The 197088-nt window shown below is 72.2% G+C and carries 172 protein-coding genes, 1 pseudogene and 1 riboswitch (1 of these 174 only partly in view); of the genes and pseudogenes, 73 read left to right on the forward strand and 100 right to left on the reverse strand.

What is annotated here, in order from left to right; all coding sequences use genetic code 11:
• Window positions 1-321, forward strand: partial view of an FxsA family protein gene (locus ACZ6S0_RS32165; RefSeq protein WP_465923056.1) — the 3' portion only. Its footprint begins 168 nt before the window's first position; the window shows 321 of its 489 coding nt (coding positions 169-489); its start codon lies beyond the left edge, outside the window; the stop codon is at window positions 319-321.
• A gap of 142 nt (window positions 322-463) precedes the next feature.
• Here the strand turns inward: ACZ6S0_RS32165 and ACZ6S0_RS32170 are convergent, their stop codons facing one another.
• The 9 genes from ACZ6S0_RS32170 to ACZ6S0_RS32210 all read right to left on the reverse strand — a co-directional run bounded on the left by ACZ6S0_RS32170 (window position 464) and on the right by ACZ6S0_RS32210 (window position 8176).
• Window positions 464-808, reverse strand: a complete 345-nt coding sequence (locus tag ACZ6S0_RS32170) for an RNA polymerase-binding protein RbpA (protein WP_043625492.1) — start codon at window positions 806-808, stop codon at window positions 464-466.
• A gap of 158 nt (window positions 809-966) precedes the next feature.
• On the reverse strand, window positions 967-1584 hold the full coding sequence (locus ACZ6S0_RS32175; protein WP_465923057.1) for a hypothetical protein: 618 nt from the start codon (window positions 1582-1584) through the stop codon (window positions 967-969).
• Window positions 1585-1776: 192 nt separating this feature from the next.
• Window positions 1777-3210, reverse strand: coding sequence for an MFS transporter (locus ACZ6S0_RS32180; RefSeq protein WP_465923058.1), 1434 nt, complete (start codon window positions 3208-3210; stop codon window positions 1777-1779).
• Window positions 3211-3288: 78 nt separating this feature from the next.
• Complete coding sequence (locus tag ACZ6S0_RS32185; RefSeq protein ID WP_465923224.1) at window positions 3289-4083, reverse strand: glycerophosphodiester phosphodiesterase; 795 nt, start codon at window positions 4081-4083, stop codon at window positions 3289-3291.
• Between the two features lie 39 nt (window positions 4084-4122).
• Window positions 4123-4662: a TrmH family RNA methyltransferase gene (locus ACZ6S0_RS32190; RefSeq protein ID WP_465923059.1), complete on the reverse strand. Its 540-nt coding sequence runs from the start codon at window positions 4660-4662 to the stop codon at window positions 4123-4125.
• A complete protein-coding gene (locus ACZ6S0_RS32195) occupies window positions 4659-5249 on the reverse strand; it encodes a class I SAM-dependent methyltransferase (protein WP_465923060.1) in 591 nt (196 codons plus the stop codon). The genes ACZ6S0_RS32190 and ACZ6S0_RS32195 overlap by 4 nt, the downstream gene beginning before the upstream one ends.
• 11 nt (window positions 5250-5260) lie before the next feature.
• Window positions 5261-6208: a VWA domain-containing protein gene (locus ACZ6S0_RS32200; RefSeq protein WP_465923061.1), complete on the reverse strand. Its 948-nt coding sequence runs from the start codon at window positions 6206-6208 to the stop codon at window positions 5261-5263.
• Window positions 6205-7140 carry a DUF58 domain-containing protein gene (locus ACZ6S0_RS32205; RefSeq protein ID WP_465923062.1) on the reverse strand — a complete coding sequence of 312 codons (936 nt, stop codon included), beginning with the start codon at window positions 7138-7140 and terminating at the stop codon, window positions 6205-6207. The genes ACZ6S0_RS32200 and ACZ6S0_RS32205 overlap by 4 nt, the downstream gene beginning before the upstream one ends.
• A 34-nt stretch (window positions 7141-7174) precedes the next feature.
• On the reverse strand, window positions 7175-8176 hold the full coding sequence (locus ACZ6S0_RS32210) for an AAA family ATPase (RefSeq protein ID WP_465923063.1): 1002 nt from the start codon (window positions 8174-8176) through the stop codon (window positions 7175-7177).
• 55 nt (window positions 8177-8231) lie between these two features.
• On the opposite strand from ACZ6S0_RS32210, the gene ACZ6S0_RS32215 reads away from it, so the two are divergent.
• The 4 genes from ACZ6S0_RS32215 to ACZ6S0_RS32230 all read left to right on the forward strand — a co-directional run bounded on the left by ACZ6S0_RS32215 (window position 8232) and on the right by ACZ6S0_RS32230 (window position 11388).
• A complete protein-coding gene (locus tag ACZ6S0_RS32215) occupies window positions 8232-9014 on the forward strand; it encodes a hypothetical protein (protein ID WP_465923064.1) in 783 nt (260 codons plus the stop codon).
• A 59-nt stretch (window positions 9015-9073) separates the two neighbouring features.
• Window positions 9074-9937: a DUF2268 domain-containing putative Zn-dependent protease gene (locus ACZ6S0_RS32220; RefSeq protein ID WP_465923065.1), complete on the forward strand. Its 864-nt coding sequence runs from the start codon at window positions 9074-9076 to the stop codon at window positions 9935-9937.
• A gap of 268 nt (window positions 9938-10205) precedes the next feature.
• On the forward strand, window positions 10206-10769 hold the full coding sequence (locus ACZ6S0_RS32225; protein WP_465923066.1) for a ClpP family protease: 564 nt from the start codon (window positions 10206-10208) through the stop codon (window positions 10767-10769).
• Window position 10770: 1 nt separating this feature from the next.
• Window positions 10771-11388: an ATP-dependent Clp protease proteolytic subunit gene (locus ACZ6S0_RS32230; protein ID WP_465923067.1), complete on the forward strand. Its 618-nt coding sequence runs from the start codon at window positions 10771-10773 to the stop codon at window positions 11386-11388.
• Between the two features lie 138 nt (window positions 11389-11526).
• Here ACZ6S0_RS32230 and ACZ6S0_RS32235 read toward each other — a convergent pair whose 3' ends face one another.
• From ACZ6S0_RS32235 to ACZ6S0_RS32255, 5 genes are all read right to left on the reverse strand, one after another.
• A complete protein-coding gene (locus ACZ6S0_RS32235) occupies window positions 11527-12279 on the reverse strand; it encodes a class I SAM-dependent methyltransferase (RefSeq protein ID WP_465923068.1) in 753 nt (250 codons plus the stop codon).
• A 130-nt stretch (window positions 12280-12409) separates the two neighbouring features.
• On the reverse strand, window positions 12410-13345 hold the full coding sequence (locus ACZ6S0_RS32240; RefSeq protein WP_465923069.1) for an arginase family protein: 936 nt from the start codon (window positions 13343-13345) through the stop codon (window positions 12410-12412).
• Window positions 13346-13355: 10 nt separating this feature from the next.
• Window positions 13356-13982, reverse strand: a complete 627-nt coding sequence (locus tag ACZ6S0_RS32245; RefSeq protein ID WP_465923070.1) for an MFS transporter — start codon at window positions 13980-13982, stop codon at window positions 13356-13358.
• Window positions 13983-14500: 518 nt separating this feature from the next.
• A complete protein-coding gene (locus tag ACZ6S0_RS32250; RefSeq protein ID WP_465923071.1) occupies window positions 14501-14857 on the reverse strand; it encodes a hypothetical protein in 357 nt (118 codons plus the stop codon).
• A gap of 124 nt (window positions 14858-14981) precedes the next feature.
• Entirely contained in the window at window positions 14982-15629 is a 648-nt protein-coding gene (locus ACZ6S0_RS32255) for a TetR/AcrR family transcriptional regulator (protein ID WP_465923072.1), read from the reverse strand.
• A 126-nt stretch (window positions 15630-15755) separates the two neighbouring features.
• Here ACZ6S0_RS32255 and ACZ6S0_RS32260 point away from each other — a divergent pair, with 126 nt between their 5' ends.
• On the forward strand, window positions 15756-17237 hold the full coding sequence (locus ACZ6S0_RS32260) for an MFS transporter (protein WP_465923073.1): 1482 nt from the start codon (window positions 15756-15758) through the stop codon (window positions 17235-17237).
• A 210-nt stretch (window positions 17238-17447) separates the two neighbouring features.
• Window positions 17448-18584 (forward strand): serine hydrolase domain-containing protein, encoded by a 1137-nt coding sequence (locus ACZ6S0_RS32265; protein ID WP_465923074.1) that lies wholly within the window; start codon window positions 17448-17450, stop codon window positions 18582-18584.
• A gap of 148 nt (window positions 18585-18732) precedes the next feature.
• On the opposite strand, the gene ACZ6S0_RS32270 is transcribed toward ACZ6S0_RS32265, so the two are convergent.
• The 3 genes from ACZ6S0_RS32270 to ACZ6S0_RS32280 form a co-directional block, all read right to left on the reverse strand.
• Window positions 18733-19587 carry a lytic polysaccharide monooxygenase gene (locus ACZ6S0_RS32270; protein ID WP_465923075.1) on the reverse strand — a complete coding sequence of 285 codons (855 nt, stop codon included), beginning with the start codon at window positions 19585-19587 and terminating at the stop codon, window positions 18733-18735.
• 129 nt (window positions 19588-19716) lie between these two features.
• A complete protein-coding gene (locus ACZ6S0_RS32275; RefSeq protein ID WP_465923076.1) occupies window positions 19717-21096 on the reverse strand; it encodes a sensor histidine kinase in 1380 nt (459 codons plus the stop codon).
• A gap of 290 nt (window positions 21097-21386) precedes the next feature.
• Window positions 21387-21692 (reverse strand): SCO4225 family membrane protein, encoded by a 306-nt coding sequence (locus ACZ6S0_RS32280; RefSeq protein ID WP_465923077.1) that lies wholly within the window; start codon window positions 21690-21692, stop codon window positions 21387-21389.
• A gap of 282 nt (window positions 21693-21974) precedes the next feature.
• Between ACZ6S0_RS32280 and ACZ6S0_RS32285 the strand changes: the two genes are divergently transcribed.
• A complete protein-coding gene (locus ACZ6S0_RS32285) occupies window positions 21975-22604 on the forward strand; it encodes a DUF4334 domain-containing protein (protein WP_465923078.1) in 630 nt (209 codons plus the stop codon).
• On the opposite strand, the gene ACZ6S0_RS32290 is transcribed toward ACZ6S0_RS32285, so the two are convergent.
• From ACZ6S0_RS32290 to ACZ6S0_RS32305, 4 genes are all read right to left on the reverse strand, one after another.
• On the reverse strand, window positions 22552-23085 hold the full coding sequence (locus ACZ6S0_RS32290; RefSeq protein ID WP_465923079.1) for a hypothetical protein: 534 nt from the start codon (window positions 23083-23085) through the stop codon (window positions 22552-22554). The two genes, ACZ6S0_RS32285 and ACZ6S0_RS32290, sit on opposite strands and share 53 nt — an antisense overlap.
• A gap of 24 nt (window positions 23086-23109) precedes the next feature.
• Complete coding sequence (locus ACZ6S0_RS32295) at window positions 23110-24282, reverse strand: FAD-dependent monooxygenase (protein ID WP_465923080.1); 1173 nt, start codon at window positions 24280-24282, stop codon at window positions 23110-23112.
• Window positions 24283-24427: 145 nt separating this feature from the next.
• On the reverse strand, window positions 24428-25867 hold the full coding sequence (locus tag ACZ6S0_RS32300) for a class I adenylate-forming enzyme family protein (RefSeq protein ID WP_465923081.1): 1440 nt from the start codon (window positions 25865-25867) through the stop codon (window positions 24428-24430).
• 22 nt (window positions 25868-25889) lie between these two features.
• The gene (locus ACZ6S0_RS32305; RefSeq protein ID WP_465923082.1) at window positions 25890-26393 is read right to left on the reverse strand and encodes an EF-hand domain-containing protein; all 504 of its coding nucleotides are present in this window, start codon (window positions 26391-26393) and stop codon (window positions 25890-25892) included.
• A 376-nt stretch (window positions 26394-26769) separates the two neighbouring features.
• Between ACZ6S0_RS32305 and ACZ6S0_RS32310 the strand changes: the two genes are divergently transcribed.
• The 5 genes from ACZ6S0_RS32310 (at window position 26770) to ACZ6S0_RS32330 (ending at window position 34972) form a co-directional block, all read left to right on the forward strand.
• Window positions 26770-28512 carry a pyruvate dehydrogenase gene (locus ACZ6S0_RS32310; protein WP_465923083.1) on the forward strand — a complete coding sequence of 581 codons (1743 nt, stop codon included), beginning with the start codon at window positions 26770-26772 and terminating at the stop codon, window positions 28510-28512.
• 75 nt (window positions 28513-28587) lie between these two features.
• Window positions 28588-29250, forward strand: coding sequence for a TetR/AcrR family transcriptional regulator (locus ACZ6S0_RS32315; RefSeq protein WP_465923084.1), 663 nt, complete (start codon window positions 28588-28590; stop codon window positions 29248-29250).
• A gap of 158 nt (window positions 29251-29408) precedes the next feature.
• The gene (locus ACZ6S0_RS32320) at window positions 29409-32702 is read left to right on the forward strand and encodes a WD40 repeat domain-containing protein (RefSeq protein WP_465923085.1); all 3294 of its coding nucleotides are present in this window, start codon (window positions 29409-29411) and stop codon (window positions 32700-32702) included.
• 267 nt (window positions 32703-32969) lie between these two features.
• Complete coding sequence (locus tag ACZ6S0_RS32325; protein WP_465923086.1) at window positions 32970-33938, forward strand: ArsR/SmtB family transcription factor; 969 nt, start codon at window positions 32970-32972, stop codon at window positions 33936-33938.
• 125 nt (window positions 33939-34063) lie between these two features.
• Window positions 34064-34972: an aminoglycoside phosphotransferase family protein gene (locus ACZ6S0_RS32330; RefSeq protein WP_465923087.1), complete on the forward strand. Its 909-nt coding sequence runs from the start codon at window positions 34064-34066 to the stop codon at window positions 34970-34972.
• 14 nt (window positions 34973-34986) lie between these two features.
• Here ACZ6S0_RS32330 and ACZ6S0_RS32335 read toward each other — a convergent pair whose 3' ends face one another.
• The 12 genes from ACZ6S0_RS32335 to ACZ6S0_RS32390 all read right to left on the reverse strand — a co-directional run bounded on the left by ACZ6S0_RS32335 (window position 34987) and on the right by ACZ6S0_RS32390 (window position 48784).
• Window positions 34987-37224: a glycoside hydrolase family 31 protein gene (locus ACZ6S0_RS32335; protein WP_465923088.1), complete on the reverse strand. Its 2238-nt coding sequence runs from the start codon at window positions 37222-37224 to the stop codon at window positions 34987-34989.
• Window positions 37221-38306: a glycoside hydrolase family 15 protein gene (locus ACZ6S0_RS32340; RefSeq protein ID WP_465923089.1), complete on the reverse strand. Its 1086-nt coding sequence runs from the start codon at window positions 38304-38306 to the stop codon at window positions 37221-37223. The genes ACZ6S0_RS32335 and ACZ6S0_RS32340 overlap by 4 nt, the downstream gene beginning before the upstream one ends.
• A gap of 50 nt (window positions 38307-38356) precedes the next feature.
• Window positions 38357-39619 carry an ABC transporter substrate-binding protein gene (locus tag ACZ6S0_RS32345; RefSeq protein WP_465923090.1) on the reverse strand — a complete coding sequence of 421 codons (1263 nt, stop codon included), beginning with the start codon at window positions 39617-39619 and terminating at the stop codon, window positions 38357-38359.
• Window positions 39620-39631: 12 nt separating this feature from the next.
• The gene (locus ACZ6S0_RS32350) at window positions 39632-40453 is read right to left on the reverse strand and encodes a carbohydrate ABC transporter permease (RefSeq protein ID WP_465923091.1); all 822 of its coding nucleotides are present in this window, start codon (window positions 40451-40453) and stop codon (window positions 39632-39634) included.
• Window positions 40446-41387 (reverse strand): carbohydrate ABC transporter permease, encoded by a 942-nt coding sequence (locus ACZ6S0_RS32355; RefSeq protein ID WP_465923092.1) that lies wholly within the window; start codon window positions 41385-41387, stop codon window positions 40446-40448. Before ACZ6S0_RS32355 ends, ACZ6S0_RS32350 begins: the two co-directional genes overlap by 8 nt.
• 43 nt (window positions 41388-41430) lie before the next feature.
• Window positions 41431-42624 (reverse strand): ROK family protein, encoded by a 1194-nt coding sequence (locus ACZ6S0_RS32360; RefSeq protein WP_465923093.1) that lies wholly within the window; start codon window positions 42622-42624, stop codon window positions 41431-41433.
• A gap of 690 nt (window positions 42625-43314) precedes the next feature.
• On the reverse strand, window positions 43315-43722 hold the full coding sequence (locus ACZ6S0_RS32365; RefSeq protein WP_465923094.1) for a spore-associated protein A: 408 nt from the start codon (window positions 43720-43722) through the stop codon (window positions 43315-43317).
• A gap of 37 nt (window positions 43723-43759) precedes the next feature.
• Complete coding sequence (locus ACZ6S0_RS32370) at window positions 43760-44110, reverse strand: hypothetical protein (RefSeq protein ID WP_465923095.1); 351 nt, start codon at window positions 44108-44110, stop codon at window positions 43760-43762.
• Between the two features lie 145 nt (window positions 44111-44255).
• Complete coding sequence (locus ACZ6S0_RS32375) at window positions 44256-45137, reverse strand: NBR1-Ig-like domain-containing protein (protein WP_465923096.1); 882 nt, start codon at window positions 45135-45137, stop codon at window positions 44256-44258.
• 224 nt (window positions 45138-45361) lie between these two features.
• On the reverse strand, window positions 45362-46990 hold the full coding sequence (locus ACZ6S0_RS32380) for an ABC transporter permease (RefSeq protein ID WP_465923097.1): 1629 nt from the start codon (window positions 46988-46990) through the stop codon (window positions 45362-45364).
• Window positions 46987-47880 carry an ABC transporter ATP-binding protein gene (locus tag ACZ6S0_RS32385; protein WP_465923098.1) on the reverse strand — a complete coding sequence of 298 codons (894 nt, stop codon included), beginning with the start codon at window positions 47878-47880 and terminating at the stop codon, window positions 46987-46989. The genes ACZ6S0_RS32380 and ACZ6S0_RS32385 overlap by 4 nt, the downstream gene beginning before the upstream one ends.
• Window positions 47881-47953: 73 nt before the next feature.
• On the reverse strand, window positions 47954-48784 hold the full coding sequence (locus ACZ6S0_RS32390) for an oxidoreductase (protein WP_465923099.1): 831 nt from the start codon (window positions 48782-48784) through the stop codon (window positions 47954-47956).
• Between the two features lie 235 nt (window positions 48785-49019).
• On the opposite strand from ACZ6S0_RS32390, the gene ACZ6S0_RS32395 reads away from it, so the two are divergent.
• Window positions 49020-49814, forward strand: coding sequence for a helix-turn-helix domain-containing protein (locus ACZ6S0_RS32395; protein ID WP_465923100.1), 795 nt, complete (start codon window positions 49020-49022; stop codon window positions 49812-49814).
• Window positions 49815-49824: 10 nt separating this feature from the next.
• On the opposite strand, the gene ACZ6S0_RS32400 is transcribed toward ACZ6S0_RS32395, so the two are convergent.
• Together ACZ6S0_RS32400 and ACZ6S0_RS32405 are read right to left on the reverse strand one after the other, a co-directional pair.
• On the reverse strand, window positions 49825-50778 hold the full coding sequence (locus ACZ6S0_RS32400; RefSeq protein ID WP_465923101.1) for an aldo/keto reductase: 954 nt from the start codon (window positions 50776-50778) through the stop codon (window positions 49825-49827).
• Window positions 50779-50864: 86 nt separating this feature from the next.
• Window positions 50865-52220, reverse strand: a complete 1356-nt coding sequence (locus tag ACZ6S0_RS32405; protein WP_465923102.1) for a sensor histidine kinase — start codon at window positions 52218-52220, stop codon at window positions 50865-50867.
• 163 nt (window positions 52221-52383) lie between these two features.
• On the opposite strand from ACZ6S0_RS32405, the gene ACZ6S0_RS32410 reads away from it, so the two are divergent.
• On the forward strand, window positions 52384-52581 hold the full coding sequence (locus ACZ6S0_RS32410) for a hypothetical protein (RefSeq protein ID WP_465923103.1): 198 nt from the start codon (window positions 52384-52386) through the stop codon (window positions 52579-52581).
• Between the two features lie 90 nt (window positions 52582-52671).
• Here ACZ6S0_RS32410 and ACZ6S0_RS32415 read toward each other — a convergent pair whose 3' ends face one another.
• From ACZ6S0_RS32415 to ACZ6S0_RS32425, 3 genes are all read right to left on the reverse strand, one after another.
• Window positions 52672-52932 (reverse strand): SAV_915 family protein, encoded by a 261-nt coding sequence (locus ACZ6S0_RS32415; protein WP_465923104.1) that lies wholly within the window; start codon window positions 52930-52932, stop codon window positions 52672-52674.
• Between the two features lie 251 nt (window positions 52933-53183).
• On the reverse strand, window positions 53184-53747 hold the full coding sequence (locus ACZ6S0_RS32420) for an RICIN domain-containing protein (RefSeq protein WP_465923105.1): 564 nt from the start codon (window positions 53745-53747) through the stop codon (window positions 53184-53186).
• Between the two features lie 235 nt (window positions 53748-53982).
• Window positions 53983-54405, reverse strand: a complete 423-nt coding sequence (locus tag ACZ6S0_RS32425) for a hypothetical protein (RefSeq protein WP_465923106.1) — start codon at window positions 54403-54405, stop codon at window positions 53983-53985.
• 299 nt (window positions 54406-54704) lie between these two features.
• Here ACZ6S0_RS32425 and ACZ6S0_RS32430 point away from each other — a divergent pair, with 299 nt between their 5' ends.
• The 3 genes from ACZ6S0_RS32430 (at window position 54705) to ACZ6S0_RS32440 (ending at window position 58647) form a co-directional block, all read left to right on the forward strand.
• The gene (locus ACZ6S0_RS32430; RefSeq protein ID WP_465923107.1) at window positions 54705-55400 is read left to right on the forward strand and encodes a hypothetical protein; all 696 of its coding nucleotides are present in this window, start codon (window positions 54705-54707) and stop codon (window positions 55398-55400) included.
• Between the two features lie 106 nt (window positions 55401-55506).
• A complete protein-coding gene (locus tag ACZ6S0_RS32435) occupies window positions 55507-56082 on the forward strand; it encodes a hypothetical protein (protein WP_465923108.1) in 576 nt (191 codons plus the stop codon).
• 81 nt (window positions 56083-56163) lie between these two features.
• The gene (locus tag ACZ6S0_RS32440) at window positions 56164-58647 is read left to right on the forward strand and encodes a heavy metal translocating P-type ATPase (RefSeq protein ID WP_465923109.1); all 2484 of its coding nucleotides are present in this window, start codon (window positions 56164-56166) and stop codon (window positions 58645-58647) included.
• On the opposite strand, the pseudogene ACZ6S0_RS32445 reads toward ACZ6S0_RS32440, so the two are convergent.
• Window positions 58593-59645 (reverse strand): annotated as a pseudogene (locus tag ACZ6S0_RS32445) (TIGR03364 family FAD-dependent oxidoreductase); the annotation flags it as partial. The gene ACZ6S0_RS32440 and the pseudogene ACZ6S0_RS32445 sit on opposite strands and share 55 nt — an antisense overlap.
• 144 nt (window positions 59646-59789) lie before the next feature.
• Here ACZ6S0_RS32445 and ACZ6S0_RS32450 point away from each other — a divergent pair.
• Complete coding sequence (locus ACZ6S0_RS32450; protein ID WP_465923110.1) at window positions 59790-60572, forward strand: GntR family transcriptional regulator; 783 nt, start codon at window positions 59790-59792, stop codon at window positions 60570-60572.
• Window positions 60569-61240, forward strand: coding sequence for a phosphonatase-like hydrolase (locus ACZ6S0_RS32455; protein ID WP_465923111.1), 672 nt, complete (start codon window positions 60569-60571; stop codon window positions 61238-61240). Before ACZ6S0_RS32450 ends, ACZ6S0_RS32455 begins: the two co-directional genes overlap by 4 nt.
• Before the next feature lie 51 nt (window positions 61241-61291).
• Here ACZ6S0_RS32455 and ACZ6S0_RS32460 read toward each other — a convergent pair whose 3' ends face one another.
• The 3 genes from ACZ6S0_RS32460 to ACZ6S0_RS32470 form a co-directional block, all read right to left on the reverse strand.
• Window positions 61292-62704 carry an FAD-dependent monooxygenase gene (locus tag ACZ6S0_RS32460; RefSeq protein WP_465923112.1) on the reverse strand — a complete coding sequence of 471 codons (1413 nt, stop codon included), beginning with the start codon at window positions 62702-62704 and terminating at the stop codon, window positions 61292-61294.
• Between the two features lie 104 nt (window positions 62705-62808).
• The gene (locus ACZ6S0_RS32465) at window positions 62809-63675 is read right to left on the reverse strand and encodes a universal stress protein (RefSeq protein WP_465923113.1); all 867 of its coding nucleotides are present in this window, start codon (window positions 63673-63675) and stop codon (window positions 62809-62811) included.
• A 95-nt stretch (window positions 63676-63770) separates the two neighbouring features.
• Window positions 63771-64379, reverse strand: coding sequence for a dihydrofolate reductase family protein (locus tag ACZ6S0_RS32470; protein ID WP_465923114.1), 609 nt, complete (start codon window positions 64377-64379; stop codon window positions 63771-63773).
• Window positions 64380-64666: 287 nt separating this feature from the next.
• Between ACZ6S0_RS32470 and ACZ6S0_RS32475 the strand changes: the two genes are divergently transcribed.
• Window positions 64667-65689: a hypothetical protein gene (locus ACZ6S0_RS32475; RefSeq protein WP_465923115.1), complete on the forward strand. Its 1023-nt coding sequence runs from the start codon at window positions 64667-64669 to the stop codon at window positions 65687-65689.
• Window positions 65690-65805: 116 nt separating this feature from the next.
• Complete coding sequence (locus tag ACZ6S0_RS32480) at window positions 65806-66063, forward strand: hypothetical protein (protein ID WP_465923116.1); 258 nt, start codon at window positions 65806-65808, stop codon at window positions 66061-66063.
• Window positions 66064-66149: 86 nt separating this feature from the next.
• Here the strand turns inward: ACZ6S0_RS32480 and ACZ6S0_RS32485 are convergent, their stop codons facing one another.
• A complete protein-coding gene (locus ACZ6S0_RS32485; RefSeq protein WP_465923117.1) occupies window positions 66150-67541 on the reverse strand; it encodes a cellulase family glycosylhydrolase in 1392 nt (463 codons plus the stop codon).
• A 238-nt stretch (window positions 67542-67779) separates the two neighbouring features.
• Between ACZ6S0_RS32485 and ACZ6S0_RS32490 the strand changes: the two genes are divergently transcribed.
• The 4 genes from ACZ6S0_RS32490 to ACZ6S0_RS32505 all read left to right on the forward strand — a co-directional run bounded on the left by ACZ6S0_RS32490 (window position 67780) and on the right by ACZ6S0_RS32505 (window position 73278).
• Window positions 67780-68364: a hypothetical protein gene (locus tag ACZ6S0_RS32490; RefSeq protein WP_465923118.1), complete on the forward strand. Its 585-nt coding sequence runs from the start codon at window positions 67780-67782 to the stop codon at window positions 68362-68364.
• Window positions 68365-68369: 5 nt separating this feature from the next.
• Window positions 68370-69200, forward strand: coding sequence for a hypothetical protein (locus tag ACZ6S0_RS32495; RefSeq protein WP_465923119.1), 831 nt, complete (start codon window positions 68370-68372; stop codon window positions 69198-69200).
• A 386-nt stretch (window positions 69201-69586) separates the two neighbouring features.
• On the forward strand, window positions 69587-71992 hold the full coding sequence (locus ACZ6S0_RS32500) for a PQQ-dependent sugar dehydrogenase (protein ID WP_465923120.1): 2406 nt from the start codon (window positions 69587-69589) through the stop codon (window positions 71990-71992).
• An 83-nt stretch (window positions 71993-72075) separates the two neighbouring features.
• On the forward strand, window positions 72076-73278 hold the full coding sequence (locus ACZ6S0_RS32505; protein WP_465923121.1) for a CBM35 domain-containing protein: 1203 nt from the start codon (window positions 72076-72078) through the stop codon (window positions 73276-73278).
• A gap of 52 nt (window positions 73279-73330) precedes the next feature.
• Here the strand turns inward: ACZ6S0_RS32505 and ACZ6S0_RS32510 are convergent, their stop codons facing one another.
• The gene (locus ACZ6S0_RS32510) at window positions 73331-74554 is read right to left on the reverse strand and encodes a cytochrome P450 (protein ID WP_465923122.1); all 1224 of its coding nucleotides are present in this window, start codon (window positions 74552-74554) and stop codon (window positions 73331-73333) included.
• 116 nt (window positions 74555-74670) lie between these two features.
• Here ACZ6S0_RS32510 and ACZ6S0_RS32515 point away from each other — a divergent pair, with 116 nt between their 5' ends.
• Window positions 74671-75657: a TetR/AcrR family transcriptional regulator gene (locus tag ACZ6S0_RS32515; RefSeq protein WP_465923123.1), complete on the forward strand. Its 987-nt coding sequence runs from the start codon at window positions 74671-74673 to the stop codon at window positions 75655-75657.
• 184 nt (window positions 75658-75841) lie between these two features.
• Here ACZ6S0_RS32515 and ACZ6S0_RS32520 read toward each other — a convergent pair whose 3' ends face one another.
• From ACZ6S0_RS32520 to ACZ6S0_RS32535, 4 genes are all read right to left on the reverse strand, one after another.
• Complete coding sequence (locus ACZ6S0_RS32520; protein ID WP_465923124.1) at window positions 75842-76711, reverse strand: hypothetical protein; 870 nt, start codon at window positions 76709-76711, stop codon at window positions 75842-75844.
• A 346-nt stretch (window positions 76712-77057) separates the two neighbouring features.
• A complete protein-coding gene (locus ACZ6S0_RS32525; protein ID WP_465923125.1) occupies window positions 77058-78524 on the reverse strand; it encodes a glycoside hydrolase family 6 protein in 1467 nt (488 codons plus the stop codon).
• 89 nt (window positions 78525-78613) lie between these two features.
• A complete protein-coding gene (locus ACZ6S0_RS32530) occupies window positions 78614-79810 on the reverse strand; it encodes a dipeptidase (RefSeq protein WP_465923126.1) in 1197 nt (398 codons plus the stop codon).
• A gap of 158 nt (window positions 79811-79968) precedes the next feature.
• Window positions 79969-80430 carry a MarR family winged helix-turn-helix transcriptional regulator gene (locus ACZ6S0_RS32535; protein WP_465923127.1) on the reverse strand — a complete coding sequence of 154 codons (462 nt, stop codon included), beginning with the start codon at window positions 80428-80430 and terminating at the stop codon, window positions 79969-79971.
• 62 nt (window positions 80431-80492) lie between these two features.
• Between ACZ6S0_RS32535 and ACZ6S0_RS32540 the strand changes: the two genes are divergently transcribed.
• The gene (locus ACZ6S0_RS32540; protein WP_465923128.1) at window positions 80493-81251 is read left to right on the forward strand and encodes an SDR family NAD(P)-dependent oxidoreductase; all 759 of its coding nucleotides are present in this window, start codon (window positions 80493-80495) and stop codon (window positions 81249-81251) included.
• 5 nt (window positions 81252-81256) lie between these two features.
• Here ACZ6S0_RS32540 and ACZ6S0_RS32545 read toward each other — a convergent pair whose 3' ends face one another.
• Window positions 81257-82330, reverse strand: coding sequence for a LacI family DNA-binding transcriptional regulator (locus ACZ6S0_RS32545; RefSeq protein ID WP_465923225.1), 1074 nt, complete (start codon window positions 82328-82330; stop codon window positions 81257-81259).
• A gap of 126 nt (window positions 82331-82456) precedes the next feature.
• On the opposite strand from ACZ6S0_RS32545, the gene ACZ6S0_RS32550 reads away from it, so the two are divergent.
• The 7 genes from ACZ6S0_RS32550 to ACZ6S0_RS32580 all read left to right on the forward strand — a co-directional run bounded on the left by ACZ6S0_RS32550 (window position 82457) and on the right by ACZ6S0_RS32580 (window position 94472).
• Window positions 82457-84103, forward strand: a complete 1647-nt coding sequence (locus ACZ6S0_RS32550; RefSeq protein WP_465923129.1) for an FAD-dependent oxidoreductase — start codon at window positions 82457-82459, stop codon at window positions 84101-84103.
• Between the two features lie 7 nt (window positions 84104-84110).
• A complete protein-coding gene (locus tag ACZ6S0_RS32555; protein WP_465923130.1) occupies window positions 84111-85613 on the forward strand; it encodes an FAD-dependent oxidoreductase in 1503 nt (500 codons plus the stop codon).
• Window positions 85610-88900, forward strand: coding sequence for a glycoside hydrolase family 38 N-terminal domain-containing protein (locus ACZ6S0_RS32560; RefSeq protein ID WP_465923131.1), 3291 nt, complete (start codon window positions 85610-85612; stop codon window positions 88898-88900). The genes ACZ6S0_RS32555 and ACZ6S0_RS32560 overlap by 4 nt, the downstream gene beginning before the upstream one ends.
• Before the next feature lie 71 nt (window positions 88901-88971).
• Window positions 88972-90570 (forward strand): extracellular solute-binding protein, encoded by a 1599-nt coding sequence (locus tag ACZ6S0_RS32565; RefSeq protein WP_465923132.1) that lies wholly within the window; start codon window positions 88972-88974, stop codon window positions 90568-90570.
• A 3-nt stretch (window positions 90571-90573) separates the two neighbouring features.
• A complete protein-coding gene (locus tag ACZ6S0_RS32570) occupies window positions 90574-91539 on the forward strand; it encodes an ABC transporter permease (RefSeq protein WP_465923133.1) in 966 nt (321 codons plus the stop codon).
• A complete protein-coding gene (locus ACZ6S0_RS32575) occupies window positions 91536-92390 on the forward strand; it encodes a carbohydrate ABC transporter permease (RefSeq protein WP_465923134.1) in 855 nt (284 codons plus the stop codon). Before ACZ6S0_RS32570 ends, ACZ6S0_RS32575 begins: the two co-directional genes overlap by 4 nt.
• A gap of 3 nt (window positions 92391-92393) precedes the next feature.
• Entirely contained in the window at window positions 92394-94472 is a 2079-nt protein-coding gene (locus ACZ6S0_RS32580) for a right-handed parallel beta-helix repeat-containing protein (RefSeq protein ID WP_465923135.1), read from the forward strand.
• A 165-nt stretch (window positions 94473-94637) separates the two neighbouring features.
• Here ACZ6S0_RS32580 and ACZ6S0_RS32585 read toward each other — a convergent pair whose 3' ends face one another.
• Complete coding sequence (locus ACZ6S0_RS32585; RefSeq protein ID WP_465923136.1) at window positions 94638-95021, reverse strand: hypothetical protein; 384 nt, start codon at window positions 95019-95021, stop codon at window positions 94638-94640.
• A gap of 169 nt (window positions 95022-95190) precedes the next feature.
• On the opposite strand from ACZ6S0_RS32585, the gene ACZ6S0_RS32590 reads away from it, so the two are divergent.
• Genes ACZ6S0_RS32590 through ACZ6S0_RS32600 form a run of 3 tightly spaced genes read left to right on the forward strand, consistent with a single transcriptional unit; the run spans window position 95191 to window position 95999 of the window.
• Complete coding sequence (locus tag ACZ6S0_RS32590; RefSeq protein ID WP_465923137.1) at window positions 95191-95400, forward strand: hypothetical protein; 210 nt, start codon at window positions 95191-95193, stop codon at window positions 95398-95400.
• Entirely contained in the window at window positions 95400-95624 is a 225-nt protein-coding gene (locus ACZ6S0_RS32595; protein WP_465923138.1) for a type II toxin-antitoxin system HicA family toxin, read from the forward strand. Before ACZ6S0_RS32590 ends, ACZ6S0_RS32595 begins: the two co-directional genes overlap by 1 nt.
• A gap of 33 nt (window positions 95625-95657) precedes the next feature.
• Complete coding sequence (locus ACZ6S0_RS32600) at window positions 95658-95999, forward strand: hypothetical protein (protein ID WP_465923139.1); 342 nt, start codon at window positions 95658-95660, stop codon at window positions 95997-95999.
• Window positions 96000-96127: 128 nt separating this feature from the next.
• On the opposite strand, the gene ACZ6S0_RS32605 is transcribed toward ACZ6S0_RS32600, so the two are convergent.
• The 5 genes from ACZ6S0_RS32605 to ACZ6S0_RS32625 form a co-directional block, all read right to left on the reverse strand.
• Complete coding sequence (locus tag ACZ6S0_RS32605) at window positions 96128-96916, reverse strand: barstar family protein (protein ID WP_465923140.1); 789 nt, start codon at window positions 96914-96916, stop codon at window positions 96128-96130.
• A 280-nt stretch (window positions 96917-97196) separates the two neighbouring features.
• The gene (locus ACZ6S0_RS32610) at window positions 97197-97982 is read right to left on the reverse strand and encodes a barstar family protein (RefSeq protein ID WP_465923141.1); all 786 of its coding nucleotides are present in this window, start codon (window positions 97980-97982) and stop codon (window positions 97197-97199) included.
• Window positions 97983-98663: 681 nt separating this feature from the next.
• Window positions 98664-98849 (reverse strand): hypothetical protein, encoded by a 186-nt coding sequence (locus ACZ6S0_RS32615; RefSeq protein ID WP_465923142.1) that lies wholly within the window; start codon window positions 98847-98849, stop codon window positions 98664-98666.
• A gap of 264 nt (window positions 98850-99113) precedes the next feature.
• Window positions 99114-99959 (reverse strand): hypothetical protein, encoded by an 846-nt coding sequence (locus tag ACZ6S0_RS32620; RefSeq protein ID WP_465923143.1) that lies wholly within the window; start codon window positions 99957-99959, stop codon window positions 99114-99116.
• Window positions 99960-100005: 46 nt separating this feature from the next.
• The gene (locus tag ACZ6S0_RS32625) at window positions 100006-102735 is read right to left on the reverse strand and encodes a collagen-like triple helix repeat-containing protein (RefSeq protein ID WP_465923144.1); all 2730 of its coding nucleotides are present in this window, start codon (window positions 102733-102735) and stop codon (window positions 100006-100008) included.
• A gap of 532 nt (window positions 102736-103267) precedes the next feature.
• Here ACZ6S0_RS32625 and ACZ6S0_RS32630 point away from each other — a divergent pair.
• The gene (locus ACZ6S0_RS32630) at window positions 103268-103537 is read left to right on the forward strand and encodes a hypothetical protein (RefSeq protein ID WP_465923145.1); all 270 of its coding nucleotides are present in this window, start codon (window positions 103268-103270) and stop codon (window positions 103535-103537) included.
• A gap of 360 nt (window positions 103538-103897) precedes the next feature.
• On the opposite strand, the gene ACZ6S0_RS32635 is transcribed toward ACZ6S0_RS32630, so the two are convergent.
• The 5 genes from ACZ6S0_RS32635 to paaZ form a co-directional block, all read right to left on the reverse strand.
• Window positions 103898-105523: a dihydrolipoamide acetyltransferase family protein gene (locus tag ACZ6S0_RS32635; RefSeq protein WP_465923146.1), complete on the reverse strand. Its 1626-nt coding sequence runs from the start codon at window positions 105521-105523 to the stop codon at window positions 103898-103900.
• Complete coding sequence (locus ACZ6S0_RS32640) at window positions 105520-106536, reverse strand: alpha-ketoacid dehydrogenase subunit beta (RefSeq protein WP_465923147.1); 1017 nt, start codon at window positions 106534-106536, stop codon at window positions 105520-105522. Before ACZ6S0_RS32640 ends, ACZ6S0_RS32635 begins: the two co-directional genes overlap by 4 nt.
• A gap of 1 nt (window position 106537) precedes the next feature.
• A complete protein-coding gene (pdhA, locus tag ACZ6S0_RS32645; RefSeq protein WP_465923148.1) occupies window positions 106538-107635 on the reverse strand; it encodes a pyruvate dehydrogenase (acetyl-transferring) E1 component subunit alpha in 1098 nt (365 codons plus the stop codon).
• Between the two features lie 171 nt (window positions 107636-107806).
• Entirely contained in the window at window positions 107807-108307 is a 501-nt protein-coding gene (locus ACZ6S0_RS32650) for an Lrp/AsnC family transcriptional regulator (RefSeq protein WP_465923149.1), read from the reverse strand.
• Window positions 108304-110361: a phenylacetic acid degradation bifunctional protein PaaZ gene (paaZ, locus tag ACZ6S0_RS32655; RefSeq protein ID WP_465923150.1), complete on the reverse strand. Its 2058-nt coding sequence runs from the start codon at window positions 110359-110361 to the stop codon at window positions 108304-108306. Before paaZ ends, ACZ6S0_RS32650 begins: the two co-directional genes overlap by 4 nt.
• Before the next feature lie 106 nt (window positions 110362-110467).
• On the opposite strand from paaZ, the gene paaA reads away from it, so the two are divergent.
• The 7 genes from paaA to ACZ6S0_RS32690 all read left to right on the forward strand — a co-directional run bounded on the left by paaA (window position 110468) and on the right by ACZ6S0_RS32690 (window position 116066).
• Window positions 110468-111466 carry a 1,2-phenylacetyl-CoA epoxidase subunit PaaA gene (gene paaA, locus ACZ6S0_RS32660; RefSeq protein WP_465923151.1) on the forward strand — a complete coding sequence of 333 codons (999 nt, stop codon included), beginning with the start codon at window positions 110468-110470 and terminating at the stop codon, window positions 111464-111466.
• Window positions 111463-111756: a 1,2-phenylacetyl-CoA epoxidase subunit PaaB gene (paaB, locus tag ACZ6S0_RS32665; protein ID WP_344879540.1), complete on the forward strand. Its 294-nt coding sequence runs from the start codon at window positions 111463-111465 to the stop codon at window positions 111754-111756. Before paaA ends, paaB begins: the two co-directional genes overlap by 4 nt.
• A gap of 26 nt (window positions 111757-111782) precedes the next feature.
• Window positions 111783-112700 carry a 1,2-phenylacetyl-CoA epoxidase subunit PaaC gene (paaC, locus tag ACZ6S0_RS32670; RefSeq protein ID WP_465923152.1) on the forward strand — a complete coding sequence of 306 codons (918 nt, stop codon included), beginning with the start codon at window positions 111783-111785 and terminating at the stop codon, window positions 112698-112700.
• Window positions 112697-113263 (forward strand): 1,2-phenylacetyl-CoA epoxidase subunit PaaD, encoded by a 567-nt coding sequence (gene paaD / locus ACZ6S0_RS32675; protein ID WP_465923153.1) that lies wholly within the window; start codon window positions 112697-112699, stop codon window positions 113261-113263. The genes paaC and paaD overlap by 4 nt, the downstream gene beginning before the upstream one ends.
• A 1-nt stretch (window position 113264) precedes the next feature.
• Window positions 113265-114353: a 1,2-phenylacetyl-CoA epoxidase subunit PaaE gene (gene paaE, locus ACZ6S0_RS32680; protein WP_465923154.1), complete on the forward strand. Its 1089-nt coding sequence runs from the start codon at window positions 113265-113267 to the stop codon at window positions 114351-114353.
• A gap of 109 nt (window positions 114354-114462) precedes the next feature.
• The gene (locus ACZ6S0_RS32685; RefSeq protein WP_465923155.1) at window positions 114463-115221 is read left to right on the forward strand and encodes an enoyl-CoA hydratase/isomerase family protein; all 759 of its coding nucleotides are present in this window, start codon (window positions 114463-114465) and stop codon (window positions 115219-115221) included.
• Window positions 115218-116066, forward strand: a complete 849-nt coding sequence (locus ACZ6S0_RS32690) for a 3-hydroxyacyl-CoA dehydrogenase family protein (protein WP_465923156.1) — start codon at window positions 115218-115220, stop codon at window positions 116064-116066. The genes ACZ6S0_RS32685 and ACZ6S0_RS32690 overlap by 4 nt, the downstream gene beginning before the upstream one ends.
• On the opposite strand, the gene ACZ6S0_RS32695 is transcribed toward ACZ6S0_RS32690, so the two are convergent.
• The 4 genes from ACZ6S0_RS32695 to ACZ6S0_RS32710 all read right to left on the reverse strand — a co-directional run bounded on the left by ACZ6S0_RS32695 (window position 116054) and on the right by ACZ6S0_RS32710 (window position 119862).
• Window positions 116054-116692, reverse strand: a complete 639-nt coding sequence (locus ACZ6S0_RS32695; protein ID WP_344879558.1) for a TetR/AcrR family transcriptional regulator — start codon at window positions 116690-116692, stop codon at window positions 116054-116056. The genes ACZ6S0_RS32690 and ACZ6S0_RS32695 overlap by 13 nt on opposite strands.
• Before the next feature lie 95 nt (window positions 116693-116787).
• Window positions 116788-117765, reverse strand: coding sequence for a glycoside hydrolase family 11 protein (locus ACZ6S0_RS32700; protein ID WP_465923157.1), 978 nt, complete (start codon window positions 117763-117765; stop codon window positions 116788-116790).
• 243 nt (window positions 117766-118008) lie between these two features.
• Window positions 118009-118638, reverse strand: coding sequence for an HD domain-containing protein (locus tag ACZ6S0_RS32705; protein ID WP_465923158.1), 630 nt, complete (start codon window positions 118636-118638; stop codon window positions 118009-118011).
• A 138-nt stretch (window positions 118639-118776) separates the two neighbouring features.
• A complete protein-coding gene (locus ACZ6S0_RS32710; RefSeq protein WP_465923159.1) occupies window positions 118777-119862 on the reverse strand; it encodes a glycoside hydrolase family 19 protein in 1086 nt (361 codons plus the stop codon).
• A 219-nt stretch (window positions 119863-120081) separates the two neighbouring features.
• On the opposite strand from ACZ6S0_RS32710, the gene ACZ6S0_RS32715 reads away from it, so the two are divergent.
• Entirely contained in the window at window positions 120082-120552 is a 471-nt protein-coding gene (locus ACZ6S0_RS32715; RefSeq protein ID WP_465923160.1) for a DUF998 domain-containing protein, read from the forward strand.
• Window positions 120553-120667: 115 nt separating this feature from the next.
• The gene (locus tag ACZ6S0_RS32720; protein ID WP_465923161.1) at window positions 120668-121930 is read left to right on the forward strand and encodes a cytochrome P450; all 1263 of its coding nucleotides are present in this window, start codon (window positions 120668-120670) and stop codon (window positions 121928-121930) included.
• A 46-nt stretch (window positions 121931-121976) separates the two neighbouring features.
• On the opposite strand, the gene ACZ6S0_RS32725 is transcribed toward ACZ6S0_RS32720, so the two are convergent.
• A complete protein-coding gene (locus tag ACZ6S0_RS32725; RefSeq protein WP_465923162.1) occupies window positions 121977-122765 on the reverse strand; it encodes an SDR family NAD(P)-dependent oxidoreductase in 789 nt (262 codons plus the stop codon).
• A gap of 112 nt (window positions 122766-122877) precedes the next feature.
• On the opposite strand from ACZ6S0_RS32725, the gene ACZ6S0_RS32730 reads away from it, so the two are divergent.
• A complete protein-coding gene (locus tag ACZ6S0_RS32730; protein WP_465923163.1) occupies window positions 122878-123450 on the forward strand; it encodes a TetR/AcrR family transcriptional regulator in 573 nt (190 codons plus the stop codon).
• 115 nt (window positions 123451-123565) lie between these two features.
• On the opposite strand, the gene ACZ6S0_RS32735 is transcribed toward ACZ6S0_RS32730, so the two are convergent.
• Window positions 123566-125746 (reverse strand): bifunctional SulP family inorganic anion transporter/carbonic anhydrase, encoded by a 2181-nt coding sequence (locus ACZ6S0_RS32735; RefSeq protein WP_465923164.1) that lies wholly within the window; start codon window positions 125744-125746, stop codon window positions 123566-123568.
• A 161-nt stretch (window positions 125747-125907) separates the two neighbouring features.
• Window positions 125908-126918 carry a TetR/AcrR family transcriptional regulator C-terminal domain-containing protein gene (locus ACZ6S0_RS32740; RefSeq protein ID WP_465923165.1) on the reverse strand — a complete coding sequence of 337 codons (1011 nt, stop codon included), beginning with the start codon at window positions 126916-126918 and terminating at the stop codon, window positions 125908-125910.
• 110 nt (window positions 126919-127028) lie between these two features.
• Here ACZ6S0_RS32740 and ACZ6S0_RS32745 point away from each other — a divergent pair, with 110 nt between their 5' ends.
• On the forward strand, window positions 127029-127919 hold the full coding sequence (locus tag ACZ6S0_RS32745; protein ID WP_465923166.1) for an alpha/beta fold hydrolase: 891 nt from the start codon (window positions 127029-127031) through the stop codon (window positions 127917-127919).
• Window positions 127920-127934: 15 nt separating this feature from the next.
• On the opposite strand, the gene ACZ6S0_RS32750 is transcribed toward ACZ6S0_RS32745, so the two are convergent.
• Entirely contained in the window at window positions 127935-128651 is a 717-nt protein-coding gene (locus ACZ6S0_RS32750; RefSeq protein ID WP_465923167.1) for a hypothetical protein, read from the reverse strand.
• A gap of 206 nt (window positions 128652-128857) precedes the next feature.
• On the opposite strand from ACZ6S0_RS32750, the gene lysA reads away from it, so the two are divergent.
• Window positions 128858-130306 (forward strand): diaminopimelate decarboxylase, encoded by a 1449-nt coding sequence (gene lysA, locus ACZ6S0_RS32755; RefSeq protein WP_465923168.1) that lies wholly within the window; start codon window positions 128858-128860, stop codon window positions 130304-130306.
• 29 nt (window positions 130307-130335) lie between these two features.
• Here the strand turns inward: lysA and ACZ6S0_RS32760 are convergent, their stop codons facing one another.
• Genes ACZ6S0_RS32760 through ACZ6S0_RS32770 form a run of 3 tightly spaced genes read right to left on the reverse strand, consistent with a single transcriptional unit; the run spans window position 130336 to window position 133139 of the window.
• Complete coding sequence (locus ACZ6S0_RS32760; RefSeq protein WP_465923169.1) at window positions 130336-130947, reverse strand: class I SAM-dependent methyltransferase; 612 nt, start codon at window positions 130945-130947, stop codon at window positions 130336-130338.
• Window positions 130944-131558, reverse strand: a complete 615-nt coding sequence (locus ACZ6S0_RS32765) for a TIGR04282 family arsenosugar biosynthesis glycosyltransferase (RefSeq protein WP_465923170.1) — start codon at window positions 131556-131558, stop codon at window positions 130944-130946. Before ACZ6S0_RS32765 ends, ACZ6S0_RS32760 begins: the two co-directional genes overlap by 4 nt.
• Window positions 131559-131606: 48 nt before the next feature.
• Complete coding sequence (locus ACZ6S0_RS32770; RefSeq protein WP_465923171.1) at window positions 131607-133139, reverse strand: hypothetical protein; 1533 nt, start codon at window positions 133137-133139, stop codon at window positions 131607-131609.
• Window positions 133140-133288: 149 nt separating this feature from the next.
• Between ACZ6S0_RS32770 and ACZ6S0_RS32775 the strand changes: the two genes are divergently transcribed.
• On the forward strand, window positions 133289-134260 hold the full coding sequence (locus ACZ6S0_RS32775) for an NAD-dependent epimerase/dehydratase family protein (protein ID WP_465923226.1): 972 nt from the start codon (window positions 133289-133291) through the stop codon (window positions 134258-134260).
• On the forward strand, window positions 134257-134916 hold the full coding sequence (locus ACZ6S0_RS32780; RefSeq protein ID WP_465923172.1) for a glycosyltransferase family 2 protein: 660 nt from the start codon (window positions 134257-134259) through the stop codon (window positions 134914-134916). Before ACZ6S0_RS32775 ends, ACZ6S0_RS32780 begins: the two co-directional genes overlap by 4 nt.
• 98 nt (window positions 134917-135014) lie before the next feature.
• On the opposite strand, the gene ACZ6S0_RS32785 is transcribed toward ACZ6S0_RS32780, so the two are convergent.
• Entirely contained in the window at window positions 135015-136337 is a 1323-nt protein-coding gene (locus ACZ6S0_RS32785) for a right-handed parallel beta-helix repeat-containing protein (RefSeq protein WP_465923173.1), read from the reverse strand.
• Between the two features lie 194 nt (window positions 136338-136531).
• Between ACZ6S0_RS32785 and ACZ6S0_RS32790 the strand changes: the two genes are divergently transcribed.
• On the forward strand, window positions 136532-137323 hold the full coding sequence (locus tag ACZ6S0_RS32790) for a GNAT family N-acetyltransferase (protein ID WP_465923174.1): 792 nt from the start codon (window positions 136532-136534) through the stop codon (window positions 137321-137323).
• Between the two features lie 121 nt (window positions 137324-137444).
• Here ACZ6S0_RS32790 and ACZ6S0_RS32795 read toward each other — a convergent pair whose 3' ends face one another.
• Window positions 137445-140792 carry a CARDB domain-containing protein gene (locus ACZ6S0_RS32795; protein WP_465923175.1) on the reverse strand — a complete coding sequence of 1116 codons (3348 nt, stop codon included), beginning with the start codon at window positions 140790-140792 and terminating at the stop codon, window positions 137445-137447.
• Between the two features lie 283 nt (window positions 140793-141075).
• Window positions 141076-141453 (reverse strand): SPW repeat protein, encoded by a 378-nt coding sequence (locus ACZ6S0_RS32800; protein WP_465923176.1) that lies wholly within the window; start codon window positions 141451-141453, stop codon window positions 141076-141078.
• 308 nt (window positions 141454-141761) lie between these two features.
• Here ACZ6S0_RS32800 and ACZ6S0_RS32805 point away from each other — a divergent pair, with 308 nt between their 5' ends.
• The gene (locus ACZ6S0_RS32805; protein ID WP_465923177.1) at window positions 141762-142634 is read left to right on the forward strand and encodes an alpha/beta fold hydrolase; all 873 of its coding nucleotides are present in this window, start codon (window positions 141762-141764) and stop codon (window positions 142632-142634) included.
• A 9-nt stretch (window positions 142635-142643) separates the two neighbouring features.
• Here ACZ6S0_RS32805 and ACZ6S0_RS32810 read toward each other — a convergent pair whose 3' ends face one another.
• From ACZ6S0_RS32810 to ACZ6S0_RS32840, 7 genes are all read right to left on the reverse strand, one after another.
• The gene (locus ACZ6S0_RS32810; protein ID WP_465923178.1) at window positions 142644-143486 is read right to left on the reverse strand and encodes an NAD-dependent epimerase/dehydratase family protein; all 843 of its coding nucleotides are present in this window, start codon (window positions 143484-143486) and stop codon (window positions 142644-142646) included.
• Between the two features lie 42 nt (window positions 143487-143528).
• The gene (locus ACZ6S0_RS32815; protein ID WP_465923179.1) at window positions 143529-145763 is read right to left on the reverse strand and encodes an FAD-dependent oxidoreductase; all 2235 of its coding nucleotides are present in this window, start codon (window positions 145761-145763) and stop codon (window positions 143529-143531) included.
• A complete protein-coding gene (locus ACZ6S0_RS32820) occupies window positions 145760-147988 on the reverse strand; it encodes a hypothetical protein (protein WP_465923180.1) in 2229 nt (742 codons plus the stop codon). Before ACZ6S0_RS32820 ends, ACZ6S0_RS32815 begins: the two co-directional genes overlap by 4 nt.
• Window positions 147989-148011: 23 nt before the next feature.
• The gene (locus ACZ6S0_RS32825) at window positions 148012-148863 is read right to left on the reverse strand and encodes a carbohydrate ABC transporter permease (RefSeq protein ID WP_344889396.1); all 852 of its coding nucleotides are present in this window, start codon (window positions 148861-148863) and stop codon (window positions 148012-148014) included.
• The gene (locus ACZ6S0_RS32830) at window positions 148860-149777 is read right to left on the reverse strand and encodes a carbohydrate ABC transporter permease (protein ID WP_465923181.1); all 918 of its coding nucleotides are present in this window, start codon (window positions 149775-149777) and stop codon (window positions 148860-148862) included. The genes ACZ6S0_RS32825 and ACZ6S0_RS32830 overlap by 4 nt, the downstream gene beginning before the upstream one ends.
• Window positions 149778-149809: 32 nt before the next feature.
• On the reverse strand, window positions 149810-151171 hold the full coding sequence (locus ACZ6S0_RS32835; RefSeq protein ID WP_465923182.1) for an ABC transporter substrate-binding protein: 1362 nt from the start codon (window positions 151169-151171) through the stop codon (window positions 149810-149812).
• 102 nt (window positions 151172-151273) lie between these two features.
• Window positions 151274-152245, reverse strand: coding sequence for a LacI family DNA-binding transcriptional regulator (locus ACZ6S0_RS32840; RefSeq protein ID WP_465923183.1), 972 nt, complete (start codon window positions 152243-152245; stop codon window positions 151274-151276).
• Window positions 152246-152409: 164 nt separating this feature from the next.
• On the opposite strand from ACZ6S0_RS32840, the gene ACZ6S0_RS32845 reads away from it, so the two are divergent.
• The gene (locus ACZ6S0_RS32845) at window positions 152410-153552 is read left to right on the forward strand and encodes a mandelate racemase/muconate lactonizing enzyme family protein (RefSeq protein ID WP_465923184.1); all 1143 of its coding nucleotides are present in this window, start codon (window positions 152410-152412) and stop codon (window positions 153550-153552) included.
• Window positions 153553-153675: 123 nt separating this feature from the next.
• On the opposite strand, the gene ACZ6S0_RS32850 is transcribed toward ACZ6S0_RS32845, so the two are convergent.
• Both ACZ6S0_RS32850 and rpoB read right to left on the reverse strand, forming a co-directional pair.
• The gene (locus tag ACZ6S0_RS32850; RefSeq protein ID WP_465923185.1) at window positions 153676-153975 is read right to left on the reverse strand and encodes a DUF3817 domain-containing protein; all 300 of its coding nucleotides are present in this window, start codon (window positions 153973-153975) and stop codon (window positions 153676-153678) included.
• Between the two features lie 91 nt (window positions 153976-154066).
• On the reverse strand, window positions 154067-157519 hold the full coding sequence (gene rpoB, locus ACZ6S0_RS32855; protein WP_465923186.1) for a DNA-directed RNA polymerase subunit beta: 3453 nt from the start codon (window positions 157517-157519) through the stop codon (window positions 154067-154069).
• A 284-nt stretch (window positions 157520-157803) separates the two neighbouring features.
• Between rpoB and ACZ6S0_RS32860 the strand changes: the two genes are divergently transcribed.
• From ACZ6S0_RS32860 to ACZ6S0_RS32870, 3 genes are all read left to right on the forward strand, one after another.
• Window positions 157804-158814 carry a LacI family DNA-binding transcriptional regulator gene (locus ACZ6S0_RS32860; RefSeq protein ID WP_465923187.1) on the forward strand — a complete coding sequence of 337 codons (1011 nt, stop codon included), beginning with the start codon at window positions 157804-157806 and terminating at the stop codon, window positions 158812-158814.
• 40 nt (window positions 158815-158854) lie between these two features.
• Window positions 158855-159481, forward strand: a complete 627-nt coding sequence (locus tag ACZ6S0_RS32865) for a cytochrome P450 (protein ID WP_465923188.1) — start codon at window positions 158855-158857, stop codon at window positions 159479-159481.
• Window positions 159482-159704: 223 nt separating this feature from the next.
• On the forward strand, window positions 159705-160229 hold the full coding sequence (locus tag ACZ6S0_RS32870; RefSeq protein ID WP_465923189.1) for a DoxX family protein: 525 nt from the start codon (window positions 159705-159707) through the stop codon (window positions 160227-160229).
• Here ACZ6S0_RS32870 and ACZ6S0_RS32875 read toward each other — a convergent pair.
• Window positions 160163-161524, reverse strand: coding sequence for an ATP-binding protein (locus ACZ6S0_RS32875; protein WP_465923190.1), 1362 nt, complete (start codon window positions 161522-161524; stop codon window positions 160163-160165). The two genes, ACZ6S0_RS32870 and ACZ6S0_RS32875, sit on opposite strands and share 67 nt — an antisense overlap.
• A 200-nt stretch (window positions 161525-161724) precedes the next feature.
• Here ACZ6S0_RS32875 and ACZ6S0_RS32880 point away from each other — a divergent pair, with 200 nt between their 5' ends.
• The 3 genes from ACZ6S0_RS32880 to ACZ6S0_RS32890 are packed head-to-tail and all read left to right on the forward strand — an operon-like array spanning window position 161725 to window position 168526.
• Window positions 161725-165345, forward strand: coding sequence for an nSTAND1 domain-containing NTPase (locus tag ACZ6S0_RS32880; protein WP_465923191.1), 3621 nt, complete (start codon window positions 161725-161727; stop codon window positions 165343-165345).
• Complete coding sequence (locus ACZ6S0_RS32885) at window positions 165336-166025, forward strand: hypothetical protein (protein ID WP_465923192.1); 690 nt, start codon at window positions 165336-165338, stop codon at window positions 166023-166025. Before ACZ6S0_RS32880 ends, ACZ6S0_RS32885 begins: the two co-directional genes overlap by 10 nt.
• The gene (locus ACZ6S0_RS32890; protein ID WP_465923193.1) at window positions 166025-168526 is read left to right on the forward strand and encodes an NACHT domain-containing protein; all 2502 of its coding nucleotides are present in this window, start codon (window positions 166025-166027) and stop codon (window positions 168524-168526) included. Before ACZ6S0_RS32885 ends, ACZ6S0_RS32890 begins: the two co-directional genes overlap by 1 nt.
• A 67-nt stretch (window positions 168527-168593) precedes the next feature.
• On the opposite strand, the gene ACZ6S0_RS32895 is transcribed toward ACZ6S0_RS32890, so the two are convergent.
• A complete protein-coding gene (locus ACZ6S0_RS32895) occupies window positions 168594-169379 on the reverse strand; it encodes a glycoside hydrolase family 25 protein (RefSeq protein WP_465923194.1) in 786 nt (261 codons plus the stop codon).
• A 12-nt stretch (window positions 169380-169391) separates the two neighbouring features.
• Window positions 169392-169534: riboswitch (cyclic di-AMP (ydaO/yuaA leader) on the reverse strand.
• 357 nt (window positions 169535-169891) lie between these two features.
• Between ACZ6S0_RS32895 and ACZ6S0_RS32900 the strand changes: the two genes are divergently transcribed.
• From ACZ6S0_RS32900 to ACZ6S0_RS32915, 4 genes are read left to right on the forward strand one after another with little or no spacing between them, the layout of a single operon-like run.
• Window positions 169892-170173 carry a metal-sensitive transcriptional regulator gene (locus ACZ6S0_RS32900; RefSeq protein ID WP_465923195.1) on the forward strand — a complete coding sequence of 94 codons (282 nt, stop codon included), beginning with the start codon at window positions 169892-169894 and terminating at the stop codon, window positions 170171-170173.
• Window positions 170174-170200: 27 nt separating this feature from the next.
• Complete coding sequence (locus tag ACZ6S0_RS32905) at window positions 170201-170413, forward strand: heavy-metal-associated domain-containing protein (RefSeq protein ID WP_465923196.1); 213 nt, start codon at window positions 170201-170203, stop codon at window positions 170411-170413.
• The gene (locus ACZ6S0_RS32910) at window positions 170410-171399 is read left to right on the forward strand and encodes a hypothetical protein (RefSeq protein WP_465923197.1); all 990 of its coding nucleotides are present in this window, start codon (window positions 170410-170412) and stop codon (window positions 171397-171399) included. Before ACZ6S0_RS32905 ends, ACZ6S0_RS32910 begins: the two co-directional genes overlap by 4 nt.
• A gap of 43 nt (window positions 171400-171442) precedes the next feature.
• The gene (locus ACZ6S0_RS32915; RefSeq protein WP_465923198.1) at window positions 171443-173668 is read left to right on the forward strand and encodes a heavy metal translocating P-type ATPase; all 2226 of its coding nucleotides are present in this window, start codon (window positions 171443-171445) and stop codon (window positions 173666-173668) included.
• 75 nt (window positions 173669-173743) lie between these two features.
• Here ACZ6S0_RS32915 and ACZ6S0_RS32920 read toward each other — a convergent pair whose 3' ends face one another.
• The gene (locus tag ACZ6S0_RS32920; RefSeq protein ID WP_465923199.1) at window positions 173744-174925 is read right to left on the reverse strand and encodes an MFS transporter; all 1182 of its coding nucleotides are present in this window, start codon (window positions 174923-174925) and stop codon (window positions 173744-173746) included.
• Window positions 174922-175617: a Chromate resistance protein ChrB gene (locus ACZ6S0_RS32925; RefSeq protein WP_465923200.1), complete on the reverse strand. Its 696-nt coding sequence runs from the start codon at window positions 175615-175617 to the stop codon at window positions 174922-174924. The genes ACZ6S0_RS32920 and ACZ6S0_RS32925 overlap by 4 nt, the downstream gene beginning before the upstream one ends.
• A gap of 144 nt (window positions 175618-175761) precedes the next feature.
• Here ACZ6S0_RS32925 and ACZ6S0_RS32930 point away from each other — a divergent pair, with 144 nt between their 5' ends.
• The 4 genes from ACZ6S0_RS32930 to ACZ6S0_RS32945 all read left to right on the forward strand — a co-directional run bounded on the left by ACZ6S0_RS32930 (window position 175762) and on the right by ACZ6S0_RS32945 (window position 179276).
• Complete coding sequence (locus tag ACZ6S0_RS32930; protein WP_465923201.1) at window positions 175762-176511, forward strand: methyltransferase domain-containing protein; 750 nt, start codon at window positions 175762-175764, stop codon at window positions 176509-176511.
• A 93-nt stretch (window positions 176512-176604) separates the two neighbouring features.
• Window positions 176605-177948, forward strand: a complete 1344-nt coding sequence (locus ACZ6S0_RS32935; RefSeq protein WP_465923202.1) for a sensor histidine kinase — start codon at window positions 176605-176607, stop codon at window positions 177946-177948.
• Window positions 177945-178547, forward strand: coding sequence for a response regulator transcription factor (locus ACZ6S0_RS32940; protein WP_465923203.1), 603 nt, complete (start codon window positions 177945-177947; stop codon window positions 178545-178547). Before ACZ6S0_RS32935 ends, ACZ6S0_RS32940 begins: the two co-directional genes overlap by 4 nt.
• Before the next feature lie 162 nt (window positions 178548-178709).
• The gene (locus tag ACZ6S0_RS32945) at window positions 178710-179276 is read left to right on the forward strand and encodes a hypothetical protein (RefSeq protein ID WP_465923204.1); all 567 of its coding nucleotides are present in this window, start codon (window positions 178710-178712) and stop codon (window positions 179274-179276) included.
• Window positions 179277-179298: 22 nt separating this feature from the next.
• Here the strand turns inward: ACZ6S0_RS32945 and ACZ6S0_RS32950 are convergent, their stop codons facing one another.
• The 9 genes from ACZ6S0_RS32950 to ACZ6S0_RS32990 form a co-directional block, all read right to left on the reverse strand.
• On the reverse strand, window positions 179299-179739 hold the full coding sequence (locus tag ACZ6S0_RS32950; protein ID WP_465923205.1) for a YbaB/EbfC family nucleoid-associated protein: 441 nt from the start codon (window positions 179737-179739) through the stop codon (window positions 179299-179301).
• A 13-nt stretch (window positions 179740-179752) separates the two neighbouring features.
• Window positions 179753-180625 (reverse strand): hypothetical protein, encoded by an 873-nt coding sequence (locus ACZ6S0_RS32955; protein WP_465923206.1) that lies wholly within the window; start codon window positions 180623-180625, stop codon window positions 179753-179755.
• Complete coding sequence (locus ACZ6S0_RS32960; protein ID WP_465923207.1) at window positions 180622-180960, reverse strand: hypothetical protein; 339 nt, start codon at window positions 180958-180960, stop codon at window positions 180622-180624. Before ACZ6S0_RS32960 ends, ACZ6S0_RS32955 begins: the two co-directional genes overlap by 4 nt.
• Window positions 180961-181060: 100 nt before the next feature.
• A complete protein-coding gene (locus ACZ6S0_RS32965; protein WP_465923208.1) occupies window positions 181061-183595 on the reverse strand; it encodes a sensor histidine kinase in 2535 nt (844 codons plus the stop codon).
• The gene (locus tag ACZ6S0_RS32970; RefSeq protein WP_465923209.1) at window positions 183592-184410 is read right to left on the reverse strand and encodes a potassium-transporting ATPase subunit C; all 819 of its coding nucleotides are present in this window, start codon (window positions 184408-184410) and stop codon (window positions 183592-183594) included. Before ACZ6S0_RS32970 ends, ACZ6S0_RS32965 begins: the two co-directional genes overlap by 4 nt.
• Window positions 184411-186489, reverse strand: coding sequence for a potassium-transporting ATPase subunit KdpB (gene kdpB / locus ACZ6S0_RS32975; protein ID WP_465923210.1), 2079 nt, complete (start codon window positions 186487-186489; stop codon window positions 184411-184413).
• Between the two features lie 3 nt (window positions 186490-186492).
• Entirely contained in the window at window positions 186493-188154 is a 1662-nt protein-coding gene (gene kdpA / locus ACZ6S0_RS32980) for a potassium-transporting ATPase subunit KdpA (RefSeq protein ID WP_465923211.1), read from the reverse strand.
• Window positions 188154-188243, reverse strand: a complete 90-nt coding sequence (gene kdpF, locus ACZ6S0_RS32985) for a K(+)-transporting ATPase subunit F (protein WP_465923212.1) — start codon at window positions 188241-188243, stop codon at window positions 188154-188156. Before kdpF ends, kdpA begins: the two co-directional genes overlap by 1 nt.
• Window positions 188240-188410 (reverse strand): hypothetical protein, encoded by a 171-nt coding sequence (locus ACZ6S0_RS32990; RefSeq protein WP_465923213.1) that lies wholly within the window; start codon window positions 188408-188410, stop codon window positions 188240-188242. Before ACZ6S0_RS32990 ends, kdpF begins: the two co-directional genes overlap by 4 nt.
• A 213-nt stretch (window positions 188411-188623) precedes the next feature.
• Between ACZ6S0_RS32990 and ACZ6S0_RS32995 the strand changes: the two genes are divergently transcribed.
• The 3 genes from ACZ6S0_RS32995 to ACZ6S0_RS33005 all read left to right on the forward strand — a co-directional run bounded on the left by ACZ6S0_RS32995 (window position 188624) and on the right by ACZ6S0_RS33005 (window position 192007).
• Complete coding sequence (locus tag ACZ6S0_RS32995; RefSeq protein ID WP_465923214.1) at window positions 188624-189418, forward strand: sporulation protein; 795 nt, start codon at window positions 188624-188626, stop codon at window positions 189416-189418.
• A 216-nt stretch (window positions 189419-189634) separates the two neighbouring features.
• Entirely contained in the window at window positions 189635-190057 is a 423-nt protein-coding gene (locus ACZ6S0_RS33000; RefSeq protein WP_465923215.1) for a hypothetical protein, read from the forward strand.
• Window positions 190058-190213: 156 nt separating this feature from the next.
• Entirely contained in the window at window positions 190214-192007 is a 1794-nt protein-coding gene (locus ACZ6S0_RS33005) for an APC family permease (protein WP_465923216.1), read from the forward strand.
• Window positions 192008-192047: 40 nt separating this feature from the next.
• On the opposite strand, the gene ACZ6S0_RS33010 is transcribed toward ACZ6S0_RS33005, so the two are convergent.
• From ACZ6S0_RS33010 to ACZ6S0_RS33025, 4 genes are all read right to left on the reverse strand, one after another.
• On the reverse strand, window positions 192048-193667 hold the full coding sequence (locus ACZ6S0_RS33010) for a thiamine pyrophosphate-binding protein (protein ID WP_465923217.1): 1620 nt from the start codon (window positions 193665-193667) through the stop codon (window positions 192048-192050).
• A gap of 103 nt (window positions 193668-193770) precedes the next feature.
• Complete coding sequence (locus ACZ6S0_RS33015; protein ID WP_465923218.1) at window positions 193771-194877, reverse strand: FAD-dependent oxidoreductase; 1107 nt, start codon at window positions 194875-194877, stop codon at window positions 193771-193773.
• A gap of 227 nt (window positions 194878-195104) precedes the next feature.
• Entirely contained in the window at window positions 195105-196019 is a 915-nt protein-coding gene (locus ACZ6S0_RS33020) for an SDR family NAD(P)-dependent oxidoreductase (RefSeq protein ID WP_465923219.1), read from the reverse strand.
• Window positions 196020-196123: 104 nt separating this feature from the next.
• The gene (locus tag ACZ6S0_RS33025; RefSeq protein WP_465923220.1) at window positions 196124-196642 is read right to left on the reverse strand and encodes a hypothetical protein; all 519 of its coding nucleotides are present in this window, start codon (window positions 196640-196642) and stop codon (window positions 196124-196126) included.
• Window positions 196643-197088 lie beyond the last annotated feature (446 nt).

The raw sequence follows: 197088 nt of genomic DNA on the forward strand, positions 1-197088 counted from the left end.
GCGCTGCAGGAGACGCTTCAGTCGGGCCGCATGCCCGAGCGCGAGCTGGCCGACGGCGGCATCATCCTGGTGGGCGGCACCCTGTTGCTGACGCCGGGCTTCTTCACCGACGTCTTCGGCTTTCTGTGCCTGATCCCGTTCACCAGGCCGATGATGCGCCGCCTGGGTTCCTGGTTCTTCAAGCGGCGGATGAAGCGGATGGCCGCCGCCTCCCCCTACGCGAACCTCTTCCCGCCGACCCCCGGCTTCCCCGGCGCCGACGCGCCCCAGGGCGGCCGGGTGGTGCACGGCGAGGTCATCAGGGACGACCGCGACTCCTAGACGTTCACCGGCCGCCTCCGGGCGCTCTGCGCGGCCCCTGCGGGCTCGTGGGGACGCTGTGGGGCCGCTGAGGGGCACGTGACGGCGCGCACAGCAGAAACCCCCGGGCACCGGGTGCCCGGGGGTTCACCGTGACAGGAGGTCAGGCGCTCTTACGACGCTGGGCCCGCAGGACCGCGAGCCGCTCGTTGAGCACCTCCTCTAGGTCTTCGATGGACCGCCGTTCCAGAAGCATGTCCCAGTGTGTCCGCGGGGGCTTGGTCTTCTTCGACTCCGGCTGCTCGCCGTCGACCCGCACCGCCGTCGCACCGCACATGCGGCACTCCCAGGTGGCGGGGATCTCAGCCTCGGCGGCAAGCGGAACCTCGAAACGATGACCCTTAGGACAGGTGTAGGACACCTCCTGGCGCGGGGCCAGATCCGTGTTACGGTCGTTCTCGTAGCTGGTTGCCCCGAGCCGGGTGCCACGAAGCGCGCGCTCGCCCATGTCTCAATGCCTCCTACAGGGCCCCCTTGCGTGGGGGGTCTGTCTCCCACGGTGTCTAACGCTTGGTACCGTGATGGGATTCCCACCCGCGGGGTGATCCAATCGCGCTTGGGGCCTCGGTTCTTCACATGTTCGCCGACCAGGCCCGTGTACTGCGCTTATGCGGTGCCGCCGACTCGACGATCTGCCGCCCGCCACAGCACGGCCGCCGCCCAGAGGCCGCCGATCATGATGAGGGCGCCGTGTACGACGCGTAGCGGATAGGGCCCGAAGAACTGCGGGATGAACAGCGCGAACCCCAGCGCCAGCGGCGTTCCGCTCCACTTCGGCAGCCGGTCGGAGCGCCAGATCGACACCGCCGCCATGATCGCGCCGACGGCCAGCAGCACCAGCCCGGCGGCGAACATGGTGGCCGGGACGAGCCCGAACCTGAACTCCGCGGCCAGTTCCATCAGCGCGGGCGCACCGTCACGCAGGGAGCGCCGGGCGATGACGTACAGGCCGAAGTCCTCGGCCCCGTAGTACGGCAGCGTCAGGCCCGCGCCGATCCAGGTCACCACGGCGGCCCGCAGCGAGAGCCGGTCGCCGAGCACCTGGTGCAGCCCGAGCACGGCCAGCCCGAGCAGGACGAACCCCAGCATGGCGGCGGCGTGCCCGGCGACCCAGCCGGTGGAGGCCACGGCCGCCGCGTCGTCGCCGGAGGGGCGCAGGGCGGGATAGAGGAGGAAGAGGACGCCGCCGCCGGCGAAGGCGGCGGAGGTGAGCCGGGAGGCCATCAGTGCTCCTTGAAGAGGGCGTTGCTCTATTGCGTGAGCAATGCTCTCGTCATAGTGCGTCGATGTCAAGAGCGGTGCTCTCACTTTGGATGGGTGGTCACTCCCTGCGTCGGGCGGGCGCGGGCCGGAGACGGGCCTGGGCCCCCACGATGCTCGTGAGGGCCCAGGTCCGGCAGGGTTCTTCCGCGGGGGTCAGACGCGCTCGGGCACCTCGTTGCCGGCCGCGCGGATGGCCTTGGGCAGGTTGGTCAGGGCGAGGAGCACGAACCCGATCACGAAGAAGATCACCATGGACATGATGGCGATGCGGTAGCTGTTGGTTTGGTTCAGCGCGATCGTGACCGTCAGCGAGCCGATGAACGCCGAGCCCTTGTCGCTGATCTGCAGCAGGCCGAAGTATTCGGCCTCGCGCCCCTTCGGGATCACCTGGGAGAACAGCGAGCGCGACAACGCCTGCGTGCCGCCCAGCACGATCGCGATCGCGAACGCCATGAGGTAGAACTGCAGCGCCTGCCCCTCGGCGATGAACATGGCCATCGCCACGATCGCCGTCCACAGCACCAGGCTCGCCAGCACCGTCCGCTTCGTCCCGAGCCGGCGGGCCAGCCACCCCAGCAGCAGCGCCCCGAAGAACGCCACGAACTGCACCATCAGGATCGCCGTGATCTGCACCGTCTGCTCCAGCTTGAGCGCCTCGGAGGCGAACGCGGCGCTGTTGCCGATGACGGTCTGCACGCCGTCGTTGTAGACCAGGTACGCCACCAGGAACAGCAGCGTCAGCGGGTAGCGCCGCAGCTCGGACAGCGTACGGCCGAGCTGGCGGAAGCTGCCCCCGACCGCGCGCACCGCCGTGCCCTCGTGGGCCGGCACCCGCCGGTTGCGCAGCCGCAGCAGCGGGATGATCGTGAACGTGGCCCACCACAGGCCCGCCGACATCATGCAGATGCGCACCGCCATGCCCTCGGTCAGGCCCAGGCTCTCGTGCTGGAGGAAGAGCACCAGGTTGAGTGCCAGCAGCAGGCCGCCGCCGAGGTAGCCGATGGCCCAGCCGCGCGAGGAGACGCCGTCGCGTTCCGCGGCGGTGGAGATCTGCGGCAGGAACGAGTCGTAGACCACGACCGAGGAGCCGTAGGCCAGGTTGGCCAGCACGAACAGGACCCCGCCCAGCATGTAGCGGTCGCCCTCGACGAAGAAGAGCCCCATCGTGGCCAGCGCTCCGACGTAGGCGAAGCCGCCGAGCAGCTCCCGCTTGCGACCGGTGTGGTCGGCCAGCGCGCCCACGATCGGCAGGAACACGATCTGCAGGAACACCGCGACCGTGGTGATCAGCCCGAAGAACGCGACCGGGCGGATGTCGGCGCCCAGCACGTCGACGTAGCCGAGCCCGGGGTTGGCCTCGGCCAGCTTGTCGAAGGTCTCCACGCACGTGGCGGAGGCCACGGCGGGGAAGTCCTTCGCGCAGGCGGCGGTCTTGGCGACCGGGATCAGGTACGGGCCGAGGAAGACCGAGATGACCGTGGTGTAGAAGGCGGAGTTGGCCCAGTCGTAGAAGTACCACCCGCGCTGCTCGCGGCGGCGCGCTGCGGGGGAGTCGTCGAGGGCCGCGGGGGGCGCGGGTGCGGGCATGGTGTCGGGTCGCTCCTCTGCGGCGGGGGGCCGGGGGTCTCTATGAACTACGGCGGTGTCGTGCGGTGCTGCGAGGTGTCAGGCGGCCAGGCCCGGATGCCACAGGCCGCGCCGCTCGAGCACGTCGCGCAGGCCGATGAGGTTGTCGGTCATGATGCCGTCGACGCCCAGGTCGATCAGGTGCTCCATGCGCTCCGGGTCGTTGATCGTCCACACGTGCACCTGCATGCCGATGGCGTGCGCCGTACGGACCAGGCGCCGGGTGGTGACGCGCAGCCCGCGGAAGCCCACCGGCACCTGCGCGCACGGGACCCCGGCCTGTGACAGGCGGGTCAGCAGGCGGCCGTAGCCGGAGGTGGCGGCGGCGGCCCGCAGCAGCGCCACGCCGCGCGGCCCGAGCGCCGAGCACACCTCCCTGCCCATCGCCCTCCTGGCCGCGGCCAGGCGCTCGTCGGAGAAGGAGGTCAGGCAGACGCGGTCGTAGGCGTCGGTCCGCCGGATCGCCTCGGCCAGCGGGGCGATGGCCGCGCTCTCCTTGACGTCGATGTTGAAGCGGACCCGCGGCCAGGTGCCGAGCAGGTCCTCCAGCAGCGGGATCTCGTGCACCCCGCCGATGCGGGCCTGCCGGACCGCCCGGTACGGCAGCTCGGAGATGCGGCCGCGCTGGTCGGTCACGCGGTCGAGCGTGTGGTCGTGGAAGGCCAGCAGCACGCCGTCGGAGGTGGCGTGCGCGTCGGTCTCCAGGTAGGTGTAGCCGAGCGCGACCGCCCGTTCGAACGCGGCGACGGAGTTCTCCGCGCCCTCGACCGCCCCTCCCCGGTGCGCGAAGGCCAGCGGGACCGGATGGTCGAGGAAGGGGAATCGGCGGCTCAGCACGTCCAGAAGTATGCCCTTCTCTGATGAACGGTGCGGTTACGAATCGGCGAGATTCTGCCATTCCTGGCGTCGCGCCTCGGCCAGCGCGATGGCCGCCGCGACCGCGACGTTGAACGAGCCCACCCGCCCCACCTGCGGGATGTAGCAGGCGCCGTCGACGGCGTCGAGCAGGGCGGGGGAGCAGCCGTGGTCCTCGCTGCCGACCACCAGGCACACGTCGCGGCCGAGGTCGGCCCGGTGCAGCGGCACCGCCTCTGCGGTCAGCTCGATGGCCAGCACCGTGAACCCCGCCTCCCTGGCGGCCTTGACCGCCTCGGTGGCGGGAACGCCCTCGTGCCAGGTGACCAGCCGCTCGGTGCCCAGCGCCGTCTTGCCGGCCTTGGGGTTGGTGGGCGGGGTGGCGTTGCCCGCCAGCCAGATCTGGTCGACGCCGAACGCCGCCGCGCTGCGGAAGATCGAGCCGATGTTGAACGGCCCGGTGACCGACTCGATGATCAGGCCCAGCCGGTTCTGGGTGTTCCTGCGCCAGGTGCGGTTGAGCCGCTTGACGTCGGTGGGGCGCAGTTGCCTTCTCATCGGGTCACCTTCAGTACGCGGTAGGCGGCCCGGCCGGCCTCGCGGGAGACCTGCCAGCCCTGCTCGCCGAGCCAGCGCTGCAGGGAGTCGGAGCCGAGGTGTTTCTGGACGACCAGGTAGGCGACGCCGTCGGGGGTCAGCCGGGTGAGCCACCTGGTGAGCATCTCGTGCAGCGCCTGCTTCCCGATCCGGATCGCAGGGTTGGACCAGATGGCTTGAAATCTCACGTCATCCGGCATTTCGTCGACATGCACTGATTTTACTTTGTAAAGGCGCGCGGCCTGGGCGTTGCGCTCGGTCAGCTCCAGGCTGCGCCTGTTCACGTCGACGGCCCACACGGTCGCCCCGGGCGCCCGCGCGGCCATGGTCAGCGCGATCGGCCCGTAGCCGCAGCCCAGGTCGAGCAGGTCGCCCTCCTGCGGCGGCGGCGGAACGCTCTCCAGCAGCACCCGCGTGCCGGTGTCGACCCGCTCGGGGGAGAACACCCCGCTGTCGGTCTCCAGCCGCAGGTGCAGGTCGGGCAGGACCAGATCGACGGATCCCGGCCTGCTCGCGGTCTTGGGCTGCTCGGAGAAGTAGTGGGCCACGTCGCCAAACGTTACGGGATCCGCGAACCGAACAGGACCGCCGCGCCCGCCACCAGCAGCCCGGCCAGGATGGCGGCCACGATGAACCACTGGGTGATCTCCTGGCTGACCAGCTTGTAGCCGAGCGAGGTGCCGATCTGCTCGTAGACCTCGCGCAGCTCGCTGCCGGACTCGGCGGCGTAGGCGCGGCCGCTGGTGCCGTCGGAGAGCGACTGGAGCGTCTGCTTGTTGACCGGGACGTTCACGGGCCTGCCGTCGATGTCGACGGTGCCCTCCTGGGTGCCGTACGCGATGGTGGAGACGGGTACGCGGGCCTGCTGGGCGGCCTCGATGGCCTCGTTGACGGACCGGCCCGAGGTGTTGTCGCCGTCGGACAGCAGCACGATCGCGGACGGCGGCGGGTCGGTGGCGGCCTGCTGGTCGAAGGAGCGCACCGACTCCAGCGCGTTGAAGACGGCCTCGCCGATGGCGGTGCCGGGGCGGGTGGCGAGGTTGCCGATGGCGGTGACGACGGCCTCGTGGTCGGTGGTGGGGGAGATGACGACGTTGGCCGAGCGGGCGAAGGAGACCACGCCGACGTTGAAGCGGTCGGGCAGCTCGCGGGCGAACGCCTGGGCGGCGGCCTTGGCGGCGCTGATGCGGTCGGGCTGGACGTCGTCGGCCTCCATGGACAGGGAGACGTCGAGGGCGATCATGATGGTGGCGCGGTCGCGGGGGACGCGTACCTGGTCGGCGGGTTTGGCGGCGCCGACGACGAGGAGCGACATCATGACGAGGAAGAGCGCGGGGGCCACGTGGCGGCGCCAGCCGGGGCCCTCGGGGGCGACGAGGTTGAGCAGGGGGAGGTTGGTGAAGCGCACGGTGTAGCGGCGGCGGGCGAACATGGCGGCGATGTAGCCGGCCACGAGCAGCAGCACCAGCGCGGACAACCACAGCCAGCCGGGGGCGAGAAAGGTCATGCGGTCGGTCTCCTGTGCGCGAGGTGGCTCATGCGGCGCTGGCGGAGAACGAACTGCGCGACGTCGAACACCCAGTCGCGGTCGGTACGCAGGACGAGGTGGCCGACGCCGGCGCGGCGCAGGGCCAGGCGGGTGCCCTCGCGCTGGAGGGCGGCGGCCTCCGCGTACGCTTGCCGTACTTTGGGTGAGAGGTGCACTTCGCGTACCTTCCCGGTCTCGGGGTCGGCGAACGCGACGCGGCCCACGTCGGGGAGTTCGAGCTCGCGGGGGTCGATGATCTCGACGGCCAGCACCTGGTGGCGGGAGGCCAGGCGTCTGATGGGGCGCTCCCAGGGGCGTTCTGCGTCGGGGTCGAGGTCGGGGTGGGCGTCGAGGAAGTCGGAGACGATCACGCGCACGCCGCGCCGCCTGCGGGTGGCCGCCAGGATGTCGATGCCCTCGGCCAGGTCGGGCGGGTCGGGCACGACGCTGCCGCGCGGGGCGTCCATGAGGGAGTGGAGCAGGCCGTAGAGCGCGGGGCGGCCGGTGCGGGCGGGCATGCGGTGCACGTACTCGTCGTGCAGGACCAGCGCGCCGAAGCGGTCGCCCAAGCGGCTGGACAGGAACCCGATGGCGCCGACGGCGGCCACCACCAGGTCGCGTTTGTCGGTGTCGGCGGTGCCGAAGTCCATGCTGGGCGACAGGTCGGCCAGGGCCCAGGTCTCGAGTTCGCGGTCGGCGATGAGGTCGCGTACGTGGGGGACGGTCGTGCGGGCGGTGACCGCCCAGTCCATGCGGCGCACGTCGTCCTCGCCGGGGACGTAGACGCGGCTGTCGCCGGCCTCGCTGCCGGGGCCGGGCAGCAGCCCCTTGTGCGCGCCGTGCAGCAGGCCGTCGAGGCGGCGGGTGACGGTCAGCTCCAGGCGGCGCAGGGCCTGCTCGGCGGTGCTCATCGGCGGCTCGGCGGGCCGGGCCGGCTGCGGGCGCTCAACGGCCCTGGTTCCAGACCACGAGGGGCGGGGGGACGGCGTGCAGGATCTGCCTGACGACGTCCTCGGGGTCGACGCCGTCGGCGAGGGCGTCGAAGGTGAGCATCAGCCGGTGGGACATGACGTCCACGGCGACGTCGCGTACGTCGTCGGGCAGCAGGTAGTCGCGGCCGCGCAGCAGGGCCAGGGCGCGTCCGGCCGCGACCAGGCCCAGGGTGGCGCGGGGGCTGACGCCGATCTCGACGGTCTCGGCGAGGTCGGTCAGGCCGTATTCGGCGGGGCTGCGGGTGGACATGACGAGCCGTACGACGTAGTCGGCGACGAGCTGGTGCACCGAGACCTCTTCCGCGGCCTTCTGCAGGGTGAGCAGCCTGCCGGGGTCGAGCACCCGCTCGGGCACCGGCGGGGTGACGCTCATGCGGTGCAGGATCTCCAGCTCCTCGTGGGCGCTGGGGTGGGGGACGCGTACGCGGAACAGGAAGCGGTCGCGCTGCACCTCGGGCAGTGGGTAGACGCCCTCGGACTCGATGGGGTTCTGGGTGGCCAGCACGATGAACGGCTTGGGCAGGGGATGGGTGACCCCGGCCAGGGTGACCTGGCGCTCGGCCATCACCTCCAGCAGCGCGGACTGGACCTTGGCGGGGGCCCGGTTGATCTCGTCGGCCAGCAGGAAGTTGACGAAGACGGGACCCAGCTCGACGTCGAACTTCTCGTTGGAGGGGTGGAAGACGCGGGTGCCGACGATGTCGCTCGGCACGAGGTCGGGGGTGAACTGGATGCGGGCGAAGGTTCCGCCCACGACCGTGGCCAGGGTGGAGGCGGCGAGGGTCTTGGCGACGCCGGGGACTCCCTCGAGCAGGCAGTGCCCGCGTGCCAGCAGGGCCACGATGAGCCTTTCGACCATGTGGTCCTGGCCGACGATGACACGCCGGACCTCGTCGAGACTCTGACGCAGCAGTGCCGCGTCGTTTCCGTCTGGCAGCTCTTCGGCGACGCTCATGACGCCATTCCACCAAACGCGCCGCAAACGTGCACGACGCCACGTCTGTGCTTTCATGGCAAACGTGGCAAGTCCCCTGCAGTCCCTGCAGTATGGCGATCCGCCCCAACTGGGGCCCTACGTGGTGCAGGCGCGCCTGCACGCGGCGCCCGCCGGCTTCGTGTACCTGGGCCAGGCGCCGGACGGGCGTGCCGTGTCGCTGGCGGTGCTCACGAGGGGGGCCGCGTACGACGCCGCGGCGCGTGACCGGTTCGTGACGGCGATCAAGGAGTCCAGGGGCCGGGAACGGTCCGGGATGCTGGGCTGGCTGGGGCGTTCCGGGCGGGCGCGGAGCGCGGTGCTGGAGGGCGCGCCGGAGGTGCTGTCCTTCGACGGGGGACGGGCGCCGTGGGTGGCGGTGCCGTACGCGCCGGGGCGGCCGGGGGCGGAGCGCTTCCTGGAGCCGGTCATGGTGGGCGGGACGCTGATCGGGCAGGCGCACGGGCCGGACTTCGTACCTTACTGGCTGACCGATCGCGCGCCGGCGCTGCCTGGGCAGGGGCGACGCCGCCCGCCGCTGACCGAGACGCGCAAGCGGGTGCTGCTGGCGGCGCTGGCGGTGGTGCTGCTGCTCCTGCTGGTGATGGCGATCTTGTTGCTGCTGGTGTTCGGGCGGAGTGACACCGAGGTGCAGCCGCGGCAGTTGCCGCCGACGGTGTTCGTTCCGACGCCCCCGCCGACGCCGCAGACGCCGGTGCCGCAGCCCTCGCCGTCGCAGTCGCCCTCGCCGACGGGGAGCGGGCAGAGCACGCCGGGGCGGACGCCCGGTGAGGACCCGGGCGACGAGGCCCGCTTGTGAGGCCCCTTCATCCGGGCGACTTGAGCCTCACGTAACGGGAGGCTTTAGCGTCCGCAGGCATGGAATTCATCGTTCACGACACGCTCACGGCGATGGCCGCCCTGCTCCAGGAGCCGCTCGAGCGGCGGCCCGGCGCGCTGCGGGAGCTGCTCGCGCCCATGCGCCAGGCGATCCCCATGCCGGGCGACATCGTCGACCTCCACCACCGGGGCGGCGGGTTCCGGGTGGACGCCGACGACCCGCGCTACCTGCCCGCCGTCCGGCGGATGATCGAGGCCGACGTGCTCGGCCAGGTGCGGCACGAGCTGGACCGCGCGTCCCGGCTGCTGAGCGGCGCCGCGCAGGCCGAGTCGTTGCGGGTCATGTTCGTGCTGGGCAACCCCGACGACGGGCATCTGATGACCACGACGGGGGGCTACTACGGCATGGGCGGCGCGCCCGGGTGGCTCTATCTGCTGGCCTGGCCGTCGGAGGAGGTGATCGGCCGGATCGCGCACCTCGCGGTGCACGAGTTCCACCACAACGTGCGGTACACGAACGTGGAGTGGAACCCGGCGACCGTGACCGTCGGGGAGCACGTGGTGGCCGAGGGGCTGGCCGAGGCGTTCGTCAGGGAGGCGTCGGGGCCGCGGGCGATGGGGCCGTGGTCGTCGATGGTGACCGGGGAGGCGTTCGAGCGGGCCCTTGGACTGATCATGGCGGACTTCGAGCTGGCGGGGATGCGGCACACGTCCGCGTACGTGCTGGGGGACAGCGCGGCGCGGAACTTCGGGCAGGAGCCGCGCGGCATTCCCGACATGGCGGGTTATGCGGTGGGGCTGCACCTGGTGGACCGGGCGCTGGCCGCGACCGGGCTGAGCGCCGCCGAGGCGACCGTGGTGCCGGCCGCCGAGTTGATGCGGCGCGGAGGAGTGCGCCCGTAGCGGGGCGGGTCGTTCCCGGATGGCCGGTGGCCGTTCGTGGCCGGGCGGTCGCCGGTCCTTCGCGTGAGCACCGGTGGCGTGCGGTCGCGGGTCCTTTGCGCGAGGTGTGGCGGGGGCCATCTCACATTCGGGATTGCCTGTCGATAAAAATTCGCTCTCGGAGTAATGCGCTTTAAGAGAAATGCGCCGCCAGCGAAAACTTTCTGGAATTGCGGTCGCCCGGGACTAACGTTTTTCGCAGAAATACCCGCACAGAAAGGCGTCCGTCATGACGGAGACCCAGCGCGCGGCGTGGCCTGATCAGCTCAGCCAGCGCCTGCTCAAGGAGCGCATCGTCGTCCTCGGTCAGGAGGTCGACGACGACATTTGCAACCGGCTCTGCGGTGAGCTGCTTTTGCTGGCGGCCGAAGATCCCCGGCGCGACATAACGCTTTACATCAATTCGCCGGGCGGCTCCGTGCAGGCGGGCATGGCGCTCTACGACATGATGCAGTTCATTCCGTGCGACGTGCAGACGGTGGCGATGGGCTTCGCCGCGTCGATGGGTCAGGTGCTGCTGTCGGCGGGCGCGAAGGGCAAGCGCTACGCCCTGCCCAACGCCCGCATCGTGATGCACCAGCCGCTGGGCGGCATCGGCGGCTCGGCCAGCGACATCCAGATCCAGGCCGCGAACATGCTCTACACCAAGCGGCGGATGGCCGAGATCATCGCCCGCCACACGGGTCAGCCGCTGGAGCGCATCCAGGCCGACTCCGACCGCGACCGGTGGTTCACCGCCCAGGAAGCCCTCGACTACGGCATCGTCGACCACGTCGCGGAAGGGATGAACTGAGATGAGCGGGCGTTATGTGCTGCCCTCGTTCACGGAGCGCACCTCGTACGGTTTCAAGGAGATGACGCCGTACAACAAGTTGTTCGAGGACCGGGTGGTGTTCCTGGCGGCGCCGATCGACGACACCGTCGCCAACGACGTGATGGCGCAGTTGCTCACGCTGGAGTCGCTCGATCCCGACCAGGACATCAACCTCTACATCAACTCGCCGGGCGGGTCGTTCACCGCGATGACGGCCATCTACGACACGATGCAGTACGTCCGGCCGGAGATCCACACGGTCTGCATCGGCGAGGCGGCCTCGGCGGCGGCCGTGCTGCTGGCGGCCGGGTCGCCGGGCAAGCGGGCCGCGCTGCCGCACGCCCGGGTGCTGCTGCACGAGCCGCACACCGAGGGCGGGCGCGGGCAGGGCAGCGACCTGGAGATCCACGCCAGGGAGATCCTGCGGATGCGTGACCAGCAGGAGGAGATGCTGGCCCGGCACACCGGCAGGGGGATGCTGGAGATCAGGAAGGACATCGAGCGCGACCGTATCTTCACCGCCGAGCAGGCGCGGACGTATCGGCTGATCGACGACATCTACGCGTCTAGGAAGCGGACGCTCGCGGTGACCCGCTGAACCCTCCTGCGGGCGGATCGGGGTGCGGCGCGACTCGTTCCTGGCGGCACGCCGCCACCCCCTTCCACGCGTCAGGACGCTCGCGACGGTCCGCCCGGCCGCCCCGCCGGGCGAGGGAGGACCGCCACGTTCGGCGGCTCACTGGCCGGAGGCGAACCGGTCGGAGGTGAACCGGTCCGGGGTGAACCGCCCGGAGGTGGGCCGGTCGGACGTGAGCTGGTCGGAGGTGAGCTGGTCGGAGGTGAGCGAGTCGTCCGTCCGGTGGGCGTGGGCGTGGGGGCCGGTACGGGTGCGGGGGCGGCGGGCGACGTAGACCCTTGCGGGTGGCAGGTTGCGCCACACCGTCATGGTGGTGACGACCTCCTCGAACTGCGCCCGCAGGCCACCGTGCAGCCGCCGGGCCGGCGCGGCCCAGCGCGTCCAGTTGTAGGCGAACTGCGTGTAGACCCCTTCGGGCGAGAGCACCCGGGCGACCGACTCGATCAGCGGCGGTTCCCCGGCGTAGGCGACCCACGGGAGCCCGCTGACCACGACGTCCACCCTCCACACGCCGAGTCCGGCCAGCAGGGCGGGCAGGCGTACGGCGTCGTCGCACACCACCTCGACCGACGGGTACGCCTGGGCGATCTCCGCCGCGAACCGGTCGTTGAGCTCCACCACGACGTGCCTGCCGCGGCCGTTCAGCCGCCGTTGGATGGCGGAGGTGAACGCGCCCGTGCCCGCGCCCAGCTCCACCACCACCGGCTCTCCGCGCTCCGCGACCCCCACCACCATGTGTTCCGCCAGCTCCGCCGAACTCGGCAGCAGCGCGGCCGTACGCAGGGGCGATCTGATGAACTCCCACAGGAACCGTCCGCTGCCGGTGCCGCGGCGCCGTTGATCCGTCGTCACAGTTCCCACTCCCCGTGCCCGCTCTGCCGTCTCACTGGCACCCTTGCGTACGCGTGGATGGGGCGAATGGCAGGAAGACAACTCACGGGTTAACAGGAGGGATCTTGGCGGACGGGTCAGGCGTGCGCCGTCAGCGCGGAGAGGCGTCCAGGAGGAAGACGCACTCCATCGCGGCCTGAGCCGCGAGGCTGCCGGTCAGGCCCGCGTGGTCGTGCGGCGGGCTGACGGTGTTGACGTCGAAGGCGGCGAACTCGAGCCCGCGCATCCCGCGCAGGATGCTCAGCCCCTCCCGCACCGAGATCCCGCCCCAGGACGGCGTGACCACGCCGGGCGCGGCCGAAGGGTCGAACACGTCCATGTCCCAGCACAGATAGACAGGGACGCCGTCGAACCGGGCGCGGATCCGCTCGACGAGCGCGGGCACGCCGATCGCCGTGAACTCGTCCATGGTGACGACCTCGTAGCCCAGGTCGCGGGCCACGCCCACGATGCCGGGGTGACCACGGTGGGCGGTGTCGCGCATGCCCACGTGCAGCGACGAGGCGGGGTCGATCAGCCCTTCGGTCACGGCGTGGACGAAGGTGTTGGCGTTGTTGTACTCGTAGGGGTAGATGCCGTCGTAGGCATCGGTGTGCGCGTCGAAGTGGAGGACGGCGAAGCCGCCTTCACGCTGCCGCTTCAGTGCGCGGAGCTGGGGGAGCGTCACCGCCCCGTCGCCGCCGAGGGTCAGCGGCACCGCACCCGCCGCGAGGATGCGCGAGACCTCCGCCTCGATCGCGGGGAAACTCCTGCCGACATCGCCCGGCAGGACGTCGACGTCGCCCGCGTCGACCACGCCCAGCTCCCGGAGCAGGTTCGCCCCGAACCCGTCGAGATGTTCGGCGACGAGGGCCGAGTGCGTCCGCACATGCGCGGGACCGGAACGCGCGCCGACTCTGGTGGGGTGATAGCCCATGTCGAAGGGCACGCCCAACACGACGAGCCTGCTCGCTGACAGGTCGTCGCCGAAAGGGACCCCGAAGAGGGTGCCGACCGGTGACACGGACATCGCGTCCACAGGCGTCATCTCCGACATGTTAGCGACCTTCGTCGCGCGGGGCACTGGCGCGGGCCGAGCGGGCCGCGTGACGACGCGTGTCTGCCCTTCGACGCCGGAGCGTCAGCGCGCCCGCCGCCATGGCCGCCATGGCGGCCGCGGCGGCCGCCATGGCGGCGAGGGCGGCGAGGGCGGCGATCAGCGCGGTGCCGGTGAAGCCGAGCATGCTGGACAGCGCGCCGAACGCGAAGGGAGAGACGGAGGCGCCGCTGTAGATGCCCACCTGGACGGTGCGGCCGGCGCTCTCGGTCCGGCTGGGCACCAGGCGCAGGGTGGTCGCCAGCAGCAGGCCGGTCCAGGCCCAGCCCGCCGAGAAGCTCAATACGGCACCGGCCACGAACAGCACTGGGGAGCCGGTCGCGATCAGGACCAGGCCGAGGGCGCCCGTCGCCATCATGGCCGTGATGACGGCGGGGTTGTGGCGGGGGGCCAGGTCGGTGAGCGCGCCGGCCGCCAGCCGTACCGCGATGGCCAGGACCGCGCTCAGTGACAGCAGGTTGCCGGTGAGGGGAGCGGGCAGTCCTGCGTGGCCGCCGAGCTGGACGAAGTAGGTGGCCACGGCGTTGTTGCCGGTCGCCGAGAGCGCGGCGGCCAGCGCCCATAGCACCAGGACGCGGCCGGTCGTCGCTGGGACAACGATCGGTTGTCGCCCGCGGCCGTCCGCGAACCGGCCGTCGGGGAACCGGCCGTCGGGGAATCGGCCGTACGCGAACCGGCCGTTCGTGAATCGGCCGTCCGCGAACCGGCCGTCGGGGAATCGGCCGGAGTGGGAGCGGCCGGAGTGGGAGCGGGCGCAGAGGGAGCGGGCGCAGGGGGAGCGGGCGCAGGGGGAGCGGGCGTCTTCGCCAGCGGGGCGAGGACGATCGGGAGCAGGGCGATCAGCCCGGCCACGAGCATGGAGACGCGCCAGCCGTACTGCGGCACGACGAATGCCACCGGCACGCCGGGCAGCAGTGTGGCCGCGCCGAGTGCCGCGCCCACCAGGCCGGTGGCCGGCGAGCGGCGTGCGCCGGGGCGCGGGCGGCGATCAGGCGTCCGGCCGCCGGTTGGACGAGCCCGTTGGCCAGGCCGCCTGCGACGAGCCGCGCCGTCAGCCGGTCAGGGTGTGTACCTGCGCGGTCACGGTCATGACCACGGCGGCGGCCAGCGCGGCGATCGCGAGCGAGGCCGGTACGGGCAGCCGGGCAGCCGGGTGGCCAGGCGCTTGGCGATGGGTGAGCCCAGGGCGGTGGCGGCGTTGAAGGCGCTCATGGCGAGGCCGAGCGCGCTGCGGGAGCTGTTCAGGTCGGCTTCGATCGACGTGGCGAGCGCGCCGACGGCGAAACCGGGCATCACCGCCACGGTTGCGGTGAGCGCGGTGGCGATCAGGCCGGGCCAGCGGCCGGAAGGCCGGTCGGCGGCCGCACCCGTGGTGGTGGAGGCGGGCGGGATGGGGACGTGCGCGGAGGGCGCGGCAACCGGCCCCGTGGAAGCGGGGTTCATGAAGAGACCTTGCGGAAGCAGGGGTCCGGCCGGCCGGGGTTCTGACGGTCGCCCGCCTCCAGCGGTGAGGTGGGCGGCCCCGGCAGATCCACGACGTGACGCGGCGGCTGCTCGGGGGCTGTGGTCAGGGGTCCTGTGGTCGGGGGGCCAGGGCGGGCGGTGCGCCGGGGAGGGGGCCGGGGGCGGGGGCGCGCAGGCCGTCAAGGACGACCTGGAGGTTGCGGTCCCACTGGCGGGCGCCCGCCTGGAGGCCCAGGGTGTGGGGCCCGGTGGAGGACGCGGCGACCATGAGGAACGCCACGTCCTCCCAGGTCACGTCCGTACGCATCGCCCCGGCCCGCTGGGCTCGCTCCACCAGGAGCCGGATGCGGTCGCGCAGCTCGGCTCGGGAGTGGTCCAGAACGTCACCGAGGCGCTTGTTGACGTCGCACAGCTCGTTGCGGAGGTGAATGTAGGACAGGGCGAAGCTGGTGAAGCCCGCCCAGGGGTCCGGATCGGCCATCCCCTTGTCGCCCTTGGCGATGATCTCCCCCAGCACCTCGCCGAGGACCGCCTCGAGGAGGGCCTCAAGAGAGCCGACCCGGCGATAGAACGTGCCGATGCCCACCCCGGCGCGACGCGCGATCTCATGGGCGGTGATCTCGCCGCCCTCTGTGGCGGCCTGGCGGGCGGCGGCGACGAGGCGTTCCAGGTTGCGCCGGGCGTCGGCCCGCGGGCGCCGGCCCGAGCCGTCGTCCAGGAGCCGGTCCACCGCGGGTGCCGTTGCCGTCATGCGGACAGCCTAGCAATAAGTGGACAGTTCCAGTCCGATTCAACTGGGCGTGGGGCGTCCGGTTGCGTTAGCGTGTCAATCCGGACGCGTTGCGTCCGCTTAGATTTCAGGGGTCGGAGGTCGATCATGTCCAAGGTCCTGCCGGGCCCGATGAAGATCACGGCGCTGGCCGCCGGGTTCGTCATGGCGAGCCTGGACGCCACGGTGATGCAGGTCGCCGGAGCCACGATCCAGGAACGCCTGCACGCCTCCCTCTCCCAGCTCACCTGGGCCGTGGACGGCTACGTCCTCACCTTCGCCGCCCTGCTGATGCTGGCCGGCGGCCTGGCGAACCGGGTGGGCGCCAGACGGGTCTACATGTGGGGAATGGCGATCTTCGGCGGCGCGTCGCTGGCCTGCGCCCTGGCGCCGGGCATCGAGACGCTGATCGCGGCGCGGTTCCTGCAGGGGGTCGGGGCGGCGCTGTTCATGCCCAGCTCGCTCGCGCTGTTGGTGCGGGCCTTCCCCGACACGCGCGAACGCACCAAGGTGCTGGGCATCTGGTCGGCGATCGTCTCCTCGTCCATGGCGCTGGGCCCGACGGTCGGCGGCATCATGGTCGGCGCGTTCGGCTGGCCCAGCATCTTCCTGGTCAACCTGCCGGTCGGCCTCGCGGGCATGCTCCTGACCCGCCGGTACATCACCGAGTCGGAGGGGGACGCCCGGCCGCTGGCGGTTCCCGGGCACGCCGCCGTCATCGTCGGGCTGGCCGGCATCAGCTTCGCATTGATCGAGGGGCCCCAGCTCGGCTGGAACTCGGCCCCGGTGATCGGCTCCCTCGCCGCCGCGACGCTCGCCGTCGTCCTGCTCGTCGGCCGCGAGCGCCGTACCGGCAACCAGGTGATGCCGTGGACGCTGTTCCGCGGCGCTCGCTTCGCCGGGGCCAACGCCGTCGGGTTCCTGTTCAACGCCGCGCTCTACGGCTCGCTGTTCATGATCGGCCTGTACGTCCAGCACGCCCGCGGCGCGGGCCCGCTCCAGGCCGGGCTCGAGATCCTGCCCCTGACGATCTTCATCCCGGTCGGCAACATCGTCTTCGCCCGCGTCTCCGGGCGGATCGCGGCCGGTCCGCTGCTGGCCGTCTCCTTCGTGGTCGCGGGGGCCGCCTCGCTGGCCCTGGTCGCGCTCTCGCCATCCACCCCGTACTGGATGCCGGCCGTCGCCCTCGGCCTGACCAGCATCGCGGGCGGCTTCATCTCCCCCGCCATGACGGCGGCCACGGTGGACGCGGCGGGCACCCGGCACGCCAACATCGCCGGTTCGGTCCTCAACGCCAACAGGCAGGTCGGCTCCCTCGTCGGCATCGCCTCCATCGGCGCCGTCCTGGCCGTCGCCCCCGGCTGGACCGCCGGAGCGGCCCTGTCGTTCCTCCTCGTCGGCGCCGCCTACCTCGCCGGGGCGCTGATCGCCTGGCGCCTCATCCACCTGCCCGACCGGCGCCGGGCCATCGCCGCGACCGGGACCGCGACCGGGACCGCGACCGGGGCCGCGACAGGGGCCGCCGTGTCCGGAACGGTCCCCGTGCCGCGGCCCGACCCCGCCCGGGAGGCGTCCCGGCCGGGTCAGTGATCTTGCTGACGCCGGTGCCGCGCCGGGCTGTCGTCCGCGGTCGTTCTCCACTGGCCTTCCGTGTCGCCCAAGACGGCTCGGATCGGTCACCCGGTGGGATCCGGGCGCTGGCATGCGCGCTGCAAGTGCGGTGCAGGCGGGGCGGGCTATCTGTGGAGGGAAGGGGCCCCGCGGCATCGCAGGGGCATCGTGCTCGCCACAGGAGATCCGATGATCAGTCTCATCGCGCACGCTCGGCGCCTGGTGCTGCTCGCCCTGGCAGTGTCCACGGCGACCGCCACCGCCACCGTTGCAGTCCCCGCCGCTGCCGCAGTCCCCGCCGCTGCCGCAGTGCCCGCCGCTGCCGCCGTGCCCGCCGTGGCCGGGGGTGCCGCCGGGGCCGTGTCCGCCGCCGCCCAGGCTCCCGTACAGGACCGTGTCCACGCCGCCTTCCGGGCCTGGCTGTTCGACAACAAGATCAGCAACGCCGGTCTGGCCGTGATGCGGGACAACCAGCTCGTCGGCTCCTACGGCTCCAACGAGATGTCGGCGGAGACGCCCGCGCCCGTGGCCTCGCTCTCGAAGGCGATCACCGCGGTGTGCGTCATGTCGCTCATCGACAACGGACGGCTCCGCTTCGACACCCGCCTCAGCTCGCTCGGTGCGCGTTTCCGCCGGGCGACCGGGCCGTGGTCGAGCCGGGCCGTCGGTGACATCACCATCGAGCAGTTGCTCCGGCACCGCAGCAGGATCTCCGCCGACCCCTCCCAGAAGGGGCTGGGCGACGTGCCGAACTCCGCCTCCGCCGACCTGACCCTCATCCGCCGCGCGCTGGCCCAGCCGCTGCTGACGATGCCGTCGGGCGACGTCTACAACAACATCAACTACGCCCTCCTGGGGTACGTGATCAGGACGGTCACCGGTGAGTCGTACGAGAGCTACTGCCGCCGGGTGGCGCTGGCGCCGCGCGGCGCGGGCCAGGCGAGGATCGGGGCCGGCACCCGGGCGATGGGGGCGTTCGGCGGGTGGGAGATCTCGGCCGTCGACTACGCGATGTTCGCCCGCGCCTTCGACCCCCGCACGCGGCTGCTGAGCCCGGCGGCGCACCGGTTCATCGACGCCAAGGCCAACTCGCGCTCGCCGAGCGCGGCGCTGGGGGTGTTCGTGGTCGCGACCCCGCAGGGCCGCAATGTGTTCCACCACGGGAGCTGGCAGTCGTCGGCGACCACGCCGAGGCAGTTCGGCGCGTTCTTCGCCATGTGGAACAACGGGATCTCGGTGGTCGCCACCTTCGACAGGAACGTGACGGACGCCGCCCGCCTGGCGCTGGACAACACCCTGCGCAAGGCGGCCTACAGCCGCGCTTAGGCGATCGGCCGAGCCGCGGCTGCAGGCCGCAACGGGGCATCGGACGAGGCCGGGCGCGGCTCCCCGGCCTCGGCCGAGGCCAGGCGTGGCGCTCCGGCCTCGTCCGGTGGGCGGGCCCTGGCCGGGCCCGCAGGTGGTCATCGACGGGTCAGACGCGCTTCCACAGGGCGGGCACGTTCGAGGGCTCCCAGCCGGTGAGGGAGGTGTGCGGCTGCGTGCACTCGTACGTCAGGCCGCCGTAGGTGACCCGGTCACCGGCCCTGTAGGCCGTGCCCGCGCTCCACGTGCCACCCGGCTGGGTTGGGGTCGGCGTGGGGGTCGGCGTCGGTGTGGGGGTGGGCGTCGGGGTCGGGGTCGGGGTGGGTGTGGGGGTGGGCGTGCCGCCGCCGCCGAAGTCCACGTCCGAGCAGGTGTAGAAGGCCTCGTTGCTGCCCACCACGCGCTGCCAGATCGAGTAGAGGATGTGCCTGCCGCTGCGCTGGGGCAGGTTGATGGTCCAGTTCGTGAACGTGGTGGGGTTCTGGTTGTTGAACGTCTGGATGTGCACGAGGTCGGACCACTTGAGCGGCATGGTCGGGTCCCAGCCGGCACGCGTGATGTAGAACTCGAAGTTGCTGTTCCCGTGCGGCGCGGACGCGTGGTAGGTCAGCGTGAAGCTGCCCGGTCGCACCTGGGTGGCGGGCCAGTCGGCGCGCTGCAGGTCGAGCCCGCGGTACTTGTCGCGGCCCGCGCTGCAGAGCTTGCCGTCGGGGATCAGCTCGCGGTGCCGTCCACCGGCTTCGAGGAGCGACACCTCGTTCCAGTCGTAGTAGGCCTGGGTGCCGCCGGCGGCCACGGCGGCCTTGCAGGCGGCGGACTTCGGCGTTTCCGGACCCTCGTTCTTGCAGACGTAGACGCGGCTCGGCGGATTGGACATGGTGCCGTGGGCGTTGGCCGCGGACGCCGGCAGGAGAACCAGCATTCCGGTGGCAGCCGTCACGGCAGCGATCGTGCTCTTGCGCACCTGTGCTCCTGGGGGGATGAAGACAGGAATAAAAAGGAAACCTTCCTAAGAATTAACGATTATCGACGGCTGCGCAACCCGCCCAGGTCAGGGGGTTGCTCCTGCTCCTGCAGAGCCGGAGTTCGGCGATCACGGATGCGGGGCGAGGGGGAGGCAGAGGACGAAACGGGCTCCGCCGGTGCCCGGTGCCGGGTCGTGGGCGGTCAGCGTGCCGCCGTGGCTCTCGGCGATCAGCCGGGCGATGGGCAGGCCGAGCCCGAACCCCCCGGCGTCCCTGCTGCGCGCCGCGTCCAGCCGGGTGAACCGTTCGAAGACCGTCTCGCGCTGGTCCGGCGGGATCCCGTCGCCGTCGTCGAGCACCTCCAGCACGGCGGTGCCGCCCGCGAACCCGCCGTCCCGATCCGCCCGCTCCACCTCCCGCCGGACGACGAGGGTGATGGTGGTACGCGCGTGCCGCTCGGCGTTGTCGAGCAGCCGGCCGACCAGATCGTGCAGCTTCGACGGCTGCCCCGCGACGAGCACGCCGGGCGCGAGGTGGGCGATGACGTTCTTCGTCCAGAGCCGCTCGCCCCGCGCCGAGGTGACCACCTCCGCCAGGTCCACCGCCTGCGCGGGCTCGCGGGCGCCGAAGTCGATCCCGCTGAGCATCAGCAGCCCGGTGGAGACCGCCTCCAGCCGGTCCAGGCTGGGCAGTACGGCGTTGCACAGCGTGAGCACGTCGGTGTCCTGCGGCGCCATGAGCGCGTCCTCCAACTGCACGCGCATCGCGGCGATCGGGGTGCGCAGCTCGTGGGAGGCGTCGGTGCTGAAACGCCGCTGCTCCGCGATCGCCCGTTCCATCCGGTTGAGGCAGAGGTTGACGCTGCCGGCCAGGTAGTAGATCTCGTTCTTGACCTCCGGGACCGGGACCCTGCCGCTCGGGTCGGTGCTGCGGATGTCGTCGAGCCGCCGCTGGATGTGCGCCACCGGGGCCAGGCTGCGCGCCATCAGCACGCGGGCGCAGACGGCCGCGGCCCCGGTGAAGACGGCCGTCCCGATGAGGAGCACCGTCGCGAGCCCCTTGTGGACGTAGAACGGCAGCGACGGCGACGCGGCGTAGACGGTCCAGGAGTCGTTGTCGCGGTAGACCCGCTGCGCGACCACGATGTCGCAGTGGCCGGGGCCGAACACCGCGCCGCAGATGACACCGCTGGCCGTGCGCTGCGGCGACGGCATCCGCGCCGTCAGCGCGGGCTTGCCGCGCAGCTCACGGCTGGCGGCGACCACCCGTCCGTGCGCGTCGACCACCTGGATGGGATGGATCAGGCCGGTCGGGATGGTGGGCAGCGGGGCGACGTGGTCGTTCCGCTGGACGTAGTACGCGGCCAGCTCGGCGTCGGCGCGTACCTCGTCGGTGAGGCTCAGTGTGGCCGCGCGGTGGTCCACCCCCAGCAGTATGGCGGAGAAACCCAGGCAGAGCAGGCAGACCGCGATGCCCGTGAAGAGCGCCAGCCGGTTTTGCAGGCTCATCGCGCCGCCATGCCTGGCGCTTCGGGTCTCACAGCGTTTCCTCCGGCCTCCCCGAGGTGACGTGTCAGCCGTACCGGATCGGCCGGCTGCGACGGCCGCGTTCGGGCCGCATCCGGGCGAAGGTGCTCCCGCGGGGACCCGGTGGCATGGCGAGCACATCGGCGCGGCTCCCCATGGCCACCGGGCCGTAACGGCCGCCGACCTCCACACTGCCACCCAGTTCCTACAAAGAAGGTCAGAGAGGTGGCAAATAGATGTTTCACTACGACAAGCGCAAAAGTGTTATTACGCTACGGCGCATGGAGCGCGGGGCCGCGCAGAAGACGCCACATCAGGTACGCCTGCAGCAGCCCCGCCGCCGCGAGGGCCACGAGGAGCCACGCCGGGTCCACGGAGTCGGGAGGGAGCAGGGACCAGCCCCACCAGATCAGCGGCCCGAGGGGGAACGTGACGACCATGAGGGCCACGGCGGACACCAGGATGGGATCGTGCACGGTGAGCAGGATCACCATGGAGACGACGCCGAGGGCCGCCACCAGGCAGGCGTACACACCCGCCAGAGCCGCCGCGACGCGGCCGTTGCGGTAGCGCCTCATCCCGTCACGCCTTCCTCCGGCATCTCGCGGTCGTCCCGCCCGGTGTCGCGCGCTCGGTCACGATGAGCCGAACGGGCGATCGCCGGGCCACAAAGGTCTCTACCCCCACCCATTCACTCCTATGATCACCGGACGGGCCAGGGCCTCGATTCTCCTCGAAAACTCGCCAAACTCGGGCCGATGGGACTCATGAGGTTAAATCATCGTTCCTCGCGGTTCCCGGCGCGCACCGGTTTACCCTACGGGCGCACGCACTTTGCGCTCCCGAGGGAAATGGGCGTCATGAGTACCGAACAACGGGACAGAAGGCTCATCCTCGACGGTCTCCGGGCCAGGCCGGACGGCGCCGCCGCACTGCGGTACTACGACTCCCTCGCCCCCGTCGCCGTCGAGGAGCTGTTCGGCGTGTGGCGCGGCAGCGAGGTCAGGTCGGACCACCCGCTCGACGGGCTGCTGGAGACCTTCGGCTGGTACGGCAAGCGCTTCGACGGCCCCGACGACGTCCATCCGCTCGTCTTCACCAGGCGCGACGGGCGGCCGGTCGCGGTCAGCCCGTCGTTCCTGCCCGTCAACCTGCTGCTGAACCGCCCGCGCCTGTCGCGCCTGCCCGTGGCGGCCCCGCTGTTCAGGCTCGCCCTGCCGCTCACCCGCACCACCAGGCCGCAGGCGCGCCTGCGGATGGCGGAGTACCGCGGCGTCGTGACCGCCACCATGTGCTACGACGCGCTGCCCGTCCACGACGCGTTCCGCAAGGTCGACGACGATCTGGTGATGGGGGCGATGGAGCTGCGGGGGTGCCCGAGGCCGTTCCTGTTCCTGCTGGGCAGGGTCCGCGGCACGGGTGAGGCGCCCGTCGCGGTCAGCCCGCCCGCCGTCCGCCCGTCGTTGCGGGGTCGAAGAGGGCGGGGTTGAAGGTCTCCCGGACGAAGAGGGCCGGGCGCGCGCCGTCGGCGATGAGGTACCACTTGGCGACGGCGGCGCGTCCTGGGGCCCACACGTCCAGGCCGTGGCCCAGCGGGTGGCGCTGGTGCGGCACGGGCAGGTGCCGTCCCAGCGGCCCGGCGCAGGAGCGCAGCAGGAGGCCGGTCCAGGGCGGCCCGTCGGGCGAGGCCAGGACGAGGTTGCGGGAGACCTCCCGGTGCGCGGTGCCCAGCGTCGTACGGCGCACCAGGACGGGCGCGCCGACGGGCAGGCCGAGCGGCGCGGCGGCCTCGGGGCACGTCTCGCCCACGGTCGCCTCCGACAGGGTCAGGGCGTGGACCTGGACGGGCTCGTTCATGACGTGGTCGAGCAGGCTCGTGGTGGAGCCCGCGTGGGTGAGCAGGGTCCTGGTCAGGGGATCGGTGAAGGCGGCGGCGCTGACGGCCCGCGGCGCGATCCTGGAGAGCGTCATGACAACCTCCGGGGGGACGAACGTTCAGTAGAGGCTGCCGGGGATCCCGGCGTCGCCCGGTCCGTAGGGGCGGGCGTCGAGCCAGGCCCCGGCGCGGGGCAGCACCCGGGCGGCCAGGGCGGCGGCCCGTTGCGCGGCCCTGCGGCGCGGATCGGCGGCGGTCAGGTGCGCCAGCGCCATCCCGGCGGCGGCGCGGTTGCGCTCGGCGGCGGCCCGTCGCACCCGGTCGTAGCCGGCGAGCGCGTCCGTGCCGGGAGCGGACTCCGCGATGGCGCCGATCGCCGCGGCCGCGTCGGCGATGCCGGAGTTGAGCCCCCGTGCGCCGAAGGGGGCGAAGAGGTGCGCGGCCTCGCCGGCCAGCAGCACCCGGCCGACGGTGAAGGTTTGCGCGACCGCCTGGCGGAACACGTAGTGGGAGGACCAGATGATCTCGCACGCGTGCCCGGACGGCAGCAGCGGCCGCAGCCAGGAGCGCGGGTCGGCGGCCAGCGCCGCGGGATCGTCGCCCGCGCGGCACTGCAGGTCCACACGGTGGCCGCCGGCGAAGGGGGCGAGGAACACGTTGCGCCCGGCCACGGCCGGATGGCGGTAGTGGAAGACCCGTTCACCGGGCAGCGGCCGGGCCGGATCGTCGGCGACGTCCACCACGACGAACGCCTCGCCCCCGCGCTCGCCGTTCAGCGGGACGCCCAGCCGCCGCCGCACGGCCGACCCGGCCCCGTCGGCCGCGACGACGTACGCCGAGCGCCACTCCCGCCCGCAGGTCGTGCGGGTCAGGACGGAGGCGTCGGAGGGGATCACCTCGTCGGCCCGCGCGTCCCAGGTGAAGGTGACGCCCGCGCGCTCACCCGCCTCGCGCAGCAGCTTCTCCGTCCTGGGCTGCGGGAGGGTGACGAACGGCGCGCGCGAGGGGTGCACCGGCCCGTAGCCGCGGTGGTACACCCGCCGCCCGGCCCAGTACGTCGTACGCCCCGACCAGACCAGCCCCTCGGCGGCCAGCCGGTCGGCGAGGGCGGGACAGGCCGCCGCGAGCGTCTGGATCGTCTGCCGGTGCAGGAAGATCGCCCGGCTGCCGGGTTTGGGCGCGCCGGCGGGCAGCCGTTCCAGCACGTGCGCGGGCAGGCCCCGGGCGCGGGCCAGCAGGGCGGCGGCCAGCCCGACCGGACCCGCGCCCACGATGAGCGGCCCGTCGATCACGGCGTGGCTCCCGCAGGCGGGCGCGCCGGGCTCGGCACGGCGCGGGGGTGCGGCCTGAGCGGGCCGGTCGGTGGGACGGCGCGTGCGTGCGGCCTGAGCGGGCCGGTCGGCGGGACGGCGCGTGCGTGCGGCCCGAGCGGGCCGGTCAGCGGCATGCGGACTCCCTCCCGGAGACCGTCGCGGTCAGGGCGCGCTTGTCGACCTTGCCGCGCTCGGTGACCGGCAGGCCGGGGACGAGGATCACCCTGCGCGGCAGCTTGTGGACGGCCAGGAGCGCCCGGCAGTGCCCGACGATCTCCTCGGCGGTGGGGGCGGCGCCCGGCTCGGCCACCACCCACGCGCACGCGATCTCGCCCAGGACGGGATCGGGCAGCCCGGCCACCGCGACGTCGTGCACCGCCGGATGCCGCCGGATGGCCTGCTCCAGCTCGGCGGGGAACACCGAGTAGCCGCCGCACAGGACCACGTCCTTGATCCGGTCGACGATCCGGACCCGCCCGTCGGGGGTCACGACGCCCACGTCGCCCGTGCGCAGCCAGCCGTCCGTGCCGATCGCCGCGGCGGTCTGGCGGGGGCTGTTCCAGTAGCCGGGGGTGACGATCGGCCCGTGCACCTGGAGCTCGCCCGGCTCGCCCGGAGGGGCCTCGCGCCCCGGCGCGCCGGCCGGCACCACCCGCAGCCGGACGCCGGGCAGCGTCGTCCCGGCCGTGCCGTGGCGGCCGGTCAGCTCGGGCGCGGCGAGCGTGGCCATGCCACTCAGCTCCGTCATCCCCCACCCCTCCACGTACGGGGATCCCGTACGTTCCTCCCAGGCCAGGGCCAGGTCCTCCCCGGCGCACTGACCGGCCGACAGCCCGCACCGCAGCGAGGGCGGCAGGAGGTCGCCGGGCCGGGCCAGCAGCCGCCGGTACATCGTGGGCACGCCCGCCACCACGGTCGCCGCGTGCCGGGCCGCCCGCTCCAGCAGCGTCTCCACGTCGAAGCGGTCGAGCAGGATCAGCTCCGCGCCGCTGCCCAGCGCCGCGTTCATGACGTTCGTCCCGTACGTGTGCGCCAGCGGCAGCGCCGTCACCACGCGGTCGCCCGGTCCGAGCCGCAACCGCCCGGCCAGGTTGGCGCCACCGGCGCGCACCGCCCGCCGCGTCTGGATGACGCCCTTGGGCGCGCCCGTCGTGCCCGAGGTGTAGGCCAGGCAGGCCGCGCGCGTCGGCAGGGACTGCCCGGACCCGCGCCCGGGTGCGGGCCGGGCGCGGGGCAGTGCGCCGTCCGGGCAGAGCAGCACCCGGTCGGCGCACGTCTCCGCCAGCGCCTCGGCCCGCTCGGCGGACACGAACAGCGCGCGCATGCCGCAGTCGCCGATCACATGGGCGATCTCCGCGACGGCGGAGGCCGCGTTCAGCGGCACGCAGCACGCCTGGAGGCGGGCCAGCGCCAGGTACGTCACCACCCACTCGCGGCCGTTGGGCAGGCACAGCCCCACGAGATCACCGTGCCCGATCCCGTGGGCCGCGAGCCCGGCCGCCCGTTCGTCCGCCAGCGCCGTCAACTCGGCGCGGCTCACCGTGCGATCGTCGCACACCAGCATGAGAGCGCGGTCCCGGCCGTCGTCAGAGCAGGTCGCCGGCGCCGGTGTAGAACGCCCGGAGGAACCCCGCGAAGCTCTCCGTGCTCACCCGTCCGGCGCCTCCGGTGTCGAGGTCGCTGAAGAGCTTCGTCGAGTACGTCAGCGGGAACCCGGCGGCGCTGTGGAAGCCGAGGAAGTCGTCGCGCTCGATGCGGCCGTCGTCGTCGAGGTCGCACACGGCGGGCACCGCCACCGCGTACGCCTCGCCGTACTCGGCGAACCACGCGGCGTCGTGCGAGAACGAGGAGTACTCGGCGAAGGTGATCTCCCCGTCGTCGTCCTGGTCGGCGGCCTCGGCCAGCCCTGCCCAGAAGCGCCGGCACGCCTCGGTCAGCGCCCTGCCCTTGGGCGCGTCGGCGGGCACGCCGAGCACGGAACGGACACGCGAGGCGAAGAGCGCGAGATCGGCGGACGTCAGCGCGCCGCTGGCGTTCAGGTCGAGGAGATCGAAGCGCATCCGCAGGCGCGCGGGGGACGACACGGACATGAGGGCTCTCCATTCGGTTCGCGATCCCGGCGATCGGGCGATCGGCGGGGGTGCCGGTTCCGGCCCCGGCGGGGGAGCCGGGACAGCCGACGGAAGCGGACGGCGGAAGGGGCGGAAGGGGCGGGAGGGGACTCGGTGACGGGGGAGGTCGGCCACCACACCATTACCCTGCGCCATCGAGCGATAACCGTCCGTCGCAGATCGAGTCGGCGTGCGACGCCGCCGTCGAGGATTTGGCCCCCTCATGACCGGCGGCGCGGCGTGCGGGAACGAGGCCGGGGCAGGGCTTCGGTGCGGGCGCGCGTACGGGCCGGGGCCCACGTGTCAGGAAGCCGAGGGGCCATCGCCGGGCACGGCGGCAGGGGGGATGGGACACATGGCGAAGCAGACCGTCGCCGAGCAGTTCGTCGACCTCCTCTCACGGGCCGGGGTCAGGCGTCTGTACGGCGTGGTCGGCGACAGCCTCAACCCCGTCACCGACGCCGTGCGCCGCCACCCCGCGATCGAGTGGGTGCAGGTGCGGCACGAGGAGACGGGGGCGTTCGCGGCCGGTGCGGAGGCGCAGCTCACCGGGCGGCTGTGCGCGTGCGCGGGAAGCTGCGGCCCCGGCCACGTGCACCTGATCAACGGCCTGTTCGACGCCCACCGCAGCATGGCGCCGGTGCTGGCGCTGGCCGCGCACATCCCCAGCGCCGAGATCGGCACGTCGTTCTTCCAGGAGACCCATCCCGACCGGTTGTTCGCCGAGTGCAGCCACTACTCGGAGCTGATCTCGCACCCGGAGCAGATGCCGCGCGTCCTGCAGACCGCCATCCAGCACGCGGTCGGGCTCGGCGGGGTGGCCGTCGTCAGCCTGTCGGGCGACGTCGCCGGCCAGGACGCGCCCCAGCGGACGGCCGACCCCGCCCTGCTCACCCGGCGGCCGGCCGTACGTCCCGGCGAGGCCGAGATCGACGAGCTGGCCCGGATGGTCGACGAGGCGCAGGCGGTCACACTGTTCTGCGGCAACGGCACCGCCGGCGCCCACGAGGAGGTCATGGCCTTCGCCGAGCGCGTCAAGGCGCCGGTCGGCCACGCGCTGCGCGGCAAGGAGTGGATCCAGTACGACAACCCCTTCGACGTCGGCATGTCCGGGCTGATCGGCTACGGCGCCGCCTACGACGCCATGCACGAGGCCGACCTGCTGCTCCTGCTGGGCACCGACTTCCCGTACACCGCGTTCCTGCCCGACCACGTACGCACCGTCCAGGTCGACATCCGCCCCGAGCGCCTGGGCCGCCGGTGCCGGCTGGACCTGGCCATCTGGGGCGACGTCCGCGAGACCCTGCGCGCGCTGACGCCGCGGGTGCGGGAGAAGGGCGAGCGCCGCTTCCTCGACAAGATGCTGCGCAAGCACGCCGACACCCTGGAACGCGCCGTCGCCGCCTACACCCGCGACGTCGACCGGCACCGCCCGATCCACCCCGAGTACGTCGCCTCGCTCCTGGACGACGAGGCCGCCGACGACGCGGTCTTCACCGCCGACACCGGCATGTGCACCGTCTGGGCCGCCCGCTACCTGTCACCGAACGGCCGGCGCCGCCTGCTCGGCTCCTTCAACCACGGGTCGATGGCCAACGCCATGCCCCAGGCGATCGGCGCGCAGCTCGCCGACCGTACCCGGCAGGTCGTCTCCCTGTCGGGCGACGGCGGCTTCTCGATGCTGATGGGCGACTTCCTCACGCTGGTCCAGTACGACCTGCCGGTCAAGGTGGTGCTGTTCGACAACTCCGCGCTCGGCATGGTGGACGCCGAGATGCTGGTCGCGGGCTTCCCGCCGTACGGGACCACCTACCCCCACACCGACTACGCGGCCATCGCCCGCGCCGCCGGCGCGCACGCCCTGCGCGTCGAGGACCCCAAGGACGTGCGGGACGCCATCCGCCAGACCCTGGACCACGACGGCCCCGCGCTCCTGGACCTCGTCACCGACCCCAACGCGCTGTCCATGCCGCCGCGCATCACGGGGCGGCAACTGGCCGGGTTCGCGACCACCACCAGCAAGCTCGTGCTCAACGGCGGCGTCGGACGCATGATCCAGCTCGCCCGCTCCAACCTGCGCAACATCCCCCGCCCGTGACCCGCGAACGGGGCCTCCCGCGACCGAGCGGGCGGCCGACGGGGAGTGAGGCAGAATCAGGGGCGGGAGGTGATCGTGGAATCTGCCCTGTCCGCGCTCATGGCCGATGCGGAGTCGCTGCTCGAGCGCGCGTACGCCGACGCCGTCGAACGGGCCGACGACCTCGACGAGACCCGTGCCCGCATCCTCGACGCGGCCTACGAGCAGTTCTGCCGGATGGGCATCCGGCGCTCCACCATGGAGGACGTCGCCCGCCGGGCCAAGGTCTCGCGCATCACGGTCTACCGGCGGTTCGCCACGAAGGACGCGCTGGTCGTACACGTCGTGCGCCGGGAGTTCCGCCGCTACTTCGACCGGTTGCTCGCCGACCTCGAGCAGGCGGGCACCGCCGCCGACCGGGTGGTCCTGGGCTTCGTCAGCTCGTTGCGCGCCATCAGGGACAACCCGCTGATCGGCGGCCTGCTCGTGCCCTCGATGATCACTGACGGGGCGCGGACGCTGGCCACCGTACGCCGGTTCGTCGCCGGTCAGCTCCGTCGCGAGCAGCGCGCGGGGCAGGTCTCCGGCCGTCTGGACACCGATCTCGTGGCCGAGCTGATGGTCCGGATCTCCGCCTCGTTCCTGGCGATCCCCAGCCACGTCGTCGACCTCGACGACGACCGGCGGCTCGCCGCTGTGGCCCGGCAGTTCCTCGTACCCATGCTGGAGCCCGCACCGGACGTCCCGCCGAAGCCCTGACCTCGAGGGAGTCGGTCGGCGCGTCCGCGACACGCCGGCGAAAGCGAAGCGACATCGCTCACCGCCACAGTGATGACATGCCCGGCCTGGTACGGCCACCCGACGGGAGGCGAGGGGCCGTCGCGGCCTGGGGAAGTCGTGGCCCGGGAAGGAGACCGATGACGCGGGTGCCGCCTGACGCGGAGGGGTGGATCGAACGGCCGGCGGAGGTCGACCGGGTGGCCGCCGCCCTCACCTCGGGGCGCGGCGGGCTCGTCGTGCTGGCCCCGGGGCTGGACGGCGTCGGGGGACTGGGGCTCACCACGGTGGCCGCGCTCGCCCTGCGGCGGGCGGCGGTGATCGAACGCTTCCCCAAGGGGATCGGCTGGGCACGCGTCGGCGACACCTCCGGGGAGGGATGGGCCGACGGCGTGGTGGACGCGGCGGCCGGGCTGTGGGGTGCGAACGCCGAGCCGTTCTACCGGCTCGACCTGGACGAACTCGTCGCCGCCCTGCGGGGGGAGGAGGCGGCCCGGCGGCTGACGGACGACATGTACGCCCCGGGGCCCCGGCTGATGGTGGTGGACGGGCTGCCGGAGGCCGGCCTGATCGTGCCGTTCATGTACATGATTCGGGGGATCACGTGGCTGGTCACGGTGGAGGACGCGCACGACGTCCCAGCGGGAGCGAACGTCGTGCGCGTCGGCCCGATGACCCCTGCCGAGAGCGTGGCGCTCCTGCGCCGTGACGTGCCTGGGCTGGACGAGGGCACGGCGGCCCGGCTGGCCCGGCTGACCGGCGGCTGGCCGAGGGCGCTGACGCTGGCCCGGTCGCTGCTCCTGAGCCACGCCTCACCCGGGGAAGCGGCGGGCACCTCTGCGGGCACGGCGGTGGGCACGGCGGTGGGCACGGCGGTGGGCATGGCGGCGGGGGACCTCGCCGGCGGGCTGCCGCACGGCGTGGACCTGCGCGACCCCGCTCACCGGGCGGTCCTGATCGGCTCCCTGGTGGACCACTCGCTCGCCCGGCTGCGCGAGACGGCCCCCGGCGCCGCGGAGCGGTTCACGGAGCTGGGGCTCTTCGCCGGTGAGCGGTCGATTCCGGCCGGTGCGGTGGCCCTGTTGTGGGGCGCGGCGGGGGTGGTGGGCGGCGAGATCGCCGCGCTGCTCGCCCGGCTGGAGCGGCTGTCGTTGCTCGCGCGCCGCACCGACGAGCCGGTCCTGGTGCTCGATCGAGCGGTCATGACCCACGTACGCCACCGCCTCGGCCCCGAGGGGCTCGACCGGGCCCGGCGGCGGCTGATCGACGCCGACCAGGACGAGCCCCCAGGGCGCTGGGCCCTGCTGCCCGGCGTCACGGAGTGGGCGGCGCGCAACCTGCCCGGCCACTACCTGGCCGCCGGTGAGCTGAAGCTGCTGGCCCGGCTGGTGTGCGACGTTTCGTGGCTGGCCGGACGGCTGGCCGGGGCGGGCGTCGCGGCGGTGGTGGCGGACCTGGTGAAGGCGGGCACCCCCGAGGCCGTCTCGCTCGCGCGTACCGTGACCGCCGCCGCGCACCTGCTCGAAGCCGCGCGGGAGACCGGGTCCGACCCGCTGCCCACCCTGGCCTCCCGGCTGCACGGGGTGCCGGGGCAGACGGGGCAGGCGGGGGAGGCGGGTAAGGCGGGGGAGGCCCACGCGTGGCTGCGGGAGACGGGGCGGCCCTGGCTGGAGTCCCGCTGGCCGCCGCCCGATCTGCCCCATCCCGCGATGGTCCGTACCCTGGACGGCCGCGGCAAGGAGATGAACGACGTCGCGATCGCACCCGACGGCACCTGGCTGGCGGGGGCGAACGAGGACGGCCGGGTGGTGCGCTGGCGCGTGGACGGCGTCCAGTTGCCCAGCCTGCTCGGTCACCGATCCAGCGTCCTCTCCCTCGCCGTCGCGCCGGACGGCGCCTGGCTGGCGAGCGCGGACTCGGCGGGCGTCGTACGCCTGTGGGCGGCGGACGGGACGCCGCGCGGCGTGCTCGCCGGCCACCCCGGGGCCGTGAACGCCGTCGCCGTCGCGCCGGACGGCGCCTGGCTGGCCGCCGCGGGCATGGGGTTCCTGTGGCTCTGGAACGCCGACGGGACCCTGCGGGCCGCGATCTCGGGCCGGGACGACGGCTACGAGTGCCTGGCGATCGCCCCCGACGGCTCGTGGCTGGCGGTCGGCGGACCGGCCGTCGTGGAGTCGTGGCACGCCGACGGCACGTTCAGGGCCGTACTCCACGAGGCCGGCCAGGGAGCCGGGGCGCTCGCGTTCGCGCCCACGCGGGAGTGGCTGGCGGTGCTCACGTTCGACGGGCTCCGGTTGCTGAACCTCGACGGCACCGCGCGCGCGTGGCCGGGTGACGTGGTCCGCGGCGGGTTCGCCCTGGCGGTCGCGCCCGACGCCCGGTGGCTGGCCCTGCCGGATCACGACGACGTGCTCGTCGTGGACGCGCGGGGCCGGCTGCGCGCCCGGCTGCCCGGCCATCGCAACGAGGCGGTCACCGCCCTGGCGGTCGCGCCCGACGGCACCTGGCTGGCCTCGGCCGGTCACGACCGGACGATCCGGGTGTGGGACGCGTACCGGGCGGACGCCGTGACCGCGCGGAGCCGCGTTCCCGACCTGCACGCCGTCGCCGTCTCGCCCGACGGCTCGTGGCTGGCCACCGCGGGAGCGGACGGCCTCACCCTCTGGAACGCCGACGGCGGCCCGCGCTCCGACCGCCTCGACGTGTGGGTGAACGACCTGGCCATCGCGCCCGACGGCACTACCCTGCTCACCGGCGGCGCCGACGACGGCACGGTACGGCTGCACGACGCCGACGGCACCGTACGCCGCGAAGTCGCGCGGGGCACGGCGGGCCTCGACGCGGTGGCGATCGCGCCGGACGGCGCCTGGATGGCGATCGGCCACCAGGACGAGGTGTGGATCACGCGGATGGACGGCGAGAGGGTGAGGACCTTCACCCATCCCGGCGGCGAGGTGACCGCCATCGCCGTCGCGCCCGACTCCACCTGGCTCGTCACCGCGGCGGGCCGGTACCTGCGGCGGTGGAGCGCCGAAGGCCACCGGCTCGGCGGCGACCTGGCGGCCGACGGGCCCGTCGAGCGGGTGGCGATCGCCCCCGGCGGGCGGACGCTGGCGGCGGTCACGGTCCTCGGCTCGGTCGAGCTGTTCGACCTGGACGGCGGGCGGACGGGACGGTTCGGGCTGGACGGCGAGCGGACGGGACGGCTCGGGCTGGACGACGGGATGACGGGCGTCGCGTTCTCGCCTGACGGGGCCTGGCTCGCCACGACGGCCGTGAACGGCTGCCTGCGGGTGTGGGACATCGCCACCGGCGAATGCGTCACCGTGATCGTCGTGGACGGGGCCCTGCGCGACTGCGCGTGGTTCCCCGACGGCTCGGGGTTGTGCGCGGTCGGCAAGCCGGGCCTGTTCGGCTTCACCTTCCACCGATGAGCCGGGGCCCCTCTCCGGAACGAACGCGTGGGCAGGAACGCCGATGCGCTCCTGCCCACGCGTGCTGGGATCTCTTACGTGGAAGCCACGTACTCGACGCCGGGCTCGACGTGAACGGGAGATGTCATCAGTGCCTCCTTCGTCGCTGGACACGTGGTTCCAGTACAACGAGCCGACCTGTCGTACGGTTGTCGCGCTCCTGTCGTCGTCCTCGGGCCCGGGCGGCGGCGAGCGGGGCGGTTCGGCGTTGATGTAGCGTATGGCTTAATGATCAGCTTCGAACTCAGTGTCGAGGACCTGGCCGACACCCGGTTCGCGATCTCCCCGCTGGCCGAGACGGTGTTCAGCCTGCGGGTGCTCCGCGAGCCCGGCCTGCACGTCGTGCACCTGCCGTGGCGCAGGGCGGTGCTCGCCAAGCTCGGCTCGGCCGACACCGGCCTGCTGATGGGCCTGGTCGGGGAGAAGCTGGCGCTCCCGGACTTCCTGACCCCTCGGCCGGAGACGTTCGCGCCGGCGTTCGGGGAGGAGCTGGCCATCGTCCGCCGGGCGGCCCCGGCGCTCGTACGGCGCGACCTGGTGGCGGCGCTCGCCCCCGGGCCGATCCTCGCCGACGACGCCTCCGCCGCCAGGTTCCGGGACACGGCCTGCGAGCTGCTGCGGCGCTACTGGGAGCTGGCCATCCAACCCGACTGGCCCCGGATGCGGCTGGTGCTGGAGGCCGACATGACCTACCGGGCGCGGCGGCTGGCCGTCGGCGGCGCCCGCCTGCTCTTCGCCGACATGCACCCGAACCTGCGCTGGCACGAGGGAGTGCTGTACATCGCGAAGATGATCGGACGGCACCACGTCGCGGCGTCGGGGAGGGGGCTGCTGCTGACGCCGTCGGTGTTCGCCCACAAGCCCGCCCCGCCGGTCCACCCCGAGGAGCCGCCGAGCCTGGTCTATCCCAGCCGCGCCGTGGCCACGTTGTGGTCCCCGGCGCCGGTCCCCGACGAGGGCGCGCTGGCCGAGCTGCTCGGGGCGCCCCGCGCCCGGCTGCTGCGCCTGCTGGCCGAGCCGCTGCCGACCGTCGAGCTGGCCCGCCGCCTGCGGGTCACCGCCAGCGCCGTCTCCCAGCACCTGCGCGTCCTGCACGCCACGGGGCTGGTCACCCGCGCCCGGCAGGGCCGTCAGGTGCTGTATCGCCGCAGTACGCTCGGCGACCACCTCACCGACCCGTTCGGCCCCCACGCCTGACGCCCAGGGCGCCGATCGCGGCGGCCCGCCGCCTAAATCAGTTGCCCACCCCCCGGCCCAGGCTGTGAGGTGGGTCCGGTAACGACCGGGCTGTGCGAGATCCGTACCTGAGGTGATCACGAAGGATGAACGCGACCGCAGTGGACGGCCGCGCCGGAATCGACGCCGCGCTGGTGCAGCGGCTGATCGCCGCGCAGTTCCCGCAGTGGGCCGGCCTGCCGGTCGTGCCGGTGGAGATCGACGGCTGGGACAACCGCACCTACCGCCTGGGCGACGACATGACGGTGCGGCTGCCCACGGCCGCAGGTTACGTTCCGGCGGTGGCCAAGGAGAACGAGTGGCTGCCGCGCCTGGCGCCGTCGCTTCCCGTGGCCGTGCCGCCGATCCTGGGCCTGGGCGCGCCGGGCGAGGGATACCCGTTCCCGTGGTCCGTACGCGGCTGGCTGCCCGGAGAGACGGCCGGCCGGGGGCGCGTCGACGACCTGGCGCGGTTCGCGGTCTCGGTGGCGGAGTTCGTCCACGCGCTCCAGCGCTGCGACACCGCCGGGGGCCCGCCGGCCGGGGAGCACAGCTTCTACCGGGGCACCCCGCCCGCGCACTACGACGAGGAGACCAGGCGCTGCCTGGCGGCGCTGCGCGGGCACGTCGACACCGGCCTGGCCGCCTCCGTGTGGGAGGCCGCGCTCGCCGCCGAGTGGCGCGGGCGGCCCGTGTGGTTCCACGGCGACCTCGCCCACGGAAACCTGCTGGTGGCCGACGGGCGGCTGACCGCCGTCATCGACTTCGGCACCTCGGGCGTCGGCGACCCGGCCTGCGACCTGGTGATCTCGTGGACGATGTTCGCCGGGGAGAGCCGGCGGGCGTTCCGCCGGGCGATCGGCGCGGACGACGCCACCTGGGCCCGTGCGCGCGGCTGGGCCCTGTGGAAGGCCCTGCTCGTGCTCGCGCAAAGCCTGGACACCGACTCCGGACAGGCGGCGGAGAACCGGCACGTGATCGCCGAGGTCCTCGCCGATCACCGCCGCCACGGATAGGGGCACCGCGCCGTTCAGGTGGCGAACACGGGGGAGAGGCGGGGCCAGTGCGCCGCCGCGCACACCACGGGCGGGCGGTCGAGCGGCGCGGGCAGGCGCACCGTACGCCCGCCTGGCAGCTCCCGCCCGGTCCAGACGTCCACCCAGCCGCCCTCGACCCCGGGCAGGTAGACGGTCGCCTCCGTCACGCCGGGCTCGGTCACGGGCGCGACCAGCAGCGCGTCGCCGAGCCGGTACTGCAGCGGGTGCCGCCAGACCTCCGGGTCACCGGGATGGTCGAAGAACAGGCCGCGCATCAGCGGCGCGCCGCCGGAGACCGCCGCCCGCGCCTGCTCGGCCAGGTACGGCACCAGCCGCTCCCGCAGCTCGGCCAGCCGCCGGAACACCGGGAGCACCCGCTCGTCCCCGGTCTGCCCGGCGACGTTCCACGGCGTGCGGTCCCTGGTGGGCCGGCGGTGGTGGTTGAACTCGGAGTGGTACTGCATGATCGGCATGAACGCCGACGCCCCGGCCGCCCGCAGATAGAGCTCGGCGTCCGGCACGGGCCCGGAGAAACCGGCCAGGTCCCACCCCCAATAGACGATCCCGCAGGCCGACGCGGTGATCCCGGCCCGGATCGAGGAGCGGAACGCCTCCCAGGTCGAGTCCTCGTCCCCGGCCCAGAACGCGCCGTGCGGCTGTGAGCCCGCGAACCCGGCCCGGCTGAACGTCACCGGCTCCTTGCCGCACGCGCGCAGCAGGTCGCCGAACGCGCGGGCGTAGTGCACGGGGAACAGCCCGTTGCCCGCCGCGCCGTCGCGCCCGTCGGCGTAACGCAGGTCGTGGCCCCAGGCGTGCTCGCCGCCGTCGGTCTTGAACCCGTCGACGCCCACCTCCTCGACCAGGTAGCGGCGCTTGGCCGTCCACCAGTCGCGGACCTCCTGGGAGGACAGGTCGGGCATGAGCGCGAGAGGGAACCACCAGCCCCGGTTGCGGTAGGGGCGGCCGTCGGCCTCGCGTACGCCGTACCCGCGCTCGACGAGCTGCCGGGCGTCCACGGCGGCCTGGTGGCGGGGGTGCGGGCGGGTCTTCTGCAGCGGGATCTGCCACAGCAGCACCTTGACGTCCCTGCGGTGCAGCTCGTCCACCAGGCCCTTGGGGTCCGGCCACGGCCCGTCCTCGGGGAAGGTGTAGTCGGCCAGCCGGTGGGGCTCCTCGGACGGCTCGTACCCGGCCCCGCGGAACGCCGTGAACGTCGTCTCATCGCTCCACGCCTCGATCACCAGCGCGCCCACCGGGATGCCGTGCTCGCGGTGCAGGTCCATCTCGGCGAGCACGCGTTCCTGGGTGTTCCACTCGTTGCCGCTGGCCCACAGCCGGAACACCCACGGCGGCAGCTCGGTGGGGCGGCCCACGTCGTCGAGGAACGCGCCGAGCACGTCCGCGGGGCGGGCGCCACGGTAGAAGCGCACGCCCAGTTCGCCGTCCGGGCCGGTCTCGGCCTCGACCACGATCCGGCCGGGCCTGGCCGCGCCGACGTCGTACCAGGTGCGCCGCGTGGTCTGGACGTGCCAGCCCCAGCTCGCCGCGCCGCCCACTACCATCGCGTACGGCATCGGCAGGTACGTACGCCCGTGCCGCCCCTGCGCCTTGTACTGCTCGAAGACCACGGCGTCGAGGGTGCGGCCCCGCTGGTCCACGGCGTCGAACCGCTCGCCGAAGCCCACCACGTGCTCCTCCGGCTCCAGCGCCAGCTCGAAGCGGACCCGCAGCACGCCGTCCCCGTCGGCCAGCCATCGCACGCTGCCCGGCACGACCCGGTCCGAGCCGGAGACCTCCAGCTTGCCGCCGGCGTCCGACCAGGCCGCCGCCGTCACCTCGAACCAGCGGGTGGCCCGGCTCCCGCCCGCGCCCGTCGTGGCCACGAAGCGGTAGGCGTAGCGGCTGCCCGCCTGGAGCGCGGGGGTGCGTACGCGCCACGAACCCGCGGCGGCACGGGCCGCCCGCGCCTGGGCGGAGGCCAGGTGCCCACCATCCACCGCACCGTCCGCGCCTTCGGTGGCGTCCGCGCTCGCGGGGTCGTCGCGCCTGGTCAGGGGCAGCTCGATGGGAGCGGCGCCGTCGACTGCCCACTCGCACACCACCGAGGTCACCTGCGCCGACGCGCGCACCCGCAGCTCCACGCTCTCGCCGTCCAGCGGCCTGGCGGGAACGCGCTGGTCCTCGGTCTCCGCGTAGGGGTGCCCCGAGCCGTGGGGCCGGTGCCGGATCACGCCCCCACCCCCAGCTCGCCGGCGAGGACCAGGTACATGCCGTGCGACCACAGCAGCGGCGTGGCCACCGTGCCCCAGCGGTCGAGCCACTCCTGCCGCCGCTCCGGGAACAGCAGCAGGTCGGACACCTGCTCGGGCAGGTCACCCGATGGGGTCGCCTGCGCCGCCATCCACTCCAGGTACCGCTGAGCCTCGGCCCGCCGTCCGGCGCGGGCGTGGTTCCAGCCGAGGAACCCGGCCAGCAGCGGCCAGCGCCCGCCGCCGTAGAAGGTGTCGGCGAGGTAGCGGTACACGCCGCCGTCGCGGGCGAGCTGCCGCTCGACCTCGGCGACGGTCGCCTCGCCCACCGGGTGCCCGGCCGGGTACAGCCCGAACGGCTCCACGCAGGCCAGCAGGCTCGCGTCCACCGCGTCGCTGCCGAGCCACTTGCGCAGGTGCCCGCCCGCCGTGACGCCCTCCCGTTCCACGAGCCCGGCGACCCCCTCGACGGCCTCGGCCGCCGCCACCGACTCGGCCGCGCCGAGCACGCCGAGCGCGATGGCCGCCCGCAGGCCCGCGTGGATGGAGCCGAGCGTGGCCACGTGCCGGTGCTCGACGTGCTCCTCCCACCAGTCGTAGCAGGGCACCCGCCAGAACGCGGTCAGGTAGCGGGCCGCCGTCCTGACGCCCTGTTCGACGCCGGGCACCGCCGTGCCGTGCCGTACGACGTGCTCGCGCAGCGCCCACAGCCACGTGCCGTACCCGTCGAGCTGGAACTCCCACCAGTCGTCGTCGCCCCGCGCGCCCTCCAGCGTGAACCGGGTCGGCAGCATCTCGCCCGCCGGGACGCTCTCGCCGCGCGCCGCCCTGGACACCAGCGCGTCCACCTGGCCCGCGCGGTCGCCGATCACCCGCGCGCACCAGGCGTGGAAGGCGTCCGCGCCGGCCACGTCGCCGTGCCTGCTCACCCCCTCGGCGATGAACGCGCCGTCGCGCAGCCAGGAGTAGCCGCGGTAGGCGGAGAAGGTGGGCGAGGCCGGATAGGCCCCGGAAGGCGCTTGCAACGTCTTGATCACGTCGAGGCTGTGCGCGACGAGGGACAACGAAATCTCCTGAGTGCGTGGAACCTGGGTGCGTGGAAAGGGGGAAGCGACTAGCCGAGCAGCGCGTCGACCTCGGCGGCGGCGGCGTCCAGCGCCTCCTTGACCGACTTGCGCCCGGCCGCGGCCTCGCTCAGCTCCGTGGTCACCGCGTCCTGCATCTCCTGCTGGCGCTTGATCACCGGAGGCAGCGCGATCGACTCGAGCGAGTCGAAGACCGCCTGCCGGTTGGCCGGCTCGGGGTCCTGCAGGTAGGCGGAGAGCAACTGCTGGTCGGAGACCGGCGGCAGCTCCCACGACGACCGGATGCGGGTGGTGGCCGCGGTGTCCGAGGCCGACAGGAACCGGGCCCAGGCCAGGGACTCCCTGCCGTGCTTCGTCGTCGAGGAGGCGGCGACCGCGTTGTGGAAGACGGCGCTGGCCTTGGCCGAGTCGCCCGGCTCGACGACCACGTCCCACTCGAACGGCACGTCCTTCAGGCCCGCGAACTGCCAGATGCCGTTGTGCCACATGGCGAGCTTGCCGGACTTGAAGAGGTTCGTGTCGTAGTCGGCGGTGCCGCCGATCTCGGCCTCGGTCGGCATCGTCTTGCCCACCTTCGACACCAGCCATGTGGCGGCCTTGACGCCCTGCGGGCCGTTGAACGCCGCCTTCTTGCCGTCGGCCGACAGGAACTCGCCGCCCGCCTGCTTGACCGTCTTGTAGAACTCGAAGAACTGCACCGGCTGGAAGTCGCCGTACACGCCCTTCTTCCTGTCGGTCAGCTTCTCGGCGGCGGCCTGCTCGTCGGCCCACGTCCAGGCGGCGGTGGGCGGGGCCACCCCGGCGGCCTTGAACAGGTCCTTGTTGTAGAAGAGCACGACGGTGGAGAACGAGGCGGGCAGCGCGTACTGCTTGCCGTCGCGCTTGAAGGCGTTGAGTGACTCCTGGGCGTACACCGAGGTGTCGCCGTCGCCCCCCACCGTGCCGAGGTCGAGCAGGGATCCGGCGCTGGCGTAGGTGACGAAGTTCTCGTAGTTGAGCTCGAACGTGTCGGGGGCGGTGCCGCCCGCGATGCTGGTCTGCAGCTTGGTGAAGTACTGGTCGAAGGGCGCGGTCTCGACGACGACGTCCACGTTCGGGTTCTCCCGCTCGAACGCCTTCTCGATCGTGTCGAGGTCCTTCACGTGGTCGGGCGCGGCGGAGAAGGTGAGGTAGCGCAGCGTCACCTTGCCGTCCGCGCCGCTCACGCTCCTGGTGGCCGACCCCTGAGCGCAGGCGGAGACGAGCAGCGCGGCCGCCGCGACGGCGGCGGTGATCTTGATGTGTCGTGACATGGGGGGATTCCTTTACTTGAGCCCGCTCTGCGCGACGCTGGCGATGACGTGCTTCTGTGCGAAGACGTAGAGGATGAGGATCGGGACGACGCTCACGACCGAGCCCGCCATCACGACGTCCCACTGGGTGGTGAACTGGCCGTGCAGCGTCGCCAGGCCCAGCGGCAGCGTCATGAACTCGGGCGACTTGATGATGATCAGCGGCCACAGGTAGCTGTTCCAGCTCGCCATGAAGCCGAAGATGGCGAACGTGGCCAGGGCCGGCCGGATCAGCGGCAGCACCACGTACAGGAAGATGCGGAAGTGCCCGGCCCCGTCGAGCACGGCGGCCTCGTCGAACTCCCTGGGCACCTGGTTGACGGCCTGCCGCAGCAGGAACACGCCGAACGCCGAGGCGATCGTCGGCGCCAGCAGCGCGAAGTACGTGTCCACCAGGTTGAACGCCCGCATCTCGATGAACAGCGGCACGACCAGCACCGGCAGCGGCATCATCAGCGTCGCGAGGTAGACCGAGAACAGCGCGCCCCGCCCGGGGAACGGCAGCCGGGCGAACGCGTAGGCCGCCATCGCGCTGGTGACGAGCTGCAGCGCGGTGGAGGCGGCGCCGATCCAGGCGCTGTTGAGCACGATCCGCCAGAAGGGCAACGTCTCCAGCAGCCGTCCGTACGCGTCGAGGCTCGCGCCCTCGGGCGTGAAGTCGGGCGGCACGGACAGCACGGCGTCGCTCGGCGTGATCGAGGTGATCACCGCCCAGGCGAACGGGAACAGCATGACCAGCGCGCCGACGCCCACCAACAGGTAACGCGCCAGCTTGCCCGGCAGCCTCTCACCCATAGGTCACCCACCGCCTCTGGCCCCGGATCTGCACGATCGTCACCAGCAGTACGACCGCGAACAGCAGCCACGACAGCGCCGAGGCCATGCCCGCCCGGCCGTAGCGGAAGGTGAGGTCGTAGATCTGCGACACGACCACCTGCGTCGCGCCGCCCGGCCCGCCGCCCGTCATGATCTGGACCTGGTCGAACACCTGGAAGCCGTTGATCAGCGAGATCACCACCACGAAGAACGTCGAGGGCGACAGCAGCGGCAGCGTGATGTGCCGGAACCTGCGCCAGGCCGTGGCGCCGTCCACCATGGCGGCCTCCTGGTACTCGCGCGGGATCGCCTGCAGCCCGGCCAGCAGGATGATCATCACGAAGCCCAGGTCCTTCCACGCCGAGGCGAGGATGACCGACGGCATCGCCCACGCGGGGTCGGTCCACCAGCCGGGGCCGCTCACGCCGACCAGGCCGAGCGCCCAGTTGACGATGCCGCTGGCCGGGTTGAGCAGCCACTTCCACATCAGCGCGACGACCACCCAGCTCGTGATCACCGGCAGGAAGTACACGCCGCGCAGCAGGCCGCGCGCGGGCATCGCCCGGTTGAGCAGCACCGCCAGGCCCAGGCCGCCGAGGTAGACGAGGGGCAGGTAACCGGCGATGAAGTACAGCGTGTGCAGGAACGCGGCCCTGGTGTCCGGGTCGCCGAGCAACTCGGCGTAGTTGCCGAGGCCCACCCACCGCATGTCGGTGATGAGGTCCCATTCGTGCAGGCTGGTCCAGAGCGAGGCGACCATCGGGATCAGCGTGTAGAGCGTCAGCGGGACCAGGCTGGGCAGCAGGAACACCGCGACCGTGCCCGCGTACCGCCATCCGCCGCGCCGCCTGGGCCGCGCGTGGGCGGGCGGCGCCTCGGACGGCGCCTCGGGAAGCACCTGCCTGACGCTCATGACCCGCCTCCGATCGCCCGCCGGGTCGCGGCCGGGCGGGCGCTCATGAGGTCGTCCCGATCAGGCGGGCACGGACCAGGCGGCCCTGCTCGCCCGCCGCGCCGGCGGCGTCGAACGGGGTGGCCAGGACGAGGGCCGCCGCGCCCTGGGCCCAGCTCGTGTCGTCCCAGCTCTCCACCTCGACGGAGATGTCACGCCGTCCCGGGTAGAGCTGCGCGCGCAGGGCGGGCTCGAAGCCCGTACGCCAGAGCGGCCAGTCGGCCGTGCCCTCGCCCAGCACCACCACGACCTCGGGGTCCACCACGTTGATCAGCCCCGCCGCGGCCCGGCCCAGGATCGTTCCCGCCTCGGTGAACACCTCGCGCGCGGCCACGTCGCCCGCCGCCGCGGCCCTCCCGAGCGCGGCCGTCGAACCCGGGTCGAGCGACCTGGCGCGGGCGGCGGCGAGCAGGCCCGCCGCGCCGACGTACGCCTCCAGGCACCCCTGGGCGCCGCACCCGCAGCGCGGCCCCGTCGGGTCCACCGGCAGGTGACCGAACTCGCCCGCGCCGCCCCGCGCGCCCCGGTAGACGCGGCCGTTCGTGACGATCGCCGCGCCGACGCCCCGCCCGATCGTCAGGACGAGGAAGTCCTGGTGCGTGCGCCCCCGGCCGTACAGGCGCTCGGCGGCGGCCAGCGCGTTCACGTCGTTCTCGACCAGGACGGGCAGGTCGAGCCGGCGGCGCAGCCGCTCACCCACCGGCATCGCCTGCCAGCCGAGCGTCGGCGCGTTCACCGTGCCGACCGCCTGGTCGTCCACGCTGCCCGGCACGCCGACGCCGATCCCCAGCAGCGGCGGCACACCGGAGACCTCGCGGACCACCGACTCGACGGCGCCCGCCAGGCGGTCGAGCGCGTCGGGCGCCGCCGGGTCGTGGGGGATCTCCCAGGAGCCGAGCACCTCTCCGTCGAGCCGTACGTCGACCAGCACCAGGTGCTCGGCCATCACCTTCACGCCGAGGGCTCGCCCGGCGCTGCCCACCAGCCCGACCCGCTGCGCAGGACGGCCGCCGCGCGACGGCTTGAGATCCAGCTCCTCCAGCATCCCGTGCCCGATCAGCTCTTTGGTGAGCTGGGTGACGGTGGCGGGGCTGAGATCCAGCTCGCGGGCTATCTCACTGCGGCTGAGCGGGCCGATCGTGCCCAGCAGGGCGAGGATCGCCGTCCTGGTGAGATCGCCGCGGTCCGTGCCTGCCATGTGTCGAGGACTTTCTTTAGGAATAAAGTTAGTGGTGAAGATACTGGGCCGCGGTCACCTCCTTGTCAAGAGCCGGAAACCATCCCGAAACCGGCGCGCACTCGGTCCGGTGCCGCCGCCCGCCTGAGGTTCCACCGGGTGGAAGGTGCGGATTCAAGCGATGAACGACGTGACGGGTCTTCACCCGATCGGGCAGTCGACCCGGCGCGGGGGTGATGGGCAGGGTCGGCTTCGTCGGGCAGATCGCCCCGATCTCCGGGCCCGTGCTCGACGGCGCGCTGATCGACGGCTGGGGCCCGCGGTCGCCCTGCTCCACGCCCCGGCCGGGCTGAAGAACGCCATCGACTTCCGTACGTCGAATGGAACAAGAAAGCCACCGCCTTCGTCGGCGGTGGCAGTGCGGGAGGCGTCCGAGGGGTGGAGACCTTCGCCTGATCATGGGCGAAGGTTCTCGCCTGGGGCGGCGCCTTGAAGGCGCCGCGTGACACGTGGCAGGCGAAATGCACGTCGGGGGCCGCGTGGGAACCGCGCCCGCTGCCGGTGCCGGGGGTGGGTGCTGCCCTTGTGGGCTTCAGTGCCACGGCGACCGGGCTCTCGGGGGTGGCCGACGGCAGGGCAGCCGAGCACCGCAGGCTCCCCCCGAGATCTGGACCAATACCTACCGCACGCGATCGGACACGTTCAGCAGGGTCAGCCGCAGTGGACACTTTCCTTGAGGACGTACTTCTTGCCGATGTATCCCCGGACGTCGATGCACTTGCCTCGCGCGTTGACACGCACCGGGCCCGCGTAGTATTTGAAGTTTCCTTCTTCATAGTCGGCCCAGGGCTTGTTCTCCACGCTGATGGCCGCCTGCTTGTAGCCGGAGCCGGGGCGGGAGGCCCGGGTGATGGCGCAGTTCTTCCCGTTGGAGGAGTTGTAGTACACCTCCAACGCGCCGACGGATCCGATCTTGTAGTCGCCGACCTTCCGGTAGCCTGCCCCGCACTCACCGGCCGCGCTGGCCGGTGTGGCGCTGACGATGAGCCAGGAAGCGGCCATCACCATGCTGGCCAGGGCCGCGACCTTGCTACGTGTACGCAAATCATTGCCTTTCATCGATCATCTTTCCGCGGAACCGTTCATCGGCGGCGAGTCAGCGCCTCTGGAAGGAAGGGTTGCGAGCCTTGAAAGTGCACTCGCCCACGAACTTGACCGTCTTGCCGGCCGGGATCGTCTTCCATTTGGTGCTGTACTGCTTCGAACCGCCGCCGAACGCGTTGACGCACCAGTACACGAGACGCGCCTGACTGGTCTTCGAGGTGCCGCCCCTCCAGCATTTACCCCAAACGGTGGTGTTTCCGGTTCCCGGGGCATTGCACAGCACGCCCGCCGCGCTTCCCGCGGACGCGGAGGCAGTGGCGGCCCCGGCAACACCGCTGCCGAACGACATCAGCACGAAAACCGCACCCATTGCGATGGCCAGAGAACGGATTGCCTGAGTCACTATTACCTTCCCATCATGAATGGATTGCGCCTGACCTGGCATTAGGGTGCCAAGGTCTCCGCCATGCTGGCACAGGCAACACCGGCCGACAACGGATTGTTCGTCCAGCGTGGTGATTTGGACATTGGACAAATAGATCCGCAGGTCAGGGTGCCTCTACCCGCACGTCCAGAAACACCGGGCGCTTGTCCGGAAGCAGCACCCGCCCTTCCGCATCGGTCATCTTCCAATAGATGAGGCAGTGCCCGGCTTCGTCGACGGCCTGTACCTCCACCGCGATGTCCACGGTTTGGCCAGGCGCTGTCGGCGGTATGCTCACCATTTCAGGTGAACGGCAAGGTCCGGGATTGACGCGAGTCAGTCGTCTGTCCGCCCAGAAGGTCATCCCGATGTTGCGAATCCTCCACACCTTTCTGAAAACAGAGCCCGGTCGCACCTTCGAGCCGTCCGGATACGTCACGTCAGCAATGAACTCTGAATTGTCTGCGGCACTCGGGCTCGCCGTCGGCGCCGCCACCGGGTCGTTTCGGTCCACGATCATTGCCAGATAAGGGGAGGTCAGGCTGAGCACGATGATGGCAGCCAGGGCCATGGTGCCGAAGAGTGCGCGGTGCCACCGCGCGAATTTCGACAGAGGCGCCGGAACCACCACGACCTCAACGGGGGCGGCCTGCGGTCCGGTTGCGGGCTCGTCACCCGCGCCGATGGCCACCGCTCCACCCGAGGCGTCGGCGTCAGCAGCCGAACAAGCCGCTCTCGTGTGCTCCCATAGCTCTCGCCACTCGCGTTCGGTCGCCTCGGGATCACGCCCCAGGCGATGAACCGCGAGGACCCGGACGAACTCCCAGGTCGTTTCCCAGCTCGGCACCTTCCGCCCCTGCGCGGCGCTGGCCAACGACGACTTCGAGGCCGCCGCGCCGAGTCGAGAGGACATCTCCGCGTACGAGGGGTCACCCGCTTCTTCCTTCAGCCGCAGGAGCCGGTCCGCGAAGGCCCCCGCCGCACCCGAGTCCGGATCGGGTCTCATCGGCTGTCGCCCTCGCCGCTTTCCACGCTGGTCAGCCCGCACTTCCGACCCTCATTTCCCCGTCTACCGCGTACCCTTTGCACCAATCATCACAAAAGTCGGCACCTGGCAGCGTCATGATCTGCTCGGCCGGCGACAGCTCCACCGGCGGCTGCCACGTTCTGTGCATGGTGGGGGTCCGCGTGGGTGGTGGCAGCGGCGGGCGATGGCCTGCCCTCGACCGGTCAGCCCGAGGTGAGGTCGCGGCGGTGGAAGCCGTGGAGGCCGACGGCGGCCAGGGCCGCCGCGAGGGCGAGGAGCGCCGCCGTGGCCACGGGGGCGAACTCGCCGAGCGGGCGCCAGGGCAGGTGCGACAGCACCGAGGTGTTCACCAGCCACCCCGGCAGCCCCGCGTACGGCCCCAGCACCGTGACGAACCCGCTGTACACCAGGACGCCCCAGGCCGCGCCCACGGCGCGCGGCGTGAGCCCGAGCAGCGCGACCGGCACGGCCAGCAGCACCAGCACCTCCGGCACACGCAGCAGGCTCGCCCCGAGCGCCTGGCCCGCGAGCGCGGGATCGCCGGTCGAGGCGGCGGCCCCGAGGCCCAGCCCCGCCCCGTACGCCCCGAGCAGGACGACCACCGCGAGCGCGCAGACCGCCAGCGACGACCCCAGCCACGCCGACCGCCCGGTGGGCCCGGCCAGCACGGGACCGAGCAGCCCGCGCGCCTCCTCCGCGCGCAGCCGCACCGCCGAGAGGACCGCGAACACGCCCGCGCAGAGCGACCCCGTGAACACCATGAGGGCGACCCAGGCCCGCCCGAGGTCCGCGCCGGCGAAGATGGGCAGGTCGGTGCTCGTCATCGCGCCCGTCATGGCCCCCAGCACCAGGCCGCCGACCAGGAACCCGGCCGCCCACCAGCCGATGGACGCCTGCTGGAGCCGCAGCCCCAGCGTGAACGGCGAGCGCAGCCACGGGGCCGCCGCCGCGCGTCCGGGGCGCGGGGCCACCAGCGCGGCCCCGAGGTCCCGGCGCGAGGCCAGCGCGTACGCCCCCGCGACCAGCGCCCCGGCCAGGACCAGCGACAGGCCGAGCGGCCACCAGCGTTCCCCGGCCAGCACCCGGCTCTGCTGCGACCAGCCCAGCGGGGACGCCCAGAACAGCGGGCCGCCCTCGGGACCCTGCATCGCCCCCGCGCCGCGCGCCGCCCAGGCGGCGGCCAGCACCGCGCCCGCGATCCCGGCCGCGCCCCTGGAGTGCTCGGTGACCTGGACGGTGATCGCGGTGACCGCCGCGAAGGCCAGCCCGGCGGCGGCGAGCGACCCGCCGAACAGCAGCGCGCTCCCGGCGGGGAAGCCGATGCCCACCGCCGCGGCGGCGGTGCAGAGTGCGAGCGCCGCGTTGCCGATCACGGCGACGGCGAGCGCGCCGGTGAGCTGGGCGTGGCGGCCCACGACGGCCGCCCGGACCAGCTCGGCCCGGCCCGTCTGCTCTTCCGCCCGGGTGTGCCGGGTGACGAGCAGGATGCTCATCAGCGCGGCGGCCAGCAGGAACTCCACCCAGTAGGCGGCCAGGAAGTACCGCTGCGCGGTGAGGGCGCCGTCGCCGAACACGGGCCCCGCCAGCGCCCTCATGAACGAGCCCCTGATCATCTCGGTGGCCTCGGCCATGGCCTCGGGCGTCGGGACGACCACGGTCGTGGCCGCGGCGTAGAAGCGCGGGACGAGGAGCGCGACGGCCAGCACCCAGATGGGCAGCTTGAACCGGTCGCGGCGCAGCGCCAGCCGTACCATCGCCCCGGTCCCGGTCAGATGGCCGCCCGCAGCCCCCGACCCGGTGCGCCCGCGCGCCGGGCTCATGACCGCGGTCATGCCGCCCGCCGCTTCCCGTAGTGGCGGAGCATCAGCTCCTCCAGCGTGGGCGGATGGCTGACCAGCGAACGGATCCCGAACCCGGTCAGGTGCCGGACGGCGGCGTCGAGGTGCTCGGCGTCCACGCTGAAGCGCACGCCGCCGTCCTCCGCCCTCGGGTCGTGCACGCCGGGCAGCCGGTCGAGCCCGGTGACCGGGGACGCGGTGCCCGCCACGATGGTGGTGCGCGACAGGTGCCGCAGCTCCTCCAGCGTCCCCGACTCCACGGTTCTCCCGTCGCGGACGATGGTGATCCGGTCGGCCAGGTTCTCGACCTGGGCGAGGATGTGGCTGGACAGCAGGACGGTCCGCCCGGCCGCCTTGGCCTCGGCGACGACCTGCTGGAAGACCGCCTCCATCAGGGGGTCGAGGCCGCTCGTGGGCTCGTCGAGGATCAGCAGCTCCACGTCGGCGGCGAAGGCGGCGACGAGGGCGACCTTCTGCCGGTTGCCCTTGGAGTAGGTGCGGGCCTTCTTGGCGGGGTCGAGCTCGAAGCGGCCGATCAGCTCGTCCCTGCGCCGCTGGTCGAGCCCGTCGCGCAGCCGGCCGAGCACGTCGATCACCTCGCCGCCGGTGAGGTTCGGCCACAGCTCCACGTCGCCGGGCACGTACGCCAGCCGCCGGTGCAGCGCGACGGCGTCGGCCCAGGGGTCGCCGCCCAGCAGCCGCACGGTGCCGGAGCCGGCCCGCATCAGGCCCAGCAGGACGCGGATGGTCGTCGTCTTGCCCGCGCCGTTCGGGCCGAGGAAGCCGTGCACCTCTCCCGCGCGTACGGTGAGGTCGAGCCCGTCGAGGGCGCGGGCCGACCCGAAGGTCTTGACCAGGCCCGAGACGGCGATGGCGGGGTTCATGGTTGCTCTCCGGAGGTCGATGCGGGGGCGGTCATGCGAGCGGGCCGGTGATCCGGGCCGGTGTCATGGGGGGTCATGCGAGCGGGCCGGTGATCCGGGCGTCGAACTCGCGGTCGGGCAGCGTCCGGTTGAGCTCCAGGAGTGCCTCGGCGTGCAGGCCGACGACGTAGCGGGTCTGCGGCCGCTGCGCCTCGACGGCCCGCAGGATGGTCTCCGCGACCACGCGGGGGTCGGTGGCGGGGCCGTCCGCTCCTGCCCGCGCGCTCTGCTCGGCCGCGCGTGCCATGGCCTCGGCGATCCGCCCGTACGCGCCGCTCCCGGAGATCTCCCTGAGCTGCCGCGCGGTGTCGGCCTCGAAGTCGGTCCTGATGATGCCGGGCTGGATGACGACCACGTCGACGCCGAACGGCCCGACCTCCATGCGCAGCGTGTCGGAGAACGCCTCCAGGGCGTGCTTGGAGGCGTGGTACCAGGCGCCGAGCGGCAGGGCGATCTCGCCGCCGATCGAGGAGACGTTGACGATCGTCCCCGATCCCCGCCGCCGCATGCGCGGCAGGACGAGCTGGCACAGCCGGGCCGGCGCGAGCACGTTGACCTCGAAGTGGGTACGGGCCGTCGCGATCGGCGTGTCCTCGACCGCGCCGTGCACGACGACACCCGCGTTGTTCACCAGGACGTCGATGCGGTCGTGCGCGTCCAGGACGGTGCCGACGACCCTGAGGAGGTCGGCGTCCTCGGTCACGTCCATCGGCAGGGCGTGGCCGCCCGCTTCGCGGATCGCCGCCATCCGGTGAACCCGGCGGGCGGCGCCGTACACGACGTGGCCGGCGGCCAGGAGCTCGAGTGCGGTGGCGTGGCCGATGCCGGACGAGGCTCCGGTCACGAGACAGATCTTGGCACCCATTCCAGGGTCTCCTTCGTTGCCCGTCGCGCGAACGCCCATCGTTCACGCATCGGGAAAGCTACGACTGCGTTCGAGGATCCGGCAAGTCGAAAACGGTATCTCCGCAGCTCAGAGCCGTGTGACTGGCGCAACGACGATGATGGCAAATGCAACAGGTCCGCGTTCCTTGTCGCGTTCGCCGGGGTCGCGCCCGCATACTGATGCGTACGCCGCGAGCCCGCGCCAGGGAGGACGCATGCCGGGAGGCCACCTGACGTACGACGACCGCCACAAGATCGCCGAAGGGCTGGCCGCGGGCCTCGGCTATGCCGAGATCGCCCGCCGCCTGGGCCGGCCGAGGTCCACCGTGGGCCGGGAGGTCGCCCGCAACGGCGGCCCGCACGGCTACCACGCGGCGCGGGCGCAGCAGGCGGCCGGCTGGCGCGCCCGCCGCCGGCCGGGTCCACAGCCGGGTCCACAGCCGGGTCCACAGCCGGGTCCACAGCCGGGTCCACAGCCGGACCCGGGGCCGGGACAGCGGCGCGGAGAAGCGTCCGACCAGATGGCTGCCGCGCACGCCGCCCTGCGCGATCCGCAGGCCGTGCGCGAGCTGGAGCGGCGGCTCACCGAGGTGATGTGGGGCATGCCGGCGATGGCGGCCAGGGTGCTGGTCTGCCTGTTCATCAGCGACACCGGCAACCTGACCGTGGCCGAACTGGTCGAGCGGCTGCGGGTCAGCCCCGCCTCGATCTCCAAGGGCGTCGGCTGGCTCGAACACCTGGGTCTCGTCCGGCGCGAGCGCGACAACCGCCGCGAGCGCTACATCATCGACGACGAGGTCTGGTACCGGACGTGGCTGGTGGGCGCCCGGTCGATGGCGCAGTGGGCCGGCACCGTGGCCGAGGGCATCGACGTCCTCGGCGCGCACACCCCCGCGGGCACCCGGCTCCGCACCGCGAGCCGGTTCTTCCAGGTCCTCAGCGACGACATGGCCCACGCGGCCGAGCACTACCGGCAGACCTTCGCCGACGGGGCCGACGTCCCTCCGTGATCCGGGGCGGTCACATGCCTTCAGGGGCGGGCCCGGTCACCGGGGCCGCCGCGGACATGATCGAGTCGATGGTGGCCAGGTCGTCCGGCCCCAGCGTGATCTCCACGGCGTCCAGGGCCAGGTCCAGGTGCCTCGTGCTGCGCGCGCCGACGATGGCGACCTGGACGGCCGGGTTCGACAGCACCCAGGCCACCGCCAGTTGCCCGACGGTCGTGCCGAAGCGTTCCGCGAAGCGGCGCAGCTCCGCGACCACGGCGAGGTTGCGGCGGAAGCCCTCGCCGGTGAAGTCGGGGCTGTGCGAGCGCCAGTCGTCGGCCGGGAACGTGGTGTGCTCGTCGAACGCGCCGCTGAGCAGGCCGTGCGCCAGCGGCCCGTACGCAAGCACGCCCAGATCGCTCGCCGCCGCGTACGGCAGCAACTCGGCCTCCACCTCGCGCCGGAACAGGTGGTAGGGCGGCTGCACGGTCTCCGCGCCCGGGAAGGCGCGCACCTGGCCGGCGTCGAAGTTCGACACGCCGACGTGCCGGATCAGCCCCTCCTCGACCAGCTCGTGCAGCGCGGCGGCGCTCTCCTCGAAAGGGGTGCGCGGGTCGGGCCAGTGCACCTGGTACAGATCGAGATGGTCGGCGCCGAGCGCCTTCAGGCTGGCCTCCACGCCTTGGCGCAGCCAGGCCGGGCTGGAGTCGCGGACGAGGTCGTCGCCGTCCATGCGCAGGCCGCCCTTGGTGGCCACGACCACCCGGTCGAGGTCGCCGTCCAGCGCCCGGCCCAGGATGCGTTCGGACACGCCGAACCCGTAGCCCTGCGCGGTGTCGAAGAACGTGACGCCCCGGTCCCTGGCGTGCTGGACGGCGGCGACGGCCGCCCGCTCGTCGACCTGCCCCCAGTCGCCGCCGAACTGCCAGGTGCCGTAGCAGATCGGGCTGACCTGCAGCTCCGTGCGGCCCAACCGTACTGTGTCCATTGACTTACCCCCCTCCTGGCCCCTTCCCGCGGGGTGTCAGGGGCAGGTCATGGGAGTGCAAGGTTCGGGCCGTGAGGAGGCGCCCGTCAGGGCAGGGGGAGGCGCAGGACGAACCGGGCGCCTCGGGGCTGGTCCTCGACCCGCAGGGTGCCGCCGTGCGACTCCGCGATCTGGCGGGCGATGGGCAGGCCCAGTCCCGTCCCGCCGGAGTCCCGGCCGCGCGAGGTGTCCAGCCGGGCGAACCGCTGGAAGACCAGCTCGCGCTTGTCCGGATCGATGCCGGGGCCGTCGTCGACGACCTCCAGCTCGGCCACCCCGCGCGGGAAGCGCCGCAGGTCGCGCTTGGCGGCGGCCGAGCGCGTCAGGCGGACGGTGATGGTGGTGGCGGCGTACCGCTCGGCGTTGTCGAGCAGGTTCGACAGGAGCCGCGCGAGCTGGCGGCGGTTGCCGGTCACCACGATGCGGGGTTCGAGGGAGGAGTCGAACACCTTTCCCGCCCCGTCGCGTTCCTCGGCCACGGACGTCACCAGCTCGGCCAGGTCGACCGGCTCCTTCTCCGCCTCGTCGCGATCTTCCTGCCGCGCCATCGTCAGCAGGTCGCCCACGATGGCCTCCAGCCGGTCCAGGCTGGGCAGGACGGACGCGCCCAGCCTGGACACGCTGCTCTCCTCCGGCGCGTAGAGCGCGTCCTCCACCTCGGCGCGGATCGCCGCGATGGGCGTGCGCAGCTCGTGCGAGGCGTCCGAGGTGAACTGGCGCTGCTGGTGCATCGCGGCCTGCAGGCGGGCCAGCGTCTGGTTGACGCTCTCGGCCAGGTCGTGGATCTCGTCGTGGCTGGGCGGCATGCCGACCCTGCGTCCCGGGCACATCTCGGTGATCTCGTCCAGTTCGGTGCGGATGACGGACACCGGCCGGAGCGACGAGGTCACGATCCGGTGGCCGAGCGCGGTCAGGGCCAGCGCCAGCAGACCGGTCGCGCCGATCACGGTCGTGGCCAGCCAGGGGGCGACGTACCAGGGGATCGAGGGGGAGGCGATGTAGACCGTCCAGTCCTCCCGCCCGCGGCGGGCCGACTGCGCGACCACCACCTCGCAGTGGCCGGGCGGGAAGACGCCGCCGCAGGCCGTGCCGGCGATGATGTTCTGGCCGTCGGGGGCGAGGGCGGCCATGACCGGCTTGCCGCGCATCCTCGGGGTCGCGGCGACGATCTGGCCCGCCTGGTTGAGGATCTGCACGTTGCGGTCGGAGTGCTGGACGAGCGGGAAGACGATCTGGTTGTGCTCCATCTGGTGGGCCAGCCGGCCGCCGTCGGCGGCCAGCTCGCCGATGAGGCCGCTGGTGACGTACCGGTGGATCGCGAACATGACGGTCGCGGCCAGGAGAGCGCACAGCGCGGTGGACACCGCCCCGGCGAACCAGGTTATACGCGATGCGATCGACATGTTACGCCAGGCAATCATGTTCTCCCCCTCATAGAGGGGAACACGGACACCTGGCGATCAGAAGCAAGAGGCGTACAGGTGTCGGCATAGGGGGACCCAAGACTCGCCACCCGGCTCCCTGTCCTCAGACGCGCAGGCGGGTCTCGGTCGAACCCCTCGGGTGGTGGGTGACGGCACCGCCGGGGTGCGACAGCTCCACCGGCACCGGGGAGTCGACGGTGACCCGGTCGCCCTCGACTACCGCCTGCGCCGGGTGGCCGAGCTGACAGACCTCAACCCGGCCGACGAACCGGCCCTGCAGAAACTCGCCGCGGCTCTGGCGGCCAGGAAGTCCCGCCGGCGGGAGTCGATGGGTCGGTGAGGTCGCGCGGACGGTCCGGCCGTTCGAGGGGCGGGGAGGCCGGGGGATCGTCCCGGGCGCGGTCGGCCTGGTCCTGCTGGAGGAGGCACATCAGGACGCCTTCCGCACGGGCCTGGTCATCGTCCCTGCGGGGTCGGTGACGATGCCGATGACGTCCAGATCGGTGATCATGGCGCGCAACGCCGGCGCGGTGAGCAGCACCCAGGGCTGCCGCGTGCCGAGCACCCTGGCCAGCTTGAGCGGCGAGGTGAAGGCGACCGCCGTCCGCTTGCCCGCGGGCGTGCGGAACAGCCGCAGGGTCAAGGTGTGTGCCCCGGGCTTCACCGGGACGCACAAGCGAGGCTCTGACATCTGGCTCCTCCTGAGACGGCCTGTCGGGGAAAGGCCACAGGTCAGACGTTAGGCCCGGAGGCGGCGGCGGGCGCGGATCACTATGCGATCCGGACGCGCGGGCCGGAAATCCTGACGGGGAATTGACGCGGCGCCTCCGGGGAGCGCCGGTCGCGCGGGCGTCGGCTGACCGCCGACCCCCGCCACGACCGACGCTGCCACGACCGGCGCTGCCACGACCGACGCTGCCACGACCGGTGCCGGAGCGGACGTCACGCGCTGGGCCACCACGGGTCGACGTCTCCGAGCGAGAACTGCTGGTACGGGGTGTTCCAGCAGCGCCGCTGGAGGACGGGCACGTCCCTGTCCAGGCTGGCCTGCGAGACGTCGAGGCACTTGCCGCCGGCGGTGCGGATGCGCACCGTGCCCGGGCCGGCCGGTTCGATGCGGAGGCGCTGGCTCACGCTGTCGAGGCAGTCGAACTGGATGATCGGTGTGTTGTCCGCGAAGGTGTGGTCCCACGCGTCGAGGCACGCGCCGTCGAAGGTCTCGATCGCCACCCAGTCGTGGTGCAGGTGCTGGATGCGGAAGCGCTGGTGCGACTCATGGTCGCAGACGGACAGGCCGATCGGCGTCTCGTCCTCGAAGTCGATGTCGGCGACGCTGAGGCACTTGCCGGAGTACGTCTGGATCGCCACGAGCCCGCCGTCGTCCCACTCGGCGGGGGCCGCGGCGGACGGCGTCGCGGGCATCGCGGTGAGAGCGATCGCCGCGATGGCGCCGCTCGCCAGCCACCGCAGGCGGGTGGCTGCGCGCGTGAAGGTGCACATGCTCATGATGGGTTCCTCTGTGTCATGAATAGCGGGGCCGAAGCCCGGCAAAACCCCTTGCACCGTGCAGCGAGGATCGACGGCACGGCGAAACGAACATCACTTATGTCGCCAGGACATGCTAAGCGCACCCGAGTAAATCAGCGCGTAAGTGCGAGCCCCGTTCTCTGGGCGTGTCGGGAAAGCCGCAAAGCCGGTGACGTTTTATCGATTTATCCGTATTAAATGGAGTTTTTCCGGCTCAGGGTGGGGCGAGGACGTGGTCGGTGCCGGTCGTCCGCGACACGTGCGCGATGGCGTCGAACCCCTCGAACACCCGCAGGTCGAGAAAACGGTCGGCCATGCGCGTGTGCTGGAACGACGCCCCGTCACCGACGTACGGCCGGGCCGCGCGCAGGTCGGCGAGCGTCCAGAGCCGGTCGGTGGGGAAGGCCCCCTCGACGCTGCCCGCGACGGGCGGCGGCAGCGGCGCGTCGTACCAGGCCCCGTGCGGGCCGCCGGGCCACCCCGATCGCCTCCTCCAGCCCAGCGCCACGACCCGCGCCTCACCCACGACGTCGCGCAGCGGTTCCAGGTCGTCCACGGGGGAGTGCGGGTCGAGGGTGTCCAGGGCGGTGCCGTGCTCGCCGACCCAGCTCGCGAAGCCCGTCGTCGTCACCGTCATGCCCCACAGCCTCGCGTGCGGGGCCCGCCGCGGTCGTCGTGCCGGGGAAGGCTCTCCCGCGTACGCCCATCGGAGCGGCCGCGGCAGCGCGTACGCCGCCGGAAGTACGTGGGACGACCGGAAAATCGTTAATTGCCGGTATTGGCGGTTTGTTACGGTTCTTTCATTGATTCTTGGGTGGTGCCGGAAAATCGGGAACGGCGTGGCGGAGGAGCCGAACTCAGCACAACTGTAAACATCGTACCGGTCTGGCGGTCGCGGAACGCATCACCGAAGGGACCGGGTAAATGGTCAGCTCAATGAGACGAACGGCGAGGCCCGCGGCGTACTGCCTGCTCGCGGTGGCGCTGGCCGTCACGAACACCATGGCCCCGGCGGCGAACGCGGACAAGGACCCCAGCGCCCGCGAGTTCCGCCACTTCCGCGGCATCCACAGCGACCGCGGCTTCCACACCACCCGCCGCGACGAGGGCGGCGGCCGTAACTGCAGACCACGCACGTTCTTCCGGATCCACGAGCTGTCGCCGCGGAACTTCTACGTGCCCCGCACCCAGTTCGTCGACGGCCCCGGCGGCTCGATCACGGTGTCGGTCACCCGCGAGCACGAGGTGAAGGCGTTCGTCGAGGCCGCGAACGAGAAGGAGAAGGAGGCGGAGTCGAAGTTCGCGCCGACCGGCACGAACACCGGCCCGACCGTCGACACGAAGACGGTGGTCGAGAGGCTGCGCCGGCTCGGGCTGCCGCATCTCCAGGAACGGAACAGGGTCTTCACCGGGCACGAGTACACCCGGCGGATCAGCGACGGCATGTACGGCCACATGTGGTACCGCGTGCTCGGATACCGCGCCGCCTGGTCGGCGTGGTCGGTGCTCGGCACGTGCGAGCGCCGCAAGGTCGACGCGGGCATCGCCAACGTGCCCTCCCGGGTGGAGGGGTGGCGGTACTGGGAGTCCAGGCATCCGACGTTCAAGCACCGCAGGCTGTCCGAGAAGTGACCGTCCCGGTGCCGCCGCGGCATCCGCGACCGTACGAGCTGGGAGAAGGCGGCGCGGCGGAGGGGCAGCTTCCGCACCGGGGCACCGGGCTGGGAGGATGTGTCCCGTGTCCGCCCAGGGACGGGTCTCGCGCCTGGCACGCGCCGCTGTCTTCGCGGCGGTGTGCGTCGTCGTGTCCGCGGCCGGGCACGTTCTCGCCGGTGGCGCGCCGGTCGCGGTGGCGGCCCTGTGCGCCGGGGTGGTGGCGGCGTTCGTCCCGGCTTTCGCGCTGGGCGCGCGTGAGCGCGGGCCCGAGGTCGTCGTGGGGATGGCGGCGGGGGTGCAGATCCTCCTGCACGAGCTGTTCGCCAGGAGCGCTCCCCTGTCCGGCGGGCCCGCCGGGCACGCGCACGACCTGATGCCCGGCATGGCGCCAGGAGCCGGTATGACCGTCGCCCACCTCGTGGTCGCGGTGGTCAGCGGGTGGTGGCTGCATCGCGGGGAGAGCGCGTTCTGGCTGATGGTGCGGCTGTGGGGGATGGCCCCGCTGCCGAGGTCGCGCAGGCTGCTCGCCGGGGTGGTCGAGCCGGTGACGACGCCGGTGCGCGTCGTGTTCGTGGCCGGGGCGCGGGTGCGTCGCGGCCCCGAGCGGGTCAGGGCCATCCGGCGACGTGGGCCGCCGGTGCCGCTCGGCGTCCGCTGACGACCGTTCTGGCGCCGCCGCCGGGACGGCCGGGCGTTCGCCGATGACCGCTCCCGTACCGTCCGCGACATCGAGGAACCCATGACATCGACAGTCCAGCTCGTCATCGGCGGGATGACCTGCGCGGCGTGCGCCGCACGGGTGGAACGCAAGCTCAACCGCATGGAAGGGGTCAGTGCCAGCGTCAACTACGCGACGGAGAAGGCCACCGTCGAGGCCGACGGGGTCACGCTTGACGAGCTGATCCGGGAGGTCGAGCGCACCGGCTACAGCGCCGAGCCGTACACGCCGCACACCTCCGAGGCCCCGGAAGACGCCGACGACAGGCGGGTGCGGTCGCTGGGGCGGCGCATGGTGGTCGCCGTCGTGCTGGCCTTCGTGCTGATGGACCTGTCCATGGGGATGGCGTTCGTGCCGGAGTGGCGCTTCGCCGGATGGCAGTGGGTGCTGATCGGCGTGACCGCGCCGATGGTGACCTGGTGCGCGTGGCCGTTCCACCGCAACGCGTTCAGGGCCGCCCGGCACCGCACCACCTCCATGGACACCCTGATCTCGACCGGGGTCATCACCTCCACCTGCTGGTCGGTGTACGTCATCCTGTTCCCGATCGACGCGGGACCGGCCGGGACGGGCCTGTGGGCGTTGCTGTCCGCGCCGAACAGCGCGCTCTACCTCGACGTCGCCGGGGGCGTGACCATGTTCGCGCTGGCCGGTCGGTTCCTGGAGGCGCGGGCGCGGCGCTCGTCCGGCGCCGTGCTGCGGCGGCTGGCCGAACTCGGGGCCAAGGACGTCAGCGTCCTGCGCGCCGACGGCAACGAGTACCGCATCGATGTGGCCGATCTGCGGGCCGGTGACCGGTTCGTGGTCCGTCCCGGTGAGAGCATCGCCGCTGACGGCGTGATCGAGTCCGGGCAGAGCACGATCGACACCAGCGCCATGACCGGCGAACCGGTGCCCGCCGAGGTCGCCGAGGGCGACCCGGTGACCGGCGCGACCGTCAACCTCGGCGGGCGGCTGGTCGTGCTGGCCACCCGGGTGGGCGCCGACACCCAGCTCGCCTCGCTGATCAGGCTCGTCGAGCACGCCCAGGCCGACAAGGCCGCCGTGCAGCGGCTGGCGGACCGGATCTGCGGCTGGTTCGTGCCGGCGGTGTTCGCGCTGGCGGCGCTGACGCTGGCCGGGTGGCTGCTGGCCGGAGGGGCCGCGCACGAGGCGGTCACCGCCGCGCTGGCCGTCCTCATCATCGCCTGCCCGTGCGCGCTCGGCCTGGCCATCCCCACCGCCCTCCAGGTGGCCTCCGGCACCGGCGCGCAGCTCGGCGTCTTCATCAAGAGCCACCAGGCCATGGAGTCCGCGCGGGCCGTCGACACCGTCGTCCTGGACAAGACCGGCACGCTGACCGAGGGCCGCATGAGCGTGGCGGACCTCGCCGCCGCCGACGGCGTGCCGCCGTCGGACGTGCTGCGTTACGCCGGAGCCGTCGAGGACGCCTCCGAGCACGCCATCGCGGCGGCCATCGCTGCCCACGCCCGCGCCCGGCTCGGCGACCTTCCCGAGGTGAGCGGGTTCGCCGCCCTGGCCGGGCTCGGCGCGCGGGGCACGGTCGAGGAGCGGCGGATCCTCATCGGCTCCGCCCGGCTGCTGGCCAGGGAGAACGTGTCCGTCCCCGCGACGCTGGAGCGGACGCGGGGCCGGTGGGAGGGCGAGGGCCGCACCGTCGTCCTGGTCGCGGCCGACGGCACGGCGCTGGGCGCGATCGCGCTCGCCGACACCGTCAAGCCCTCGGCCGCCGCGGCGATCGACGAGCTGCACGCGATGGGGCTGAACACCCTGCTGCTGACCGGCGACAACGCCACCACCGCGCGGGCCGTCGCCGACCAGGTCGGCATCGTCGACGTCGTCGCGGAGGTGCTGCCCGCCGACAAGGAGGCCACCATCGCCCGCCTGCAGAAGGAGGGGCACCGGGTGGCCATGGTCGGCGACGGCATCAACGACGCCCCCGCGCTGGCCCGCGCCGATCTCGGGCTGGCCGTGGTGGAGGGCACCGACGTCGCGCTGGCCGCCGCCGACCTCATCCTGGTCCGCGAGAATCTGGACGTCGTGCCCACCGCGCTCACCCTGGCCCGCGCCACGCTGGCGACCATCCGCGGCAACCTCGTGTGGGCGTTCGGCTACAACGTCGCCGCCCTGCCGCTGGCCGCCGCCGGGCTGCTCAACCCGCTCATCGCCGGTGCCGCCATGGCCATGTCGTCGGTGTTCGTGGTCGGCAACAGCCTGCGGCTCCGCCGCTTCGCCCCGCCGCGCCCGGCCGCCGACCTGCCTGGCGACCACCCGTCCAGTCACCCGACCGGCCACCCGTCCGACCTGCCGTCCGACCCGCCGTCCGACCTGCCGTTCGACCACCCGTCCGGTCACCCGGACGAGGGTCGTCAGGCCGGGAGGCCGTCGAGGACCTCGGCGGCCAGCCCCAGGGCGGTGGTCATGCCGATGCCGGAGGTGACCGACACCACCCGCACCCCCGTCACGGGCGTGGCGACGAGGAACGGCTCGGGGGCCGAGGCGTAGACGCCGCGCCAACGCTCTCTGACCGTGAGCCGCCCGGCCCCCAGCAGGCGGGCGGTCTCGGACAGGACCCGCCGGTCCAGCTCGTCGTCGTCGAACGGCTCCGGCGTGACGGCGTAGGAGTGGGTGTCGCCGATGGTGAGGTCGCCGTCCGGCCGCTGGGTGAACATCAGGTTCAGCCCGATGGCGACCAGCTCCGGGTGCTCGGCCTCCAGGCGGGCCCGCAGGGCGGGCGCGGTGGGGCAGGCCGTGAAGCCGCCGTAGCGGAGGAGTGAGAAGCCGGACAGCACGGCGGGGGCGACCCGGCGTCCGTGCGGGTCGGCCACCCGCAGCATGCGCAGGACGCAGCGGCGCAGCCCGGCGCGCTCGGCCAGGCCGGGGAAGTGCCGGTCGACGTCGTGCCCGGTGGCCACGATCACGTGCGCGGCCCTGATCCGGCCCCGGCCGGTGGTCACCAGGCCGGGCTCGACGAGGTGTGCCGAGGTGGCCCAGTGGAAGCGCACCCCCTGGCGGGCCAGCCAGGCGGCGATGGCGGGCACGGCCCGGCGCGGGTCGACGCGTACGTCCATCGGCAGCCAGGCGCCGCCGACCACGCCGGGGCCGACCGGCACCCGTTCGGCCACCCGGCGGGCGTCGAGCAGCACAGCCTGTCCGTCGCGGGCGGCGGCGAACTCCTCCAGGACCGCGTACTCGTCGTCGGAACGGGCGACCACGACGGTGCCGCCCTCCTCCAGCCAGAGCCCCGCCTCCTTGGCCAGGCGCAGCCAGACGGTCCTGGCGGCCATCGCGTACCGCAGGGCGTCGCCGTCCTGGGCGGTGAAGCAGCCGTGGCCGAAGTTGCGTACCGAGGCCCCGACGGGCCGCTCGTCCCGCTCGACCACCACGACGGACAGCCCCCGGGCCACGGCGTGCACGGCGTGCGCCAGCCCCACGATGCCCGCACCGACGACCACGAGATCGGCCGCGTCGAGCGATCTGTCCCACGGCAGGTCACTTGTCATGATAAGTAAGCTGCCGCGCACGCCCGGACGGCGTCAACGCCGAACCCGACATGTCATCCCGTGTTTCGCCAGGCGTCATTCCCCCAAGTAGCTGGAAAGACGGGCGTTCCGTGGAATGTCGGCATTCCTGTATGGTCAAGTGCCATGGACGCACCCCTCCACGAACGCGTCGCGTCGGACCTGCGCCGCCGCATCAGCTCGGGCGAGCTGCCCGTGGGTGCGGCCATCCCCTCGGAGTCGCACCTGTGCGAGCAGTGGGGCGCCTCGCGGGGCCCGATCCGCCAGGCGCTGGCCACGCTGCGCGCCGAGGGGCTCATCGGCGGCGGGCGCGGCAAACCGCCCGTCGTGCGCAGCCAGAGCATGCCCCAGCCGTTCGAGACGTTCCTGTCCTTCTCGCGCTGGGTGGAGCTGATGGACCGCACGCCGGGGCAGCGCACGCTGGAGATCGCCCGCCGCCCGGCGACCCCCGAGGTGTGCGACGCCCTCGGGCTGGAGGAGGGCGAGCCCGTCGTGCAGATGCTGCGGCTGCGGCTCATCGACGAGGTCCCCGCCATGGTCGAGCGCACCACGTTCGTCTGGCCGGTCGGCCGGCTGCTGTTCGACCACGACTGCGACTCCGGGTCGGTCTTCGCCTACCTGAGCCGGTGCGGGGTCGACCTGAGCCGGGCCCGCCACGTGATCGACGCGATCGGCGCCGACGCGACCGACGCCGGGCTGCTGGGCGTCGCCCGCGGCGCGCCGCTGCTCCGCGAGCGCCGTCAGACCTCCTCCGCGGGCGGGGAGCCGGTGGAGTTCTCCGACGACCGCTACCGGCCCGACCTGGTCTCGTTCACCATCGACAACTCCCAGCAGGCCCGCCCCGCGCTGCTGCGCACCGGCCCCGACGACCTGCCCCCCGCCCGAGCCCCGCAAGGAGAGACACCGTGATCGAACTGGCGGCCCTCGACATCGCCGGCACCACCGTTGACGAGCGCGGCGCCGTCTACCAAGCGCTGGAGGAGTCCGTACGCGCCGCTGGCGGCACTCCCACCCCCGCCGACGTCGGGCGCTGGATGGGTGCCGACAAGCGCGAGGCCATCACCGCGATGCTGACCTCGGCGGGCGGCCCGCCCGGTCACGACGCCATTGAGACCGCTTACGCCGGCTTCCGCGCCCGGCTCGCCGCCGCGTACGCCGCCCGGCCGCCCGCGCCCCTGCCCGGCGTCGCCGAGGCGATCGCCACCCTGCGCGCGGAGGGCGTCAAGGTGGCGCTCACCACCGGGTTCGATCGCGAGGTCACCACGGCGCTGCTGGCGGCCGTCGGCTGGGACCACGGGTTTCTGGACGCGGTGGTCTGCGCGGACGACGTCACGTCCGGGCGGCCCGCGCCCTACCTGATCTTCCGGGCGATGGAGGCGACCGGCGTTCACGACGTGGGCCGCGTGCTCACCGCCGGCGACACCGTGCGCGACCTGCGGGCGGGCACCAACGCGGGGGCGCGCATCGTGGCCGGGGTCCTCACGGGCGGCCAGGACGCCGCCACTCTCGGGGCCGTCCGGCACACCCACCTGCTGCCGAGCGTCGCGAGCATCCCCGCCCTGCTCTCCCTGCGCTGACCGCCGGACGAGCACCCCCGCTCCGTTCCCCACGGGCTCCCGGGCGGGGGATCACGCCGTGGTCGGCGTCCCCGCCAGCTCGGCCAGGGCGTGGCGCAGCCCGGTGGTGTCCGTGCCCGCCCAGCCCACGTACCCGTCGGGGCGGACCAGGATCGTAGGGCCGCCCGGCGTGGCGGGGGCCGACACGTGGACCCGGTCCTGCCAGCCGGTGACGTCGGCCTCCCCGACGAGGACGAACCGCCGGTCACGCAGCGCCTCGTACAGGCGGCCGCCACCGCCGAGCGGAACGTCGGCCGCGCGGGTGCCGACCAGCTCGTGCGCGCCGCCGGGCGCCGGGTAGGCGTAGCCGACGCCGCTGAGCTGGGCGATCATCCTGGCGCGGACCTTGGGGATGGACAGCGCCCGGCGCGCGGCGAAGCCGCGGATCGCCCGGCCGGCGGCCGACTCGATCATGGCGGCCCTGATGAGGGCGCCGCTGCTGCGCAGCACCGAGCGGCCGACCGGGTGCCGCTCGCTCTGGTACGTGTCGAGCAGCGCGTCCGGCGCGCCCCGCAGCACCGAGGCGAGCTTCCAGCTCAGGTTGGCCGCGTCCTGCAAGCCGGTGTTCATGCCCTGCCCGCCGGCGGGGGAGTGCACGTGGGCGGCGTCCCCGGCCAGGAAGACGCGGCCCACGCGGTAGTCCGGCACCTGCCGCTCGTCGCTGTGGAAGCGCGCCAGCCAGCGGGCGTCGCGCATGCCGAAGTCGGAGCCCAGGGCTCGCCTGGTGACCTCGCGGATCTCGTCCAGGTCGAGGGGCGCGTCGTCGGGCACGACATGACGGCGGTCCCAGGCGAAGACCCGGTGGTAGCCGTCGCCGAAGGGCGCGATGAAGGCGAAGGCGTCCCCGACGCCGTTGACGGTCAGCAACTCGGGGGGCGGCTCGGTCAGCCGCACGTCGGCGAGCATGATGGACTTCAGCACCGACCTGCCGGGGAAGGGCTGGCCGAGGGCGCGGCGCACCGTGCTGTGGAAGCCGTCGGCGCCCACGGCGTGTCCGGCGCGGTGGACGCCGTTCGCGGTGGTGACGGTGACGCCGATGGCGTCCTGGCTCAGCTCCAGCACCTCGGCGCCGTACTCGATCGCCGCCCCCGCCTTCAGCGCCCGCTCCAGCAGCAGGTGCTCCACGTTGTACTGCGGAGTGACGAGCAGGTACGGGAACCGGCTGGGCAGCAGGCCCAGATCGACGCTCACCCGGCCGAACACCCGCAGCCTGCCGAGCGGGGCGCCCATGGCCACGAGCTGGTCGGCCAGTCCGCGGGCGTCCAGTTGCTCCAGCGTGCGGGCGTGCACCCCGAACGCCCGCGACAGATTGGAGATCCGGCCGTCACGGCGCTCCAGAATCGTGACCCCGACACCTGACTCCGCCAGATCTCCCGCGAGCAGCAGCCCGGTCGGCCCCGCCCCCACGACGATTACCTCGCTCATGTCGCCTTCCCTTCGGCCGAACGCTCACGACCCAGGATTCGCCGCTCCCACCGAAATGTCAACAGTCGTTGGCCAACGCCTGTTGGCAGGACGACGGGCCGTGCCTACTCCGTCGTGTCGGCCGTGCGCACCACCGCGACGTTGCCGCGCGCGTGGTGCAGGACGCCCCGGCTCACCGAGCCCAGGACGATCGCCTTGAGCGCGCTCCGGCCGTGCGAGCCCACGACCAGCAGGTCGGCCTGGTCACTGGCGGCGGCAAGGGTCTCGACCGGATGCGCGCACCGCACGTCCGTGATCACCCTGACCTCCGGGTGGCGCTCGCGCCACGGGGCGAGCTGCACCGTCGCGAGGTGCTGGTTGTGCTCACGCAACGCCACGAAGTCCAGGTCGAACGAGGTGGCCAGCGCGAACGGCAGCGGCCACGCGTACACGGCCCGCAACGTGCTCTCACGCAGCGCGGCCTGCCGGAAGGCGTACGCCAGGACCGGTTCGCACGGGGCGGAGGAGGCGTCGAAGCCGACGGCGATCTCGCCGCGCACCGGCGCGCCGCCCGCCCTGACGACGACCACCGGGGCCGGGATCTGGCCCGCGACGTTCATGCTGACGGAGCCCAGCACCGCCCCGGCGAAGCCGCCCCGCCCTCTGCCGCCGACCACCAGCTCGGTCGCGTCCTCAGCCCGCTCGCGGAGGGAGGCGGCCGGGGTCCCCGTCATCAGCTCGGTGCTCACCTCGACGGACGGACGCCGCCGGCGGACGAGCTGCTCGGCCTCGGCCAGCACCTTCCGCGCGTGCTTGGCCAGGTACTCCTCCCACTCGACCGCGCCGACCTGCGGGACCTGGTACGGCCAGGTCTCCACCACGCAGACGCAGCGCAGCGGCACCCCCATCCGGAAGGCGTCGTCGGCCGCCCACTCCACGGCGTGGAAGCCGGGCTCCGACCCGTCGACACCCACGACGATCACATCAGACATCGCCTACCCCCTCCTCCCATCTCTTCCCGGCGGCGGATCGCCCGGCAGGGCCGAAACCCCAAGAGGTGGCCATGATCTGGTGTGCGGCCAGACGTTCAGCCCACGTCCCTGACCACCCGGTACGTCAGATGGGTGACCAGGCCGGTGCCCGAGGGCGCGCCGATGGGCTCGAGGGTGAGGTCTCCGGCGCCGGCGAACAGCCGTTCGCCCCTGCCCAGGATCACGGGCGCGACGTGCAGGCGCAGCTCGTCGATGTGCCCGGCCGCCAGGTACTGGTTCACCGTCGCGGCGCCACCGGCGATGGCCACGTCCCGGCCGCCCGCGGCCTCGCGCGCCTGGGCCAGCGCCGCCTCGATCCCGCCGGTCACGAAGGTGAACGTGGTGCCGCCCAGCATCGTCAACGGCTCGCGCGGATGGTGGGTGAGGACGAAGACCGGCGCGTGGTAAGGCGGCTCGTCGCCCCACCAGCCGCTCCAGTCCAGGTCCCAGTCACCGCGCCCGGGGCTGAACATGTTGCGGCCCATGACGAACGCCCCGGCGGCGGTGATGCCCTCGATCACGGCGGCGTGCCGCTCGGGCTCCTCGAACATCCACTGGGTCAGGCGATCGCCCACACCCTCGCCGAACGGCTGGTCGAGGCTCTGGTACTGCCCAGCCACGAAACCGTCCACGGACATCGCCATGTCACAGACGACCTTGCTCATCTCGTTGCCTCCCGCGTGCGCGGGCGCCCTGACGGCGCCGCTTTCACAGGGAGGTCGGAGCCGTCGGCTCGTTCTCTACATGCCGGTCGTGCGCTCCGGCGGTCCGCTCACCGGGCCGGGCCGCCCCCCGCGCGCCCGTCGCCGCGCTCGCCCTGGATTGGGACTCCGACTTGATCCCTTTGTGTCCTGCCGGGCAATCGATTTCGGGGGCGAATCCCCGAACGGGCCGCTACGGTGACCCGTGGAAGATTCGGCCAAGCCCGTAAAGCCTCTCCCGGAGTCTCTCTATGCGTGTAGCAGCGGCAGTCCTGTCCCTCCTCCTCGCCGTCTTCGTCGTGCCGTCCCCGCAGGCCGCCGCCGCGTCCCTGCCGGGCGGCAAGACCTCCTACGTCGTCTCGCAGGGGCATCTCAAAGCCACCTCCCAGCAGAACTGGCTGCGGCTGGGCAGCTACCACTTCGGCACCGACGGCACGGTGACCGCCTCCTTCTACCTGTGGTGGCAGCGCAACCCCGAGGCCAGGCAGCGCACCGGCGCCACCCCCGACGCGAGCTGCACCACCACCGCCGGGGGTTCGGGAACGCGGGCCCGCGCGTGCGAGGTGCTCACCGCCGGAGGCTTCATGGGCGCTCCCGACGAGAAGCGCACCGGGACGTTCACGCTGTCGGGGAACGTGGTGAGCATCCGGTGGGAGATCGCCCAGACGTGGACGGAGCAGTGGACCGTGCAGGCTTCTCCCGACGGGAAGCTGGCCCGCCTCGACCTCACGCACAGCACCCTGGCCACCCACGGCTACGGCTACGGCAGCAACACCGCGCTCTCCACGCGGCGCGCGATGAGCTCGGTGAAGGCGCACCCCGGCACGCTCAAGCAGGACCTGACGAGCTGGGCGGGCGGCAAGATCTCCAACTCCATGGACCAGACGTTCGGCCTCAGCTCCTTCCGCACCTGCAGCACCACCACGTCGTGCCTGACCTACCTGCAGCCGTCCTCGAACAACGCGTGCAAGAAGGAAAGCGGCTGCCCCACGTACGGCGGCGGGACCTCCGCCAACATCACCTCGATCCAGTACTACCTGATCAAGCTCGCCAACGCCGACCGCCGCGACACGCTGTGGCACTGGTGCACCTGCCTGGCGATGGAGCGCGACCAGTTCTGCTACAACGGCAACTCCCACGTCAAGCCGCTCATGCAGATCCTCGACGACGACGGGGCCTTCCGCGGCTGGGTCGGCGCGGAGGCGTCGTTCTCGACCTCCAACTCGCGGGCGTCGGACATGCTGGCCGTGTTCCGCATCTCCGACTTCGGCTGACGGTTCTCCGCTTCCGCCGACCGGCGCCGGTCCCCGCCCAGGGGATCGGCGCCGGTCGCCGTTTCGGCCACCTCGGCGTCACCCTCCGTTCGGTTCGGTGGGCTAGCCTTTTCGGTATGCGCGGGGTTGGAGTGCTCGTCGCCGCACTTGGTGTGCTCGTGCTCGCCGGGTGTGCGCAGGACGACGAGATCTACGTCACCACGGTCACCGACAGCCACGGCCGAGCCTGCACGTTCGTCTACACGGCCCGCGAGGGCGAGGGCTTCAACAGCAGCCGCGACGTCGACGTCAGCCAGCTCGACTGCGAATACCCGCCCGCCGGCCGCACCCCGGGCAAGCCCACGACGGTCCACATGTCGCCCAGCGCGCGATAGCTCCCGCCCTCTGCCTCGGGTCGCCGCCGACGGGCGCGCCCGCCGCCGGAGTGCCGGACGGCGGGCGGCCACGAGAGGCGGCGGCGTCAGAAGTCGTCGGCGGTGCGGATGCGGTCGCGGATCCACACACCGGCCGGCTTGAGCCGCGAGGTGCCCGCGAAGGGGCCGCTGGGGCAGGTGCCCTCGGTGAAGACGGCGCCGGAGCGGAAGTCGTCGGAGAGGTTCCAGTTCACCCAACTGATCTTCTTCTGCGCCATCAGGTCGAGGTACTGCTGCGAGCGGGTGAAGTTGTTCCCGCCGTCGCCCGAGGACGTCTGGGTGCCGAACTCCGTCACGAAGATGGGCAGCCGGTCCGCGGCCCTGGACAGGGTGTCGAGGTAGTCGGCGCCGTGGGAGGCCGCGTAGAAGTGGAAGGTGTACATGATGTTGGTGGCGTTGACCGGGTTGTTGATGATCTCGGTCTCGTTGGCGCCGTCGGAGACGCCGAGTGACGACCAGGCGCGGGTGCCGACCAGGATGGGCGTGTCGGGGTCGTGCTGCCTGATCACGGGGATGAGCTGGTGGGCGTAGTTCCTGACGGTGGACCAGGAGACGCCGTTGGGCTCGTTGGCGATCTCGTAGAGCAGGTTGTTCTTGCCGTTGTGCCGCTGGGCGATCTCGGTGAAGAACGTCTTGGCCCGGTCCAGGTTGTGGTTGGGGTCACCGGGGCTGAGCATGTGCCAGTCGACGATGGCGTACATGCCGCGGGCGGTGGCCTGCTCGATGAGGTTGTGCACGCGGTCGGTGTACAGGCGCGGGTTGGTCTCGTACCCGCCCTCCTGGATGTACATCGAGATGCGCAGGACGTCGGCCTTCCAGTCGTTGGCCAGGGCGTCGAGCGAGGCGGTGTTGAGGCACTGGTGGTACCACTGCAGGCCGTGCGAGCTCATGCCGCGCAGTTGGATCTGCTTGCCGTTCTGGTTGCAGAGCTTGGTGCCGCAGACCCTGAGCTGACCGTTGGCCTGGACGGGCGTTCCTCCGGCGGAGGGCGTGCCGACCACGACGCGGTCGAGGTTGGGGCCGCCGTTGGCGGTGGTGGCCGTGGCGCGAACGGTGTTGGCGCCCGCGTTGAGCGTGGTGGTGACCGTGGCCTCCTGCCAGTTCGTCCAGACGCCGGTGCCGGGGAAGTCGATGGTGCTCGTGGCGCCGTTCACGGCGATGGCCATCGGGCGGTTGACGGTGGTGCCGTTGGCGTACCGGAGGGTGAGGGTGGCGGGGCCGCTCGTGGCGGCGGTGACGGCGAACTGCACGTACGAGCCGGTCGTGTTGTCGTAGTTGACGAAGCCGGTGCCGCTGAATCCGGCGTGGTTGGACTCGACCGCGCCCTGGGAGACGGTGGCGCTCTCGGCCTCGTACGTGGTCGCGGCCGAGACCGGGGTCGCCTGCAAGGAGAGGGCGGCGATCGCGGCCACGACGACGAGCCGCAGGGATCGATGCATGGGGGTGAGCTCCTCTACCCGTTCATTAGGAAACCTTACTAACGAGCATCCGGAGCGTAGATCGGGCCTCTGTCGGCGGGCAAGACCCAAATCTGACCGGGCCGGTCAACCTGCCCGTCCTGGGCCCCGAGCCCGCGTGGCCGCCTGCGATGCGGTCTTCACCGCGTCTCTTGACGCTTCGTCAGGAGAGTGGTCCCATGAGTCGCGATAGGAAGGTTTCCTAATCCGGAGGACGCAGATGCGATCACTCCTCGCGGGCGCGGCGGCGATCGGGCTGCTGTCACCCGCTCTGCCCGCCGCGGCCGACCCCGTCGAGTCCGGCCCGTGGACGGCGTACTCCCCGACCTTCACCGTGCAGGAGCGCGGCTGCGGCGACGTCGGCGACCTGACGTTCCGCCTGACCTGCTCCACCGGCAGCGGCGACCAGCGGGCCGAGCGGCGCTACGCCACCTACTCAGGCGGCACCCGCCAGTTCGAGGGCCACTTCAGGATCACCGGCCTGGAGGGCACCCGCATCAGCCTGAAGCAGACGTTCAAGACGACCGGCCCGTTCTTCATGCTCGCCGTCGAGCGCGGCGGCCGGCTGTACGCGGTGCACGGCGGCACCACGATCGCGACCGGCGCGACCGTCGGCACCACGGTACGGGTCAACACCGTGCACGTGGTGGGCAGCAGCCATCGCACCTACATCAACGGGTCGTTGCGGCACACCGTGTCGAGCGAGAGCGGGAGCTTCTACGACAAGTTCGGCGCCTACCGGACCGACAGCGGCCAGGGGCCCGCCACGGTGCAGTGGAGCAACGTCCAGTTCTGGCGGAAGTAGGGCCTGTGCGGGCTCTGGCGGCGGCGCTGCTCGCGCTGACGGTCGCGGCGTGCGCAGCCCCGCCCCCCGACGCGACGCCGGGTCGCCCGGCGTCGGCCGGTGGGGCGGGGCCGGGGGTGGCGACCGCGCGACTGTCCGGCATGCTCGTCTCGCCGACCGACGTCGAACTGCGCTGGAGCGAAACCGCCCCCGGAGCCGGGACCGCCCCCGGAGCCGAAACCGCCCCCGGAGCCGGGACCGGCCTTGGAGCCGAGAGCGGCCTCGGAGCCGGGACCGGCGCGGGTGCTGGGGAGCGGGCCGTCGCGGGGTACGCGCTGGAGTTCGCCACCGCCCCCGAGGGCCCGTACACGACCCTGGCCTTTCTCCCGCCCGGGGAGACGGCCTACACCCACCCCGACCTCATCCCGCAGACCACCTTCCACTACCGGCTGCGGCCCTACTACGGCCCGGCGTCGAAGCCGGTCGACGTGGTGCTCGGCGGCGGCCCGTACGGGGCGGCGGAGCCCGGCTGGTCGCAGCCGCGTACGATCCCGGGCAGCCCGCCCGGCAGGCTCCCCACGGGCACGGCGGCGCCCTCCGACCTGAGGGCCACCGTCACCCAGGCCGACGGCGTGGCCTTCACGTGGACCGACCGGACGGGCGACGAGGAGGGCTTCCTCCTGGAGAACCGGCCCGCGAACCAGCCCGGCTTCCGGGTGGTGGCCCTGCTCGACCCCGACGTCAACGCCTTCGGCCTGATCACGCTGCCCGAGGAGCGGCGCGCGACCTACCGGGTGCGCGCCATCCGCCACGCAGCCCCGTCGAACGTCGTCGCGCTGAAGACGGGCGGCGCCTGAGCCGCCGGACCCCGGCCGCCGAGCCGCCAGAACAGGCTGCAATCGGTTGCGGAAAGTGCGCGGCGACGACACCTGGGGCGCCCGCCACGGCGACCGGCCGGACCCGCCTCGCCGTGCCCCGCTCCCGGCCTGACGAGCCTGGACGGCGCGCGCCGACTCGACAGGGCGAGCCATGGCTCCGATCTTCGGACGCCCTTCCGGCCCACAATCGGCTGCATCACCCCTTCGCCGGGCCCTTTCATCCGATGAATCGACAGTGAATAAGTTAGGAAAGGTTCCTAAATTATGGATCGTTCCAGTGGTTGACGGCCCTCGCCGTTTGTGGCAAACGTTTGGGGGAGCTCCACTTCCTTACTCGTGGCATCACTCTCAGCCAGGAGCGCCCGATGATCTTCAGTAAGTTCGGGGCCCGCATCGCCGCCTGCCTGCTCGTCCTGGGCACGACGGCACTCCCCTCGGCCGCGGCGCCCACCCGGTACGAAGCCGAGAACGCGACGATCTCCCAAGGCGTCGTCGAGTCCAACCACACAGGCTTCTCCGGCACCGGCTTCGTCAACGGCGACAACGTCGCAGGCTCCTCCCTCGAATGGACGGTCGACGCGCCCAGCGCGGGCACCGGCACGCTGGCCTTCCGCTACGCCAACGGCACCACCTCCGACCGGCCCAGCGACATCTCCGTCAACGGCACCACGGTCGCCGCCGCCCGTTCGTTCCCCTCGACCGGCGTGTGGACCGGCTGGACCACGGTCACGCTGACCGCGCCCCTCACCGCGGGGCCCAACAGGATCAAAGCCACGGCGGCGGGCGCGGGCGGCAACCCCAACTTCGACTACCTCGACGTCGAGGTCCAGTCGGCGGGCTTCACCGACTACCAGGCCGAGAACGCGACGATCTCGCAGGGCGTCGTGGAGTCCAACCACGCCGGGTTCACCGGCTCGGGCTTCGTCAACTACGACAACCTGGTCGGCTCGTACGTCGAGTTCTCCGTCAGCGCGGCCGCCGCCGGCACGCAGGGCCTGACCTTCCGGTTCGCCAACGGCACGACGTCCGACCGGCCGATGGCCGTCGCCGTCAACGGCACGCCCGCCACGGTGAGCTTCCCCGCCACCGGCGCGTGGACCACCTGGCAGGAGGTCACCGTCAACGCGGCGCTCAACGCGGGCGCGAACACCGTCAGGGCCACCTCGACCACCGCGGGCGGCGGCCCGAACCTCGACCGGCTGCGCGTCAGCGGCCCCGGCGACACCGTGAAGCCCACCGCTCCCGGGCAGCCCGCCTGCTCGGCGATCGCGCACGACGCCCTGACCCTGGACTGGCCGCCGTCCACCGACGACATCGGCGTGGTCGGCTACGACATCTTCCACCAGGGCCAGCAGATCGCGACCGCGACCGCGCCCCCGTACCGGCTGACCGGCCTCACCCCCGACTTCGCCTACCAGTTGTCGGTGTTCGCCCGCGACGCCTCCGGGAACGTGTCGCTGAGCAGCCCCGAGGCCGGCTGCCGTACGCTGCCCGCGCCCGCCGACGATCCGCCGACCGCGCCGGGACAGCCCACCGTGAGCGCCGTGCAGGCCACCTCCGCCTCGGTGACCTGGGGCGCGTCGAGCGACGACAACGGGGTGCGCGCCTACCTCGTGCGCGACCACGCCACCGACGCCGTGCTCGCCACGGTCACCGGCACGCCCCCGGCGACGACGGCCGTCGTGCCGCTGGAGTGCGCGCGTACGTACCAGGTGCACGTGGTGGCGCGGGACGGCGCCGGCCAGCTCTCGAACCCGGGCCCGCCCTCCGCGTCGTTCACCACCGGGAGCTGCGGCACCGTTCCGCAGCCGCCGACCAGCGTCGCGGGCGGCTTCGACATCCCGTGGGACGTCTCCTGGGCCCCCGACGGGACGTACGCGCTGGTGACCGAGCGTGACACGTTCCGGGTGTTCAAGGTGACCACGTCGGGCACGAAGACCCAGGTCGGGACGGTGCCCAACGTGCAGACCACCGACGGAGAGGGCGGCCTCATGGGCCTCGACTTCTCACCCACCTGGAACGGCACGACCGACCAGGAGGTGTTCTTCATGCACACCGCCTCCGAGGGCAACCGCGTCGCCAAGATGAACTTCAACGGCACGGCGCTCAGCGGCTACGCCTCGATCCTGCAGGGCATCGACAAGAACCGCTACCACAACGGCGGACGCATCAGGTTCGGCCCCGACGGCCACCTGTACGTCGCCACCGGCGACGCCCAGCAGACGAGCAACGCCCCCGACCTCGACTCGCTCAACGGCAAGATCCTGCGCGTCACCAAGAGCGGCGCGGCGGCGCCCGGCAACCCGTTCGGCACCCGGGTCTACAGCTACGGCCACCGCAACCCGCAGGGCCTGGCCTGGGACTCCGCCGGTCGCCTGTGGTCGTCGGAGCTGGGCAACTCCTCGCGCGACGAGCTGAACCTCATCCTCCCCGGCCGCAACTACGGCTGGCCCACGTGCGAGGGGTCGTGCGGCGTCTCCGGGATGACCAACCCCAAGCACACCTGGAGCACCGCGGAGGCGTCGCCGAGCGGCATCGCCATCGTCAACGACACCGTGTTCGTGGGCGCGCTGCGCGGCCAGCGCCTGTGGCGGGTCGTGCTCAACGGCGAGAACGTCTCGACCGTGAACGCCTACTTCAACGGCACGTACGGCAGGCTCCGCGCGGTGGAGAAGGTCCCGGGCGCCGCCGCCATCTGGTTCGGCTCCACCAACTCCGACAACAACGGCAACGGCTCCGCGGACACCATCAGGCGCTCCGCCATCCAGTGACCGCTCCCTGACCGCCGGCGGCCCCGAGTACGCGGCGGTCGCCGGCCACCCCCACCCCACCTCGACCGTCTGGATGTGACGACATGAGAGAGCCCCTGTCCCGCCGCCGGTTCGGCGCCCTCCTGGGAGCCACCGCCGTCACGCCGCTGCTGCCCGCGCGGCCCGCGTGGGCCGCCCCCACCCTGCTGCCCTCCGGGATGACCTGGCAGTTGCTGTGGTCGCCCGCGGCCGCCGTCAACGGCATGGGCGCGTGGGAGACCATCGAGGACGACCGCGCCGGCTCCCACCCGGCCGGTGCGCCGCACATCTTCCCCGAGGGGAACAACTACCGCTTCACCATGCACACGGCCGACCGGGACACCAGCACCGACCGGCAGCGGAACGAGGTGACAGGCAACCGCACCTCCGGCAGCGGTTACCTGCAGTGGAGGAGCGGTGAGCTGTGGCGGGTCACGTACTCGATGTACATCCCGAGCACGCTCAAGGCCACCACGACGTTCACCCACATCTTCCAGACCAAGATGCCCGGCACGGGGACGTCGCCGATCACGGTCACCTCGCTGCGCCGGGTGGACGGCAGGCAGACCATCGAGCACAAGATCTTCGAGCCGGACATCCTGGTCGGGCGGACCGACCTGGAGCCGCTGCACGACAGGTGGATCGACGTCGACTACGAGATCAGGATCGGGGACGGCTCGTCCGGCGGGGTCAGATGGGTGCTCTCGAACGGCGGCGCCACGGTGGTGGACGCGACCAGGACGGGCGTGGACACGTTCCTCGGCGACCGGGTGCGGCCCAAGTGGGGCATCTACCGTTCGCTGGGCGACACGTCGGGCTCGCTGCAGAACTGCCACCTGCTGCTCACGAACCTCAGGTCCTACAAGGCCGTGCCGGGCAGCGGCGGCGGCGTCACCCGGTACGAGGCGGAGAACGCGACCATCTCCCAGGGCGCGGTGGAGTCCAACCACGCGGGCTTCTCCGGGGCGGGGTTCGTCAACGGCGACAACGCCGCGGGCCCGTACGTGGAGTGGACGGTCAGCGGCGCCGCGGGACCCGCCACCCTCCGGATCCGCTACGCCAACGGCACCACGACCGGACGCCCGGCGACGGTCACCGTCAACGGCGCGACCGTCGCCACCCCCTCCTTCGGCGGCACGGGCGCCTGGACGACCTGGGCCACCGCCACCGTGCCCGTCACCCTCACCGCGGGCGCGAACACGGTGCGGATCACCTCGACCACCGCGGGCGGCAACCCGAACCTGGACTACATCGAGCTGGCGCAGTGAGCGCGCGCTCCGGACCGGCGGAACGTTCCGGTGGCCGCCGCGGGGCGGGGTGTCACCAGGTGACGGGGAGCCGGTGCACGCCGTAGATGTTCATGTCGGCACGCAGCGGCACCTCCTCGATCGGCACCGCCGTACGCAGGTTGGGGAACCGGCGGAACAGCGCCGGGTACGCGCACCGCAGCTCGATGCGGGCCAGTTGCTGGCCCAGGCACTGGTGCACCCCGTGCCCGAACGAGAGATGCCCGGCGGCGCTCCGCGTCACGTCGAGGGTGTCGGGGGCGTCGAAGCGCTCCGGGTCCCGGTTGCCCGCGGGGATCGAGACCGTGACGACGTCGCCCGCCCTGATCGTCACCCCGCCCAGCTCGACGTCCTCCAGCGCACCCCGCTGCGTGCCGAACTGGATGATCGACAGGTAACGCAGCAGCTCCTCGACGGCGTTCTCGGTCAGTGACGGGTCGTCCCTGACCGCCGCCAACTGGCCGGGGTGCGCCAGCAGGGTGAGGACGCCCAGACTGATCATGTTGGCGGTGGTCTCGTGCCCGGCGACCAGCAGCATCATCGCGATGCCGGTCAGCTCCTCGTCGTTCAGCTCGCCGCCGGTGACGAGGCCGCTGAGCAGGTCGTCGGCCGGTTCCGCGCGCTTGCGGAGGACCAGCTCGCGCAGATAGCCGCCGAGCGAGCGCCGGGCGGCCTCGAACTCCTCCGGGGTGCTCTCCATCGTCATCGCCACGCGGGTGTCGTGCTGGAAGCGCTCGCGGTCGGCGTACGGGACGCCGAGCAGCTCGCAGATCACCAGCGACGGGATCGGCAGCGCGAACGCCTCCACCAGGTCCACCGGCGGCCCGGCCTGCTCCATCGCGTCGAGGTGCTCTTCGGTGACGCGCTCGATCCACGGTTCGAGCTGCCGCATCCTGCGCACGGTGAACTCGCCGGTGAGCAGGCGGCGGTAGCGCGTGTGCTCGGGAGCGTCCATGCCGATGAACATCCCGGCCGGGACGCGGTCCGAGGCGATCAGCTCCTCGATCGCGGGCCGGTGGACCGCCGGGCGGCGGAACTCCATCCGGGAGCTGAATCGGGGGTCGGAGAGCACCGTGCGGATCAGGGCGTGGTTGGTGACCAGCCAGCCCGTGTGGCCGCCGGGGTAGGCGAGCGGCTGGACGGGCCGCCGTTCGCGCAGCGGCCCCAGCTCGGGCGGTGGGTCGAAGGGGCAGCCCGCGCTCCGTTCCGTGGGCATGGTGATCGGGGCGGGTGTCCCCGCGGACAACGTCGATGCCATCTCTCGACCTTCCCTTGCGTGCGTACGGACCTTCCCCACGAAACAGCACTTGACGAATAATTGCAAACGATGAAACTTTCGTTGCGTTCTAACATTGGCCGCTGTACGCTGCGCTCGTGGAGAGCGGAGCAGAGGAGAGGGCGCCGAGCCTGCGCGAGCGCAAGAAGGAGCGCACACGGCGCGCGCTGGTCGAGGCCGCCGCGCGGCTGTTCGCGGAGAAGGGGTACGCGCGGACCACGGTCGCCGAGATCGCCGCGGCGGCCGAGGTCTCCACCGCGACGCTCTTCAACTACTTCGCCGACAAGGAGGACATCCTCTTCGCGGGCGACCGGGAGGGGATGGAGGCCGTGTTCCGGAGGTTCGCCGAGCGCGGTCCAGACGAAGGCCCGGCCGAGCTGCTCGCCCGGGTCGTGCGGGAGGGCTTCGGCCGGGTCCTGTCCCGTGACCTCGGCCCCGACATCACGGCGGGCGTCGACCCGCTGCGCGTCCAGCTCGTCATGACCGTGCCCGAGCTGCAGGCGCGACGGCTGCGGCACATGCAGGAGTCGCTGCTGCGGCTGGCCGACGCGCTGTACGAGGCGTACCCCGACCGGCTCGACCGGATGACGGCGGCGGGGATGGTCGGCGCGGTGGTGGGCGCCATCCACGCGGTCGGCCTGGTCGCCGTCGCGCGGGGAGAGCCGACGGGGGAGCGGATGGAGGCGATGGCAGCGCGGGCCGCCGACATCGCGATGCGCGGCGTACGCGCGGTGGCGGCGTCGCCCCGCACGCCGGACGCCACGCGCGCGACGGACACGGCTCTCGCAACGGACGCAGCTCTCGCGCTGGACGCAGCTCGCGCGTCGCGCGGAGGGCCCGCGCCCGACGGCATCTCGGCGGAGGGCGCCTGGCCCGGCAGCGGGTCCGGGGCCGACCGGGGTGACGAAAGTCCGCCAGAGGTGCGTGACGAAAAAGAGGAGGCCGTGGCGTCCACGTGCCCGTGCTGCGCCGCGCCGGTGGCCCAGCCCGCGCGCGGCCGGCCCCGCAGATACTGCTCACACGCCTGCCAGCAACGCGCCTACCGCGCCCGCCACGACCACCGGCGCTCGCGCGAAACCCGCTGATCCGGCCCCGGCATCGTCGTGGCGGCAGGCGCGGGGAACGCTCCCCGGCGACGTGGACCACCCCTGTCCCTTCGGCTTGACCCCGCCCGCGCGGGGGCAGGAGGCGGGGCGGCGGCCTGACGGCGGAGTCACCACGTCACCGGGGAGCGGACGTACGGTATGCCCGCGGATCTATCCCAGGCGGCTAGCTCTTGCTCCAGACGGACGCGATGACGCCGTCCTCGGCGCTCAGGATCTGCGGCGTGTAACCGAGGCTCTTGAGCTCGACCGACTTGACCGTGTAGGTCAGCTTGGACAGGCTCAGGTACTCCTTCAGCCCGGTGGTGCTGCCCTTGCTCCACACGGTGGTGTAGAGCTTGCCGGGCTCGACCGCCATGAGCACCGGGCGCAGGCCCTGCTTCGCCTTCGCCAGGAGTTCCTGGCCGCGCTGCTCGACGGTCTGGCCGAGGGTCACCTGGAGGGCCCCCGTGGTGCCGCCGGCCACCCAGACGGCCGCGTACAGGGGGCTCTCGACCGTGCCGTACACGTCCAGGGAGGAGATGCTGTAGCCGGCGGCGGACAGCTCCGTGTTGACCTTGGCGAAGGTCTCCTTGGACATGGCGAGCTGGGACTTCGCCAGTTCCGTGGTCTTCTCGAAGACCGCGGCGAAGACGGCGTTGGAGCCGATGCCGGTGCCGCTGATCAGCTTCGGCTGGAAGCCGGCCTTCACCTGCTCCTGGATGCGCTGGGGCAGGGTCGTGGCCGTCAGCCCCTGCAGGACGTTCACCTTGCTGGTGGCGTCCTTGACCCACAGGGACGTGTACTGCGGGTTGGCCGCGTTGGTCACGTTCAGCGCCGTGGGGACGTAGCCCTTGCCGAGCAGGTCCTTGACTCGCTGCACCAACTGGTTACCGGTGAGCGCGTCAAGAGAGAGCCACTCCAGCGGCAGGGTCTGAACGGCCTGGGTGGTCTTGGCGGGCTGCTCGGCCAGCGCCGGGGCGGCGACGGCCAGCAGCGGCGCGGTGGCGGTGACCACGGCCGCGGTCAGGATGGCAGCCCTCTTCGTGCTCCTCATGATCCTCCTATGTAGTGAAAGGTCATCCCAATTTGAGACAAGACGGGACCATAACAGAGCATGAGTGGCAGGCAACCTTCCGTTACCGCGATCGTGACAAGTCTGTGTCAAAACGATCGACAACCCGAGAAATGCTCACGTTTTGTGCGGAACGGTCCACGCAACGTGGCGGCGTCACCGAGCGTGACGGGCCGGCGGCGACGGGAACGGTCCCGGCAGGGCTGGAACGATCCGCGCCGCCGCGAGCGGCGCCGGGCCGGCGGGCGGATGCGCCGCCGGCCCGGCGGCGGGTCGGTGTGAGCTCAGATGGTGCCCTTGACCAGGGGGAACACGAGGCCCGTGAAGGTCAAGGGGTGCCGTTGATCAGGGCCAGGGCGAGATCGGGGCTGAAGGTGCCGGCCGGGGTCGTGCCGCCGATCCCGCACGGCCCGTCGGAGTCGCCCGGCACCTTCACCCAGAACAGGTACTCGGCACCGCTCGACTGCTGCCGGGGCGTGGCCCCGAGCTTGCGCCCCGGCGGGTTGCACCAGTTGTCGTCCGGCGTGCCGTCCACGTACGGGCCGTTGCCGTTCCTGCTGGTGTCGATCACGTACTTCTTCGCGCCCACCGTCCCCGCCAGGCGCGTGTTGACGGCCGCCGCGTACGCCTCGTTGTCGGCGGTGGTGACGTAGTTGGAGACGTTCAGCGAGAAGCCGCGGGTGTTGCCGACGCCCGACGCGACCAGCGCGGGCGCGGCCGCGTCGGGGGAGAGCCAGGCGGCGTGGCCCGCGTCCAGGTACACCCAGGCGTTCGGCGCCTGGGCCCGCAGCACCTGCGTGGCGTCCAGCAGCATCCGGTACTGGTCCGCGGCGTCCAGGCCGAACCGCGTCACGCAGCCCGCGGCGGCGACCGCGTCGGGCTCCAGCACGACGACGGCGTGGCGGGTGCCGATCGCCTTGGCGAACTCGGTGATCCACGCGTGGTAGGCGGCGGCGTCGCCCGCGCCCCCGCCCGAGTGGCCCCCGCACGCGTCCCGGTTCGGGATGTTGTACGCCACCAGCATCGGCAGCCGGTCCTGCGCCTGCGCCGCCCCCACGTACGTGTCCACGGCCAGCGTGAGGTCGCCGAACCAGTCGCCGAACCACTCGAAGATCGGCTTGCTGCCGATGGCGTTCATGACGGCCTGGCCCTCGGGGGTCCCCAGGTGCTGGCCGGCCCACTTGGCGGGGTTGGACAGCGAGGACACGTACAGGGCGGTGGGCCGGGTGGTCTGCGTCTCCATGAGCGAGACGTTGTCGAGGCGGACGACCGGCCTGCCGCCGGACCCGCCGAGCTGGAACGTGACCTCGGCGGCCGTGGCGGAGCCGGGCGCGGCCACGAACGGGATGCTGTGGCGCCTGCTCCCCGTGGTCAGGGCCACGTCGGTGGACAGCGACTGGTTGCTGCTCGGGGTGGCCGTGTACTGGACCGTGGCACGGGCCGTGAAGGCGGTCGTGGAGGAGGCGTCGAAGGAGAGGGTGTAGCTCTTGCCGGGGTTCAGGGCGGCGGTCGTGGGCGTGGCGACCATCGCGTCCCAGGGGTTGGCGACGACCGCCTTGACCTCCACCCGCAGGCGCTCGGTCTCCACCGAGATCGCGGACTGCCCGTGGGCCGCCCACGGGCTGGTGGAGGTGGTGAAGGCGCCGTTCGCGATGAGCTGGGCGGCGGCGGAGGCGGGCGAGGGGACGACGAGGGCGGCGGCGGAGGCGGGCGAGGGGACGACGAGGGCGGCGGCGGTCAGGACGGCTGCCAGCGCGGCCGTTCCACCGGATCGGAGACATAAGCGGGATCGCACGTGTGATAACCTTTCGTCGGCTTCCGACGATGATCATGACTGTCCGATCCCGGCCGGGTCAACAGATCCGTTCTGGGCTTCCCGGGTCCTCAGTGACCGGGCAGGTCGTCCGCTGTGTGCCTGGCCAGCGAGGGCCCCCGCCGCGCGGCCAGCTCCGCGCCGATCCGCTCGGCCCCGCGCAGCACGCGCAGCACGTTGCCCCCGGCCAGCAGCCCGCAGTCGCCCTCGCTCCAGCCCCGGGACACCAGCTCGGCGAAGAGCGCGGGATAGCAGGACACGTCGGTCAGCCCGTCGGGCAGGTCGGTGCAGCCGTCGTAGTCGCCGCCCAGCCCGATGCCCGTCACGCCCGCGACCTCACGGGCGTGCTCCACGTGGTCGGCGACCTGGGCCAGCGTGGCGCGCGGGCGCGGCGTGCGCCGCTGGAACTCCGCCGCCGGCTCCTCGGCCGCCGCCCGGTCGGCCGGGTCCACGCCCTGCTCGCGCACGTACGCGTCGAGCTCCAGCCCCCACTCCCTGCACTGCTCGGACACGAAGGCGGACACGAACGTCACCATGCACACGCCACCGTTGCCCGGCAGGCGGGCCAGCACGGCGTCCGGGACGTTGCGCGGATGGTCCACGAGGGCGCGGCACGACGAATGGCTGAAGATCACCGGCGCCTCGCTCACGTCGAGCGCGTCCCGCATCGTCTCCGGCGACACGTGGGACAGGTCCACGAGCATGCCCAGCCGGTTCATCTCGCGGACGACCTCGCGCCCGAACGAGGTCAGCCCGTGGGCCGCCGGGGCGTCGGTGGCGGAATCGGCCCACGGCACGTTGTCGTTGTGCGTCAGGGTGAGGTAGCGGACGCCCAGCGCGTACAGCATGCGCAGCGCGCCGAGCGAGCAGGCGATCGAGTGGCCGCCCTCGGCGCCCATGAGGCAGGCGATGCGCCCCCGCTCCCGCGCCGCCGCGACGTCGTCGGCCCCGAAGGCGAGTGCCAGGTCGGCGGGGTAGGCGGCGGCCATCTGCCGGACGAAGTCGATCTGCTCCAGGGTGGCGGCGAGCGCCTCCGGCCCGGACAGCGAGGACGGGACGTAGACCGACCAGAACTGGGCGCCCACCCGCCCGGCGCGCAGCCGGGTCAGGTCGGTGTGCGTGGCTCCGGCGGTGTCGCGCAGGTTGAGCCGGGCGAGGTCGTATCCGCAGGTGACGCGGGCCGCCCAGGGCAGGTCGTTGTGGCCGTCGACGATCGGGGCTGCGCGCAGGATCGTCTCCACCCGGTCGGCTACGCCGTCGATGCTCACGAGTTCCCCTTCCGGCGGGCCGAGGCTCCGGCGCGAACCGGAGTCGGAGCGATGCAAGCGTACAAGTCACCTCAATCAAGCATCTATCCGTCAATTGCGTCAATCGCGCACATGTATCGGCCGACACCCCTGCCGGACGCCGCCGTTCACTCCGCCGTTCACTCCTCCGTCAGGACGGTCGGGTCGACCAGGCCCCGCAGGCGGTCGTTCGCCTGTTCGAGGGCGAGGAGCGTGTTCTCGCGCTGCTCCGCGCTCACCCCGCCCAGCGTCTCCTCGGCCAGCTCCGCCCACGCGCGCTCGATCCCCGGGATCAGCGCGTGGCCCGCCTCCGTGACGACGATGCGCACCTGGCGGCGGTCGCTCGGGACCGGCTCGCGGCGGAACCAGCCGCCGCCCTCCAGGCGGGCCAGGCTGCGGGTGGCGGTGGGCGGCTCGATGCCCAGCCGGGCGGCCAGTTCCGACACCGTGATCCCCTCCCGCTCCTGGGCCAGCAGCCACAGCATGACGTCCTGCCCCGGATGCAGCCCCAGCGCCGCCAGCTTGCGGGCCTTGGCGGCGCGGTAGAGCTTGCTCATCTTGTTCAGCGCCCGGTTGACGCGGATCGCCTCGCTTGTGTCCACCTGACCATCCTATAGATATATAGTCGGCTAATAAGTAGTCGGCTAACTATTTGGGAGGTCTCATGGACCTGGGACTCGATGGGCGCGTGGTGCTGGTCACCGGGGCGTCGGGCGACATCGGCCGGGCGGTCGCGACGGCGTTCGCGCGGGAGGGCGCGCTGGTCGCCGCGGGGTGGCACCGCTCGGAGGAGCGCGTACGCGACCTCCTCGGCGCGATCACCCGCGCGGGCGGCAAGGGCGTCGCGGTGCGGATCGACCAGCGCGACCCGGCGTCGGTCCTGGCCGCGGTGGGCGAGGTCGAGCGGGAGCTGGGCCCCGTCGCCGTCCTGGTGGCCAACGCGGTCGCCTGGCCCGAGAGAGGGCCGGAGACGTGGGAGGGGCTCAACGACGGCTTCACCGCGAACGTGACCGGCACGCTGATGCTGGCCGACGCCGTGCTGCCCGGCATGCGCGGCGCCGGGTGGGGGCGGCTGGTGCTGGTCTCGTCCGACGTGGTGGACCAGCCGATGGCCGCGGGCGTGGTCTACCCGGCGGCCAAGGGTGCGCTGGAGACGGCCGCGAAGGTGCTCGCCGTCAGGGAGGCGGCCCACGGCGTGCTCACCAACGTCGTACGGCCCGGCTTCACGCTCACCGACCGCGCGCTGTCGGCGCCCTGGCTCGGGCAGCAGGCCGTCGACTCCGAGAGCGCCAAGACACCGACGGGCCGCATCTGCACGCCGGACGACGTGGCCTCGGCCGCCGTCTACCTCGGCTCGGCGGCCAACGGGCACGTCAACGGCGAGGTGCTGTCCGTGGCCGGCGGCCGCCACCTGACCCGCTGACCGACTTACACAGGAGGGCGCGGGGGCCCGACCGTGCCGTTGAGCGTGTGGGTGCAGGGCAGCAGCACCTGGCGCTCGTAGTCGCCCGCCGGGTCGGTGATGAGGGAGGTCAGCAGGTCGACCGCGCGCCGGCCCATGGCGTTGCGGGGGATGCGCAGCGTGGCGACCTGGTCGAGGCCCGACTCGCCCGAGGGGTCGTCCACGAGCAGCACCAGCGACAGGTCGCCGGGGATCTCCAGGCCGCGCAGCCTGGCCATGGCGACCAGGACCCGGACCAGGCTGACCGCCTCGACGAGGATGGCGGTGGCCCCCTCGCGCACGGTCCGGTCGAGCCACTGCGCGGTCAGGTCGTCGGGACGGGTGAAGACGGGCTCGGGCACCGCCAGGCCGAAGCGTTCGAGGGCGGCGCGGAAGCCCTCCCAGCGGTCGGTCTGCGGCTCGTCCCGCTTGGCCTCGCCGACGTAGGCGAAGGTGCGGTGTCCCAGCGCCACCAGGTCGTCGAGGATGCGGCCGGTCGCCGCGCGGTAGTCGCCGCCGACGTAGCAGATCTCCGTGCCGGGGACCTCGCGGTGGCCGATGTAGACGAACGGGTGGCGGTCGGCGGCCAGCCGGGCCAGGTCCTCCCTGTGGGTGTGGTGGCCGAGCAGCAGGCTGCCGTTGGCCTGGCGCAGCCCGTTCGTGGAGCCGCGGTAGATGCGGCGCACGCCGTCGTCGTTGGGTGCCGCGGTGAACAGCACGAGGTTGCAGCCCTCGATCCCGGCCTGCTCCTCGATGCCCTGCAGGAACTCGAAGTAGTAATCGCCCGCGCTGGTCGGGAAGATCGGCTCGAACGTGTGCACGCCGAGCAGCGGCGGCGCGTGCCGGCCGCCGGACGCCAGGCGCTGCTGGCCCGCGGAGACGTATTTGAGCTGTCTGGCCGCCCTGAGCACCTTGCGCTGCGTCTCGGCCGAGATGCGGCCGAGGTCGCCCGAGCCGGTCAGCACCATCGAGACCGTCGACTGGGACACTCCCGCCTCCCGTGCGATGTCCGCCTGACTCGGCCCTCTCCCCCTTGATCGCGACATGCCCCGATTTTGCATTAGCAATCGCCCGGCTGTCCAGTGCTGATATTTGCACAAGAATCAGCTATTGACATGTCCATTTAGCCCAGGCTTAACATGTGCGCAACCTGACGGGCTGGCGCACAGAAAGCTAATACATTAGCAATGACTGAGCTGAAGGTTGACCTGCTGGTGGTGGGCGGCGGACTGGGTGGGGTGGCGGCCGCGCTGACGGCCGCCCGTCTGGGCCACCACGTGGTGCTCACGGAGGAGACGGACTGGCTGGGCGGACAGCTCACGGCGCAGGCCGTGCCCTCCGACGAGCATCCGTGGATCGAGACCCCGCACGTCTCGGCCGGATACCGGGAATTGCGCAACCGCATCCGCGACTACTACCGGCGCAACTACCCGTTGCTTCCCGAGGTGGCGGCGCAGGAGGTGCTCAACCCCGGCCTGGGCAACGTGAGCAAGCTGTGCGTGGAGCCGCGGGTGGCGCTGGCCGCCCTCGAAGAGCTGCTCATGCCGTACGTCTCCGCGGGCCGGATCACCGTGCTGCTCGAGCACGTCCCCGTGGGGGCGGAGACCGAGGGCGACCGGGTGACCTCCGTGACGCTGCGCGGCACGCGTACCGGAGAGCCGACCACGGTCGTGGCGCCCCTGGTGGCCGACGCCACCGAGCTGGGCGACCTGCTGGAGCTGACCGGAGCCGAGCACGTGATCGGCGCCGAGTCCCGGGACGAGACCGGCGAGCCGTACGCGGCCCCGGTGGCCGACCCCACCGACCAGCAGGCGATCACCTGGTGCTTCCCGCTGGAGTACCGGCCGGGGGAGGAGCACGTCATCGACAAGCCCGCCTCCTACGACCACTGGAAGACCCACGTCGACTCCTTCTGGCCTGGCCCCCAGCTCTCCTGGGAGAAGATCGACATCCACACCATGAAGGGCAGGGTCAACCGGATCTTCGAGGGCGACACGGACGCCGTGAGCCTGGCCGACCTGTGGCACTTCCGCCGGATCAGGGCCCGCACCCAGTTCGACCGCGCGCTCGTCGACACCGACATCACGCTGGTGAACTGGCCGAACATCGACTACTGGGAGGCGCCGCTGCTCGGCCTGGGCGCCGACCGCGACAAGGCGCTGCAGCGGTGCAAGGAGCTGTCGCTGTCGTACCTGCACTGGATGCAGACCGAGGCGCCGCGCCACGACGGGGGCCACGGCTACCCGGGGCTGCGGCTGCGCCCCGACCTCACGGGCACGGCCGACGGCCTGGCGAAGTCCGCCTACATCCGCGAGTCGCGCCGCATCAGGGCCCGCTTCACCGTGGTGGAGCAGCACATCGCGGTCGTGGACCGGCCCGAGGGCGCGGGCGCGGAACGGTTCGCCGACTCGGTGGGCGTCGGCCACTACAACATCGACCTGCACCCGAGCACGGCCGGCATCAACTACGTCAACCTCGAGGTCTACCCGTTCCAGATCCCGCTGGGCGCGCTCGTCCCGGTCCGCCTGCGCAACCTGCTGCCCGCCTGCAAGAACATCGGCACCACCCACATCACCAACGGCAGCTACCGGCTGCACCCCGTCGAGTGGAGCATCGGCGAGGCCGTCGGCGCGCTGTCGTCCCTCTGCCTGAGCCGGGGCAGCGAGCCGCACGCCGTGGCCGACTCCGCCGAGCTGACCGAGGACCTGCAGCGCCTGCTCACCGGCACCATCGGCGCCCCGGTGGCCTGGCCGGACGACGTCGCCGTGCTGCGACCCTCGCAGGCGCGCAAGAACGCCACCCCCACCTACGTCCTGCCCGAGCGGCGCGGGTGAGGCGGCCATGGAGCACGACGTCATCATCTACGGCGCCACGCTCGCCGGCATCATGGCCGCGCTGCGCCTGCGCCTGCGCGGCCTGTCCAGCCTGATCCTGGAGCCGACCGGGCACGTGGGCGGCATCGTGGCCGGCGGGCTGGTCAAGAGCGACCCGCCGAACGTCATCGAGGCCCTGGCCGGACTGACCCGCGACCGCTTCTTCGCCGGCATCGGCCGCGAGTACGGCACGGACGAGCCGCGCTACCGCTTCGAGCCGAAGGTCGCCGAGCGGGTCGCCCGGCGGCTGCTGGCAGAGGCGGGGGCCGAGGTGCTGACCGGCACCCGCGTCCACGGCCCCGCCGACGTCGAGACCCGGGGCCGCCGGATCCAGGCGGTGCTCGGCCGGCGGGCACGCTTCTTCATCGACGCCTCCTACGAGGGCGACCTGATGGCCGCCGCCGGCGTGCCGTACACCTACGGGCGCGAGCCCCGGGCCCGCTACGACGAGCCGTTCGCCGGCGTGCTCCCGCACCGGGCGCTGCGCCGCAGCGAGTTCTCGCCCAACCGCGGCTACCCGGTCGGCCCGCCGCCCACCGAGCGGCCGGGGGAGGGCGACGCCAAGACGCAGGCGTACAACTTCCGCGGCGTGCTGTCCAAGGCGGCCGACCGGCTGCCCTTCCCCCGCCAGGAAGGGTACGACCCGCGCCTGTACGACCTGCTCGGCCAGCTCGTCCGGCGGCGCGGCCTCGGCGGCCTGTCGGACATCGTCACCCACACGGCGCTGCTGCCGCCCGGCGACAAGTACCAGACCAACCAGGCGCTGTTCATCGGGTTCGACCTGCCGGGCGCGTCGTGGGACTACCCCGACGGCACCTGGGCGCGGCGGGAGGAGGTCATCGCCGAGCACGTCCGCTGGCACCAGGGCCTGCTGTACTACCTGGCGAACGACCCGTCGCTGCCGGAGTCGTTCCGCGCCGACACGCGCGCCTTCGGGCTGCCCGCCGACGAGTTCGCCGACAGCCCGTACGGCGCCGGCTTCCCGCACGCCCTCTACATCCGCGAGGCCCGCCGCATGGTCGGACAGCACGTCCTCACCCAGCACGACCTGCGCGCCCCCGGCAACACCACGCCGACCCCGGTCTGCTGCTGGAAGTACGGCATCGACTGCCACATCGTCCAGCTCTACCCCGAGGGCCAGGACACGATCGCGGGGGAGGGGCCGCCCAGCGGCACCGAGTACAACGAGCCGGCCGACCTCTACCAGATCCCCGCCGAGTGCCTCTTCCCCGCGCGCGGCGGGATCGAGAACGTCGCCGTGCCCGTCTGCTTCTCCGCCAGCCACGTCGCGTACCTGTCGGCCCGCATGGAGCCCAACTACGGCATGCTCGGCGAGGCCGCGGGCGAACTGGCGGCTCAAGCGCTGCGTACCGGGCAGGCGGTGCAGGACTACCGCCATCCCGACCTGGCCGCGGCCCTGCGGGAGCACGGCAGCGTGCTGTCCCTGCCCGAGCTGGAGGTTCCGACATGATCCCCGATCCGCCGTTCCAGCCGGGGCCGCTCGACGCGGCCGCCGGCGGGCGGCCGCACCGGGTCGAGCTGCCGCTGCAGGTCGGGCAGGCCCGCGAGCGGTGGTCGCTGCGGCTGGCGTTCACGGCCGGGCACGGCCCCTGCCCCGACCTGGAGATCGAGATCGACGGCCGCCATCGCGGGCTCGTCCACCCCGAGGTACGCCGCGACGACCGCACCGACGTCTACCGGCACGGCCCCATCGCGGGCGAGGTGACGATGGAGGTGCCGATCCCCGGGGGGATGCTGCCGCCGGGCGAGCACGTACTGGCGATCACCACGACGCTCGACCGCGAGGCCGCCACCGGCCCCGTGACGATCCCCGGCGGGCAGCCGCACCGGCACCGCGAGCAGTTCGGGCACCACTTCGGCAGCGGCATCACCTGGCGCTCGATCGAGCTGACGCCGGCCACATCGCCGCCGCCCCCTCCCGCGCTCAAGGCCACGCCGCTCTACCTGCGCGACGGCCGCGAACTCGTCGAGCTGACCGTGCCCGCCCCCGCCCGCCGCGCGCAGGTCCGGCTGTCCGGCCGCACGCACGCCTTCGACCTGCCGGAACGCGACCTCGGCCAGGTGCGCGTCCGCTTCCCGGTCGACGAGGCGCGCGGCCCGGCCGAGGTGCGGGTGGACGGCGGCCCGCCCGTGACGTTCGCCCTCACCCCCGCCCGCAGGTGGACGCTGCACCTCATTCCGCACGTGCACCTCGACGTGGGCTACACCGACGGCCAGGGCAAGGTGCTGGAGCTGCACAGCCGCAACCTCGACCGGGCGCTGGCGGCGCTGGAGCGCGACCCCGGCTTCGCGTTCTCGGTGGACGGCTCGCTCATCCTGGCCCAGTACCTGGCTACCCGGTCGGAGAAGAACGCCGGCCGGGTGCTCAGGGCCCTGCGCGAGGGCCGGATCGCGGTCAACGCCTTCCACAGCCTGTTCCTGTCCGGCGTGGCCTCGCTGGAGGAGATCTACCGGGCCGCCTACCTGGCGGCGCGGCTGCGCGACGAGCACGGCGTGCCCGTCACGTACGCCAACCTCACCGACGTGCCCTCCTACAGCGCGGCCGTGCCGTCCATCCTGGCCGCGCTCGGCGTCGAGGGCTTCGTCGGCATCGAGAACCACCACCGTGGCGGCAACGCGGACAGCGACCTGCAACACCTGCTCAGCCCGGTCATGTGGGAGGGCGTGGACGGCTCGCGCGTGCTCACCCACTTCTCCGACACCTACTCCCAGCTCCGCTTCATGGTGGGCGACCCGCAGACGATCGAGGGCGGCGCCCACTCCCTGTGCCGCCTGCTGGCCCGCTACGAACGCCCCGACTACCTGCCCCACGACCTGGCGATCATCGGCACCCACGCCGACAACGAGGACCTCGCCGACGGCGACGCCGGCTTCGCCGCCCGCTGGAACGCCGTCTACGCCCACCCCCGGATCGTCGTCTCCACGATGGCCGGCTACCTGGACGCGGTCCGTCCGCTGGCCGACCGGCTGCCGGTGTGGCGGGGCGACGGCGGCAGCTACTGGGAGGACGGCGTCGGCACCGGCGCCACGGTGGTGGCCGAGCACCGGCGGGCCCAGAGCGCGCTGCCCGCCGCCGAGGGCCTGGCCGCCCTGGTGACCCGGGCCGAAGCGGGCTACCGGCCCAACCGGGAGGCCCTCGACGCCGCCTGGGAGGGCGCGCTGTTCGGCGCCGAGCACACCTGGACCTGGTCGCACGCGCTCGCCCACCCGCACGGCGAGCAGGTCGGCGACCAGCTCGACTGGAAGCGGCACCAGGTGCACACCGCCCTGCGGACCGCCGTGGACGAGGGCCGCAGGGCCATGAGCCAGCTCGGCGAGCTGGTCACCACGCAGGGGCCGACCCTGCTCGTGCACAACCCGCTGAGCTGGGCCAGGGACGTGGAGGTCGAGTTCGAGTCGGCCGGGCCGCCGCCGCTGCCCGCCGAGGTGCCCGCCGAGGTGCTGGCCGACTGCGCCGGGTTGCGCCGCTACCGGATGACCGTGGCCGGCGTCCCCGGCTTCGGCTACCGGACGATCCCGCTCGCCGCCCCGGCCCCGCTCGCGCCGGGCGAGGAGGACGGCCGCGGCGCGGCCCCCGGCGAGCGGGCGCAGGACTGGCGGCCGGTGCCGCCGCGGCTCGTGACCCCGCGGTGGGAGGCCGAGCTGGATCCCGCGACCGGCGCCGTGCTCGGGCTGACCTGCCGGGCCGACGGCCGCCGGCTGCTCGACGGGCCGCTCGGCCAGGTGCTCTACGTGCGCGACGGCCCCTCCACCAGTGTCGTGCCCGCGCACAGCGGCGACCCGCACCACCACCCGCCCGTCCCGCGCACCTCGCTCGACGGCCGCCGCCCCCACGCCGACCCGCCGGACCTCGACGTCTTCCCGGCCGACATGCGCCCGGTCGGGCTGCGCAGGACGTACGACGGCTGGCGGCTGCGCTCGGTCGGCAGCGCCCCCAGCGTCCCGTACGTCGAGGTGGACGTGCTGCTCAGGGACGACGACGACCGCGTCGACGTGACCGTCCGCCTGGAGAAGGAGCGCGAACCGGCCAAGGAGGCGCTGTACGTGGCCTTCCCGTTCGCCGCCGAGCAGCCCCGCTTCCGCTACGACCGCCAGCAGGGCTGGATCGACCCCGCCGCCGACCACGCCCCCGGCGCCTGCCAGGAGTGGTTCACCACGCAGTACGGCGTCGTCGTCGGCTCACCCGCCGGGGCCGTGGCGTGGACCTCGGCCGACGCGCCGCTGTTCACCGCGGGCGACATCGTGCGCGGCGCCTGGCCGGAACGCTTCGCCCCGCCCACGGGCGCGCTCTACTCCTGGGTCATGAACAACTACTGGCCCACCAACACCCCGCCCGAGCAGGACGGCACGCTCACCCTGCGCTACGCCTTCCGCCCGCTGCCCGCCTTCGACCCGGTGGCCGCCGGACGGCTGGGCCGGGAGGTCAGGGCGGCGCCCATGGTGTCGGAGGTGAGCAGGCTCGACAAGTTCGACACCGAGCCGCGCCGCCTCGCCGCCCCCTCCGGCCGCCTGCTCGACCTCGGACTGCCGGACTGGGTCGCCGCGACCGTGGCCGAGCCGCGCGACCGCGACGGCCTGCTCGTCCGCCTCCAGGACCTGTCGGGCCGAGGCGGCGAGGTACGTCCGCGCCACCCGGGCCGGATCGTCGTGTGCCGGGCCGACGAGAGCGAGCTGCGCGAACTCGACGGCGCCCTGCTGATCGAGCCCTGGCACGTGGTCACCCTCAAACTCCGATAGCCCCACTGCCCTCCAACGTCGACCCCAACGTCGACCCCGACGACGACCCCCCAACGACGAAAGGAAAGGCCATGTCTGACGCGCGTCACAGCAGGCGCCAGTTCCTCCAGCTCACCGGGAGCACCGCGCTGCTGGCCGCCTCGGGCGGCCTGCTGACGGCGTGCGGCCCGTCCTCGCCCCCGGCGAGCCCGCAGGGGAGCACACGCAAGGCGGTCCTGCCCGCGTACCTCCCCTCGACCGTCGTCAAACCCGACGTGCCCGCCACCGCCGACGGCGTGCTGGCCGCCTACCACGGCTATCCCGCGAACCCCGTCACCGCCTTCACCGGCAAGCCCGGCGAAGGGCTGGGCGAGGTCAAGGTGCTGACCAACATGTTCGACCCGGTGCCGCCCGGCGCCGACGTCAACCGTTACTGGCAGGAGCTGAACACCCGCCTCGGCGCGACCCTGAACATCACGATGGCGCCCGCCGCCGACTACGTGAGCAAACTGTCCACCGTCATCGCCAGCGGCGACCTGCCCGACGTCCTCATGCTCTCGGCGAGCCTGGCCCACCGCTCCCAGATCCTCACCCGCCTGTGCGCCGACCTCAGCGAGCTGCTCTCCGGCGACGCGGTCAGGAACTACCCGTTCCTGGCCGGCATCCCGCGCGACTCCTGGCTGGCCACCGCCTACCAGGGCGGCGTGTACGCGATCCCCGTGCCCCGCGCCATCGTCGGCACGATCATGTTCGCCCGCTCCGACCTCATCGCGGAACGCTCGCTGAACGGCGAGCCTAAGAGCTACGACGACTTCCTGGCCCTGGCCAAGGGCCTGAGCGACCCGGCGAGGAACCGGTGGGCCTTCGGCGGCCCCAAGGGCGTCATCACGTTCGTGGGCACCATGCTCGGCGTGCCCAACACGTGGCGCGTGGAGGGCGGCAGGTTCACCTCCGAGCACGAGACGCAGGAGCGCAAGGAGGCCATCGCCAAGACCGCCGAGCTGGTCAAGGCCGGTGTGTTCCACCCCGACGCCGTCGGCGGCAAGCTCAACCTGCGCGACCTGTTCGGCAACGGCACCGTCGCGCTCAACGCCGACGGCTACGCCGCCTGGGACATCCTGGCCGACACCTACCGGGTCGACGTCGGCGCGATCGTCTCGCCCGGCCCCGCGCGGGCGGGCCAGGCGCACTTCGCCATCACCGCGTTCAAGAAGACCGACCGCGACCGCCTGGCCAAGCTGCTGCGCGTCTGCGACTGGCTGTCCGCGCCGCTCGGCACGAGCGAGTACATGTTCCGCAAGTTCGGCGTCGAGGGCGAGCACTACACGATGAAGGACGGCGCTCCCCAGCCGACCAGCCTCGGCGACGCCGAGGTCAAACTGCCCCTGGAGTACGTCGCCGACGCCCCGCACGTGCTCGGCCCCGGCCCCAGGGAACGGGTGGACGCCCAGCGCGCCTACCAGGAACGGGTGGTGCCCTCCATCGTGCGCAACCCCGCCGCCGCCCTCTACTCCGAGACCGCCGTCAACAGGGGCGGCACCCTCATCAAGATGATCGACCAGGCCGAGCTGGACATCGTCTCCGGCCGCAAGCCCGTCAGCCACTGGGACGAGGTCGTCAAGCAGTGGCGTGCCCAGGGCGGCGACCAGATCCGCCGCGAGTACGAGACCGCGCCGGCCCAGGGCGACTGATCGATGGCGCTCGACGTGAAAGCCCCGCCGGCCCGCCCGGCCGCCCCCGCGCGGCGCACCAGGCCGCGCACCTCGCGCCTGCGCAGGGACGGGCTGCTGCTCCTGCTCGGCGTGCCCGGCCTGCTCGTGATCGTGCTGTTCCACTACGTGCCGATGCTCGGCAACGTGATCGCGTTCAAGGACTACCAGCCCTTCCTCGGCATCCGGGAGGCGCCGTGGGTCGGCCTGCGGAACTTCCTGGTGCTCTTCAACGGTGACCCGCTCTTCCTCAACGCGCTGGTCAACACGCTCGTCATCTCGCTCGTGCAGATCGTCTTCGTCTTCCCCGTGCCGATCGCGCTGGCGTTGCTGCTCAACTCCCTCGCGGGGGAGCGGGTCAAGCGGCTGGCCCAGTCGATCCTGTACCTGCCGCACTTCATGTCGTGGGTGGTCGTCGTCGCGATCTTCCAGCACATGCTGGGCAACGCGGGGCTGCTGAACACGTTCCTGCGCGGGCACGACCTGGCCACGCTGCCGCTCATGGGCAACCCCGACCTGTTCCTCGCCCTCATCACCTCGCAGGTGATCTGGAAGGACGCCGGCTGGGGCACGATCATCTTCCTGGCCGCGCTGTCCCGGGTCGACCCCGAGCTGTACGAGGCCAGCGCCATGGACGGCGCCTCCAAGACCCGCCAGCTCTGGCACGTGACGCTGCCCGCCATCCGCGGCGTGATTGTGCTGATGCTCATACTCAAGCTCGGCGACGTGCTGACCGTCGGCTTCGAGCAGATCATCCTGCAGCAGGCCATGGTCGGCGCCGACGTGTCAGAGGTGCTGGACACCTACGTCTTCACCTACGGCGTGGTCGGCGGCAACTGGGGCGTGGCCGCCGCCGTCGGCCTGGTCAAGGGCCTGGTCGGGCTGGTGCTCGTGGTCGGCGCCAACAAGGTCGCGCACCTGCTGGGCGAGAGAGGGCTCTACACCAAATGATCGTTCGTGCCGTCAAGGGCGTGGTCGTGGCCGCCTGCTGCGCTCTGGTGATCCTGCCGTTCCTGGCGGTCATCTCCACCAGCCTGGCCGACCAGACGCAGGTCACCGCCACCGGCGGCTACGTGCTGTGGCCCGAGCGCCCCAGCCTCGACGCCTACCGGGCCATCCTGGCGGGCGGGGTGGTCACCCGGGCGCTGCTCGTGTCCGTCGGCGTGACCGTCGCCGGGACGCTGCTCTCCCTGACCTGCATCACGCTGCTGGCGTACTCGCTGAGCCGGCCGGGCTCGCTGCTGCACCGGCCGATCCTGCTGACCGTGCTGTTCACGCTGCTGTTCGCGCCCGGCATGATCCCGATGTACCTGACGATCAAGCAGCTCGGGCTGCTCGACTCCTACTGGTCGCTCATCCTGCCCGGACTGGCCGGCGGGTTCCAGATCATCATCATGCGGGCGTTCTTCCAGGAGATCCCCGACGAGCTGATCGACGCGGCCCGCATCGACGGGGCTGGCGAGCTGCGCATCCTGCTGCGGGTCGTGCTGCCGCTGTCGAAGGCGGTCGTGGCCGTCGTCGGGCTGTTCAGCGCGGTGGCGTACTGGAACGCGTTCTTCAACGCCATGCTCTACCTCAACGACACCGAGAAGTGGCCGCTGCAACTGGTCCTGCGGACGTACGTGGTCGACAACAGCTCGCTCGGCGTCGACGCGGCCGACCTGTCGGGCGGTTTCCTGCCCCCTGCCCAGTCCATGCAGATGGCGATCCTGGTGCTGAGCCTGGTCCCCATCGCGATCGTCTACCCGTTCCTCCAGAAGCACTTCTCCAAGGGAATCCTCATCGGCGCGGTGAAAGGCTGACACATGAAGATCAACGAGGACCGCCGTCGTATCCTGTCGGCGTTAGGCGCGGGCGGCGCCGCCCTGGCGCTGACCGCCACGCCCGCGCAGGCCGCCGCCAGGCGCGCCGACGTCCGCGTGATCGCGGGCGTCACCGACCTGCGCGAAACCCCCGGACAGCCCGGCGAGCAGGTGTACCTGCTCGGCTACCACCAGGCCGAGCCCGGAGTGACCCCCACGCCAGGACGCGGCGGCGGCGACCTCTACTGGGACGAGAACAGCACCGAGGCCGACGACGCCGGCACCGTCTTCGCCGTCGCCGGCGTGGCCACCGGCCGGTGGAAGCGTCCCGTCGCCGCCACCGTGGACCTGGCCTGGTTCGGCTGGCGCGGAACCGGCGCCGACGACGACACCCCGCGCCTGCAGGGCGCGGTGGACGCCCTGCCCACGGGCGGCACCATCGAGATCGGCCCCGGCAAGGTGCTGCTCAAGAAGACGATCTCCGTCAAGCGGGTGCCCGTCACCTTCGCCGGCGCCGGCCACACCGACAGCCTCGACACCGGCACGCAGATCCTCCTCGACACCGGCACGGCCGACGGGTTCCTGCTGACCGGCGTACACGGGGGCGGCTTCCGCGACCTGCAGATCCGCGGCCTGGGCCTGGGCGGCGGGGCCATGATCCGCACCGAGCGGGCCGGGCCGGGCACGGCCGACGGCAACTACATGCTCGCCTTCTCCAACGCCCGCTTCCGCGACGGCCACAACGGGCTCGTGCTGCGGGCCTGCAACACCGTACGGTTCCAGAACTGCGTCTGGAACACCTTCACCGGCGACCAGGTCATCCTGCTCAACGGCGTCGCCGACGACCAGCGCGCCGACCCCGTCGAATTCGTGCAGTGCGGCATCGCCGCCGGCTCCGGCAACAAGGTCACCGACAACGTCGTCATCGACGGGCTCGGCGGGTCGATCAAGTTCATCGCGACCGCCATCCTGTTCGGCCGGCACGGGCTCTGGATGCGCAACACCACCGGCAGCAAGGCCCTGCCGAAGTTCGTCTACTTCGAGGGCGGCGGCTTCGAGAACGGCCACGGCGTCCCGGTGCTGCTGGAGGCGGGCGCGCAGGCCCAGTTCGCCAACACCTACATCTCCGCCGACGGCGAGTACGACAACGTCCGGGTCGGCCCCGAGTTCACCGGCGGGGTCACGTTCACCGGCTGCGTCATCCGCGGCGCCGGCCGCAACGGCATCGACGTCGACGCCGCCCGCACCACCGTGACCGGCTGCCTCATCGGCAACAACGGCCGGATGGCGCACGCCGACTTCGCCCGGCAGATCGGCACCGTGGCCGACAACGGCTCGGGCGGCGTCCGGGTCACGACCTCCGGCCCGCACGGCTGGGAGAGCGACGACCGGGTCACCCTCACCGGCGTCCCCGGTCTGGACGGCCCTTGGACGATCATCGTGATCGGGGAGGCCGCCTTCGACCTCAAGGGTGCCAGGTTCGGCGGCGGCCACTCCGGCGGGACGGTCTACCGGCACGGCGCGGGGATCAACCTCCGTGCGCGGGCCACCCGTGTCGTGGTGACCGGCAACGCCATCGGCGGCTTCGTCGGCGACGGCACCAACCGCCAGGACTACGCCATCGTCAGCGCCTCGCCCGACGTGCTCATCAGCGCCAACGACCTCAACGGCAACCACGCGGGCCCGTACGCGCTGACCGGCACACAGACCGCGCAGACCCGCGTCATCGGCAACAAGGGCGTGCAGCAGATCGACGGCTGGCTGACCGCCCGCATCGACGGCGCCGTCGCCGACGGCCTGCACGACCTGTCCAACCTCCTGTACGCCGACGGCCAACGGCTGCGCATCATCCGCGTGTCCAGGAAACTGGGCACCGGGACCTGCGCGGTCCGCCTGGACGCCAACGGCGACAGCGCCGGGGGCGCGGCGACCGGGGCGACCACCTCGTTCCAGGCCACCGCCCTGACCTCGCCGTACGTGGTGGACGGCGCCTCGGCCGCCAAACGCCTCCAACTCCGCGTACTGGACAGCGCGGGTGCCAGCGAACTGGAGGTGCAGTTCGCCTACCAGGTAATCTCCTGACCCCCACCGGCCCCGCCCACCTCACGGCGGGGCCGCCTTCCCACCTCCACGCGAAACCGGTCAGGAGGGACGACGACCTCGTGAGTCATTGAGGCCGACGGACCACATCAAGATCATCCACCGGAGTCTGTGGTTGTCCACTCCTGTTGCCGTCAGGTGTGGACGTCAACACCGGTTCGGCTGCGTGCCGGTCAGCGCGTACGGGCCCGCGTGGTTGCCGTTGAGGTCGTTGGCGCTGATGAGCACGTCGGGTGAGGCGCTGACGATGGCGTAGTCCTGGCGGTTGGTGCCGTCGCCGACGAAGCCGCCGATGGCGTTGCCGGTCACCACGACACGGGTGGCCCGCGCACGGAGGTTGATCCCGGCGCCGTGCCGGTAGGCCGTGCCGCCGGAGTGGGCGCCGGCGAACCGGGCGCCCTTGAGGTCGAAGGCGTTCGCCCCGATCACGGTGATCGTCCAGGGGCCGTCCAGGCCGGGGACGCCGGTGAGGGTGACGCGGTCGTCGCTCTCCCAGCCGTGCGGGCCGGAGGTGGTGACCCGGACGCGCACGCGTCGGGGCGGCCTGCCGTCCGGTCGGTACCAGCACCGCCCGCGCGTGAAGAATGCCGAGGCGACAGTGGCCAAGCGGAGGGAAGGGTGGCCGGACAGGGGACCGAGACCATCGTGGTCCCGATCGAGGGACCTCCCGGGGGCAGGCGGGAGCCGTACACTGAACACCATGAGCAGAACCCAGCATGTGCCCTACGTTCTGGAGCAGGACGAGGACGGGGTCTGGTGCGCCAGTGCGCAACTGCGGCCCGGTGTGGGCGCGGTGGGCGACGGCCTCACTGCCGAGGCTGCGGTTGCCGACCTGCGTGAAGCGCTGATCGCGCTGATCGAGGAAGTGGGCGTGTCTCCCGAGGTGGCCGTGACGGTGGATGTCGCCTGATGCCACCCGTTCCCTCCGTCCCAGGAGGCCAGGTAGTCCGCGCTCTGGAGAAGGCCGGATTCACTCTCGCTCGGGTCCGGGGCAGTCACCACATCTTGCGTCATGATGACGGGCGCGTGGTCAGCGTGCCGGTGCACTCTGGACAGGACCTCCCCAAGGGCACCCTACGCAACATCTTGGCCCTGACCCGTATCACCGTGGACGAGCTGGACGACCTGCTGTAGACCGCGCAGACCCGCGTCATCGGCAACAAGGGCGTGCAGCAGATCGACGGCTGGCTGACCGCCCGCATCGACGGCGCCGTCGCCGACGGCCTGCACGACCTGTCCAACCTCCTGTACGCCGACGGCCAACGGCTGCGCATCATCCGCGTGTCCAGGAAACTGGGCACCGGGACCTGCGCGGTCCGCCTGGACGCCAACGGCGACAGCGCCGGGGGCGCGGCGACCGGGGCGACCACCTCGTTCCAGGCCACCGCCCTGACCTCGCCGTACGTGGTGGACGGCGCCTCGGCCGCCAAACGCCTCCAACTCCGCGTACTGGAGAGCACGGGGGCCAGCGAACTGGAGGTGCAGTTCGCCTACCAGGTAATCTCCTGACCCCCACCGGCCCCGCCCACCTCACGGCGGGGCCGCCTTCCCACCTCCACGCGAAACCGGTCAGCAGGACGACCACCTCGTGAGTCACTGAGGTCAACCGACCTCACCAAGATCACGAATGATCGAGACTAGTCCGAAACCACGGTGACGCCCGCATCGGAGAACATCTCCAGGATGAAATCGACATACGTGACGGGGCCAGACTCCAGATCAACGGCTCTGGAAAGGTGCTGCCGGGCGACGGCGAAATCCGACCAGCGCACCGTCGGTGGCGAGCCGTCCAGACGAGGCAGATGTCTCAGGCAATCGAAAAACCCATAGATGCTCCCTCCGAAATAGCCTCCAGGTCCGTGCACAGCCTCGCCGATAGCGCAGAAAAAGCTGGCCAAGTCCTTGATTCCCCGGCCGTCCAGCACGATCTCTCGGCCGATGGGACGCGTCGAGATCCTGCTGATCATTGCGGCTTCGACCCAGCCTTCCCGTTGCCCGACGGGGATGTCCCACCACAAATTCTTCTCCACCGGCGGGGCCACCCGCCACGCCTCCCATACAGGCTTGGCCCCGGTATGTGGCAGCCAGACGACATTCGCGCCCACCTGTGCCAAGCACGCGTCGGACGAAGCAGGCACGATCTCTACATTCCAGAGATCGTACTCACCAATACCGTCCCCTTCTTTGTTCACGATTTCAAGGACAACGTCGCCTTTGAGGGCCAGCTTCTCGCCGGAACGCCACTCGCGCGCAGGTGCCCTCAACCCGCGAACGGCGAGGGACAACCGAGGACTCGGTGGTTCATCCGGACACTCGTAATCCTCGTAGGCAGAGCGGGTTCCGACGAAGAAGCCGTCCACGTCGGAGAATTCCAGTATGCGCTCCGACTTGCGGTCGATGCGGAGCATATACTTGATCTCCGTCATCTTTGACGCCTCCCCAAAATTTTACTCGAAATATTCCTTCTTGCACATTTCCTTGGGAAAGGTTTCTATTCTTCTATAGTGGGTGTTCGTGTATCCGTAGTCGCCGTAATTGTTCGGTCCGAGAATTCGGTGCCGTATGTGGCTGCAGACGGCGGCCGGGACCTATGTGCAGATCAACGGCGGGGCCGTCTTCCACTTCCGCGCGAGACCGGTCGGCAGGACGACCACCTCGTGAGTCACTGAGGTCAACCGACCTCACCAAGATCACGAATGATCGAGACTAGTCCGAAACCACGGTGACGCCCGCATCGGAGAACATCTCCAGGATGAAATCGACATACGTGACGGGGCCAGACTCCAGATCAACGGTTCTGGAAAGGTGCTGCCGGGCGACGGCGAAATCCGACCAGCGCACCGTCGGTGGCGAGCCGTCCAGACGAGGCAGATGTCTCAGGCAATCGAAAAACCCATAGATGCTCCCTCCGAAATAGCCTCCAGGTCCGTGCACGGCCTCGCCGATAGCGCAGAAAAAGCTGGCCAAGTCCTTGATTCCCCGGCCGTCCAGCACGATCTCTCGGCCGATGGGACGCGTCGAGATCCTGCTGATCATTGCGGCTTCGACCCAGCCTTCCCGTTGCCCGACGGGGATGTCCCACCACAAATTCTTCTCCACCGGCGGGGCCACCCGCCACGCCTCCCATACGGGCTTGGCCCCGGCATGCGCCAGTGAGGTGATATTCGCGGTCACCTGCGCTGAGAAATCGTCAGGCGAGGCCAACATGATCTCTACATTCCAGAGATAGTAACCGCCGATGCTGTCCCCTTCTTTGTTCACGACATCAAGAAAGACGCCGCCCTTGGGAGTCAGCTTCTCACCGGAATTCCACTCACGCCCAGACGACCTCAATCCGCTAACGGCAAAATATAGTCGATATCTCGATTCATCCGGATCCTCGTAATTCTCGTAGGCGGAGCGAGTTTTGACGAAGAAATCGTCCATGTCGGAGAACTCAAGGATGCGCTCCGAGCCGCGGTGCATACGGAGCGCATACTTGACCTCTGCCATCCTCGACACCTTTCAAAAGTGCTTCCCGTGAAATATTCCATCTTGCGCATTTCCTGTGAGAAGGAGTCAATGTTACGACGGTGATTCTTCATGTATTCGTAGTCGCGGTTATTGCTCGGTTTGAGAATCCGATAGCTGTCCGGTTTTCTCTCATTACCTCTGCTTGGAACCTCTCATTCGAGTGAGTTAGGGAAATTATCCGACTCGCCGGACCAGCCTTTCTGCTCGGTGCTGAATCCGTGCTTCAAGCGCATCGTTGCCCGCCCGTTGAGGGTATTACCGAGTATCTTATCGTTAATAGTCACCGGCGAGGACACGATAGATGTGGCTCACGTCGACGGTCAGGTTTGTGCACGCGTTGACGGCCGTCCGCCGTTCCATCACGCTGATCTGCACAGAGGTCCCGGGCTGCCGTCTGCAACCACATGCCAGCCCGCAGTTCGCCCGCCCGTACCCAACACGTCCTCGGCGTCCCCGGATCATCGTCCACCTCGGTGGTGACCCGAGCGAGATCCTTGACGCCCTCGCTCGTGATCACCGAGACGGCCGGTCTGGCCTCGGTGCGGTCGGTGGCCGGGACCTCCTCGCCCGCTTTGATCTGCTCGATCGGCTTGCGAGAGCCGTCCGCCATCCACGCCAGGGTGCCGGGGATGAAACTCTTCGGCGGCGCACACCTCTCCGTCATGCCCGAGTTCGGGGGTATTCGCCGATCTCCTCCGCCACGTCCTTGTCGCAGGAGGTCAGGCTGTAGCAGAGGACATTGTCCGTGCTGTCGACGTTGCCGAAATCTACGCCGAACCCGCCGAGATTCGCGATGGAGAACTTGTCGACGAATGGCTCGATTTCTTCGAGCCTGGTTTGGCTCATCTTTGCTGCTCCTCGGCGGCCTGGTGGTCTTCCTAGGCGTCGGGTTCTTGGCGTAAGCGCGCCGCGGGGCCGTCTTCGGCTTGAAGTCTCGGCTCGGGTGATCGGAGCGTGCGCCTGTCTCGTGGCGATCGGACCGTTGTCGATGCGTGGTGTGCCAGTTCCCGGGGCGGCGAGGGTTTGTTGCGTCCGTTGGCGTGAGCACCCGCTGGTGCGGAAACCTGCAAGAGCAGCCGTGGAGAGCTCCCCGGTAGGAAGCAGGGGGCCTTACCGCAGGGTCTGTCCCCTGGTGATCTGTTCTGGATAGGAGTATTTCACCCGGAGGGTCAGCTTCGGCTTGCGGTCGGGGCTGCCCGCGTGGATGAGCAGCGCCGAGAAGAAGTCGAGGCCGTCGGTGGTCTGCCCGACCTCGACGCACCCGTGGCTGTACCCCTTGCGCGAGTCGTGCAGCCAGAACCCGGACCTGCCGTACGTCTTGCCCCGCAGCGCCGTGAGGCGCACCCGGAACGTGCCCCACTCGGGGAAGACGGGGCCGTTGCCGCCGATCGGCAGGTATTGGATGCCCTCCTCGTGGTTGGAGGCGGCGTGGTCGCCGCGTTTGTTCGCCGCCTCCACCGAGTTCTGCTTGGGATCGACATGGGTGAAGAACGAGTAGAGCCCCTCGGGCAGCGGGCCCTGGTTGTAGCCCGACTGCATCAGGACGATCTGCGACCCCATCAGCCCCGACGTGGCGTGGAACAGCAGCGGGCCCTTCGCCCGCAGCGCCGACGGCACGGACCTGCGCCACAGCAGGAACTTCCCGGTGTAGACGAGGTCCGCCTCCATGTCGGGCTCCAGCCGGACGTCGAGGTCGATCCGCCCGAGCCGTACGAGAGCCCCCGTACGCGGCATGTAGATCGCCTCGATGCGCCCGGACCCCGGTGCCTTGCCCGTGATCTGCCACCTGCGGTAGGGGTGGGGCGGCACGTAGGAGACCTTCGTCTCGTCGGCGAACACCAGCGTGCGATCGTGGTCGAACAGCGCAGAGTGCACGACGTCGTCGGGCCCCTCGCCGCGCCACAGGATCGACTGAGCCTCCTCGCCGACGGCGAGCGTCAGCCGCGACAGCCGCACCTCCGGGCTCCGTTCAAAGCAAAAATAGCTCACGCGCCCGCTCTCCTCAGGCGATGGAGGTGAGATTGGAGGTGACGGCGATGTCGGTGCCGGACGACGGCGTGTACTCGTGCCACTCGGCGACCAGCGCGCCCTTCTCGCCCGGCTGGAGCACCGGAACGGGCGCCTGCGAGCCCTCGTGGGCGAAGTCGAGCCGGGCCACCGTGATGTGCGTCGAGTCGGGGACCGCCACGACGAGCTGCCGTTCCTGGACCCGGCGCTCGTCGTAGGCGTCGATGACGACCGGCAGCCCGACCACGAAGCCCGCGCTGCCGGCGACCCTGATGTTCACCGGCCTCGCGCTCGGCTCGACATCCACGCGGAACGTCGTGTACACGGAGTCCTGCAGGTGCACCGCCGCCCGCCCGGGGTTGGCCGGGGGGATGCCCGGATAGTTGCGGTCGTCGTAGGCGGCGATCTCCTTCGCGATCGTCAGGTACGGCTCCGGCACCCCCGCCCCGATCGAGCCGCCCTCGGCGAAGCGCATCCAGCGCTCCTCCCAGCCCTTGCGCACGGTGAGCACGATCCGCGCGCTGCCCGCGCGCAGGAACGCCTGCCGGTTGGGGTCGGGGTGGCGGAGCTGCCGGATGAACGGCCAGCTCGGCGGCACGTCCCAGAAGTAGGAGTAGAGGAACGTCACCACGTTCTCCCACTCGATGGCCTGGTTGATGAAGCGGATGAGGTCTTCGTGGCGGCGCAGGGTGGTCCACTGCTCGGGCAGCAGGCCGAGGCTCGAACCGTCGAAGCCGATGCCGTGCTCGACGTCGACCCCGGCCGCGACGAACGCCTTGAGGACCTCGTCCGGCATGAAGTCGAAGTCGGGCCCGAGGACGAACCGCAGGACGCACTTCATGATCTCGTCGCTCTCCTCGCGCCGCAGGGTGAGCGTGTCGACGCCGGTCAGCCGGTCCTCGATGGCGGCGATGCGGCCGACGATGTCCTCCTGCTGGGCGAAGTAGCGGGTCTGCGCGGCGTTGTAGAGGGCGTTCCAGACCTCGACGCGCCACTGCTCGATGGCCGCGGACGTGTGCTCCAGGTGCACCACGAGGCCGACGTAGACGTCCTCGGAGTGGTGGAAGAAGAACGTGACCTTCTGCCGCCCGGTGAAACCCTGCAGGAAGGGCAGCACGCCGCCGGGCGCCAGGACGCGGTGGTCGCGGATGATCAGCGCGTTGCTCAGCTCTCGCCACTGCGGCTCGTTGTGGGCGCCGATGACGTCGAAGTTCATCTTGTCGTCCTCGTCGTCCTTGCCGATCTGGGCGTTGAGCCGCACCTCCTTGATGCGGGTGCCGCCGGGGACCTCGAACTCCAGGTCGAGGAACCACCAACCGCCGCTCGTGCCCACGTGGGCGCTCGGCGTCAGCGGCGTCGGCTCCTCCGGGTAGGGGCGCACCGTGACGCCGTGGCGTTCGGCCAGCCAGAGGTATTTCGGCTTGCGCTCCGCCACGGGCGTGGTCGGGCCCGCGGGGTTGCCGTCCTTGTCGACGATCTCGATGGTCACGTCGGAGGGCTTGACCGTGAACTCGAAGGGCCGCTGCATCGCGTGGAGCCGGTCGAGTTCGGCGTACGCGCGCCGCATCGCCGCCCCCGGCTCGGGCACCACCAGGTCGTACGTCAGGCGCAGCCCGTAGCGGTAGAGCCGGACCCGCCACTTGCGCATGAGGCTGAAGTAGTCGATCCGGATGGGGTCCTTCTGGGTGTTCTTCAGTATGCGCGTCGAGGTCTCGGACGCTCCGGTGACCGTCGTGGTGGAGATGGTCACCTTGTGCTCGCGCCGCGAGCGCGACGACGCCTTCTGGGTGGTGGCCCGCGCGTGCTTGATGCTCTCGGTGGCGGACTCGGACTCGGAGTCCTGCGCCGTGAAGCTGGAGGTGCTGGAGCCGGAGATGATCGGGATGCCGCCCTGGACCGTTCCGGTGATGTTGAACTGGTTGGAGTGCTGGCTCTGCGAGGACGTCGACTGCGCCAGGTCGGTGTTGTCGGTGACGCCGGTCTCGCTGACCTCTTCCAGCTCGTCGGTGACGATCGTGGTGAACTCTTTCGTGGTGACCGACCACTCCTTGTGCGTGACCGCGGTCTCCTCGCCGGGGGCCAGAGGGATGGTCGCGACCAGTTCGCCGCGCTGGATGCCGATCGGCACCATCTCGATGCGTTCGAGGTTGAGCATGCCGATGGGCGGCGTGCCGGTGTAGAGGGCCAGGCCGCGCAGCGCGACGACGCCCGCGTTGAGCGCCTGGACGGCCCGCGCCACGTCGGCGGTCTCGTCCGCGGTGCGGGCTTCCGCGGCGGCGCGCGCCATCTCCGCGGCGCGCGCCGCCTCGGCCCCGCGCAGCCGCTCGGTCCGCACCTCGACGAGGGCCTCGGCGAAACGCGCCAGCTCGGACGCCGGGATCCGCGCGACCGCCACCGCATCGGGCCGCCCGAGCGCCACGATCCCACCCTCGAACGCCCTGAGCACATCGATCGTCGCCCCTGGGAACTCCGGATCACCGGCCTCGACAGGCTCGCCGGAGTCGCTCGGCAAGCCGGAATTGCTCGGCTCGCCTGAGTCGCTCGGCTCGCCTGAGTCGCTCGGCTCGCCTGAGTCGCTCGGCTCGCCGGGGCTGTCGGGCTCGGCAGGCCGCCGCAGCCGGTCGAGCACGGCATCCACGTCGCCGGGAGCCAGCTCCAACTGCCGGAGCGCGCCCAGCTTGACGATGCCGCCACCCCCGTCGCCGCTGGGCACGGAGACCTGCACAGGAACGAGAGTGCCTTTGAGTATTTCTCGCGCAGAATTGTCGAGCACCGGCTGCGTCACTGAATTTCCCCCTTATATCCCATTTGGCCGGAGTGGCAACGCGTAAATCGCGAAGCGGATGCCCATCGTAAGTCTGCCGAAGCCCAATGACCAGCGATTTTTTCTTTGCTCGCAGCTCCTCTGCGGGTGGCGTTTTGAGGTGATCGAGAAGGGTGGATCGGGCGATTGCGGATTCTGTGAATGGGGCAGATCGTGCGCTTCGCTCTTATGGGAATCGGTTGCGTTGGGGTGTGACGCCTTTGTGGAGAAATGCGAATTTATCGGTGTCGTGCGGACGCCGATCAGGTGGCTCCGGACCTCCCCGACCCGAGGAACTGGTGGGTCCCGATCGCGCTGTCCGTGCCAGGGACGGGTGCTCTCTGCCGTAGTCCTGTAGCCGCCGTGTAGTGGCCGTGTGGCGGGCGGGCGGATGCTGATCGCGAGTCACCCGGCATTTAGCCAGGCGGAACCTCACACCGTGGAGGACATCACCATGTCTCACACCCGCACTCACACCCCACGCGGCAAGCTCGCTCTGCTGCGCAGGCCCGCGCAGGCCCTGGCCGTGCTGGCCGGCGTCATGGCCGCCGCCGTCGTCGCCACCGGCACGCCCGCCAACGCCGCCTCGTGGCACCCGTACCAGGTCTACAAGGAGTACTACACGTGCGCGTCCGTCGGGGCGTACGCGGTCAACGCGGGCAAGGCGCAGAAGTGGAAGTGTGACTGGGACAGCCCCGGCTACCTCCTGTCCCTCTACTACTGACCGGCCTCGCCGCTGGCCTGGGTCTGGTACTGGCCAGGTCTGGCTGACCGGGCCCGGTACCGATCCGGGCGGTGCTCAGGCGACGGAGGAGGCGGCGGGCGGCGGGTGGCGGTGGGGTGGCCGCCCGCCGCCCGCCGTCTCCTCCTGCGAGGTCGAACCGTCCGGCGCGACCTCGTTGTGACGAGCCTGGACGGCGTCAGGGGTCAGGGTTCCGAGGTCCGGGCTCCGGGCCGCAGGCTTCGGGTTCCGAGGTCCGGGTTCCGGGCTCCGGGCTCTGGGCTCCGAGGTCCGAGGTCCGGGGTCCAGGGTCCGGGGGCCGGATTCTGGGCTCGTTGTCGGGGTGGTTGGGTGTTCGGCCGCTCAGAAGTCGGCGAGCAGGATCGCTGGGTTCTCCACGCAGTCGGCCACGTGGCGCAGGAACCCACCGGCCACGCCCCCGTCGCAGACCCGGTGGTCGAAGGTGAGGGAGAGCTGCGTGATCTTGCGGGCCGTGACGGCGCCGCCGGTCACCCAGGGCCGGTCGATGACGCGGCCGACGCCGAGCAGCGCCGCCTCGGGGTGGTTGATGATGGGGGTGGACCCGTCCACGCCGAAGACCCCGTAGTTGTTGAGCGTGAACGTCCCTCCGGTCAGGGACTCCGGGGGCAGCTTGCCCGAGCGGGCCAGGCCGGTGAGCCGGGCCAGCTCCGTGGCGAGCCGGGCGGTGGTCATCAGGTGGGCGTCCCTGATCACCGGTACGACGAGGCCGCGGTCGGTCTGCGCGGCGAAGCCGAGGTTGACGTGCCCGTACCGGACGATCTCGGAGCGGGCGGTGTCGACCGTGGAGTTCAGCTCGGGGAAGCGCCGCAGGCCGTCCACGCAGATGCGGGCCAGCAGGGCGAGCAGGCCGATGCCGAGATCGGGGCGGGCCTGCCGCAGCGCCGCGCGCGCTTCGAGCAGCGCGGTGGCGTCGGCGTCCACCCAGGTCGTGGCGTCGGGGATCTCGCTGCGGCTGCGACTCATCTTCTCGGCCACCGCGCGCCGCAGCCCGCGCAGCGGAATGCGTTCCACCCCGGGTGGGGTGAGGGGATGTGCGGGCGCCGCCTCGGGCTCCGTCCGGGAAGACGCGCGTGCCGCCTCGGGGTCCGTCCGGGAACGCGCGCGTGCCGCCTCGGTCGTCGCGCGGGAATGCGTAAGAGCCGCGTCGGTCGTCGCGTGGGAATGCGCGCGTGCCGCGTCGGTCGTCGCGTGGGTATGGGCGTGGGGTGTCTCGGGCGTCGGGTGTTCGCGGGCCGTTTCGGACGCGGTGTCGGCGATGGCCTCCTCGACGTCTCGGCGCAGGATCATTCCGTGCGGCCCGCTGGGGCGGACGGTGGCGAGGTCGAGTTCGTGCTCGCGGGCGATCCTGCGGACCAGCGGGGAGATCACCAGCGGCGCCTGCCCCTCCTCCGGCACGGTGACCGGTGGCTGAGGTCCGGCAGGAGACCGGGGCCCCGGGGCCCGGGGGTGGGGGATCGGGCCGGCGGCGGGGGCGGCTGGGGTGATGGGGGCAGTTGAGGTGGCGGGGGCGGGTGGGATGATGGGGGCAATTGGGGCGATGGGGGCGGAGGGGGCAGTTGGGGCGGTGGCACGGCGGCGTCGGCGGCGGCCCGTCGCGTGGCCGGTGCCGTAGCCGATCAGGACGTTGCCGGAGCCAGCCCGCTCCTCCTCCCGATAACGCGCCGCCGCCGGATCGTCGGCCCCCGCCCCGGACCCGGCAGTGCCGACCTCGATGAGCGCGGCGCCCACCGACAGGACCGCGCCCGTCGGGGCGTGCAGCGCCAGTACGGTCCCCGCGTACGGCACCGGCACCTCCACCGCCGCCTTGGCGGTCTCCACCTCCACCACGATCTGGTCGACCTCGACCGTGTCGCCCACGGACACCTTCCAGTCGACGATCTCGGCCTCGGTCAGCCCCTCCCCGAGGTCGGGCAGGTGGAACACCCGCGCCGTGGCCGTGCCGGTCATGACGCCTCCCGGGCCAGGTGCAGGACGTCGGGCTCGTCGCCGAGCTGCAGCCGGTCGACCGCGTCGAGCACGCGGTCGACGTCCGGCAGGTGCGAGTGCTCGAGTTTCGGCGGGGGGTAGGGGATGTCGAAGCCCGTGACGCGCAGCACGGGCGCGGCCAGCGAGTGGAAGCAGCGCTCCTGGACGCGGGCCGCGATCTCGGCGCCCACCCCCGCGAACCCCTGCGCCTCCTGGACCACCACGCACCGGCCGGTCCTGCGTACCGAGGACACCACGGTCTCGTCGTCGAACGGGACGATGGTGCGCAGGTCCACCACCTCCAGCGAGACGCCCTCGAGGGCCGCCGCCTCGGCCGCCTGCAGCGCGACGGACACGCCCGGCCCGTACGCGACGAGCGTCGCGTCGCGCCCCCGCCGCCGGATCGCCGCCCGGCCGAAGCCGGCGGCGTGCCGTTTGCCGAGCGCGGTCTCGTCCTTGGCCCAGTACAGCCGCTTGGGCTCCATGAAGACGACCGGGTCGGGGTCGGCGACGGCGTCGCGCAGCAGCCAGTACGCGTCGTCCGGCGTCGCGGGCGTCACCACCTTCAGCCCCGGCGTGTGGGCGTAGTACGCCTCGCTGGAGTCGCAGTGGTGCTCGACCCCGCCGATACCCCCGGCGTACGGGATGCGGATCACCATCGGCAGTGACAGCCGCCCGCGGGTGCGGTTGCGCGTCTTGGCGACGTGCGAGGCGATCTGCTCGAAGGCCGGGTAGGCGAAGGCGTCGAACTGCATCTCCACCACCGGACGGAACCCGCCCATCGCCATGCCCACGGCCAGCCCCACGATCCCCGACTCGGCCAGCGGCGTGTCGAAGCACCGCTCCTCGCCGAACTCCTTGGTCAGCCCGTCGGTGATGCGGAAGACGCCGCCGAGCGGGCCCACGTCCTCGCCGAAGACGAGTACGCGTTCGTCCTCGCGCAGCGCGTCCCGCAGTGCGAGGTTCAGCGCCTGGGCCATCGAGATCACGGTCATGTCAGCCCTCCGCCGCGTTCAGCTCGGACGCCAGCAGCGCGCGCTGCTCGCGCAACTGCGGCGTGGGCTCGGCGAAGACGTGGTCGAACAGCTCCAGCGGGTCGGTGCGCGGGTCGGCGTTCATCCGGTCGCGCAGCCCGGCGGCCAGTTCCTCGGCGGCCCGGTGCGCGGCGGCGACGCCGTCGGCGTCCAGCAGTCCGCGCCCGCGCAGGTAGGTCTCCAGCCGGGCGATCGGGTCGGCCGCCTCCCACCGCTCGACCTCCTCGCTGTCCCGGTAGCGGGTGGCGTCGTCGGCGTTGGTGTGCGGGTCCATCCGGTACGTGTGCGCCTCCACCAGGAACGGCCCGCCGCCCTCCCGCGCGTGCCGTACGGCGGCGGTCAGCACGGACAGCACCGCGACCAGGTCGTTGCCGTCCACCTGCTCGGACCGCACACCGTACCCGACCCCCTTGTACGCCAGTGCGGGGGCGGCGCTCTGCCGGGCCAGCGGCACCGAGATCGCGTACTTGTTGTTCTGGACGAAGAACACGACGGGGGAGCGCAGGACGGCGGCGTAGTTGAGCGCCTCGTGGAAGTCGCCCTCGCTGGTGCCGCCGTCGCCGATGAAGGCCATCACGACCGCGTCCTCGCCCTTGCGGCGCAGCGCCTCGGCCATGCCCACCGCGTGGACGGTCTGGGTGGCCAGCGGCGTGCACTGGGGCGCGACGCGCGTGGCCACGGGGTCGTAGCCGCAGTGCCAGTCGCCGCGCAGCAGGGTGAGCACCTCGACCGGGTCGAGGCCGCGGGCGACCAGGGCCACGCAGTCGCGGTACGTCGGGAACAGCCAGTCGTCCTCGCGCAGCGCGAGCACCCCGGCGACCTGGCAGGCGTCCTGTCCCCGGCTGGAGGGGTAGACGGCGAGCCTGCCCTGTTTGGTCAGCGCGGTCGCCTGGCGGTCGAAGCGGCGGCCCACGACCATCCGGCGGTAGCCCTCCAGCAGGTGGCCGTCCGGCGGCGCGGGGTAGGCGGGGGGCGGGTCGACGGGGGTGCCGTCCTCGGCGACGAAGCGTACCGGGACGGGCGCGGGGAGAAGGCCGTCGACCACTTGAGCAAGGGACATGGCGACGCTCGCTTTCGCTGGACGTTTGACAAGGCAAGCGTCCGCCTCGCTGCCCATTTGCTCAAGACATTGGGTACAAAGGGCGACAAATGGCCATATTCGACCTCAAAGCGGGCCAAATGTAGATCCGTGGGAGCGTCGGTGAGGATCGGGCCGGACGTTCTGCCGCGTTCAGACCTTGCCCCACCCGGCGCCTCGACCCCGGGCCTCGTCGAAGACCAGCCACGTACGGGTGCCGCGCACGCCCGGGATGTCCTGGATGCGCTCCAGGACCACCTGTCGCAGCGCCGCGTTGTCCGGCGTCCTGACCAGCGCCAGCACGTCGTAGTCGCCGCCGACCATGGCGAAGTGCTCGACGTAGGTGATGTCCTTGAGCCTGGCCGAGACCTGACGCCAGGAGTTCTGCTCGATGGTGAGCGAGACGTACGCGCTGGTGCCCAGCCCGGCCTTGTGCGGCGCGAGCTGGGCCGAGAAACCGGTGATCACCCCGTCGTCCATGAGCCGGGTGAGCCGGGCGTAGGCGCTGGCGCGCGAGATGTGGACGCGCTCGGCCAGGGTCCGCACCGACATCCGGCCGTCGCGCAGCAACTCGGCGATGATCGCGCGGTCGACCTCGTCGAGGCGGGCGGCGGAGGGCTCCGGCCAGCCCTCCCCTCCTGCCGCGGACGTCACCCGTCCGCCGCCGGCCAGGTCTTGGCCACCAGGGTGAGCACGTCGTAGGTGGCGACAGGGGTGCCGTCCTGGTTGGTGACGACGGCGTCCCAGCGCACCTCCCCGTAGTCGGCGCCGCTGCGCGGCGTGATCTGCTTGACGGTGAGCGTCACCGCGATGGCGTCCCCCGCCTTCACGGGGGTGAGGAAACGCAGGGAGTCGACGCCGAAGTTCGCCAGGACCGGGCCGGGCGCCGGGTCGACGAAGAGCCCGGCGGCCAGCGACACCACGAGATAGCCGTGCGCCACGATGCCGCCGAACAGCGGGTTGCGGGCGGCGGCCTCGGGATCGGTGTGGGCGTAGAAGGTGTCGCCGGTGAACTCGGCGAAGTGGTCGATGTCGGCGAGCGAGACCGTCCGGGGCGCGGACGCGATCGTGTCGCCGATCCGCAGCTCCGCCAGGGACTTGCGGAACGGGTGCACGCCGGACTCGTCGCGCGCCGCGCCGGTCGTCCAGTGGCGGGTGACCGCGGTGAGCAGGTCGGGGGAGGACTGGACGGCGGTGCGCTGCATGTGCCGCAGCACGCCCCGGATCCCGCCCAGTTCCTCGCCGCCACCGGCCCGTCCCGGCCCGCCGTGCACGAGCACGGGCAGGGGAGAGCCGTGCCCCGTGGACTCCTTGGCGTCGTCGCGGTCCAGCACGAGGACCCGGCCGTGCCACGGCGCGAGCCCGAGCACGACCGCCCGCGCGACCTCGGGGTCGTGGGTGGCGACGGAGGCGACCAGGCTGCCCCGGCCCCGGGCGGCCAGCTCGACCGCCTCGTCGAGGCCGTCGTAGGCGAGCACGGTGCTCACCGGGCCGAACGGCTCCACGTCGTGCGGCGCGGCGGCCCCCCGCCGGGCGCGCAGCAGGAGCGGGGTCATGAACGCGCCGTGCACCGGGTCCGCGTCGAGCAGGGTCGCGCCCCCCAGGGTGCCCGCCGGGCCGCCCGCGACGACCTCGGCGCTCGCGGTCAGCGCCTCGACGGCCTTGCGCACCTCGTCGCGCTGGCCGAGGCTGGCCAGGGCGCCCATGCGGACGTCCGGGTTGCGCGGGTCGCCGACGGTCACCTTCGCCAGGCGCGCGGCCAGCGCCTCGACCACCGACTCCGCCACCGGTCCCGGCACGAGCACGCGGCGGATGGCGGTGCACTTCTGCCCGGCCTTGACCGTCATCTCGGTCACGACGCCCTTGACGAACAGGTCGAACTCCGGATCGTCCGGCCGCACGTCGGGGCCGAGGATCGAACAGTTGAGCGAGTCGGCCTCCACGCCGAGCTGCACGCCGCCGTCGAGCACGTTCGGGTGGCGGCGCAGGATGCCCGCGGTGTGCGCCGAGCCGGTGAAGGCCACGGAATCCTGGACCGTCAGCGCGTCGAGCAGCCCGCCGGCGCCGCCCGCGAGGAGCTGGAGCGTGCCCTCGGGCAGGATCCCCGACCCGATGATCAGCCGGACCGCCGCCTCGGTGAGGTAGGCGGTCTGGCTCGCGGGCTTGACGATCGAGGGCAGCCCCGCCAGGAACGCCGGGGCGAGCTTCTCCAGCATGCCCCAGACGGGGAAGTTGAAGGCGTTGATCTGGACGGCGACGCCGGGCCGGGAGGCGTACAGGTGGCGGGCGACGAAGGTGCCGCCCTTGCCCAGCCGCTCCAGGCCGCCGTCCAGCACGATCGTGTCGTTCGGCAGCTCGCGCACGCCCCTGCTCGCGTAGCTGAACAGGGTGCCGATGCCGCCGTCCACGTCGATCGCCGTGTCGCGGGCGGTGGCGCCGGTGCGCACCGACAGGGCGTACAGCTCGTCCTTGTGCTCGTTCAGGTGCTTGGCCAGCGCCTTGAGCAGCGCGGCCCGCTCGTGGAAGGTCAGCGACCGCAGCGCGGGGCCGCCCGTCTCGCGGGCGTGCCGGACCATCGCGGGGACGTCGAGGCCCCGGCTGGAGATCCGCGCGACCTCCTCGCCGGTGGCGGCGTCGAGCAGTGGCTCTCCCTCGTCGGCCGCCCGGAACCAGCGTCCGGCGGCGTAGCTCTCCAGCAGCGTGCTCACCCTGTCTCCTCTCCGCGGGGCGACCCCGTTGCGCGGACGCCGTACCATGTGCGACCTTATTACTGACCGAGCGATAAGTAAATGAGCCCGATGTCCCGGAGGAAAGATGACGACCACTCCGGCCCGGCCGGACCAGGAGGGACGGCTGCAGGCCGCGTTCGACGCCACGATCGCGCGCCACGACCGCATCGAGCCCCGGGACTGGATGCCGGACCCCTACCGCAGGACCCTCGTCCGCCAGATCGCCCAGCACGCGCACTCCGAGATCATCGGCATGCAGCCCGAGGGCAACTGGATCGGCCGCGCCCCGTCGCTGCGCCGCAAGGCGATCCTGCTGGCCAAGGTGCAGGACGAGGCCGGGCACGGACTCTATTTGTACGCCGCCTGCGAGACCCTGGGCGTCTCCCGCGCCGAGCTGACCGAACTCTTGCTCACCGGCCGGCAGAAATACTCCTCGATCTTCAACTACCCCACGCTCTCCTACGCCGACGTCGGCACGATCGGCTGGCTCGTGGACGGCGCCGCGATCTGCAACCAGGTGCCGCTCTGCCGCACCTCCTACGGCCCGTACGGCCGCGCCATGATCCGGATCTGCAAGGAGGAGTCGTTCCACCAGCGGCAGGGCTACGAGCTGCTCATGACCATGATGCGCGGCACGAGCGAGCAGCGCGCCATGGTCCAGGAGTCGGTGGACCGGTTCTGGTGGCCCTCGCTGATGATGTTCGGCCCGCCGGACACCCGGTCGCCCAACAGCGAACGGTCGATGGCGTGGGGCATCAAGCGCAACTCCAACGACGAGCTGCGGCAGAAGTTCGTGGACATGACCGTCCCGCAGGCCGAGGCCCTCGGCGTCACGCTGCCCGACCCCGCCCTGCGCTGGAACGAGGAGCGCGGCCACCACGACTTCGGCGAGCCCGACTGGGCCGAGCTGGCCGCCGTGATCCGCGGGGACGGGCCGTGCAACGCCCAGCGGCTGGCCCACCGCCGCGCCGCCCACGAGGAGGGCGCCTGGGTGCGCGAGGCGGCGACGGCGTTCGCGGAGCGCTCGGCCCACGACCGGGCCGCGGCCGCGGCCCCCGCCACGACCGGGGAGGGCGGGCGATGAGCGCCGACCGGCGGGAGTGGCCGCTCTACGAGGTGTTCGTACGCGGCAAACGCGGGCTCAACCACGTGCACGTCGGCTCCCTGCACGCCCCCGACGACACGATGGCCGTACGGCACGCCCGCGACGTCTACACCCGGCGCAACGAGGGCGTGAGCATCTGGGTCGTACGGGCCGACGCCATCACCGCCTCCAGCCCCGACGAGAAGGACCCCCTGTTCGCGCCCAGCGGCGACAAGGTCTACCGGCACCCGACGTTCTACGAGATCCCCGGCGACGTGCCGCACATCTGAGGCACCCCGATCGGAAGCAGAGCACGATGAGCGACGAACACGGCAGCATCTTCGACGGCCTGATCGGCGGCGACTCCTCCCAGTGGGCCTTCGGCACCGACTTCGAGGACCCCCTGGCCGGGATCGACGCCACGACCCCGGCCGGCGTGGACGGGGCCGAGCTGGCCGCGTACTGCCTCATGCTCGGCGACGACGCCCTCGTCATGGCGCAGCGCCTGGCGGAGTGGTGCAGCAGGGCGCCCGATCTCGAAGAGGACATCGCGCTCGCGAACATGGCGCTCGACCTGCTCGGGCAGGCCCGCCTGCTGCTGGCGCGGGCCGCCGCCGCAGACCCCTCCGTCGTGCCCGGCCTGCCCGCGGGCTCGCCGGTGCCCGCCGAGGACGCGCTGGCCTTCTTCCGCGACGCCGGGCGCTTTCGCAACGTACGGCTGGTGGAGGTGGCCAACGGCGACTTCGCGCACGTGGTGGTCCGGCTGCTGCTGTTCTCCGCGGCGCGGCTGGCGCTGCTGGAGCGGCTGCGGACGAGCGGCGACGGCGTGCTCGCGGCGGTGGCGGCCAAGGGGGTCAAGGAGATCGCCTACCACCGCGACTGGGCGGGACGCTGGTTCCTCACCCTGGCGCGGGGCACCGAGGAGTCGCGCCGCAGGCTGGTCGCCGCGCTCGACGCGCTGTGGCCGTACCAGGCGGAGCTGGTCTCCTCGCACCCGCTCGAACGGTCGCTCGCGCGGGCCGGTGCCGGCGTGGACCCCGAGTCCGTCCGCGACGAGGTGGACGCCGTCCTCGCCCAGGTGCTCGCGGTGAGCGGCGTGGACCGTCCCGAGCACGCGCCGCTGGCCGGGGTCGGCGGCCGGACGGGCCGCGACGGCCTGCACACCGAGGCACTCAGCCTGCTGCTCGCCGAGATGCAGGTGGTCGCCCGCGCACACCCGAGCGGGCGCTGGTGACCGCCCCCTCCCCGGGCGCGTCCGGGCCGTCGCCGGGCGGTGCGCCCGGCGCCCGTACGCGGGAGCGCGCCGCCGAGGTCGCCCGCCAGGTACGCGACCCCGAGATGCCGATGCTGACCCTGGCGGACCTGGGCGTGCTGCGCGACCTCGAGGTGGCACGGGACGCGAGCGGCGCCGAGGTCGTCATCGCCTCCATCACCCCCACCTACACCGGCTGCCCGGCCCTCGCGACCATGCGCGACGACCTCGTCCACCGGCTGAACGCGGCCGGCTTCCCGCACGTCGAGGTGCGGATCGTCCTCGACCCGCCATGGTCCAGCGACTGGATCTCGGAACGGGGCCGCGACGCCCTGCGCGCGGCCGGTCTGTCGGTCCCGGGCCCGGCGCCCCGGCGGACCGGCCCGGTGCGCCTCTCGCTCGGCCCCGTCCGGCGGCGCCTGGCCTGCCCCCGCTGCGGGTCGGCCGCCGCCCGGCTGGTCTCGGAGTTCGGCGCCACCGCCTGCAAGGCCCTCTACACCTGCACCGACTGCCTCGAACCTTTCGAGCACGTCAAGGAGATCTGACATGACCGCGCTCGCGCCCGGCACCGCGCCCGCCAGGACCGCCTTCCACCCGCTGACGGTCACCGCGGTGGACCGCCTGTGCGAGGACGCCGCCGCGATCACGTTCGCCGTCCCCGAGGAGCTGCGGGACGCGTTCGCCTTCCGGGCCGGCCAGTCGCTCACCCTGCGCCGCGTCATCGACGGCCGCGAGCACCGCCGCTCCTACTCCATCTGCGCCCCGGCCGGCGCCGCGCCCAGGATCGGCGTCCGCGAGATCCCCGGCGGGCTGTTCTCCTCCTGGCTCGTCCGCGAGGTGACCCCCGGCACGCGCGTCGAGGCACAGGCCCCCGGCGGCTCCTGGCGGGCGGACCCGGCCCTGGGCGAGCGCCACCTGTGCGTGGCCGCCGGATCGGGCATCACCCCGATGCTCTCCGTCGCCGCCACGGTGCTCACCCACCCCGGCGCCCAGGTGTCACTCCTGTACGGCAACCGCACCAGCCGCACCGTCATGTTCACCGAGGAGCTGGGCGACCTGAAGAACCGCTACGGCCCCCGCCTCCAGGTGGTCCACACGCTCTCCCGCGAACCGCGCGACGTCGAGCTGCTCTCGGGACGGCTCGACGGCGACCGGCTGCGCCGCCTGCTCACCAGCCTGGTGCCGGTCGAGGTGTTCGACCACGTCTGGCTGTGCGGCCCGCTGGAGATGGTCCAGGACGCGCGTACGGTGCTCGCCGGGCTCGGCGTCCCCGCCGGCCGCGTGCACGTCGAGCTGTTCTACGTCGACGAGCCCCCGCCCAGGCCGCGCCGGGCCGAGGAGGGCGTCCTGACCGGCGCGACGACCGAGCTGACGACCGTGCTCGACGGCGTACGCGCGACCGCGCCCGTCTCCCGGGAGTCGACGATCCTCGACGGCGCCCAGGCCACCCGCTCCGACCTGCCGTTCGCCTGCAAGGGCGGCGTCTGCGGGACGTGCCGTGCCCTCGTCCGCGCGGGCGAGGTCGACATGCGGCGCAACTACGCGCTCGAACCGGCCGAGGTGGCCGCCGGGTTCGTGCTGACCTGCCAGACGTTCCCGGACGGCGACGGCGTCACCGTCGACTACGACGCCTGAACCCCTTTCCCGACCCAGAGGAGCCCCGCGTGACCCAAGCCTTCGTGATCACCGGCGTGCGGACGCCGGGCGTCGTCCCGCCAGGGGACGCCTCGCCCGGGGAGCGCCCATGAGCGCCGGGGCGAGCCTGGTCGTCGAGGAGGGCGCCGACCGGGTCGTGTGGCGGCTCAACCGTCCCGAGGTCCGCAACGCGATCGACCGGGAGCTGGTCGACGCCCTCCACGCCGCCTGCGCCGCCGCCGAGGAGGAGCCGAGGATCGTCCTGATCGCCGGTGAGGGCACCACCTTCGCCGCCGGGGCCGACATCGCCCAGCTCCGCGAGCGCGGCAGGGACGACGCGCTGCGCGGCATCAACTCCAAGATCTTCGACCGGATCCACCGGCTGCCCATGCCGACCGTGGCCCTGCTCGACGGGTACGCGCTCGGCGGCGGGGCCGAACTCGCCTACGCCTGCGACTTCCGGATCGGCACCCCGCGCACCCGCATCGGCAACCCGGAGACCGGCCTGGGCATCCTCGCCGCCGCCGGCGCGGCCTGGCGGCTCGCCGAGCTGGTGGGGGAGCCGCTGGCCAAGGAGATCCTGCTCGCGGGCCGCGTGCTCGACGCCGCGGAGGCGCACGCCGTACGGCTGCTCAACGAGGTCGTGGAGCCCGCGGAGCTGACGGCCGCCGGGCACCGGCTCGCCGACCGCGTGGCCGCGCAGGCGCCCCTGGCCACCCGGCTCATGAAGGCCGTCTTCCACGCCCCGCGGCAGGCCCACCCGTTCGTGGACGACCTGGCGCAGGCGGTGCTGTTCGAGACCGAGGAGAAGCACGCGCGGATGACGGCGTTCCTGGAGCGCCGCCGCGGGGAAGGACGTACGCGATGAACGGTGACCTCCCGCGCACGGTGGGGATCTACGGCGGCGGACGGATGGGGGCCGGGATCGCGCACGCGTTCCTCGTCGCGGGCGGCCACGTGGTGATCGTCGAGAGCACCGCCGAGACGGCCGCCGCAGCCGCGGCCCGAGTGGGCGACACCCTGGCCAAGGCCCACGCCAGGGGCGCGCTCGGCGAGCCGGTCGAGCGGGCGCTGGCCCGGCTGCGCACGACGGCCGACCCCGGCGGGCTGGCGGGCTGCGAGCTGGTCGTCGAGGCCGTGCCCGAGGACGCGGCGCTCAAGGCCGAGGTGCTGGCCGTCGCCGAGCGGCGGGCGCCGTCGGCCGTGCTCGCCTCCAACACCAGCAGCCTGTCCCTCGACGGGCTCGCGGCCGCACTGAAGTCGCCGGAACGCTTTCTCGGGCTGCACTTCTTCAACCCCGTCCCGGTGAGCGACCTCGTCGAGATCGTCGCCGCGCCGCGAACGGACCCGGGGCTCGTGACGAGGGCCCAGGGATGGGTGGCGGCGCTCGGCAAGACGCCCATCACCGTGATCGACTCGCCCGGGTTCGCCAGCAGCAGGCTCGGGGTCTGCCTGGCGCTGGAGGCGATGAGGATGCTGGAGGAGGGGGTCGCGAGCGCGGCCGACATCGACACGGCGATGACCCTCGGCTACCGCCACCCGACCGGGCCGCTGCGCACGACCGACCTCGTGGGCCTCGACGTGCGGCTCGCCATCGCCGAGCACCTGGCGCGCGAGCTGGGCCCGCGCTTCGAGCCGCCGCGCGTCCTGCGCGACCTGGTCGCGGCCGGGCACCTGGGCCGCAAGACCGGCCAGGGCTTCTACACCTGGTGAGCCTCGTGGCGGGCCAGGCCGTCGAAGGCGATGGCGGTGATCGCGTCGGCGACCACCGCGTGATCGTAGGCCCCGTCCGGCCGGTACCACTCCACCAGCGAGTTCACCATCCCGAACAGCAACCGGCTCACCAGCGCCGGTGGCACGTTGTCGCGCAGCGAGCCCTCCGCGACGGCGTCCGCGACGAGCGCGGCCAGGCGGTCGTCGAGCCAGCGCCGCCGCTCCAGCGCGGCCAGCTCGACCTCGCTGTTGCCGCGCACCCGCAGCAGGAGCGTGACGGACGGCTGGTGCGCCACGAGCACCTCGACACTGCGCCGCACCACCTCGCGCAGGCGCTGGTAGGCGCTGACCCCGTCGCGCTCGCCGGACGCCTCGGTCACGACGGACGTCAGCTCGTCGAGGGCGTCGGCCAGCGCCTCGCCGAGCAACTGCTCCTTGCTCGTGACGTGGTGGTAGATGGCCGGCTTGGTCAGCCCCAGCTCCCTGGCCAGGTCGCCCATGCTCGTGGCGTCGTAGCCCCTGCGGTTGAACAGCTCGATCGCGGTACGCAGGATCGCCGGCTGGTCGTAGCCGGGACGGCCACGCCGGCGGCGCGGGGCCGGTTCGGCGGGTCCGATCGTCGTCACCTTTGCAGCATCTCACGCGCCGGCTGCCGCCTTGACCAGGGCGCCGAAGGGCGACCAGGAGCGCGGGGACGGCGGCCGTCGCCGCCGTCCTGTGGTCAGCCCGCGGCGCAGGAGACCGTCGGCCAGGTGTGGTTGCCGTTGTGCTGGATCGTCACGCCCCAGTTGTCGCCGTTGCCGTTGGGCCGGGCGGTCAGCACCTGGGCGCTGGGGTAGGAGGCGCTGACGTTCCAGGTGGCCAGGATCTTCGCCGGGGACGGCACGTTCATCGTCACGGTCCAGTCGCTGGAGCCGCTGACCGAGACGTTGAGGTTGTACCGGTCGCTCCACTGCTGGCCGGCGGAGAGCGTGGCGGTGCACCCGCCGCCACCCCCGCCACCGCCGCCGGGGGAGCCGCCCACGGTGATGTTCGAGCTGCCGCTGCTCTGGTATCCCTCGGTCGCGAGGATCATGTAGTCGTGGCCGCCGAGGCTCATGCCGTAGCGGGCCCAGGCGTCGAAGTGGTTGCCCGAGGTGATGGTCCCGCCGGTCCTCTTCTGCTGCCGGACGCTCCAGTACTGGTTGAACGTCCTGGTGCCCTCGATGGAGGGGGCGTTGTAGCGCGTCGTCTGGTAGACGTCGTACGTGCCGCCGTCGCTGGTGACGGTGCCCTTGTAGGTCCCGGTGGGCCGGTAGGTGCCCCAGTTGTCGACGACGTAGTACTCGACGAGCGGGTTCCTCGTCCACCCGTAGAGCGTCAGGTACGCGTTGCCGGACGGGTTGAAGCTGCCCGAATAGCTCACCGTCCTGCGTCCGCCGGGGTTCCAGCCCTTCCCCGCGACGAAGTTGCCGGTGTTGCGCCACGAGGTGCTGTAGTTGCCGCCGGAGCCGAGCTCCATGGAGACCGAGCCTGGGCTGTCGGTCCAGAACGAGTAGAAGTACCCGTTGTTCGTGCCGGTCTGGTTGGAGGTGACGGGGGCGGCGTGGGCGATGCCGGGCGTCGTCGCCAGGGCCACGACGAAGGCCGCGGCGACGACGCGGACACGGCCGAGCAGCGTCCTGGCGCGGTTGCGGGGGCGGGCGGTGGCGTCGGTCATGTGCGTGCCTCCTTCTCGTGAAGGCTGGCAGGATCCGAAACTATCGGTGTAGTTGCGAAAGTATCGGATCGTCCCGACGGGTTGTCAACGATCGGGGAAACGTCCCTGAAACCTGGCAGGTGGGGCGGGCGGTGGCGGTGAACGTTTCTCGGCGGTGCCAGCGGGTTCCTCTGGGTAAGGAAGTGCCGCCGCGTGAACGACAGCGGCACAGGCCAGAATCGTCGGGCTCCAGCCCGGCGAGCGTCAATCTCGCCAGGGCGAGCCGAGGATCGTGTCGACGAAGTCGCCACGGCGGAAGCCGGGCACGTACCGCTCCAGGACGTCGGCCTTGACGTTGCCGAACGTGGTCTCCGGCTTGGGCGCTATGCCCTCGGTGAACGCCGCCAGGATCGCCTCCTTGAAACCCGGCCGCGGGTGCAGGGCGATGATCTCGTCCCGCTGGGCGTCGGTGAGGTCGTCGTAGCCGATGCCGAGCACGTCGTACTCGACGCCCGCCGTGACCAGGGCGATCTCCGGCTCCATGAACTCCGGGATGCCCGGGGTGGTGTGCAGGGCGATGGCCGTCCAGACCCGCCGGATGCTGTCCTCGGGCACGCCTCGCGCCCGCAGGAAACGGCGGGCCTCGTTCGCGCCGTCCACCTCGAAGCGCTTGCCGCTGTCGCGGTGCTCCGCGTTCAGGCCCAGGTCGTGGAACATGGCGCCGATGTAGAGCAGTTCGGGGTCGAAGCTCAGGTCGCGCGTACGGCCCCGCAGGGCGCCGAAGAAGTAGACGCGGCGCGAATGGTGGTAGATCAGGTCACTCGTGTTGTCGCGGACGAACGCCGTGGCCTCCTTGGCCAGTTCGGTGTCCGGCACGGACTCGTCGATCGCCATGCGGTGCCCCCTCGGTCGGCCCTCTCCCCGTGACCTGCGGATACCCGGGAAGACAGCGCGCGAACGCAGGGCGCCCCGGGGAGGTGCCGCGGCCCGCACGCGATGGTGGACAGCGTGCGGGCCGGGGGTCGTGAGTCCTCAGCAGGTGAGGTTGCCTCCGGGGGTCACCCCGAGGATCCCGGTGAAGCGCTGGTAGGCGTTGACCCGGCTCTGCACCTGGGCGGGGTTGCCGCCGTTGCATTCCAGGCTGCCGTTGATGCTGCGGATGGTCTCGCCGAAGCCGCGGCCGTTGACCATCGCGTTGTGGGCCGTCATGGTGCCGGGGCCGTTCTGGGTCATCCAGTACCACAGGGCGGTCTTCCAGGCCACGGCCGCGTCCTGCTGCACCAGCCACGGGTTGGTCAGCAGCGGCAGGCCGAGCGCGTCCCCGGCCGCCTTGTAGTTGAAGTTCCAGCTCAACTGGATCGGGCCGCGGCCGTAGTAGGCGGCCTGTCCGGCCGGGCATCCGTACGACTGGCTCGCGTCGCAGTAGTGCGGGTAGTTGGCGGTGTTCTGCTCGACGATGTGGACGAGCCCGCCGGTCTCGTGGTTGACGTTCGCCAGGAAGGCGGCGGCCTCCTGCTTCCTGACCGTGTCGCTGCCGGTCTTGGCGAAGGCGGGGTAGGCGCTCATCGCCGTGGTCAGGCCGCTGTAGGTGTAGAAGGAGTTCCGGCTCGGGAACATCTGGTTGAACTGGGCCTCGCTGACCACGAAGCCGGACGGGTCAGGCGGGTCGGTGGGGCCGCCCGAGCAGGTGTACGGGTCCCAGTACCAGTGGCTGATCACCGGGTCGTAACCGGGGTTCTCGTTGACGGCGATGTAGTGGTTGCCGTCGGTGTAGCGGACGATGCTGCCCACGGCGTACCACTGCCCGGCCACCCAGTTCGGGTAGGAGCACGCCGTGCCCCCGCCGCTGCCGCCGGTGCAGGTCCCCTGGTCGGCCCAGACGTCGGCGCCGCCAGGCGTCTCGTTCTGGGTCCACCACTTGGCGGACCAGTTGCGCCCGTTGTGCGACACGACCGCGCCGCCGGTGTAGACGGAGGAAGCGCTCCAGGCGGTGGCGCAGGCGGCGGCGTTCGCCGTGGCCGGCAGAAGCACCGCGAGCACCCCGGCGGCCAGTAACAACGCGGCCAGCGGGGCCAGGAATCTTCGCACGTGATCACTCCCTCGAAGCCTAGAATACATAAGAAAGTTTCCTAAGGATTAACGGATGAGCTGCCGCCGCGCAAGGCCCAAAGTCAGAGTTCCGCACCGTGCCGATCGGCAGGGTGCGATCGCTCGTGCACGGGGTCCAGAAAAATCTTGAAAAGAATCCGCGGGCGCGTGTCGAAATCCCGCCGCCTCGTTCGCGGTGTCCCCGGCGGGCCGGACGGACCGGCCCCCGAGGAAACGAGGCAGACGACCATGACCCGGCAGCTCATTCCCGTCCCCGCCCGCGCCGATTCCCTGCGGCGCCTGCTGCTCGGCTGCGGCGTCGCGGCCGGCCCTCTGTACGTGACCGTCGCGCTGGCCCAGGCGCTCACCCGGGAGGGCTTCGACCTGACCCGCCACGCCTGGAGCCTGCTGGCCAACGGCGAGCTGGGCTGGATCCAGACCGCCAACTTCGCCGTCACCGGCCTGGCCACCGTCGCCGCGGCCGTGGGCCTGCGCCGCGCCCTGACGCCCGGACGCGGGGTCCGCTGGGCGCCGATCCTCGTCGGCGCGTTCGGCGTCAGTATGATCGGCGCCGCCCTCTTCCCCGCCGACCCCGCGATGGGCTTCCCTGCGGGAACGCAGGAAGGCCCCGGCGTCGTCACGCTGCCGGGCATCCTGCACCTGGCCGTCGGCGGTGCCGGGTCCCTGTTCCTGCGCCGCGCCGCCGCGCTCTCGGTCTGACGGCCGGGTCCCGGTCACGGGTGATGTGCCCGTGCGAGGAGACGCAGAGGGCTTGGGGAGGGCGCGGCGGGGGAATGGCATGACGGGGCCGGCCGACGCGACAGGAGGCTGCATCGTGGACACCGCCATGTCGGTGGTCGAGGCCGGGCGCATGTTCGCCGCGCCCGCCGCGTACACCGACGAGACCCGCCTGCACGAAGGGCTCGCGCGGTTGCGCCGTGAGTCGCCCGTCCACCGGGTGGAGGTTGCCGGGTACACCCCGTTCTGGGCGCTCACCCGGCACGCCGACGTCCTCGCCGTCGAACGCGACCACGACCTGTGGCTCAGCGCCCCGCGCCCCAGGCTGAGAACGGCGGACCTCGACGCCGCGATGGAGGCCCGCCGGGCGCGCGGCGCCGGGTTCACGACCATCGTCCACATGGACGGTCCCGAGCACCGCGCGCTGCGCGCGGTCGCGGCCGACTGGTTCCGCCCCAGGGCCATGCGGGCCATGGAGGCCCGGGTGCGCGAGCTGGCCCGCCGCCACGTCGACCGGATGGCCGAGCACGACGGCGCCTGCGACTTCGCCCGACAGGTCGCCGCGCACTACCCCCTCTACGTCATCCTCAGCCTCCTCGGCCTGCCCGAGTCGGACTTCCCGCGCATGCTGCTCCTCACCCAGGAGCTGTTCGGGCAGCACGACGAGGACACCGGGCGCGGCGGGAGCCCTCAGGGCCACACCTCCGTGCTGGAGGACCTCTTCGCCTACTTCCACGACCTGACGGCCCGGCGCAGGGCCAGGCCGACCGGCGACCTCGCCTCGGCGATCGCCAACGCCCGCGTCGACGGCCGGCTCCTGGACGACGAACTCGCCATCTCCTACTACGTCCTCATCGCCACGGCCGGGCACGACACCACCAGCTCCACCATCGCGGGCGGCCTGGAGGCGCTCATCCGGCACCCGGCCGAGCTGCGGCGGCTGCGGGACGACCCCGCCCTGCTGCCCCTCGCCGTCGAGGAGATGATCCGGTGGGTGAGCCCGGTGAAGGAGTTCATGCGCACCGCCTCGGCCGACGCGCTGGTGGGCGGCGTGCGCATCGGGAAGGGGGAGTCGGTGCTGCTGTCGTACCCGTCGGCGAACCGGGACGAGGACGTCTTCGCCGACCCCTCCCGCTTCGACGCCGGCCGCGAGCCGAACCGGCACCTGGGCTTCGGCGCCGGCGTGCACCACTGCCTGGGCGCGGTGCTCGCCCGTACGGAGATCCGCGCGCTCTTCGCCGAACTCGTTCCCCGGCTGTCGAGCGTCGACCTCGACGGCGAGCCCGCGTGGACCGCCACGACGTTCGTGGGCGGGCTCAAGCGCCTGCCCATCCGCTACACCCTGAGCGGGCGTTCCTGATCCGGGACCTGGCCACGGGCCGTCGGGCGCGGCCCGCCGAAGCGCGTCAGACCGTCTTGATCGCCCCGCCGTCCATGACGTAGTCGGCGCCGTTGACGCTGCGCGCGTGCGTTGAGGCCAGCCACGTCACCAGGGCGGCGACCTCCTCCGCCGTCACGAGCCGGCCGGTGGTCATCCCGGTGCTCGACGGCAGGCCCGCCAGGAGTTGCTCGTGCTCCAGGCCGAGCGAGGCGGCCAGCGCGGCGCCGTACCCGCCGGGGGACTCCCACAGCGAGGTACGGGTCGCGCCGGGCGAGATCGTGTTCACCCGCACCCCCTGCGGCCCGAACTCCTCGGCGAGCGCCTTGCCGAACGCGGTCAGCGCCGCCTTTGCCGTCGTGTACGTGACCGGCCCGGCGTGCGGCAGGCGTGCGCCGTTGGACGAGATGTTGACCACCGTGCCCCGGGTTCGCAGCAGGCTCGGCAGGGCGGCCCGGGTGGCGCGTACGGCGCTGAGGAAGTTCAGCTCGTAGTCGCGGGCCCAGTGCTCGTCGGCGAAGCCGAGGAAGCCGCCGACGTGGTTGTCGCCGACGTCGCCGCCGCCCACGTTGTTGACCAGCAGGTCGATCTCGCCCAGCTCGGCCAGCGCCCACCCGATCAGCTCGCCGGGACCGCCGGGCCTGGACAGGTCCGCCGTCAGCGCCGTCGCGCCGGTCTCCTTCAGCTCGGGCGTGATCGTCCGGGCGCCGGCCACGACCCGCATGCCCTCGCTCGCCAGCGCCTGGGTGATGGCCAGCCCGATGCCCCTGCTGGCGCCGGTCACCACGGCGGTCTTCCCGGTCAGCCCCATGTCCATGGAATGATCCCTTTCCTCGAAGTGCATCTTCGCTGATGCTGAAACCATAGAAGATGCGACAACAGTGATGCAACTATTGGATGAGCGGTGACGATGGCGTACCATCCCAGGCGTGAGTGAGACGACGCGCGCCCTGAGGTCCGATGCCGAGCGGACGGTGCGGACGATCCTGGAGGCGGCCGAGCGGGTGCTCGGCAAGAACCCGGCGGCGAGCATGGAGCAGATCGCCGAGGCCGCGGGGGTCGCGCGCACCACAGTCCATCGCCGCTTCGCCTCGCGCGACGCCCTGGTGGCCGCGCTGGCGTCGTGGGCCACCCACCGGTTCGCCGAGGCCGTCGACGCCGCCCACCCCGAGTCCACGCCGCCGCTCGTCGCGCTCTACCAGGTCACCGCCAACGTGCTGCGCGTCAAGATCGACTTCGGTTACGCCATGGGCCAGGCGATGGCCGACGCCGAGACGGCCGAAGTCCACGCGGACGTGCTGGAGCGCTGTGAGCGGCTCTTCGCGCGGGCCAAGGAGGCGGGGGCGTTGCGCGCGGACGTCGACCCCGCCTGGGCCAGGCGGGTCTACTACGCGCTGATCCACGACGCGGCGCAGGTCCGCGACGGCGACCCCGACGTCCTGGCGGCCCGCCTGGTGGACACCCTGCTGCGCGGCGTGGGCACCGGCCAGGGCCTGGGCTGACCCCCGGCGAGCGGCCGGAAGACGCGCTTACTCCCGGCCACCCGCCGGGCGCGGCTGCCCGGTGGGTCCGGTCACCCGGCGGGTCCGGCCGCCCGCCAGGGGCCGGTGCGTCGGCCTACGTAGCGGGCCTGGGCACGGGTTGGCACCGTGAGAACGACAGGTGGTCGGCGTCCGCGACGGGCTCGCCCGGCGGCACGACCTGCACACGCGCGGAGGCGATGTCGAAGTACAGCCCCACCAGCTTCAGCCGCCCGGCCCTGACCTGCTCATCGACCTTGCCGTACGTCCGCAGGTTCTCGAGCTGCTGCCGGACGTTGAGCCGGCAGAGGGCGTCGAGCGCGCCGTCGTCGCGTGCCCCGTCGAGCCTGGACAGGCTGGCCCCGCCGTGGCGCAGCCAGCGCCGCAACTGGGGCAGCTCCGCCGTGGTCGCCGGATCCCGGAGCAGCGCGGCCATCGCGCCGCAGGAGGAGTGACCGCACACCGTGATGGTGTGCACGTTCAGTACGCGGGTGGCGTACTCGATGGCGGCGGCCACCGAGTCGTCGCCCGGGTCCGAGCCCGCGCGCGGCACCAGGTTGCCGATGTTGCGCACCGTGAACAGGTCACCCGGGCCGCTGGAGGTGATCAGGCTGGGCATGATGCGGGAGTCGGCGCACGTGATGAACAGGTGCGAGGGCTCCTGCCCGGCGGCCAGTTCGGTGAAGATGGGCCGCACGAGCGGCGCCGTACGCCGGTGGAACTCGTCGGCGCCCAGGATGAGCTGGCATTCGACGGCCGTGTCAGGGCGGCGGTGGGTCCAGGGCAGCCACCAGCGTCCGGCGGGCTTGGGCGGGCTCTTCGCCGGGAACATGCGCGTGCCGCTGGCGGCCATCGCGTACCACTCGTCGTGCAGTTCGTCGATGGTGACGGTGCCGCCCAGGCGTTCGTGGTCGAGCCGCCAGGAGTGGATGGCCTCGAAGGCGGCGTAGTCCATGAAGTCGATGTTCAGGTCGAGGTCCACGGCGGCGCTCGCCGGGATCGCCCGCAGCTCCTGGGTCAGCCGGGGCACGCCGAGGAACGTGAGTGAGCCCGAGACCGTCGCGTGCACGCGCCCGTTCCGTTCCTCGCGCTTGTCGACCGTCACCCGCGTCAGCCGCCGCAACGCCAGCAGCGCGGCCAGCGCCAGCCCGGCCAGGACGCCCTCGGCCAGCCCCACCAGGATGACGCCCCCCAGGGTCACCAGGTAGACGGGCACCTCGTTGTGGCCGTGCACCTTCCTGACGTGGCCCAGGCTGATCGTCCTGAGGCCGATGAAGACCAGCAGGGCCGCCAGCGCCTCCATCGGGATCAGCTTGATCGTCCAGCCCAGGCAGAGCGCGAACAGCAGGACCCAGACGCCGTGCAGGATGGCCGACCAGTGGCTGCGGGCTCCCGCCCGGACGTTGGTGGTGCTGCGGACGATCACCCCGGCCACCGGGAGCCCGCCCAGGACGCCGCTGACCATGTTCGCCACGCCCTGCCCGGACAGCTCGCGGTCGAGGTCGGAACGTCGGCCGGTGTGCGTGCCGTCCGTGGCCACGCAGCACAGCAGCGACTCGGCCCCGGCCAGCAGCGCCACCAGCAGCACCGCGCCGGCGACGTTGTGCCAGTCGTCGGCCGGCAGCGCCGGCGGCGCCCACCCGAGGATCGCGCCGGACAGGTCGATGCGGGTGACGTTCCAGTTGAACAGCCAGGCCGTCCCGGCGGCCACGAGCAGCGCGGCCAGCGGCGCGGGGACCGACCGGACGGGCTTGGGCAGCCGGTCCCAGACCAGCAGCACCGTGACGGTGAGCACGCCCACCATGACCTTGTGGCCGTGCATGTCCATGATCTGGCCGGGCAACTGCGTCAGGTTCGCCCAGGCCGAGTGCTGAGGGCTGCCGCCCAGCACGACGTGGAGCTGGGCGAGCGCGATGATGATGCCGACGCCCGCGAGCATGCCGTGCACGACGGCGGGCGAGACGGCCAGCGCGGCCCTGGCCGCCTTGAACGCGCCGAGCAGCACCTGCACCGCGCCAGCCAGCACGGTGATCAGGCAGGTGGCCTGCCAGCCGTAGGTGTGCACCAGACCGGCGATCACCAGGGTCAGGCTCGCGGTCGGCCCGCTCACCTGGACGGGCGAGCCGCCCAGTGCGCCCGCGACGATGCCGCCCACCGCGGCGGCGATGAGCCCGGCCACCAGCGGCGCTCCCGAGGCCAGCGCGACGCCCAGCGACAGGGGCACCGCGACCAGGAAAACCACCAGTGAGGCGGGTAGATCGTATCTGAGAGTGCGCATTAGGCGACTCTCCGTAGTTATCTCCATGCGGCACACCTTAGTGCCCCAGGGAAACCGCCCTCCGGCGTCAGAAGGCCCGTCCGGCACGGGCACCCGCCGCGTCCCGTGGGCGAGCCGGGCGTCGGCGAGGGGTCATCGCAGGTCAGGAGGGTGGTCGCCGGTCAGCTCCGCTGGGTGCGGGCGAGCAGGGCGGCGAACCCGTCGAGATGGCGGGCCAGGCTGTACGCGAACAGCCCGTCCAGGTCGGTCGCCGTGCCCTCGGGAACCGTGGCCAGCAGCGGGAACCGTCCGTCGGCGAGGAGGTCGTCGGCCCGCTGCCGCCGCGCCAGCCACCATCGGTCGAGCGGCACCCCGGTCTCCTGCTCCGCCTCGACCTCGGCCGCCATCGACAGGGCCATCGCCACCACCAGCGTGTGCAGGGTCAGGGCCTCTTGGAGACGGGTCTCCATGGGCAGGCCGAGCCCGTCGAGCGCGCGCAGGGTCCACTCGGTGTGGGCCATCATGTTGGGCACGAGCAACGGGCGGGTCAGGGAGACGGCCCTGGGCAGCCACAGGTGCCGGCGGCACAGCTCCCACTGGCGGCGGGCGATCCATTCGAGCTGGGCGCGCCAGCCCTCCGGGCCGGGCGTGGGCAGCTCCACCTCGCCGAAGGCTGCGTCGGTCATCTGGGTGACCAGCTCGTCCTTGTTGGCCACGTGCCGGTACAACGACATCGGGCCGACGCCCAGCTCGGCCGCGAGCCGCCGCATGGACACCGCGTCGAGCCCCTCGACGTCGGCGATCGCCATGGCCGCGCGCGGCACCTGCTCCCGGCTCAGCGCCTGCCTGGGCGGCTCGGCCGCCCGGCGCTCCTGCGCGGGCCGTGGAGCGCCGGTGCCGACCGCAGCCCCAGTGCTGACCGCCGCCCCAGCGCTGGCCGTCGTCCCTGGCTCGACCGCCGCTCCTGAGCGGACCACTGTTCCCGCGCCGACCTTCGCCTCGACCAGCCCTTCGTCCCGCAGGGCCGCCATCACCTTGGTCGCGGTCGCGACCGCGACGCCCCATCGCTGGGCGATCTGCCGGACGGAGTACATGCGCTCGCCGGGACGCAGCTCGCCGGTCAGGATCCGGGCCCTGATCTCCGCGACGATCCGCAGGTAGGGCGGATCGGGCCGCCGCGCCGATGACGACATGAAACTCACCTCTGATGTACTAGTTCACTTGACATCGTACTAGTGCACTTTAGCAGGGCAATTGAGGCTTTCTAACTCCGACTTCAGTGCTCTTTCAATACGCTGTACGCATGACATCAAATACACCGTACGCAATGGACTCCGGCGACCGGCGCGCGCCGACCCTGGTGTTCGTGCACGGCACCAACTCGTCGTCGTACTCCTGGACGGACCTGATCGGCGAACTCACGCTGCGCGGACACCGGAGCGTCGCCGTCGACCTGCCGGGACACGGCGCCGAAGCGTTCTTCCCGCGGGCGTACCAGGCGCCGCAGGACCTCGAGGCGCTGGCCGTCGAGCCGTCGGCGCTGGCCGGTTACACCCTCGACGACTACACCAAGCGCGTCGTGGACGTGGTGCGCCGCGCCAGTGACCACGGCCCCGTGATCCTGGTCGGCGCCAGCCAGGGCGGCCTCACCGTGAGCAGGGTCGGCAACGCCGTCCCCGAACTGCTCGACCGGGTCGTGTACGTCTCGGCGTACTGCTGCGTGGACCTGCCCAACCTGACCGCCTACCTCGCCACCGAGGAGAACCGCGACAGCCTGGTCGGCCTGGTGACCGGGGCGGCGGTCGGCGACCCGACCGCCCTGGGCGTGGTCCGGGTCAACTGGCGCTCGGCCGACCCGGCGGTGATCGCCGGCATCAGGGAGTGCCTGGCCGGCGGCTTCACCGACGAGGAGATGACGCGGCTGCTCAACCTACTCGAACCGGACGAGCCCATCGCCGTCCCCCTGGCCGAGGCCCGGGGCGAGGCGCACACCTGGGGCCGGATCCCGCGGACGTACGTGCGCTTCACGCTCGACCGGCTGATCCCCCCGGCGCTGCAGGACCGGTTCATCAGCGAGGCCGACCGCCTGACGCCGGACAACCCGACCGACGTGCGCAGCGTCGCCGCGCCCCACGTCGGGCCCTTCGGCCGCCCCGAGCTGGTGGAGATCTTCAGCGAGCTGGCCGGTCGCTGAGCCGCCGCCGCGCGGCTACGCCGGTGGACCGTCCCCCGGTCCCGCCGCCAGGTCATCCAGGGGCGGGAGGTAGGGGCCGAAGTGGTCGGCGACGAGGTCCGCGACGGCGTCGGCGTCGCGGGACCCGTCCACCTCGATCACCCGGACGCCGAGGCGGCGCGCGGAACGGACGGCGTCGTCGGCGACGAGGCGGTCCCGTTCGAGCCGGTTGCGCTGGGCCCTGACCGGGTCGCTCACCTCGTGATGGAACGTGGCGGCCCGGGGCAGGGAGCCCACCTGCCACGCGCGGAACGCCTCGGTGGGCACCATGACGACCATCCGCCGGGGCGATCCGGCGATCGGCGCCACGAACTCGGGACGCAGCCCCCAGCCCTCGGCCAGGACAGGGCGTCCGGAGACCAGGGCGCGCAGGTCGTCCAGGGCCCATTCGAACCGGACCGGGAACCCGGCCAGCGTCTGCGCGGCCATCGCCGCCGGAGTGGTGTGCACCCAGACGTCCTCCGGGTCGGGATCGGCGGGTGACTGGCCGAGCGCCAGGCGGCGGGCGATCCGGCGGTCGTTGTGGGCGCGGATGTCGTGGTAGTCGTAGTGGTAGGCGGTCAGCCCGTACCGGGCGGCCAGCAGCCGGGCCACGGTGCTCTTGCCCGCCCACTGGCCGCCGCCGATCCACAGGGCCCGGCCGAGCGTGCCGAAGGGGTCCCATACCTGGCTGTCGTCGGGAGGGCTGGTCACGCGTCGTCTCCTCGCGGGCGTCTCGGGGCTCCTGCCAGGTGATCACATCGCGGACCCGCACGACAAGACCACCCCTCCGGGGATCGGGACGGTGTCAACGGAGCGTCAGGATTCCTGGGTCGCGCGTGGAGATTGTGTAGCTTTTGCGAGATATGTCCGGATGCGGGGCTAGCGTGCGCTGGATGGCCTTCTCGGGAGGGAAGCACATGTCAGAGCCCACGATGCCCACCATGCCCACGCCCGCCGTGCCCGCCGTGCCCGCCGTGCCCACGGTGCGCACGATCGTTCGTGACGACGACCAGACCCGCGAGGCGAACGGCGGGCCGGGCGTACTCCGGCGGGAGCCCGCCGGGTCCCGCACCCCGTTCGCCGCGGAGCCCTGGTCGGCCACCACCCGCTTCCAGCCGGTCGCCTGCACCGGCGGGGTGCCCCTGATGGACATCGCCGAACGGCACGGCACCCCCGTGTACGTGGTGGACGAGACCGACGTGCGCGCCCGCTGCCGCGCCTTCCGCACGGCGCTGCCGGACGCCGACATCGTCTACGCGGCCAAGGCGTTCCTGTGCCGCGCCATGGCCACCTGGATCCGCCAGGAGGGCCTCGGCCTCGACGTCTGCTCCGGCGGCGAACTGGCCATCGCCCGCTCCGTCGGCTTCCCCGCCGAACGGATCGTCTTCCACGGCAACGCCAAGACCCCGCGCGAACTGCTCGACGCGGTCGAGTACGGAGTCGGCCGCATCGTCGTCGACAACCTCGCCGAGATCCCCCGGCTGGCGGGCCTGATCCCGCCGGGGCGGCGGCAGAAGGTGCTGCTGCGGGTCGTCCCGGACATCGAGGCGGGCGCGCACGCGTCGATCCGTACCGGCGGGGAGGGGCAGAAGTTCGGCCTGTCCCTCGCCACGGGGGACGCCGCCGCGGCCGTCGTCCGGGTGCTTCGGCAACCTGAGCTGCACCTGGTGGGCCTGCACTGCCACCTCGGCTCCCAGATCCTCGCCGCCGAGCCGTACGAGCGGGCGGTCCGGGTCATGGTCGAGCAGCTCGCCCGGATCCGGGACACGTACGGGATCGTGCTGCCCGAGCTGGACCTGGGCGGCGGTCATGGCATCGCCTACCTGCCCGACGGGCACGGTCTCACCCCGGACGAGTTCGCGGTGACCGTGGTGAAGGCGGTGCGGGAGCGGTGCGCGGCGCTGGACCTGCCTGAGCCACGGCTGACGGTCGAGCCAGGCCGGTCGATCAGCGGCCCCGCCGGGCTCACGCTGTACCGGGTCATCGCGGTCAAGCGCACCCTCTCCCGTACGCTCGTCGCGGTGGACGGCGGGATGAGCGACAACCCGCGCCCCTCCCTGTACGGCGCCCGCTACACCGCCCGCCTGATCGGCCGCCGGTCCGCCATGCCCGTCCGCCGGACGACGCTGGTGGGCCACCACTGCGAGGCGGGCGACGTGATCGCCGATGGCGTGCCGCTGCCCGCCGACATCCGGGCGGGCGACGTCGTCGCGGTGCCCGCCACCGGCGCCTACCACCACTCGATGGCCTCCACCTACAACCTCACCGGCCGCCCGCCGGTCGTCGCGGTCGCCGGCGGGGCGGCCCGGGTCGTGGTCCGCCGCGAGGAGATCGACGACCTGCTCCGCAGGGACGTGGGGCTGTGATCCCGGCCGGGGTGTCAGCGGGCGGGGGGTCAGCGCAGGCGGGCCAGCCAGCGGCCGTGCGCGCTCCAGTGCTCTGACTCGGTGAACCCGCAGGCCAGCGCCACCCGTTCGAGGTCGCTCGCCGAGACCGTCGCCCAGGCGAACCATTCCCCGGTGAGCGGCCCCCTGCGCAGCCGGAGCCGGTCGACCCGGCTGCGGATCCCCGGCGGCGCGACCTCGGCCAGGATCGTCCCGCCCGGCCGCAGCAGTTGCCTGACCCTGTGCAGCAGCGCCTCGGGGTTGCCGCCGATGCCGATGTTGCCGTCGGCGAGCAGGGCCGTCGCCCACCGGCCGCTGCCGGGGACGTCCTCGAAGACGTCCCGGAGCAGGGCGAACCCCCCGGCCCGACGGGTCAGGGCGACGGCGCGCGGAGTGACGTCGATGCCCAGCGAACGGACTCCGCGCCGGGTCAGCGCCGCCGTGAGCCGTCCGGGGCCGGAGCCGATGTCCAGCGTGGGGCTGGTGCAGCGGCTCAGCAGTTCCTCGTCGCCGTCGATCGGCTCGAACCAGCGGGCGGTCTCCAGCGTGACCCGGGCGCCGTGTACGTACTCCAGTTCGGCGGCCTCTCCCGCGAGGGCGTCGGCGTACAGCTTGCCGATCATCGGTCCAGCTCCCGCAGCGTGGCGGCGAAGCGGGAGGCGGGCGCCTGGGCGGCCACGGTGCGGGCGTCGGCCGCGGTGTCGACGTCGGTCAGCTCGGGCAGGTGGTGAACGGCCAGCCCGGCGCGTTCGAGCCGGTCGAGCTGGAGCTTGCCGGTCTCCGGATGCGACATGGGCACCCCCAGCAGCAGCCCGGGGTCCGGCCGCCGCAGGCCGAGCAGCCAGAAGCCGCCGTCGGCGGCCGGGCCGTACACCGCGTCGTGCCGCTCCAGCGCCTTCCCCGCCTCGCCCAGCAGCGCCGGGGTGACCTGCGGGGTGTCCATGCCGATCAGCACGACGGGGTCCGGCCGCAGCCGGTGCGCGTCGGTGAAGGCCGCCGCGAGGCGCTCGTCCAGGCTCGCGCCGCGCTGCGGGATGACCACGAAACCCGCGGGCAGCCAGCGGCCCGGCAGCCCGTCCAGGGCGAGCACCCGCTGGGTGGCCGGGGTCGCGGCGACGGCGCGTACGGTGTCGCGCAGCGCGGCCTCGGCCAGGGCGGCGGCCTCGGCCGGGGCGTACGGCGGGGTCAGCCGGGTCTTGACCCTGCCCGGTACCGGTTCCTTGGCGATGATCACGATCTGCGGCGCGGGGCCGGAAGGGTGCTGGCTCAGCGTGCTCAGTCCTTACGAGATGCGGGCGGCCGGTCGACCCGGCGGGCGGGATTCGGGTGCGCGGTGGCGCCGTCGTACGGCCCAGCCGATCAGCACGGCCAGCGCGGCGGCGGCGTAGAAGGGGGTTCCTGGACTCGCGGGGGCGGACGGGCCCGCGATGTACGCGACCGCGCCCGCCAGGGCCACGCCGAGCCACTCCCACCGTCCGTCCATGGCGGCCAGCGCGACGACCAGGAGCGCGTACCAGGAGTAGCCGGGGGTGAACAGCAGCAGGAGCGAGCCGCTGACCAGCAGCGCACCCCGCCAGGGCCGGTCGGGGTCGCCGTGGCGCAGGACGAGGAGCACGACCAGGCCGAGCAGCGCGATCGCGGCGTAGGGCGCCCACGAGTCCGGGACGAGCAGCCGCAGCACCGCGTACCGGTTGCCGCCATCGGGCCCGTCGTAGCGCTCCTCCTTCACGTAGCCCGGCAGGTACCCCAGCACCGAGGCCCCGGAGGCCAGCACGTACGGCAGGTACGACACCGCCACCACGAGCGCGGCGGGCAGCACGGTGCCGAGCACGCGCCGCCAGGCCACCCCGCGGGACAGCACTCCGGACAGGGCGCCGGGGAGCGCCGTCGCGGGCAGCAGCTTGGCCGCCACCGCCGCGCCGAGCAGCCCCCCGCGCACCGCATGACCGGCCGAACCCGGAGCGGCCCGGGTCCGGGCAGCCTGCGCCTCGGCGGCGCGGGCGAAGGTGGCGCGGGCGAAGGTGGCGCGGGCGAAGGTGGCGCGGGCGAAGGCGGCGCGGGCGAAGGTGGCGGGGGCGAAGGTGGCGGGGGCGAAGGCGGCTCGGATGTAGGAGGTTCGGGCGTAGACGGCGCGCGCGGCGGGGCCGAAGGCCAGCACCACCAGCAGGACGCCGAGCATGTCGACGTGCGCGTTGTTCACCGCCTCGACCGGCACCGCGGGACACCACGCCCAGTACGCCGCCCGCCGCGCCCCCGCCGTCCGCCACAGCGCCACCAGCGCCAGCACGGCCATCACCCAGCCGCCGACCTGGAGGGCCTTGTGCCGCGAGCCCTCCGGCGACAGCCAGTGGACCAGCAGGAAGTACCCCTGGGCGACCGGCGGGTAGATCGTCGGCTCGGCGGGACGGTTGATCCGCGTGCAGCCCCCGCCGGGCAGCGCCGCCAGGCCGGGGGTGTCACAACGGGGCGGGAAGAGCCAGTCGTCGCGCAACGGCACGAGCGCCGCGCCTGACGGCGGATGGTCGTAGGGGGAGATGCCCGCGGCCTGCACCCGGCCGTCCCACGCGTACCGGAAGGAGTCGGTGCTGCTGCTGGGCGGGGCCGTCAGCCCGGTCGCGGCCAGCGCGATCCCCCCGGCGAGGACGAGCGGGCCGAGCCGCCGTTCCCGCACCCGCCGGGCCAGCCAGAGTGCCGCCGCGAACAGCGTCCAGGCCAGCAGGTACCAGTGCAGGCCGGGCGGCCCGGCGGCGATCCTCAGCAGGACGGCGGCCAGGGCGGCGAGGGCTGCGCCGACGGCTAGCGGGCTACGGCTCACAGGCGGCAGCCTGGCATCTCGCGGGCTCGTACGAGGCGGCGACAGCCGCTCCCGTTCGTCCTCTGTAAGAACCCTTACGAACCCCTAACGTGCTCTCGGTCCTGGGCTGACGCGGCCCGGCGCGGGCTACCGTCGGCGGCGTGAGAGTGATGGTCACCGGCTCGGCCGGTTTCATCGGCGGCCACGTGGCGCGGGCCCTGACCGCGGCCGGTCACGACGTCGTCGGCCTGGACCTGCGCGACGGCCTGGACGTCCGCGACGCGGGAACGCTGGACACGCTGCTGCCGGGCGTCGACGCCGTCGTGCACCAGGCGGCCAAGGTGGGCCTCGGCGTGGACGTCTCCGACCTGCCCGCCTACGCCTCGGCCAACGTGTACGGCACGGCCGTCCTGCTGGCCGCCATGGCCAGGCACGCGATCGGGCGGCTGGTGCTGGCGTCCTCGATGGTGGTCTACGGCGAGGGACGGTACGAGTGCGCCGCGCACGGCCCCGTCAGGCCGGGCCCCCGGGCCGTCCACGACCTGGAGCGCGGCCGGTTCGACCCGGTCTGCCCGCGCTGCGGCGAGCCGGTGCGCTGCGCGGTGATCGGCGAGGACGCGCCGCCCGATCCGCGCAACGCGTACGCCACCACCAAGCTCGCGCAGGAGCACCTGGCCGCCAACTGGGCCAGGGAGACCGGCGCGAGCGCCGCGGCCCTGAGGTACCACAACGTCTACGGCCCGCGCATGCCCCGCGACACCCCCTACGCCGGGGTAGCGGCGATCTTCCGCTCCGAGCTGGCGGCGGGCCGCGCGCCGAGGGTGTTCGAGGACGGCCGCCAGCTCCGCGACTTCGTCCACGTGCGCGACGTGGCCAGGGCGAACCTCGCCGCCGTGGCCGCGCCCGCCCGGCCGGGCGAGCTGCGCGCCTGGAACATCGCCTCCGGCGCCCCGCACACCGTGGGCGAGCTGGCCCGCGCGCTGGCCGCCGGACGGGGCGGTCCCGCCCCGCGGGTCACCGGGGACTACCGGCTGGGCGACGTCCGCCACATCGTCGCCTCGCCCGAGCGGGCCGGGGCCGAGCTGGGCTTCCGCGCCGAGATCGGCTTCGAGGCGGGGATGAGGGAGTTCGCCCGGTCATGACGATCGACGTGATCCTGCCCTGTCTGAACGAGGAGGCCGCGCTCGGCTGGGTGCTCGCGCGCATGCCGGACGGCTACCGGCCCGTCGTGGTCGACAACGGCTCCACCGACCGTTCCGCGCGGATCGCCCGCGACTGCGGGGCGGAGGTGGTCCACGAGCCGGTGCGCGGGTTCGGGGCCGCCTGCCACGCCGGGCTGCTGGCCTCCTCGGCCGAGCTGGTCTGCTTCATGGACGCCGACGCCTCGCTCGACCCGATCCAGATGCCCCGGGTGAGCGCCGCCGTGCTCGACGGGCGCGCCGACCTGGTACTCGGGCGGCGCGTGCCGCGCACCCCCGGGGCCTGGCCCGCGCACGCCCGGCTGGGCAACGCCGTGCTCGCCGCGAGCCTGCGCCGCCGTACGGGTGCGCCGCTGCACGACCTGGGCCCCATGCGGGCGGCCAGGCGCTCGGCCCTGCTGGACCTCGGGCTGACCGACCGCCGCTTCGGCTACCCGCTGGAGATGGTGCTGCGCGCGGCGGCCGCCGGCTGGCGGATCGACGAGGTGAGGGTGGACTACCTGGCCCGCAAGGGGCGCTCCAAGGTGACCGGAACCGTACGCGGGACGCTGCGCGCCGCCGCCGACATCCGGCGCGTCCTGGCCGACCGCCCCGAGTGACCGCCTCGGCGGTGTGGCGTCGGGTGCTCCGGCTGGGCCGGGCCCGAGCGCCTCGCCGAGGCGGCACGCGGCGGGGGACGTCCGGCGCTAGGCCCCGGTCATGGCGTGTACTCGTAGGCTCCGGCCTCGATGCCCGTGGTGCCGACGGCCACGCCGTCCAGGTCCATCTCGTTGTACCTGGTGACGCCCAGCCCGATCGCCGGGCTGCCGCTCAGCAGGCGCAGCGGCCTGGCCGGGTCGAACCGGGGGTCCTGGTGCACGTTGGCGGTGCCGGCCGCCATCTGGTAGCGGCCGCCGTAGAAGACGTTGTGGTCGACGGCGGTGAAGGTCGGGTCGGCGTAGGCGGTCTTGAGCGCGGCGACCACGACGTTCTGGGTGAGCGTGAGGTGCTGGTTGGTGCAGCTCGCGTCGCAGACGACGCCCTCGGCCTCGGGGTGGGGCAGGTTCATGGAGTTGTTGCGGAACAGGGTGCCGAAGACGGGGCCGTTCACCTCGAGCCGCCCGTCGTCGTGGACCGGGCCGCGGGTGACGAGGCCGGAGCGGGTGCGGGGGCCGTAGATCGCGTTGTACTCGAAGACGTTGCCCGAGGTGCCGTCGGGGTCGTTCGAGGTGCCGTCGGGGTTCCTGCTGGTGCCCAGTTCGGTGAAGGTGTCGTTGTCGATGGCGATGTTGTGGTGGACGCGGTTGCGGGAGCCGAGGAAGATCTCCACGGCCGCGCCGTCGTACCCGTAGTCGTAGCTGAACGCGACCGAGCCGGAGATGGTGTTCCAGGCGATGTTGGAGTCGTCGCCCTGCACCAGGATGGCGAACGCGCCCGAGTCGTCGTTCGGGTGCACGTCGACGGGGGTGAGGGTGCTCATGTGGTTGTTGTCGACGAAGTCGTTGGCCGTGACCGCGGTGTAGCGGGCGCCGGGCTCGATGTAGACGCCGGCGGCGGCGCCGGTGATGAGGTTCTTCTCGATGACGTTGTCGCTGCCGGTGACCTTGATCCCGGCCCAGGAGCAGCGGCCCTGGTCGCGGTTGACGCCGATCTGCAGGTTGTAGACCTCGATGTGGCTTCCGGCGAGGGTCATGCACGCCTCGTCGTCACCCATGATCACGGGGGCCGCGCCGGTGCCGTACGCGTCCACGACGATGGGCGCGGCGGCGGTGCCCGAGCGGGTCACGGACAGGGTGCCCGACCAGGTGCCGCCGCGGGCCAGCAGCAGCTTGGAGCCGGGTTCGAGGGCGGCGGCCGTGGCCTTGGCGAGGGTCTTCCACGCGGTGGCGGTGCTGGTGCCGGCCGCGGAGTCGCTGCCGTTGACGCTGTCGAGGTAGTAGACGGGCGCGGCCGCGGCGTACGCCGTGCCTGTCGCGGGGGTCGCGGATAAGAGCGCCGCCGCGGCGGCGGCGGCGCACGCGGCGGACTTCCAGCTTGCCAATGGAGTTCCAGCCTCCCTGTTCGCAAGATCATTTGGGGTCGCGGCTGACACGGTAGCCCAAGATGGGGAAATGGCGATACTTGTCCACATATGTCCGGACAAGCGGTCGCGCCTGCGATCCCCGGACGTCCTGGGCTCTCCGGGCGGCACGGTCACCGGAAAAGCGGTTGCCACGGCTCGTACCGTCTTGTCCCGTGACCGACATCGACGAGTTGCTCTCGGCCTATGACCAGCAGATGCGGGGAGCGCCGCCCCACCCGCCCACCGGCGTCACCTACGAGCGGGACGGCCCGCTGCTGCGGATCGTCGGCCAGTTCCGCGGCTTCGTCAGCGCCCCGCGCGACGTCGGGCTGCGCGGCGCCGACCTCGACCGGCTGATCACCCGCCAGCGCGACTACTTCGCCGCACGGGGCGAGGCGGTCGAGTGGAAGACCCGCGGGCACGACCTGCCGGCCGACCTGCCCGAGCGCCTGCGCGCCGCGGGTTTCCTCCCGGAGGAGCGGGAGACCGTCCTCCTCGGCCGCGCGGAGGAGATGACCGCGGCCCCGGCCCTCCCGGACGGCGTCACCCTGCGGCAGGTGAGCGCCGACGCCGACCTGCGTCGCATCGCCGCCATGGAGTCGATCGTCTGGGGACAGGACTGGAGCTGGCTCGGCGACGACCTGATCGCCCGCGTCTCGGCGGCCCCCGACGAGATCGCCGTCCTGGTCGCCGAAGCCGGGGAGGGGGTGGTCTCGGCGGCCTGGCTGGTGTTCCGGGAGGGGACCGAGATCGCCAGCCTGTGGGGCGGCTCGACGCTGCCCGGCTGGCGCGGCCGGGGCGTCTACCGCGCGCTGGTCGCCGCCCGCGCCGCGCTCGCCGTCGCCCGTGGCGTCACGTTCCTGCACGTGGACGCGTCCGACGACAGCGCGCCGATCCTGCGGCGGCTGGGCTTCCACGCCGTGACCACCACCACGCCCTACGTGTGGTCACCACCACGGCTGTGACCACCACCACGCCCTACCTGTGGTCACCACCACGGCCGTGACCCGTGCGGGAGGTCCCGCCATGAGCTGTCGCCGAGCCGGAACCGGTTCGGCGACCTGCTCATGGCGGGGTCGCGCGGCGTCAGCCGCCGTTGATCACGAAGCCCGTTCCCGGCTCCCTGACGATGTCGCCGGTGGCCGAGTTCGTGATGGTGACGCCGGTCAGCGTCGCGCTGCCGCGCGCACCGCCGTGGGCCAGGATGCCCGCGCCGTTGTTGGACCTGTCGATGCGGACGTTGGTGATGGCGACGTTCGGCATGTTGCCGCCGCCCGACTTGAACTGGATGCCGTCGTACGTCGAGTCGGAGATCTCGGTGTCGCGGATCGTCACGCCGGGGATGTCCCGGCTCTGCGCGAACAGCGTGATGGCGCCGAACTCCTGCGCCTCACCCCAGAAGACGCCGCCGCAGCGGTGCAGCGCGTTGTTCGCGATCAGCGTCTGTCCGGAGAAGGGCAGCGGGTCGTGGTCGGTGGCCAGCATGATGCCGGGGTAGTTCATGGTGTCGTAGATCAGGTTGTTCTCGATCCTGTTGCCGTAGCCGCCGTAGACGGCGATGCCGTTCGCCCGCCACGGGAGCTGGATGGTGTTGTTGACGAACGCGTTGTCGTGGGCGATGTCCACCGCCTGGTCCTTGACGTACCGGTTGGCCCAGACGGCCAGTGAGTCGTCACCCGTCGTGCGGAAGGTCGAGTTGAACACGCGCGAGTTGCGGGTGCCGTTGGTGAAGTTGATGCCGTCGGCGTAGGTGTTGCGGATGCGCATGCCGCTGAACTGCAGCCCGTCGGCCGGCCCCCACAGGTCGGGGATGTTGTCGTAGTCGCGGCCGACCCAGACCCCGACGTTGGCGTGCTCGATCCAGACGTTGGTGATCTTCGTGTTCTGGCCGAACCGGCCGTTCAGCCCGACGCCGCCCTCGGCGCCGCCCGGGCCGCCGCGGATCCGGCCTGAGCCGAAGATGGCCACGTCGGAGATCTGCACGTTGCTGTCGATGTCGAAGCCGAAGTTGCCCTCGTGCGGGTGGTTGATGCCGCCCGTCGCCAGGTGCGGCTCGGTCAGCGTGTAGAACTGCGAGTGCCACATGCCCGCGCCGCGGATCGTGACGTTGCTGATGCCGACCTGGTTGTACTGGCCGCGGTTCAGCGGGTCGTCGGTGAGGATCTTCTTCTCCTGGCGCCACTGGCCCGGCGGGATCCACACGCAGTCGATGACGCCGTTCTGGTCGTCGGTGACCGCCCGCTGGATGGCGGAGGTGTCGTCGTTGCCGTCGTTGGGCACGGCCCCGTAGTCGGCGATCGAGGTGCACTCGGCCGGCTTGGCGGCCGGCGGCGCCACCTGCTCCAGGTCGATCAGGTCGATGATGTAGAAGGCGGCGGTGTCACCTGCGTCGCGCTGCAGCCGGAACTTGGTGCCCGCCGGATACGAGCGCGACAGCAGCGCGTTCGACTCGTCGAACAGTCTCCGCGCGTCGGCCTGCGGCGTGTTGGTCAGCCCCTCGGGGGAGTCGGTGTTGCCGTACAGCCAACTGTGGCGGGAGGAGAGGGTGAGCTTCTGGACGAACGCGCCGTCGGCGTACAGGCTGATCGTGGCCTCGATACCGCCGCCGCCCGGCGCGTCCGGGATCGAGTTGCGCACCACGATCGAGTTGGCCGGGACGGTCGAGGTGAACTCGACGTACTGGCCGGTACTGTTCAGCCTGACCGACTTCCGGCCCGAGGACTCGGTGGCGAAGTTGGTGTGCCCGAAGGTGCGCAGCGGGTCGGTCTCCAGCAGCGTGCCCTGGTAGGCGGCCGACTCGGCCTCGTACTCGACGTACGGCACCGAGGCGCCGCGGCCGACCGCGATCGTCTGCGACAGCGTGTTGTTGGTCTCGTCGGTCTCGGTGACGGTGCCGGTCGCGTCGGCCGTGGCCGTGGCGGTGGCGCCGCCCGCGGTGGCGGTCCAGCCGCCGCTGACGGCCACGTTCACCGTCGCGCCCGCGGCGATCGCCGCCGTCTGGGTGTCGAGCCTGGTGCCGCCGACGTCCACCCGGGTGACCGTGGTGGCGCCGGTCGAGGTGGTGCCGCGGTTCTTCACGGCCACGGTGAACGTGACGCGGGCGCCGACGGCGGGGTTCGGCGGGGTCGCGGTGAGGCCGAGGACCTCCAGGTCGGGGCCGGGCGTCTCGGCGACCACCAGGGACGTGGGCGCGGTGAAGGAGTTGTTGCCCTCGTTCTGCTCGATGACCTGGTTGTCCTCGTCGACCTTGGCCGAGACCTGGTACGTCCCGGCCCGCCTGGTCCCGATGTCGGCCGACACGGTGGCGGTGGCGCCGGCGGCCAGCGCGCCCACGTTCGCGGTGCCTGCCTTGGCGGCCCCGGCGTAGAAGTTGACCGAGGTCGCGGCGGAGGCCGTGCTGCCGGCGTTCCTGACCGTACCGGTCAGCGTGATCGCGGTCGCCGCGGTCGGCGAGGCGGGCGCCCAGGTGAGGTTCGTGACGGTCAGGTCGGGGTTGGGGGCGGGGGTGCCGAAGATCTGGAATTCGGCGACCTGTCCGCCTGGTGCGCCGGAGTTGGCGGTGAACTGGAGGCGGACGTCGGCGGCGCGGCCGGTGACGGGGATGGTGACGGTGTTGCCGGTGGCGGGGTCGAAGGTGTGGGTGGCCTGGGCGGCGAGGGTGGTGTAGGCGGTGGCGCTCTGTTCGCGGCCGAGGACCTGGAAGGTCTGGGTGCGGCGGCCCCAGATGGGGTCGGGGTTGAGTTTGACGGTGATGGAGGTCAGGTCGGTGTTGGAGCCGAGTTGGACGGTGAGGGTGGCGGGGTAGGCGCCGCTTTCCCAGTAGGTCTGGAGGTTGTTGTCGTTGGCGTTGGCGGCCACGTAGGTGTGGACGTGGGAGGATTCGGTGATCTGTTTGCCGGGGGCGAGGTTGGTGCCGTCGCCTGGGCCGCCTGGGTCGCCTGGGTCGGTGGGGGTGCCCCAGACTTCGAGTTCGGAGAGCTGGCCTGCGGGCCAGCCGGTGTTGGCGGTGATGTGCAGGCGGAGGTGGCGGGTGGTGGGTGGGGTGGTGAAGGTGATGGTGGCGGTGGGGTTGAGTGTGTAGGTGGCGGAGGTGGTGATGGGGGTGAAGGTGGTGCCGTTGGTGCTGCCCTGGACGGTCAGGGTCTGGGTGCGGCTGGGCCAGCCGGTGGGGAGTTTGAGTACGGCTTTGCTGAGGGTGGCCTCGGTGCCGAGGTCGACCTGGATCCATTGGGGGAGGGCGTTGTTGGCCGATTCCCAGTAGGTGGCCTGGTTGCCGTCGGTGATGTTGGCGGGGCGGTAGACGTCGTTGGTGGAGCTGGCGGTGGCGGTCTTGCCGGCGGCGAGGTCGGTGTCGGCGAGGAGGGCTGCCTGTGCGGTGGTGGGGGCGGCGAGGACTCCGATGAGTAAGGTCAGGGCGGCTAACAATGCTCTCATGGGGGGTGGTCATCCTTCGAGTAAGGGGGGATGGCCGAACCATAAGATGTCGAGCAGATAGCCGCAATATTTCGACGATGTTGCGCAAAGAAATAACTCCCGCGCCACCGGCGATCGGGAGCTTCTCCCTGCTTATGGCTTTGAGCTGCGGTTCCGGCCTGTCAGGCCCCCATGCAAGCGCTGACGTCGGATGGGCGCAAGAAGTTGCAATACTTGCGCCACATCGCAGCGGGTCTTGCCGCCTTGTGGCCGGGCCGGACGTCGTCCGGCCCGGGATCAGTGGTCACCGCCTCCTTGCCATGGACATGCCGAGCGCGATCAGTCCGAAGACTGTGATGAGCGCGCCGACGATCACATTGGTGACGATGGTCCGGGTCGTGGCCGCGCCGCCACTGACGAGCCACGGGGCCAGGATGGTCCAGATGCCGATGAGCGGCGCGGTCCAGGCGATGCCGTACGTGCGCCCGAACGCCGAGCTGAAGACCAGCGACAGCAGCGCCACGGCGAGCCCCGTGACCAGGTTGTTGACCGTTAGCGAACCGATGCCGGTGAATCCCACGATCCACGGCGACAGCGCCAGGAACAGCCCGGCCAGCAGGGTGAGCCCTTCCGCTACCTGGACCGCGGGCTTGGCCGCGGCCATCTCGTACTTCTCCCGCATGCTAATGATGTCGGGATGGCTCTCCATTTGGCGGGACATAAGGGGTATCACCTCCCCTTTCGAGGACGGGGGCCATTCTCCCGTCTCCTCGTTCCGCCTACCCGCGGCGAGCGTGTACATTCCCGTGAGCCCCAGGCGGACGACCGTCTTGACCTGGGCCTCACTTGTTCGCCGGGGCCGATCGTCCAACGAGGGGTCCAGGTTCGCCCATGCCGCAGTCTCGATCACCGGCCGCCCCGCGCGCGTGTTTGACGGGGCCGAAGCCGTCCGCTGCGGTTTGATCATCGGAGCCAAAGGGGAGGTCGGCCATGGCCAGGGTCCATCACCGTTACGCGAACGTGCGCGGCAGGCGGCTGTTCTACCGGGAGGCCGGGCCTGCGGACGCGCCCGCGCTCGTGCTCCTGCACGGCTTCCCGGCCAGCTCGTTCATGTTCCGCGAGCTGATCCCGGCGCTGGCCGATCGCTATCACGTCATCGCCCCCGACCACCTGGGGTTCGGGCTGTCCGACGCGCCGCCCGCCGAGGAGTTCGACTACACGTTCGACGCCCTCGCCGACCTGACCGCGGGCCTGCTGGACCGGCTCGGCCTCACCCGCTATGCGCTCTACGTGCAGGACTACGGCGCCCCGATCGGCTGGCGGCTCGCACTCGCCGACCCCGGCGCGATCACGGCCATCATCACCCAGAACGGCAACGGCTACGACGCCGGCTTCGTCCAGAGCTTCTGGACGACCATCTGGGACTACCACCGCGAGCAGAACCCGGAGACCGAGAAGGCCGTCCGGCAGGCGCTCACGCTCGACGCCATCAAGTGGCAGTACCTCACCGGCGTCCCCGACGAGACCCTGGTCAGCCCCGACACCTGGCACCACGACCACGCGCTGGTCTCCCGCCCCGGCAACGACCGCGTCCAGCTCGCCCTGTTCCTGGACTACGCCACCAACCCGCCCCTGTACCAGCGGCTGCACGCCTACCTGCGCGAGCACCAGCCGCCGCTGCTCGCCGTCTGGGGCGAGGGCGACGAGATCTTCGGCCCGGACGGCGCCCGCGCCTTCGGCCAGGACCTGCCCAGCGCGCGGATCCACCTCCTCGAAGGCGGCCACTTCCTGCTGGAGAGCGCCCTCGACGAGGTGACCGAGCTGATCAGGGACTTCCTCGGCGGGCTCGACCCGCGCACCTGACGGGCGGGCCTACAGCGTGAACCGGGCCGTGAAGCCCAGCAGCTCGGCGGCCGCCGTGAGGTCGACGGGCACGGTACGGCCGGGCAGCGGACGGCGCAGCTCGGTCGCCGGATGGTAACGGCGCATCAGCTCCTCCGTCGGCTGGGGCACCAGCGTCTCGGGCGCGGCCACCAGCACGGTACGCGCCCCCGGCCCCGGCACGTCCAGCGCCAGCAGGCACGCCCGAGCCGCGTCCCGCGTCTCCAGGTACGCCCAGAGCCCCCGCGCGTGCAGCCCGGGATCGGCGGCGCACCGGGCGGCGAACTCGCGCAGCCGCTCCCCGAACCCCCCGACGAACGGCAGGCACAACGTCACCACGCCCATCCCGTGCCGCCGCGCCATCGTCTCGGCCGTGAGCCCGTCGACGAGCTTGGACAGCGCGTACGGGTCCTCCGCCTGCGACGGCAGCAGGTGGTCGATCGGCGCGTAGGCGGGATGCAGCTCTCTCGCGGCGAACGCCAGCCCGCCGGCCGCCTGGGACCCCGCCAGGCACACGCGCCGGATCCCCGCCCGCCCCGCCGCTTCGAGCACGGTGAACGTGGACTGCGTGTTGACCGCGAACACCCGTTCGGCCGGCTCCCACTCCGGGGTCGGGATGGCGGCGAGGTGGACCACGGCCCCGGCCCCGTCGAGCGCCGCGCGTACGGCGGCCGGGTCGGTCGCGTCCCCCTCCACGACCAGGTCGGCGGGCAGGTCGCCGGGGTCGTCGAGGACGAGCGCGGCGGCCGGGACCCCGCGCTCGGCCAGCAGGCCGAGGACGGCCCGCCCGATCCGCCCCGCGGCCCCCGTCACCATCACCCGCCGCACACCCACCGACCCCCCTCTCCCCACCGGCCGACCCTGCTCACCTCGTGCTCACCCGGCGCCCTCTGGAGCGTACGCGCGCACCGCGACCAGGTGAGCCGACGGCACGCCGTTCGTCGCCTCGACGACCACGCGCAGCGCGTCCGCCCGCACCGCCGCGGCGAGCGGGTGCACGATGCGCCGCCGCCGGTTGGCACGGGCCTCGGCGACCACCTCCCAGGCCCCGCCCCTGCGCACCTCCACCCGGTAGTCCCGCACCAGCGTGGGCAGCACCTCGAACGGGGTCCGGTGGTGGTGCAGGTTGATCAGGTCCTCGTTGACGTCGTCGTCGGCGATCACCTCGACCCGCCCGATCGTCACCGGCTCCGGCCAGGCCAGCTCCAGCGCGGCCGGCAGCCCGCCGGACACCCACATGTGCGGCCCGGCGTAGGGGCGCTGGTAGCCGTCGAGCGCCTTGGCCGGCGCGAACGCGTCCGTGCCGCCCGTCTCCAGGCAGAACGTACGGCGCAGCAGCCCGGCGTCCGTCCATTCGCGCAGTGGCTGGGGCGCCTCGTCCTGGGGCCGCAGCGGCACCCGGGTGAAGCACAGGACGCCGGGCGTGGGCCGGTCGGCGACGTGCAGGCGGACCAGCGGGTTGGCCCTGACGACGAGGAAGGCGTTGCGCGGCGTGTCAGGCCGCCAGTCCAGGCCCAGGTCCGCCCACTGCTTCTCGCCCGCGGCCAGCGGGAGCACGCTCGTCGTGACCAGCTCGCGCGGCACGTAGTTCTGCCCGAGCACGGGATCGTGCAGCTCGACGGTCAGCGCGGTGTCCGCGTCCGCGTCCAGCAGGAGCCGTACGCCGCCGAGCGCCGGATCGGCGGGCAGCACCAGCCCCGCGTCCGCGTCGAGCGGCCACACCCCGGACGGGGCGTCCACCACCAGCCGGGACAGCGTGCCGGACGCCGTGCCCGACGCCGTGCCCGACGCCGTGGCCGTGGCGGCGCGGGCCAGGTCGGCCGGGTCGTCGAGCGGGAGCCCGACGATGGAGGCGTCCTCGCGCAGCAGGGTGCGCTGCAGCTCGGCCACGGGCAGGTCGCGCGGGCGTGCGCCGCGCTCGACGCAGAGCGCGGCGGCCGTGCCCGCCGCCTGCCCGATCGTCGCGCAGGTGGCCATCACCCGGGTCGAGCCGAACGCCACGTGCGAGGCCGAGATGTTGCGCCCGGCCATGAGCAGGTTGGGCACGTTGACCGAGTAGAGCGAGCGGAAGGGGATGTGGTAGATCCCGTCGGCGTAGCGCTGCCTGGCCCCGGCCTCGGTGGCGTACATGCCCTGCGGCGGGTGCAGGTCGATCGACCAGCCGCCGAAGGCCACCCGGTCCTCGAACGGCGTCTGCCCGAGCACGTCGTGCTGGGTGAGCACGTGGTCGCCGAGGAAACGCCGGTACTCCCGCTTGCCGGGCAGCGCGCCCACCCATTCGAGCGTCATCGTGTCGGCGTCGAACTTGCCGGAGTTCTTGATGTGGTCCCAGATGCCGTGGACCACCGACCACAGCTCGTCCCGGATGCGCTCGTTGTCGTGCACGGTGTCCAGCTCGCCGCCGAACTCGATCCACCAGTACGCGCAGCCGTTGTCCCCTGCCTTGATGATGCGCCGCTCGGGGATGGAGGTCGTGGTGATGTCCTTGGCGAAGCTCGGCGGCACGTAGCGGACGGGCTCGCCCGCGTCCTTGGTGTAGAACAGCAGCGTGCTGCCCAGGGTGATGTCGTCGGGCTCGTCGGGCGCCCACGGCTCGCCGTACTCGGCCCGGCCCTCGCGGCCGATCCGGTGGCGCGCGCCCGCGAGGTGCCCCACCAGGCCGTCGCCGGTGCAGTCCAGGAAGTACGGCGACTCGAACGTGATGAGCCGCTCCGAGCCCATCATCCAGCCCGTGACCGAGGTGATCCCGCCGTCGCCGGCGTCGACGAGGCGGACGTCGGTGTTGAGGAACAACGAGATCCCGGGCTCGGCGCGGACCGTGTCCAGCACCGTGGTGTCCCAGAAGTAGGGGTTGCCCTGCGGGTTGCGGTACTGGTTCTCGACGAGCAGCTCGCCCATGATGCCGCCCTCGCGGGCGTGGTGGTTCTTGCCGTGGCCGGTCGCGCCGCACACCCAGACCCGTACCTCGCTGCTGGAGTTGCCGCCCAGCACGGGCCGGTTGCCGACCAGCGCCACCGTACGCCCGAGGCGGGCGGCGGCGACGGCCGCGCACACCCCGGCCAGCCCGCCGCCCACCACGGTGATGTCATGCTTTACGGTCTCTTGTCTCATTCGCTCAATCCGTAGTAGACGCGGGGCGCTCCGTCCAGGGTCAGCCGCACCTGGCCGTCGCGTACGGGCAGGGTGCGCTCGCGGCCGATGCAGTCGACCTCGCGGACCGTGGCGCCCGTCGCGGGCAGGGTCAGCGGGGTCTTGGTGGGCCAGTGGTCGCTCCACGCCTCCTTGTGCGGGTACCACTGGTCGGCGCCGTGGTCGGCGTTGAGGAGGTAGCCGTCCTTGCGGCTCCAGAGCATCGCGAACCCCTCGAACTGCAGGCCCTTCAGCTCCGGATCGGGAAGGGTCAGCCACCGGACGAACCGCGCCCCCTCCAGGATCCGCGTCGCCGTGGCGTAGGCGAGCAGCGCCGCCTTGACGCCGGTGTCGCGGTTCATCAGCCCGAAGTGGTATTCGGGGTTGGCCGGGTCGGCCTCCTGCGGGTGGTGGATGGTGCTGTCGTGCGGCTGGTACCAGTTCACGCCGTCCACTCCCTCCGACACCGCCAGGGCCAGGGTGAGCAGCACGTTCTCGGCGGCCTGCCGGTGGTTGTCGTTCCACCACCGGTTCGGCCTGGTGCACGCGTACGCCTCGGTCAGCCACAGCTCCTTGCCGCCGCCCTGCTCGTCCACGATCCTGCGGGCCTCCCTCAGCGCGCCGAGGAAGTTCCAGTACGTGCCGTTCTCGCCCTGCTGCCACTCACCGGGCGGCGGCGCGTAGTCGGGGGTGAAGTTGCCGCGCCCGGGGTGGATGGCGAAGGCGTCGATCAGGTCCCAGCCGCCCGCCTCGATGAACTTCGCGGTCCACACGGTGTCCATGCCGCCCAGGCCGCAGTTCATCAGCTTGATGCCGGAGTCCTTGAGCCGGTCGTGGATGGGCTTGAGACCGTCGCGGATGTACTCGGGCACCCGCTGGCCCTGCATCCACGGGTTGTTCAGCTCGTTGGCGACCTCGAAGTACCGGGCTCCGGACGCCCGCGCGACGGCGGCCCGGTCGTCGGCCCAGGCGGCGACCTGCGCGGGTGTGCCGTTGAAGATGACGCCGCCGAGCTGCACGTTGTGCGGGATGCCGAGCGCGTCCAGCTCGGCGGGGGACAGGCCGGGCGCGCCGTCGTAGGCGATGCGCACCGACTTCACGCCGATCCGGCGCAGCAGCGCGCCGACCGACGCCTTGTCCGGCACCAGCATCCAGGTGTAGTTGGCGATGCCGAACCGGCCCTCGGCCTGGTAGGTGTGCGGTCTCAGGGTGGCCATGGTGGTCCTGGCGAACGCCTCGTCGGCGTCCGAGACGGCCTTGACCTCGGCGAAGACGATGCCCTGCGGCTCGCCCCCGACCGCGAACGTCTCGTCCCAGACCTCCCCGGCGGCCAGCGTCCTGTTCAGCGTGCCGTGGCCGGCCTTCTTGCCGTCGAAGTCGCGGGCGCACCAGGTGAGCCGTACCGTGCGCGCGGCGGCGGAGCCGTTGACGACCTGCGCCCTGAGCCGCAGGTCCGCGCCCGGGTCGTGGAGGCCGAACGGCTGGTCGCACCAGGCGTCCACGCTCAGCGGCGCCGCGGTGGCCAGGCCGTTGGCCGCGGCCGGGCGCATCTCGCCCAGCACCAGCTCGGCCTCGGTCACGTTCGCGGCGGTGCCGGGGGCGTGGATCCAGGTGGCGTTGGTGAAGCCGGGCGTGGTCTTGTCCAGCCGGAAGAACGCGCGGGTCCCGGCCCAGGTCTCCTGGTAGAGCGCGCCCGCGTTCACCTCGTACGGCACGCCACCGCGGGCGTCGCGCGTCCACCGGGTGACTGGTACGTACCGCTCCGGTGCCGACGGGTTCAGCACGGTCCTGGCGAACATGAACCCCGACGGCGTCAGGGTGGCGCTGCCGCCCACCTCCCAGCGCAGGTGCGCCCGGCGGGCGGAGACGGTGAACAGGCCGCGGACCGTGACCTGCTGGGCGGACGCCGACATCGTGTAGTCGACCTGGATGGCGGGCCTGCCGTCCACGGTCACCAGCGAGGGCGTGCCGCCGAACGTGCGCTGCTGCCCGAGCACGCTGTCCTTGATCATGAAGTGGCTGAGCCGGACCCGGTCGGCGTCGTCGCGGACGAGGATCGAGCCGTCCGCCTCCGCCACCAGCGTGATGCCGTCGGCCTGGATGGAGATGGCATTGGCAACGGCTTCCGGGGTGGTGCCGGTGACGAGCGTGGCGCCGGCGGCGACAGGGAGGGCCTGGATGAGAGTACGGCGGGAGATTTCAGCCATTGGGGGGTGCCTTTCGTGAAATGTCAGCCCTTGATGCCGGTGAATCCGAGCCCGGCCACGATGTGCTTCTGGAAGACCAGGAACACCAGCACCGGCGGCGCGAGCGCCATCGCCATGGCGGCGATCAGCTCGTCCTGCGGTGCCTGCTCGGCCAGGTTGGCCAGGGCGACGCTGATGGGCTGCTTCTCGGGGTCGGTGATGGCCACCAGCGGCCAGATGAAGTCCTTCCAGCTGTGCATGACGGCCAGCAGACTGATCACGGCCAGGATCGGCCGGCTCATCGGCAGCACGATCCGGGTCAGGAGCTGCCACGTGGACGCCCCGTCGACCCTGGCCGCGGCGAACAGCTCGGGCGGCAGCGCGTCGAAGAAGCGCTTGGCCAGCAGCACGTTGAACGCGTAGGCCCCGGACGGCAGCCAGATCGACCAGTACGAGTCGACCAGCCCGAGATCGATGACCGTCAGGAACAGGCTGGTCATCGAGACCGTGTAGGGGACGAACATCGTGGCCAGGATCGCGCCGTACACGTAGCGGCCGAACCGGGGCCGCAGCACCGACAGCGCGAAGCCCGCGGTGACCGCCACGACGAGCTGCACCGCCCACGAGCCGCCCACCACCTGGAGGGTGTTGAGCAGGTAGTGCCCGATGCCGAGGTCGGCCCAGGCCGTGGCGAAGTTCTCCGGACGCGGGTCCGCCGGCCACAGGTCGAGCGGCCTGGAGATGAGGTCCGTGCTGGGCGACATGGCACCCTTGACCGTCATGTAGATCGGGCCGAGCCCGATGAGCACCAGGAGGACGAGCGTGAGCGCCTGGACGCTGCGCAACCCGGCCCGGATCGCCGGGCGGCGCTCCTCGACGTGCGAGATCAGGCTCATGAGGCGCTCCAGCTCCGGGTGGCCCGCAGGTAGACGGCCGACAGCAGGCCCAGGACGATCGCCAGCAGGAACGACAGCGCCGCCGCCTGGCCGTACGCGCCGTCCTGGAACGCGTACCGGAAGATCAGCAGGAGCACGGTGAGCGTGGCGTTCTCCGGGCCCCCGCCGGTGAAGACGTACGGCTCGGTGAAGACCTGCATGGTGCTGATGAGCTGCATGAGCAGCAGCAGGCCGATCACCGGGCGCAGTTGCGGCAGCGTGATGTGCCACACGCGGGTCCAGATGGAGGCGCCGTCCATCTGCGCGGCCTCGTACAGCTCCGACGGGACGCCGACGATCGCGGCCAGGTAGATCAGCACCGCGCCGCCCATGCCCGCCCAGGTGGACTGCAGGACCAGGCTGACCATCGCGGTCCCGGGCGAGTCCAGCCACGGGTACGGGCCGAGCCCGACGAGGCCGAACAGCCCGTTGAACAGGCCGTGCCCCGGGTCGTAGAACCACTTCCACAGCAGGATCGCCACCACCGGCGGCACCACCACGGGCAGGTAGACCAGGAACCGGTACACCCCCGCGCCCCGCCGCACCGTGGCCAGCACGACGGCCAGCACCAGCGGCGCGGGGAAGCCGATGAGCAGCGCCAGCCCGACGAACAGCAGCGTGTTGCCGATGGCCGTGCCCAGCAGCGGGTCGGCGAACAGCGCGCGGAAGTTGTCCAGGCCCACCCACGTGGCGGGATCGACCAGGTTCGTCTCCTGGAAGCTGATCAGCAGCCCGCGCAGGATCGGCCACCACGAGAACACCCCGAACACCACGAGCGCCGGGACGAGGAACAGCAGCGCGGTCAGCGCGTTGCGCCCGAGTCGGCCCTTCCCTGCGGCGGGCGCCGCTCCGGCGGCGGGGAGGGGGACGGCCACGCCGGTACGGGCCGTCCCCGTGCGGCCGGCACTCACTGCCGGGCCGCCGCGAGCTTGGCGTTGACGTCCGTCTCGGCCTTGGCCAGCAGGTCGTCCACGGACGCCGCCCGGTTCGTGAGCACCGCCTGGACCACGGTGTCCAGCACCGCGTACACCTGCTGGGCCTGTACGGCGGGCTCGGGGCGCAGGGTGAGCGACGGGGTGCCCTCCAGCCACGGCCGGAAGTGCTCCAGCTTCACGTTCACGTACGGCAGGACCGCCTCGTCGATCTTGGCCTGCTGTCCGGCGTCGAACATGGGCAGCGTCGGCACGCCCACCGCCGACTTCGGATCGGCGGCCAGCTCCTTGGCTCTGGAGGCGGCCGCGGCGGGGTCGTACTGGGGCTCGGCGTAGGCGAACAGCAGCCACTTCACCGCGGCGGCGACCTTGTCCGCCGGCGCCGACTTGGGCACCAGGTACACGTCACCGCCGGTCAGCGTCGCGTTCCCGCCGGCCTGGGGGAGCGGGCCGATGCCGAAGGCGTCGGTGTCCTCCATCCCGTACGTCATCTTGGCCAGCCGGTAGGTGCCCGGAGTGCCCATGTACATGCCGATCTCGCCGGCGGCGAACCGCTTGATCACGTCGTTCTGGTCGTTGAGCTGGGCGTCGCCCATGGAGTCGTCCGTCCAGCGCATCTCCTTGAGCAGGCCGAGCGCCTTCCTGACCGGGTCGGAGTTGAAGGCGGCCACGGGCTTGCCGCCCTCCTCGCGCTGGATCTCGCCGCCGTGGGTGTAGGCGAGCATGGTGAGCTGCCAGCCGCCCTGGTTGTTCTTGGACTCGTGGACGAACCCCGCCTTGCCGGTCTTGACGGAGATGGCCTTGGCCGCCGCCCTGACCTCGTCCCACGTCTTCGGCGGCCGGTCGGGGTCCAGCCCGGCCTTGGCGAACAGGTCCCGGTTGTAGACCAGGCCCTGGGCGAAGGGGGCCTGCGGCACCCCGTACACCTCCCCGGCGGCGTCGCTCAGCGGGAGCAGGACCTGCGGGTTGAACTCCTTGTAGTGCGCCCACCCGGACAGCTCCTTGGTGAGCGGCTGGACCTGCTTGCGGGCGATGAGGCCCTGCGGCTCGGTCAGCGGGACCTTGATCACGTCCTCGACCCGGCCGCCCGCCAGTTTCGCCGAGAACGTCAGCGGGTCGAACACCGTGGTCGAGCCCTGCACCTTGATCCCGGGATTGCGCCGCTCGAACTCCGCCACCATCTTCCTGAACTGATCCAGCCCCGGCTTGTCCGTGGCGGGAGGCATGCCCTGGACCCGGATCACGACGGCCTCCGGCTCGCCGGACGTGGGGGATCCGCATCCGGCCAGCGCCGGGGCGAGGAGTGCGCAGCCGAGCAGGCCCGCGGTCAGCTTCATGGTGACTCCCATGGGGGGAAGGAGGGCAGGTCGAGATGGCGGTAGGGCGCGGGCCGTACCGGGAGTGGGCGTTCGGGAAGAGGGCGGGAGGAGGGAGAGGGCTCAGCCGGGGGCGGGGCCCGTGGAGGCCCGGGGGATCAGGCGTGAGCCGATCCCGGCGACCCGCCCCTCGCCCCTGCCCGCGATCGTGTCGATGAGCAGGTCGGCGGCGGCGGTGGCGACCTCGTCGGCCGAGATCCTGATCGTGGTGAGCGAAGGGGTCGAGGTGGCGGCGAGCAGCGTGTCGTCTATGCCGATCACGCTCACCCGGTCGGGCACGCCCACGCCGAGCTTGGCGAACTGGTGCAGCACGCCGAGCGCCACGAGGTCGTTGTGCGCGAGCACCGCCGTCGCCTCGCCCGCCGCGACCAGCGTGGCCGCGTGCAGGCCGGTCTCGAAGCGGGGGTCGTACGGGCCCAGCTCGGTCAGCGAGAGGTCGTGGGCCTCGAACACCTCCCTGATGGACTTGCCGCGCCCGTGCTCGCCGTGCTCGGCGTTGACGAAGACGCAGCGGGTGTGCCCGTACGCCTTGAGGTGCTCGGCGGCCTGCGCGATGCCCTGCTCGAGCGAGATGCGCAGCTCCGCCATGCCCTCGACGTGCCGGTTGACCAGGACGGTCGGCATCTCGGCGCCCAGTTCGCGCAGCCGTTCCCCCGGCAGCGTCGAGGCCCACAGGATCAGGCCGTCGACCTGCTTGGAGACCGCGGCGATGGTCTCCAGCTCGTCGTACTCGCGTTCGTCGGTGTCGGCGGCGAGCACCGTGTAGCCCAGCCGCCGGGCGCGGGCCTGCATGGCCTTGAAGATCGGCGGGAAGAACGGGTTCGCGATGTCGGGGATGATCAGCCCGAGCGAGCCCGTCCGGCCGCCGCGCAGCGAGCGGGCGGCGGGGTTGGGGGAGTAGCCCAGCGCGGCCGCGGCCTCGCGGACCCGCTGCAGGGTCTGCGGCTGCACCTGGTCGGGCGCGGTGAACGCGCGGGAGACGGTGGAGACGGAGACGCCCGCCGCGCTCGCCACCTGCTTGATCGTTACCGCCACCGTCGGTCCTCCTGTGTCGTTGGTACGGAGGATCGTTGCAAACGTTCCCGGAATACGTCAAGAGTGTTTCGTGCAGGAAAAATCCGGATCTATCCAGGATGACCGGGCTCTGCCATGATGCGTTTCTGAGTGTTTGCGGGATCGTTTTCATGAAAAGGAGTCAGATGAAGATCACCGGTTGGGAGCTGCTCACCCTGCCCGATCACGGCGACAGCATGATGCTGCTGGCCATCGACACCGACGAAGGGCTGTACGGTCTCGGCGAGGTCGGCATCAGATCGAGGCAGAAGGCCGTGGCCGGCGGCATCGAGCACCTCGGCGAGCTGCTGGTCGGCGAGGATCCCACCAGGATCGAGCACCTGTGGCAGGTGATGTTCCGGCGCGGCTTCTTCCCCGCCGACCGGTTCCTGTCGGCCGCGATCGCCGCCGTGGACGTGGCGCTGTGGGACCTGCGCGGCAAGGCCCTCGGCGTGCCCCTGTACGAGCTGTTCGGCGGGCGGGTGCGCGATCACGTACCGGCCTACACCCATCTGGGCGACGACTACCACGACGTCGAGGCGTTTCTCGACCGGGCGCGCGGCCTGGTCGCCGACGGCTGGCGGCACCTGCGCTTCGCGGTGCCGCACGCGCCGGACGGGGTGCTCGACCAGCGGGCCTCGATGCGGGCCGGGATCGAGCTGTTCCACCGGATGAGGGCGGCGGTGGGGGAGGAGGTGGAGCTGATCCTCGACGTGCACACCCGGCTCGACCCGCCGGAGGCGGTCACGCTGTGCCGGGAGATCGAGGCGGCGCGGCCGTACTTCGTGGAGGACCCGCTGCGCAGCGAGGGCCTGGACGCCTACCGCATGCTCAGGGCGCGTACCGGGGTGCCGCTGGCGGCGGGGGAGCAGTTCGGCTCGAAGTGGGAGTTCCAGCGCCTGGTGGAGCCGGACCTGATCGACTACGCCCGCGTGGACGTCGGCGTGGCGGCCGGGCTCACCGAGGCCAGGAAGATCGCGGCGATGTGCGAGACCCACTACGTCAAGCTCGCCACCCACAACCCCCTCGGCCCGGTGACCGCGGCCTCCTCGCTCCACCTCAACCTCGCGACCCCGAACGCCGCCGTCCAGGAACACCAGACCCAGCCGGAGCCCGCGATCGACGCGCTGTTCACCACCCGGCCCGTCATCCGGGCGGGCCGGGTGGAGGTCTCCGACCTGCCCGGCCTCGGCGTGGACCTCGACCGGGCCGCCGCCAGGCGCTACCAGGCCGTCGCCGCCGAGCGCCCCCACCTGCGCACCCCGGACGGCGCCTTCACCAACTGGTGACCGGCGCGGCCACGCCCGGCCGCGCCGCCACGCCCGGCCGCGCCGACGCGGACGGCCGCGCACCCGCGCGTCCGCCCAGGGACGCGCGGCCCGAGCCGTGGCGGAACGGCACGGCGCACGGCGTCAGGCGGGTTGCCCCGCCGCCGCCGTGCGCACCGCCATCCGCCGCTCGAACCACAGCGAGGTGAACGGCGGCACCCCGCACGCCAGGCCGAGCAGCACCGCGCCCCGGCTCCAGCCCGCCTCCCTGGCCGAGAGCAGCACCCCGGCCACGTAGAGCACGAACAGCGCCCCGTGGATCGGCCCGAACACCTTCACCCCCAGCTCGCCGGTCTCGGTCACGTACTTGAAGAACATGCCGACCAGCAACCCCGCCCACGAACACGCCTCGGCCACCGCCACGACCCGGAACCAGCGCAGCACACTCCACCCCTTCGCTCGACCGCAGCCCACACTCTACAGGCTGTAGAGCACGGGCCGGGCCGACCGCCGGGTGGCGGGAAAGCCTGACGGGTCAGACCTCCTCGACGCTGCTCGGCTCACGCCGGGACAGGTCGATCCCCAGCTCTTCCGCGGCGCGGAAGACGTCCTCGTCGGTGTCGCGCATCTCGATGGACGTGCCATCGGTGGAGAGCACCTCGACGTTGAGGCACAGCGACTGCATCTCCTTGATGAGCACCTTGAAGGACTCGGGGATGCCCGGCTCTGGGATGTTCTCGCCCTTGACGATGGCCTCGTAGACCTTGACCCGGCCGAGGACGTCGTCGGACTTGATGGTGAGCAGCTCCTGCAGCGCGTAGGCGGCGCCGTACGCCTCCAGCGCCCACACCTCCATCTCGCCGAAGCGCTGGCCACCGAACTGGGCCTTACCGCCGAGCGGCTGCTGGGTGATCATGGAGTAGGGGCCGGTCGAGCGAGCGTGGATCTTGTCGTCGACCAGGTGCAGCAGCTTGAGAATGTAGATGTAGCCGACCGCGATCGGATACGGGAACGGCTCACCGCTGCGCCCGTCGAAGAGCCGGGCCTTGCCGGTGTGCTGCACGAGCCGATCCCCGTCGCGGTTGGCGACGGTGTTGCCGAGCAGGCCGATGATCTCCTGTTCGTGGGCGCCGTCGAAGACCGGGGTGGCCATGTTGGTGCGCGGGGCGACCTTCTCGAAGCCCTTGTCGCGCAGCCGCCCGGCCCACGCCTCCTCGATGCCGGAGATGTCCCAGCCACGGGCGGCGATCCACCCCAGATGGGTCTCCAGCACCTGGCCGACGTTCATCCGGCCGGGCACGCCCAGCGGGTTGAGGATGATGTCGACCGGCGTGCCGTCCTCCAGGAACGGCATGTCCTCCACCGGCAGGATCTTGGAGATGACGCCCTTGTTGCCGTGCCGACCGGCCAGCTTGTCACCGTCGGTGATCTTACGCTTCTGCGCCACGTACACGCGCACCAGCTCGTTGACGCCCGGCGGCAGCTCGTCGCCCTCCTCGCGGCTGAACACGCGCACCGCGATGACCTTGCCCTGCTCGCCGTGCGGCACCTTCAGCGAGGTGTCACGCACCTCACGGGCCTTCTCCCCGAAGATCGCGCGCAGCAGCCGCTCCTCCGGCGTCAGCTCGGTCTCACCCTTCGGCGTGACCTTGCCGACCAGGATGTCACCCGGCACCACCTCGGCCCCGATGCGGATGATCCCCCGCTCGTCGAGATCGGCCAGGACCTCCTCCGACACGTTGGGGATGTCGCGGGTGATCTCCTCGGGACCCAGCTTGGTGTCACGGGCGTCGACCTCGTGCTCCTCGATGTGGATCGAGGACAGGACGTCGTCCTGCACCAGCCGTTGCGAGATGATGACCGCGTCCTCGTAGTTGTGGCCCTCCCACGGCATGAACGCCACCAGGAGGTTCTTGCCCAGCGCCATCTCACCCTTGTCGGTGCACGGCCCGTCGGCGATCACCTGGTTGACCTCGACCCGGTCGCCCTCGGCCACGATGGGCTTCTGGTTGAACGACGTGCCCTGGTTGGAGCGCCGGAACTTGGCCACGCGATACGTCGTCCTGGTGCCGTCGTCGTTCATCACCGTGACGTAGTCGGCGGAGACCTCCTCCACCACACCGGCCTTCTCGGCGCTGATGACGTCGCCGGCGTCGGTCGCGGCACGGTATTCCATGCCGGTGCCGACCAGCGGCGCCTCGCTCCTGAGCAGCGGCACCGACTGACGCATCATGTTCGCGCCCATCAGGGCCCGGTTGGCGTCGTCGTGCTCGAGGAACGGGATCATCGCGGTGGCCACCGACACCATCTGGCGCGGCGACACGTCGATGTAGTCGACCTCCTCGGCACGGGCCAGCTCGGTCTCGCCACCCTTGGTGCGCACCAGCACGCGCGGCTCGGCGAACGACCCGTCGGCGTTGAGCGCCGTGTTGGCCTGCGCCTTGACGTACCGGTCCTCCTCGTCGGCGGTCAGGTAGTCGATCTGGTCGGTGACCTTGCCGTCGACCACCTTGCGATAGGGGGTCTCGATGAAGCCGAAGGGGTTGAGCCGCCCGTAGGAGGCCAGCGAGCCGATCAGGCCGATGTTGGGACCCTCGGGAGTCTCGATCGGGCACATCCGGCCGTAGTGCGACGGGTGCACGTCACGGACCTCGAAGCCCGCCCGCTCACGCGACAGACCACCGGGACCCAGCGCGTTGAGCCGCCGCTTGTGGGTCAGCCCCGCCAGCGGGTTGATCTGGTCCATGAACTGCGACAACTGCGAGGTGCCGAAGAACTCCTTGATCGAGGCCACCACCGGGCGGATGTTGATCAGGGTCTGCGGCGTGATCGCCTCGACGTCCTGCGTGGTCATCCGCTCGCGCACGACCCGCTCCATGCGGGCCAGACCCAGGCGGACCTGGTTCTGGATCAGCTCGCCCACGTTGCGCACGCGCCGGTTGCCGAAGTGGTCGATGTCGTCGACCTCGATGGGCAGGTCGGCGGAGTCTTCGCCGGCGTGCAGCCGCACCAGGTATTCGACGATGGAGACGATGTCGTCCTCGGTCAGGACGGTGACGTTGATGTCGGTGTCGGACCCGAGCTTCTTGTTGATCTTGTAGCGGCCGACCTTGGCGAGGTCGTAACGCTTGGGGTTGAAGTAGAGGTTCTCCAGCAGGGTCTGCGCCGACTCCTTGGTCGGCGGCTCACCGGGCCGCAGCTTGCGGTAGATGTCGAGCAGGGCGTCGTCCTGGCCGGCCGTGTGGTCCTTCTCCAGGGTCGCCCGCATCGACTCGTACTGGCCGAAGCGCTCGATGATCTGCTCGCTGGTCCAGCCCAGCGCCTTGAGCAGCACCGTGACGGCCTGCTTGCGCTTGCGGTCGATGCGCACGCCGACGCTGTCGCGCTTGTCGATCTCGAACTCGAGCCAGGCACCCCGCGACGGGATGACCTTGCAGCCGTAGAGGTCTTTGTCGGACGTCTTGTCGACACTGCGGTCGAAATAGACGCCCGAAGAGCGGATGAGCTGGGAGACCACGACCCGCTCGGTGCCGTTGATGACGAAGGTGCCCTTCGGCGTCATGAGCGGGAAGTCCCCCATGAACACCGTCTGGCTCTTGATCTCACCGGTGGTGTTGTTGATGAACTCCGCCGTCACGAACATCGGGGCGGAGAAGGTCATGTCCTTCTCTTTGCACTCGTCCACGGAGTACTTCGGCGGCTCGAACCGGTGATCACGGAACGACAAGGACATGGTCCCCGAGAAGTCCTCGATGGGACTGATCTCTTCGAAGATCTCTTCGAGGCCCGACTGGGTCGGGACGTCCTTGCGCCCGGCCTGGCGAGCCGCCTCTACCCGGGCCTTCCACCTCTCGTTTCCGAGCAGCCAGTCGAACGACTCGGTCTGCAGGGCGAGAAGGTCAGGAACTTCGAGAGGCTCCTGGACGCGCGAAAAAGAGACGCGACGGGGACCAGCGGGTACGGCGGAGGCGTTGCGCGAGGCTGCCAACAGATGTCCTTCCGAGGCTCGCAGCGGACTGACGAACACGCACGCCGGACAACCTCGCAACACGAGCGGAACGGGTCGTCACCAAGGCAGCGTGGACACGAGAGTACTCGCTCAAATGCGATTTGTCCACGCTAACGCCGACCCCACGATCTCGGTCGTAGCACCATGATGACGTACGCCACCCCGCCTTGTCAATCCGCCTCATCGGGCTCTCAGGAGCAACCCGTCGGAGGTCGGGCGGCCGAGGTCTGATGATCGTCTTCGGGACGGTTACAGTCCCTTCCGTGTCCACCAACAGAAAGCCCCGCGTCACCATCGACCACGTGGCGCGCGCGGTGGGGGTCTCTCGCCAGACGGTGTCCCGGGCGATCAACGACAAGGCGGAGATCGACCCCGGGACCCGGCAGCGCATCCTCGACGCGGCCCGCGCGATGGGCTATCGCCCCAGCCGGTTCGCCCGCGGGCTGGTGCGCCAGCAGCTCACCACCGTCGGCCTCGTCATCGCCGACGTGCTCAACCCGTTCTTCCCCGAGGTCACGGCGGGCGTGCTGGAGGCGGCCGAACGCCGGGGCTGGCAGGTCGTGGTCTACACGACCAACAGCGACCGCCGCAAAGAGCTCGAGGTCGTGGACCTGCTGATCGACCAGGTCGACGTCGGGGTGGCGTTCCTGCTCCACCAGGACGCGATCGTCAAGGCCGCGGGAGCGGGCCTGCCGTTCATCCTGCTCGACAAGGGCGACCGGGCGCCGGCGGTGCCGGGCGTGCGCATCGACTTCGAGTCCGGCGTACGGCAAGGGCTGGAGCACCTCCTCGACCGCGGCCACCGCAGGATCGCGATGATCGACGACGTGACGCACCTTTCGGCGGTGGGGCCCGATCCGCGCCGGGAGGTGTACCTGGAGGTCGTGGCCGAGCGCGGCCTGCCGGTCGACGCCGGGTGGATCCAGCCCGCGCACAACTCCGTCGAGGGCGGGGCCGAGGCGATGGGACGGCTGCTGGCGGCGCGGCCCGACGTGACCGCGGTGTTCGCCTACAACGACGTGATCGCGATCGGGGCGCAGCGCCGCGCCGCCGAGCTGGGCCTGCGGATCCCGCGTGACTGCGCGTTCCTCGGCTTCGACGGCCTGACCGTCGGGGAACTGGTGGAGCCGCCGCTGACCACCCTGCACATCGACAAGCGGCGGCTCGGGGAGATCGCCGTCGAACAGGCGGCGCTGCTGCTCGGCGGGCCTGAAGAACGCGTCGCCGAGGACGCCGTGATCCGCCCGGAACTCGTCGTGCGCGGCTCCACGTGACCTGACGACGCGCGGTGGGCGGCACGGGGCGCACGACGGCGTGGCCCTCGACGCCGTGGCCATCGCCCGCCTCGTGGACGTCGTCATGCGCGCCTCGCACGGCGTGCCAGGCGCCACGACGGCGTGGGCGCTGCGGGAGCTGGCTCTCCGGCCCCGCCACCTGGAGCGGGTCCGCGCCGAGCGGGACGCCGTACGGGCGGCGGCGCGCGGCGACCACGTCACCCCCGCGGACCTGCCCTTCACCAGCGCCTTCGTCAACGAGCTGCTGCGCGCCCACCCGCCGACCTGGCTCATGGGGCGGTGGGTGCACCGGGACACCACCCTGGCCGGGTACGACCTGCGGCGCGGCCAGCAGGTGATGGCCAGCGCCTACCACGTGCACCGGGACCTGCGGTGGTGGCACGACCGCGGCGAGTTCCGGCCGGAGCGCTGGCTCGAGGGGGAGCGCCCGTACGAGGGGCGCGCGTACTTCCCGTTCGGCGCGGGGCCGCGCGTCTGCTTCGGCAACCAGCTCGGCCTGGTGCAGCTCACCCTCGCCATCGCCTGGCCGGCCGACCGGTACGACATCGAGGTGCCCAACGCCGCCGAGGCGTCTCCCGCGGCGCGGGAACTGCTCGTGCCCCGAGGGCTCAAGGCGCGGTTCCTGCCGCGCGCGCGGGCGGGCTGACGGTCCGCCGCGCGCGCCGCCTGTCTGGGGAGTAGTCGCGATGACGGCTCTGACCTGGCCTTTCGCCTCCCCTAGGGAGAACCCCTTAGTCGTGGGGCAGTACACGCGCGGCCCGGCGTACGCGGGAAGACGCAGGCCGGGTGTCTCCGTGGGCCTGACGCCCGCCGCTGCCGATTTCGTCAGTCTGAACCCAGACGGAATCGACATCGACAGGGAGTACGCCATGACCACCGCCGTCCAGAACCTGATCTCCAAGCTGGGAGCCTGGCTGTCCCGGCACAGCATCGACGTCCTGCGCGTCAGCCTCGGCCTGGTCTTCGTGGCCTTCGGCACGCTCAAGTTCTTCCCGGGAGTGAGCCCGGCGGAGGCGCTGTCGGTGGCCACGCTGGAGAAGTTGTCGCTGGGCCTGCTGTCCGGCTACGCGGCCCAGTTCGTGATCGCCGGGATGGAGGTCTTCATCGGCCTCACGCTGATGACCGGCAGGCTGCTGAAGACCGGGCTCGTCGTGCTGGCCGGGGCGCTGGCCGGGTTCTTCGCGCCGTACGTGCTGTTCTTCACCGACCTCTTCCCTGGGGCGCCGACCCTGGAGGCGCAGTACATCTTCAAGGACATCGTGCTGGCTGCCGCGGCCATGGTGGTCGCCGCCCGCGCCCTCGGCGCCCGGCTGGTCCCGGCCGGGGGTCAGCAGTCCCCGGCGGGCACCGTGACTCCGGCCGCGTGGTCGCGGACCAGGTCGTGGAACCGGTAGCGGGCGGGCACGGGCTCCTGCACGAGATGGACGTCCAGCAACTGGTCCAGCAGCCGCCGCGCCCGCGCCACGGTCGTGTCCTGGACCGCGGCGGCCTCGTCGAGTCCGAACTCGGCCCCGGCGCGCGCACCCAGCAGCCGGTACGCCCGCCGCAGCTCCCCGGGAAGCCGCCGGTACGACAGGTCGAGGGCGGCGGTGACGCTGTGCCGCCCGGCCGTCAGCTCGCCCGCCCGGTCGTCCCGCAGCCGGTCCAGCAGGTGCCGCACGCTCCAGGCGGGCCGCGTCTGGAGCCGGACGGCGGCGATGCGGAGGGCGAGCGGGAGGCGTCCGCACCGCTCCACGGTCTCGGTCAGGACGTCCGCCGTCGCCTCCCCGGCCCGTTCCGGCCCGGCCATGCGGGTGAACAGGGCGATCGCCTCCGCCGGCGGCGGGACGTCCAGGGACAGGGCGCGGGTGTCGTCCAGGCCGATCAGGCGGCGCCTGCCGGTGACGATGAGCCGGCAGCCCGGTCCCGCGGGCAGGAGCGGACGCACCTGGTCGGCGTCGGAGGCGTCGTCCAGCACGATCAGGACCCGGCGGTCGGACACCACGCCGCGGTAGAGCGCGGCGCGGTCCTCCAGGTCGCCGGGGATGCGCCGGTCGGGGACGTCGAGGGCGAGCAGCAGGCGGGCCAGCGCGTCGCCTGGCTCGACGGGCGCCGCGCCGGTGTGGCCGTGCAGGTCCAGGAAGAGCTGCCCGCCGGGGAAGCGGGGCGCGAGCCGGTGGGCGGCGTGCACGGCCAGCGCCGTCTTGCCGACCCCGGCCATGCCGTCGACGGTGGTGACCGCGGCCGTGTTCGGGTGCTCGTGCCGTTCGAGGGCCGTCAGCTCGCGTCCCCGGCCGACGAACGCCGCCACGTCCGCCGGCAGTTGCCGCGGCACGCTGACGGCGGCGCGCGGCGACCCGGCCGCCACCGGATCACGCCCCTCGTCGGGGACCGGCAGGCCGCGGGCGGTGGCGGCCAGCATCGCGCGCTCCTCGTCGTCCAGGCCCAGCGCCTGGGCCAGCAGCACGATCGACGTGGCGCGCGGCTGCTGGAGCTCGTTGCTCTCCAGACGGCGCACGGTCCGCACGTTGAGGTCGGCCCGCTCGGCCAGTTGCTCCTGCGTCAGCATCGCCCGTTCCCGCCACCCGCGCAGCAACGTCCCCAACGTCGCCGGGCGGGGGACGGCGGCCGCGCGCTCCACGGTCACCGCGCGGCTCCGGCGCGGGCCGCCGCCGGTGTTGTGAGTCTGGTGCTCATGCTCGATCGACACCCCCGTCTCTGATCGCCGGCCCCCGGCCGGTGAGATCCCGGCTCCATCGAAGACATGTTCGGGCCGTCCCACCACCGCTCGGACGAAAGCGCACGGAATTGGACGGATCCGGAGACGGCGGGGTACGGCCGGGGCGGGAGGCTTCCCGTCCCCCCGAAGTCGTTTGATCGACATCGCCGCGATTGGCCAGAATGAGGGCCATGGGTGTGGGTGACGAGGGCGGCCACCGCCCGCCGCCGGCGGGCCAGGTCCCGCAGTCCGCCCGCGAGGTGTGCCCCTACCAGGGGCTGGTGCCGTTCGAGACCGACAAGAGCGAGTTCTTCTTCGGGCGCGCGCGGGCGACGCGCAACCTCCTCGACCGCCTGGCGCCGCGCCTGGCCGAGCACGGGTCCATCCTGCTGGTCTCGGGCGCCTCAGGGGTCGGCAAGTCGTCGCTACTGCGGGCGGGGCTCGTGCCGGCGCTGGCGGAGGGGATGCTGCCGGTCGCCGGGTCCCGGCGGTGGCCGCGCGTGCTCATCACACCGACCTCGACGCCGTTACGGGCGCTGGCCGAAGGGTGGGCGCGGGCGTTCGGCGGCCGGGCCGAGGCGGTGTACGAGCACCTGCGCGACGATCCCGGTCGCCCGCCGCCAGGGACGCCGCCAGGGATGCCCGCGGGGACGCCCGCGACGGACGCGCGGCTCGTGCTCGTGGTCGACCAGTTCGAGGAGCTGTTCGTCCTGGTGACCGACGAGGGGGAGCGCCAGGCGTTCGTGACGGCCCTGCACGCCCTGGCCGAGGGACCGGCGCGGGCCGCCGTGATCATCGGCGTGCGCGCCGACTACTGGGACCGCTGCGCGGCCTACCCGCAGTTCGCCGAGGCCATCCAGGACGGCCAGGTCATCGTGGAGCCGATGGCGGAGGCGGATCTGCGGCTGGCCATCACCGGCCCCGCCGCCGCGGTCGGCCTCGAACTCGAACCCGGCCTGGTGGAGACCATCCTCGACGAGCTGCGCGCCGATCGGCCCGCCCGCGGCCGCTTCGAGACCGCCGCGCTGCCGCTCCTCTCACAGGCCCTGCGCAACACCTGGGAGCGACGGGTGGAGGGGCGGCTCACCGTGCGCGGCTACGAGGAGTCCGGCCGGGTCCGCGACTCCGTCCGGCGCACCGCCGACGAGGTGCTCGGGCGGTTGACCCCCGAGGACCGCAAGGCCACGTTCCGGATCTTCCGGCGCATGACGCTGATCACCTCGGGCGGGCGGGTGGCGCGGCGCAGGGCGGGGCTGGCCGAGTTGCACGCCGCCGCGTCGGCGCACTCGGCGCAGCGGCGGGACCGGGTGGCGGAGCTGCTGTCCGCGTTCGCCGGTCAGCGCCTGCTCACCCTGCACGAGGACACCGCCGAGATCGCCCACGACGCGCTGCTGACCGCCTGGCCGACCCTGCGCCAATGGCTCGAACCCGACTTCACCGCCCAGGGGGTGTACGACCGGCTCGTCGAGGACGCCGCCGAATGGGCCGAGAACCATCGTGACGCCGCGTTCCTCTACCGGGGCGCGAGGCTGCTGGCGGTCGACGACAGCCGCCCCCGCTGGGAACGCGACCCCGACAGCTTCCCGCCGCCAGGACCCACCGTGGACGGCTTCGTCGCGGCCTCGGCGCGAGCGGCCCGCAGGGCGGGCCGCCGCCGCCGTCTCGTCCAGGCAGGGCTCGCGACGCTGTCGGCGCTTGCCCTCCTCGCGGCGGGCGCCGCGGTGAACGCGGCGAACGAAGCCGGCCGTCAGCGCAGCACGGCGGTCTCGCGCCAGCTCGCGGCGCAGAGCGAGGTCACCGGCGACACCGGTCTTTCGTCGATGCTGGCCGTGGCCGCGTGGCAGCTCTCCCCAACCGACGAGGCCCGCAACCGCCTGCTCCACGCCGCTACCCGCACCGGCCGGGGCACCCTCACCGGGCACACGAGAGGCGTCACGGCGGTGGCGTTCAGCCCTGACGGCTCGATCATCGCGACGGGAAGCGACGACGGCACCGCACGACTCTGGGACACGGCGTCGCGGCGGCAGCTCGGCGCCGCGATCACCCGCCCGCGCTACGAATGCTCGAGCGTCGAGCTGGCCTTCGCCCCCGACGGCCGGACACTGGCCACCGCGTGCCTCGGCACGGTCTGGTTCTGGGACGTCGCCACCCGTCGTCAGGTGGGCGCCCCGATCGAGATCGAGGGGGTGGTCGGCGCCCTCGCGTACAACCCGGACGGCAGGACGCTCGTGATCGGCGACTACAAAGGCGCCGTCCAGCAGTGGGACGCGACGACGCGTCGCCCGCACGGCGCCCCCATGGGCCGCGCCGCCGAAGGGGCGGACCAGTCCACCAGAATCCACGCGGTCGCGTACAGCAGGGACGGGAAGACCCTGGCCACCGCGAGCGAGGACAAGACCGCGCGGCTCTGGGACACCGCCACCTCCCGCCGGCTGGGCGCCCCCTTCACGGGCCACACCGAGGGCGTCACCTACGTCGCCATCAGCCCCGACGGCACCACGCTCGCGACCGTGAGCTGGGACGGGACCGCCCGGCTGTGGGACGTGGCCACGCGGAAGCAGACGGGCACGCTCAAGAACCAGCAGGGCCACTCCGGTTTCGGCGCGATCGCCTTCAGCCCCGACGGCACTCGGGTGGCCACCGGCGGGAACAGCGGCCAGACCATCCTGTGGGACACGGCCGATCAGGAGCAGGTGCTCGTGCTCCGGGACAACGTCCACCCCGTCGAGCGGGTGGCGTTCAGCCCGGATGGGAAGCTGCTGGCCGCCGCGTCCGGCGACGGCGTGGTGCGGCTGGCCGACCCGCAGATCCATCTGCAGGTCGGGACCTCGATGCCCGCACAGGCCGTCGTCGCGCTGAGCCCCGACGGACGTACCCTGGCCACCGGTGCGCCCGGCGAGAGGAATCCCGCGATCCAGCTCTGGGACGTGGCCACCCAGCGTCCCACCGGCCCGCCGCTGGATCCCGAGGGCGGACACGGCTCCGTCGCCGCGATCGGATTCACCCCCGACGGGCGGACGCTCCTGACGTCCGGCCCGGACGGCCTGCGGCTCTGGGACCTCACGAGCCGCAGGGAGATCGCCCACGACGAGACGCTCGACGGCCTGGCCAGGATCAGCCCCGACGGGAGTCTCGTCGCCGTCAACCAGGACAGCGCCATCGCGTTCTGGGACGTCGCGCGCCGCCGGGAGATCGGGCCGCGCATCCGAGTTCCGGACCACACCGACGTCGTCTCGGGGATCGCGTTCAGCCCTGACGGCACGACTCTGGCGACCGCTGGCTTCGACAGCAGGGTGCGGTTCTTCGACGTGGCCGCCCGTCGCCAGATCGAGGGGCCGGTGCCCGCGTCCGGTGGTGGGTTCGTCAATGACCTGGCCTTCAGCCCCGACGGCCGGAGGCTGGCCTACACCGCGGACGACGCCTCCGTCCGGTTCTGGGACGTGGCGCGCCGTCGCGCGGTCGGCGTCGCGCTGATCGTCAACGGCACGCTCAGCGCGCTCGCGTTCAGTCCCGACGGACAGGTGCTCGCCACCGGCTCCGTCGACGACGACGTGCGACTGTGGGACCTGCGGACCCACCGGCCGCTCGGTGGCCCGATGACCGGCCACACCCGCGGTGTGACCGCCGTCGCCTACAGCCGGGACGGGAAGTCCCTGGCCACGGTGTCGGGGGACGGAACCGCGCGGTTGTGGAACGTCGGCGCGCCCGCCGACCTGGTTGCCGCCGCGTGCGCCAACGCGGGCCGTTCCCTCACCCGGGACGAATGGGAGAACTACGTGCGGCTGGAGGAGTACCGGCCGACGTGTCCGTGACCCTGGCCCCCACGACGGAGAGAGCGAGCATGTTCCTGCGAGGTTTCCGGCGGCGAACGGGCAGGCCGGCCCCGGAGCTGGCCGCGCTGTTCCGCTCGATCGTGGCCGAGAGCCGGTCGGTGCACCCGATCGCGGCCGATTTCCTCGAGCACTTCATGGACGGGGGCGGCACGTCGCGGACGATGTCGGTGCGCTGGCTGCGCTCGTTCAAGGTGATCAAGAAGGCCGAGCGCCGCAACCGGCGCCGCTTCGAGCGGCAGCTCACGCGGGCGGCGCGGCTGCTGGACGAGGGCGCCTCCACCTGGCTGAAGGACCACTGGGACGCGCGGATCAACGCGTTCATCGGCACCGAGCTGTTCTACGTGAGCAGGATGAGCCTGCTGCGCTCGGAGGGCTCGTTCGTGCTGACCCGGGGCGGGGCCGAGGTGCGGGTGTCCGGCACGGTCCGCCACCACTGGTTCGACCCCTACGACTGGGACCGCGGCCGATGGGTCTACATCCCGCGGCACGGGTTCGTGCCCATCGCGGTCGGCCGGGACCTGGTCGAGTCCGACGAGGCGCGCAACTTCCTGATGGAGTCACGTCATGTCCAGACGCTGGCGGGCACCTGCCGCGACGGCCGATGGCCCCGGTGGGGGAGGTCGAGGTTCGAGTGGTCGCTGGTGAGGAAGGGGCGGTGATGGCCGGGGAGCGTCCGGCGCCGCCCGATCCCGCCGAGGCCGCGAGCGCCGCGGAGTTCGTCGGGTCGCTGGTGCGGCTCAGGCGGTGGGCGGGCGAGCCGTCGCTGAGCAGGCTGCGGGCGCTCGGCGGTCAGACGGTGTCCACCGACGGGGCGGCCGTCGACGCGCTGCCCAAGAGCACGACCTCACATGTCCTGCGGCAGACCGACCGGCTGCCGCGATGGGATTTCGTCCGCGCCTTCGTCACCGCCTGCCTGCGGTTCTGTGACTACCCGGGCGAGCTGATCCCCGGTGAGCTCGAACGCTGGCGGGTGGCCAGGACCGCCCTCGCCGGTCAGGCCGCCCCCGCGCCGCCGCCGGTCGCCGCCGAGCCGGTCGCGGGGGCGGGTGGCCGTCCCGCGACGGATTCCGCCGTCGAGCTGCTGGCGCGGCGGGTGGCCAGGGAGGAGGACCGGGCGCGCAAGGGGCTGCTCGGCGGCTACAGCGTCGCGCCGGTCTCCTTCGGGCCGGACGCATTTGGCGAGCCTGCGGACGACCTGCACACGGTCGGCGGGTTCTTCACCGGCCTGCCGTCGCAGCGCCTGCTGGTCGTGGGCGAGTCGGGGGCGGGCAAGACGGTGCTCGCCATCGAGCTGGTCCTGCAACTCCTGGAGCCCTTCCTGACCACGGGCGAGCACCCGCCGACGGTGCCCGTACGGCTGAACGCCGCCCGCTGGACCCTGCGGACCCCGTTCGAGCCCTGGCTGGCCCGGCAGCTCGAACACGACTTCGGGCTCGCGGCCAAGGACGCGGAACGGCTGGTACGCGACCGCCGGGTGCTCCCGGTGCTGGACGGGCTGGACGAGCTGGATCCCGAACCGTCCGCCGGGCCGCCCCGCCGCGCCATCGGCCTGCTGACCGAGCTGAACCGCTACAGCGACCTGTCCGGACGGCGGCCCGGCGCGGTGGTCGTGATCTGCCGGGCCGACCGCCACGCCGAGCTGTCCGGCGCCCGCGTCGGCCTCGACCACGCCACCCGGGTCCACCTGCACGACCTGACCCTCGAACAGATCGACGACTACCTGCACACCCGCTGGCCCGACGGCCACCCCTGCGACGTGCACCGCGACGGCATCCGCGCGGCGCTGTCCGGCGCGCTGCCCGGCCCCTCGACCTCGGGGACGGCCGTCCGCATCGCCCTGGCCACCCCGTGGCGGCTGCTGCTGACCGTGACGGCCGTGGAGTCCGGCGCCGACCCGGCCGACCTGCTGCGCGCCGACCCGCACCCCGACCCGCGGGTGGCCGCCGCGCGGATCGCCCGCAGGCTGCTTGGCGCGTACGTCCCCGCGGCCACGAAACTCACCCCGCGCACCGCGAACGGCACCCCGTACCGGCCGGAACAGGTGCGGTCCTGGCTGGTGAACCTGGCCTCCCACCTGCGCTGGCAGGCCGCCTACAGCGCAGGCAAGTACCGGTCGCCGCCAGGGCTGACGCCGATCGACCTCGTCCCGCACCTGTTGTGGCCGATCGGCGGGAGCGGCCGGGTCCGGGCGCTGCACAGCCTGTGCTGTGTGCTCTTCGCGGTCGTCGCCATGCTGGCGTTCTGGGTGGGTTCGGCCGTCGACGGCCCCGGTGACCTGCGTGGCTGGCCCGACGCGGGGCAGGGGCTCACGCTGGCGCTCATGGCGGGCTGGGTGGCCATCGCCACCGGCCTGTCGCTGTCGCCGTGGCCGTCCGCCGCCGGTGGGCGCGGCGACGTCCCGCGCAGGCGGCGCGTGATCGGCGGCCTGCTCGGGGCTCTGGCAGGCGGTCCCGTGGGGGCGCTCTGCGGCCTGGCCGGGCTCGCGCTGACCGGGGGCAGGGTCTTCGGGCCCGTCTTCGCCGTGGCCGCGGGCGCGACCGGGGGAGCGGTGCTCGGGGCGGTCATCGGCCTGACCGCGGCCGCGCGGCACGGGGCCGAGCGTATGACCGTCGCCGAGGCGGTCCGCGCCGAGCCGGTCACGCTGCTGGGCTTCGGACTGTGCGGCGCGCTCACGGGGCTGCCGCCGTTGCGCCTCGCGGGGGCGGGTCCCGTGTCCCTGGCCGCGGAGGTCGTGGGGGCCTTCGCCCTGGCCTTCGCGCTCGGGGTGGCCTTCAAGATCGCGACGGGTGGCTGGAGCAAGGACACGGAACTGGCCCATCCGCGAGAGGCCCTGCACCGCAACCCCATGATCGGAGTGGCCTTCGGCCTCACCGGCGGCGTCGCCGCCTTCCTCGTCTTCGTGATGAACCAGGACGTCGTCGCGTCGCTGGTGTGCGCGCTCGTCGGCGGTGTGACGTTCGGCCTGGCCTTCGGCGCGATCGCCTGGTCCCGTACCATGATCGGGCTGGTCGTCGCGGCCGCGCGCGGCCTGCTCCCGCTGCGGCTGTGGACGTTCCTCGACTGGGCCTGCGAGGCGCGGCTGCTGCGTGTCAGCGGCGCCACCTACCAGTTCAGGCACCGCGAGCTCCAGGACTTCCTCACCCCGTCCGAGGGCGAGTGAGGCCGTCCCCGGGCAGACGGGAGCGGCCGCCGCCATGGAGGCGACGGCCGCGTGAGCCCATCCCTGGTCAGGCCGTGGGCCGGCCCAGGCCGCGCAACTGGTCGGGAGTCAGCGCGGAGACGTTCTGGTCGATGGGGACGTCGGTGTACTGGTGGATGGTCCAGGACTTCCAGTCGGCGGGCGGGGCGAGCACGCCCTTGTCCCGGCTGTAGTGGGCGACCCAGAGCGGATACTGCTCGAGGCCCTTGCCGTAGGTGTCGGCGAAGTTCCAGCCGCTGTAGAACATCGGGGTGACCCCGGTCTTGGCCTTCACGTACGACAGCCACGTCTTGGCCCAGGCGTTGACCTCGGCGACGGACTTGCCGTCGGTCGTCTCCAGGTCCAGGACCAGCAGGTCGCCGTGCTTGGCGGGCTGGGAGTTCACCACCGACAGGAAGTGGTCGGCCTCGGCGATGGGGTCCTGGGCGGGGTGGCCGTAGTGGTACGCGCCGCGCACGATGCCCTTTTGGCCCAGATCACGCCAGTGCCTGGCGAACGAGGCGTCGCGGAAGTCCGTGCCCTCGGTGGCCTTGATGATGCCGAACTGGGCGGAACTGGTGGCCCAGTTGTAGAGGGGCTCGTAGTTGGAGATGTCCAGGCCGTAGGTGAGCGCGCCGGCCTCCTCGCCGGTGCTCTGCCGGCTCTCCTGCTGGGAGGCGTGGGCTGGGCCGTGGTCGTTGGCCGAGGCGAGCGCCGCGCCGGCCACGCCCGTGATGGCGGTGGTCGCTGCCAGGATCGCGCCGCCGACGGCCAGGGCGAAGTGCTCGGCGGGGCGTTTCTTCTTGGTGATCGCGGCAAGCCAGGGCTTGAGCATGAGCGGATTGACTCCTTGCTTCCATGCCGCCTACCGGGTTAGCTGACGGGTTCGGGACTGGAAGTGCCCTACGGGCTCGGCCTGGGCCGGCGTCCGATTCACCCCAGAAGGTGGGTCCCCGGTTCCGCGGGTGGCGGATTCGGCGGCCGCGCGTCGTCATCGGGCGGGGGCCCTGGACGGCGTACGGTCCGGTCAACGGTGCGGTAACGACTCGATGAGCTGGGGGTCAACGGGTGCACCGCAGCCACAAAGTACAGATTTTCCTAAACAGGCCGCAAGTGGGGCAAAACATTCCATAGCGCCCAGAGACGAGAAAACCCCTGCCAATACGTGGATTCGAGGCCGGGTAAAGTTTCCCGCTCGCGCAAGCGCAACCCCTCTGAGGAGCAAAGTTCCCCGCCTTTTCGCCCGTGGCGCGGCAGGCGGGCCGGCGGCCCCGGGGCCGTCTGCGGTTGCCGGGAATACCATAGGGGGGTATGGTGTTGTGCCGGCGGCAGAGGAAAGAGGTGGACATGGCCGGATACAGCCATAACAAGCAGGATCACGCGCTGCGCCTGCGCCGCGTCGAGGGGCAGATCCGCGGCCTGCAGCGCATGGTCGACGAGGACAAATACTGCATCGACATCCTCACCCAGGTGTCGGCGGCGACGAGCGCGCTGAAGTCGTTCTCCCTGTCGCTGCTGGAGGAGCACCTGGCCCACTGCGTCGCCGAGGCCGCCCAGAAGGGCGGGCCGGAGGCGGAGGTCAAGGTCAAGGAAGCCACCGACGCCATCGCCAGACTCGTACGTTCCTGACCGGACCGGATTGAAGGAGAGATCGTTATGAGCACCACCGCCACCTACACCGTCAAGGGCATGACCTGTGGCCACTGCGTGAGTTCGGTCAAGGAGGAGGTCGGCGAGGTGGCCGGGGTCACCCAGGTGGAGGTCGACCTGGCGACCGGGCTGCTGACCGTGGACAGTGACGGCCCCATCGACCCGGCGAAGATCTTCGCCGCGGTGGAGGAGGCCGGTTATGAGGTGGCGAACCGGTGAACACCGCTACCAAGCTGGGCTCGTACGTGCTGGGGCTGGCCGTCGTCTTCGGCGGCGCCCTGGGGGTGGGCAACGCGGTGGGCCCGATAGGGGCTCCCGCGTCCATGACAGAGGACCACACCTCCATGACGGGCGCCGCGCCGGCGCCCGCCGCGAGCCCGAGCGCGAGCGAGGGGCACGGGGAGCACGCCACCACCCAACAGGCAACAAACGATACCCCCGGGGGGCTCCAAGTGTCAGAGAACGGCTACACCCTCAACCCGATCACCACGACGATCAAGCCCGGCGAGCCGGCCGACTTCCGCTTCACCGTGAGCGGCCCCGACGGCCGGCCGGTCACCGGCTACCAGGTCGAGCACGACAAGAAGCTGCACTTCATCGTCGTGTCGCGAGACCTGCAGCGGTTCCTGCACCTGCACCCCGAGATGACGCCGGACGGCGTCTGGTCGGTCGGGCTGACGCTGCCGGAGGCCGGGCCGTACCGGGCCTTCGCCGACTTCACGCCCACCGGCGGCAGCGCCCTGACGCTGGGCGCCGACCTGGTCGTGGCGGGCGACTACCGGCCCGAGGCGCTGCCGGGACAGACCCGTACGTCGACCGTCGACGACTACACCGTCACCCTCGACGGCGACCTGACCCCCGGACAGTCGAGCAGGCTCACCCTCAAGGTGAGCAAGGACGGCAAGCCGGTCACCGACCTGCAGCCCTACCTCGGCGCCTACGGCCACCTGGTGGCCCTGCGCGCCGGCGACCTGGCCTACCTGCACGTCCACCCCGACGGCGCGCCCGGCGACGGAAAGACGAAGGCCGGCCCCGAGGTCGTCTTCTACGCCGAGGTGCCCAGCACCGGCGACTACCGGCTGTTCCTGGACTTCCAGCACGACGGAGAGGTCCGTACGGCGAGCTTCACCCTCGGAGCGGGCGAACGCCCGCAGGCGCCCTCGCCCGCGTCGAGCGGGCACGCCGACGACGGCCATGGCCACTGAACGGGCCCCAGAACGGCCAATGAGCGAGAGAAAGGAGAAGGTGATGTCCCAGGTCACCGATGACCGGCAGAACGCGGTCGAGCTCTCGATCGGCGGCATGACCTGCGCCTCGTGCGCCAACCGCATCGAGCGCAAGCTCAACAAGATGGACGGCGTCACCGCCACGGTCAACTACGCCACGGAGAAGGCGAAGGTCACCTTCCCCGAAGGTGTCGACCCGGCGCAGCTCGTGGCCGAGGTGGAGAAGGCCGGTTACACGGCCGCGCTGCCCGCCCCGCCCCAGCCCGAGGCGGCCGGGCGCGAACCGGCGGACGAGCTCCAGCCCCTGCGCAACCGGCTCATCACCTCGGTGGTGCTGGCGGTGCCGGTGATCGCGATGGCGATGATCCCGCCGTTGCAGTTCACCAACTGGCAGTGGCTGTCGCTGGTGCTGGCCGCGCCCGTGGTGGTCTACGCCGGGTGGCCGTTCCACAAGGCCGCCTGGACCAACCTGCGGCACGGCGCGGCCACGATGGACACGCTCATCTCCATCGGCACGCTCGCCGCGCTCGGCTGGTCGCTGTGGGCGCTGTTCTTCGGGACGGCGGGCGTGCCGGGCATGACGCATCCGTTCGCGTTCACGATCGAGCGCACCGACGGCTCCGGCAACATCTACCTGGAGGCCGCGGCGGGCGTCACGGCGTTCATCCTGGCCGGGCGCTACTTCGAGGCCCGTTCCAAGCGCCGCGCCGGCGCCGCCCTGCGGGCCCTGCTGGAGCTGGGCGCCAAGGACGTGGAGCTGGCCGACGGACGGCGCGTGCCGGTCGAACGGCTCAAGGCGGGCGACCGGTTCGTGGTCCGGCCGGGCGAGAAGATCGCCACCGACGGCGTGGTCGAAGAGGGCTCCTCGGCCGTGGACGCCTCGATGCTGACCGGCGAGTCCGTGCCGGTCGAGGTCGGGGTGGGCGACGCCGTCACCGGCGCGACCGTGAACGCGGGCGGCCGACTGGTCGTCCGCGCCACCCGGGTCGGCGCCGACACGCAGCTCGCCCAGATGGCCAGGCTCGTGGAGGACGCGCAGACCGGCAAGGCCCAGGTGCAGCGGCTCGCCGACCGCATCTCGGGCGTCTTCGTACCGATCGTGATCGCGCTGGCGCTCGGCACGCTGGGCTTCTGGCTCGGCACCGGCGGCGGGGCGGGCGCGGCCTTCACCGCGGCGGTCGCGGTGCTGATCATCGCCTGCCCGTGCGCTCTCGGCCTGGCCACCCCGACCGCGCTGCTGGTCGGCACCGGCCGGGGCGCCCAGCTCGGCATCCTGATCAAGGGGCCGGAGGTGCTCGAGTCCACCCGCAGGATCGACACGATCGTGCTGGACAAGACCGGTACGGTCACCGCGGGCAAGATGACGCTGACGGCCGTCCACCTGGCCGAGGGCGAGCGGGAGGAGGAGGTGCTGCGCCTGGCCGGAGCGCTGGAACACGCCTCCGAGCACCCGATCGCCCAGGCCGTGGCCAAGGCCGCCGCCGCCCGCGTCGGCACGCTGCCCGCGCCGGAGGACTTCGCCAACGTCGAAGGGCTCGGCGTGCAGGGCATCGTGGACGGGCACGCGGTGCTGGTCGGCCGCCCGCAACTGCTGGCCGAGTGGTCCCAGCACCTGCCGGACGACCTCTCGGCTGCCCTGGCCGACGAGCAGGCCAAGGGCCGCACCGCGGTCGCGGTCGGCTGGGACGGCCAGGCCCGCGCCGTGCTCGTCGTGGCCGACGTGGTCAAGCCGACCAGCGGGGAGGCCATCGTCCGGCTCCGCGCCCTCGGTCTCACGCCGGTGCTGCTGACCGGAGACAACGAGGCCGTGGCCAGGACGGTGGCGGCCGAGGTGGGCATCGACGAGGTGATCGCCGAGGTGCTGCCCGCCGAGAAGGTCGACGTGGTCAAGCGGCTGCAGTCCGAGGGCAAGGTCGTGGCCATGGTGGGCGACGGGGTCAACGACGCCGCCGCGCTCGCCCAGGCCGACCTGGGGCTGGCCATGGGCACCGGCACCGACGCCGCCATCGAGGCGAGCGACCTCACCCTCGTACGGGGCGACCTGAGGGTGGCGGCCGACGCGATCCGGCTGTCGCGCCGTACGCTGGCGACGATCAAGGGGAACCTGTTCTGGGCGTTCGCGTACAACGTGGCCGCCCTGCCGCTGGCCGCGATGGGGCTGCTCAACCCGATGATCGCGGGTGCGGCGATGGCGTTCTCCAGCGTCTTCGTGGTCAGCAACAGCCTGCGGCTGCGCCGCTTCAGGTAAGGATCGACGTGACGGCTCCGCGCTCGCCGGCGCGGAGCCGTCGTGTCGTTCGAGCCACCCCGGAGGCCGATCGGGTCAGTCCTGCTGCGGGGCGGGCACGGCGCGGCGGCGCGCGGCGAGGGCCAGGAGCGGCCCGACCGCCAGGAGCACGGCGAGCACGCCGAACCCGTACGCGAGCGTCGAGGCCGTGGCGACGGCGGCGACCAGGAGCGGGCCCCCGACGTCGCCGAGTTCGCGGCCGAGTTCGGCCGAGCCCATGGTCTGGCCGAGCCGGTCGGGCGGGGTCGAGGCGGCGAGGGCGGCGAAGCCCAGCGGGGTGATCAGCCCGGTCCCCGCACCGATCAGGGCTGCGCTCGCGAGGATGCCGCCCGGGCCGGGCAGCACGGCACAGCCCAGCCCGGCCGCGGTGACCGCGAGGCCGCAGCGCAGGCCCGCCCTGAGGGTGAGGCGACCGGCGTCGAGTGCCCGCCCCGCGTACGGCTGGACGACGGCGGCGGTGGCGGCCAGCACGGACACCGCCGCTCCCGTGGCCACCGTGCCGAGCCCGGCGGCGGCACCCGACACCGGCAGGAAACCGACGCCGACCGACAGCGCCGCGGTGGCGGCGGCCAGGGCGGCCGTGGGGGCGAGGAAGGCGCGGGACGTCAGCCGCCTGGCCAGGTCGACGACGGTCTGCCGGGCCTTGGGCAGCGGCGCGACGGCGGGCACGACCAGCGCGGCCCACCCGGCGACGGCCACGGCCAGCACCGCCATGACCGCGAACAGCAGCCGCAGCCCTCCCGCCCACGCCAGCACCCCGCCCAGGAGGGGGCCGAGGGTGTAGCCGAGGGACTTGTGAAAGCCGTAGCTCCCGAACGCCCGGCCGTGCCTGGCCGCCGGATTGAGCCGGGCGACCAGCGTGGCGGCCGACGGGGAGAACGCCGAGGCGGCGGCGCCCTGGCCCAGCCGGGCGGCCCACAGCCAGCCGGGGCTGTCCGCGATCGCGTACAGGGCCGAGGCGGCGGCGAACGCCACCAGGCCGCCGAGCAGGACGGGCCTGGCGCCGACCCGGTCGGCCAGACTGCCGAACAGCGGCTTGAGCAGCACCTCCGCGCCGTCGTACAGGGCGAGCAGCCCGCCCAGGACCAGCAGCGAGGTGACCGCGTCGCCGGAGAAGGCGCCGAGGTTGGCGGCGATGGCGTGGGAGCCGAACGCGGTGGTGAACCCGGCGGCGTAAAGCGGCCACATCGCCCGCCCACGCCCCACGCCGGACGTCATGCGCCCTCTCCCGCCCCGTCCACCGCCCGCCCCTCCTCCCCGGCGGACGCCGTCGGCCGCCCTCCAGCGGTGGACGCCGTGCGTCCTGCCCCCGCGCTGCCGTGCGGGGCGGTTCCCGTCCTGCCGTGCGGGGTGGCTCCCGTGCCGCCGTGCAGGGTGGCGAAGACGCGGTCGGCGTAGTCCTCGCACACGGACGCGCACTGCCTGAGCCGCTCGCCCGCCTGTGCGGCCTCGGGGGCGCCGAACACGTCGCGGGCCGTCAGGTCGCGATGCCAGCGCCGCAGGCGTTCGAGGCTCTGCTCTTCCTCCTCCAGCTCGGCCAGCGTGAACTTGGCGTTGCGGATCTCCTTGGCGATCTCCGCCTCGAACTTGGCGCAGTCGGCCAGGAACTCGGCCCAGTCCTCCGAGCGCGCGGCGGTGAACAGCGCTTCGAGACGCGCGGCGTCATCGGGCTCGCGCCCGGACGCGCGCAGCGTCATCATCTGGCCCTCGGCCTGCTCGGTCAGCTCGGCCGCCCGGCGTACGCGGTCGGCGAAGGCGGGCACCTCCGGCACCGCCCACACGCCCGGTCCGAGCGAGAGCGCCCCGACCTTGCGCAACTCCCGCCAGACCGCGACCCGGTGCTTCGAGGGGGAGGCGGGCAGCTTGAGCACGAGGATGAGCCAGGCGAGCCCGGGATCTCCATCTGTCACACCGCCGAATGTATCAGCGGTTACATCACCCGATGGAACAGCCGGTAGCCGGGCCGCCGTTGCCGCGTTTCGTGGCGAGGAGCCGGAGCGGGCGTCGGCCATGGGCTTGACTTCACGTCGGCATGAAGTCGCATGGTGGCGTGCATGCCTGATCACACGGAACTCATCAAGCGGCTCGACCTCGCCGACGCCGTCCCGGCCGCCGTCGCGTTGCGCGCCCGTTCGTACGAACTGCTTGGGCTCCGCCCGGGAGACCGCGCCGTGGACGTGGGCTGCGGCGCGGGCCGGGCGGTGGCCGAGCTGTCCGGCAGGAAGATCGCGGCAGTCGGCGTGGACGTCAGCGAGGAGATGATCGCGGTCGCCCGGGAACGCACGCCCGACGCCGACCTCAGGATCGGCGACGCCGGCGACCTCCCGCTGCCCGACGGCGAGATGGCCGGTTACCGCGCCGACAAGGTCTACCACGAGCTGTCCGACCCCGCTCGGGCGCTGGCCGAGGCCCGGCGGGTGCTGGCCCCGGACGGCCGGATCGTCCTCGTCGGTCAGGACTGGGACACCATCGTCATCGACTCCGACCGCCCCGGCCTCACGCGGACGATCGTACGGGCCCGCGCCGACCTGGTCACCGCTCCGCGCGCCGCCCGCGGCTACCGCAACCTGCTGCTGGATGCCGGTTTCCGCGAGGTGGAGGTCGAGGTGCACGTGGGCGTCCACACCGGCCGGACGATGCTCGGACTGCTCACCGGCCTGGCCGAGGCGGTTCGGGCGGCAGGCGTCATCACCCGCGAGGAGTGCGAGGAATGGACGGCCGAGCAGACACAGCGAGCCGAACGCGACCGGCTGTTCCTCGCCCTCCCCCTCTTCCTCGCCGCCGCCACCCGGGGCGAGGGATAGCCCGCGGCGGGGCCCGCCCGTGGGGTGGGGAGTGGGGGCCGCGGGGGATCAGGGGCCCGTCGTGGGACGGCCGATCGGGGGAGAATGGGCGGCGTGCATGATGAGCCGACCGAGCGCGCCACGGGCCTGCGGGCCTTCCGCCGTTTCACCTGGTGGAGTCTCACCGTGACCATCGCCGTCTTCACCGTCCTCTTCGTCCGGGAGTGGGCCCTCGACCCACGCCTGGCGGGATGGGCCGGGGCGCTCGGCGGGGTCGCGCTCGTGGTGCTGCTCGCGACGGCCGTGGTGCTGGTCAACCGGAGGCTCACGCGCGAGCCCGGGCCCGCGCGGGTTGCCGGGTTGCCGGTCGTGTGGCTGGGGGCCGGTGGCGTGGCGGCTGCCGCGCTGGCGGCGATCGCGTTGAGCCTGCGTGACTACGAGATGTGGGCGCTGGGCCCGGCGGTGATGGTGTCGATCACGGCGACGTTCCTGCCGACGGTGTGGCGGCGGGTGTTCGTCGTCGCGGGCGCGGGCGCCGCCGCCGCGCTCGGGGTGAGTGTCAGCCTGCTGGCAGGCGACGGGCGCTGGCCGGTCGCCGCCGCGTTCCCCGCCGGGCTGATCGCGTTCGTCGCCTGGATGACGCTGGGCATGCTCTGGGCCTGGGACGTCGCCGACCGGCTGGACACCGCGCGGGGCCTGGCCGCCGAACTCGCGGTCAAGGACGAACGGCTCAGGTTCGCCGCCGACCTGCACGACATCCAGGGCCACAACCTGCAGGTCATCGCGCTCAAGAGCGAGTTGGCAGCGCGGCTGGCCGAAGCCGACCCGGCACGGGCCGCGGCCGAGATGCGGGAGGTCCAACGGCTGTCCACCGACGCGCTGCGCGAGACCCGCGCCGTGGTCCAGGGATACCGGCGCACGACGCTCGACCGCGAGTTGGGCAACGCGGCCCGGGTCCTGGCCGCGGCCGACATCGGCACGACACTGGAGAGCGACGCCGACGCGGACGTACTGCCCGAGCCGGGCCGCCACCTGCTCGGCCTGGTGGTACGCGAGGCGACCACCAACGTCCTGCGGCACAGCCGGGCGCGGCACGCCCACGTGCTGTACCGGGTCGAGGACGGGCACGCCCACCTGCGCGTCGGCAACGACGGCGTGGCGCCGCCCGGCCACGGGCCGCCCTCGGGGGAGACCGGCACCGGGCTGCGCACCCTGGCCCAACGGCTGGAGCAGGCGGGCGGAACCCTGCGGTGGCGGCACGACGACGACCGGTTCGAGGTGACGGCCTCCCTCCCAGTGGACGCCTCCGCTCCTACAACGACGCCCGACCCCGACCCCGACCCCGACCCCGACTCGGACCGCGGCTCCGACCTCCGCTCCGACCCCGACCCCGACCTCGGCCCTCGGCTTGGGTTCGGGGCCGTGTCTGGGGCGGCTTTCAGGGGTGGTGGGCGATGATCCGGCTGCTCATCGCCGACGACGAGGACCTGCTCAGGGGAGCCCTGGCCGCGCTGCTGTCCCTGGAGGACGGCATGGCCGTGGTCGCCGAGGCGGCCACCTCCACCGACGCCGTGCGGCTGACCCGCGAGCACCGGCCCGACATCGCCGTACTGGACCTGGAGATGCCACCGGCCGACGGCCTGCGGGCGGCGGAGGAGATCCGCGCCGAGTTGCCGACCAAGCTGATCCTCGTCACCCGCCACGCCCGCCCCGCAGTGCTGCGCCGCGCTCTTGCCGCGGGAGTGAGCGGGTTCGTGCCCAAGACCACCCCCGCCGGCAAGCTGGCGGAGATCATCCGTCACGTCGCCGCCGGTCGGCGCTATGTGGACCCCGACATCGCCGCCTCCGCGCTGACGGAGGACGACTGCCCGCTCACCGGGCGCGAACTCGAGGTCCTGCGCGCCTCGCGGAGCGGCGCCCCGATCAGCGAGATCGCCGCACAGGTCCATCTCGCCCCAGGCACGGTGCGCAACTACCTGTCGTCGGCCATGGCCAAGCTGGGCGTCTCCTCCCGCCACGCCGCCGCCCACCGCGCGTGGGAGGAGGGCTGGATCTGACGCGAGCCGGGGGACGTGCGCGCCTGATCAGGCGTGTGACAGATGTCATGAGATCGGGTGACATCCCCACGTCCGTGGCTGTGGTTCGGCACTACTCGCGCCGTCCCGCCTCCTCCAAGGTGGGCTCATGGATACCCCCACCCCGTACAGGAGGAGCTTCCCATGAGCAAGCCCACCACCCAGCGCGTGAGCTGGGCCCGCCGGCTGGTGCGGCGCTGGCCGACGGCGCTGGCGCTGGCGGCGGCCGCGACCTTCGGCGGAGGCGCGTCGGCCGAGGACGTCATCGGCTTCGCCCACATCCTCGTGCTCCTGCCGCTGCTGTACCTCGTCATGGCCAAGCTGCGGCGGCGCGAGGCGACCTGGCCGGGGCTGGTGATCGGGTTCGTCGCCGTCATGGGGCTGCGGATCCTGGACGTGATCCCGGCCGCCGCCGTCTTCACCGCCGTCGCGCTGGTCGTGCTGGTCTGGGCCGGGGTGGACGGGCAACTCCGCGAGGACGGCACGTTCAGGATCCAGGCGCTGGGCCTGCTCGTCTTCGGCGGGCTCGCCCTGGCCGGCCTGGTCGTCGATCCCGAGCCGGCCCGTTACCTGGTGGCCGCGGGCTGGTTCTTCCACGGCGTCTGGGACTTCGCGCACCTGAAGAAGGACCAGGTCGTCGCCCGCTCGTTCGCCGAGTGGTGCGGCGTCCTGGACATCGTGGTCGCCGTCGTACTCGTCTTCGAGCTGTGACGCCCTCGGCGAGGGGCCGGGATCAGGGGCGGAGCAGGGCGCGTACCCGGTCGATGGTCGCGCCGGCGCGCTCCAGGTTCTCCTGGAGCGTGGGGGTGACGTCGCGCAGCCGGTTCGCGATGAGGTCCCGGTCGGCGAGGAGCGCGCGGGTGGCGCCGAGGAACGCCTCGGACCTCTCGCGCTCCCCGGCCTCGGCCCGTTCCCTGGCCTGCCGGATCACGCCGACGATGGCCTCCGCCAGCCGTGCGGAGTCCATCCGCATGGCCCGGGGGTCGAGCCGCAGCTCCCGGACGCCCGCCGCGCCGCTGTACTCGACGCTCACCAGGCCGTCTCTCGACTCGGCGCGCACCGGCTCGTCCGCGTCGGGCGGTGGGCAGAGGCGGTCGAAGAAGCGGTCGGCGTCGGCCGCCAGCCGTTCGGGGTCGAGGCCGAGCGCGTGCCCCAGGTCCGAACCCAGGTTCATGTCCACGTCCGTGTCACTCCCAGGGGAAGGCGTAGGTGCCGTCGGCGGCCTGCTCCGGCACGTGTCGTCCGGTGATCGTCTGGCTGCCGGTCATGACGTCGTTGACGGCCTTGGCGCCCGCGACCTGCGGGACGCCCTGCGGCAGCACCGCTCCGCCGCGCGGACGGCGTCCGCTGAGGCCATGGGCCGTCAGGTCGCGTTCGACCCGGTTGGCCGTGCCCCAGACCAGCAGCGGGCCCTGGGCGAAGGTCGCGGCGGCGAGGTCGTTCAGGCCGCTGCGGTCGCCACGGGCGGCCTCGACGCCGACGTCCACGGCGACGACCGCGGTCAGCGCGGCGGCGCAGCCGTGCAGCAGGGCGTCGAGCAGCCGTTCCACCCCCTGGTAGCCCGCGTAGAGCGTGGTCAGGCTCCGCGTGGCCAGGACCCGGGCACTGGCCAGGGTGAGCGGGGTGACGGCCGCGCCCAGCACCCACACCGCGATGGCGGCCATCGCCGCCGCGACCAGGAACTGGAACAGGACCATCGCCGCCAGCGCCGCCCCCACCGTGTACAGCGTCAGGGCGGTGACCACGGCACGAAGCTCGATGCCGCGCAGATCGGCCAGGTACGCGTCCATGCGCCGCTGGAAGGCCCGGCCGTCCTCGCTGCGCCAGCTCGTCACCGCCACCTCGGAGACCAGCGCCGCCACGTTCAGCCGGGCCGCCGTGACGTCGTCGCGCACGGTCAGCCAGGCCCCGGCCGCGTCGAAGAACACCTGCGGGTCGTACTGGTGGACGTACATCCTCCCGACGAACGGCCAGCCCGCGGGCACGCCCAGCGCCGACAGCGTCACCCCGGCCCCCGTACCCGTCATCAGGCCCGACCTGGCCAGCTCTGCCAGGTTCACGGCGCTCCGGGGGACGGCGACCGCACGGTGTTCGCGGTTTCCGCGTCCTGCCAGGTGGCGAGGGAGAAGGTCAGGCCGTCCTGGATCCGTACGGTGTCGTCCACGCGGTGGCGCACCTCCGCCATGGTGTACGCCTCGACCTCGTTGTACGCCAGCGCCAGCGAGTAGGTGAACGAGGTGAAGGCGTTCTCCGCCACGGTGAGTGCGACCAGGCCGGGCAGCACGTCGTCGAGCGGCCTGGCCGCCTCGGGCAGCCGCGAACGGATCTCCCTGAGCCGGTCGCGCTCGATCTCCGCCTCGCGCTCGGGGATCCACGGGTCGGGGTTGATGGGCATGGGCCGCTCCGTCAGGTCGGGTGATCTCTCCAGCCTCTCCGGTGGCGGGCGGGGGCGCGTACGTCCTGACGCGACCCCTACGCGAACTCCACGCCCCACCTCACGATCTTGACGCCCGGGAGGAGACGGGCAGGCTGACGACCATGGTCAGGCCGCCCCCTGGCGTCTCCTCGGGCACGAGCGTGCCGCCCATGGCCTCGGTCAGGCCGCGCGCGAGCGCCAGCCCGAGGCCGACGCCGGTGCCGCGGTCGCCGAGCCGCTGGAAGGGCAGGAACACCTGCTCGTACGCCTCACGCGGGATGCCCGGCCCGCGGTCGACGACCCGGATCTCGACCTGGTCCTCGTGCCGGTCGGCGTTGATCAGCACCCGCACGCCGGCGGGGCTGTGGTGGACGGCGTTGGCCATGAGGTTGACCAGCACCCGCTCCAGCAGCACCGGGTCGGCCACGATCTCCGGCAGGTCGATCGCGACGTCGCCCTCGACGCGGTCGCGCAGGGCCCCGAGGTCGTCGATCGCCCGGGGCACGACCTCTTCCAGGACGACGGGCTGGAGGGTCAGGCCGAGGACGCCGGCCTGCAGGCGGCTCATGTCGAGCAGGTTGTCCACCAGGCGCTCCAGCCGGGCGAGCGACTCGTCGGCGGTGGCCAGCAGTTCCTCGCGGTCCCGCGCGGACCAGGTGACGTCCCGGGTGCGCAGGCTCTCGACGGCGGCCTTGGCGGCCGACAGCGGGGTGCGCAGGTCGTGGCTGACGGCGGCGAGCAGCGCGGTGCGCACCCTGTCCGCCTCCGCCAGCGGCTTGGCGCGTTCCGCCTCCTCCTGGAGGCGCTCCTGGCGCAGCGCGACGGCGGCCTCGGCGGCGAACGCCTCCAGGACGCGCTGGTCGCTGGCGTCCAGGAGCCCTCCGCGGGCGGCGAGCACGAGGGTGTCACTGATCGCGACGTCGGTGTCGGCGGTGCCTGGGCTGGTGGCGGGAGCCGTTCCCGAGGAGGCGATGACGCGCCACGCCGCGGGGCGGGACTGGTCCTCGGGGGTGGGCTCGCCGATGCGTTCGAGCAGGGTGACCGAGTCGAGCCCGAACGTCTCGCGCAGCCGTCCGAGGAGGGAGGGCAGGGCCGCCTCGCCGCGCAGCACCTGCCCGGCCAGCGTGGACAGCGCCTCGGCGTCCGCGCTCGCGCGGGCCGCCTCCCTGGTACGCCGGGCCGCCACGTCCACGATCGTGCTCACCGCCGTCGCGACCAGCAGGAACACGATCAACGCGAGCAGGTTCTCCGGGTTGGCGATGGTGAACTGGCCGACGGGCGGGGTGAAGTACCAGTTGAGCAGCAGCGACCCGGCCACGGCCGCGGTGAGCGCGGGCCAGGTGCCGCCGATGAGCGCCACGCCGACGACCAGGCAGAGGAAGAGCAGGATCTCGCTGGGCAGGGCGATCATGTGGCGGATGGCCAGGAGGACGGCGGTCAGCAGCGGCAGGCCCGCCACCGCGACCGCCCAGCCGATGAGTCTGCGCTTGCGGGTGAGCGCGGCCCGGGAGCGTTCCGGCCGCCGCCGTCCCTTCTTGACGTGCTCGTGGGTGACGAGGTGCACGTCGATCGAGCCGGATCTGGCCGTTGTCTCGACTCCGACGCCGCGCGAGATGATCTGGGCGAAGCGGCCGCGGCGGGAGGCGCCGAGGACGAGCTGGGTGGCGTTGACGCCGCGGGCGAAGTCGAGCAGCGCGCGCGGGATGTCGTCGCCGACGACCTGGTGGTAGGTGCCGCCCATGCTCTCCACCAGGGTGCGCTGGCGGGCCAGGCCGGCGGGGTCGCCGACGGGCGGCCCGTCGGTGCCGGTGACGTGGACGGCCAACAGGTCGGCGCCCTTGCTCCGGGCGGCGATGCGGGCGGCGCGGCGGATGAGCGTGTCGCCCTCCGGGCCGCCGGTGAGGGCGACGACCACGCGTTCGCGGGTCTCCCAGGTGGTGGCGATGCCGTGCTCGGCGCGGTAGCGGTCGAGCTGGTCGTCCACCTTGCCGGCGACCCAGAGCAGGGCCAGCTCGCGCAGGGCGGTGAGGTTGCCGACGCGGAAATAGTTCGCCAGCGCGGCGCTGACCTTCTCCGGGGCGTAGATGTTCCCGTGCGCCATCCTGCGCCGCAACGCCTCGGCCGACATGTCCACCAGCTCGATCTGGTCGGCCCGCCTGACCACCTCGTCGGGTACGGTCTCCCGTTGCGGGACGCCGGTGATCTCCTGGACGACGTCGTTGACCGATTCCAGGTGCTGGATGTTGACGGTGGAGATGACGTCGATCCCGGCGTCGAGGATCTCGTCGATGTCCTGCCAGCGCTTGACGTTCTTGGAGCCGGGCACGTTGGTGTGGGCCAGTTCGTCGATCAGCGCCACTTTGGGCGCGCGCCGGATGACGGCCTCGACGTCGAGTTCGGTGAAGGTGGCCCCGCGGTAGACGATGGTCTGGCGGGGGATCAGTTCCATGCCCTCGAGGAGGGCGGCGGTGCGGGGGCGGCCGTGGGTCTCGACGAAGCCCACGGCCACGTCCCGGCCGCGTTCGAGGGCGCGGCGGCCCTCGCCGAGCATCGCGTACGTCTTTCCGACCCCGGGCGCCGCCCCGAGGTAGACCCGCAGGCGGCCCCTCTTCACGACCGGTCCAGCGCCAGGTTCAGTTCGAGCACGTTGACGGCGGGTTCGCCCATGAAGCCGAGCGCCCGGCCCACGGTGTGCTCCTGGACGCGCCGCTCGACCTCGGCCCGGCCGAGGCCGCGCGCCCTGGCCACGCGGGGCGTCTGGAGGTGGGCGTAGGCCACGGAGATGTGCGGGTCGAGGCCGGAGCCGCTGGCGGTGACCGCGTCCGGGGGAACGGCGGGCGTCCCGGCGTCCCCCCGGACCGGCACGGTCCGCCCCGCCGCGTAGTCCTGGCCCGGCCGCGCGCACTCGACCTTCAGCCTCCGGTACTCCGGCACGAAGGGCGTGGCCGGGCACGCCTGGTTGACGCTGACGGCGCGGTCGGGGAAGACCTTCAGCACCGCGCCGACCCCGTCGGCAGTGCAGTACGGCCGGGCGCCGCTGACGCCCTCCAGCTCACCGACCGCCTTCGAGCGGGCGCAGACCTGGGTGAGCAGGGACTTCCTGGCCGGGGTGTCGATGATGTCCTCGGGCCCGAGGTTGCTCGCGCTGGTGGACGTCGTGACGTAGCCGTCGCCGGCCGCCGACGGCCGGGACTGGAAGTAGGCGGCGACGGGGGCGCCGCCGGGGCCGGTGAAGGACTGGCCGATGAGCGAGCTGCCCACGTCCTTCCCGTTCTTCTGGACGATCGAGCCGTTGGCGTGGTCGTTGAACAGCGTCTGGGCCACGCCCGTGACGACCAGCGGGTAGATCACCCCGGTGAGCACCGTCAGCGTGAGCAGCGCGCGGAGCGCCACGAGGTGCTGGCGTACCCAGGTGGGCGTGCGGTTCATTTACGACATCCCCGGAAGGAAGTGGATGATGAGGTCGATGATCTTGATGCCGATGAAGGGGGCGATGATGCCGCCCAGGCCGTAGAGGTAGAGGTTGCGCGACAGCAGCTTGGAGGCGCTGGACGGGCGGTAGCGGACGCCGCGCAGCGACAGGGGGATCAGCGCGACGATGACCAGCGCATTGAAGATCACCGCCGCCAGGACGGCTGATTGTGGGCTGGTCAGGCGCATGACGTTGAGGGCGTCGAGGCCCGGGTAGACGGCGGCGAACATGGCCGGGATGATCGCGAAGTATTTCGCGATGTCGTTGGCGATGGAGAACGTGGTCAGCGCGCCCCTGGTGATGAGGAGCTGCTTGCCGATCTCGACGATCTCGATGAGCTTGGTGGGGTTGGAGTCCAGGTCGACCATGTTCCCGGCCTCCTTGGCGGCGGAGGTGCCGGTGTTCATGGCCACGCCGACATCGGACTGGGCCAGGGCGGGGGCGTCGTTGGTGCCGTCGCCGGTCATCGCGACCAGCCGGCCGCCCTCCTGCTCCTTCCTGATGAGCGCGAGCTTGTCCTCCGGGGTGGCCTCGGCGAGGAAGTCGTCGACCCCGGCCTCGTCCGCGATGGCCTTGGCGGTCAGCGGGTTGTCACCGGTGATCATGACGGTCCTGATGCCCATGCGGCGCATCTCGTCGAAGCGTTCCCGCATGCCCTGCTTGACGACGTCCTTGAGGTGGATGACGCCGAGCACGCGGCCCTGCTCGGCGACGACGAGCGGGGTGCCGCCGGAGGCGGAGATGCCGTCCACCAGATGGCCGACCTCGTCGGTGGGGTGGCCGCCGTGGCGGCGTACCCACTGCATGACGGCGGTGGCGGCGCCCTTGCGGATCTGGCGCTCGCCCAGGTTGACGCCGGACATGCGGGTCTGGGCGGTGAAGGGCACCCACTGGGCGCCCTGGAGGTCGCGCTCGCGCAGGCCGTAGTGCTGTTTGGCGAACACCACGATCGAACGGCCCTCCGGGGTCTCGTCGGCCAGGCTGGAGATCTGCGCGGCCTCGGCCAGCTCCTGCTCGGTGACGCCGTCGACGGGGACGAACTGGCCGGCCTCCCGGTTGCCCAGCGTGATGGTGCCGGTCTTGTCCAGCAGCAGCGTGGACACGTCCCCGGCCGCCTCGACCGCCCGCCCCGACATGGCCAGGACGTTGCGCTGGACGAGCCGGTCCATCCCGGCGATGCCGATGGCCGACAGCAGCGCGCCGATCGTGGTCGGGATCAGGCAGACCAGCAGCGAGACCAGGACGACGCCGGTCACGCCGTCGGCGGTCAGGGCCAGGGAGTCGGGCACGCCGGGATTGATCGACTTGGAGTAGATCGCCAGGGGCTGCATCGTCGCCGTGGCGACCAGGAAGATGATGGTCAGGGCGGCCAGCAGGATGTTGAGCGCGATCTCGTTCGGCGTCTTCTGCCGGTTCGCGCCCTCCACGAGGGCGATCATCCGGTCGATGAAGCTCTCGCCGGGCTTCTGGGTGATCTGGACGATGATCCGGTCGGACAGCACCCTGGTGCCGCCGGTCACGGCGCACCGGTCGCCGCCCGACTCGCGGATCACGGGGGCCGACTCGCCGGTGATCGCCGACTCGTCCACGCTCGCGATGCCCTCGACCACGTCGCCGTCGCCGGGGATGACCTCCCCGGCCTCCACGATCACGTGGTCGCCCTGCCTGAGGTCGGGCGCGCTCACGGACTCCCAGTGGGCGGGGTCGCCGGGGTCGGTGAGGCGGCGGGCCTGGGTCTCGGTCTTCGCCTGGCGCAGGGTGGCGGCCTGCGCCTTGCCCCGGCCCTCGGCCACGGCCTCGGCCAGGTTGGCGAAGACGACGGTCAGCCACAGCCACACCGTGATGGCCCAGGCGAAGAACGACGGGTCGAGCACGGCCAGGACGGTGGTGAAGACCGCGCCGACCTCGACGATGAACATGACGGGGTTACGCCACAGCGTGACCGGGTTGAGCTTCCTCAGCGCGTCCGGCAGCGAGCGGATCAGTTGCCCGGGGTCGAGCAGACCGCCGCCGACCTTCTGCTGTGCGGCCCGCATCGCCTACCGCAGCCCTTCCGCGAGCGGCCCGAGCGCCAGCGCGGGCAGGAACGTGAGGGCGACCAGGATGATCGTCACGCCGACGACCATGCCGACGAACTGCGGCCGGTGGGTCGGCAGCGTGCCCGCGCCGCCGGGGACGGGCGACTGCGCCGCCAGCGAACCGGCCAGCGCCAGCACCAGGACGATCGGCAGGAACCGGCCGAGGGCCATGCACAGGCCGAGCGTGGTGTTGAAGAAGGCGGTGTTCGCACTGATCCCGGCGAAGGCGGAGCCGTTGTTGTTCGAGGCGCTGGTGTAGGCGTAGAGGATCTCCGACAGGCCGTGCGGGCCGGAGTTCAGCATGGCCGCGCGGCCCATCGGCGTCCCCATCGCCAGTGCCGTGCCGATCAGCACCAGCACCGGGGTCACCAGGAAGTACAGCGAGGCCAGCTTGATCTCGCGCGCGCCGATCTTCTTGCCCAGGTATTCGGGCGTGCGGCCGACCATCAGCCCGGCCACGAACACCGTGATCACGGCCAGGATCAGGATGCCGTACAGGCCCGAGCCGGTGCCGCCGGGCGCGACCTCGCCGAGCATCATGTTGAAGATCAGCATGCCGCCGCCGATCGCCGTGTACGAGTCGTGCGCCGAGTCCACCGCGCCCGTGCTCGTGAGGGTCGCGGCCGAGGCGAACAGGGCCGAGTCCGAGGTGCCGAAGCGGACCTCGCGGCCCTCCGCCGACTGCCCGGCCGCCTGCGGGACGGTGCCGTTCGCGCTCGTCTCGGACCAGTTGGTCACGAAGACGCTGAGGAGGGCGATGATCGCCATCACCGTCACGATCGCGTACCCCTGGCGGTGGTCGCCCACCATCCGGCCGAACGTGCGCGGCAGGCAGGCGGCGATCACCGTCAGCAGGAAGATCTCCACCCAGTTCGTCCACGACGTGGGGTTCTCGAAGGGGTGGGCGGAGTTGACGTTGAAGAGGCCGCCGCCGTTCGTGCCCAGGGTCTTGATCGCCTCCTGTGAGGCCACCGCGGCCGGGGTGAACGTCTGCTCGCCGCCGGTCAGCGTCGTCCACGTGCTGTGACCGGCGAACGTCTGGATCGCCCCGCCGGCCACCAGCACCACCGCCGCCACGAACGCGATCGGCAGCAGCACGCGTACGGTGCCGCGGACGAGGTCCGCCCAGAAGTTGCCGATCGTGCCGGACCTGCGCCGGGCGAACCCGCGGACGAGCGCCATGGCCACCGCCAGGCCGACGGCCGCGGAGACGAAGTTCTGCACGGCCAGGCCGGCCGTCTGCACGAGATGGCCCATCGTGGACTCGCCCGAGTACGCCTGCCAGTTCGTGTTGGTCGCGAAGCTGACCGCGGTGTTCCAGGCCAGCGCCGGTTCGACCGGCTTCATCCCCAGGGACAGGAACAGGTGGCTCTGCAGGCGCTGGAGGCCGTACAGGAAGAGGATCGACATGACCGAGAACGCCAGCACGCCCCGCGCGTACCCACTCCACGGCTGCTCGACGCCCGGCCGGACGCCCAGCAACCGGTAGGCCAGCCGCTCGACGGCGGAGTGCCGGGTGCCCGTGTAGACCCGGTAGAGGTAGTCGCCCAGCGGCCGGTAGCAGAGGGCCAGGGCCACCAGCAGCGACCCGATGAACACGATCCCCGCCGCGGTCGCGGACATCAGAACCGCTCCGGGAACAGCAGGGCCACGACCATGAAGACGACCAGGGCCGTGACCACCGCGAGGCCGGTGGCGTTGACGGCGTTCACAGCCGTTCCACTGCCCTGACGACCAGCCCCAGGACCGCGAAGACCGCGACCGTCAGGGCGACGAAGACGACGTCGGCCATCCCCCACTCCTCAATCGGACCATGATGTTGGTCGTTCCCCGGCGAGGGCGGGCTCAAGGTCGGCGCGTCCCGAGCTTTGGGGCGCATTGCCGTTCTTGGCGGAATCCATGCGGGCCCGAGAGCCGGAGATCGGCGAGGTGAGGGCTGGGCTTGAGCGGGGCGACGGTTGTCCCGGGTCCGACGGCGGTGGGCAGGGACCTCCAGGGAACCCTCGATCGTGGCGATCGGCAGGAACCCCCGTCACCCCCCGATCGTTCAGAGGGCGAATGGCTCGGTCCCTTTGAGACGGGGAGATCAACCGTGGTCTTCAAACGGCTGCGCGACGCCTTCGGTGCGGGCGCACCCTCGATAGCCGTCATCCTCAACACCCCACGCACCCAGCCCGGCGGCATGCTGTCCGGCGAGGCCCGGCTGAAGGGCGGCGAGTTCGACGCCGCGCTCGACCGGATCGGCCTGGGCCTGATCACCTTCCCGGGCCCCGCGCTGACCGAGGGCGAGGAGTTCGCCCAGACCCGGATCTCGGGGCCGCTCGTCGTCCGTCAGGGCGAGGAACGGGCCTTCGAGTTCCAGGTCGCGGTCCCGTGGGAGACGCCGATCAGCGAGATCGGCGGCCGGCACCTGCCCGGCATGGCGCTCGGCGTACGCGCCGAGGTGGCCACCACCACGGTCGTCGACCAGGCCGATCCCGACCTGGTCGCCGTCCGGCCGTTGCCGTCCCAGTCGCGGGTCCTGCAGGCGTTCGCGCGGCTCGGCTTCCCCTTCAAGACCGCCGCCCTGCGGACCGGCGGGCCGGATCGCGGGGGCCGGGAGCTGCCCTTCCACCAGCAGATCGAGTTCTTCCCGCCCAGCCACCACACCGGGATCGTGCACGGGGTCGGGCTGGCGTTCGTGCCCAGCCTCGACGGCCTGGACGTGGTGCTGGAGGCGGACCAGCTCGGGGGCCGGCTCTCCCCGTGCGCGGAGCGTTTCCGGCTGACCCACGAGGAGGCGCTGCGTACCGACTGGCCCAGTGTGATCGACCGGTGGCTCGCCGGGCTGGCCCATCACGTCCGCGGCGTCGATCGCGGGCCGGGACGGGACCGGCCGGTCACGTGAGCGGGCCCGGCGACGGGTCCTCCTTTCCGGGCAGGCGGCACGAGGTCATCCCGCCACGCGCATTTTCCGATCGGTGGAAAGGGTTTTGACGCCTTCAGGGCGCGTGGAGAATGCGTCAGGGTCTGTGGCGAAAACGTGAGGATGGCGTAGAAAAACGGCTTCCGCAGGGCTTTAGCCGGTTATATGAAAGGCGTGTGCCCCTGAAAGGAACGGCGGATGCGCGGAAGTCCTGTGGGTGTGCTGCTCCCGGCCGGGTTCGTGTACGCGATCGGCGCGTGTGCCGTCGCCGCGCTGGCCTTCGCCGAGACCGCGGATCGGGTCGTGCTGGTGGCCGCGGAGGTCGGGGTGTTCGGCGCGTGGGCGGGGCACTACCTCGCCGCGCCCGTCACGGGCGTGATGGCCTGGTGCTTCACCACGGGCTTCCTGGTGCACGCGGAGGGCGAGCTGACCTTCGAGGCCGCTGATCTGGAGCGGCTGGTCACGTTCACCGTCGCGGCGCTCGTGGGCTGCGCCTTCGCGCACGTCTTCCGGCCGCGCGGCCCGCGCCGCCCGTCGCGGTCCAGGGCCGCGGCCAGACGGGCCCCCGTCCTGCTGGGACACCTCCACGGGCCCGGCGGCGTCGCACACGAGGAGCCCTGACGGCGGGCCCTGGCGGCGGGTACTGAGCGAACCCGACGGCGTATTTTCCGCGTAGGTATTCGGGACGCGTGCGTCAGGAAGGCGTAGGGATGTGCGCTTGCGGGCCGGTGGCAGGCGCAACATGGGGGTGAAAATCCCCTTTAGGAGTATTCCGTAATGTCCGTTGTCAAGGAACGCGCCACCGCCAAGGAGCCCGCCGATACCGGTGAGCGGCACCGGCTGTCCGTCGTCGGCGGGCTCTCCGCGCTGTCGCTGGACGCCATGGCGTCGGTGGCGTACGGGCCCGAGGCGATCGTCCTGGTCCTGGCCCTGGCCGGTGGCGCGGGGCTCGGGTTCACCATCCCGGTCACGCTCACGATCGCGGCCCTGCTGGCCGTGCTGACCCTCTCCTACCGGCAGGTCATCGCGGCCTTCCCCGAGGGCGGCGGCGCCTACGGGGTGGCCAAGACCTACCTCGGACGGCGGGCCGGTCTGGTGGCCGGGGCCTCGCTGGTCATCGACTACGTGCTCAACGTCGCCGTCTCGGTGGCCGCCGGGGTCGCCGCGCTCACCTCCGCCTTCCCTGAGCTGCTGCCGTACACGGTGTGGTTGTGCCTGGCGGTGCTGGCCCTGGTCACGGCGGTCAACCTGCGCGGGATCGCGCACAGCGCCCGCGCGTTCGTCGTCCCGACCGCGGTGTACGTGGGCGCGATCCTGCTCGTCATCGTGGCCGGGCTGCTGCGCGGCGGGCCCGCCGTGGACGTCACGCACCAGGCGGCGAGCCTGCAGACGGTGGGCGTGCTGTTGCTGCTGAAGGCGTTCGCGAACGGCTGCGCCTCCCTGACCGGCGTGGAGGCCATCGCGAACGCGGTCCCGTCGTTCAGGCGGCCCCGCGTGCGCCGGGCGCAGCGGGCGGAGGTGGCGCTGGGCGGGCTGCTGGCCGTGATGCTGCTGGGCATCGCCGCGCTCATCGAGAAGTTCGCCATCGCCCCGGCGGACGGCGTGACGGTCCTCGCGCAGGTCACCCGGGCGTCGCTGGGGGACGGGCCGCTGTTCTACCTCGTCCAGTTCGCCACCGTGGTGCTGCTGGCGCTGGCCGCCAACACCTCCTTCGGCGGCCTGCCGGTGCTGGCGCAACTGCTGGCCCGCGACAACAACCTGCCGCACTTCTTCGCCCTGCGCGCCGACCGGCAGGTGCACCGCTACGGCATCGGCTTCCTGGCCGTCACCAGCGCCCTGCTGCTCGTCGTGGCCAGGGGCGAGATGAACCTGCTGGTCCCGCTGTTCGCGATCGGGGTGTTCGTCGGGTTCACGCTGTCGCAGGCCGGCATGGTTCGGCACTGGGTGGGGAGCCGCCCCGCCGGGTGGAGATGGCGGGCGGCGCTGAACGGGTTCGGCGCGCTGCTGACGTTCGTGGCCGCGATCGTGGTCACGCTGTCGAAGTTCGGCGAGGGCGGCTGGCTGATCGTGGTGGCGCTGCCGTTGCTGGTCGCGGGCATGGAATGGGTCAACCGCTCCTACGCGCGCATCGGGGCGCGACTGGAGCTGGGCAGGACCCCTGAGCCGCCCCGCCCGCGCCGCTCCCTGGTGGTGGTGCCGGTGCACGCGGTGACGCGGCTGACCAGGGACGTCCTGTCCGCGGCGCTGTCGCTGGGCGACCGGGTGGTGGCCGTGAACGTCACCCACCCCGAGGACGAGCAGCAGGCCAGGGCCTTCGTCGGCGACTGGGAGCGGTGGGCGCCCGAGGTGGAGCTGGTCCAGCTCTTCGACGCGCACCGGCGGCTGGACGAGCCGTTGCTCACGTACCTGGCCCAGGTGCCCGAGCCGCACGTGTTCGTGCTGATCGCCGAGGTCGAGCCCGAGCACGCCTGGCAGCGCCTGCTGCAGAACCAGCGCGGCGCCGTGCTGGCCAGGGCGCTGCGCCGCCGTACGGACGCGGTGGTGTGCCGGATGCGCTTCCGCGTCCGATAAGCCCGCCGTCCCCAAAGCCCGTGTCCCGTGAGCGCGTCCGTCAGGAGAGTTCCGCGGGCAGGCCGTGCGGATCGACCCGCGCGACGATCAGCCCCGGGGTGTTGGACGCCTTCGCGGCGGCGAGCGCCTGGTCGAAGGCCGCCGCCGTGTCCACGGACCGGGCGAACGGCACGCCCAGGCCCGTCGCGAAGGCGACGAAGTCCCACCGGTTCAGCACCACGTACGGCTTCGGCTGCGCGCCGGCGTTGCCGAAGTACCCGGAGTCGATGAGGAACTGCTCGAAGCCGTAGATCCCGTTGTCGATGACGACGACGACCGGGTTGCGCCCGTACCGGACCATCGTGGAGAGCGCCTGCGCGGTCATGTGGAAGCCGCCGTCGCCGCAGACGACCAGCGGACGGCGGCTCGACCCGAACGACGCGCCGACCGCGGCGGCCACGGAGTGCCCGATGGAGGCCCACACGGCGCTGCACAGGAACGCGTCACGGCCCTTGACCGGCAGGTTCGCCGCCGAGGCGACACCGAGGAAGGTGTCGGGGACCACGAGCCACGAGGCGTCCAGCGCGGCGCCGATGCGGTCGAACACCTGACGGTAGGTCAGCGGGCCGGTCGCGGCGGGCGCCGCGGGGTCCACGGCGGCGGGCACCGGCGTGGGCGCCTGCCTGGCGGCCTCGGTGACCATCGCGGTCACGAGCGCGCCCAGCTCCGCGTTCTGCTTGGCGGCGTTCTTGATCTTCACCTTGCCGTCGTACGCGGTGACGATCCGGTTGACGCCGCCGCTCACGAGCGTGGCGTAGCCGCTCGGGAACACGCAGCCGAGCATGAGGATCAGGTCCGCGTTCGCGACCGCGCCGGCGGCGGAGGGCAGGGAGTTCGGCGGCGCGAAGACGCCGACCCAGCCGTTGCCCTGCTCGGGCAGTACCGACTTGGCGAGCAACTGGGCCGACCAGCGGACGCCGAGCTTGGCGATCAGGTCGGCCACCTTGTCAGCCAGCCCGTACCGCTGGATCTCGGTGCCCACGAGAACCAGCGGCGCCGACGCCGCCCGTACGAGCCCGACGATCGTGGCGGCGAGCTGCTGCTCGGTGCCCGCCGCCGGATTGCTGACGGGCAGCGCCCCGGTCGGGGCCGGGCAGGTCGCCGTCCAGATGTCCCGGTTGATCTCGACGTAGACCGGGCGCTTGCGCCTGATCGCGGTGGAGATCGCGTTGTCGACCAGCGCGGGCACGTCGGCGGCTCGCCCGGCGCGGGCCGCGCTCGCGGTGACGAGCTGGTACGCCGCCAGATCCCCGTCCGGCCGGCCGGTCGAGTGCGAGAACAGGACGTCGAAGTCCTTCAGGTTGGCCAGGTTGGCGGCGTTCGGGCCGCCGTTGAGCACCACCACCGGGCTGCGCTCGACGAAGGCTCCGGCGATGGCGTTGACCATGCTCAGCATGCCCACGCCGTTGGCGACCGCGACCGCGCCGAGGCCCTTCGTGCGCGCGTAGCCGTCCGCGGCGTACCCGGCTTCCAGATCGGCCGCGGTCACGACCGCCTTGATGCTGTGGCTGCCGACGGCGTCGAACAGCGGCGCGCAGAAGGCCGCCGGCACGCCGAAGAGCGTGTCGACGCCCTGCTGGCTCAGCCGTTCGAGCACGTAGTCGGCGACGGTGAAGGGCACGGTGACGCTCCAGTGCCGCCCCGCCACGCGGCGGGGCCGGTCGGTCGGTCGGAAACGGTGAGTCGGAACTCGGTCAGTCGGAACTCGGTCAGTCGGAACTCGGTCAGTCGGAGAGGGACAGCCGCGGGTCGACCAGCCGCTCGTTGTCCGGGTGATCGATGTGGAACCTCGGCAGCGGCACGCGCGCGGCCTCGCCGAACGCGGCGGCGATGTGCCGCACCAGGCCGGTGCACACGGTCTTCGATGGGACCTCGTCATCGACGCCCATCTCGGTGGTGCCGCCGATGACGACGTGGTCCGCGCGCGGGAACAGGTAGCCGTTGCGGCCGTAGAGGTAGTGCAGGTTGGGCTGTGGTCGCAACATCGCGAGCTGTCCCTTGATGGCCAGCAGGTTGGAGTCGTTCCACAGGGTCTTCGCGCCGAGCCCGGTGCAGTTGACGATGATCTGCTGGGCCAGCGTGAGCACGTCGGCCTTGTCGGCGAACCGGCGCGTCACGAACGTGACGCCGCGCGCCCTCAGGTCGTGCTCCAGCCGGGCGAGGAAGATCGGCGGCTCGACGAGCAGCGTCTGGTACTTGTGGCCCGGCTGATCGTGGTGGTTCTGGAACGGCAGCCCGGGAAGGTCCTCGCGGGGCGGCAGCAGGCCGGGCACCAGCTCCATGACCGTGTCCAGGCCCGGGGTGCGGCTGATGCTGTAGTTGGGCACCTCGGAGACGCCGTAGCCGTTGCCGATGCTCTGCTTGAACGTCGTGTAGGCCGTCTTGACGATGCCCTTGAGCTCCTGCTCCTTGCCGGCGAACTCCATGATGGAGACCGCCCACTGGCCCCCGGCCCGCCACGACGTGGTGTCGCGCGGCAGGCGGTCGGCGTAGATCGTGACCCTGAGCCCGAGGTCGAGCAGCCGCGTGGCGGCCGTGAGCCCCATGACGCCCGCGCCCAACACCGCGGCCTCCGTCTGGGGCGAGCCGGCCAGGAACGTCCGGACGAGGTCCTTCACCCTGGCCGCGCAGCCCCAGCTCATACTGATGCCGGCGCCGCCGTGCCCGTAGTTGTGCACGACGAACTTGCCGGACGGGCGTTCGGTGTCGAGCCGGTAGGAGCCCTGGCGATACGGCCTCACCCCCGCCAGGCACGCGCCCGGCGCGTCGGGGTCGAAGGCGAAGTCGGGCGTCGGCAGGTCGGTCACTGTGCGCACGCGGCCGTGAGCCATGGTCCATCCCCCCATCGGTGCGCTCCGATGCGCCACCGGCACGGTGGCCACCCCTACGCGTACCCGGGGCCACGCGTGGCCCATGCGCCAGATCCGGCACCTTGACCCTTTTGATGGTGGATGTTTCCGTGGCGGGCGCGGTCACGGGCACGGTCTGCATGGACGCCCGCGGCCGCACGACGGTCCGTTCGGCTCAGCGGCCCGTTCGGCTCAGCGGCCCGTTCGGCTCAGCCGGTCAGGAAGCCGCCCGACGCGTCGATGTCCGTGCCCACCACGGCGGTCGCGTCGTCGGAGGCCAGCCACATCACCACGCGGGCCATCTCCTGCGGCCGGACGATCCGCTTGATCGGATAGTCCTGCGCGATCTGCTCGTACGTCACCCCGAAGGCCCTGGCCGCCCGCTCCAGCATCGGAGTGTCCACCGCGCCAGGGGCCAGGGCGTTGACGCGGATGTTCCGGTCGGCGTACTCCAGCGCGGCCACCTTGGTGAGCGACGCCACCGCGTGCTTGCTCGCGTTGTACGGAGAGATCGTGGCGAAACCGACCTCGGCCGAGATGGACGCGGTGTTGACGATGATCCCGGCGCCTTGGCGGAGCATGTGCGGAATCTCGTACTTCATGGACAGGAACACCCCGGCCGCGTTCGTCCGCCAGACCTGCTCGAAGTCGTCGAGCGTCTGCTCGTGGAGCGGCGCGGCCCGCGGGCTCTCGATGCCCGCGTTGTTGAAGGCGATGTCGATGCGCCCATGGCGGCGTACGCACGCCTCCACCAGCGCCCGTACGTCGCCCTCCTTCGTCACGTCGGCCCGCAGGTACACGGCGTCCCCGCCGAACCCCCTGATCTCCCGCTCGTGACGCCTCCCGAGTTCCTCGCGCCGCCCGCAGAAGAACACCCGCGCGCCCTGCCGGGCCATCTCGTACGCGGTGGCCTGCCCGATGCCCGACGTCGCCCCGGTGATGAGGACCACCTTGCCGGCGAAGCGCCCGCGCGGGTCGGCCCTGCCTTCGGAGGGGGCGGGCGGGTTCTGCGTGTTCGCCAGAACGGGCGCGGCGCCGGCCACGCCCCCGGCTGCCAGCGCCATCGCGCCCGTGGCGCCGGTCGTGAGGATCGCCCGTCTCGACGGCCGCGGCTGTTCGCTCATGAAGTCTCTCCGCTCGGTGTGATGGGATCGATCATCATGGTCGGGCGCGGGCGTTCTCAGGGTCCAATACCTGTGCCCATAACCGTCGGCTATGGCAGGGGCGGTCAGTTCACGCAGTCCTGGGTCTTGAGGCCGAGGGCCAGCTCCACCACCTTGCCCTGGCGGTTGACGCCGAAGTAGTAGTACGCGTCGCGGTTGCCGGGCACGGTGGCGTAGTAACCGCTCACCTGGCTCTTGACGCCCGGGTACGCCCTCTTGACCTGGCCGAGGGTCGAGCCGACGCCGATGCCCGCGGGGGTGCGCACCCGGTCGGGGGCGAAGATGACGGCGACGCCGCGCTTCTTGGAGAGGTAGAGGCTCACCTCGTTCTTGGGGTTCGGGTGGGCCTTGTAGTCCCAGGCGGAGCAGTAGTCGTTCCACTTGAGCACGAGCTTGCCGGTGGCCTTGGCCTGCTTGGCGGTCATCCCCAGCTTGACGCCGCCGTAGCCGAGGGGACCGAAGGTGCCCGGCGCGGTGGCGGCCGCCACCTGGACCTGTGCGGCGGACGCGGCGCCCGCCGGGCTCGCGATCGCGAGTGCCGCTCCGGTGACCACCAGTCCCGCCGCCAGCCGAGTCATCTTCATTCCCGTCACTCCGTTTCTCAGATGGGCGTGATTTACGCCCCTTTCTGTGATGGCGTACGCCGACGGAAAGTTCGCGGCTGTGGGGCGATCTTCACGTACGGAGGCGGTGGGGCGTCAGGTGGGCGGGACCGTGACCACGATCCACGCGGTGAAGCCCGATGTCATCGTCGCTCGTCCTTTCCGGCATGGGAGATCGTTCTCGTCGCGCCCCAGGCTAGGGACGGCGACTACAGATCCACTACAGAGCCGGATACGGAAAGCACCGGACGTCGTGAGCCGCGAGGCGCGACCCCGCGGCCACGTCGCCGCACGGTCGGCCTCCTACGTCAGCCCAGGTCGAGTGCCCTGCTCACCTGGCGCCAGTCGACGAACTTGAAGTTCGTGGGCCAGAGCTAGGGCCTCCGTCAACCGGACATTCCAGACCAGCCAGAATTCAGCGCCTGACC

Source organism: Nonomuraea sp. NPDC051298, assembly GCF_055586305.1.

What these genes read in the sequence shown, in the direction of transcription:
- ACZ6S0_RS32485 (WP_465923117.1), bottom strand. Translation starts at nt 67,541, where the DNA reads ATGCATCGATCCCTGCGGCTCGTCGTCGTGGCCGCGATCGCCGCCCTC.
- ACZ6S0_RS32440 (WP_465923109.1), top strand. Translation starts at nt 56,164, where the DNA reads ATGACATCGACAGTCCAGCTCGTCATCGGCGGGATGACCTGCGCGGCG.
- paaC (WP_465923152.1), top strand. Translation starts at nt 111,783, where the DNA reads ATGAGCGACGAACACGGCAGCATCTTCGACGGCCTGATCGGCGGCGAC.
- ACZ6S0_RS32310 (WP_465923083.1), top strand. Translation starts at nt 26,770, where the DNA reads ATGGCGAAGCAGACCGTCGCCGAGCAGTTCGTCGACCTCCTCTCACGG.
- ACZ6S0_RS32740 (WP_465923165.1), bottom strand. Translation starts at nt 126,918, where the DNA reads ATGTCGTCATCGGCGCGGCGGCCCGATCCGCCCTACCTGCGGATCGTC.
- ACZ6S0_RS32940 (WP_465923203.1), top strand. Translation starts at nt 177,945, where the DNA reads ATGATCCGGCTGCTCATCGCCGACGACGAGGACCTGCTCAGGGGAGCC.
- ACZ6S0_RS32505 (WP_465923121.1), top strand. Translation starts at nt 72,076, where the DNA reads ATGAGAGAGCCCCTGTCCCGCCGCCGGTTCGGCGCCCTCCTGGGAGCC.
- ACZ6S0_RS32630 (WP_465923145.1), top strand. Translation starts at nt 103,268, where the DNA reads ATGTCTCACACCCGCACTCACACCCCACGCGGCAAGCTCGCTCTGCTG.
- ACZ6S0_RS33000 (WP_465923215.1), top strand. Translation starts at nt 189,635, where the DNA reads ATGCGCGGAAGTCCTGTGGGTGTGCTGCTCCCGGCCGGGTTCGTGTAC.
- ACZ6S0_RS32320 (WP_465923085.1), top strand. Translation starts at nt 29,409, where the DNA reads ATGACGCGGGTGCCGCCTGACGCGGAGGGGTGGATCGAACGGCCGGCG.
- paaE (WP_465923154.1), top strand. Translation starts at nt 113,265, where the DNA reads ATGACCGCGCTCGCGCCCGGCACCGCGCCCGCCAGGACCGCCTTCCAC.
- ACZ6S0_RS32815 (WP_465923179.1), bottom strand. Translation starts at nt 145,763, where the DNA reads ATGAGACAAGAGACCGTAAAGCATGACATCACCGTGGTGGGCGGCGGG.
- ACZ6S0_RS32945 (WP_465923204.1), top strand. Translation starts at nt 178,710, where the DNA reads ATGAGCAAGCCCACCACCCAGCGCGTGAGCTGGGCCCGCCGGCTGGTG.
- ACZ6S0_RS32915 (WP_465923198.1), top strand. Translation starts at nt 171,443, where the DNA reads ATGTCCCAGGTCACCGATGACCGGCAGAACGCGGTCGAGCTCTCGATC.
- ACZ6S0_RS32170 (WP_043625492.1), bottom strand. Translation starts at nt 808, where the DNA reads ATGGGCGAGCGCGCGCTTCGTGGCACCCGGCTCGGGGCAACCAGCTAC.
- ACZ6S0_RS32500 (WP_465923120.1), top strand. Translation starts at nt 69,587, where the DNA reads ATGATCTTCAGTAAGTTCGGGGCCCGCATCGCCGCCTGCCTGCTCGTC.
- ACZ6S0_RS32760 (WP_465923169.1), bottom strand. Translation starts at nt 130,947, where the DNA reads ATGATCGGCAAGCTGTACGCCGACGCCCTCGCGGGAGAGGCCGCCGAA.
- ACZ6S0_RS33020 (WP_465923219.1), bottom strand. Translation starts at nt 196,019, where the DNA reads ATGAGCGAACAGCCGCGGCCGTCGAGACGGGCGATCCTCACGACCGGC.
- ACZ6S0_RS32845 (WP_465923184.1), top strand. Translation starts at nt 152,410, where the DNA reads ATGAAGATCACCGGTTGGGAGCTGCTCACCCTGCCCGATCACGGCGAC.
- ACZ6S0_RS32350 (WP_465923091.1), bottom strand. Translation starts at nt 40,453, where the DNA reads ATGGGTGAGAGGCTGCCGGGCAAGCTGGCGCGTTACCTGTTGGTGGGC.
- ACZ6S0_RS32265 (WP_465923074.1), top strand. Translation starts at nt 17,448, where the DNA reads ATGATCAGTCTCATCGCGCACGCTCGGCGCCTGGTGCTGCTCGCCCTG.
- ACZ6S0_RS32275 (WP_465923076.1), bottom strand. Translation starts at nt 21,096, where the DNA reads ATGAGCCTGCAAAACCGGCTGGCGCTCTTCACGGGCATCGCGGTCTGC.
- ACZ6S0_RS32715 (WP_465923160.1), top strand. Translation starts at nt 120,082, where the DNA reads ATGACCCGGCAGCTCATTCCCGTCCCCGCCCGCGCCGATTCCCTGCGG.
- ACZ6S0_RS32405 (WP_465923102.1), bottom strand. Translation starts at nt 52,220, where the DNA reads ATGTCGATCGCATCGCGTATAACCTGGTTCGCCGGGGCGGTGTCCACC.
- ACZ6S0_RS32240 (WP_465923069.1), bottom strand. Translation starts at nt 13,345, where the DNA reads ATGACGCCTGTGGACGCGATGTCCGTGTCACCGGTCGGCACCCTCTTC.
- ACZ6S0_RS32780 (WP_465923172.1), top strand. Translation starts at nt 134,257, where the DNA reads ATGACGATCGACGTGATCCTGCCCTGTCTGAACGAGGAGGCCGCGCTC.
- ACZ6S0_RS32635 (WP_465923146.1), bottom strand. Translation starts at nt 105,523, where the DNA reads ATGACCGGCACGGCCACGGCGCGGGTGTTCCACCTGCCCGACCTCGGG.
- ACZ6S0_RS32200 (WP_465923061.1), bottom strand. Translation starts at nt 6,208, where the DNA reads ATGACCTTTCTCGCCCCCGGCTGGCTGTGGTTGTCCGCGCTGGTGCTG.
- ACZ6S0_RS32880 (WP_465923191.1), top strand. Translation starts at nt 161,725, where the DNA reads ATGGGTGTGGGTGACGAGGGCGGCCACCGCCCGCCGCCGGCGGGCCAG.
- ACZ6S0_RS33025 (WP_465923220.1), bottom strand. Translation starts at nt 196,642, where the DNA reads ATGAAGATGACTCGGCTGGCGGCGGGACTGGTGGTCACCGGAGCGGCA.
- ACZ6S0_RS32640 (WP_465923147.1), bottom strand. Translation starts at nt 106,536, where the DNA reads ATGACCGTGATCTCGATGGCCCAGGCGCTGAACCTCGCACTGCGGGAC.
- ACZ6S0_RS32400 (WP_465923101.1), bottom strand. Translation starts at nt 50,778, where the DNA reads ATGGACACAGTACGGTTGGGCCGCACGGAGCTGCAGGTCAGCCCGATC.
- ACZ6S0_RS32450 (WP_465923110.1), top strand. Translation starts at nt 59,790, where the DNA reads ATGGACGCACCCCTCCACGAACGCGTCGCGTCGGACCTGCGCCGCCGC.
- ACZ6S0_RS32260 (WP_465923073.1), top strand. Translation starts at nt 15,756, where the DNA reads ATGTCCAAGGTCCTGCCGGGCCCGATGAAGATCACGGCGCTGGCCGCC.
- ACZ6S0_RS32280 (WP_465923077.1), bottom strand. Translation starts at nt 21,692, where the DNA reads ATGAGGCGCTACCGCAACGGCCGCGTCGCGGCGGCTCTGGCGGGTGTG.
- ACZ6S0_RS32375 (WP_465923096.1), bottom strand. Translation starts at nt 45,137, where the DNA reads ATGAGACCCGATCCGGACTCGGGTGCGGCGGGGGCCTTCGCGGACCGG.
- ACZ6S0_RS32700 (WP_465923157.1), bottom strand. Translation starts at nt 117,765, where the DNA reads ATGACCGACGCCACCGCCCGCCCCCGCAACCGCGCCAGGACGCTGCTC.
- ACZ6S0_RS32250 (WP_465923071.1), bottom strand. Translation starts at nt 14,857, where the DNA reads ATGAACCCCGCTTCCACGGGGCCGGTTGCCGCGCCCTCCGCGCACGTC.
- ACZ6S0_RS32960 (WP_465923207.1), bottom strand. Translation starts at nt 180,960, where the DNA reads ATGCCCATCAACCCCGACCCGTGGATCCCCGAGCGCGAGGCGGAGATC.
- ACZ6S0_RS32520 (WP_465923124.1), bottom strand. Translation starts at nt 76,711, where the DNA reads ATGAGGAGCACGAAGAGGGCTGCCATCCTGACCGCGGCCGTGGTCACC.
- ACZ6S0_RS32580 (WP_465923135.1), top strand. Translation starts at nt 92,394, where the DNA reads ATGAAGATCAACGAGGACCGCCGTCGTATCCTGTCGGCGTTAGGCGCG.
- ACZ6S0_RS32990 (WP_465923213.1), bottom strand. Translation starts at nt 188,410, where the DNA reads ATGCGCCCCAAAGCTCGGGACGCGCCGACCTTGAGCCCGCCCTCGCCG.
- ACZ6S0_RS32825 (WP_344889396.1), bottom strand. Translation starts at nt 148,863, where the DNA reads ATGAGCCTGATCTCGCACGTCGAGGAGCGCCGCCCGGCGATCCGGGCC.
- ACZ6S0_RS32465 (WP_465923113.1), bottom strand. Translation starts at nt 63,675, where the DNA reads ATGTCTGATGTGATCGTCGTGGGTGTCGACGGGTCGGAGCCCGGCTTC.
- ACZ6S0_RS32895 (WP_465923194.1), bottom strand. Translation starts at nt 169,379, where the DNA reads ATGCTCAAGCCCTGGCTTGCCGCGATCACCAAGAAGAAACGCCCCGCC.
- ACZ6S0_RS32570 (WP_465923133.1), top strand. Translation starts at nt 90,574, where the DNA reads ATGGCGCTCGACGTGAAAGCCCCGCCGGCCCGCCCGGCCGCCCCCGCG.
- ACZ6S0_RS32475 (WP_465923115.1), top strand. Translation starts at nt 64,667, where the DNA reads ATGCGTGTAGCAGCGGCAGTCCTGTCCCTCCTCCTCGCCGTCTTCGTC.
- ACZ6S0_RS32685 (WP_465923155.1), top strand. Translation starts at nt 114,463, where the DNA reads ATGAGCGCCGGGGCGAGCCTGGTCGTCGAGGAGGGCGCCGACCGGGTC.
- ACZ6S0_RS32705 (WP_465923158.1), bottom strand. Translation starts at nt 118,638, where the DNA reads ATGGCGATCGACGAGTCCGTGCCGGACACCGAACTGGCCAAGGAGGCC.
- ACZ6S0_RS32820 (WP_465923180.1), bottom strand. Translation starts at nt 147,988, where the DNA reads ATGGCTGAAATCTCCCGCCGTACTCTCATCCAGGCCCTCCCTGTCGCC.
- ACZ6S0_RS32690 (WP_465923156.1), top strand. Translation starts at nt 115,218, where the DNA reads ATGAACGGTGACCTCCCGCGCACGGTGGGGATCTACGGCGGCGGACGG.
- ACZ6S0_RS32330 (WP_465923087.1), top strand. Translation starts at nt 34,064, where the DNA reads ATGAACGCGACCGCAGTGGACGGCCGCGCCGGAATCGACGCCGCGCTG.
- ACZ6S0_RS32285 (WP_465923078.1), top strand. Translation starts at nt 21,975, where the DNA reads ATGAGTACCGAACAACGGGACAGAAGGCTCATCCTCGACGGTCTCCGG.
- ACZ6S0_RS32795 (WP_465923175.1), bottom strand. Translation starts at nt 140,792, where the DNA reads ATGAGAGCATTGTTAGCCGCCCTGACCTTACTCATCGGAGTCCTCGCC.
- ACZ6S0_RS32920 (WP_465923199.1), bottom strand. Translation starts at nt 174,925, where the DNA reads ATGACGTCCGGCGTGGGGCGTGGGCGGGCGATGTGGCCGCTTTACGCC.
- ACZ6S0_RS32510 (WP_465923122.1), bottom strand. Translation starts at nt 74,554, where the DNA reads ATGGCATCGACGTTGTCCGCGGGGACACCCGCCCCGATCACCATGCCC.
- ACZ6S0_RS32905 (WP_465923196.1), top strand. Translation starts at nt 170,201, where the DNA reads ATGAGCACCACCGCCACCTACACCGTCAAGGGCATGACCTGTGGCCAC.
- ACZ6S0_RS32575 (WP_465923134.1), top strand. Translation starts at nt 91,536, where the DNA reads ATGATCGTTCGTGCCGTCAAGGGCGTGGTCGTGGCCGCCTGCTGCGCT.
- ACZ6S0_RS32805 (WP_465923177.1), top strand. Translation starts at nt 141,762, where the DNA reads ATGGCCAGGGTCCATCACCGTTACGCGAACGTGCGCGGCAGGCGGCTG.
- ACZ6S0_RS32175 (WP_465923057.1), bottom strand. Translation starts at nt 1,584, where the DNA reads ATGGCCTCCCGGCTCACCTCCGCCGCCTTCGCCGGCGGCGGCGTCCTC.
- pdhA (WP_465923148.1), bottom strand. Translation starts at nt 107,635, where the DNA reads ATGTCCCTTGCTCAAGTGGTCGACGGCCTTCTCCCCGCGCCCGTCCCG.
- ACZ6S0_RS32215 (WP_465923064.1), top strand. Translation starts at nt 8,232, where the DNA reads ATGGCAAACGTGGCAAGTCCCCTGCAGTCCCTGCAGTATGGCGATCCG.
- ACZ6S0_RS32970 (WP_465923209.1), bottom strand. Translation starts at nt 184,410, where the DNA reads ATGAACCGCACGCCCACCTGGGTACGCCAGCACCTCGTGGCGCTCCGC.
- ACZ6S0_RS32480 (WP_465923116.1), top strand. Translation starts at nt 65,806, where the DNA reads ATGCGCGGGGTTGGAGTGCTCGTCGCCGCACTTGGTGTGCTCGTGCTC.
- ACZ6S0_RS32835 (WP_465923182.1), bottom strand. Translation starts at nt 151,171, where the DNA reads ATGAAGCTGACCGCGGGCCTGCTCGGCTGCGCACTCCTCGCCCCGGCG.
- ACZ6S0_RS32300 (WP_465923081.1), bottom strand. Translation starts at nt 25,867, where the DNA reads ATGCTGGTGTGCGACGATCGCACGGTGAGCCGCGCCGAGTTGACGGCG.
- ACZ6S0_RS32565 (WP_465923132.1), top strand. Translation starts at nt 88,972, where the DNA reads ATGTCTGACGCGCGTCACAGCAGGCGCCAGTTCCTCCAGCTCACCGGG.
- paaA (WP_465923151.1), top strand. Translation starts at nt 110,468, where the DNA reads ATGACGACCACTCCGGCCCGGCCGGACCAGGAGGGACGGCTGCAGGCC.
- ACZ6S0_RS32190 (WP_465923059.1), bottom strand. Translation starts at nt 4,662, where the DNA reads ATGAGAAGGCAACTGCGCCCCACCGACGTCAAGCGGCTCAACCGCACC.
- ACZ6S0_RS32540 (WP_465923128.1), top strand. Translation starts at nt 80,493, where the DNA reads ATGGACCTGGGACTCGATGGGCGCGTGGTGCTGGTCACCGGGGCGTCG.
- ACZ6S0_RS32870 (WP_465923189.1), top strand. Translation starts at nt 159,705, where the DNA reads ATGACCACCGCCGTCCAGAACCTGATCTCCAAGCTGGGAGCCTGGCTG.
- ACZ6S0_RS32735 (WP_465923164.1), bottom strand. Translation starts at nt 125,746, where the DNA reads ATGCGCACTCTCAGATACGATCTACCCGCCTCACTGGTGGTTTTCCTG.
- ACZ6S0_RS32425 (WP_465923106.1), bottom strand. Translation starts at nt 54,405, where the DNA reads ATGACGGTGACGACGACGGGCTTCGCGAGCTGGGTCGGCGAGCACGGC.
- ACZ6S0_RS32290 (WP_465923079.1), bottom strand. Translation starts at nt 23,085, where the DNA reads ATGACGCTCTCCAGGATCGCGCCGCGGGCCGTCAGCGCCGCCGCCTTC.
- ACZ6S0_RS32205 (WP_465923062.1), bottom strand. Translation starts at nt 7,140, where the DNA reads ATGAGCACCGCCGAGCAGGCCCTGCGCCGCCTGGAGCTGACCGTCACC.
- ACZ6S0_RS32550 (WP_465923129.1), top strand. Translation starts at nt 82,457, where the DNA reads ATGACTGAGCTGAAGGTTGACCTGCTGGTGGTGGGCGGCGGACTGGGT.
- ACZ6S0_RS32460 (WP_465923112.1), bottom strand. Translation starts at nt 62,704, where the DNA reads ATGAGCGAGGTAATCGTCGTGGGGGCGGGGCCGACCGGGCTGCTGCTC.
- ACZ6S0_RS32325 (WP_465923086.1), top strand. Translation starts at nt 32,970, where the DNA reads ATGATCAGCTTCGAACTCAGTGTCGAGGACCTGGCCGACACCCGGTTC.
- ACZ6S0_RS32210 (WP_465923063.1), bottom strand. Translation starts at nt 8,176, where the DNA reads ATGAGCGTCGCCGAAGAGCTGCCAGACGGAAACGACGCGGCACTGCTG.
- ACZ6S0_RS32615 (WP_465923142.1), bottom strand. Translation starts at nt 98,849, where the DNA reads ATGAGCCAAACCAGGCTCGAAGAAATCGAGCCATTCGTCGACAAGTTC.
- ACZ6S0_RS32355 (WP_465923092.1), bottom strand. Translation starts at nt 41,387, where the DNA reads ATGAGCGTCAGGCAGGTGCTTCCCGAGGCGCCGTCCGAGGCGCCGCCC.
- ACZ6S0_RS32710 (WP_465923159.1), bottom strand. Translation starts at nt 119,862, where the DNA reads ATGTATTCTAGGCTTCGAGGGAGTGATCACGTGCGAAGATTCCTGGCC.
- ACZ6S0_RS32180 (WP_465923058.1), bottom strand. Translation starts at nt 3,210, where the DNA reads ATGCCCGCACCCGCGCCCCCCGCGGCCCTCGACGACTCCCCCGCAGCG.
- ACZ6S0_RS32595 (WP_465923138.1), top strand. Translation starts at nt 95,400, where the DNA reads ATGCCACCCGTTCCCTCCGTCCCAGGAGGCCAGGTAGTCCGCGCTCTG.
- ACZ6S0_RS32950 (WP_465923205.1), bottom strand. Translation starts at nt 179,739, where the DNA reads ATGAACCTGGGTTCGGACCTGGGGCACGCGCTCGGCCTCGACCCCGAA.
- ACZ6S0_RS32345 (WP_465923090.1), bottom strand. Translation starts at nt 39,619, where the DNA reads ATGTCACGACACATCAAGATCACCGCCGCCGTCGCGGCGGCCGCGCTG.
- ACZ6S0_RS32220 (WP_465923065.1), top strand. Translation starts at nt 9,074, where the DNA reads ATGGAATTCATCGTTCACGACACGCTCACGGCGATGGCCGCCCTGCTC.
- ACZ6S0_RS32890 (WP_465923193.1), top strand. Translation starts at nt 166,025, where the DNA reads ATGGCCGGGGAGCGTCCGGCGCCGCCCGATCCCGCCGAGGCCGCGAGC.
- ACZ6S0_RS32490 (WP_465923118.1), top strand. Translation starts at nt 67,780, where the DNA reads ATGCGATCACTCCTCGCGGGCGCGGCGGCGATCGGGCTGCTGTCACCC.
- paaB (WP_344879540.1), top strand. Translation starts at nt 111,463, where the DNA reads ATGAGCGCCGACCGGCGGGAGTGGCCGCTCTACGAGGTGTTCGTACGC.
- ACZ6S0_RS32390 (WP_465923099.1), bottom strand. Translation starts at nt 48,784, where the DNA reads ATGGGTGCCAAGATCTGTCTCGTGACCGGAGCCTCGTCCGGCATCGGC.
- ACZ6S0_RS33005 (WP_465923216.1), top strand. Translation starts at nt 190,214, where the DNA reads ATGTCCGTTGTCAAGGAACGCGCCACCGCCAAGGAGCCCGCCGATACC.
- ACZ6S0_RS32590 (WP_465923137.1), top strand. Translation starts at nt 95,191, where the DNA reads ATGAGCAGAACCCAGCATGTGCCCTACGTTCTGGAGCAGGACGAGGAC.
- ACZ6S0_RS32230 (WP_465923067.1), top strand. Translation starts at nt 10,771, where the DNA reads ATGAGCGGGCGTTATGTGCTGCCCTCGTTCACGGAGCGCACCTCGTAC.
- ACZ6S0_RS32255 (WP_465923072.1), bottom strand. Translation starts at nt 15,629, where the DNA reads ATGACGGCAACGGCACCCGCGGTGGACCGGCTCCTGGACGACGGCTCG.
- ACZ6S0_RS32610 (WP_465923141.1), bottom strand. Translation starts at nt 97,982, where the DNA reads ATGGCAGAGGTCAAGTATGCGCTCCGTATGCACCGCGGCTCGGAGCGC.
- ACZ6S0_RS32560 (WP_465923131.1), top strand. Translation starts at nt 85,610, where the DNA reads ATGATCCCCGATCCGCCGTTCCAGCCGGGGCCGCTCGACGCGGCCGCC.
- ACZ6S0_RS32420 (WP_465923105.1), bottom strand. Translation starts at nt 53,747, where the DNA reads ATGAGCATGTGCACCTTCACGCGCGCAGCCACCCGCCTGCGGTGGCTG.
- ACZ6S0_RS32380 (WP_465923097.1), bottom strand. Translation starts at nt 46,990, where the DNA reads ATGACCGCGGTCATGAGCCCGGCGCGCGGGCGCACCGGGTCGGGGGCT.
- ACZ6S0_RS32545 (WP_465923225.1), bottom strand. Translation starts at nt 82,330, where the DNA reads ATGCAAAATCGGGGCATGTCGCGATCAAGGGGGAGAGGGCCGAGTCAG.
- ACZ6S0_RS32725 (WP_465923162.1), bottom strand. Translation starts at nt 122,765, where the DNA reads ATGGACATGGGGCTGACCGGGAAGACCGCCGTGGTGACCGGCGCCAGC.
- ACZ6S0_RS32360 (WP_465923093.1), bottom strand. Translation starts at nt 42,624, where the DNA reads ATGGCAGGCACGGACCGCGGCGATCTCACCAGGACGGCGATCCTCGCC.
- ACZ6S0_RS32930 (WP_465923201.1), top strand. Translation starts at nt 175,762, where the DNA reads ATGCCTGATCACACGGAACTCATCAAGCGGCTCGACCTCGCCGACGCC.
- ACZ6S0_RS32745 (WP_465923166.1), top strand. Translation starts at nt 127,029, where the DNA reads ATGACATCAAATACACCGTACGCAATGGACTCCGGCGACCGGCGCGCG.
- ACZ6S0_RS32385 (WP_465923098.1), bottom strand. Translation starts at nt 47,880, where the DNA reads ATGAACCCCGCCATCGCCGTCTCGGGCCTGGTCAAGACCTTCGGGTCG.
- kdpA (WP_465923211.1), bottom strand. Translation starts at nt 188,154, where the DNA reads ATGTCCGCGACCGCGGCGGGGATCGTGTTCATCGGGTCGCTGCTGGTG.
- ACZ6S0_RS32900 (WP_465923195.1), top strand. Translation starts at nt 169,892, where the DNA reads ATGGCCGGATACAGCCATAACAAGCAGGATCACGCGCTGCGCCTGCGC.
- ACZ6S0_RS32415 (WP_465923104.1), bottom strand. Translation starts at nt 52,932, where the DNA reads ATGTCAGAGCCTCGCTTGTGCGTCCCGGTGAAGCCCGGGGCACACACC.
- ACZ6S0_RS32305 (WP_465923082.1), bottom strand. Translation starts at nt 26,393, where the DNA reads ATGTCCGTGTCGTCCCCCGCGCGCCTGCGGATGCGCTTCGATCTCCTC.
- ACZ6S0_RS32395 (WP_465923100.1), top strand. Translation starts at nt 49,020, where the DNA reads ATGCCGGGAGGCCACCTGACGTACGACGACCGCCACAAGATCGCCGAA.
- ACZ6S0_RS32555 (WP_465923130.1), top strand. Translation starts at nt 84,111, where the DNA reads ATGGAGCACGACGTCATCATCTACGGCGCCACGCTCGCCGGCATCATG.
- ACZ6S0_RS33015 (WP_465923218.1), bottom strand. Translation starts at nt 194,877, where the DNA reads ATGGCTCACGGCCGCGTGCGCACAGTGACCGACCTGCCGACGCCCGAC.
- ACZ6S0_RS32470 (WP_465923114.1), bottom strand. Translation starts at nt 64,379, where the DNA reads ATGAGCAAGGTCGTCTGTGACATGGCGATGTCCGTGGACGGTTTCGTG.
- ACZ6S0_RS32225 (WP_465923066.1), top strand. Translation starts at nt 10,206, where the DNA reads ATGACGGAGACCCAGCGCGCGGCGTGGCCTGATCAGCTCAGCCAGCGC.
- kdpB (WP_465923210.1), bottom strand. Translation starts at nt 186,489, where the DNA reads ATGCGGGCCGCACAGCAGAAGGTCGGCGGCGGTCTGCTCGACCCCGGG.
- ACZ6S0_RS32775 (WP_465923226.1), top strand. Translation starts at nt 133,289, where the DNA reads ATGGTCACCGGCTCGGCCGGTTTCATCGGCGGCCACGTGGCGCGGGCC.
- ACZ6S0_RS32605 (WP_465923140.1), bottom strand. Translation starts at nt 96,916, where the DNA reads ATGACGGAGATCAAGTATATGCTCCGCATCGACCGCAAGTCGGAGCGC.
- ACZ6S0_RS32430 (WP_465923107.1), top strand. Translation starts at nt 54,705, where the DNA reads ATGAGACGAACGGCGAGGCCCGCGGCGTACTGCCTGCTCGCGGTGGCG.
- ACZ6S0_RS32800 (WP_465923176.1), bottom strand. Translation starts at nt 141,453, where the DNA reads ATGCGGGAGAAGTACGAGATGGCCGCGGCCAAGCCCGCGGTCCAGGTA.
- ACZ6S0_RS32365 (WP_465923094.1), bottom strand. Translation starts at nt 43,722, where the DNA reads ATGAAAGGCAATGATTTGCGTACACGTAGCAAGGTCGCGGCCCTGGCC.
- lysA (WP_465923168.1), top strand. Translation starts at nt 128,858, where the DNA reads ATGTCAGAGCCCACGATGCCCACCATGCCCACGCCCGCCGTGCCCGCC.